199 protein-coding genes and 20 pseudogenes (2 of these 219 running past the window's edge) are annotated in these 228986 nt (G+C 69.1%); 120 read left to right on the forward strand and 99 right to left on the reverse strand.

Features of this window, described 5'->3' with window-relative positions; all coding sequences use genetic code 11:
* The 3 genes from ACY0PA_RS01165 to ACY0PA_RS01175 form a co-directional block, all read right to left on the reverse strand.
* A protein-coding gene (locus ACY0PA_RS01165) for a hypothetical protein (RefSeq protein WP_473082902.1) crosses the window boundary here: on the reverse strand, positions 1-1717 show its 5' portion. The gene continues 1163 nt to the left of window position 1, outside the view; the window shows 1717 of its 2880 coding nt (coding positions 1-1717); the start codon lies at positions 1715-1717; its stop codon lies beyond the left edge, outside the window.
* 73 nt (positions 1718-1790) lie between these two features.
* Positions 1791-2587 (reverse strand): IS5 family transposase gene (locus ACY0PA_RS01170; RefSeq protein WP_376692667.1). Its coding sequence is split into 2 segments (ribosomal slippage): positions 1791-2252 and positions 2255-2587, totalling 795 coding nucleotides; the frame shifts between segments, so codons are not numbered across the junction.
* Entirely contained in the window at positions 2580-8756 is a 6177-nt protein-coding gene (locus ACY0PA_RS01175; protein WP_473082903.1) for a hypothetical protein, read from the reverse strand. The genes ACY0PA_RS01170 and ACY0PA_RS01175 overlap by 8 nt, the downstream gene beginning before the upstream one ends.
* Positions 8757-8937: 181 nt before the next feature.
* On the opposite strand from ACY0PA_RS01175, the gene ACY0PA_RS01180 reads away from it, so the two are divergent.
* Positions 8938-9852, forward strand: a complete 915-nt coding sequence (locus ACY0PA_RS01180) for a hypothetical protein (RefSeq protein WP_473082904.1) — start codon at positions 8938-8940, stop codon at positions 9850-9852.
* A gap of 46 nt (positions 9853-9898) precedes the next feature.
* Positions 9899-10207 (forward strand): WXG100 family type VII secretion target, encoded by a 309-nt coding sequence (locus ACY0PA_RS01185; protein WP_473082905.1) that lies wholly within the window; start codon positions 9899-9901, stop codon positions 10205-10207.
* 74 nt (positions 10208-10281) lie between these two features.
* Here ACY0PA_RS01185 and ACY0PA_RS01190 read toward each other — a convergent pair whose 3' ends face one another.
* Both ACY0PA_RS01190 and ACY0PA_RS01195 read right to left on the reverse strand, forming a co-directional pair.
* Positions 10282-14919 carry an FtsK/SpoIIIE domain-containing protein gene (locus ACY0PA_RS01190; protein ID WP_473082906.1) on the reverse strand — a complete coding sequence of 1546 codons (4638 nt, stop codon included), beginning with the start codon at positions 14917-14919 and terminating at the stop codon, positions 10282-10284.
* Positions 14916-16334 carry a hypothetical protein gene (locus tag ACY0PA_RS01195; RefSeq protein WP_473082907.1) on the reverse strand — a complete coding sequence of 473 codons (1419 nt, stop codon included), beginning with the start codon at positions 16332-16334 and terminating at the stop codon, positions 14916-14918. The genes ACY0PA_RS01190 and ACY0PA_RS01195 overlap by 4 nt, the downstream gene beginning before the upstream one ends.
* A 417-nt stretch (positions 16335-16751) precedes the next feature.
* On the opposite strand from ACY0PA_RS01195, the gene ACY0PA_RS01200 reads away from it, so the two are divergent.
* Together ACY0PA_RS01200 and ACY0PA_RS01205 are read left to right on the forward strand one after the other, a co-directional pair.
* On the forward strand, positions 16752-16931 hold the full coding sequence (locus tag ACY0PA_RS01200; RefSeq protein ID WP_473082908.1) for a hypothetical protein: 180 nt from the start codon (positions 16752-16754) through the stop codon (positions 16929-16931).
* Between the two features lie 275 nt (positions 16932-17206).
* Positions 17207-17493, forward strand: a pseudogene (locus ACY0PA_RS01205) (GNAT family N-acetyltransferase); the annotation flags it as partial.
* Between the two features lie 108 nt (positions 17494-17601).
* Here ACY0PA_RS01205 and ACY0PA_RS01210 read toward each other — a convergent pair.
* The gene (locus tag ACY0PA_RS01210; protein ID WP_473082909.1) at positions 17602-18648 is read right to left on the reverse strand and encodes an alpha/beta fold hydrolase; all 1047 of its coding nucleotides are present in this window, start codon (positions 18646-18648) and stop codon (positions 17602-17604) included.
* Positions 18649-18844: 196 nt separating this feature from the next.
* Here ACY0PA_RS01210 and ACY0PA_RS01215 point away from each other — a divergent pair, with 196 nt between their 5' ends.
* A complete protein-coding gene (locus ACY0PA_RS01215; protein WP_473082910.1) occupies positions 18845-19381 on the forward strand; it encodes a GPP34 family phosphoprotein in 537 nt (178 codons plus the stop codon).
* A gap of 28 nt (positions 19382-19409) precedes the next feature.
* Here the strand turns inward: ACY0PA_RS01215 and ACY0PA_RS01220 are convergent, their stop codons facing one another.
* Positions 19410-19814, reverse strand: a complete 405-nt coding sequence (locus ACY0PA_RS01220) for an SsgA family sporulation/cell division regulator (RefSeq protein ID WP_473082911.1) — start codon at positions 19812-19814, stop codon at positions 19410-19412.
* Between the two features lie 258 nt (positions 19815-20072).
* A complete protein-coding gene (locus ACY0PA_RS01225; RefSeq protein ID WP_473082912.1) occupies positions 20073-20459 on the reverse strand; it encodes a hypothetical protein in 387 nt (128 codons plus the stop codon).
* 251 nt (positions 20460-20710) lie between these two features.
* On the opposite strand from ACY0PA_RS01225, the gene ACY0PA_RS01230 reads away from it, so the two are divergent.
* Positions 20711-22153, forward strand: a complete 1443-nt coding sequence (locus ACY0PA_RS01230; RefSeq protein ID WP_473082913.1) for a CHASE3 domain-containing protein — start codon at positions 20711-20713, stop codon at positions 22151-22153.
* Here the strand turns inward: ACY0PA_RS01230 and ACY0PA_RS01235 are convergent.
* The 4 genes from ACY0PA_RS01235 to ACY0PA_RS01250 form a co-directional block, all read right to left on the reverse strand.
* Positions 22131-23108: a sensor histidine kinase gene (locus ACY0PA_RS01235; protein WP_473082914.1), complete on the reverse strand. Its 978-nt coding sequence runs from the start codon at positions 23106-23108 to the stop codon at positions 22131-22133. The two genes, ACY0PA_RS01230 and ACY0PA_RS01235, sit on opposite strands and share 23 nt — an antisense overlap.
* 203 nt (positions 23109-23311) lie before the next feature.
* Positions 23312-23602, reverse strand: coding sequence for a WhiB family transcriptional regulator (locus ACY0PA_RS01240; protein WP_473082915.1), 291 nt, complete (start codon positions 23600-23602; stop codon positions 23312-23314).
* A gap of 37 nt (positions 23603-23639) precedes the next feature.
* Positions 23640-24044 carry an SsgA family sporulation/cell division regulator gene (locus ACY0PA_RS01245; RefSeq protein WP_473082916.1) on the reverse strand — a complete coding sequence of 135 codons (405 nt, stop codon included), beginning with the start codon at positions 24042-24044 and terminating at the stop codon, positions 23640-23642.
* 57 nt (positions 24045-24101) lie between these two features.
* A complete protein-coding gene (locus tag ACY0PA_RS01250; RefSeq protein ID WP_473082917.1) occupies positions 24102-24716 on the reverse strand; it encodes a DUF308 domain-containing protein in 615 nt (204 codons plus the stop codon).
* A gap of 295 nt (positions 24717-25011) precedes the next feature.
* Between ACY0PA_RS01250 and ACY0PA_RS01255 the strand changes: the two genes are divergently transcribed.
* Positions 25012-25671 (forward strand): response regulator transcription factor, encoded by a 660-nt coding sequence (locus ACY0PA_RS01255; RefSeq protein ID WP_473082918.1) that lies wholly within the window; start codon positions 25012-25014, stop codon positions 25669-25671.
* Positions 25672-25719: 48 nt separating this feature from the next.
* On the opposite strand, the gene ACY0PA_RS01260 is transcribed toward ACY0PA_RS01255, so the two are convergent.
* The 7 genes from ACY0PA_RS01260 to ACY0PA_RS01290 all read right to left on the reverse strand — a co-directional run bounded on the left by ACY0PA_RS01260 (position 25720) and on the right by ACY0PA_RS01290 (position 32170).
* A complete protein-coding gene (locus tag ACY0PA_RS01260) occupies positions 25720-26085 on the reverse strand; it encodes a response regulator (RefSeq protein ID WP_473082919.1) in 366 nt (121 codons plus the stop codon).
* Positions 26086-26265: 180 nt separating this feature from the next.
* Entirely contained in the window at positions 26266-28074 is a 1809-nt protein-coding gene (locus ACY0PA_RS01265; protein ID WP_473082920.1) for an MFS transporter, read from the reverse strand.
* 302 nt (positions 28075-28376) lie between these two features.
* The gene (poxB, locus tag ACY0PA_RS01270; RefSeq protein ID WP_473082921.1) at positions 28377-30110 is read right to left on the reverse strand and encodes a ubiquinone-dependent pyruvate dehydrogenase; all 1734 of its coding nucleotides are present in this window, start codon (positions 30108-30110) and stop codon (positions 28377-28379) included.
* A gap of 234 nt (positions 30111-30344) precedes the next feature.
* Entirely contained in the window at positions 30345-30524 is a 180-nt protein-coding gene (locus ACY0PA_RS01275; RefSeq protein ID WP_473082922.1) for a hypothetical protein, read from the reverse strand.
* A 239-nt stretch (positions 30525-30763) separates the two neighbouring features.
* The gene (locus ACY0PA_RS01280) at positions 30764-30952 is read right to left on the reverse strand and encodes a hypothetical protein (protein WP_473082923.1); all 189 of its coding nucleotides are present in this window, start codon (positions 30950-30952) and stop codon (positions 30764-30766) included.
* A gap of 169 nt (positions 30953-31121) precedes the next feature.
* Positions 31122-31550 (reverse strand): SRPBCC family protein, encoded by a 429-nt coding sequence (locus tag ACY0PA_RS01285; protein WP_473082924.1) that lies wholly within the window; start codon positions 31548-31550, stop codon positions 31122-31124.
* Positions 31551-31687: 137 nt separating this feature from the next.
* A complete protein-coding gene (locus ACY0PA_RS01290; protein ID WP_473082925.1) occupies positions 31688-32170 on the reverse strand; it encodes a Dps family protein in 483 nt (160 codons plus the stop codon).
* 336 nt (positions 32171-32506) lie between these two features.
* Between ACY0PA_RS01290 and ACY0PA_RS01295 the strand changes: the two genes are divergently transcribed.
* Positions 32507-32815 carry a hypothetical protein gene (locus ACY0PA_RS01295; protein ID WP_473082926.1) on the forward strand — a complete coding sequence of 103 codons (309 nt, stop codon included), beginning with the start codon at positions 32507-32509 and terminating at the stop codon, positions 32813-32815.
* A gap of 58 nt (positions 32816-32873) precedes the next feature.
* Here ACY0PA_RS01295 and ACY0PA_RS01300 read toward each other — a convergent pair whose 3' ends face one another.
* Together ACY0PA_RS01300 and ACY0PA_RS01305 are read right to left on the reverse strand one after the other, a co-directional pair.
* On the reverse strand, positions 32874-35132 hold the full coding sequence (locus tag ACY0PA_RS01300) for a tetratricopeptide repeat protein (RefSeq protein ID WP_473082927.1): 2259 nt from the start codon (positions 35130-35132) through the stop codon (positions 32874-32876).
* A gap of 100 nt (positions 35133-35232) precedes the next feature.
* Positions 35233-35988 (reverse strand): dienelactone hydrolase family protein, encoded by a 756-nt coding sequence (locus ACY0PA_RS01305; protein WP_473082928.1) that lies wholly within the window; start codon positions 35986-35988, stop codon positions 35233-35235.
* A 711-nt stretch (positions 35989-36699) separates the two neighbouring features.
* On the opposite strand from ACY0PA_RS01305, the gene ACY0PA_RS01310 reads away from it, so the two are divergent.
* The 4 genes from ACY0PA_RS01310 to ACY0PA_RS01325 all read left to right on the forward strand — a co-directional run bounded on the left by ACY0PA_RS01310 (position 36700) and on the right by ACY0PA_RS01325 (position 38878).
* Positions 36700-37167 (forward strand): SsgA family sporulation/cell division regulator, encoded by a 468-nt coding sequence (locus ACY0PA_RS01310; protein ID WP_473082929.1) that lies wholly within the window; start codon positions 36700-36702, stop codon positions 37165-37167.
* A gap of 192 nt (positions 37168-37359) precedes the next feature.
* Positions 37360-38220, forward strand: coding sequence for a Bax inhibitor-1/YccA family protein (locus ACY0PA_RS01315; RefSeq protein ID WP_473082930.1), 861 nt, complete (start codon positions 37360-37362; stop codon positions 38218-38220).
* A gap of 111 nt (positions 38221-38331) precedes the next feature.
* The gene (locus tag ACY0PA_RS01320) at positions 38332-38550 is read left to right on the forward strand and encodes a hypothetical protein (protein WP_473082931.1); all 219 of its coding nucleotides are present in this window, start codon (positions 38332-38334) and stop codon (positions 38548-38550) included.
* A 79-nt stretch (positions 38551-38629) separates the two neighbouring features.
* Positions 38630-38878, forward strand: coding sequence for a hypothetical protein (locus ACY0PA_RS01325; RefSeq protein ID WP_473082932.1), 249 nt, complete (start codon positions 38630-38632; stop codon positions 38876-38878).
* 112 nt (positions 38879-38990) lie between these two features.
* Here ACY0PA_RS01325 and ACY0PA_RS01330 read toward each other — a convergent pair whose 3' ends face one another.
* The 4 genes from ACY0PA_RS01330 to ACY0PA_RS01345 form a co-directional block, all read right to left on the reverse strand.
* Entirely contained in the window at positions 38991-39581 is a 591-nt protein-coding gene (locus ACY0PA_RS01330) for a DUF308 domain-containing protein (RefSeq protein WP_473082933.1), read from the reverse strand.
* Between the two features lie 43 nt (positions 39582-39624).
* Positions 39625-41238 carry a tannase/feruloyl esterase family alpha/beta hydrolase gene (locus ACY0PA_RS01335; RefSeq protein ID WP_473082934.1) on the reverse strand — a complete coding sequence of 538 codons (1614 nt, stop codon included), beginning with the start codon at positions 41236-41238 and terminating at the stop codon, positions 39625-39627.
* A gap of 229 nt (positions 41239-41467) precedes the next feature.
* The gene (locus tag ACY0PA_RS01340; protein ID WP_473082935.1) at positions 41468-42166 is read right to left on the reverse strand and encodes a cytochrome b/b6 domain-containing protein; all 699 of its coding nucleotides are present in this window, start codon (positions 42164-42166) and stop codon (positions 41468-41470) included.
* The gene (locus ACY0PA_RS01345; RefSeq protein WP_473082936.1) at positions 42114-42839 is read right to left on the reverse strand and encodes a molybdopterin-dependent oxidoreductase; all 726 of its coding nucleotides are present in this window, start codon (positions 42837-42839) and stop codon (positions 42114-42116) included. The genes ACY0PA_RS01340 and ACY0PA_RS01345 overlap by 53 nt, the downstream gene beginning before the upstream one ends.
* A gap of 441 nt (positions 42840-43280) precedes the next feature.
* Here ACY0PA_RS01345 and abc-f point away from each other — a divergent pair, with 441 nt between their 5' ends.
* Together abc-f and ACY0PA_RS01355 are read left to right on the forward strand one after the other, a co-directional pair.
* Positions 43281-44915 (forward strand): ribosomal protection-like ABC-F family protein, encoded by a 1635-nt coding sequence (gene abc-f, locus ACY0PA_RS01350; protein WP_473082937.1) that lies wholly within the window; start codon positions 43281-43283, stop codon positions 44913-44915.
* 71 nt (positions 44916-44986) lie between these two features.
* A complete protein-coding gene (locus tag ACY0PA_RS01355; RefSeq protein WP_473082938.1) occupies positions 44987-45619 on the forward strand; it encodes a CGNR zinc finger domain-containing protein in 633 nt (210 codons plus the stop codon).
* Here ACY0PA_RS01355 and ACY0PA_RS01360 read toward each other — a convergent pair.
* The gene (locus ACY0PA_RS01360; protein WP_473082939.1) at positions 45592-45816 is read right to left on the reverse strand and encodes a hypothetical protein; all 225 of its coding nucleotides are present in this window, start codon (positions 45814-45816) and stop codon (positions 45592-45594) included. The two genes, ACY0PA_RS01355 and ACY0PA_RS01360, sit on opposite strands and share 28 nt — an antisense overlap.
* Positions 45817-46486: 670 nt before the next feature.
* Here ACY0PA_RS01360 and ACY0PA_RS01365 point away from each other — a divergent pair.
* Positions 46487-47035 (forward strand): hypothetical protein, encoded by a 549-nt coding sequence (locus tag ACY0PA_RS01365; RefSeq protein ID WP_473082940.1) that lies wholly within the window; start codon positions 46487-46489, stop codon positions 47033-47035.
* A gap of 75 nt (positions 47036-47110) precedes the next feature.
* Here ACY0PA_RS01365 and ACY0PA_RS01370 read toward each other — a convergent pair.
* Positions 47111-47809 (reverse strand): annotated as a pseudogene (locus ACY0PA_RS01370) (FAD-dependent oxidoreductase); the annotation flags it as partial.
* Here ACY0PA_RS01370 and ACY0PA_RS01375 point away from each other — a divergent pair.
* Positions 47807-48113 (forward strand): annotated as a pseudogene (locus ACY0PA_RS01375) (GDSL-type esterase/lipase family protein); the annotation flags it as partial. The pseudogenes ACY0PA_RS01370 and ACY0PA_RS01375 overlap by 3 nt on opposite strands.
* Positions 48114-48310: 197 nt before the next feature.
* Here ACY0PA_RS01375 and ACY0PA_RS01380 read toward each other — a convergent pair.
* The gene (locus tag ACY0PA_RS01380) at positions 48311-48880 is read right to left on the reverse strand and encodes a TetR/AcrR family transcriptional regulator (RefSeq protein WP_473086203.1); all 570 of its coding nucleotides are present in this window, start codon (positions 48878-48880) and stop codon (positions 48311-48313) included.
* Between the two features lie 195 nt (positions 48881-49075).
* Between ACY0PA_RS01380 and ACY0PA_RS01385 the strand changes: the two genes are divergently transcribed.
* Positions 49076-50518 carry an aldehyde dehydrogenase gene (locus tag ACY0PA_RS01385; RefSeq protein WP_473082941.1) on the forward strand — a complete coding sequence of 481 codons (1443 nt, stop codon included), beginning with the start codon at positions 49076-49078 and terminating at the stop codon, positions 50516-50518.
* Positions 50519-50631: 113 nt separating this feature from the next.
* Here the strand turns inward: ACY0PA_RS01385 and ACY0PA_RS01390 are convergent, their stop codons facing one another.
* Positions 50632-51489, reverse strand: a complete 858-nt coding sequence (locus ACY0PA_RS01390) for an oxidoreductase (RefSeq protein ID WP_473082942.1) — start codon at positions 51487-51489, stop codon at positions 50632-50634.
* Positions 51490-51573: 84 nt separating this feature from the next.
* A complete protein-coding gene (locus ACY0PA_RS01395; RefSeq protein ID WP_473082943.1) occupies positions 51574-52413 on the reverse strand; it encodes an oxidoreductase in 840 nt (279 codons plus the stop codon).
* 339 nt (positions 52414-52752) lie between these two features.
* Between ACY0PA_RS01395 and ACY0PA_RS01400 the strand changes: the two genes are divergently transcribed.
* From ACY0PA_RS01400 to ACY0PA_RS01435, 8 genes are all read left to right on the forward strand, one after another.
* Positions 52753-54216: a catalase gene (locus ACY0PA_RS01400; RefSeq protein ID WP_473082944.1), complete on the forward strand. Its 1464-nt coding sequence runs from the start codon at positions 52753-52755 to the stop codon at positions 54214-54216.
* A 77-nt stretch (positions 54217-54293) separates the two neighbouring features.
* Complete coding sequence (locus tag ACY0PA_RS01405; RefSeq protein WP_473082945.1) at positions 54294-54728, forward strand: ankyrin repeat domain-containing protein; 435 nt, start codon at positions 54294-54296, stop codon at positions 54726-54728.
* 117 nt (positions 54729-54845) lie between these two features.
* Positions 54846-55271, forward strand: a complete 426-nt coding sequence (locus ACY0PA_RS01410) for an organic hydroperoxide resistance protein (protein ID WP_473082946.1) — start codon at positions 54846-54848, stop codon at positions 55269-55271.
* Positions 55272-55327: 56 nt separating this feature from the next.
* Positions 55328-55525, forward strand: coding sequence for a hypothetical protein (locus ACY0PA_RS01415; RefSeq protein ID WP_473082947.1), 198 nt, complete (start codon positions 55328-55330; stop codon positions 55523-55525).
* Between the two features lie 591 nt (positions 55526-56116).
* Positions 56117-57193: an alpha/beta fold hydrolase gene (locus ACY0PA_RS01420; RefSeq protein ID WP_473082948.1), complete on the forward strand. Its 1077-nt coding sequence runs from the start codon at positions 56117-56119 to the stop codon at positions 57191-57193.
* 65 nt (positions 57194-57258) lie between these two features.
* Positions 57259-58017 carry a creatininase family protein gene (locus tag ACY0PA_RS01425; RefSeq protein WP_473082949.1) on the forward strand — a complete coding sequence of 253 codons (759 nt, stop codon included), beginning with the start codon at positions 57259-57261 and terminating at the stop codon, positions 58015-58017.
* Between the two features lie 137 nt (positions 58018-58154).
* Complete coding sequence (locus ACY0PA_RS01430) at positions 58155-59015, forward strand: alpha/beta fold hydrolase (RefSeq protein ID WP_473082950.1); 861 nt, start codon at positions 58155-58157, stop codon at positions 59013-59015.
* Positions 59016-59121: 106 nt separating this feature from the next.
* Positions 59122-60003, forward strand: coding sequence for a helix-turn-helix domain-containing protein (locus ACY0PA_RS01435; RefSeq protein WP_473082951.1), 882 nt, complete (start codon positions 59122-59124; stop codon positions 60001-60003).
* 338 nt (positions 60004-60341) lie between these two features.
* Here the strand turns inward: ACY0PA_RS01435 and ACY0PA_RS01440 are convergent, their stop codons facing one another.
* The 3 genes and pseudogenes from ACY0PA_RS01440 to ACY0PA_RS01450 form a co-directional block, all read right to left on the reverse strand.
* Complete coding sequence (locus ACY0PA_RS01440) at positions 60342-60749, reverse strand: hypothetical protein (RefSeq protein WP_473082952.1); 408 nt, start codon at positions 60747-60749, stop codon at positions 60342-60344.
* Between the two features lie 471 nt (positions 60750-61220).
* Positions 61221-62108, reverse strand: coding sequence for a Bax inhibitor-1/YccA family membrane protein (locus ACY0PA_RS01445; protein WP_473082953.1), 888 nt, complete (start codon positions 62106-62108; stop codon positions 61221-61223).
* A 70-nt stretch (positions 62109-62178) separates the two neighbouring features.
* Positions 62179-62717 (reverse strand): annotated as a pseudogene (locus ACY0PA_RS01450) (peptide deformylase).
* 36 nt (positions 62718-62753) lie between these two features.
* Here ACY0PA_RS01450 and ACY0PA_RS01455 point away from each other — a divergent pair.
* On the forward strand, positions 62754-62924 hold the full coding sequence (locus tag ACY0PA_RS01455; protein ID WP_473082954.1) for a hypothetical protein: 171 nt from the start codon (positions 62754-62756) through the stop codon (positions 62922-62924).
* An 85-nt stretch (positions 62925-63009) separates the two neighbouring features.
* Here ACY0PA_RS01455 and ACY0PA_RS01460 read toward each other — a convergent pair whose 3' ends face one another.
* Positions 63010-64551 carry an MDR family MFS transporter gene (locus ACY0PA_RS01460; RefSeq protein ID WP_473082955.1) on the reverse strand — a complete coding sequence of 514 codons (1542 nt, stop codon included), beginning with the start codon at positions 64549-64551 and terminating at the stop codon, positions 63010-63012.
* A gap of 240 nt (positions 64552-64791) precedes the next feature.
* Here ACY0PA_RS01460 and ACY0PA_RS01465 point away from each other — a divergent pair, with 240 nt between their 5' ends.
* Positions 64792-65280, forward strand: a complete 489-nt coding sequence (locus tag ACY0PA_RS01465; protein WP_473086204.1) for a TetR/AcrR family transcriptional regulator — start codon at positions 64792-64794, stop codon at positions 65278-65280.
* Between the two features lie 77 nt (positions 65281-65357).
* Here the strand turns inward: ACY0PA_RS01465 and ACY0PA_RS01470 are convergent, their stop codons facing one another.
* Entirely contained in the window at positions 65358-66275 is a 918-nt protein-coding gene (locus ACY0PA_RS01470; RefSeq protein ID WP_473082956.1) for a TIGR03619 family F420-dependent LLM class oxidoreductase, read from the reverse strand.
* A gap of 10 nt (positions 66276-66285) precedes the next feature.
* A complete protein-coding gene (locus ACY0PA_RS01475; protein ID WP_473082957.1) occupies positions 66286-66549 on the reverse strand; it encodes a hypothetical protein in 264 nt (87 codons plus the stop codon).
* Between the two features lie 389 nt (positions 66550-66938).
* On the opposite strand from ACY0PA_RS01475, the gene ACY0PA_RS01480 reads away from it, so the two are divergent.
* Positions 66939-69671, forward strand: a complete 2733-nt coding sequence (locus ACY0PA_RS01480) for an ATP-binding protein (protein WP_473086205.1) — start codon at positions 66939-66941, stop codon at positions 69669-69671.
* Between the two features lie 11 nt (positions 69672-69682).
* Here the strand turns inward: ACY0PA_RS01480 and ACY0PA_RS01485 are convergent, their stop codons facing one another.
* On the reverse strand, positions 69683-70486 hold the full coding sequence (locus ACY0PA_RS01485; protein ID WP_473082958.1) for an alpha/beta hydrolase: 804 nt from the start codon (positions 70484-70486) through the stop codon (positions 69683-69685).
* Positions 70487-70810: 324 nt separating this feature from the next.
* Here ACY0PA_RS01485 and ACY0PA_RS01490 point away from each other — a divergent pair, with 324 nt between their 5' ends.
* Positions 70811-71284, forward strand: coding sequence for an SsgA family sporulation/cell division regulator (locus tag ACY0PA_RS01490; RefSeq protein ID WP_473082959.1), 474 nt, complete (start codon positions 70811-70813; stop codon positions 71282-71284).
* 562 nt (positions 71285-71846) lie between these two features.
* On the opposite strand, the gene ACY0PA_RS01495 is transcribed toward ACY0PA_RS01490, so the two are convergent.
* Positions 71847-72395, reverse strand: coding sequence for a CGNR zinc finger domain-containing protein (locus tag ACY0PA_RS01495; RefSeq protein WP_473082960.1), 549 nt, complete (start codon positions 72393-72395; stop codon positions 71847-71849).
* Positions 72396-72786: 391 nt separating this feature from the next.
* On the opposite strand from ACY0PA_RS01495, the gene ACY0PA_RS01500 reads away from it, so the two are divergent.
* Positions 72787-73077, forward strand: a complete 291-nt coding sequence (locus ACY0PA_RS01500) for a hypothetical protein (protein WP_473082961.1) — start codon at positions 72787-72789, stop codon at positions 73075-73077.
* A 503-nt stretch (positions 73078-73580) separates the two neighbouring features.
* Entirely contained in the window at positions 73581-74174 is a 594-nt protein-coding gene (locus ACY0PA_RS01505) for an alpha/beta fold hydrolase (RefSeq protein ID WP_473082962.1), read from the forward strand.
* Between the two features lie 21 nt (positions 74175-74195).
* Here ACY0PA_RS01505 and ACY0PA_RS01510 read toward each other — a convergent pair whose 3' ends face one another.
* Positions 74196-74390: a hypothetical protein gene (locus tag ACY0PA_RS01510; protein ID WP_473082963.1), complete on the reverse strand. Its 195-nt coding sequence runs from the start codon at positions 74388-74390 to the stop codon at positions 74196-74198.
* 303 nt (positions 74391-74693) lie between these two features.
* Here ACY0PA_RS01510 and ACY0PA_RS01515 point away from each other — a divergent pair.
* The 4 genes and pseudogenes from ACY0PA_RS01515 to ACY0PA_RS01530 form a co-directional block, all read left to right on the forward strand.
* Positions 74694-74981: pseudogene (locus ACY0PA_RS01515) on the forward strand (aggregation-promoting factor C-terminal-like domain-containing protein); the annotation flags it as partial.
* 92 nt (positions 74982-75073) lie between these two features.
* Positions 75074-76039 (forward strand): RNA polymerase sigma factor, encoded by a 966-nt coding sequence (locus ACY0PA_RS01520; protein ID WP_473082964.1) that lies wholly within the window; start codon positions 75074-75076, stop codon positions 76037-76039.
* 104 nt (positions 76040-76143) lie between these two features.
* A complete protein-coding gene (locus ACY0PA_RS01525) occupies positions 76144-77046 on the forward strand; it encodes an alpha/beta fold hydrolase (protein WP_473082965.1) in 903 nt (300 codons plus the stop codon).
* A 121-nt stretch (positions 77047-77167) separates the two neighbouring features.
* Positions 77168-77425 carry a hypothetical protein gene (locus ACY0PA_RS01530; protein WP_473082966.1) on the forward strand — a complete coding sequence of 86 codons (258 nt, stop codon included), beginning with the start codon at positions 77168-77170 and terminating at the stop codon, positions 77423-77425.
* Positions 77426-77691: 266 nt separating this feature from the next.
* On the opposite strand, the gene ACY0PA_RS01535 is transcribed toward ACY0PA_RS01530, so the two are convergent.
* The gene (locus tag ACY0PA_RS01535; RefSeq protein ID WP_473082967.1) at positions 77692-77982 is read right to left on the reverse strand and encodes a hypothetical protein; all 291 of its coding nucleotides are present in this window, start codon (positions 77980-77982) and stop codon (positions 77692-77694) included.
* A gap of 199 nt (positions 77983-78181) precedes the next feature.
* Between ACY0PA_RS01535 and ACY0PA_RS01540 the strand changes: the two genes are divergently transcribed.
* The 9 genes and pseudogenes from ACY0PA_RS01540 (at position 78182) to ACY0PA_RS01580 (ending at position 86196) form a co-directional block, all read left to right on the forward strand.
* Positions 78182-78820 carry an RNA polymerase sigma factor gene (locus ACY0PA_RS01540; protein WP_473082968.1) on the forward strand — a complete coding sequence of 213 codons (639 nt, stop codon included), beginning with the start codon at positions 78182-78184 and terminating at the stop codon, positions 78818-78820.
* The gene (locus ACY0PA_RS01545; RefSeq protein WP_473082969.1) at positions 78817-79881 is read left to right on the forward strand and encodes a CU044_5270 family protein; all 1065 of its coding nucleotides are present in this window, start codon (positions 78817-78819) and stop codon (positions 79879-79881) included. Before ACY0PA_RS01540 ends, ACY0PA_RS01545 begins: the two co-directional genes overlap by 4 nt.
* A 263-nt stretch (positions 79882-80144) precedes the next feature.
* Positions 80145-80483 (forward strand): annotated as a pseudogene (locus tag ACY0PA_RS01550) (methylmalonyl-CoA mutase family protein); the annotation flags it as partial.
* A 94-nt stretch (positions 80484-80577) separates the two neighbouring features.
* Complete coding sequence (locus ACY0PA_RS01555; RefSeq protein WP_473082970.1) at positions 80578-80766, forward strand: histidine kinase dimerization/phosphoacceptor domain-containing protein; 189 nt, start codon at positions 80578-80580, stop codon at positions 80764-80766.
* 272 nt (positions 80767-81038) lie between these two features.
* The gene (locus ACY0PA_RS01560) at positions 81039-81263 is read left to right on the forward strand and encodes an ATP-binding protein (protein WP_473082971.1); all 225 of its coding nucleotides are present in this window, start codon (positions 81039-81041) and stop codon (positions 81261-81263) included.
* A pseudogene (locus ACY0PA_RS01565) lies at positions 81260-82095 on the forward strand (response regulator). Before ACY0PA_RS01560 ends, ACY0PA_RS01565 begins: the two are co-directional and overlap by 4 nt.
* 170 nt (positions 82096-82265) lie before the next feature.
* On the forward strand, positions 82266-83696 hold the full coding sequence (locus tag ACY0PA_RS01570) for an MFS transporter (RefSeq protein ID WP_473082972.1): 1431 nt from the start codon (positions 82266-82268) through the stop codon (positions 83694-83696).
* 706 nt (positions 83697-84402) lie between these two features.
* On the forward strand, positions 84403-85203 hold the full coding sequence (locus tag ACY0PA_RS01575; protein ID WP_473082973.1) for an SDR family NAD(P)-dependent oxidoreductase: 801 nt from the start codon (positions 84403-84405) through the stop codon (positions 85201-85203).
* A gap of 192 nt (positions 85204-85395) precedes the next feature.
* On the forward strand, positions 85396-86196 hold the full coding sequence (locus tag ACY0PA_RS01580; RefSeq protein WP_473082974.1) for an SDR family NAD(P)-dependent oxidoreductase: 801 nt from the start codon (positions 85396-85398) through the stop codon (positions 86194-86196).
* A 742-nt stretch (positions 86197-86938) separates the two neighbouring features.
* On the opposite strand, the gene ACY0PA_RS01585 is transcribed toward ACY0PA_RS01580, so the two are convergent.
* Positions 86939-87802, reverse strand: coding sequence for an isocitrate lyase/PEP mutase family protein (locus ACY0PA_RS01585; protein WP_473082975.1), 864 nt, complete (start codon positions 87800-87802; stop codon positions 86939-86941).
* A 339-nt stretch (positions 87803-88141) separates the two neighbouring features.
* Here ACY0PA_RS01585 and ACY0PA_RS01590 point away from each other — a divergent pair, with 339 nt between their 5' ends.
* The 5 genes from ACY0PA_RS01590 (at position 88142) to ACY0PA_RS01610 (ending at position 95946) form a co-directional block, all read left to right on the forward strand.
* Positions 88142-88801 carry a TetR/AcrR family transcriptional regulator gene (locus tag ACY0PA_RS01590; RefSeq protein WP_473082976.1) on the forward strand — a complete coding sequence of 220 codons (660 nt, stop codon included), beginning with the start codon at positions 88142-88144 and terminating at the stop codon, positions 88799-88801.
* A 285-nt stretch (positions 88802-89086) separates the two neighbouring features.
* A complete protein-coding gene (locus tag ACY0PA_RS01595; RefSeq protein WP_473082977.1) occupies positions 89087-90013 on the forward strand; it encodes an SDR family NAD(P)-dependent oxidoreductase in 927 nt (308 codons plus the stop codon).
* 399 nt (positions 90014-90412) lie between these two features.
* A complete protein-coding gene (locus ACY0PA_RS01600) occupies positions 90413-91600 on the forward strand; it encodes a thiolase family protein (protein ID WP_473082978.1) in 1188 nt (395 codons plus the stop codon).
* Positions 91601-91814: 214 nt separating this feature from the next.
* Complete coding sequence (gene icmF, locus ACY0PA_RS01605; RefSeq protein WP_473082979.1) at positions 91815-95057, forward strand: fused isobutyryl-CoA mutase/GTPase IcmF; 3243 nt, start codon at positions 91815-91817, stop codon at positions 95055-95057.
* 25 nt (positions 95058-95082) lie between these two features.
* The gene (locus tag ACY0PA_RS01610; RefSeq protein ID WP_473082980.1) at positions 95083-95946 is read left to right on the forward strand and encodes a 3-hydroxybutyryl-CoA dehydrogenase; all 864 of its coding nucleotides are present in this window, start codon (positions 95083-95085) and stop codon (positions 95944-95946) included.
* A 42-nt stretch (positions 95947-95988) separates the two neighbouring features.
* On the opposite strand, the gene ACY0PA_RS01615 is transcribed toward ACY0PA_RS01610, so the two are convergent.
* On the reverse strand, positions 95989-96600 hold the full coding sequence (locus ACY0PA_RS01615; RefSeq protein ID WP_473082981.1) for a TetR/AcrR family transcriptional regulator: 612 nt from the start codon (positions 96598-96600) through the stop codon (positions 95989-95991).
* 455 nt (positions 96601-97055) lie between these two features.
* Between ACY0PA_RS01615 and ACY0PA_RS01620 the strand changes: the two genes are divergently transcribed.
* From ACY0PA_RS01620 to ACY0PA_RS01680, 13 genes are all read left to right on the forward strand, one after another.
* Complete coding sequence (locus tag ACY0PA_RS01620) at positions 97056-97766, forward strand: isocitrate lyase/PEP mutase family protein (RefSeq protein WP_473082982.1); 711 nt, start codon at positions 97056-97058, stop codon at positions 97764-97766.
* 297 nt (positions 97767-98063) lie between these two features.
* Positions 98064-99338, forward strand: a complete 1275-nt coding sequence (locus ACY0PA_RS01625) for a Rieske 2Fe-2S domain-containing protein (protein ID WP_473082983.1) — start codon at positions 98064-98066, stop codon at positions 99336-99338.
* A gap of 308 nt (positions 99339-99646) precedes the next feature.
* On the forward strand, positions 99647-100639 hold the full coding sequence (locus tag ACY0PA_RS01630) for a TIGR03619 family F420-dependent LLM class oxidoreductase (RefSeq protein ID WP_473082984.1): 993 nt from the start codon (positions 99647-99649) through the stop codon (positions 100637-100639).
* Positions 100640-100674: 35 nt separating this feature from the next.
* Positions 100675-101751, forward strand: a complete 1077-nt coding sequence (locus tag ACY0PA_RS01635; protein ID WP_473082985.1) for an amidohydrolase family protein — start codon at positions 100675-100677, stop codon at positions 101749-101751.
* A complete protein-coding gene (locus ACY0PA_RS01640; RefSeq protein WP_473082986.1) occupies positions 101748-102929 on the forward strand; it encodes an acyl-CoA dehydrogenase family protein in 1182 nt (393 codons plus the stop codon). Before ACY0PA_RS01635 ends, ACY0PA_RS01640 begins: the two co-directional genes overlap by 4 nt.
* Positions 102926-105109, forward strand: coding sequence for an acetate--CoA ligase family protein (locus tag ACY0PA_RS01645; RefSeq protein WP_473082987.1), 2184 nt, complete (start codon positions 102926-102928; stop codon positions 105107-105109). Before ACY0PA_RS01640 ends, ACY0PA_RS01645 begins: the two co-directional genes overlap by 4 nt.
* Before the next feature lie 48 nt (positions 105110-105157).
* Positions 105158-105922, forward strand: a complete 765-nt coding sequence (gene phtC / locus ACY0PA_RS01650) for a 3,4-dihydroxyphthalate decarboxylase (protein WP_473082988.1) — start codon at positions 105158-105160, stop codon at positions 105920-105922.
* Between the two features lies 1 nt (position 105923).
* Entirely contained in the window at positions 105924-106898 is a 975-nt protein-coding gene (locus ACY0PA_RS01655; RefSeq protein WP_473082989.1) for a DODA-type extradiol aromatic ring-opening family dioxygenase, read from the forward strand.
* Complete coding sequence (locus tag ACY0PA_RS01660) at positions 106895-107557, forward strand: RraA family protein (RefSeq protein ID WP_473082990.1); 663 nt, start codon at positions 106895-106897, stop codon at positions 107555-107557. Before ACY0PA_RS01655 ends, ACY0PA_RS01660 begins: the two co-directional genes overlap by 4 nt.
* Positions 107547-108209 carry an RraA family protein gene (locus tag ACY0PA_RS01665; RefSeq protein WP_473082991.1) on the forward strand — a complete coding sequence of 221 codons (663 nt, stop codon included), beginning with the start codon at positions 107547-107549 and terminating at the stop codon, positions 108207-108209. The genes ACY0PA_RS01660 and ACY0PA_RS01665 overlap by 11 nt, the downstream gene beginning before the upstream one ends.
* On the forward strand, positions 108206-108808 hold the full coding sequence (locus tag ACY0PA_RS01670; RefSeq protein ID WP_473082992.1) for an RraA family protein: 603 nt from the start codon (positions 108206-108208) through the stop codon (positions 108806-108808). The genes ACY0PA_RS01665 and ACY0PA_RS01670 overlap by 4 nt, the downstream gene beginning before the upstream one ends.
* On the forward strand, positions 108805-109944 hold the full coding sequence (locus tag ACY0PA_RS01675; RefSeq protein ID WP_473082993.1) for a Gfo/Idh/MocA family protein: 1140 nt from the start codon (positions 108805-108807) through the stop codon (positions 109942-109944). The genes ACY0PA_RS01670 and ACY0PA_RS01675 overlap by 4 nt, the downstream gene beginning before the upstream one ends.
* Positions 109941-110960, forward strand: coding sequence for an amidohydrolase family protein (locus ACY0PA_RS01680; protein WP_473082994.1), 1020 nt, complete (start codon positions 109941-109943; stop codon positions 110958-110960). Before ACY0PA_RS01675 ends, ACY0PA_RS01680 begins: the two co-directional genes overlap by 4 nt.
* Positions 110961-111033: 73 nt before the next feature.
* On the opposite strand, the gene ACY0PA_RS01685 is transcribed toward ACY0PA_RS01680, so the two are convergent.
* From ACY0PA_RS01685 to ACY0PA_RS01695, 3 genes are all read right to left on the reverse strand, one after another.
* Positions 111034-111519, reverse strand: a complete 486-nt coding sequence (locus ACY0PA_RS01685) for a MarR family winged helix-turn-helix transcriptional regulator (protein ID WP_473082995.1) — start codon at positions 111517-111519, stop codon at positions 111034-111036.
* Positions 111520-111593: 74 nt separating this feature from the next.
* The gene (locus ACY0PA_RS01690) at positions 111594-112364 is read right to left on the reverse strand and encodes an enoyl-CoA hydratase/isomerase family protein (protein ID WP_473082996.1); all 771 of its coding nucleotides are present in this window, start codon (positions 112362-112364) and stop codon (positions 111594-111596) included.
* A 98-nt stretch (positions 112365-112462) separates the two neighbouring features.
* Positions 112463-113461, reverse strand: a complete 999-nt coding sequence (locus ACY0PA_RS01695) for a PDR/VanB family oxidoreductase (RefSeq protein ID WP_473082997.1) — start codon at positions 113459-113461, stop codon at positions 112463-112465.
* A 438-nt stretch (positions 113462-113899) separates the two neighbouring features.
* On the opposite strand from ACY0PA_RS01695, the gene ACY0PA_RS01700 reads away from it, so the two are divergent.
* Positions 113900-114700: a FadR/GntR family transcriptional regulator gene (locus ACY0PA_RS01700; RefSeq protein ID WP_473082998.1), complete on the forward strand. Its 801-nt coding sequence runs from the start codon at positions 113900-113902 to the stop codon at positions 114698-114700.
* Positions 114701-114767: 67 nt separating this feature from the next.
* Here ACY0PA_RS01700 and ACY0PA_RS01705 read toward each other — a convergent pair whose 3' ends face one another.
* From ACY0PA_RS01705 to ACY0PA_RS01720, 4 genes are all read right to left on the reverse strand, one after another.
* Entirely contained in the window at positions 114768-115592 is an 825-nt protein-coding gene (locus tag ACY0PA_RS01705) for an ABC transporter ATP-binding protein (protein ID WP_473082999.1), read from the reverse strand.
* A gap of 1 nt (position 115593) precedes the next feature.
* Positions 115594-116427 (reverse strand): ABC transporter permease, encoded by an 834-nt coding sequence (locus ACY0PA_RS01710; protein WP_473083000.1) that lies wholly within the window; start codon positions 116425-116427, stop codon positions 115594-115596.
* Positions 116424-117506 carry an ABC transporter substrate-binding protein gene (locus ACY0PA_RS01715; RefSeq protein WP_473083001.1) on the reverse strand — a complete coding sequence of 361 codons (1083 nt, stop codon included), beginning with the start codon at positions 117504-117506 and terminating at the stop codon, positions 116424-116426. The genes ACY0PA_RS01710 and ACY0PA_RS01715 overlap by 4 nt, the downstream gene beginning before the upstream one ends.
* 138 nt (positions 117507-117644) lie before the next feature.
* Positions 117645-120053 (reverse strand): SpoIIE family protein phosphatase, encoded by a 2409-nt coding sequence (locus ACY0PA_RS01720; protein WP_473083002.1) that lies wholly within the window; start codon positions 120051-120053, stop codon positions 117645-117647.
* A 425-nt stretch (positions 120054-120478) separates the two neighbouring features.
* On the opposite strand from ACY0PA_RS01720, the gene ACY0PA_RS01725 reads away from it, so the two are divergent.
* On the forward strand, positions 120479-121195 hold the full coding sequence (locus ACY0PA_RS01725) for an SDR family oxidoreductase (protein ID WP_473083003.1): 717 nt from the start codon (positions 120479-120481) through the stop codon (positions 121193-121195).
* A 65-nt stretch (positions 121196-121260) separates the two neighbouring features.
* Here the strand turns inward: ACY0PA_RS01725 and ACY0PA_RS01730 are convergent, their stop codons facing one another.
* From ACY0PA_RS01730 to ACY0PA_RS01740, 3 genes are all read right to left on the reverse strand, one after another.
* Positions 121261-121923: a TetR/AcrR family transcriptional regulator gene (locus ACY0PA_RS01730; RefSeq protein WP_473083004.1), complete on the reverse strand. Its 663-nt coding sequence runs from the start codon at positions 121921-121923 to the stop codon at positions 121261-121263.
* Positions 121924-122045: 122 nt separating this feature from the next.
* The gene (locus ACY0PA_RS01735; protein WP_473083005.1) at positions 122046-122864 is read right to left on the reverse strand and encodes an oxidoreductase; all 819 of its coding nucleotides are present in this window, start codon (positions 122862-122864) and stop codon (positions 122046-122048) included.
* A 67-nt stretch (positions 122865-122931) separates the two neighbouring features.
* On the reverse strand, positions 122932-123984 hold the full coding sequence (locus tag ACY0PA_RS01740; RefSeq protein ID WP_473083006.1) for an aldo/keto reductase: 1053 nt from the start codon (positions 123982-123984) through the stop codon (positions 122932-122934).
* Positions 123985-124238: 254 nt separating this feature from the next.
* Between ACY0PA_RS01740 and ACY0PA_RS01745 the strand changes: the two genes are divergently transcribed.
* Entirely contained in the window at positions 124239-124592 is a 354-nt protein-coding gene (locus tag ACY0PA_RS01745) for a hypothetical protein (protein ID WP_473083007.1), read from the forward strand.
* Positions 124593-124611: 19 nt separating this feature from the next.
* Here ACY0PA_RS01745 and ACY0PA_RS01750 read toward each other — a convergent pair whose 3' ends face one another.
* Positions 124612-126975 (reverse strand): M4 family metallopeptidase, encoded by a 2364-nt coding sequence (locus ACY0PA_RS01750; RefSeq protein WP_473083008.1) that lies wholly within the window; start codon positions 126973-126975, stop codon positions 124612-124614.
* 559 nt (positions 126976-127534) lie between these two features.
* Positions 127535-127681 carry a hypothetical protein gene (locus ACY0PA_RS01755; RefSeq protein ID WP_473083009.1) on the reverse strand — a complete coding sequence of 49 codons (147 nt, stop codon included), beginning with the start codon at positions 127679-127681 and terminating at the stop codon, positions 127535-127537.
* Between the two features lie 420 nt (positions 127682-128101).
* Between ACY0PA_RS01755 and ACY0PA_RS01760 the strand changes: the two genes are divergently transcribed.
* Both ACY0PA_RS01760 and ACY0PA_RS01765 read left to right on the forward strand, forming a co-directional pair.
* Positions 128102-128545, forward strand: coding sequence for a hypothetical protein (locus ACY0PA_RS01760; RefSeq protein ID WP_473083010.1), 444 nt, complete (start codon positions 128102-128104; stop codon positions 128543-128545).
* A gap of 91 nt (positions 128546-128636) precedes the next feature.
* On the forward strand, positions 128637-131543 hold the full coding sequence (locus tag ACY0PA_RS01765; protein ID WP_473083011.1) for an AAA family ATPase: 2907 nt from the start codon (positions 128637-128639) through the stop codon (positions 131541-131543).
* Between the two features lie 28 nt (positions 131544-131571).
* Here ACY0PA_RS01765 and ACY0PA_RS01770 read toward each other — a convergent pair whose 3' ends face one another.
* Positions 131572-134547, reverse strand: coding sequence for a helix-turn-helix transcriptional regulator (locus ACY0PA_RS01770; RefSeq protein ID WP_473083012.1), 2976 nt, complete (start codon positions 134545-134547; stop codon positions 131572-131574).
* A 138-nt stretch (positions 134548-134685) separates the two neighbouring features.
* Here ACY0PA_RS01770 and ACY0PA_RS01775 point away from each other — a divergent pair.
* The 4 genes and pseudogenes from ACY0PA_RS01775 to ACY0PA_RS01790 all read left to right on the forward strand — a co-directional run bounded on the left by ACY0PA_RS01775 (position 134686) and on the right by ACY0PA_RS01790 (position 138209).
* Positions 134686-135331: pseudogene (locus tag ACY0PA_RS01775) on the forward strand (HAD family hydrolase).
* 403 nt (positions 135332-135734) lie between these two features.
* Positions 135735-136574, forward strand: coding sequence for an oxidoreductase (locus ACY0PA_RS01780; RefSeq protein WP_473083013.1), 840 nt, complete (start codon positions 135735-135737; stop codon positions 136572-136574).
* 85 nt (positions 136575-136659) lie between these two features.
* Positions 136660-137517 (forward strand): SDR family NAD(P)-dependent oxidoreductase, encoded by an 858-nt coding sequence (locus ACY0PA_RS01785; RefSeq protein WP_473083014.1) that lies wholly within the window; start codon positions 136660-136662, stop codon positions 137515-137517.
* Positions 137518-137615: 98 nt separating this feature from the next.
* Positions 137616-138209, forward strand: coding sequence for a TetR/AcrR family transcriptional regulator (locus tag ACY0PA_RS01790; RefSeq protein ID WP_473083015.1), 594 nt, complete (start codon positions 137616-137618; stop codon positions 138207-138209).
* A gap of 82 nt (positions 138210-138291) precedes the next feature.
* Here ACY0PA_RS01790 and ACY0PA_RS01795 read toward each other — a convergent pair whose 3' ends face one another.
* Both ACY0PA_RS01795 and ACY0PA_RS01800 read right to left on the reverse strand, forming a co-directional pair.
* Positions 138292-139092, reverse strand: coding sequence for an SDR family NAD(P)-dependent oxidoreductase (locus ACY0PA_RS01795; RefSeq protein ID WP_473083016.1), 801 nt, complete (start codon positions 139090-139092; stop codon positions 138292-138294).
* A gap of 157 nt (positions 139093-139249) precedes the next feature.
* Positions 139250-140422, reverse strand: coding sequence for an aldehyde dehydrogenase (locus ACY0PA_RS01800; protein ID WP_473083017.1), 1173 nt, complete (start codon positions 140420-140422; stop codon positions 139250-139252).
* 137 nt (positions 140423-140559) lie between these two features.
* On the opposite strand from ACY0PA_RS01800, the pseudogene ACY0PA_RS01805 reads away from it, so the two are divergent.
* Positions 140560-140868: pseudogene (locus tag ACY0PA_RS01805) on the forward strand (transposase); the annotation flags it as partial.
* 2 nt (positions 140869-140870) lie between these two features.
* A pseudogene (locus tag ACY0PA_RS01810) lies at positions 140871-141048 on the forward strand (histidinol-phosphate aminotransferase family protein); the annotation flags it as partial.
* A gap of 219 nt (positions 141049-141267) precedes the next feature.
* Here the strand turns inward: ACY0PA_RS01810 and ACY0PA_RS01815 are convergent.
* From ACY0PA_RS01815 to ACY0PA_RS01825, 3 genes and pseudogenes are all read right to left on the reverse strand, one after another.
* Complete coding sequence (locus ACY0PA_RS01815) at positions 141268-142116, reverse strand: MBL fold metallo-hydrolase (protein WP_473083018.1); 849 nt, start codon at positions 142114-142116, stop codon at positions 141268-141270.
* Complete coding sequence (locus ACY0PA_RS01820) at positions 142113-142691, reverse strand: TetR/AcrR family transcriptional regulator (protein ID WP_473083019.1); 579 nt, start codon at positions 142689-142691, stop codon at positions 142113-142115. Before ACY0PA_RS01820 ends, ACY0PA_RS01815 begins: the two co-directional genes overlap by 4 nt.
* A gap of 245 nt (positions 142692-142936) precedes the next feature.
* A pseudogene (locus tag ACY0PA_RS01825) lies at positions 142937-143402 on the reverse strand (transposase); the annotation flags it as partial.
* 74 nt (positions 143403-143476) lie between these two features.
* Between ACY0PA_RS01825 and ku the strand changes: the two are divergent.
* Both ku and ACY0PA_RS01835 read left to right on the forward strand, forming a co-directional pair.
* Positions 143477-144235, forward strand: coding sequence for a non-homologous end joining protein Ku (gene ku, locus ACY0PA_RS01830; RefSeq protein WP_473083020.1), 759 nt, complete (start codon positions 143477-143479; stop codon positions 144233-144235).
* 153 nt (positions 144236-144388) lie between these two features.
* Positions 144389-145639, forward strand: a complete 1251-nt coding sequence (locus ACY0PA_RS01835) for a PP2C family protein-serine/threonine phosphatase (protein WP_473083021.1) — start codon at positions 144389-144391, stop codon at positions 145637-145639.
* A 36-nt stretch (positions 145640-145675) separates the two neighbouring features.
* Here ACY0PA_RS01835 and ACY0PA_RS01840 read toward each other — a convergent pair whose 3' ends face one another.
* A complete protein-coding gene (locus ACY0PA_RS01840; RefSeq protein ID WP_473083022.1) occupies positions 145676-146515 on the reverse strand; it encodes an IS5 family transposase in 840 nt (279 codons plus the stop codon).
* A 448-nt stretch (positions 146516-146963) separates the two neighbouring features.
* Here ACY0PA_RS01840 and ACY0PA_RS01845 point away from each other — a divergent pair.
* Positions 146964-147803: pseudogene (locus tag ACY0PA_RS01845) on the forward strand (IS5 family transposase).
* A gap of 243 nt (positions 147804-148046) precedes the next feature.
* On the opposite strand, the gene ACY0PA_RS01850 reads toward ACY0PA_RS01845, so the two are convergent.
* The 3 genes from ACY0PA_RS01850 to ACY0PA_RS01860 form a co-directional block, all read right to left on the reverse strand.
* On the reverse strand, positions 148047-148955 hold the full coding sequence (locus ACY0PA_RS01850) for an NADP-dependent oxidoreductase (protein WP_473083023.1): 909 nt from the start codon (positions 148953-148955) through the stop codon (positions 148047-148049).
* 245 nt (positions 148956-149200) lie between these two features.
* Positions 149201-149569 (reverse strand): MarR family winged helix-turn-helix transcriptional regulator, encoded by a 369-nt coding sequence (locus tag ACY0PA_RS01855; RefSeq protein WP_473083024.1) that lies wholly within the window; start codon positions 149567-149569, stop codon positions 149201-149203.
* Positions 149570-149675: 106 nt separating this feature from the next.
* The gene (locus ACY0PA_RS01860) at positions 149676-150740 is read right to left on the reverse strand and encodes an alkene reductase (RefSeq protein ID WP_473083025.1); all 1065 of its coding nucleotides are present in this window, start codon (positions 150738-150740) and stop codon (positions 149676-149678) included.
* 347 nt (positions 150741-151087) lie between these two features.
* On the opposite strand from ACY0PA_RS01860, the gene ACY0PA_RS01865 reads away from it, so the two are divergent.
* The 4 genes from ACY0PA_RS01865 to ACY0PA_RS01880 all read left to right on the forward strand — a co-directional run bounded on the left by ACY0PA_RS01865 (position 151088) and on the right by ACY0PA_RS01880 (position 154973).
* Positions 151088-152059, forward strand: a complete 972-nt coding sequence (locus tag ACY0PA_RS01865) for an alpha/beta hydrolase (RefSeq protein ID WP_473083026.1) — start codon at positions 151088-151090, stop codon at positions 152057-152059.
* A 75-nt stretch (positions 152060-152134) separates the two neighbouring features.
* The gene (locus tag ACY0PA_RS01870) at positions 152135-152602 is read left to right on the forward strand and encodes a cupin domain-containing protein (protein WP_473083027.1); all 468 of its coding nucleotides are present in this window, start codon (positions 152135-152137) and stop codon (positions 152600-152602) included.
* Between the two features lie 241 nt (positions 152603-152843).
* The gene (locus ACY0PA_RS01875; protein ID WP_473086206.1) at positions 152844-153617 is read left to right on the forward strand and encodes an LLM class flavin-dependent oxidoreductase; all 774 of its coding nucleotides are present in this window, start codon (positions 152844-152846) and stop codon (positions 153615-153617) included.
* Positions 153618-154493: 876 nt separating this feature from the next.
* Complete coding sequence (locus ACY0PA_RS01880) at positions 154494-154973, forward strand: MarR family winged helix-turn-helix transcriptional regulator (RefSeq protein ID WP_473083028.1); 480 nt, start codon at positions 154494-154496, stop codon at positions 154971-154973.
* Between the two features lie 176 nt (positions 154974-155149).
* Here the strand turns inward: ACY0PA_RS01880 and ltrA are convergent, their stop codons facing one another.
* From ltrA to ACY0PA_RS01900, 4 genes and pseudogenes are all read right to left on the reverse strand, one after another.
* On the reverse strand, positions 155150-156514 hold the full coding sequence (gene ltrA / locus ACY0PA_RS01885; RefSeq protein ID WP_473083029.1) for a group II intron reverse transcriptase/maturase: 1365 nt from the start codon (positions 156512-156514) through the stop codon (positions 155150-155152).
* Between the two features lie 592 nt (positions 156515-157106).
* Positions 157107-158549, reverse strand: coding sequence for an NF041680 family putative transposase (locus ACY0PA_RS01890; RefSeq protein WP_473083030.1), 1443 nt, complete (start codon positions 158547-158549; stop codon positions 157107-157109).
* Positions 158550-158693: 144 nt separating this feature from the next.
* Positions 158694-160107: pseudogene (locus tag ACY0PA_RS01895) on the reverse strand (IS701 family transposase).
* A 79-nt stretch (positions 160108-160186) separates the two neighbouring features.
* The gene (locus ACY0PA_RS01900; RefSeq protein ID WP_473083031.1) at positions 160187-161200 is read right to left on the reverse strand and encodes a LacI family DNA-binding transcriptional regulator; all 1014 of its coding nucleotides are present in this window, start codon (positions 161198-161200) and stop codon (positions 160187-160189) included.
* Positions 161201-161501: 301 nt separating this feature from the next.
* Here ACY0PA_RS01900 and ACY0PA_RS01905 point away from each other — a divergent pair, with 301 nt between their 5' ends.
* From ACY0PA_RS01905 to ACY0PA_RS01920, 4 genes are all read left to right on the forward strand, one after another.
* Positions 161502-162809, forward strand: a complete 1308-nt coding sequence (locus ACY0PA_RS01905) for an ABC transporter substrate-binding protein (protein WP_473083032.1) — start codon at positions 161502-161504, stop codon at positions 162807-162809.
* A gap of 89 nt (positions 162810-162898) precedes the next feature.
* Positions 162899-163894 (forward strand): carbohydrate ABC transporter permease, encoded by a 996-nt coding sequence (locus tag ACY0PA_RS01910; protein ID WP_473083033.1) that lies wholly within the window; start codon positions 162899-162901, stop codon positions 163892-163894.
* A 12-nt stretch (positions 163895-163906) separates the two neighbouring features.
* A complete protein-coding gene (locus ACY0PA_RS01915; RefSeq protein ID WP_473083034.1) occupies positions 163907-164830 on the forward strand; it encodes a carbohydrate ABC transporter permease in 924 nt (307 codons plus the stop codon).
* A gap of 127 nt (positions 164831-164957) precedes the next feature.
* Complete coding sequence (locus ACY0PA_RS01920; RefSeq protein ID WP_473083035.1) at positions 164958-166397, forward strand: GH1 family beta-glucosidase; 1440 nt, start codon at positions 164958-164960, stop codon at positions 166395-166397.
* Between the two features lie 255 nt (positions 166398-166652).
* Here the strand turns inward: ACY0PA_RS01920 and ACY0PA_RS01925 are convergent, their stop codons facing one another.
* Entirely contained in the window at positions 166653-167594 is a 942-nt protein-coding gene (locus ACY0PA_RS01925; protein WP_473083036.1) for a lactate/malate family dehydrogenase, read from the reverse strand.
* Between the two features lie 61 nt (positions 167595-167655).
* A complete protein-coding gene (locus ACY0PA_RS01930; protein ID WP_473086640.1) occupies positions 167656-168357 on the reverse strand; it encodes a hypothetical protein in 702 nt (233 codons plus the stop codon).
* Here ACY0PA_RS01930 and ACY0PA_RS01935 point away from each other — a divergent pair.
* Together ACY0PA_RS01935 and ACY0PA_RS01940 are read left to right on the forward strand one after the other, a co-directional pair.
* Complete coding sequence (locus ACY0PA_RS01935) at positions 168335-168742, forward strand: HNH endonuclease (protein ID WP_473086207.1); 408 nt, start codon at positions 168335-168337, stop codon at positions 168740-168742. The genes ACY0PA_RS01930 and ACY0PA_RS01935 overlap by 23 nt on opposite strands.
* Positions 168743-168849: 107 nt before the next feature.
* Positions 168850-168972: pseudogene (locus tag ACY0PA_RS01940) on the forward strand (IS5/IS1182 family transposase); the annotation flags it as partial.
* Positions 168973-169008: 36 nt separating this feature from the next.
* Here ACY0PA_RS01940 and ACY0PA_RS01945 read toward each other — a convergent pair.
* The 4 genes and pseudogenes from ACY0PA_RS01945 to ACY0PA_RS01960 all read right to left on the reverse strand — a co-directional run bounded on the left by ACY0PA_RS01945 (position 169009) and on the right by ACY0PA_RS01960 (position 171016).
* Positions 169009-169275 (reverse strand): DUF6417 family protein, encoded by a 267-nt coding sequence (locus ACY0PA_RS01945; RefSeq protein ID WP_473083037.1) that lies wholly within the window; start codon positions 169273-169275, stop codon positions 169009-169011.
* A gap of 38 nt (positions 169276-169313) precedes the next feature.
* The gene (locus tag ACY0PA_RS01950) at positions 169314-169829 is read right to left on the reverse strand and encodes a P-loop NTPase family protein (RefSeq protein WP_473083038.1); all 516 of its coding nucleotides are present in this window, start codon (positions 169827-169829) and stop codon (positions 169314-169316) included.
* A 537-nt stretch (positions 169830-170366) separates the two neighbouring features.
* A pseudogene (locus tag ACY0PA_RS01955) lies at positions 170367-170610 on the reverse strand (transcriptional regulator); the annotation flags it as partial.
* A 22-nt stretch (positions 170611-170632) separates the two neighbouring features.
* Entirely contained in the window at positions 170633-171016 is a 384-nt protein-coding gene (locus ACY0PA_RS01960) for a hypothetical protein (RefSeq protein ID WP_473083039.1), read from the reverse strand.
* A 261-nt stretch (positions 171017-171277) separates the two neighbouring features.
* Here ACY0PA_RS01960 and ACY0PA_RS01965 point away from each other — a divergent pair, with 261 nt between their 5' ends.
* The gene (locus tag ACY0PA_RS01965) at positions 171278-171973 is read left to right on the forward strand and encodes a TetR/AcrR family transcriptional regulator (protein ID WP_473083040.1); all 696 of its coding nucleotides are present in this window, start codon (positions 171278-171280) and stop codon (positions 171971-171973) included.
* Between the two features lie 213 nt (positions 171974-172186).
* On the opposite strand, the gene ACY0PA_RS01970 is transcribed toward ACY0PA_RS01965, so the two are convergent.
* The 11 genes from ACY0PA_RS01970 to ACY0PA_RS02020 form a co-directional block, all read right to left on the reverse strand.
* Positions 172187-172312 (reverse strand): hypothetical protein, encoded by a 126-nt coding sequence (locus ACY0PA_RS01970; RefSeq protein WP_473083041.1) that lies wholly within the window; start codon positions 172310-172312, stop codon positions 172187-172189.
* Positions 172309-172941, reverse strand: coding sequence for a bifunctional 4-hydroxy-2-oxoglutarate aldolase/2-dehydro-3-deoxy-phosphogluconate aldolase (locus ACY0PA_RS01975; RefSeq protein WP_473083042.1), 633 nt, complete (start codon positions 172939-172941; stop codon positions 172309-172311). Before ACY0PA_RS01975 ends, ACY0PA_RS01970 begins: the two co-directional genes overlap by 4 nt.
* 91 nt (positions 172942-173032) lie before the next feature.
* Complete coding sequence (locus ACY0PA_RS01980) at positions 173033-173848, reverse strand: hypothetical protein (protein ID WP_473083043.1); 816 nt, start codon at positions 173846-173848, stop codon at positions 173033-173035.
* 2 nt (positions 173849-173850) lie between these two features.
* Complete coding sequence (dgoD, locus tag ACY0PA_RS01985; protein ID WP_473083044.1) at positions 173851-174996, reverse strand: galactonate dehydratase; 1146 nt, start codon at positions 174994-174996, stop codon at positions 173851-173853.
* Positions 174993-175730, reverse strand: a complete 738-nt coding sequence (locus ACY0PA_RS01990; RefSeq protein WP_473083045.1) for a FadR/GntR family transcriptional regulator — start codon at positions 175728-175730, stop codon at positions 174993-174995. The genes dgoD and ACY0PA_RS01990 overlap by 4 nt, the downstream gene beginning before the upstream one ends.
* 49 nt (positions 175731-175779) lie before the next feature.
* Positions 175780-176553 carry an SDR family NAD(P)-dependent oxidoreductase gene (locus tag ACY0PA_RS01995; RefSeq protein WP_473083046.1) on the reverse strand — a complete coding sequence of 258 codons (774 nt, stop codon included), beginning with the start codon at positions 176551-176553 and terminating at the stop codon, positions 175780-175782.
* 63 nt (positions 176554-176616) lie between these two features.
* Positions 176617-178716 (reverse strand): alpha-galactosidase, encoded by a 2100-nt coding sequence (locus ACY0PA_RS02000; RefSeq protein ID WP_473083047.1) that lies wholly within the window; start codon positions 178714-178716, stop codon positions 176617-176619.
* The gene (locus ACY0PA_RS02005; protein WP_473083048.1) at positions 178713-179561 is read right to left on the reverse strand and encodes a carbohydrate ABC transporter permease; all 849 of its coding nucleotides are present in this window, start codon (positions 179559-179561) and stop codon (positions 178713-178715) included. The genes ACY0PA_RS02000 and ACY0PA_RS02005 overlap by 4 nt, the downstream gene beginning before the upstream one ends.
* A complete protein-coding gene (locus ACY0PA_RS02010) occupies positions 179561-180493 on the reverse strand; it encodes a carbohydrate ABC transporter permease (RefSeq protein ID WP_473086208.1) in 933 nt (310 codons plus the stop codon). Before ACY0PA_RS02010 ends, ACY0PA_RS02005 begins: the two co-directional genes overlap by 1 nt.
* A 1-nt stretch (position 180494) precedes the next feature.
* Complete coding sequence (locus tag ACY0PA_RS02015) at positions 180495-181784, reverse strand: ABC transporter substrate-binding protein (RefSeq protein WP_473083049.1); 1290 nt, start codon at positions 181782-181784, stop codon at positions 180495-180497.
* Between the two features lie 116 nt (positions 181785-181900).
* Entirely contained in the window at positions 181901-183967 is a 2067-nt protein-coding gene (locus ACY0PA_RS02020; protein WP_473086209.1) for a DUF8189 domain-containing protein, read from the reverse strand.
* Between the two features lie 354 nt (positions 183968-184321).
* Here ACY0PA_RS02020 and ACY0PA_RS02025 point away from each other — a divergent pair, with 354 nt between their 5' ends.
* The 3 genes and pseudogenes from ACY0PA_RS02025 (at position 184322) to ACY0PA_RS02035 (ending at position 190249) form a co-directional block, all read left to right on the forward strand.
* A complete protein-coding gene (locus ACY0PA_RS02025) occupies positions 184322-188398 on the forward strand; it encodes a discoidin domain-containing protein (protein ID WP_473083050.1) in 4077 nt (1358 codons plus the stop codon).
* A 387-nt stretch (positions 188399-188785) separates the two neighbouring features.
* Positions 188786-189172: a transposase gene (locus tag ACY0PA_RS02030; protein ID WP_473083051.1), complete on the forward strand. Its 387-nt coding sequence runs from the start codon at positions 188786-188788 to the stop codon at positions 189170-189172.
* 281 nt (positions 189173-189453) lie between these two features.
* Positions 189454-190249 (forward strand): annotated as a pseudogene (locus tag ACY0PA_RS02035) (IS5 family transposase).
* 14 nt (positions 190250-190263) lie between these two features.
* On the opposite strand, the pseudogene ACY0PA_RS02040 reads toward ACY0PA_RS02035, so the two are convergent.
* Both ACY0PA_RS02040 and ACY0PA_RS02045 read right to left on the reverse strand, forming a co-directional pair.
* Positions 190264-190491, reverse strand: a pseudogene (locus ACY0PA_RS02040) (mycothiol transferase); the annotation flags it as partial.
* Between the two features lie 41 nt (positions 190492-190532).
* A complete protein-coding gene (locus ACY0PA_RS02045; protein WP_473083052.1) occupies positions 190533-191270 on the reverse strand; it encodes an SDR family NAD(P)-dependent oxidoreductase in 738 nt (245 codons plus the stop codon).
* 84 nt (positions 191271-191354) lie between these two features.
* On the opposite strand from ACY0PA_RS02045, the gene ACY0PA_RS02050 reads away from it, so the two are divergent.
* Positions 191355-191996, forward strand: coding sequence for a TetR/AcrR family transcriptional regulator (locus ACY0PA_RS02050; RefSeq protein ID WP_473083053.1), 642 nt, complete (start codon positions 191355-191357; stop codon positions 191994-191996).
* 235 nt (positions 191997-192231) lie between these two features.
* On the opposite strand, the gene ACY0PA_RS02055 is transcribed toward ACY0PA_RS02050, so the two are convergent.
* Positions 192232-193137 (reverse strand): LysR family transcriptional regulator, encoded by a 906-nt coding sequence (locus ACY0PA_RS02055; RefSeq protein ID WP_473083054.1) that lies wholly within the window; start codon positions 193135-193137, stop codon positions 192232-192234.
* A 138-nt stretch (positions 193138-193275) separates the two neighbouring features.
* Between ACY0PA_RS02055 and ACY0PA_RS02060 the strand changes: the two genes are divergently transcribed.
* Both ACY0PA_RS02060 and ACY0PA_RS02065 read left to right on the forward strand, forming a co-directional pair.
* Positions 193276-194094, forward strand: coding sequence for a 3'(2'),5'-bisphosphate nucleotidase CysQ (locus ACY0PA_RS02060; protein ID WP_473083055.1), 819 nt, complete (start codon positions 193276-193278; stop codon positions 194092-194094).
* Positions 194095-194135: 41 nt separating this feature from the next.
* On the forward strand, positions 194136-194732 hold the full coding sequence (locus tag ACY0PA_RS02065; protein ID WP_473083056.1) for an NADPH-dependent F420 reductase: 597 nt from the start codon (positions 194136-194138) through the stop codon (positions 194730-194732).
* A gap of 713 nt (positions 194733-195445) precedes the next feature.
* On the opposite strand, the gene ACY0PA_RS02070 is transcribed toward ACY0PA_RS02065, so the two are convergent.
* The gene (locus tag ACY0PA_RS02070; RefSeq protein WP_473083057.1) at positions 195446-195868 is read right to left on the reverse strand and encodes a winged helix-turn-helix transcriptional regulator; all 423 of its coding nucleotides are present in this window, start codon (positions 195866-195868) and stop codon (positions 195446-195448) included.
* An 87-nt stretch (positions 195869-195955) separates the two neighbouring features.
* Between ACY0PA_RS02070 and ACY0PA_RS02075 the strand changes: the two genes are divergently transcribed.
* The 3 genes and pseudogenes from ACY0PA_RS02075 to ACY0PA_RS02085 all read left to right on the forward strand — a co-directional run.
* Positions 195956-196810 carry an NAD(P)H-binding protein gene (locus ACY0PA_RS02075; protein ID WP_473083058.1) on the forward strand — a complete coding sequence of 285 codons (855 nt, stop codon included), beginning with the start codon at positions 195956-195958 and terminating at the stop codon, positions 196808-196810.
* Between the two features lie 8 nt (positions 196811-196818).
* Positions 196819-198252, forward strand: coding sequence for an MFS transporter (locus ACY0PA_RS02080; RefSeq protein WP_473083059.1), 1434 nt, complete (start codon positions 196819-196821; stop codon positions 198250-198252).
* A gap of 19 nt (positions 198253-198271) precedes the next feature.
* A pseudogene (locus ACY0PA_RS02085) lies at positions 198272-199087 on the forward strand (IS481 family transposase); the annotation flags it as partial.
* Positions 199088-199652: 565 nt separating this feature from the next.
* Here the strand turns inward: ACY0PA_RS02085 and ACY0PA_RS02090 are convergent.
* Positions 199653-200021 carry a VOC family protein gene (locus ACY0PA_RS02090; RefSeq protein ID WP_155347478.1) on the reverse strand — a complete coding sequence of 123 codons (369 nt, stop codon included), beginning with the start codon at positions 200019-200021 and terminating at the stop codon, positions 199653-199655.
* Between the two features lie 63 nt (positions 200022-200084).
* On the opposite strand from ACY0PA_RS02090, the gene ACY0PA_RS02095 reads away from it, so the two are divergent.
* The 6 genes and pseudogenes from ACY0PA_RS02095 to ACY0PA_RS02120 all read left to right on the forward strand — a co-directional run bounded on the left by ACY0PA_RS02095 (position 200085) and on the right by ACY0PA_RS02120 (position 205884).
* Entirely contained in the window at positions 200085-200543 is a 459-nt protein-coding gene (locus ACY0PA_RS02095; RefSeq protein WP_473083060.1) for a MarR family winged helix-turn-helix transcriptional regulator, read from the forward strand.
* A 396-nt stretch (positions 200544-200939) separates the two neighbouring features.
* A pseudogene (locus ACY0PA_RS02100) lies at positions 200940-201737 on the forward strand (IS5 family transposase).
* A 592-nt stretch (positions 201738-202329) separates the two neighbouring features.
* A complete protein-coding gene (locus ACY0PA_RS02105) occupies positions 202330-203622 on the forward strand; it encodes a nucleobase:cation symporter-2 family protein (protein ID WP_473086210.1) in 1293 nt (430 codons plus the stop codon).
* 248 nt (positions 203623-203870) lie between these two features.
* Positions 203871-204185, forward strand: coding sequence for a hypothetical protein (locus ACY0PA_RS02110; RefSeq protein ID WP_473083061.1), 315 nt, complete (start codon positions 203871-203873; stop codon positions 204183-204185).
* Positions 204186-204281: 96 nt separating this feature from the next.
* Positions 204282-205007: a helix-turn-helix domain-containing protein gene (locus ACY0PA_RS02115; protein WP_266570812.1), complete on the forward strand. Its 726-nt coding sequence runs from the start codon at positions 204282-204284 to the stop codon at positions 205005-205007.
* 190 nt (positions 205008-205197) lie between these two features.
* On the forward strand, positions 205198-205884 hold the full coding sequence (locus ACY0PA_RS02120; RefSeq protein WP_473083062.1) for a hypothetical protein: 687 nt from the start codon (positions 205198-205200) through the stop codon (positions 205882-205884).
* A gap of 584 nt (positions 205885-206468) precedes the next feature.
* Here ACY0PA_RS02120 and ACY0PA_RS02125 read toward each other — a convergent pair.
* Positions 206469-206978, reverse strand: a complete 510-nt coding sequence (locus tag ACY0PA_RS02125; protein WP_473083063.1) for a hypothetical protein — start codon at positions 206976-206978, stop codon at positions 206469-206471.
* Positions 206979-207128: 150 nt separating this feature from the next.
* Positions 207129-208217: an alcohol dehydrogenase catalytic domain-containing protein gene (locus ACY0PA_RS02130; RefSeq protein WP_473083064.1), complete on the reverse strand. Its 1089-nt coding sequence runs from the start codon at positions 208215-208217 to the stop codon at positions 207129-207131.
* Between the two features lie 102 nt (positions 208218-208319).
* On the opposite strand from ACY0PA_RS02130, the gene ACY0PA_RS02135 reads away from it, so the two are divergent.
* Positions 208320-209213 (forward strand): LysR family transcriptional regulator, encoded by an 894-nt coding sequence (locus tag ACY0PA_RS02135; RefSeq protein WP_473083065.1) that lies wholly within the window; start codon positions 208320-208322, stop codon positions 209211-209213.
* A 352-nt stretch (positions 209214-209565) separates the two neighbouring features.
* Positions 209566-210840 (forward strand): IS701 family transposase, encoded by a 1275-nt coding sequence (locus ACY0PA_RS02140; protein ID WP_473083066.1) that lies wholly within the window; start codon positions 209566-209568, stop codon positions 210838-210840.
* Between the two features lie 116 nt (positions 210841-210956).
* Here ACY0PA_RS02140 and ACY0PA_RS02145 read toward each other — a convergent pair whose 3' ends face one another.
* Both ACY0PA_RS02145 and ACY0PA_RS02150 read right to left on the reverse strand, forming a co-directional pair.
* On the reverse strand, positions 210957-211739 hold the full coding sequence (locus tag ACY0PA_RS02145; RefSeq protein WP_473082046.1) for an IS630 family transposase: 783 nt from the start codon (positions 211737-211739) through the stop codon (positions 210957-210959).
* Positions 211628-212098, reverse strand: coding sequence for a helix-turn-helix domain-containing protein (locus ACY0PA_RS02150; protein ID WP_331719947.1), 471 nt, complete (start codon positions 212096-212098; stop codon positions 211628-211630). The genes ACY0PA_RS02145 and ACY0PA_RS02150 overlap by 112 nt, the downstream gene beginning before the upstream one ends.
* 160 nt (positions 212099-212258) lie before the next feature.
* Between ACY0PA_RS02150 and ACY0PA_RS02155 the strand changes: the two genes are divergently transcribed.
* From ACY0PA_RS02155 to ACY0PA_RS02170, 4 genes are all read left to right on the forward strand, one after another.
* Positions 212259-213056: an ISL3 family transposase gene (locus tag ACY0PA_RS02155; protein WP_473086211.1), complete on the forward strand. Its 798-nt coding sequence runs from the start codon at positions 212259-212261 to the stop codon at positions 213054-213056.
* Between the two features lie 36 nt (positions 213057-213092).
* Entirely contained in the window at positions 213093-213503 is a 411-nt protein-coding gene (locus ACY0PA_RS02160; RefSeq protein WP_473083067.1) for a hypothetical protein, read from the forward strand.
* The gene (locus ACY0PA_RS02165) at positions 213491-213679 is read left to right on the forward strand and encodes a hypothetical protein (protein ID WP_473083068.1); all 189 of its coding nucleotides are present in this window, start codon (positions 213491-213493) and stop codon (positions 213677-213679) included. The genes ACY0PA_RS02160 and ACY0PA_RS02165 overlap by 13 nt, the downstream gene beginning before the upstream one ends.
* Positions 213680-213887: 208 nt before the next feature.
* Complete coding sequence (locus tag ACY0PA_RS02170; protein WP_473083069.1) at positions 213888-214364, forward strand: hypothetical protein; 477 nt, start codon at positions 213888-213890, stop codon at positions 214362-214364.
* 217 nt (positions 214365-214581) lie between these two features.
* On the opposite strand, the gene ACY0PA_RS02175 is transcribed toward ACY0PA_RS02170, so the two are convergent.
* The 4 genes from ACY0PA_RS02175 to ACY0PA_RS02190 form a co-directional block, all read right to left on the reverse strand.
* Positions 214582-215433 (reverse strand): class I SAM-dependent methyltransferase, encoded by an 852-nt coding sequence (locus tag ACY0PA_RS02175; protein WP_473083070.1) that lies wholly within the window; start codon positions 215431-215433, stop codon positions 214582-214584.
* A gap of 309 nt (positions 215434-215742) precedes the next feature.
* Entirely contained in the window at positions 215743-216051 is a 309-nt protein-coding gene (locus ACY0PA_RS02180) for a hypothetical protein (protein WP_473083071.1), read from the reverse strand.
* The gene (locus tag ACY0PA_RS02185; RefSeq protein WP_473083072.1) at positions 216048-216245 is read right to left on the reverse strand and encodes a YlcI/YnfO family protein; all 198 of its coding nucleotides are present in this window, start codon (positions 216243-216245) and stop codon (positions 216048-216050) included. Before ACY0PA_RS02185 ends, ACY0PA_RS02180 begins: the two co-directional genes overlap by 4 nt.
* A 254-nt stretch (positions 216246-216499) precedes the next feature.
* Complete coding sequence (locus tag ACY0PA_RS02190) at positions 216500-217720, reverse strand: hypothetical protein (RefSeq protein WP_473083073.1); 1221 nt, start codon at positions 217718-217720, stop codon at positions 216500-216502.
* A 620-nt stretch (positions 217721-218340) separates the two neighbouring features.
* Between ACY0PA_RS02190 and ACY0PA_RS02195 the strand changes: the two genes are divergently transcribed.
* From ACY0PA_RS02195 to ACY0PA_RS02220, 6 genes are all read left to right on the forward strand, one after another.
* Complete coding sequence (locus ACY0PA_RS02195; protein WP_331719947.1) at positions 218341-218811, forward strand: helix-turn-helix domain-containing protein; 471 nt, start codon at positions 218341-218343, stop codon at positions 218809-218811.
* Positions 218700-219482, forward strand: coding sequence for an IS630 family transposase (locus tag ACY0PA_RS02200; RefSeq protein ID WP_473082046.1), 783 nt, complete (start codon positions 218700-218702; stop codon positions 219480-219482). The genes ACY0PA_RS02195 and ACY0PA_RS02200 overlap by 112 nt, the downstream gene beginning before the upstream one ends.
* 108 nt (positions 219483-219590) lie before the next feature.
* Positions 219591-220061, forward strand: coding sequence for a helix-turn-helix domain-containing protein (locus ACY0PA_RS02205; protein ID WP_331719947.1), 471 nt, complete (start codon positions 219591-219593; stop codon positions 220059-220061).
* The gene (locus ACY0PA_RS02210; protein ID WP_473082046.1) at positions 219950-220732 is read left to right on the forward strand and encodes an IS630 family transposase; all 783 of its coding nucleotides are present in this window, start codon (positions 219950-219952) and stop codon (positions 220730-220732) included. Before ACY0PA_RS02205 ends, ACY0PA_RS02210 begins: the two co-directional genes overlap by 112 nt.
* 108 nt (positions 220733-220840) lie before the next feature.
* Positions 220841-221311 (forward strand): helix-turn-helix domain-containing protein, encoded by a 471-nt coding sequence (locus tag ACY0PA_RS02215; protein ID WP_331719947.1) that lies wholly within the window; start codon positions 220841-220843, stop codon positions 221309-221311.
* Positions 221200-221982, forward strand: coding sequence for an IS630 family transposase (locus tag ACY0PA_RS02220; protein ID WP_473082046.1), 783 nt, complete (start codon positions 221200-221202; stop codon positions 221980-221982). Before ACY0PA_RS02215 ends, ACY0PA_RS02220 begins: the two co-directional genes overlap by 112 nt.
* Before the next feature lie 11 nt (positions 221983-221993).
* On the opposite strand, the pseudogene ACY0PA_RS02225 reads toward ACY0PA_RS02220, so the two are convergent.
* A pseudogene (locus ACY0PA_RS02225) lies at positions 221994-222385 on the reverse strand (PfkB family carbohydrate kinase); the annotation flags it as partial.
* Positions 222386-222662: 277 nt separating this feature from the next.
* Here ACY0PA_RS02225 and ACY0PA_RS02230 point away from each other — a divergent pair.
* From ACY0PA_RS02230 to ACY0PA_RS02255, 6 genes are all read left to right on the forward strand, one after another.
* Complete coding sequence (locus tag ACY0PA_RS02230; RefSeq protein ID WP_473086212.1) at positions 222663-223655, forward strand: LacI family DNA-binding transcriptional regulator; 993 nt, start codon at positions 222663-222665, stop codon at positions 223653-223655.
* A gap of 74 nt (positions 223656-223729) precedes the next feature.
* Positions 223730-225415, forward strand: a complete 1686-nt coding sequence (locus tag ACY0PA_RS02235; RefSeq protein WP_473083074.1) for an ABC transporter substrate-binding protein — start codon at positions 223730-223732, stop codon at positions 225413-225415.
* A 92-nt stretch (positions 225416-225507) separates the two neighbouring features.
* Entirely contained in the window at positions 225508-226485 is a 978-nt protein-coding gene (locus tag ACY0PA_RS02240; RefSeq protein ID WP_473083075.1) for an ABC transporter permease, read from the forward strand.
* Positions 226486-226498: 13 nt separating this feature from the next.
* The gene (locus ACY0PA_RS02245; protein ID WP_473083076.1) at positions 226499-227419 is read left to right on the forward strand and encodes an ABC transporter permease; all 921 of its coding nucleotides are present in this window, start codon (positions 226499-226501) and stop codon (positions 227417-227419) included.
* 3 nt (positions 227420-227422) lie between these two features.
* Complete coding sequence (locus ACY0PA_RS02250; protein WP_473083077.1) at positions 227423-228376, forward strand: ABC transporter ATP-binding protein; 954 nt, start codon at positions 227423-227425, stop codon at positions 228374-228376.
* Positions 228373-228986 carry the 5' portion of an ATP-binding cassette domain-containing protein gene (locus tag ACY0PA_RS02255; protein ID WP_473083078.1) on the forward strand. 430 nt of this gene lie beyond the right edge of the window, so 614 of the gene's 1044 nt are visible here — the first part of the coding sequence; its start codon is at positions 228373-228375; its stop codon lies off the right edge, out of view. The genes ACY0PA_RS02250 and ACY0PA_RS02255 overlap by 4 nt, the downstream gene beginning before the upstream one ends.

Below are 228986 nucleotides of genomic sequence, written 5' to 3' on the forward strand. Positions count from 1 at the left end.
TCTCGAGCCGCACCACCGCGTCCGGCCCAGCCTTCTTGATGGCGTCGTCCGCCAGCTTGACGAGGTGGCCGGCCGCGAGGACCAGGGGTCCGTGTGCGTTGCGAAGGGCGTAGACACCGCCCAGCGGCGCCGCGTCCGCGATGAACCCCCCGAGCATCCCGTCCAGCTTGCCTACGGACGAACGCAATTGGTCCGCGTGGCTGTGGACCGCTGTCGGGGTCGCCTTGCTGTTGCCCGCCAGTTCCTCTTCCAGCTTCTCGGCCTGGATACGTATCTGCTGTGCCTGGTCCTCGACATCGTGGCCGGTCCAGATGACCTGATCCGGGCGGGGGTCGGGACCGTGGAGCCCGTCACGTGCCCTGGAACTGAGACTGCGGGCGTGCTCCTGCAGACGAAGGGCGTGCTTGAGGTCACTTGCGCCGGCGAAGGTGTCGATCAGGCGACTCAGCTCCTGTTGGGAGTGGGCGCCGACGGTCACCAGGTCGTCCACGGCGCTGTCCAGCGCACGCCAGGCCTGCGTCACTTTCCCGGTGGCCGCGTCCAGCTCTGCCAGCCTCGCGTCGAGCTTGCCCTGCACGGCCCGCAGGTTCTTCTCCTCCGCGGCGAAGTCTGTCCTGGCCTTCTGGTATCGCCTTATCTCTGCCTTGTCCGGCGCGGAGAGCTGACTGTGCGCGGTCTCGGCGGCGTCGAACTTTCCCTTGGCAGCCTGGAACTTGGTGTTCGCGTTGTCACGCGCGACGGTGGCATCCTCCACGCGCATCTTCGCGGACGGCACCGCGCCCTCCGCCTTGGTGTGCGCGGACAACAGATCGTCCAGTGCCTTCGGCTCGCCCGTGGGGTGCGGGGCCGGCTGGTGCGCGCCGGCGACCGCGCGCGGGCGCTCCTTCAGGCTCTGGCTGTAGAAGGCCGACAGATCCCGGTCCACACGGCCGTGATCAAGGCCGAGCCTCGCCAGGTCCTGCTTCGCCGCGACGAGGTTCGCGTTCGCCGTGGTCAGATCCTGCTGAAGTTTCACCTCGTGCGCGCTCGGCCCGCTCGATCCGCCGACCCGTGTCCGGTTCTTGAGCCGGTCCACGTCATAACGCGCCTGCGTGAGTCTGCCCCACGCCTCCACCCGCATCTCGTACGACGGATGCTGCGGACCACCGAACACGTCGTCGACCCGCTTCGTGTCCTGCGCCCAAAGACGCGCGGTCTCCCCCGGCGTCAGGCGCCCGGCATCCCCTGCGCGACCCGGCCCCGGCACGGCCGTCTCCGCCCTGGACGGCTGCACCCCGCGAACCGCACCCGACAGAGCTTTCAGCTCGAACTCGACCTGGACCGCCAGCAGTTCCACACCGGCGACCCTCTGCGGATCCGGCGCGCTCCTCAGATACTGCTGGGCCTTCACCGTCAGTTCCTGGAGGACATCCACGCGCTGCGCGATGTTCGGCTCCGGAACCGCCTGGTACTCGTGCAGAAGCTGGTCCAGGAAGCGGATGTCCGACCACGACCGGATCCCCGTGGGTGTCGACGTCTGCTGCTTGAAGACGGCGGGGTCCAACATGTCGGGCCGACGCTCGCCCTTGACTCCCATCGGCCGCTCGCCCCGACCGGGACCGCCTTCGGAGGCTGCGGTTTTAGGGCCCGTCTCCCGCACGTCGACGACGTCCGCCGCGGCGCACTCCGGCACCTGCCCACCAGAGACATCGGCCTTCGACACTGCGGGCGCGGTCACCTTGGGTCCGGCAATCTCAGACGACGAACCCGCAGCCTCGGACGTCTTGGACTCGGACGTCTTAGAGATCATCTCAATTGGTGAGTCTGCGGTAGCAGATGAGGGTGCAGGCGATGCTGGTGAAGGCCAGGAAGTGGATGGCCTGCCGCTCGTAGCGACGGTGGAGACGTCGGCAGCCGGCGAGCCAGGCCATGGTGCGTTCGATGGTCCACCGGTGGCGCCCCAGCTTCTGTGACGTCTCAACTCCCTTGCGGGCGATGCGCGGTGTTATGTGGCGTAGGCGGAGCCATTGCCGCAGGTGACGGTTGTCGTAGGCTTTGTCGGCGTGAAGCTTGGCGGGGCGCCGACGGCGTGGACCGCGCCGGGATCTGATCGGTGGGATGCCGCGCACGAGCGGTTCGAGGGCCTGGCTGTCATGAAGGTTGGCGCCGGAGATGCCGACGGAAAGCGGCAGTCCGGTCCGCTCGGTGATCAAGTGGATCTTCGAGCCGTACTTGCCCCGATCTACAGGATTCGGACCCGTCAGGTCCCCTTTTTCAGGGCCCGCATGTTCACCGAGTCGATTGCGCATCGTGACCAGTCCAGCTCGCCTCGAGCCCCCAGCTCATCCAGGACCAGACGATGCAGTTTCGCCCAGACCCGTTGTCGGCTCCACTCCATGAACCGGCGGTGAGCCGTGGCCCCCGATGGCCCGAACACGGGCGGGACCTGCGACCACGTGCACCCGGTCGTGGCCACGAAGACAATCGCCGCCAACACCTCACGGTCCCCATGACGGCGCCGGCCACCACCCTGCGGCCGAGTCGGCGCCTCCGGCACCACCCGCTGGAACAACTCCCACAGCCCATCTGGGACCAGACGCTCAGTCAGCAACACAGCACCAGACTACCGGCATCACCAATTGAGATGATCTCTTAGGCTCGGAGGCCCCGGCCTCGGACACCTTGGACTCGGACACCTTGAGCCCAGAGGCCCCAGCCTCGGACACCTTGGACTGGGAGGCCCCGGGCGTCGAGACCTCGGCCCCGGAACTCTTCGGCTCCGATACCTCAGGATGCGGAGCATCCGCCCCCGAAGGCCTGGGCTCGGGCCGTGGCGCCTGGCCGGCCGGACGGAGCTCACCGGCACCGGGAGGCGCCGTCACCTGTGCGCCGGCCGACACCTTGGGCTTGCCGGAGACCTTCGTACCTGAAGCCTGCGGCGGCTTGGGCGTGTTCGCGCCCTTCGGCTTGCCGCCCTTGGTCTGCTGCCCGCCCTTCTTGGTGGGCTGCCCCTCCTTGGATCCGGCAGCCTCGTCCTTCCCCGGTGTATCACCGTGGAGTTCCCTGACCTTCGACTTCCAGTTCTGCTGCAGGTGCTCGATCTTCGCCAGGAGTCCCTCCCGCTCCTTGAGAAGGCTCTCGACCAGCTCGTGGCGATCCGGAGACTTGAGCTTCCACTCATTCGTCAGGTCGATGGACTTCTGAACAGAGGTCTTCGCATTCTTCAGGTGGTCATCGATTTTCACGGTGTTGTTTTCCTGCACACCGTGCTCGGCCGACCGGAACGCATCGTCCGCCGCCTCGAAATGCTTGCCGGACCACCGGCCGATCGGATCCATCGTGCCGTCACTGAAGTACCGGCCATCACCATGCGGATTATGAACATGCAACGGCTCCGGGCCGACGCCCAGGATGTGTTGCTCGCCCTGTGAAAGCTCCTCCACTGCCTTGGGCGTGATCGGAAGACCCGAACCGAACTTGGCCTCCGGACGGAACAGCTTCGACACCAGGCGGCCAAGGTCGTCGGCCGACATCTTCAGCACGAGATCCGCATACTCGGAACCCATGTGAATCACCTCACGCACCACCGAAAGCGCGAGGGCATCCGTCACATCCTCACCATGGAACACCTCCTTCTCAAAGGTGACCGTCCGCGTGAAATCAGGATTCTGGTTGTGCGGATACTTGTACGTCCACTGCGCGTGCTCGCCGACCTTCTGAAAACCCGCGTCGTACTCCGCGCTGCGGACGACCTTCTTCGTCGGAGCGCCCCCCGGCCCAGCCGCCTCCGCCACTTCGAGCTTCTGCATCGCGGGACGGTCCAGCGGATGCAACTGATCGTGCAGGGAGACCCAGCCCCCGTGCTCCTTCAGGACCTTCGCGTCGAACACCAGCGTTGTCGGACCGTAACGGGTCGCCATCGCCCCGTCGCCGACATCCATCCGGAAGAACACAAAATCGTCGTTCCCGAGGTTCGACGTGTTCTTCGCCGAACTCTTCCCGGACGCCAGGAACTTCACGTCCCGACGCGCCAGGTCGCCCTGCGAGGACATCAGACCACTGTTCGCGATCGCGTGATACGCGGGCGTCGCGTGCTTGATCCGGTACTTCAGCCCCTTCAGGTCCTCCAGCAGTCCACGGAAATCCTGTTCCCGCCCAGGATTCTGCGTCAGCAGGTCCTCGACGTCGGACTCCAGCTTCTCCAGGTTCCTCCGTGAAAGATCGCGCACGAAGTTCGTCTGCTGCTCGGGCGTCAGTTTGTCCAGGCTGCCGAACAGCTTCTGCCAGTCCTCCTCCTTGCCCGGCAGCACAGCTTTCCACTGCGTTCCGTTCGGGACATCCGCGTACGCCTTGTCCGTACGGAACTTCCGTACCACCTGGGCGAGATCATGGAAGTCGGCAACGGCCTTCTCCGTGTTGAAGACATCCTTGACACGCACCACATCGCCCGGCGACACGTCCCTGACTGCGTCATTGACCCGCTGCGCAAGCTTGCCCGCCGTGAACGACAACGCACCGTGCTCCGCACGCAGCCCGTACACGCCACCCACCTTGGCGGCGTCCTTGATGAAGCCCTTCTCCAGCATCGACCCGAGTCGCTCCGCCGACCCTTCCAGAGTCAGCGCGGCGATCTTGAGTTCCTGTGTGACCTTCACCTCGGCGGAGGTCGTGTGACCCGACTTCGTCACGTCGCCGACCAGCAGGCCCTCCAGATGCTTTGCGTCCGACAGGACGTCCATCGCCTGCTGCTTCACCTTTTCGCCGGACAGTGACATCTGATCCCAACGGACCGGGCGCCCCGCATCCAGCTCGGCCCGCATCGCACGGTCCAGATCGCCCGAATGAGCCTTCAGCACGTCCGCGAGGTCCACATGACCTTCCGCCGCGAACTTCTCCATATACCGGTGCAATTCCCGCTGCGCGAAATCACGAGCAGCCACGCGCACACCCACACCGGCCGTCAGATCATGAGTGGCCTTCTGCAGGGTGTCCTCAGCCTTCTTGAGCGCGGCCAGAGCGCCGTCAAGGGTCGACTTGGCCTTGTCCAGGCCGATCTGAGCCTTTTCGGCCTCCTTCTGCGCCTTCATGATGGCGCCGTTGTTGTTGCCCTCCTTCAACTGGGCGAGGTTGTCCCGCAGGGGCCCGATCTTGCTCGCGTTCGCGTCGTACGACTTCTGGGCCTGGTCCACCTTCGACTTGGCACTCGGCATGGCCTTCTCAGCCTTCTGATGAGCCGCCATCAGGTCGTCGAGCTTCGCCGGCTCCTCCGCCCCGTGCGACACCGGTTGCTGCACTCCGGCGCCGTCCAGACGCGGACGCTCCTTCAGGCCCTGGCTGTGCAGACCCCAGAGCTGCCGGTCCATGTCCGTATGGTCGATGCCCACCCCGTCGAGCTGGTGTTGGAGGTCTTCGAGGTTCGCCTTGGCCGCGGACAGGTCCTGCTGAAGCTTCACCTCGTGCGCGCTCGGCCCGCTCGATCCCCCGGCATGCGGCTGATCTCCCCGCAGGTGCCCCTCGAGCCGGCCCACGTCGTAGCGAGCCTTCGTGAACTCGCGCCAAAGCTCCCGGCGGTCACCGCTCAGCGGATCGTGCGGGCCGCCGAACAGCGCGTCGACGCGCTCCCCGTCCAGTCCCCAGAACCGTTCAATCTCACCCGGCGAGAACGGCAGGGACTTCCCCACCGCGGCCGGAGCAGCGGCGCCGTCGGCCTTCGGGCCGAACGCCGCCCCGTCGTCGACGAGTTCGCGTCCCGGCGCTGCATGCTTGCCGGGGGCGTCGGACATCCGGCTCGGTCGCGGTCCGGGGATGCCCAGCGTGTCGAGGTGGCCCTCGATGGTTGCTGCGTCCATTCCGAGCCGGGACATCTTGCCCTTGGCGATGTCCAGGGACATCTCGGCCTGCTGTACGTCGAGCTTCGCGGCGGCTTGGTCGACCGTCTCGGAGGGCCGGCCGAGCATGCCGCCCGCGAGGTCGAGTTCGCGCTCGGCACCGGCGAGTTTGGCGCTCGACAGCTCGTAGTCGCCCCAGGCGGCCAGTCGCTCCTTGCCGGTCTTGCCGGTGACACCGCCGGTGACCGCCTCGAACTTGCTCAGCGGTCCCAGCCCGGCACCTGCGCCCGGGCCCGGTTTCGGGGGTGCGGCCGGGGTGGGGGCCGGCGTCGGGCGCAGGGCGACGTGCTCGCCGACCATGACCGCGCCTGAATCGTCGTCCAGGGTCCGTTCGACACCGGTCAGCTGCGCGTCGGGGGCGGATTTCACGTAGCTGGTGGCGGCCTCTCCGGCGGTGTCACCGGTGCCCTCCCGCTGACCGAGGAGGTCGAGGTCCTCGCGGGCCGACACCCCGAGGTGGTCGCCGTGCGCGGTGACCGAGGAGGTCGAAGGTTCTTCAGCCAGCCGCTCCGGGGAGTTCAGTCCCCTGGTACCGCCGGAAAGATCGTCGAGGTCGTGTGCGGCCTTCTTGATGCCGCCGCCGACGGACTGCCCGGCCGCGCTGCCGGTCTTGACACCACCGGTGGACGCCGCCCCCGCCGAGCCGCCGGTCTTGACGTCGGCGGTAACCGAAGACGTGGCCACGGAACCGGCCTTGACGTCGGCAGTTGCCGAAGATGTGGGGACGGAACCCGGCTTGAACTCGACGTCGGGCGACGAGACCGCCGCATCCGCCTTGACGTGGGCCGCCGCGCCCACCTGCACATCGACCGCCGCCGTCTTGACGTCCGTGGTCACGGGCGTGGAGCCCACGGAGCCCGCTTTGACGTCCGCGGTCGGGGACGCCGCACCCGCCGAACCGACCTTGACGTCCGTCGTCACATGGCCGGCCGCCGCGGGGGGAGGCGTCTGGAGGCCGTGAACGGTTCCGCTCACGGCCGCGATGTCGGACGTGCCGAGCGCCTCGTGCACCTCGGGGGCGACGACGACCTGCTTGCCCTCGCCGGTGGTGAGGCCCGAGCCGCGGTAGTCCATGTGCAGCGTGGTCGGCGTGCCCTCTTGGGCGCCGATCTGCAGGCTGATGCCCTCCTGCGTCATCCGGATGTTGGAAATGTCGCCGTCCACGATGCTGCGCAGCTCGGGGATGCCGAGTGCGTGGAAGTCCTCGACGTGGCCGGTGGCGACACGCACTGAGGACATAGCGTCACTGAGCGACGCGGACAGACCGGAGCCGGACGGCGTGAGGTCGCCCCGCAGGGCGTGCAGGCCGGATCCGAGGTCCGAGAAGCTGTGCGTACCGGCGAGGTTGATGCCGCCCAGGTCGGTGGGGAGCGGCTCCAGCAGTCCCGCGGCGGTGCGCTGGAAGCCGGTGGAGTGGTCGAAGGCGGCCAGGTGATCAACGGCGTCCAGGCCGCCGGCGTTCGCCATCAGGTTGCTGACGGAGCCTGTGTCGGTGCCCCCGTTCAGCGAATGCAGGGACGTGAGGCTGCTGTTCACGCCGCCGATGTCGGTGCCGAGGTTGATGGCGTGCAGGCCTCCCGGCTGGAAATTGGTCCGGGTGTTGAGGCCGTGCAGCCCACCGGCGTCGAAGCCCTGCGGGCCGCCGTGGCCGAGGCCGTCGAAGGAGGCTCCGGTCGGCAGCCCGTTGAGACCACCGTGTCCGGCGCTCAGCGCGCCGACGTGCAGACCTCCGCCGAGGGCCGACTGCGACAGGTGGGCGGTCGGGGTCAACAGGCGGGTGCCCAGGCCCATCTTGAAGGCGCCCGTAAAGCTGACGCCGAGTTCGAAGAAGTCCACCGGCAGCACGGCGCCCAGCAGGAAGCGCCCGCCGAAGCTGACGGGGTAGAGGGCAATCTTGCCGACGGTGGTGCTGATGCCGGCGGTGGCGACCTGGAAGTCGGTACGGAAGGTGTTGGCGAGCAGCTTCAGACCGGCGGCGGTGATCTTGACGCCCTTCATGGCCAGGTTGGCCATCCCGCTCAGTCCGCGCAGGACGAGACCGGGCAGGGCCGTCACCCCGTTGTAGATGCTCTTGATGGTGATGCCGCTGGTGAGGAGGTGACCCAGCGTGCCGCCCAGCTTGCTCACACCTGCGGAGAGCGACTTGGGCAGGTTCTTCAGCGCGTTGAACACGCCCTTGGCCAGCGCGCCGACGTTGAGGCCCTTGGTGGAGGGGAAGAGGATGCCGACGAAGGCAAGCACGATGTCCAGGATGCTCGCCTTGCCCTCGGCGAACTCGACGAGTGTGCCGATGAAGACGACCAGGCCGAGACCGAAGGCGAGCAGGCCGATCCAGCCGCCGAAGATCGCGCCCACGATGGCCAGGATGATCTCCAGGATGCCGATGGCCTGGAGGAACAGCTGCCAGCCGCTGATCGGCTGGCGGATCATGTGCTCGGCTTCGCTGAGCCTGTTCCTGTACGTCCTGACGGCGTCGTTGTAGTCGTCCTGGGCAGCGTGTGCCTGACTCTTGAGGCTGGCCAACTGCAGGTCGTCCTTCGACAGTCCCTGAGCGTCGTGCAGCGCCTTGTCCGCCCTCGCCTGAGCGTCCTGGACCGCGTTGCTGTAGGCAGAGGTAGCGTCCGCCGCGTGACCAAAGGACTGGCCGATGGCGTCGATGAACTGCTTGAGGTGCCCGTCGATCTTCTCGCGCAGCGCCTCCGCGGCCTTGCCGACGAACCCGCTGCCCGAGCCCGACTTGTCGAGAACGCGGTTCAGCCCACTGGTGATCTCGTTGCCCAACTCCTCGGTGTCGTGCAGAGCCGACTGGAAGCTGCTCAGGATGCTCGGATCTCCAGGTGTGGGGTCGCCGTGCATCCCCAGCGCGCTCCAGTCCTCCGGCCGTGACATGCGCACTCTCCGTACAGTCGAACCACCCGTGACGCAAGATGTGCGGGGGTGATTGGTTCACACGTATCGCTCCATCGTAATGTGGGAACAGCCGCCCTTCGCAGGGGGCGGGACACATATGCCGTCAACACATGTTTTAGCTGGCGGCCAGGTGTCGATCAGGCGACCGGAGGGAGAGGGCATGCCGGACTTCGATGTAGCGATCGACTACGAGTTGCTGAGACAGCTGGCCGCTGACACGGAAAGGCTCAAGGACCAACTCGCGGATTCCCGGCTGATGGGCCATGAGTCCTTCTACAACAGGGCCGAACTGGGCGGGGCGTTCGGCCAGGTCAACCACTTTCTCTGGCAGTGGCTGGGTCCCTGGGAGAACGCCAGGAAGCTGCTGGAGAGCCTCAGCGGCACCTACAAGGGCGCGTCCGAGAAGTGGTTCGAGCTGGACGCGAGCTACGCCGCCCAGGCAAGCATCCAGGCCGCGGCTTGGTACCACAGCGCGTGGGACATGAAGAAGAAGGCCTACGACGACTGGAAGAAGCTGACGGGGGAGACCATCCTCGTTCACGCCTGGGACGAGCACGGCAACGAATTCCTGAAGCAGCAGAGGCTGGCCGACCCCAACGACCCGAACGCCCCGAAGCCTCCGGGTTACGAACCCGACGGCTACGAGTACATCCACGACGGCGACGGCACCGACAAGGTCCACAACTCCACGCAGACGACCTACGACTCCGACGGAAAGGTGAAGACCACCGACACCACGATCGACGACTTGAGCGGTGGCCTGTCGTACCACGAGCACACCGACCACTGGGACGAGCACAACTACACGACGACGGTCACCCACAACGACGGGTCGAAGACGGTCATCGAGGTGCACGGCGACAGCAACGGCAACGGCAGCAAGATCGTGACCAACACCGACAAGGACGGAAAGACCGTCGACATGTCGAGCTACACCGGTACCGGCCTCAATGACGACCCGAAGTGGACGAACAACAACCCGGAGGCCACCGATGCCGATGGGGACGGCAAGAACGACAAGAACGACGCCGACGGCACCCAGAACTCGAACACCGGTGTCGGCAGCACCTTTTGACAGGCCCACAGCCGCGCTCGTCGGCGACAAGATTTGAGGAACCCACATGCCCAGCAACAACGTTCAGCTCCAGTACGGCCAGATCGAAGCCGTGGCCTCGCAGCTGCAGAACGCCGTGACGAACATCAACCCGCAGCTGCTCCAGTTGCAGGGGACGGTGCAGAACCTCCTGGAGGACGGTCTGTGGCTCCAACAGACCAGTCCGGCCATGAAGGGCGCCTACGAGCAGTTCACCAGCCAGCTGACGCAGATCGTCACCAAGATCGAGGACTTCGCCAAGCAGTTCACGTCGATCAAGACCCAGATCGACGACATGGACCGGACGATGGCCGCGCAGATCGGGGGTAACAAGTAGCCCCGCCCAGTGGGCAAAAGGAAGGGGCGCCGCGTCGAGCGGCGCCCCTTCCTTTTGCGCGTTCTCGCCGGACCTCAGCGCGCGTCGGCGCCCTCGGTCTCCGGCACCAGAACGGTCATCAGGGCCCCGGCGTCGTCGACGGTGAAAGCCCGCCCCGGAACCCGGTTCACACGTACCACGTTGTGCGGCAGCCGCAGGCCCAGAACGTCCCCCTCGCTGATGGTCTGCGGCGACAGCAGCAGGCCCTTGCGCGAGCGCCGCACCTGGCCGATCCAGGTGCTGAGCGGCGACACCAGCGCCTCGCCCGGGCCTGCGACGGCCAGGCCGACGGACCGGTCGCGGCCGGAGGAGGCGATGTCCCGCAGCACGTTGTCCACCGGTGACATGGACAGCAGGTCGGCGTCGTCCACCATGACGACAGCGACGCCGCCGACCTTCTCCAGTGCCGCCTGCAGGTCCTGCTCGCTCGGGCCGGCCGAGGACAGCACGACCGCCTTGGGGTGGCCCTCCAGTCCGCGCAGGGGCGACTCACGTGGAGTGAGGGCCACGACGCCGGCCCCGGAGCGCAGCAGGGACGCCGCCAGGGCCAGCAGAGCAGTGCTGCGGCCGGATCCGGGCGGGCCCACGATCGTGTAGGTCGAGGCGACACCGGCAAAGTCCACCCACACCGGGGCCACGTCGTCGCCGCCGAGGCCCAGCATTGCGGTCAGCGGGCCACGCGGCGCCGTGCCGACGCGCTCGTACGCCTCCTTGAAGCTGATCGTCATCGGCAGGGTCTCGACGCGGAACGGCCGCGCCGCGGCGGGCACGCCCAGGTCCCGGGCGGCCGCCTCGGTACCGATCGTCCGCAGTGCCTCGGCCTGTTCCGGTCCGCTGAGACCGCCCGGCAGTACGGCGATCTGCAGCTCGCTGCCGGTATCGGTGCGAAATGCGCGGCCGGCCGGGATCACGGAGGGGATCTGTTCGCGCGGGATGCCGTTCATGGTGTAGTCGCTGGTTTCGTTCATGCGCAGCAGCAGCTTGTTGTCGTTCAGCGACGCGATCCGCCCGGCCATCAGGGCGCGCTCGGACGTGGCGACGACGTGGATGCCGACCGCGGCACCCTCCCTCAGCAGCATCCCGACCTGGCTGACCATGCGGCCTTCCTCGATCTCGCCGATCAGCGCGTTCAGCGTGTCCCAGCCGTCGATGAACAGCACGAGGTGCGCCGGGCGCAGGTTCGGGGGCAGCGCCGCTCGCATCTCGGTGACGTTGCCGGCCGAGTGCGCGGTCATCAGCTCCTGGCGGCGCACGAGTTCGGCGGTCAGCCGGTTGAGGAGCCGGCCCATGCGTTCCAGGTCGGACCGCGGCACCACGGCACCGGTGTGCGGCAGCGCGGAGAGCGCCGACAGCGCGCCGCCGCCCGCGTCAATCGCGTAGAACTGGAGATCCGCGCAGGAGTTGGCGCGGGCCAGCGCGCTGGCCATGGTGCGCAGCGCCTGCGACCGGCCCGAGCGCGGCATGCCCAGGACGAACAGGTGCGAGAAGGTGTTCAGGTCGAGGAACACCGGTGGCTGCGCCTGGAGTTGGGGCAGGTCCTCGCGGGCCCAGGCGGCCGGGACGAGCCGTCCGTCACCGGTGGGAGCCGCCGGCTCGGGCAGGTCGGACAGAGTGAGACTGTCGGTCAGCGGCGGCAACCAGGGGCTGGGCTGCGGCTGATGGCCGGATGCCCGCGCCGCCTCCAGGACCGCGTCGACGAGCGCCATCAGATCGGTCGGCCCCTCCTCTTCCTCGAGGAAGGCGAACTCGTCCTCGGCCTCCTCGGGTGCCTGCACATGGCGGCCGAGGCCCTGCCAGGACAGCGGGGACATCCACAGTCCCGTGTCCTCGCCGGAGAATTCGGGCTTCGACTCTCTCGGCTCGTCCTCCCCCCCGTCATCCGGTGTGCTCGCGGCGGGGGTCTCGTTCTGCGGGCGCGGGGCGCCCACGTAGGCGGTCTGGAAGCTCATCGCCGAGCGGTGCCCGAGGCGCACCAGGGCGCGCCCCGGGGTGGCCGCGGAGATGCTCGCCGCGTCCGGTACGTCCAGTACGTCGCTGCTCTCGTTGGCGTCGGTGACGCGCAGCGAGATCCGCAGGTTGGTGTTGGCCCGGATGTCGCTGGTGACCACTCCGGCGGGCCGCTGGGTGGCCAGCACCATGTGCAGGCCGAGGGAGCGGCCGCGCTGGGCGATGCCGACCAGGCCGGGGATGAAGTCGGGGATCTCCCGGGCGAGGGTGGCGAACTCGTCGATGACCAGCAGCAGTCGCGGCATCGGCGGCAGGCCCGGGTCGCGGCGGCGCAGGGCCCGGTACTCGGGGTGGTCCTTGGCTCCCGCCGCGGCCAGCATGTGCTCGCGTCGCATCAGTTCCGCAGTCAGGGAGGTCAGCGCGCGCTGGACGAGGTGGCTGTCGAGGTCGGTGACCATGCCGAGGGTGTGCGGCAGCCGTACGCAGTCCTTGAAGGCGCTTCCACCCTTGTAGTCGACCAGCACGAAGGTCAGCTCGTCGGGGCGGTTGACCGCGGCCAGCGAGGCGACGAAGGTCTGCAGCAGCTCGGACTTGCCGGAGCCGGTGGTGCCGGCGATCAGCGCGTGCGGGCCGTCCTTGACCAGGTCGAAGGCGACCGGACGGTCGAAGCCCTGGCCGACGAGCGCTGAGGTGGAGGCTGGACGGCGGTTCCAGCGCCGGCCCAGCTCATCGGCGGTGGGGGGCTCCAGGTTCAGGAGGTCGAGGAGCGAGACGCTGTCGGGCAGCCCGCCGCCGGCGTCCGGGGTGACGTCCTGCCCCGGGGCGATGCCGCGGGCCAGGCGTTCGGCCCACTCGGAGGTGACGTAGTCCGGGCGGATGCCGGTGACGTCGGGCAGTCCGGTGCGGCGCAGCGTCAGGGTGTCCTTGGCGATGGACACGACCGCGCTGGCCTCCTCGGGGAGCATCCGCTCCTCGCGGTCCAGGCACAGCAGGTGGATGCCGCGCAGCGGGCCCTCCTTGAGGACCTGGACCATGCCGGGGACGTCGCGCAGTTCGCGCGCTCCGTCCAGGACGACCAGGACGGCGGGCTCGCTGAGCAGCGCTCCGCGCAGGGTGGCCTGCTGCGCCTGGTTGCGGGTGCGGATGACGTTGATCAGTTCGGTGACGCGGTTGGCCACGGTCTCGGGGTCGTTGCCGAGCAGGATGACCGGGGCGTTGTCCTGGGAGGCGGAAAGCCCGGACCGGGCGTGCGGCAGCCAGCGGGCCCATTCCCAGGCGTCGGCGGTCAAGCTGTCGGTGAGGACGCAGATCTTCAGGTCGCGGGGGCTGTGCAGCACGGCGGCCTGGGCCACGGCCCAGCGGGCGAGCGCGCGGGCCGGTTCCTCGGGCCCGGCAACGCCCACGACCCGGCTGCCGGCGAGGTCCACGCCGATGGGCATGTCGGGGATCTGCCAGCTGACGTTGCGGTAGTTGTCCTCGCGGGCGCCGTCGTCGATCTGGAGCAGCGACTGCTGCTGGGCGGTGCCGATCCGCAGGACGAGGTTGTCGGGGTCGGACGGGCGGCGTTCCCACAGCCGGGCGCCGGGGCCGACGGCCATCAGTCCGACGACCGCCGGGTCCGGTGCGGAGGCGATGCGCACGCGCCGCTCGTGGTCGACCTTGTCCCGGACGTCGGCCTCGAGGGAGGCGCGGCGCAGCCGGTAGTTGGCAACGCTCTCCAGGTACTCCTTGCGGCCGCCGCGCCGTCCGCTGATCCAGTTGCCGACGCCCATGACCGGGCTGAGCACCATGAACGCCAGGTAGAGGAAGGAGTGGAAGAGCCACACCATGGCCACGCCCATGAACATCGGCGCGATGATCACCAGGAAGGGCAGGGGGCGGCGCTTGGGTGGTCCGGGCGGGCCGGGCAGCCGGAAGGTCTCCGGTTGGAGCGGGGGTAGCAGCCGGGGCGGCCGGTTGAAGTCCAGGCCAGCCTTCGGCGACGCCACGACCGCGGCGTCGGCCGGGGTGGGACGTACGGCACGCAACAGGTGCTCACCGACGACGAGTTCGCCGTCCAGCTCCCACGGCGTCCAGCCACGGGGTGGTTCGTCGGGTTCCTGCTCCTCAGAGCCGGGGTCGGGGTCGGGTTCCGGCGGCAGTGCGGCCACGTCGGCACGCGGCCGGGGCGGCGGCGCCTCGGGGAGGGACAGCCGGACCTGTCCGTCGTCCTCGGGCAGCACCGCGAGGACCGTGCTGTCCGGGCGCACGGTCAGGCGCAGACCGTCCTCCGGAACGCCCTTGCCCACGAGCCGTACGGAGCTGCCCTCCCGGGGCCCGATCAGGTGGGTGCCGATGGGGAGGCGGTGCACCTGGCCGGCCTCGGGGCCGCCGATCACCTGGATCTCGACCACGGGGTCGGAGCCGGGTGACTTCGGTGTGGGCATTTCCTCGCGGGCGAGTCCGTAGACCGACGCGGTGCCGGTGACGGGCCCGCCGAGGCCGAGGGTACTGCCGTCCCGGATGCCGGAGGAGGACAGGACAGTGTCGGGGTCGAGCATCCGGTCGCCGAGGTAGACGGGGATGACCTCGGTCTCGTGGGCCGGGTCCGGCTCCGTGGGGGCGGTGCCCCGGTGGGCGGCCAGCAGTTGCGGGGCCAGCCTGCGCACGGGGGTGGCGGCGGCTGCGTTGACGAGGACGTCGCGCTGCTCCCGCTGCACGTCGACGGTGGTGACGAGGAGCTTCACGGCTCGTTCCGCCTTTCGGCTCGGAGGGTCTCTCGGGGATTCTCGAAGGACTCGGCGTCAGGCGTTCCGGCTGCCGAGACGCCGGTGATCTCCGGTTCGGCGAACAGGTCGAGGACGGCCGGAGCCAGGGGTTCCGGGATCGGTTCGGGTATCGCCACGGCCGCGCCGCGAGCGGGCGCCCCGGTTCCCGGGGCGGGACGGGCGGCGGGTGCAAGGGGCTTGGGGGCAGCGGCCGGTGCGGGACGGGGCCGGGTGTCGGGTGCGGCGAGGACCGGCACGGCGCGGCGCGGGTTCGGGCCGGCGGGCGGTGGCGGTCCGGCCGAGCGCACGGGCTCCGTCCTGTGGCGGTCACGGCGTACACGGCGGCTGCGGGCCGTGCGGGCGGCGGCGGGGCCCAGTGGTGCGGCGTCGGTCTCGATGCCCAGACCGGGAGTCTCGGCCCGGCCGCGCGAGTTGACCCGGATCTCCCAGCGGTGCGCGGACACCGGGCCAGCGACAACGGCACACAGCGCTCCTGCCCGGGCCAGGTCGGACAGCCGTGCCGACTGTCCGTCGTCGGGGTTCGCGCACACCACGACCACCGGCCGGGTGCGCTCCGCAGCCGCGCCCTCCAGGGCGTCCAGCACGGTGTCCAGGTCCGGGCCGTCGAAGCGCGGGTGCACACCATGGGTGACCAGCACCTCGGCGGTCCCCCCCGGCAGGTCGAGATAGGCCGCCACCGCCTGGACGAAGTCGCGCGTGGCCCGGCGTTCGCCGTAGGTGCTCAGGATGCGGGGGCCGCTCAGCAGGTCGAGGAAGGCAACGCCGTCGTTGCTCAGGCCCAGCGGTACCAGCACCCTGGGGGTGAGGGGCGGTTGCTCGGCGCCGTCCTCGTCCGGTGCCGCGACGTGCTCGGCGTCCACAGCGGAGGTATGCCAGACGAGGGGGTCGCCGTCGGTCCCCCACGGCTTACCGGGCCGCGGCACGTCCCGGCCCGCGAGACGGACGGCGACCCGGCCGTCGTCACGCCGGGTGGCGGGTCGGACCGTCACGGCGAAGCCGAAGGCCCGGTCCGCGGCCGGGCGGACGGCACGGTCGGCGCCGTCAAGCGTGCGGTGGGCGAGGGCCGCGACGCCCTCCGAGGCCAGCATGCGGGTCAGTTGGCGGATGGCCGCGCGGAAGCCCAGGAACTCCCGCACCGGCTGGGAGAACGCCTGCCGGGTCAGGCGTACCTGGCGGGCCAGCCCGCGCCAGGCCCGTCGCCTGCCGCCCTGCCTGCGCACCAGCCAGCGGAGCAACAGCCAGACCAGCAGCAGGAGTTCGACCAGCGCCAGGACCAGGGCGCTCACGCCCGAGTTCCAGGAGAGGGCGAGCGTCCTGTCCGCCTGCGCCACCGGTATCCAGCCAGCCACCGGCTCCACCTGATGGATCTGCACGAGTACCCCTCGATACTTCGATAGTAGCCGCTCGTAGAGCGGTCAGGTTTCTCGCCGCTGACTCACATCCGGCAGGTCGACGAGGCTTTGGTGAACACGGTTCGGCACATGTGCGAGATGAGCCTCCACCTCGGTCCTGTGACCGACACGGCCGCTCAGGTGTGACTGCGGACGTCTCTCGCCGCCGTCCCGGTCGATTGTAATCGGAAACATGTCTCGCGCACGCACCGGCCGGGTCGCGGGTCGACGAGACACATATGTTCCTTGTCGACCCGCCGACGGGATCGTCGAGAGTGCCGTCTCGTCAGGGGATGGTGCGAGCAGCGTCGCCCTTCTGGGTGGGTCCTGGGCCTGGCCGACCGCGTCCATGCCCGCCTGGGGGACACCGCCGACGGCCGGGTCGGCGCACCCGCTCAGATGACGATTGTCGCGACGCATCTCCTGACCGCGCTGATCGACCACAAGGACCAGCACGACCAGTGGATCGGCGAGGTCCGCGCCGGCCACCTCGGCCGCGCCGCCCCGTCCGACCCCCAGTCGGACCTGGTGAACCGTATCGACGGCTACCTCGTCGTCGATCCCACCGGCCACGCGTGAGCGTTCTCTTCCCGGTACGCGGACGCGGACCTGCCCCCGTTATCTTCTTCGCGGTCCTGCAAGGGGACCGCTGGCCTCCGGGCCCGGCATGGCTGTTCCCCCCTGTCGAAGGGATGACCTGGGGGGTGGTGCCACCGGGTCCGAGAGGCGCCGTTAGAGACGTTGATGAGTGCCTCTGTGTGTCAAGCGGCCGTAGCGAGAGCCTTGTGGCGATCGCGTTTGAGGGTGCGGTAGACCACGTTCGAGAGGCGCCGTTTGAGGGCCCTCATTGCCTCCGCGACCAGGTGCACGCCTACCTGGGGATGCGGGACGGTGTGCCGGTGACCTGCGCCGGCACGGTCGAGGCCGAGGGGCGCTGTTCGTCGTGCTCGTCGCCACGGACCCGGCTTGGGAACACCGCGGTTACGGCGAGGCGATCACCCGCAAGGCGCTGTATGAGGGGGCGCGTGCCACCGGACTGACCCGGGCGACCCTGCACGCGGCCGCGGCCGGGGCGCCGGTGTACCCGCGGATCGGCTTCGAACCGAATTCTCCGATGCGCTTCTACGCGCTGAAGGACTGACGCCGAAGAACCGAACCGGCCGCTGCCCGTGACGGCACGGCCGAGGGCCGGCGCGGCGACGTACCCCACGACGGCCCGGTGCGGCGCCGGTCCTCGACCGGTCGCGGATCAGCTCATGCCGTGGGCCTCCACGACCGCGGAAATGAACGCCTGCGGGCGCTCTTGGGGAAGGTTGTGGCCCGCGCCGGGGACGACGTGGTGCACCCAGGGCCCGGGGTAGTGCGGCGCGTAGGAGCTGCCGTCGGTCCACGGCGTCACGCCGTCGGCGTCTCCGTCCAGCGTGACGGTGGGCACGATGATCGTCGGCTGGTCGAGGAGCCGCCGCTCCAGCCCCGCGTAGCGGGGCGCGCCGGGGACGGCGCCCATCCGGTGGCGATAGCTGTGCAGCACGACCTGAACGTAGTCGGGGTTGGTCCACAGCTGCGCGGCCTGCGCGAACTCCGCCTCAGTGAATTTCCATTCGGGCGAGTTGCGGTGCCAGACGACGCGGGCCAGGTCGTCCCTGTTGCGGTCCAGGCCCTTCGCCCCGCGCTCGGTGAGGAAGTAGAAGAAGTACCAGAGTCCCGACTCCACGGAGGGGGCCAGCGGCTCGTCGGCGCGCGCGATGTTCTGGATGAGGTAGCCGTTCACCGAGACCAGGCCCGTGCAGCGGTGGGGCCACAGCGCAGCGGCGACGTTGGCGGCGCGCCCGCCCCAGTCGTACCCGGCGTACAGGGCCCGCCTGATGCCGAGCGCGTTCATGAAGTCGATCAAGTCCGCTCCCAGTGCGGCTTGTTGACCGGAGCGGAAGGTGCCGCTGCGGCGGAAGAAGGTCTCGCCGTGGCCGCGCAAGTAGGGGATGTAGCAGCGGAATCCGCGGGCGGCGAGCTCGGGTGCCACCTCGGCGTAGCTGCCGGCCGGGCTGAAGGGCCAGCCGTGCAGCAGGATCACCGGCACGCCCCGGGCCGGCCCGACGGCATGGTAGGCGATGTCCAGGACGTCGGTACGCACATGACGCACCGGCCCGAGCCCTTCGTACGTCCCCTGGGCCTCCCCCTCCGCCGAGGCCCCGGAGGTCGCGCCCCGGGCGAGCGCCGATGCCTGGCCCGCCCCTGCGACACCAGCCGCGCCCGCCGCCATCGCCACCGTCTGTGCCATCCTGCGTCTGCTGATCACGTCGTCCCTCTCGTCCGCTCGGCGGCGAAGGCGTGACGCACACCTCGCCCTCCATCACCGTACTAGCCGGTGATGACACTGCTCTTTTCGCGCACACATGTCAAGAACGAGGTGCGCGATGTGGCGTGCGTTCCGTACTCTTCGACCGGAAAACCCCCACCCGATACACACAAGGCCGACCGGCAGGGAGCCACATATGAACACCGCACGAGACCTCGCGATCATCGCCCTGTCCGCGCCGGACCGCCTGGTCGGACAGGGCGACCTGTCCCTCGCGCTCGCCGGCGCCGAGCTGCTCGACCTCGTCGCGGCACAGGCCCTCACGGTGGACGACGACCGGATCGTGCCGGGTGAGCGGCCCGCGACCGACGACCGCCTGCTGGACGAGGCCGCCGCCCTGCTCCTGCGGCAGGAGCCGTTCGAGCCGGTCGAGGAGTGGTTGTGGCGACGGGGCCTGGGACTCTTCGCGGCCTACGCCGACGACCTGCAGCAGACCGAGCGCGCCGGCCGTGCGCGGGATCGACGGCAGACGTCGGACGCGCACGTGGCGACGGCGCTTGCCGCGGTCGCCGGGATCCGGAGCGGGCCGGACAGCACCATCGAGGACCCCGCCGACGACGTGACCGCAGTGGTCCTGTCCGCTGTCGGGAACGCGGTAACGGAACTGGAGGCCGTACGACAGCAACGGTCGGTCGAAAACGCCGCGTTCGACAACATCTGGCGCGCTCCGTGACACCGGCCGCTCCGCGAGGGGCTACGCGTCACTCCACCGGCTGCAGCAGCTCGTCCCAGTTCACGCCGTCCAACTCCGTCCCCGGCGCAACCAGGGCGTAGGTCTCCTCCAGCCATGCTCCGATCGGCCCGGCCGGGATCTCGAACAACGCGGTGTCGGTGTTCGAGATCCGCAGGCAGACAGAAGCGGGCCCACTGTCCAGGTCGTACAACGGCCAGAGCACCACGTCGCCCTCCCCGGTACGGGTGGCCAGTCCTTCGGCGAGCAGGTCCCGCGCGATGGCCCAGCACACCGACCACGCGTCGTCGACCTTGAACGCCACAGTGACGACGAGCGGGTCGCCCGGGTCGTACGTGAACTCACAGGGCACCATGAGACCGTAGTCCGACCGCACCCAACGCGTGACCGGCAGGGTGAGCTGGCACTTCTTCATGATCGTCTCCTCAGGGATCGGCCGGTTCGGCCTCGACACGGTGGGTTGCTCTGCTCGTGTACTCGCTCTGCGCGCGGTACGGGTCCGTCGGCCGTTTCCAGGGCGGGGAAGGACGCGAGGACGAGAAGGAGAAACCCAGTGTCGAATCCGGCGGCCCCGAGGTCTGTCGTGTCCTCCCTCGCTCTTCGTGGGGTGTCCCTCGTGAACACGTAGGGTCCGCCCTACACCGGGGCGGAGACCGGGAACGGCCGTGCGTGGCTACGGAGTTGTGCCGAGCACCCGGTAGCTGCGGAACCCGGACGGGATCTCGGTGCCGCCCTGGCTCAGGCCGCCAAAGCGCAGGACGGCGTCGGTGTAGGGGGAGTCGGGCACGCCCGCGGTGCAGTCCGCCTTGTAGTAGACGTCTATGTAGTTGGTGAGCGAGAAGTTCTGCACCGAGTACATGGCCTGCGGCAGCGTGTGGCACTCGTGGTCCGCGGAGTCGACACGCACCTCCGTGCCGGTGAAGTCATGGTTCGCGTAGAAGGCGATCTCTCCGATCTCGACGGCCGAAGCAGGCTGGGCCGGACCGACGCCCGCGAACACGGCCGCGCCCGCCGTCACGGCGGCCAGCCCCGCAAGACAGCGCTTCCACGGTCTGCTCATGTCGCACTCCCTGTCCATGTGTCTTGTCGTGTGTGCACCCACACACTTGCGCACAGCCAACGAGGGCGCGGAAGTGACGATCGAGACATTCGCGGGGTGTGTCCATCGCAGAAATGTGCCCGCCCATCAACCTGCCGGAGGGGTAGGCTCGTTGGCACCCGACCACACTTTCTTTCCGGTGCCTCTTCTGCTCGCCGTAAACACATTGCACACTCTTATCTGTCTCATTCCTTTCCATCGGCAGGCGGAGCATGCGGGCACGACAGGAGTACAGAGGTCGGCGGCTGGGGCTGACGAGCCTCACGATCGCGGCGAGCGGCCTGCTCGCCCTGCTCATAGGTGTCGCCTTCGCCGTCCTGCTGTGGGCGATCTCCGACGCGAACAGTTCCATATCGGCCAGGCGGGCATCCCGGACGGCTCTGGTCGAAGCGGGCAGCATGCAGCAGCTGCTCCTCGACCTGGAGACCGGTCAGCGTGGCTACGTCATCACCGAGCGGGAGGAGTTCCTCGAACCGTGGCAGGAGGCGCGGGGGGCTCTCGCCGCGGAGTCGCGGCGGTTCACCGACAGCGCCACCTCCGTGGAACAGCGACGTGCCGCCGAAACGATCGCACGGGGCGTCGAGTCGTTCCTCACCGACTACTCGGTCCCTCTGGTCGCGATGGTCCGGCGCGGCGATCCCGCCGCGTCCGGCCTGGCGGCGGCCACCGAGGGCAAGGATCGTGTCGACGCCCTGCGGGCCGAGTTCCACGCGTACATGGTGGATGAGCGCGCACAGCTCGCGGAGCGTACGGACGCCGCCGGGACCAACAGCCATCAGGCGGTGCTCGCAGCGGCGTTGGGGCTCGCGGCGTCGACCGCGCTCGTGGCCGTCTTCACGGTGCTCCAGCACCGCGCGGTGGTACGGCCGGTGCGCGGTGCGGCGGCCGCGGCGCAGGAACTCGCGGGCGGTGACCTGAGTGTGCGGGTCGCACCGAGCAGGGTCGCGGAGATCGGGGCGCTCGGCACCTCCTTCAACACCATGGCCGCGTCACTGCAGGACACGCGTCGGCGCATCATGGAGAGCACCGAGGCGGTGCACCGGCGTACGGCGCGGGACCTGCACGACGGGGCGCAGCAGCGGCTGGTGAGCCTGATGATCGGGCTCCGTCTCGCGCGGGAGCTGATACCCGACACCGAGACCGCCGCGATCGATCTGCTGGACCAGTCCGCGGACAACGCGCAGACGGCGATCAACGAGCTGCGGGAGCTGGCATCGGGGATCTATCCGCTCGTGCTGACAGTGAAGGGCCTGGTGGCGGCGGTGAAGGACCTTGCGGCCCGCTGTCCCGTGCCCGTGGTCGTCGAGAGCAGGGACGAGCGGCGGATCTCCTCCACTGTCGAGTCGAACGCGTACTTCGTCGTGGCCGAGGCCGTGACGAACGCGGTCAAGCACGCCCGGGCGTCCCGCATCGACGTCTCCCTCGAATTCGGGGACATGCTGCGGATCAAGGTCGCCGACGACGGTGTCGGGGGCGTGGGCAACGCCACGGCGGGCAGCGGGATAACCGGACTCGCGGACCGGGTGGCGGCCTTCGACGGCAAATTGGCCATCGACTCACCGCCCGGCGACGGCACCGCCATCCTGATCGAGATCCCGGCCGAACCGGCGGAGTTGGCCGGTGACGGCCAGGTCAGAGCGGTACGGCGAGCCTGACCGTGGTGCCGGCGCCGGGCGTGTGTCGCACGTGGAGCATGCCGTCGACGGCGGTGGCACGCTCGGTGAGGGCGGCGAGCGCGGCCAGGTCCCGCGGCCCGGCAGGCGGCGCTCCGTCGTCCTCGACCGTGACCACGAGGTGCGTACCGAGGTCCGCGGTCACCTGGACGCGGCCGGCGCGGCCGGCGCGGCCGTGTTCCACGGCTCGCTCGACGGCCTCGGCGACCAGAAGATACGTATGTGTCTCGGTCAGTTCGGGCAGCCGCTCGGCCGGCGTTCTCGAGACGGTCATCGGCACCGGGCAGCGCCGGGCGAGGACGGTGAAGGCAGCGGACAGCCGACCGGCGCGCAGGGCACCGGGGTTCAGGGCGTCGGTCACCTCCAGGACTCCGGCCAGAGCCTCCTCTGTGTCGCGGGCCGCTTCGTGGAGCAGGTCGACCGCCTGCGAGGGGATGGTGCTCAGCTCCTGGCGCGCCATGCTCAGCCCGAGCAGGGCGCGCACCATGCGTTCCTGGACGTTGTGCTGGAGGGGCCTGGCGTATTGGCGCTGTCGTTCCGCCTGGCGATCGGCGAGGAGACGGAACGGCGGTCCGCCGTTCCCGCTCCGCCGGTTCGCGGGGGCCCGTGCGGTGAGGGGCCGGAAGACATACAGGGCCGTGTCGTCGCCCGGGCGGGGCAGCGGCACCACGGTCCACTCGACGGGCACGAGTGTGCCGTCGACACGTGTGAGCGTTCCCTCGCCCCGCGTTGAGGCGGACGGCCCGGCCGGTTCTGTCTTTCCTGACGTGGAGCCCGGACGGCCGTCGCGGCCCAGCAGGTCGCAGACGCGGCCACATCGCACCGTCTCGGCCGCCGCCGGGTTCGCGTAGCGCACCGTGTACTCGGCGCCCACGCTCCAGACGGGCTGTCGTACGACGTCAAAGACGCTTCTCCACTCATCGGCCATCGACGTCATCGTGCCCTTTTCCTTCCCCCCAGGCTTGGCAGCCTGCCCGGTGCGGCGTCGGAGACCCGGCGCCGACCCCACTGACACGACTCTCACAGCCGGTCTGTGGCGCGCATCCGTCATTTGACTTGAAACGGCCCTTCGCGCGGGGAACGGCGGGCGGGGCGATGACGTCTGCCTCCCAGAGAGCGTCGCGCGGCGGACGTTCGCCGTCACGCCCTGCTCTCCGTCGACCCGGGCCGTGGCCGTGCCCCGGTGCGGCGTTCGTCGGTCGACAGCCCGCCCCACACACCGTGAGTCTCCCCGTGGGCCAGGGCCATGTCCGCGCAGACATCGGCGACTTGGCAGCTTCCGCAGATGCGCCGGGCGCCCTCCTCCCGCTCGCGGCGAGCCCGGCCGCGCTCCCCGGGCGGGGAAAAGAAGGTGGCGCTGTTCATTCCGCGGCAGGCGGCGCGCTGCTGCCATTGCCAGTCGCTCAGCAGGGGGCGCAGGTCTTTTCGCATGGTGTTCCTTCCTCTTACGGTCTTCGGTCTTCGGTCTTCACTCGACCGGCTGGACCAGTGCGTCCCAGTCCACGCCGTTCAGTTCGGTCCCGCGCGGAACCGTCTCGTAGGTTCTGGCCAGCCAGTTCGCGACCGGCTCAGCGTCGAACTCGATCAGCGCGGTGTGGACGCTCCCCAGCTGGACGCAGAACGAGGTGAGGCCGCCCTCGCGGTCGTGGACCGGCCAGAGCCGCACGTCGCCCTCGCCCACGCTGTCAGTCAGTCCCTCGGCCAGCAGGTCGCGGGAGAGGACCCAGCGCACCGGCCGCTCACCACCGGTGTCGAAGACCATCGTGACGGCGAGCGGATCGGAGCTGTCGTACGACACCTCGCAGGTCCGCGTCAGAGCGAGGTCCGCGAACACCCAGTGCGTTATCTGCAGGGAGAGTTGGCACTTCTTCATGATGGCCTCCTAGGGGGTCCGGCCGGCCGGCCGGTCTCGGAACGGGGTCGGTCCGGGTCAGTCGATGGCCCGGAGCGTGCCGGGGTGGCGGCGTGCGGCGGCGAACGCCTCCACCACCGCGGTGGCCGCGAGTACGGAGCCGCCGACATCGGCCAGCTGCTCCAGGGACGTGAACGGAAAGGCCGTCATGAACAGACCGGCCGAGACGATCACCGCGTTCAACAGGTCGTCGTAGACGAAGACATGACTCACCGAGGACGACGTGACGGAGACGGCCATGGTGAGGCCCCGCAGCAGCCAGCCGCAGCCGGTCCACACGCCGAGCATGAACATCGAGTCCGTCCAGCCGTGGAACAGGGCAACGCCCAGCAGCAGCGCTGCAAGGCCTCCGGCGGACAGCAGGCGGCGGACCGTCGCCGACGCCCTCGAGTCCTGCACCGCCAGCAGCTGGAGCACCCCCTGCACGGCCATGTGCACCCCGAAGAGCATTCCGGCCACGGCCACCGTCTGCACGGGCATGACGATCAGCACGCATCCGACAAAGGCCGACACCAGTGAGCCGGCCAGCATCGTCATGCGGGTGAAGGCACCGCCCGGGCCGGCGACACTGCGGACGCCGGAGTGGCGCGCGGGGTAGAAGATCTCGTCCTGCGGGATGTCCAGCTGAGCCATGCTCTGTTCCCGTTCGTCAGCACATGTGTGAGGTCGCGGTGGGCGGGGAGGAATTCCCCGGATCCAGGCGCCCAGTCTGTGAGCCGAGCGCATCCAGGTCTGTCGTGTGCTCCCTCGCCCTTCCTGGGGACTCCCCCGGGCGGCTGTAGGGTCCACCCCACTCCGTGGTTGGCAAGAGCCGTGCGACGTGCGACGATCGCCCCGCCGGACGCCGGCGCCGGGCACATGCCGGGATCGCGCCGGATCACACGTCCTGTCATATGTATGTAAGGCGCCCTCACGTTAGGATGCCGCCATGAGCCAACCACTGCGGGCGGTGCTCGGCGAGGACCAGCCGATCGTGCGCGAAGGAATCGCGACCATCCTGCGCAAGGCCGGCATCGACGTGGTCGCGGCGGTCGCCGACGCGGTGGACCTGGTCCACGCCGCCGAGGAACACCGGCCCGACGTGGTGATCACCGATATCCGGATGCCCCCCGACCTGGCGGACGACGGGCTGCGCGCCGGGCAGAAGATCCGTGCGGCGCGACCGGAGACGGCCGTCATCGTCCTCTCCCAGTACCTCGACGCGTCCTACGCGCTCGACCTGGTCGGGGACGATCCGAGCGGTGTCGGCTATCTCCTGAAGGAAAAGGTGGCCAGCCCGCAGGTCCTCATCGACGCCGTCGAGCGGGTCGTGGCCCGTGACTCGGCTCTCGACCCGGACGTGATAGCGGCCCTGCTGGGCCGCAAGCGTCCGGAGGACCCGCTGGCGGCGCTGACGCCCAAGGAGCGGGAGGTCCTGGCGCTGATGGCCGAGGGCCACTCCAACAAGGGCATCTCCGAGAAGCTGTTCGTGAGCGTCGCCGCCGTGGAGCGGCATGTGACCGGCATCTTCCTGAAGTTGGGGCTCAGCCAGACGACCACGGGACAGCACCGGCGGGTGCTGGCTGTGCTGCGCTACCTCGGGCAGTAGCCCGCCGCCGCGTGCGGACGGGGACGGCCCGCAGCCGGCGGGCCGTCGTCAGGACGTGGCGGGACTGAACAGACCCCGCAGGTCCGCGTCGAACAGTTTGTCCTTGGCGACGAAGGACTCGATCCCCGCTCTCGCCAGTTCCTCGTGCGACCAGAACGACTTGTCGGTGGAAGTCAGCACGATCCGCGGCGGGTTGTCCTCCTCGGTGACCTGACGGGCCACGGCCAGTCCGTCCGTGTCCGGCAGGTGGAGATCGAGCAACAGCCCGTCGGGGCGGTGTGCCCGCACCGCGGCCAGGGCCGAGGCGCCGTCCCGGGATTCCGCCACGACGCACAGGCCCCGTGCCGTCAACAGCATCGTGGCGATGCGGCGGAACCCGGGGTCGTCGTCGACGACGACGATGTTGATGCACATGCTCTCAGCATGCCCAACGGCCCGGCGGGTGGACCATAGGGGGAGCCCTACGGTTTGTGTATCACTCACGCAGAGGCAGCTCCACACGCGCCCACGGACCCGGACGTGGCGGGCACCCCTGTGGGAGGGGTGCCCGGTGACGCCTTTCCGGACGTCGTTTTCCCGCGCCCGGAGGGGCGGTCAGCCCGTCGGCGCGGTCAGCAGTATGTCGTGCACGACCGGCTCCTCGGCCACCAAGATCGTGGACGTCTGCGGCTGGTAGCCGTCGGCGGAGGCGACCAGGACGTACTGTCCGATGCCGGGGACGTCCAGCGTGTACGCGCCCTCGGACCGGGTGGCCGACCGGCCCAGCTCGCGGCCGTCCACGGTGCTCAGCGTGACCGCGGCCTGCGGAACCGTATCGCTCGCGGCGACCCGGATGCGGCCGTGGATCACGATGCCGACGGGGGCATCGGCGCCCTGTACTTCCTCCGCGGCCTGGGCCAGACCGCTGGACGCGCGCAGCGGGACTTCCTTGATGAACAGGGTGACGAGGAGGGCAAGCAGGGCGATCGGGGCGACGAACATGAAGATGTCGCCGATGCCGTGGCCGTAGGCGCTCTCCAGCCAGGTGCGGACGGGGGCCGGCAGCACGGCCAGGTCCGGCAGTTGGCCGCCGCCCGAGGCCTGCGCGGCCGTCGCCCGGTCCTGCGGGGTGAGTTGGGTGATGGTCTCGCGGGCGTAGTGGCCGATCCGGGTGGTGAGGAGCGAACCGAGCACCGAGACGCCCACCGCGCCGCCGAGGGAGCGGAAGAAGGTGACCGTGGAGGACGCGGCACCGAGGTCGCTCGGGGGTACCTGGTTCTGCGTGCACAGCACGAGGTTCTGCAGCGTCATGCCGACGCCGAGGCCCATCAGCGCCATGCAGAAGGCGATGTACAGGTACGAGGTGTCGTAGCGGAGCATGCCGAGCAGGGCCAGGCCCGCCGTCAGCAGGACGCCGCCCACGAGCAGCCAGCCCTTCCATTTTCCGGTACGGGTGATGATCCGTCCGGAGACGGTCGAGGAGATGAACAGGCCCGCGATGAACGGGATCGTCATGACGCCCGACATGGTCGGCGACTCACCGCGCGCCAACTGGAAGTACTGACTGAAGAAGACCGTGCCCGCGAAGAGCGCGATGCCGACGAACAGGGAGGCGACGGAGGCGAGGGCGATGGTGGGGTTGCGGAACAGCCGCAGCGGGATGATCGGCTCGCTGGCCTTCGTCTCGACGAACAGGAAGATCAGCGTCAGCAGAATCGAGGCGCCGACCAGCACGTACGTCTGCCAGGACAGCCATGCGTACTTGTCATCGGCGAAGGTGACCCAGACCAGCAGGACGGAGACCGCCGCGCTGACGAAGAATGCACCGGTCCAGTCGACCTTGACCTGGCGCTTGAGCACCGGCAGGTTCAGCGTCCGCTGCAGCACGACCAGGGCGACGATCGCGAAGGGGATGCCGACGAACAGGCACCAGCGCCAGCCAAGCCAGGAGGTGTCGGTGATCACGCCGCCGAGCAGCGGGCCGCCGACGGTGGCGACGGCGAAGGTGGCGCCCAGGTATCCGGAGTAACGGCCGCGCTCGCGCGGGGAGATCATCGCGGCCAGCACGACCTGTGCGAGGGCGGACAGACCGCCGCCGCCCAGGCCCTGGATGACGCGGGCGCCGATCAGCGTGGCGGGGTTCTGCGCGAGGCCGGCCACCAGGGATCCGACGACGTAGATGACCAGGGACGACTGGACCAGGATCTTCTTGCTGAACTGGTCGGCGAGTTTGCCCCACAACGGGGTCGAGGCGGTCACCGCCAGCAAGGAGGCGGTGACGACCCAGGTGTAGGCGCTCTGTCCGCCGCCGAGGTCGCTGATGATCCGGGGCAGCGCGTTGGTGACGACGGTCGAGGAGAGGATCGCGCAGAACAGGCCGAGCAGCAGTCCCGACAGGGCGCGCATGATCTGCGCGTGTGTCATCGGCGCATTGTCGGCACCTCCTCCGTCGGGGGCGTGCGCGGGCACACCTGCTCTTGGGGTGGTTGTCATGGGTGTTGGTTCCTTACGTGGTAACAGGGGTGAACGGGGGGAAGGGGAGCTCTCGGACGGCTCCGCGTTGGCATGCTGTGCGGTCCGCGGACCCGGGCCGCGGGGCCCCCTTGGCGTTGTCATTGCCTGAGGCAACTACGCCGTCGCTCGGTCGCTCGGCAAGTGTTCGAGATGCGGCCCGGCGTGCATACGTCGCAGGACAAACGTATGTCACGGCTGCCCGTGTGTGACGGTCAGTGCAGGATGCGGCGGGAGACGTTGGTGGAAACCAGGTCCAGCAGTTCCTCGCCCCGGCCGGACAGGATGGTGCGGATCGCGTAGAGGGTGAAGCCCTTGGCCTGCTCCACGGTGACCGCGGGCGGCACGGACAGTTCCTGGCGTGCCGTCATGACCTCTACGAGGGCGGGCCCGTCATGGGCGAAGGCGCCCTTCAGTGCATCTTCCAGGTCGCCGGGCCGCTCGACCCGGCGCGACCACAGGCCGATCGCGGCGGCGACCTCGGCGAGTTGCGGATTGTCCAGCTCGGTCGCGTAGTTGACGATGCCGGCCGCCTTCATCTCCAGCTCCACGAAGTTCAGGGAGCCGTTGTTGAAGACCACGATCTTGGCGGGCAGGCGGTTCTGCCGCAGCGTGAACAGTTCGCCGAGCAGCATGGTGAGACCGCCGTCGCCGGACAGCGACACCACCTGACGTCCCGGGTACGCCGCCTGCGCGCCAACGGCGTGCGGCAGGGCATTGGCCATCGTGCCGTGGTTGAACGAACCGATCAGCCGCCGCTGCCCGTTGAACGTCAGATAGCGGGCCGCCCACACGGCCGGGGAACCGACGTCGACGGTGAAGACGGCGTCCTCGTCGGCGAGGCGGTCGATGGTGCTCGCCACGAACTGCGGGTGGATCGGGGTGCGTTCGCGATCGTTCACCGCGAGCGAGTCCAGCGACCTGCGGGTACGGGTGTAGTGGGCGAGGGCGTGGTCGAGGTGCCCCCGTTCGCTCTTGACGGTCAGCAGGGGCAGCAAGGCGGGCAAGGTGTCGCGGACGCTGCCGACCAGGGGCAGGTCGACGTGGGTACGGCGGCCGATCTGCTCGCCGCGCAGATCGAGCTGGACGACCTTCGCGCCCTGCGGATAGAACTGCCGGTAGGGGAAGTCGGTGCCCAGCATCAGCAGGGTGTCGGCCTCCTCGATCGCCTTGTATCCGGAGGCGAAGCCGAGCAGGCCGGTCATGCCGACGTCGTAGGGGTTGTCGTACTCGACGTACTCCTTGCCGCGCAGGGCGTGCACGACGGGCGCCTTGAGGGTCTCGGCGAGCCGGACCAGGTCGTCGTGGGCCCCGGCCGCACCGGCGCCCGCCAGGATCGTCACCCGCCGCGCGTCGTTCAGCAGTGCGGCGGCCTCGCCCAGGGCGTCGTCGTCGGGGCGGATGACCGTGCGGGCCGGGCGCACCACTGCGGGGGCCAGGTCGCGGGTGATCTTGCCGAGGAATATCTCGCCGGGTACGACGACGACGGCCACTCCCCTGCGCTCGACGGCCGCGCGCATCGCCGTCTGGAGGATGCGCGGCCCGTGCTCGGGGCTGGTGATGACCTCGGCGTAGACGCTGCAGTCGGCGAACAGCTCCTGCGGGCGGGTCTCCTGGAAGTAGCCGCTGCCGATCTCGCTGCCCGGGATCTGGGCGGCGATGGCGAGGACCGGCACGCGGCTGCGCTGGGCGTCGAAGAGCCCGTTGATGAGGTGCAGATTGCCCGGGCCGCAGCTGCCGACGCAGACGTTGAGCTCTCCGGTCAGCCCCGCCTCGGCCGCCGCCGCGAGGGCGGCGCTCTCCTCATGCCGTACGTGGACCCAGTCGACACCGTCGTCCCGGCGTATGGCGTCCGTCAGGCCGTTGAGCGAATCACCGGGCAGGCCGTACAGACGACGCACGCCTGAGGCCTTGAGCGAGGCGATGACGTGTTCGGCAAAGGTGGGCATACGGATGGCCCTTCGTCGGTCGTGAGCGCGGCTGGTGCGGAGGAGGAACCGCACGGACGGAGGCCGCCGGCACCAGGGCTCGCCTCGATCGACGAGCGCCTGACCAGTCTTGTCGCGCCGACATCGCGCACACATCCGTCGAATGACTGCGTGCCTGGCACCGGAGCTCCTTCGGCGTCTCGGTCGGACGACTGTCCGTGTCCGGCACCTCCTTCGAGCCGCCGGACGCGGAGGTCAGAGCACGGCGCTGAGGAACGTGACAGCCGCCAACTGACGGATCCTGCGGGCGTACTCCCCCGCCTCCCGGTCCGGCTCCCGCCGGTCGTTGCAATTCACCCGGCTGAGCAGTTCCTCCATGGCTTTCTGCTCCTTGCTCGGACAGCCGGGGTGGAAGGGGTGCTGGTCCATGTACATGGTCTGCTCCTGTCGACGGTGCCGCGCTCGTACGTCGCGGTCCCGAGTTCAGCCTGCACTTCACCGGAGTAACCCGTCAAGACGGTGACGCATGAATACGTGCCAAGCCCGGGCGGTACCGCACCGGCAGCGACAGCACCCTCGCACCATCCCGGACGGGAACCAGTTCAGGGAATCGACGGGCACCGCCGAACAACGGCGCTTGCGGCGAGGAGGCGACCAAGCCGGATCACGGCACCTCAGGCCCGCCGAGGTGCGTTCCGTTCCACGGTCGCAGGGAAGGCGATGACGACCACGAATCCCCGGTCGCTCGCGGACACGAGCCGAAAGCCGTCGTGACCGCCCGCCGTCCACGATCTGCGGTCCGCCAGCACCTTGTACACCTCGCGCGCGGCCGTGTCGGCCGACAGCCCGATCCCATCCTCCACCCGGACCTTGAAGCGCCGGATCGTGCCCGCGCCGGCCGGCCCTGCGGATGTCTTTGCCGTGATAAACCCGTCCGTGTCCTGTGCCGGGGGCGGCGCCTGGGGCGCCGATGTGGCACGGGCGGCGGCATCAGCACCACGGATCTCGCACGAAACGGGTGGACGGCTTTGTTCACTTGGCCTGCAAGGGCCCCGCGAACGACTTGCGCAGGGACTTGGGGGCGACCAGCGGCAGCAGCGAGGCGAGCACCTTGCCCTTGACCGTGCCCGGCTGACGCGTCAACTCGACATCGACGCGGGTGCCCTCGCCCTCCGGGGTCATCTTGAACACCCAGCCGCCGCCCGCGCCGAAGAGCTTGGAGTCCAGCGTGGTGATGGTGACGGTGTCACCGGCCGGCGCCCACTCGTAGCGCGCCCGTTCCCAGGCGGCGGCGGTGCCCTCGGTGACCTCGGCCCAGGTGTCGCCGAGGTCGTGGACTTCGAAGTGGTCGGTGTCGATGGTGGGCCAGGACGCCGCACGGGAGGGACCGAAATCGGTCAGCACCTCCAGTACACCCTTGGGGTCGAGCTGGGAAAGGAGCTGGAAGCGAACAACTGCCATGACGTTCCCTCACTTTGGAAAGCAACCGTTCTGGACGGTGACGAAAGATTCTCATGTGGTCAAGTCACCCGTCAAGACGGTTGCTGCATGCGATACAGACCCGCGACAGCTGGGCAAGGCGGCCGTGCTCACCTGCCTCAGCCCCTGTGTACGGCATTCTCGGCCTGGAACATCCAGCTGTGCCTCTCCAGATCGGCGGTCAGGCCGATCAGGAGATCCTGCGTCACGGCGTCCGCCGCACCGGTCTTCTCGATGTGCCCCCGCACCCGTTCGATGACGGCGGAGAACGTCCCCACCAGCGCCTCGACCACATCGACATCCTTCGTCCAGCCCGCGGGGAAGTGAGGAACACCGCTGGTGGCGGCGATGGTGCCGGCCCGCCCGTCCGGGCTGACGCCAAGCGCCGCGGCGCGCTCGGCCACGGTGTCGGCGTAGTCGCGCGCGGCGATCACCACCTCGTCGAGCTGAAGGTGGATGGAACGGAAACCCGGACCGTAGAGGTTCCAGTGCGCCTGCTTGGCCACCAGGGACAGATCGAGCAGGTCGACGAGAGTCGCCTGCAGGGCGCTTCCCACAATCGTGCGTTCTCTGTCCGGCAGGGGCCCGTAGATGACTGTCATGTGTGTGCGATTCCTTTCCGGATGGTCGCTGGCGTAGCCATTCTCGAATCCTCCGGCCCTCCGCGGATCAGTCGTTTGACTGCCGGGTCGACGGCGACCGCATACCTTCACACATGTACTCCCTATTGATACGAAGATAGGTGTGCTCGGCAGGGTGTTGTGCGGTTAGCCTCGACAACATTGACGGCAACAGCCCGAGGACCAACATGCAGGTGCACCGGAATCCCCCACTGGAGCCCGATGACGCTCCCCGGCACGCTGCTGCCATCGTCGTGGCCGCGGCCGACATCAGCGGTGCGGAACTGGACTACAGCCAGCCCGCAGAGCCTCGCTCTGGTGGAGGAGATCGTCGACGGCTTCCGGGCCGAAGGTGTCACCGGCGAGGACATGACCGAGTCCCTCGTCGCCTTCGGCTGCTATGTGGGCGAGGTCCTCACCCGGCACGCCGGCGGAGCGTGGCGGCGTGACCCGTCCGCCCGGCACACGCCCGCCCCAATCGTCGTGGAACTGCCCGATGCCCGGGAGTGCCACCCCATCGACTGGGTCTTCCGCCGTCTCAGGTCCGGCCCCGGCATCGGCATCCGCGAGCTGTACGACGCCGCAGGCGCGGCGCCCGGCCCCTCGGACGGACACACATGCGGATGAGCATGGTGCCCACGAAGGCCTGCGCGCTCGAGGGCCTGAGCTGGGGTCAGGCGCCGGCTCAGGGGATTTCCCCGGGAGCGTCCAGAGCCTGCGCGCTGGCCCGCATCCGGGCCGCGTGCGGACTGTGGATCGCGCTCAGCAGGTCGGCCGCCCGTAGCCAGCTGGCCCGCGCCGCCGCATGATCGCCCCGGTCCCGCTGCGCCGTCGCGAGGTGGTCGAGCACCTCGGCCTGGTTGTAGCCGTCGAAGGCCTCTCCGTAGATCTCCAGAGATTCCTGGTAGTCCGCGATAGCGCCGTCGAGGTCGCCGAGGCGCTGGCGGGCGTAGCCCATGGTGTCCCGGGCGGCCGCCTCGATGCGGAGGTTGCCGTCCCGCCGCAGCAGGGGGACCGCCTCCTGGCACAGGGCGATCGTCTCCTCGTACCGGCCGAGGAGTGCCAGATACCAGCCCACCGCGTTCATCTCGCGGGCCATGGAGCGGTCGTCGCCCAGCCTGCGGAAGATCTCCAGCGCCCTGCGAGCATGGTGCAGGGCCTCTTCGTGGCGCTTCTGGCGGCCGCGTACCCAGCCGACGGACCGCTCGGTGAACGCCCGCTCGACCGGGCCGAGCCTGTGCAGTTGTCCAAGCATCAGCTCGACGTACCGGTCGGCGTCGTCGCTCTGCCCCGTCTCCGCCAGCGCGCGGGCGAGCGCCGCGGCGTTCCGCATGACGGCGGCCGGCTCGTCCAGCCGCAGAGCGGCGTCCAGGCCGATGCGCTTGGTCTCGATCTCCTCGCTCCAGCGGCCCATGACCGAGTAGTAACTCACCCAGTCCAGCGTGAGAGTCATACCGATACGCAACAGGCGCGGATCATCCATGGACCGCAGGGCCGACGAGACGGTCGTCTCCTCTTGGCGGAACCAGTCCAGCGCCTCCTCCCGGGTGCCGAGCGCGACACTCACCACTCCCTCGGCCGGAGGAACAGCAGCCTCCATCGAGGTGTGTCCCAGGAAGCGGTTGGCCACGTCGGCGTTGTGGCGCAGATAGTCCAGCAGTCGTGCCCGGGCGCCGAGGCTGTCGTCCTCCTCCTGCTCGACGAGCTCGACTCCGTAGGCCCGCACGAGGTCGTGCAGCACGTGCCGGCCCTCCGCGTCCCGTGACAGCAGGTTCGCCGCGGTCAGCTGCCGCAGCATCCGCCGGGCCTCCCGCATGCCGATGCCCGCCAGTGCGGCGGCCGCCTCCGCCGACACCGACGGCCCCGGACAGAGGGACAGGTGCCGGAAGAAGGCGGCTGTGTCCGGTTGCAGAGCTCGGTACGACCACGAGAACACGGCCCGGACATCGCTCCGCCGGGCACCGGCCGACAGAGCGTCCAGCAACGGCCCACTTCCGCGCAGCTCCCGCACGACCATCCGCAGCGGGAGCTTCGGCGTCGCACTCACCTGTGCCGCGACGATCGCGACCGCCAGCGCCAGGTGTCCGCACAGTTCCACCAGTTCGCCGACCGCCACCGGTTCCGCGCGACAGCGCTCTTCGCCGATCCTCGCGGCGAGCGCGGACAGCGCCTCTTCGCGCGTCCACACGTCGAGACCCAGCGGCGTCGCTCCCTCCACGGCGATCAGGCCAGAGAGCTGACTGCGCGACGTGATGACGGTCAGACATCCCGTCGAGGCCGGGAGCAGCGGCCTGACCTGCTCTTCGTCGCGCGCGTTGTCGAGCACGACGATCAGCCGCCGGGACGCCGTCCGCTCCCGGAAGAGCGCACTACGTTCCTCGGAGCCGCGCGGTATGTCGAGGTCGGACACCCCGAGCGCGGCGAGGAACCCGCCCAGGGCCTCGGCCGGGTCCAAGGGGTGTCCCGAGTCTTCGAAGCCACGCAGATTCACATACAGTTGCCCGTCCGGGAACCGGTCCGCGACCTGCTGCGCCCAGTGCACGGCCAGGGTCGTCTTGCCCACCCCCGCCATCCCGCCGATCACGCAGACGACGGCATGTCCGCCTGGTTCGAAGACCTGCGCGGTGAGCCCGTACGCCGTCGCCAGCGCTTCCGCACGGCCGCGGAACATCGCCGAGCCGGGAGGCAGTTGCCGCGGAATGTGCTCGCCGGCCCGTGCCGCACGGCGGGTGGACGCCTCAACGAACCGGCGCCGCTCGTCCTCGTCCAGTTCCAGGGCGTCCATCAGCTCGCTCAGTGTCGCCCGACGGGGCAGGCTCTGCCCCCGCTCCATGTCGCTGATCGCCCGGACGCTCACCCCCGACGCCTCCGCGAGACTCTCCAGGGTCAGCAGGGAGCGCCGCCGCGCCTCCCGCAGCAGTCGACCGAACTCTGCCCTGCTCACACCCGCCCCCGGCGCATCCGTTCTGGAACGGCCATTAAAGCAAGGTGTGATCACAGGGTGGCGCCGCACCCTCTCCCGGTGGCGGACAGGCGGTGAGTACTCAGAGGGCGCGGTCGAAGAAGGCCAGCAGCTCCGTCCAGTGCCGCTCGGCCGCCGCGGGGTCGTAGGCCGCGGTGTCGGACTGGGTGTAGCCGTGGTGGGCGCCCTCGTAGACCTCGCAGCGGTGCTTGACGCCCGCGTCGGTCAGCGCCTGCTCCAGGCGGCGGATCTGCTCCTCGGGCATCGAGTCGTCCTCGTCTGCGTGCGCGAAGTAGAGCTCGGCGGTGATCCGTCCGGCGAGCAGGTGCGGGCTGTCGGGCGCCTCGCTCGCCAGCCCGCCGCCGTGGAAGCCGGCCGCTGCGGCGACCCGCTCCGGGTGGGTGCCTGCCGTGTACAGAGCGAGTCTGGCCCCCATGCAATAGCCCGTGATGCCCACCGGCTCGTCCGTGGCCAGCGGCGATCGGGCGAACCACCCGAGGTAGGCATCGGCGTCACGCGCCGTCAGCTCGGGAGTGAGCGCCTCCATCAGCGGAACGACCTTCTCCACGATGTCCGGGCGGGTCTCCATGTCGATGAACTCGGGCAGTTCCACGACCGGGGTGCGCCCATGCCGGTAGAAGACGTTGGGCACAAGCACCGTGTACCCGGCCGCCGCCAGCCGGTCGGCCATCACCTTCAGATGCGGGCGCACCCCGAAGGCGTCCTGGTACAGGAGCACACCCGGATGCGCCTGTCCGTCGTCCGGGTGGACGAGATAAGCGTCAGCGGTGCCGTCCCTGGTGGGGATGTCGACGAGGTTCGCGGTCACGGCGTTCATGGCGTGGGTGTGCCTCTCTGCAGGAAGACGGGGACACGGGGGCAGGTCGGACGAGCCCACCGCTCACATGTGGGAACGTATCGGTCTGCCCCGTGATTCCCCACACCGGCGCCTTCGTCCGTCGGCGATCTGACGGGCCCCTGCGGTGAACAGGGGACACCTGCTCCAGACACATATCTTACTTGACCGGCTGACGGAAATACACGACCCGGAGCCGGTTGACCCGCTCTCACCTCACACTCCGAGGACGAGACTGACGTGAGCGACTTCCACCCCGGCCGCAGACGCCTGCCGAAGATGTTCGGACGGGGCGCGACCGCGAGGACGGCGGCCATCCTCCAGGCCGATCCGGCGCTCGCGGCGCCCCTCGGGTACGACGCGGCGGCAACCAGCAGCCGCTGTACGAGCCGCCGGCCGACTTCCTGGAGGCGGCCGGGCAGAGCCGGCCGCCGAAGGGTGCGACCTGGCCGGTGCCTCAGTCGGTGGCGACGGAGCAACTGGGACTAGGGCACCCAACTTGGCGCCCGTGGCCTGAACCGCTGCCATCTGCGGAGAACTGACTTACGGCGCCTACCTACGACCTGCGGATGACGCCCCGTCATCCTCCCCTCCCTGGACGTTCCTTCGACCGTCAACTGACCGATGTGCGGCTCTCGCCCCCGGCGAAGAGTGGTGGGAGCAAACTTCGTCCGACGGAGGGGAACTCCTGTCATGCACCGTGATCAGTCACCCCTGTGGGCGCGCCCGGCACCCGAACCCGTGCCTCCACTGTTTCTGGAACTCGACCAGATGCTGGACGAGTTCACCCGGGCGCCGGTCCGGGCGAAGTTCCGTTTCGACCCGGACATGCCCGCCGTGATCACGTTCGAGCTCCTGGCGGAGCGCGGGCCGAGCCTGATCTGGCATCTCGGCCGCGGGCTTCTCCATGTGGGCCTGTCGGCGATGAGCGGTTCCGGCGACGTACGGATGTGGCCGACGCTGCCCGGGCAGCGGCCCTCGTCGTGGCTCATGCTCGAATCGCAGGAGGTGGAGGCCCTGTTCGAGGTACCCACGGCGTCGCTGGCGGAGTGGCTCGACGCGACTTACCGGGTCACTCCGCCGGAGGGGGAGATGGCTGTCCTCAACTGGGACGGCTTCCTGATGGAACTGCTCGACGGCCCGGGCGCGCCCTCCGCGTGACGGTCCCCCAGTACACCGGTTCATCCACAGACGGCTTACCCGTTCGCACGTCACCTGTTAAAGTAGTGACGCACGCACGGGATTGCTGCCGTCGGTCCGGCGCGTGGCCACTGCCACACGTATGCCGCTCCGGGCACCCGATGTCAACGCTTTGCCGCAGGCCGCGAGTCAGCGGCGGACGAGGAGAATGACGTGAAGTCCAGCAACCCGATCTTTTCCCGCTGGGGCGCCGCCGGTGACACGGGCGGGGCCGGCAACTACCCGAAGCAGCCGGTGCGCGCCTCGGTCGGCGGCGCGCCGGCGGACGACTACCTGGGCAACCCCTACGCGCCGGGCTCCGCCCCCTCCGCCGGGACCACCACTGCCACGAGCGCTGTCACCATGGACGACGTCATCGTGCGCACCGGCACGACGCTCGGCACCGTGACCTTGGCGGCCGTGCTGTCCTGGCTGCTGCTCCCGGTCGACGAGGCGAACCTCGGTATGTCCTACGGCCTCGCCGTGGGCGCGGCCTTCGTCGCCTTCGGCCTGTCGATGGCCCAGGCGTTCAAGCGGACGCCGTCCCCGGCTCTGATCCTCGGCTACGCGGCGTTCGAGGGCGTGTTCCTCGGCGTCCTGTCCAGCACGGTCTCGACGTATCTCTCCCCGGGTGTGGTCGTACAGGCGGTGCTCGGCACCTTCGCCGTCTCCGCAGGTGTGCTCATCGCGTACCGGAGGCGCTGGATCCGGGTCGACCGCCGTTTCGCCGGGTTCGTCACGGCCGCCGCGGCCGGATTCCTGATCCTGCTGGTCGCCGACTCTCTCTTCGCCCTCTTCGGCGCGGGTGACGGCCTCGGCTTCCAGAGCGGTGGCCTCGGTATCGCCTTCGGCGTGGTCGGCATCCTGCTCGGCGCGGCCTTCCTGGCCATGGACTTCCGGCAGGTCGAGGACGCCGTCGCCTACGGCGCCCCGCGCGAGGAGGCATGGCTCGCCGCCTTCGGTATCACCATGACGCTGGTGTGGATCTACCTGGAGGTGCTGCGCGTGCTGACCATCTTCAACAGCGACAACTGACGACAACCGAGTTCCCCGGAATCTCCGGCACCGCAGGGGGCACGCGCATTGCGCGTGCCCCCTGCGGCATGCCCGCACGCGGATCCGTCCTCTGAAACCGCGGCGGACCCGGTGCGTTACGGCCTGGCCCGGGAGGCGCTGGCCCGTCCCGCCCCGCTCAAGGAGGCCACGTCCGCCGCCGAGGCCCTGTCCCCCTCGGTCGGGCTCGGCGCGCAGATGATGGAGGCCGACCCGCCCGAGCACGCCCGGCTGCGCCGCCTGGCCGCCGCCTTCACCCCCGCCGCACGGCCGAACAGGCCGCGCTCATCGAGCAGATCGCCCACGGCCTGATCGACGCGCTGCCGTCCGCGGGCTGCACGGCCTGCTGACCTCCCTGGTCGCGGAGAAGCGGCGTACCCCGCAGGACGACGTGCTGTCGGCGCTGGTCGCCGTACGCGACGAGGAGGACGGCCGGCTCTCCGAGGAGGAACTGGTGGGCACGTCCATGGCGCTGGTCGTCGTCGGCCACGAGAGTCATAGTCTTCGTCGCGCTCGGTGGGGCGGCCGCGACGCCCCGCAGACCGTCGGCGACGACCCGATCGTGCTCGAGGTGGCCCGGCGGGGCGCCCGTCATCTGGTCTTCGGGCAGGGGGCGGGCGCTGGCATCATCCGCGGGTGAGCCCCTGCCCGTGCGCCACCAGGTCGGCTGACGCCTCCGCGACCAACGCGAACGCCCCGGCCCGCGCCTCAAAAGGGCGCGGGCCGGGGCGTTCCCGAGGGGGGTGCGGCCGTCAGGCGGTGCGGGTGCTCAGCTGGCGGGACTTCCAGCCCAGCAGCAGCGCCTGGAGGATGAACCACACCCCTCCGCCGGTGGCGTACACCGACAGCACGTCGAGCGAGGGGTGGTCGCCCGCGGCCTGGATGTTGTAGGTGATGCCGACGAGGAAGGACAGTCCGCCCGAGATCAGGGTCGGCCACTGCTTGCCGAACTCGGGTCCGCGGCGCCGCAGTCCGACGATCACCTGGGCGGCGCCGGAGATGACGGCCCAGGCGCCGAACGCATGGAGCACCGGTGCCTCACCGCCGGCGCCGGCGACGCCGATCGCGATGGCGGCCAGCGCGCTGAGCACCCCGTTGAACGCGATGACCCGGCGCTCGGCACCGTCGGGGGTGGCGCGGTGGTCGAGCAGCGAGGACACCGCGTCGATCAGCGGGTAGACGACCAGCAGCGTGATCGTCACCGCGTCGACGTCCTCGTGGGCTCCGGCGAACGCCAGGGCCCACGCCACGGCGAGGATGCCGCGGCTCAGGTACAGCTTCAGCAGGGAGGCGCGCTCGCCCGTGGCCGCCTGGCCGGTCGGGGAGGCTGTCTGGGTGCTCATGTCGGTTCGGCCCTTCTCAGGTCAGGGGTTGTCGCGGGTCCGGTCAGTGCCGGGAGGGGGCGACGCAGCGGAAGCTGGAGGCGAGGGACAGGTCGCCGAGGCCCTTGTAGCGGGACACCTCGGGGTAGGCGCACAGGTCACGGTTGACCGTCTCGCCGTTGGTGTTGACCAGCGTGGCGGGCAGGGTCTCGGGCGCCTTGCCGTGCTCGACCCAGGCGGTCAGCGCGGCGAGGCCGTCGGCCGAGCCGTCCGTGCCGTTGAGGCCGCAGTGTCGGGTGTTCGGGGCGAGGAAGACACGGTAGAAGTCGTCGACCTGCTTGGCGCCGCCCAGCTCACGCTCGACCTGCTGGTGGTACCGCACGGTGCCCTGAGCGGGGATGTACTCGTCGGTGTCGCCCTGCCAGGTGATCAGCTTGCCGCCGGACTTGCGGAAGTCCGACAGGTCCGGGTCGTCGGTGCCGATGACCTTGTCGTACTCGGCCTGGGACTGCTGGAACAGTTTGGTGAACTCGCTGTAGGTGATCTTCGTGAGGTCGAAGGACGGGTCCTTCTTCAGGAAGAGCTGGACCCAGGCGGCGGGGACCGGGAAGGGCTTGCCCGTGACGGTTCCGTCGGTGTCCTCGGAGTGCGCCAGGCCCTTCAGGTCGGCGCCGACCGGGACGCCGGACCACAGCTTCTGGCCCGAGGTGGTGCGGGGGCCGTCCCAGATCTTGCGGACCACGGCCGCGTCGGCCGCCGTGATGGTCAGCTCCTTGCCCTGGCAGTCGACCTTGGTGCCGATCAGGCGACGCGGGTCGTAGTCACAGCGGGAGGAGTCGTTGACCAGGCCGTCCGTGACCCCGTCGAGCTTGTCGCAGGCCTTGACGGCGGCATTGGTGAACGCGTCCAGCTCACAGTCGGTCGGGTAGGTCTTCTCGTTGTTGAGGACCACCTGCGGCCACAGGGTGGCGACCTCGAACTCGTCCCAGTTGATCGCGGGCGCGTCCGCGAGGATGCCGTCGTAGTCGTCGGGGTAGGCCTGGGCCTCCATGTAGCCCTGGCGTCCGCCGGTGGAGCAGCCGGTGAAGTAGGAGTAGGCGGCACGCTTGCCGTAGACGCCGTCCACGACCGTCTTGCCGACGGCCGCGGCCTCGTGCTGGGAGCGGGAGGAGAAGTTCTTCAGGGGTGTGCTGTTGACCTGGCCCTTGCTGTCGAGGACCCAGCTGGTGTCCAGGACGTCACCGACGCCGGCGTCCGTGGTGGTCACCGCGTAGCCGTTCTTGACCGCGGCGCCCAGGCCGACACCGTTGTCCCCGGCGCTGTAGGCGCTGCCGCCGATCGCCTGGAAACGGCCGTTCCACCCCTCCAGGGGCAGCCAGGTCTGCACCTTGGCGTGGTCGCCCTCTCCCGGGTGGGTGAGCGTGACCGTCACCTGGCAGAACGCCGGGACGCCCGAGACGTCGCCGCCGAGGAGTCCGGTGCCGTGGATGGTGCCGCCGGCCTGGCGGACAGCGGTCACGGACTCGACCTCGGTGCCGGCCGGGGCCTTCACGGACGGCGCCGCGCAGGCGGCGGTGGTGGCGGTGTTCCCGGCCTCATCCGCCGAGGCGGTCGGCAGATACACCGCGGCCGCGACCAGCGGCACACCTACCGCGAGTACCGTCAGAGCCTTCTTCATTGATTTCCCATCCAAGAGGTAGGTGTGCGCTGCCTATGGCAGCACATGTGCGCGTCACATGGCGCGCCGAATCGATCCAGGCAATATCACCGGTTAAAGCGGTGACAATAGAGCTTGGGGCAGAAGATCAGACGTTCGGGGGCCTGATCCCCGTCGCCGGTATCACTCTGCCCCGGGAGTCCACAGCAGAGCTACAGTCAATTGACGGCCCACGCACGGGGCTTGACGTCTAGGTCATTCGACGGTCGTCAGTGCTCGCCGACGACGCCGTGCGCTCCTCGCGCAGCCACCTCGCGTGGTACCGCTGCGCCCAGGTCCTGCTGACATACCCGGTACGCATCCCGAGCAGGGCCTCCGGATCCTGGCGGGCCTTGCGCATGTGCCCGAGGACGACGAGGGTGATCGCCCAGGCCAGGAGGTCGTGGACGAAGATCGCGCTGGTGCGGGAGATGAAGGGCAGCAGTCCCATGAACCACATCAGCAGGCCCGTGAACATCATGACCAGTACAGCGCCGGCGATCCAGCCCGCGTAGAGCTTCTGTCCCGCGTTGAACTTGCCGGCCGGGCGCGCCTCGGGCGCGGTGCGGCGCCTGCGGACGGCGCGCAGCCACTGCCGGTCGTACACCGCGAAGCGGTTGATCCTGCGCAGGTCCGCGCGGAAGGCGTGGGAGAAGAGCCCGAGCAGGAAGGGCAGGGGCAGACAGATGCCGGACCACTCGTGCAGGGTGACCATCAGGTGCCGCCGTCCGACGAGTTGGGCCAGCGGCCCGAGGTACAGACAGGCGGCCGTGACCAGGCACACCAGCATCAGATAGCCGGTGCTCCGATGGATCCAGCGCTCGGCGGTGCTGAACCGGCGGACCCTGCCGGACGGTTCAGGCGGCATCGCTGTGCCGGTCGGCGCCGTCGAGCCAGCCGTCGACCGCATAGCCACGCTCCTCCCAGTAGCCGGGAACGACCTTGTCGGTGACCGAGATGCCGGACAGCCACTTGGCCGACTTGTAGAAGTACATGGGGGCCACGTAGAGGCGGACGGGGCCGCCGTGCTCGTGGCTGATGGGCTTGTCCTGCATGTTCAGCGCGACCAGGACGTCGGAGCGGCGGGCCTGCTCCAGGGTGAGGCTCTCGCTGTAGGCGCCGTCGAAGCAGGTGAACCGGATCGCCGCGCCCGTTGAGCGCACCCCGGCGTCGTCGAGGATGTCCGCCAGTCTCACCCCGTCGAAAGGTGTCTTCTCCACACGCCATCCGTCGGTGCACACGACGTCGTGCACGACCCGGGTCTGCGGCAGCGCTCGCAACTGGTCGAGGGTGTAGCTCTTGGGCCGGTCCACAAGCCCGGCGACCCGCAGCTGGTAGTTCGTCTCGTCCTTGTGCGGTACTGAGCCGACGATGCTGTAGTACCGGAAGCCGCCGGGATTGGGCAGCAGTCCGGTCGCACCGGTGGGATCGAGCTGGGATGCCGCGCCGAGGAAGCCCTCCCAGCCGCGCTGGAGATAGGGCGCGGCGGCGAGCCCCGCGGCCCCGGCGGCGAACACGCCCAGCATCGCGCGCCGCCCCACCGGCGCGCCCTCGGCGGCCTCCCGTTTCGGCCTTTCTGCCATGGTCAGTACTCCTTCGAGGGGGCGACGGTCCTGTGTGTACGATCAACCGCACATCGACGCATCACCGGTTAAAGGGGTGATGATGATGACACGGTCTTCCGGCGACTGTCAACGACATGCTCGCGGGAGCCGCGCGGCGTACATATGTTCAACATAGGCCGGACGGCGCACATGTGTGAGGTTGGAACGACTCTGGTCCCGAGAAACAGATCCGGCCGGGTCTCCTGCAGCTGTTAGGCTGGCGGAATACATCGACCGGCTATCGAGGAGTCGCAGACGTGGCGGGTGAAGACGACATCTCCGGGTGAGATCCGGTTCCGACGGCCATCGGCCGGCGCTCAGCAGCGCCGCTGACGTGGCCCGTCCCGTCGTACCCGTTTTTTCACGTCTTCCCAGGGCAGAGCTCTGCTCCCTGCCCGCGCACCGCTCGAGGTCATCTCCATGTCCAACGCCTCCGTCGTCTGCTCGAACGTCTCCTTCGCCTGGCCCGACGACACCCCCGTCTTCCACGATCTGTCATTCAACGTGGCCCCCGGCCGCACCGGTCTCGTCGCGCCCAACGGCTCCGGTAAGAGCACCCTGCTCAAGCTGATCGCCGGCGAACTCAAGCCCGCCACAGGGTCGGTGTCCGTCAGCGGCACCCTCGGCTGCCTCCCGCAGAGCCTTCCCCTGACCGGAAACCTCACGGTCGCCGAGGTGCTCGGCGTCGACGCGGTGATCCGCGCCATCGACGCCGTGGAGTCCGGCGACGTCGCCGAGGAACACTTCACCACCATCGGCGACGACTGGGACATCGAGGAGCGCACCCGCGCCCAGCTCGACCGCCTGGGCCTGGCCGACCTCACCCTGGACCGCAGCCTCGGCACGCTCAGCGGAGGCCAGGTCGTCTCCCTCGGCCTCGCCGCTCAGCTGCTCAGGCGCCCCGATGTCCTGCTGCTCGACGAGCCCACGAACAACCTCGACCTCGAAGCCCGCCGCCGGCTCCACGACGTGCTCTCCGACTACTCCGGCTGTCTGCTGCTGGTCAGCCACGACCGCGCACTGCTCGACCGGATGGAGCGCATCGCCGAGCTCGGCAATGACGAACTGCGCCTGTACGGCGGCAACTTCACCGAGTACGAGGAGGCCGTGCGCGCCGAGCAGGAGGTCGCCGAGAAGAACGTCCGTAACGCCGAGCAGGAACTCAAGCGCGAGAAGCGGGAGTTGCAACAGGCCCGCGAGCGCGCCGAGCGCCGCGCGAGCAACGCCGCCAAGAACCTCAAGAACGCCGGTCTGCCCAAGATCTTCGCCGGCAACATGAAGCGCGGCGCTCAGGAGGCCGCCGGCAAGTCCGGCACGATGCACGCCTCCCGGGTCAGCGAGCCCAAGGCCCGCCTCGACGAGGCCGGATGCGCCCTGCGCGACGAGCTGCGGCTCACCCTGGAGCTGCCCGACACCAAGGTGCCCGCCGGGCGCAACCTCTTCCTCGGCGAGGGCATGCAGATCCGCCTCGGGGACAAGGACGTGTTCGCCGCGGGCGGCGTCGACCTGTCCGTCCGCGGCCCCGAACGTATCGCGCTGGTCGGGCCGAACGGCGCCGGGAAGACCACCCTCATGCGCCTGATCACCGGTGAACTCGAGCCAGGCAGAGGGGAGATCAAGCGGGGCGACGGCCGGATCGCCTATCTCTCCCAGCGCCTGGATCTCCTGGACCTGAACCGCACCGTCGCGGAGAACTTCGCCGCGTTCGCCCCCGAACGGCCCGAGTCCGAGCGGATGAACCTACTCGCCCGCTTCCTCTTCCGGGGCGCACGGGCGCATCTGCCGGTCGGAGTGCTCTCCGGCGGCGAGCGGCTGCGCGCCACCCTGGCTTGCGTACTGTGCGCCGAACCAGCCCCGCACCTGCTGCTGCTCGACGAGCCCACCAACAACCTCGACCTGGTCAGCGCGGCCCAGCTGGAGAGCGCGCTCAACTCCTACCAGGGCGCCTTCATGGTGATCAGCCACGACGAGCGGTTCCTCGCCGAGATCGGAGTGAACCGCTGGCTGCGGCTGGCCGACGGGAAGCTCAAGGAGACGGGAGCCCCGGCCGTGTGAGCGGACGCCGTGTGACACAGCACATCGCGCGAGCCTTGTACCACATCGTCATCACCTGCCAAAATGGTGACGTGAAACTTGACCATGCGTTCGTGTGTGGGCATCCGGCCCTCGACTTCGCGGCCACGCTCCGGACCCGGCGCGCGGAGCGGTTCGAGATGTTCGTGACGCCGGAGCGGCTCCATGCCTGGTACCTGGAATCCGGTCCGGTGGACACGATCATGCCCTGCGACGAGGACGACATCGGGCGAGCCGTCGCCGTGCGCGAGGCCCTCTACCGGCTCCTCACCGACCATCGTCTCGGTGAGGAGTTCGAACCGGGGTCCCTCGCCACCCTCAACGCCGCGGCCCTCGGGCCGTCCGCCACGCCGCAGCTCACCAGGACCGGTCGGTTCGCCGAGGCGACCCCCGAGCAGGGGCTCGCGACCGTCGCCCGGCAGGCCGTCGAGCTGCTCGGCGGCCCGGACGTCCGTCTGCTGAAGGAGTGCGGCAACCCCGCGTGTACGCGCGTCTACATCGACCGCTCCCGGGGCATGCGGCGCCAGTGGTGCGGCATGGAGTCCTGCGGCAACAAGATCAAGGCAGCCGCCTACCGCGCCCGCAGGAAGGCCGTACCCACGACGGCCCGGCCGACGGCGAGGCGCCCGGCTGCGGGCGCCCGGCGCTCACGGACCGGTCAGCGGCCCGCGACCGGGAGCGCGTAGTCCCACAGACGGCCACCGGCGGCGACGCCCGCCGCCACGTCCGGTCCGCCGTCGACGACGGCGGACTCCTGTTGCCCTCGAAGTAGCGTCCCGTCACGCCGTCGAGGTGCGGTGAGGCGGCGAGCAGAACCGTGGCGGCGGCGCCTGCTGGGGTTCTTGCAGTGGTCGGGGGTGACGAGCTCTCCGTCTTCGTCCATGGCACCGAGCGCCCGCATGGTGGCGTCGTCCGAGTGACGGGTCAGGCGCAGGCGACGAACGGGTCGTAGGGCTGCCGTTCGAACTGCGGATCATCGAAGTCGAAGCCTGCCCGCAACTGTGCGCCGGAGGCAAGCCGTCTGGAGCGGGTCCTTGCCGACTTCGCCGAGCAGTACGGAGCTCTCGCCAGGGCACGGGGACAGCCGAGGCCGAGGCGCGGGCGACAGCCGTGCGTTGGCCGCCGACCTCCGGCCGCCGCTCCTGCCGGCGGAGCTGTGCGAGGCAGACATGATGCTCAGGGCCTCCGTATGTGACGCCGTGAGCAACTTCTGTGTCCCCTGACGACTCGCCGCTCCCACATGTGTATCTGCCCCACACCATTCTGTCGATCAGCCGTCCCGTGGCGTACTGGAGAGCCGGAGCGCGGACGGTTCGAAGACACACTTACCGGACAGTATGTGCGGAAGGCACCTCGTGCGGGTGATGTCAGATGTCGCCGGACGCCGAGAGGTTGAAGAAGAGCCGTCAACTTTCTACGTGTACAGGCACATCAGCGCTTATCGTGAAGAACGAACATGCCGGACGAGGCGTCCGGCGTCGACACTTATCTGCGCGGGGCCCTTGACCTGGGTACCATGCGCAACGTCATCCATATCGAGGGAGTGAACGGTTGTGACCAGCCAGTCAGCCGCCGCGCTCCGATCGCGGTACGTGGAACAAGCCGCATCGGACCTGGAGGAGAACCGCCGCCTGCAGCAGGAGCTGAAGGAGAGGATGTCGGTGTTGAAACAGGAGGAAGCCCTCCTGGGAGACATCATCAGCCTCGCCGAGCGGTACGAGGGCTTCTCCGACGCGTCCCGCCTGCCCGAGCAGTTGCAGGACGAGAACGTCGGCACAAAGTCGAAGCAGGCTGCGGCCGGGGCTACTTCACGGCGTACGGCGCCGGCGAAGCCCTCGTCGGCGGGCACCCCGGCGAAGGCCGGCGCGGAGGGGAAGCCGCGTCAGCCCCTGCTCGGTGACCTGCTCATGAAGCTGCTCGGCAAGTACGACGAGCCGCGCCTGGCGAAGGAGCTGCGGGACGAGCTCCTGAAGAAGCACCCTGACCGCAATCCCACACCGCAGGTGGTGCGGAACACCCTTGAGTCGCTCGTCGCCAAGGGGCGTATCCAGCGGCACAAGCAGCAGCGCTCGGTCATGTACACCTTGGTGAAGCAGGGCTGATCAGCCGGCTCCGCCTCCGCCGGGACGGTGTCGAGCGGGCCCGACATATTCGCATCGGCCACACGTGCGCCATGGTCACCCGTCCCGCCTCGCCTCCAGCAGGCGCAGCCACACCTCGCTGATGGTAGGGAAGGCGGGGACCGCGTGCCACAGGCGATCGACGGGCACCTCGCCTGCGATCGCGACGGTGGCAGAGTACAGCAGCTCGGCGACGCCCGGCCCGACAAAGGTGGCGCCGACGACGACCTGGCGGTCCCGGTCGATGAGGATCCGGGCCCTGCCCTCGTAGTCGGGGCGGTACTGAAGTGCGCCCGCCAGGTGGCCGATCTCGTGGTCGATCACCTCGACGGCGCGGCCGGTGCGCTCGGCGTCCTCGACGGTCAGCCCCACGGTGGCGACCTCGGGGTCGGTGAACACGACGCCCGGGACGGCCTCGATGTCGGCCGTGCCACTGTGCGGGGCCCAGCGACCGGTGTCCAGGGACTGTCCCTCGGCGCGGGCCGCGATCACGGCACCGGCGATGCGGGCCTGGTACTTGCCCTGGTGCGTGAAGAGGGCCCGACGGTTGACGTCGCCGACGGCGTACAGCCAGTCCCCCGGTACCGCGGTGACAGTGAGGCTGTCGTCGGTGGTGATCCAGTCCCCCGGCTCCAGTCCGACCGTGCCGAGCCCGATGTCCTGGGAACGCGGGGCGCGACCGGTGGCGAAGAGGATCTCGTCGGCCGCGATCCGCCCGCCGTCCGTCAGCGTGACCCGGACCTCGTCGCCCACGCGCGGGGCGACTCGTACGCGTCGGCGCCGCTCGTGCCCAGCCAGGTCGACGCGACCTGCGCGCGCTCGAACCAGAACTACCCCTCGCTGTTGGCGCGGTCGCGGTCCGCTTCGCTGACGGACGTAACCTGCTCGGGTGCTACCACCGAGGACGTCGGCACCTCAGACCGAGGGCCGCGTCGCGCCGCAGCTCGACGCCCTCGGCCGCGGCACCGATCTGGTCACTCTCACCATCGGTGGCAATGACATCGGTTTCTCGACGGTGCTGGGCACCTGTGCCCAGCTCACCTCCGGCGACCCTGCGGGCGCCCGTGCCGGGCGCACTTCTTCCAGCTTTGCGCGATGCCTTAGCCAAGTGCGGCGCGGGAGGTGGTGCCGAGTTTAGGGAAGACGCGGTACAGGTGTGCTGACGGTGCGGGGCGAGAGGGTGCATCCGCTGGCCGATGCGGGGTCGGGCCCAGGTGTGCCTGTCGAGCTTGGGAGACGCCGACAACAAGGCGAAGGTCATAGGCATCCTGGAGCAGTGGCCTGTGACGGCATCCCGAGGTGGCCTTCCGGAACATCCGGGGGGCCGCCTCCCACGTCCGAAGGGGCGCCAATGCCGTGCAGAAACGTGTCCACCGCCAGGTCGGCCACTTTCCCCGAGCTCAGGTGTGCCTGCCGGTTGGAAGCGAGGGCCAATAGCTCGGGCAGCAGCGCTCCCGCCCAGCCCTCCGGCTGGTCCCGGCGCAGCAGCCCCTCCGTGGCGGCCCGGCGCAGAAAGGTGTCGACCTCGGCGATACAGGCATCGCGGCGTGCCCGGACGTTGTCGTCGGTGAGCATGTGGGTGAGGTCGACGGGCCAGGTGCGGTTGACCGTGATGATGTTCTCGACGTAGCGGTGCAGGGCGACGGCGACGGGTGCTTCGCGTAGTCGTGCGTCTTCGATGGCGTGCTCGATGGCGTCCAGGCGTGATGCGTAGATGGCGGCGAGGAGTTCTTCGCGGGAGGCGAAGCGCCGGTAGACGGTGCGCCGGTCCACGCCCGCTTCGGCGGCGATGGCGGCGATGCTCGCGCCGGGATCGGCGGCGAGCATGCGGGCCCCGGTGGTCAGGACGGTTTCCAGATTGCGTGCTGCGTCGGCTCTCATCCCTCAAGTGTAACTTCCATGGTGCGGATCAATAATCTATAGCCACCTCTGTGCGCAGATTAAGAAAAGAAATGCTACATTGAAGTGACAGTTAGAGATGGTGCCCCAACGGACCGACCAGCACTGGAAGAGAGAAAGCGCATGATCACCTACGACCGGCTTTTCATCGGTGGTTCCTGGGTCGAGCCGAGCAACCCGGAGCTCCTCGACATTGCCTCGCCGCACGACCAGTCGCTGATCGGCCGGGTGGCCCAGGCGCAGTCGGCGGACGTCGACCGGGCGGTGTCCGCGGCCCGCGCGTCGTTCGACAAGGGAGAGTGGCGGCTGACCCCGCCGGCGGAACGGATCGCGCTGCTGCGCCGGTTCAACGCGCTGCGAGAGGAGAACGCGGAGAAGGTCGCCCACCTGATCTCGGTGGAGAACGGCTCGGCCGGCTGGTTCACCCGGGCCGGGCAGCCCGGCCTGACCCGGCAGGCGAACGCCTACCTGAAGGCGGCGGAGGAGTTCGGCTGGGAGGAGACCCTCGTCCCCTCGGACCCGTCCTCCCCGGTGCGCAGCGTGGTGCGCCGTGAAGCGGTGGGCGTCGTGGCCGCGGTGATCCCGTGGAACTCGCCGTTCTCCTCGGCCACTTCGAAGATCATCCCAGCTCTGCTCGCGGGCAACTCCGTAGTCCTCAAGGTGTCTCCGGAGAACTCGCTGAGCATGGGATTTCTGGCGGAACTGGTGGAGCGGGCCGGCCTGCCCGAGGGCGTGCTCAGCATCCTGCCCGCGGACCGGAAGACCAGCGAGTACCTGGTGTCGCACCCGGACGTCGACAAGATCGCCTTTACCGGCTCGACGCGCGCCGGGCGCCGGATCGCCTCCATCGCCGGCGAGCAGCTCAAGCGGGTCAGTCTGGAGTTGGGTGGCAAGTCCGCGGCTGTCATCCTTCCCGACGCCGACATCGACAAGGCCGTCGCGGGCCTGAAGTTCGCCTCCCTGCTCAACAACGGCGAGTCGTGCATCGCGCAGACCCGCATCCTGGCCCCGCGCGAGAAGTACGAGGAGGTCGTGGCCGCGCTGAAGGAGCTGGTCGGCTCGCTGAAGGTGGGCGATCCCAGCGACCCTGACACGTTCATCGGCCCGATGATCCGCCCCGACCAGCAGCAGCGGGTGCGTGACTACATCCAGCTCGGCATCGAGGAGGGCGCCCGCCTGGTCACCGGCGGCCCGCAGATCCCCGAAGGCCTGGAGAAGGGCAACTACGTGACGCCCACCGTGTTCGCCGACGTCGACAACTCCATGCGGATCGCGCAGGAGGAGATCTTCGGCCCGGTCCTGGTCGTCATCGCATACGAGGACGAGGACGACGCCGTCCGGATCGCCAACGACTCCGAGTACGGCCTGTCCGGCGGTGTCTGGTCCGGCGACGAGGCCCACGCCCTCGCGGTCGCCCGCCGCATCCGCACCGGCACCGTCACGGTCAACGGCGCCTCGGTCGCCTTCGACGGCCCGTTCGGCGGCTTCAAGGCCAGTGGCATCGGCCGCGAGTACGGCGCGGTCGGCCTCGGCACGTACACCGAGTACAAGACCATCACCATCTGACCCGGGGTGCGTGGCGGAACCGGTGTGACAGACAGGCGGCCTCCGGGGACCGGGACCGGTGGGAAGGAGCCCCGTCGGCCGCCGGCCCGGAGGCCGCCTGTCTGTCGTACGGCTCAGAGCACCGCGTTCTCGGCGGCCCCGGGGAAGTCGGTGCTGAACGCCAGTTCCCGGCCGGCTTCGAACTCGGCCCGCAGCTGGTCGAGCTTGACGCCGATACGCCGCTGGGCGTCGCTGCCCAAAACGACCCAGTGGGCGGGCTCCGGCGCGGTCACGGCCTGCAGGATCGCCTCGGCGGCCCGCTCCGGGTCGCCTGGGAACATCTGCGGCGTGAGGCTGCCCATCATCGTGCGGAACGTGCCGGCCGTGGCGCTGTAGTCCTCGATGGCCTCGCCGGAAACCTTCGTCCGGTTCTCGATACCGGTGCGGAAGGAACCCGGCTGGATGATCATCGCGTGCAGGCCGACCGGCTCGATCTCCTGCCACAGGGCCTCGGTGAAGCCCTCCAGCGCGAACTTGCTGGCGGAGTAGTAGCCGTTCGCGGGCAGACTCGCCAGTCCGTCCATGGAGGAGACATTGACGACGGTGCCGCTGCGCCGCTTGCGCATACCGGGCAGCACCGCGCGGGTGAGGGCGACCGCGCCGAAGAAGTTGACCTCGAACAGCCTGCGGTAGTCGCTCTCCTCCTGCTCCTCAAGGGCGCCGACGAAGTCGATGGCCGCGTTGTTGACGAGGATGTCGATGCCGCCGAAACGCTCTTCGGCGGCGCGCACACCCGCCGCCCGGTCCCCGGCGTCGGTGACGTCGAGCTTCACCGCGAGCGCGGTCTGCGGGTAGCGGGCGGCCAGTTCGGTGGTGGCCTGCGTCGAGCTGGCCGTTGCCACCACCTGGTCGCCCTGGGCCAGGACGTGTTCGGCCAGGGCCTTGCCCAGTCCGCTGGAAGCGCCGGTGATGAGCCAGGTCTTACGAGACATGGAGTGATCCCCTTCGGAAGAGTGAGAGGTGTGACGGTGAGAGGTGTGTCGTAGGGGAAGTCGGGGCCGTGGCCGGTGCGGCGGCTACTCGCCGGCCGGGAAGTCCGCGGCGCCGCTGGCCGCGGCCCACTTCCGCGTCTCCAGGGCCCGCGCCTCGCCGGCCTCCAGCGCCATGGCCACGGCCTGGGCGCCGAGCAGCAGACGGCGCGGCGGGTCGTCGTCGCGCACGACGTCGACGAGGACCCCGGCCGCGCGGACCGGGTCGCCGGGCTGCGTGCCGTTGTTCTCCGCCCGGTACTTGTTCATGGCGCCGACGGTCTCCTCGTAGTCGGCACCCACGGTGTGCAGCTCCATCGACGAGCCCTGCCAGTCGGTCCGGAAGGCACCGGGCTCCACGATGACGACCTTCAGCCCGAATGGGGCGACCTCATTGGCCAGCACCTCGGAGAAGCCCTCGACCGCGAACTTGGCGCTCTGGTAGGCGCCCATGCCCGGTGTGCCGCCGACCCGTCCGCCGAGCGAGGAGAACTGCACGAACGTCCCCGAGCGCTGCGTGCGCAGCACGGGAAGGGCGGCCCGGGTGACGTTGACGACCCCGAAGAAGTTCGCCTCGAACTGGGCGCGGAAGTCGGCCTCCGCCATTTCTTCGATGGGGCCGCTGTTGGCGTAACCGGCGTTGTTCACCACCACGTCCAGGCTGCCGAAGGCGTCGACGCCCGCCCGCACCGCGTCGTGTGCGGCGGCCGGGTCGGTGACGTCGAGAGCGACCGCCCGTACCCGGTCGCCGTGGCGGTCGACCAGATCCGCCAGCTGCTCCGGTCGCCGGGCCGTCGCCACGAGCTGGTCGCCGGCCGCCAGAACCGCCTCCGCCAAGGCGCGCCCGAAACCCCGGGAGGCGCCGGTGATCAACCATGTCGTAGCCATGAGAATGCCCTTCTTGTTCTCTTGCCGTACTGGAGGGAAGCCGATGAGGCCTCTCCCACTCTGGCCGCCGGACCGGCATCGGTCCTGCGTCGATTGGCTGCCGGTCGCCATGCGCCGGCCAGGTGCGAGGCGGCGACATGTAAGTCATTGGACTGTTCTGGGGCGCCGCCCGACTGCATACGTGTGAAAGGGCTCGCCCTTGGGTCACACCTTGGCGTAGATATGTTCCGCCATGAGATGCGTGCCGGCACGAGGCGCAGGGCTGCTGCACGGACACTCAGCCGGCCAGTAACGCGATGCCTTGAACCGAGGCGAGGAACACTCCCCGAGGAGCCAGTCATGCCCGAGGACCACCAGAAACCGTTGACGACGGCGGCCGGCGCACCGGTTTCCGACAACCAGAACTCCCTCACGGCCGGCTCGCGCGGTCCGATGCTGCTGCAGGACGTGTGGTTCCTGGAGAAGCTCGCGCACTTCGACCGTGAGGTGATCCCGGAACGCCGGATGCACGCCAAGGGCTCGGGCGCCTTCGGCACGCTCACGGTGACGCACGACATCACGCGGTACACCGGCGCGAAGATCTTCTCCGAGGTCGGCAAACAGACCGCGATGTTCGCCCGGTTCTGCACCGTCGCGGGTGAACGGGGAGCGGCCGACGCCGAGCGCGACATCCGCGGCTTCGCTCTCAAGTTCTATACGGACGAGGGCAATTGGGATCTGGTGGGGAACAACACCCCGGTGTTCTTCTTCCGCGACCCGCTGAAGTTCCCCGACCTGAACCACGCGGTGAAGCGCGACCCGCGCACCAACCTCCGCGACGCGGAGAACAACTGGGACTTCTGGACCAACCTGCCCGAGGCCCTGCACCAGGTCACCATCGTGATGTCCGAGCGCGGCATCCCGGCCTCGTACCGGCACATGCACGGCTTCGGTTCGCACACCTACAGCCTGGTCAACGACGCGGGCGAGCGGTTCTGGGTCAAGTTCCACCACCGCACCCAGCAAGGCATCAAGAACCTCACCGACGCCGAGGCCGCAGCTCTGATCGGCACAGACCGCGAGTCGCACCAGCGGGACCTCTTCGACGCGATCGAGAACGGCGACTTCCCGAAGTGGAAGCTGTACGTCCAGGTCATGCCGGAGGCCGACGCAGCGTCCTACCGCTTCCACCCCTTCGACCTCACCAAAGTCTGGTCCAAGAAGGACTACCCGCTGATCGAGGTCGGCGAGTGGCAGCTCGACCGCAACCCCGACAACTACTTCGCCGACGTCGAGCAGGCCGCCTTCACCCCGGCGAACGTGGTGCCGGGCATCGGCTTCTCTCCCGACAGGATGCTGCAGGGCCGCCTCTTCTCCTACGGCGACGCCCAGCGCTACCGCCTCGGCGTGAACCACCACCAGATTCCCGTCAACGCCCCCAAGAGCCCGGTGAACTCCTACCACCGCGACGGCGCCCTGCGCGTCGACGGCAACCAGGGCGCCACCCCGGGCATCGAGCCCAACTCCTACGGCCGCTGGCAGGAACAGCCCGCCTACCGCGAGCCGGGCCAGGCCGTCGGTGCCGTCGCCGACCGCTTCGACTTCCGCGCGGACGACGACAACTACTTCGAGCAGCCCGGCGACCTCTTCCGGCTGATGAGTCCCGAACAGCGGCAGGTCCTCTTCGAGAACACGGCGCGTGCCATCGACGGCGCGTCCCGGCGGACCGTCGAACGGCACATCGCCAACTGCACCCAGGCCGACCCGGCCTACGGCGAAGGCGTCCGCAAGTCCCTCGAGGCCCTGGCCGCCGGCAACCTCTGACCCCGGACGCCGACCTGGTGCGGGCACCGCCCGCGCCCGCGCCGAGCAGGCACCTACCCGATCAGGAGAAGGCACGTATGACCAGCGGCGGCGGACTGACCTCCGAGCAGACTGAGTGCGTCCGGGCCATCGCCATGGACCTGGCCCGGGCGGGCAGCACGGGCGAACTGGTGGAGTTCGTGGCACACGGCCTGCCGGTGGACGCCGCCGATCCGGCCGGCAACACCCCCTTGATGCTTGCCGCCTACCACGGTCACGCCGACACCGTACGAGCCCTGATCCGGCTCGGTGCCGACCCGGACCTGCGCAATTCCCGGGACCAGACTCCCATGGCTGGTGCCCTGTTCAAGGGCGCCGACGACGTGGTGGCGGTGCTGCGGCAGGCCGGCGCGGACCTGGACTGCGGCACTCCGACCGCGCGGGCGGCCGCGGCCGTGTTCGGCCGCACTCACCTGCTCACCGAAACTGATTCGTCGGCACAGCGGCCACCTCCTCCCACTCATCACACGTAACCGTCTTGACAGGTGACGAGAGGCGTGGTCATGATTACATCACCACCTCAACCAGTGACACGAAAGTGTCCGGCGAGGTGAAAAATGACATTTCTACCCAGATGTGGAGCACCAGCCATGGCAGTCAGCTACACCGCCGTTGTCGACGTCGACGGAGAAGGCCGGAACGGCGGTCACGCCCACTCCTCCGACGGCCTGCTGGAGACCAGCCTCGCCCTCCCCAAGGAGCTCGGCGGCGCGGGCACCGCGACCAACCCCGAGCAGCTTCTGGCCGCCGGCTGGGCCGCCTGCTTCCTCGGCGCCCTCCGCCGCGCCGCCGGCTCCCGCAAGATCCGGCTGACCAGCACGACCATCACCGCCGAGGTCACGCTCACCCACGGCGACGACGGCGAGTTCTCCCTCTCCGCGGTCCTCAACCCCGTCCTCGGCGGTGTCGACCGGGCCACGGCCGAGGAGCTGGCCCAGGCCGCCCACCAGATCTGCCCGTACTCCAAGGCCCTGCGCGGCAACATCCCCGTCACCATCAACGCCGACGCCGTCTGACCCGCCCCCTTTTTCCAGCACCACCCACTCCGCAGACCGAAGAGCGAGGGCAGGACATGGCCTCTCAGACGCACTCACCTGCATGGACCGCCATGCGCCGGCACCCTGCTCCGGAAGGTGCCTCCGCCGAGTCGCTGCCCCTGGACGAGACGAGGCCGGACGAACGGGCCTGGCCGACGGACGTACAGGTATGGAACTGGGCGGAGAGCGCGGTGCTGTTCGGGTACGGCCCGACGGCCTCGAACTTCGTCTGAGTCTCCTCGAAGACCGGTCCGCCACAGGATCGTGCCGGACCCGTCGATCAGCCGGAGACGTAGGGTCAGCGGTGCGGGCCGCGACGCGGGAGAACACCCTCACGGCGGTGGCCATCGCGGCGAACGTCTCGATCCACCGTAGGTCACACGGGCACGGCGGGCCTCACAGGCCAGCATCGCCTGGAGCCCCCTCTCCTTGTCGCGGAGCCAGGCGAAGTCACCCGCGGCCAGCGGCACGCTCCTGCTGGTGCAACCGACGACTACGACCCGGGCGTGCGGGGCCCGCCGGTGAACACCGCGCAACACATGTGCGACCTTCGGCCCAGTCAGGACGATCGCGTCCGTGATCCGGTCCGTTCCGGTGCCGGTTACGAGCGGGCGCCTGACTCCGGGCCGCCGAGGGACATGTTGTTCGCTCAGTCGAATGACTGCTCGGTGTCGCTGTCCGTGTCCCACCGTCATCTGACTGATGTATCCGGTTTCGTTACGGGCCAGAGTGTGTGCCGTCGGCCCGTTTCGGCGGCCCCGCACCTGCCGCCCGCCTCACGGAGGCGGCGTAACACTCACCGCAAACACTCGAGAGGGTTTGACATGATCAACAGGCGTACCTTCGGCAAGGCCGTCGGCCTGGGCACCGGCGCGGCCGCGGTCACACTGGCCGGACTGCAGGGCAACGCGTCCGCCGCGACCGCCTCGCGCGGGCCGGGCGCCTCCCCCGCTCCCGCCGCCCCCGTCGTCCCCACCATCACCCCCGGCACCCACACCGAGTTCGAGACGCTCAAGCACGTCAAGGCAGGCGTCCTGGACGTCAGTTACGCGGAACTCGGACCGGCCCACGGCCCGGTCGTCCTGCTGCTGCACGGCTGGCCCTACGACATCCACAGCTTCGTCGATGTCGCCCCGCTCCTCGCCGACCAGGGCTACCGGGTCCTCGTCCCCTACCTGCGCGGTCACGGCAGCACCCGCTTCCTGTCCCGCCGCACCCCCCGCACCGCGGAACAGTCCGCCATCGCGCTCGACATCATCGCGTTCATGGACGCCTTGAAGATCCCGAGGGCGACGCTCGCCGGCTTCGACTGGGGCTCGCGCACCGCGGACATCATCGCCGCGCTGTGGCCCGAGCGGGTCAAGTCCATGGTCTCCACCAGCGGTTACCTGATCACCAACGTCAAGGCGCAGCTGGAGCCCGCCCTTCCGGCCGTCGAACACAACTGGTGGTACCAGTGGTACTTCGCCAGCGAGCGCGGCAAGAAGGCCATGGAGAACGAGGACGAGCGCATCGCGCTGTGCCGTTACGTGTGGACGCTGGTCTCCCCGAACTGGAACTTCTCGGACGCCGTCTTCAACCGCACGGCCGAGGCGTTCAAGAACCCCGACTACGCCGCCATCGTCCTCTTCAACTACCGCTGGCGCATCGGCCTCATCGAGGGTGAACCCCGCTACGACCGCTACGAGAAGCAGCTCGCGGCCCAGCCCTCCATCCACGTGCCGACGGTCACCCTCGACGCGGCTCTCGACCCCTTCACCGCGCCCGGCGACGGCTCCGCCTACCGCACCCACTTCACCGGCCCGTACCTGCACCGCACGATCGCGAACATCGGGCACAACCTGCCGCAGGAAGCGCCCACCGTCTTCGCCCAGGCCGTCGTCGACGCCGACCACCTCTGACATCCCGCACCCGCCACCGGCCCGGTGCCCCGCACCGCGTCGGTCCCGTCCAGGAGGAGCCCTAGATGAGCGAAGTCCAGTGGAACCGTCTGACCGCCGCCGAACTGTGCGCCCTCGCGGCGCGGGACGCGGTGGTGGTGATACCCATCGGGGCCACCGAGCAGCACGGGCCTCATCTGCCCACCGGCGTCGACGACTTCCTCGCCACGGAAGTGTGCCATCGGGCGGCGGCGCTGGCCGTCGAGCACACCGGTGTGGTGGTCACACCCTCGATTCCCACGGGTCTGTCGGAGCACCACATGGCCTTCGGCGGCACCCTCACGCTCAGCCTGCCGACGCTGCACGCGCTGCTGCGCGACATTTGCCGGTCCGTGACCCGGGTGGGCTTCTCCCGCATCCTGATCGTCAACGGGCATGGCGGGAACATGACCGCCCTCAACGCTCTCACGACCGAGCTGACCGCGGAGCTGTCGACGCCGATCGCGTTCGCCAGCTACTTCGGCGCCGGACGGGAGATAGTGCGGGACACCCTGGAGACCCAGGACGGCCTCATGCACGCGTGCGAGGGCGAGACGTCCATGATGATGGCGGCCCGCCCCGACCTGATCCGCGGCGAGCACCTGGCGCAGGCGCACGGACCGCGGATCACGCTGCCCGCGGAGTCCACCGACCCGCTGTACATGGCCGTGTCCTTCGACCGGATCACGGAGTCCGGGGTCGCGGGCGACGCGCGAGTGGCGAACGCGGAGAAGGGCGAGCGGATGCTCGCCGGCTGCGCGGCGGCGCTGGCGGACATCATCGTGCGGGACCCCTGGGCGAAGTAGGGCTAGGCAGCACCCCATTAGAGTCACCGTCTTGACGGGTGACGAGTTGCGTGACAGTTTAAATAACCAGTTGGAGCAGTGACGGATCACGAGACCGGCACACCTCCATGTACCGAAATGTCTGAGAGGGATTTGTCATGGTGAGCATCAAGGGTGGTCGCAAGCGGCTGGCCACGGGCGCGATCGCGGCGGCCACGGCGGGGCTCGCGCTCGGCGCGCTCGCCCTCAGCGGCACCGCCAACGGCGCGACCGGGAACGACGGGGCCACCGACGCCAGCCGGCGCGCCAAGCCGACCGTCGTCCTGGAACACGGCGCCTTCGCCGACGGCTCCAGCTGGAACGGTGTCATCGCCGACCTGCGCGCCGACGGCTACCCGGTCGTCGCCGCCGCGAACCCGCTGCGCGGCCCGGCCTCCGACGCGGCCGCCCTGCGCACGGTCCTCGACCACGTAAAGGGCCCGAAGATTCTCGTCGGCCACTCCTACGGCGGCAACGTCATCAGCCAGGCCGCCACCAACGACCCCGACGTCAAGGCCCTGGTCTACGTCGCGGCCTTCCTGCCCGCCCCCGGCGAGAGCGCCCTGGAGCTCACCAACAAGTACCCGGGCTCCACGCTCCCCGACGCCCTCGACCCGGTCACCTACCAGCAGGCCGACGGCTCCACCGCCACCGACCTCTACATCCAGCAGGACAAGTTCCGCCACCAGTTCGCGGCCGACGTGCCCGCGCGACAGGCCGCCCTGATGGCCGCCGAGCAGCGGCCCGTCGCCCAGTCCGCCCTGGAGGAGAAGGCCACCACGGCGGCCTGGAAGACCAAGCCCAGCTGGGACATCATCACCACCAAGGACCTGAACATCCCGCCCGCCGTGCAGCGCTTCATGGCCGAGCGCGCCCGCGCCCACACCACCGAGGTCGCCGCCTCGCACTCGGTCGCCGTCTCCCACCCCCGCCTGGTGGCCGACGTGATCGAGCGGGCCGCCCACGCCACCGTCCGCTGACGCCCGCGAAGGGCGGCGGGGCATACGGTCCCGCCGCCCTCGGGCGCCGCCGAGGACATCGCCCCGCACACCTCACGGGTGGGCGGATCACGGGAGAACGAACGCCATGAACGCACACTCCGACGCCCGGACGCTCGGCGAGTTCCTCAAGGCCCGCCGGGCCGAGCTGGACCCGCGCGAGTGCGGCCTGCCGGAGACGGACTCCGCCCGCCGGGTCACCGGGCTGCGCCGCGAGGAGGTCGCCCTGCTCGCGGCGATCAGCGTGGACTACTACACCCGGCTCGAACAGGGCCGCGTCCGCGCCTCCGCGGCCGTCCTCGACACCCTTTCCCGCGCTCTGCGCCTCGACGAGGACCAGCAGAGCTACCTCTACGAGGTGGCCGGGCGGGCCAACGACCGGCCGCGCCGTACACGCCGCCCCGTCCAGCAGGTGCGGCCCGCCATGCGCCGACTGCTGGCCCAGCTCACCGAGTCGCCCGCGCTCGTCCTCGGCAGGCACCTGGACGTCCTGGCATGGAACCGCTCCGCGGTCGCGCTGTACACCGACTTCGCCGCGATCCCTGCTGCTGGCCGCAACTACCTGCGCCTGATGTTCACCGACCCCGCTATCCGGGACCTGCACCGGGAGTGGGAACACGACGCGCGCGACGCGGTCGCCGCACTGCGCATGGAGGCCGGGGCCGACCCCGACGACCCCGATCTCGCACGCCTTGTCGGCGATCTGACCCTGCGGGACGCCGACTTCAGCACCTGGTGGGCCGAACACCGCGTCAACAGCGCTACGTACGGCACCAAGCACTACCGCCACCACCTGGTCGGCGACCTCACCCTGGACTGCGACACCTGGTCCGGCTCCGACGACTCCGGCCAGCGCCTGATGGTGCTGACGGCCGAGGCCGGCAGCCCTTCCCACGACGCCCTGCGCATCCTCACCGCCTGGACCGCGGACCAGGAGGGCGCGGCACCGGCGGAGGCCCGAACCTCATAACGTCCTGGCGGATGAACCTGGACGCCCACCGGACATGGGTACGGCGGCCGCCCACGTGTTGGCCACGGCGCAGCAGGCCGGCTGCGGGACTTCGCTCGGCGCGGCCATCGCCGTCAAGGCCGGCGCCCGCCGTCCGGTCCGGTCCGCGGTCTGTGCGCCCTCTCCGGCTTCGCCCGGCCGCACGTCCGGCGTCTCCCCGTCCACGGCTCCTGCCGACCATCGCGGCTCCCCGCAACCCCCACGAACGTTAAGCGTGCGCGGGAAGCGCTCCCGCGCACGCGAACGGACCGGCCCCTTCCGCAGGGGCCGGTCCGTTCGCGTGCCGGTGGGCCGTCCGCTCAGTCGGCCAGCCGGTCCAGGACCGCGGTGGCCAGGCGGAGCGCGGCGTGCAGCTCCGTCACCTCCGCGACGGTGGGTCGCACGACGCCGGACCACTCGCCGTGCAGGCCGGGCCAGACCGCAAGCAGCGTCTGGGTGCCCGCGAGGCCCAGCCGGGCCGTGACGTCCGTGCGGCCCCCGCCCGCGGGCGTCCAGGACAGCAGGACGCGGCCCTGCGGTATGCGGGACGGGCCGCTCAGCGGCATCCAGGCCGCCATGAGCCTGCCGTGCACGGGCGTCACGATCGCACCGCGGACGTCGGCCGGCATCGGATCCCGCGTCAGGGCGGACAGCGCGACGGGCGCCCGGTCGGCCGCCGAGCCCGGTACCAGGGTGAGAACGGGGCGGTCCGTGTCGCCGCCCCGCAACCGCCTCCCGGATGATGCCGGGACGGCCGGCAAGCGGTCACGGCACGGTCGGTGGGGCGTGTCGTACCTCGTCATGTGATCTCCCCTCCGTGCCGGTGTCCGCGCTGCGTAACGTCGAGTCTTCCGGAGGCGGATGCCCGGCACATCCGTCATCTGACTGCCGGGCGGCATGACATGTTCACCGACCGCGGCGGTAGCCGAGGGCGCCGAAGCCGCCGCGGTCGGTCAACAGAGATATGCGTGTGACACCCGAGCTCCCTGGTGTCGCCACCGCAGAAACCGGAGCACCGATGAGAGCGGACGCACGATCCGACCGGTTACGCATCCTTGAGGCGGCTGCAGAAGCGCTCGCGGCCCCGGCAACACCTCCTTGAAGTCCATAGCGCGCAAGGCCCGTGTGCGTACGCATGCGGGGGCTGCGCCCGTCGGACGGCACTCGGGGGCTTTCGCCGGCCCGGACGCCGGGGGCTATCAGCAGAGTTCGTCTCCCGGGTAGAGGGTGAACAGCCGAATGGTCTCCACGTAGAGCCAGGACAGGGTCAGGGTGAGCCCGAACACGGCCGTCCAGGTCAGATCGCGGGACGCGCCGCACGTGATGCCGTCCTCCACCTTCCTGAAATGCAGGGACAGGAAGGGCACCGCGAGGACGACGCCCACGATGCCCATGAAGACTCCGAGGCCCGCAGGGCGCAAGCCCAGGCCGTCGGCGCCCAGGAGGGGAAACAGGACCAGGTCGGCGAGGGCGAGGAATCCGAGGCCGAGCAGTCCGGCGCCGGCGAGCGGGGCGAAGCCTCGGCCGGCCCGCATCCAGTGCAGTGCGCGGGCGAAGAGGACTCCGCCGCAGGCGGTCATCGTCCCCATCACCATCTGTACGAAGACACCTGGTGAGAGGTGGCTGGAGACGGTGGCCGAGAGCACCGCAAGGAACACACCCTGGAGCGCGGCGAACGTCAGGGCCAGGGCCGGCGACGGCAGGTCCCTGCGGCGCTGGATCAACACCAGCGCCGTGGCGGCCAGTCCGGCGCCGGCGGCGATGCCATAGCCGGCGACCGTGCCGGTGGGCGCGTACACCAGCAACGTCCAGGAGAGCACGGCCGCGAGGGTGCTCACCGTGAGCCCCGCCGCGGCACGGGAGACGACGCCGTCCATCGTCATCAGGTCGGCGACGGAAAAGGGCAGCGGCACGGGATCGTCCTCGCGGAACGGGTCCTGGCCGGCCGTGGCCCGGCCTTGTGCGACGGCGATCCCCGTCCGTGGGTCCCTGGCCGCCGTCTTCGGTCCGCCGTGCCGCCTGAACTGCGGCCGGGAGAGTACGGGGTTGCTGCTGGTCAGCGAACGCTGCTGTTCGACCGGTGTCACGCGAGATCCTCTTCTCCGTGTCGAAGGTGTCGGCGGCCTTCAGCCTGACCGGCCGGACAAACCGCGCGCATCAGTCACTTGACGGTCGGAGCCGGGCTTGCGTCCGGCCGGGGATCGGCGGCCCGGCAGCGTAGAGCGTGCCGTCGAGGTGGTCGGTCTCGTGCTGCACGATGCGCGCCGGCCAGTCGCTGAACACCTCGTCGATCGCCCGGCCGCGCTCGTCCTGTGCCCGCAGCCGGTCCTGGGCGTATCGGTCCACGACCAGTTGGAGTTGACGAGCATTCGGAAGGGCAGCGGGACGCGGCCCCGCGGGCCTTGTCCTCCACCACGGCGATCCGCAGGGGTACGCCGGCCTGCGGCGCGGCCGGCTCCACGCCCGGGGCGGCAAGCATCGTCTCGCGCGGCGCGGTGACGAACCGGCCGAGCAGCATGTCGTCGAGTTGTCCTTCGTACGGCTCGGTGACGACACCGCAGGACGAGGTCGCCGACGGCGACGACGGGCAGCGGGCCCTCGGTCTCCAGCGCCGGTTCGAGCTCCACCTGGGGGAGCACGTACCGCACGGCCGGCTCGGCTGGTCGGCCATCGGCGCCGGTGTGCGGCTGCACCAGTCCTGGCGGCTCACCCCGGTCGAGGACGGCACACATGTGGTCGTCGGGAACGTGGTCCGCTGTCCCGCGGCGCACTCCCTCGACGCGTTGTCCCCGGTGTGGGCGCAGCGCCTGAACTTCCTTTGGCTCGCGCAGTTCGAGCGGGTCGGGCGGCTCGGGCGGCTCGGGCGGCTCTCCGGGAACGTCCCGGCGATCGGCGCAGCGTAGGCGGTCGCCGTATCCGCCGGGAGACACGCCGCCGGCCGGCGCCCGGTGCGGGCGTCGGCCGGTCGAGGTCGCGTGGTCCGGCGCGTCAGGCGGCCGGGACCGCTTCCTTGGCGTCGGCCGAGGTGGCCTCGGACGTGCCCGTCCTGTCGTTGGTCTTCCGGGCCGGCTTGAGGAAGAGGGCGAGGACAATTCCGACGGCGAGGGTCGGGGCGATCCAGAGGTAGCCCGTGGCCGTGGCGTGGGCGAAGGCGTCCAGGGCGGTGTCGACCAGGGCTGCGGGCAGCTGGCCGATAGTGTCGGGGCGGGCGGCGTCGAAGCCTCCGGCGGTCGGCAGGTCTTGGGAGCGGTCGACAAAGCCGGTGTTGAGCAGGGTGCCGAAGACGGCGACCCCGAAGGCCGCGCCGATGGAGCGGGCGAAGGTGACCACGGCGCTCGCGGCGCCCAGATCGCTGGCGGGCACGCTGTTCTGGACGGTGGTCAGGACGACCATGGGGACCATGCCGATGCCGACACCGGTGATCAGGAAGTAGACGCTCAGCACCAGGGTGTTGGTGGCGGCGCCGATGGTGCCCAGCAGGAGCAGCCCTGCGAGGTTGGCGGCAAGGCCGCCGAGCAGGATCGTCCGCAGCCGCTCAATATGTGCGGCCCAGCGTCCGGCCAGGGACTGGCTGATGACCAGACCGGCGACGAGCGGCAACATGTAGATGCCGGACAGCGTGGCCGAGACTCCGTGGACGAGCTGGAGGTAGGTCGGCAGGTAGACCAGGACGGCGAACATCGCGGCGTTGGCGAAGAAGCCGATCAGCGAGGAGAAGACCACGGTACGGGAGGCGAGCATGGCCGGCGGCAGGACGGGGGCGGTGGCGCGGCGCTCGACCGGGACCAGCAGTGCGCCGAGGGCGACGGTGGCGACGATCAGGGCGACGATGGCCGGCGAACCCCAACCCCACCGCTCGCCGAAGGACGTGATCAGGACCAGTCCGGTGGCGATGGCGGCCAGCACGGTGGCGCCGAGGTAGTCGATGCGGGCCTTGGCGCCCCGGGTGGCGGCGGGCAGCGCACGGACGGCGATGGCCAGGGCGACGATGCCGACGGGCAGGTTGATCAGGAAGGCCCACCGCCAGGACAGCTGGTCGGTGAAGACGCCCCCCAACAGGGGGCCGACGATGCTGGCGACACCGTAGACCGATCCGAACATGCCTTGGTAGCGGCCGCGTTCGCTCGGAGCGACGATGTCGCCGACGAGGGCGAAGGTCAGCACGATCATGCCGCCGCCACCCATGCCCTGGAGCACGCGGGCGCCGATCAGCTCGGGCAGGTTCTGTGCCAGGCCACAGGCCACCGAGGCAATCAGGAAGATCGAGGTCGACGCGAGGTAGAGCCGCTTGCGGCCGAACATGTCGCCGAGCTTGCCCCACAGCGGCGTCACCGCCGTGGAGGCGAGCAGGTATGCAGCGCTGACCCACGCGATGTCGTCGAACCCGTTGAGGTCCTCCGCTATCCGGGGCAGCGCGGTGGAGACGATCGTCTGGTCCAGGGCGGCCAGGAGCACTGCGAGGATCAGCGCGCTCATGGCCGCGGCCACACCACCTGTCGCGGGTGCTGCGGACTGCTGTGCCTTCGACATCAGGACATGCCTTTCAGGAAGTGACGCACATGGGCGGCGTGCCGACCGCACCCCCACGATGAGACCCATCGGGCTGGCACTAACTTGCTCATCTGTCACGCTAATGTAGCACTTAATTCAGCTGGGTCCACTTACGAGAGGCGCTAGAGACCATAGGCTTCACATTCGGCCACTAAACTCGATGCGGTGAGAGCCGACGCAGCACGCAATCTGGAAACCGTCCTGACCACCGGGGCCCGCATGCTCGCCGCCGATCCCGGCGCGAGCATCGCCGCCATCGCCGCCGAAGCGGGCGTGGACCGGCGCACCGTCTACCGGCGCTTCGCCTCCCGCGAAGAACTCCTCGCCGCCATCTATGCATCACGCCTGGACGCCATCGAGCACGCCATCGAAGACGCACGACTACGCGAAGCACCCGTCGCCGTCGCCCTGCACCGCTACGTCGAGAACATCATCACGGTCAACCGCACCTGGCCCGTCGACCTCACCCACATGCTCACCGACGACAACGTCCGGGCACGCCGCGATGCGTCCGTGCACGAGACGGACGCCTTTCTGCAGCGCGCCACCGACGAGGGCCTACTGCGGACCGCCCTGCCAGAGGGCTGGGCGAGCGCGCTGCTGCCCCAGCTGATGCACCTCGTGTCCCGGGAACGGCCCGAGCTCAGCCCCGCGCAGGCTGCGGACGTCGTTGTCGACACCCTGCTGCGCGGTCTCGGAGCGCCCTGACATACCGAAGCCCTCGGAACACCTGTGTCCAGGTGTTCCGAGGGCTTCGGTGCGTACGGCTGCGGGCGACCGCCCCGTCAGCCGTGCCGGACCCCCTCGATGAAGCGGCCGGCCAGGTCTATCCGTTCGGCGAGGGTGGCGGGGGTCTGGCCGAAGTCCACGAACAGCTCGTGCACCCCCGCCTCTGCGGCGGCCCGGGCGTAGTCGATGTACTGGCCGATGGTGCCCGCCCGCGGCATCCGGTCGGCGTCGGTCTTCGCTTCGGTCAGCTCGGGGTTGACGCGCAACGCCATCCGCAGGGCGGCGGGATCGCGCTCCGCCTCCACCGCCGCCCTGCGGATGGTGTCCCACATTCCCATCAGATGGAGCAGCGGCATCGCCACGGGCAGCCAGCCGTCCAGCCTGCGGCCGATTCGGCGCAGGCCGCCAGGGGTGAACGCGGCGAGCAGCACGGGCGGCCCGGGCCGCTGGCTCGGCTGGAGTCCCACCACGGTCTCCGGGACGGTGAACAGCGGTCCCTCGTGCGAGAAGAGGTCGCTGCTCCAATACCCCTCCAGCACGTCCAGCGTCTCGTCGAGACGTGCGCCGCGGCCCTTCCAGGGCACGGAGACCGCGGTGTACTCCTCGGGCATCCAGCCCAGGCCGAGGCCCACGGTCAGACGCCCCCGGCTGAGCATGTCGAGGGTGGTCAGCGACCGGGCCAGCATGAGCGGCGGCAGCCACAGGCCGTTCAGGGTGCTTGTGCCCAGCCGGACCTGTGCCGTGTGGGACGCGGCGAAGGTCAGGGCGACCAGCGGGTCCATGTGGTTCTCGTAGGCTCGCGGCATCTCGCCGTCAGCACTTGGGTACGGCGCGGTCGGGGCGCGCGGGGCCAGGACGCGGTCCCCCGTCCACAGCGAGTCGTATCCCATGTCCTCGGCGCTACGGGAGACGCGAAGGATGCCTTCCGGGTGGGCGTCGGGGCCGAAGGTCGGCAGGGCCAGGCCAAGTTGCACAGGTGTCTCCTCAGAGGGTGACCCGGTATGGGTCCTCGTGTGTCAGCGGTATGCCCGGCAGGGCTTCGAGCGCGGCGACCGTCCTGGCGGGTTCCACCGCGTGAACGGTGGCGAATCCCAGGCCCGCGGCAGGCGGCAGATGCTGCTCGGTGTCATCCACGAACACGCATGCGTCGGCGCTCAGACCGCCCAGGACGAACCGGAAGATCTCCGGCTCGGGATCGCGCGTGCGGTGGTGTTCCGACAGCACCAGGACGTCGTAGCGTTCCGCCACCCCGTAGCATGCGGTCGTAGCCGGAGCTGAGTACCTGGAGCACCTCCAGGTTGGTTATCCCGTCCCTCATCGTGCATCCGCTTCTTCCCGCTCTTGTCCCGCGGGCCCCGGCGCTGACACACCGGGGCCGGCTGGAAACATGTGGCCAAACGTTGTCTCACATACTGCAACGTGTGACTCTAACCACACGTGTTGGTCAGCTGTTCCGGTCCGCTCACCCGACGGACTATCCACCCGACAAGAACCTTTTCGGCCATACGAGGTGACGAAATTTCTGGAGGCATCTAGTCTGCTGCATGCGGCGGGGTGTGCGTACGGACGCGAGAACGGCCGGGTCAGTGGTTCAGCGGTGAAGGGAGTGGGGGACCGTGGAGTCGATCGTGGGGGCAATGGTCGGCCGCGAGAGAGAGCAGGAGGTGCTGTCGGCCTTCCTGGCCGACACCGGGGGCCGGTCCCTCGTGCTGCGCGGCGACACAGGTGTGGGCAAGAGCGCGCTCCTTGAACATGTGGCCGAGCTCGCTGCGACACACAAGTACCGGGTCATCCGGGCCGCCGGGGTCGAGGCGGAGTCGGAGCTGCCGTTCGCCGGCCTGCACCAGTTCCTGTATCCCCTGCTGTCCTACATCGACCGGCTGGACGACGTGCACCGCAGGGTCTTCGACGTCGTCTTCGGCCGGAGCGAGGGAACCCCTCCCTCGGTCATGACCCTCGGCATCGCCGTGCTCGACCTGCTCTCCCTCGCGGCGTCACAGACCCCCCTGTTGCTCGTGCTCGACGACGGCCAGTGGATGGACGTCTCCAGTACCGAGGTGTGCGGTTTCGTGGGGCGCCGGCTGACCGGCAGCTCGCTGAAGCTCGTCGTCGTGCTCCGTGCCGACCTGCCCTCCGGCTTCGACACTGCCGCACTGCCGGAACTGCCGGTGACCACGCTGTCGGAGAAGGCCTCTGAGCAACTCCTCGACCTACGTCACCCGGGGCTGGCCCCCCGGATCCGCCGTCTGGTTCTGGACGAGGCCCAGGGCAACCCGCTGGCTCTTCTCGAACTGCCACCCTACGTCCGGCGAGCGGGACGCACCTCGGGAGAACTGCTCGGGTACACCGGCATCCCACTCCCCGTACGCCTGCAGCAGGTGTACGGCGCCCGGATCGAGGCCCTCGGCGACGGCGTGCGCGCGGAACTGCTGCGCGGCGCGCTGGACGGTGCCGGTGCGACGGCCGGCAGCCCGCGAGGCACGCGTTACCGCATCACCGATGCCGACGAGGCCGCGGCCTGCGGCCTGCTGGACGTCGACCCGCTGACCGGCGACTTCGTCTTCCGGCATCCCCTGGTGCGTTCGACCGTCGTCCAGACGGCGACACCCAACGAGCGCCGCGCGGCACACGCCACGCTCGCGCAGGTGCACCGTGACGACCTGGAGCGGCGGGCCACACACCTGGCGGCCTCAACAGTCGACCCCGACGAGGAGGTGGCGGCCGTGCTGGAGGCGGCCGCGGACTCCGCGACCGTGCAGGGCGGCGCGCTGGCGGCCGTGGCCTGGCTGACCCGGGCCGCGGAACTGAGCGAGAGCCACGAGGAGCGGTCCCGGCGGCTGGGCAGTGCGGCGTACATCGCCGGACACTCCGGCCAGTTGGACCAGGCCCGGCAGCTGATCCGCTCGGGCACCGGGTCCGGCACCGGCGATTCGCCGAGCTCGGTGGTCACTTCGGGCTATGTCGCTCTCTTCGAGGACGGGGACGTACGGTCCTCGCAGCGCCAGGTCTTCGCGGCGATCGAGAGCATGCGCGACGCGGGGATCCGGGAGCCGGACGAGATTCTCACGCGCCTCGTCGACCTGCTGCTGGCAATCAGTCAGTATGCGAGCGAAGAGGCCACGTGGGAGTGCACCCACGAACTGCTGGACGGACTGGGCGACTTGGTGTCCTCGCATTCGCGGGTCTACCAGGACGCCTGGGGCGACGTGGTACGCCGCGGAGCGGGCGTGCACAAACGGGTGGAGCGCGCTTTCGTCGGTCTCTCCGACCTGGAACCGTGGGATGTCACCCGGCTGGGAGTTGCCGCCTACCACGTGGACAGCCTCAGCCAGTACCGGCCGCATCTGCAGCGCACCGTGGACCGCGAGGTCGAGACGGGGGCCCTGGCCACCGCGATGACCATGCTGCACCTGATCATGCTCGACCAGATCGCGGTCGGTGAGTGGGCCGAGGCCGAGCGCACCGGACGGCAGTGTCTGGAACTGACGACAGCCCACCGGCACGATCTGTTCACCTATCACACGCGCGCCTACCTGGGGCTGCTGGCCGCGCTGCGTGGTGAAGCGGAGCAGGCCCGTGAACTACAGGCCATGGTCGACACCTGGGCCCGGCCCCGCGGCATCGGTTTCCTCACGCAGATCACCGACACCATCGGCACCACCGCCGCCCTCACCGAAGGCGACTACGAAGCCGCCTACCTCCACGCCATCGGCATCACACCCCCCGGCACCTTCCAACCCTACGCACACCAAGCCCCACGCACCCTCCTCGACCTCGTCGAAGCAGCCCTCCACACCGGCCGCACCCAACAAGCCCGCACCCACGCCCTCGCCGCCCAACAAGCCAACCTCCCCAGCATCTCCCCCCGCCTCGCCCTCATCACCTACGGCGCCCTCGCCATGACCGCCACCGACCCCGCCGAAGCCGAACACCTCTACCACCAAGCCGAAACCCACCCCCACAGCGCCAACCACCCCTACGAACTCGCCCGCATCCACCTCGCCCACGGCACCCACCTCCGCCACACCCAAGGACGCAAAGCCGCCCGGCTCCCCCTCACCCTCGCCGCAGAAACCTTCGAACGACTCGGCACCCCCACCTGGACCGAACGAGCCCGCGCCGAACTACGGGCCACCGGTGCGTCCGCCCTTGCCCCCTCCGCTCATCTCGCGGCCCTGACCTGGCAGGAGCGCCGGATCGCCGATCTCGCGGCGAGCGGCCTGACCAACAAGGAGATCGGCCAGCGGATGCACCTCTCGCCCCGCACCGTCAGCTCACACCTGTACCGCGTCTTCCCCAAACTCGGCATCACCTCCCGCGCCGCACTGCGCGACGCTCTGGTCAAGGTCCCCGGTGACCAGAACGTGTGACCGCGCCTCGTTCAGCGCTCTCCCGGATGTGCGCGGATGCCCTGGTCGTCGAGCCAGCCGAGCACGTAGTCGGCGACGTAGCGCCATCCGTTGTCGACGACGAGGGAGTGGGCACGGTCCGCGAACTGCTTGAGGTCCGTCGCGGCCGTGGAGTCGCCGTAGGCCTTGTACGCGGCCCGGGTGACGAAGTCCGGAACGAGCAGGTCCTCCTGCCCGGAGATCAGCAGCAGCGGCCCCCTGCCGGTGTTGCCGGTGTCCGCCACGGCATACGGGCTGCGTGCCGCGCCCGCGCAGCCCAGGTCGGCGAGGAGCCGGCGGGGGGCGGGCACCGCGTACCGCTCGAAGAGCCACTCACCCTCGTCCGCGTCGAGGGTGTTCGCGAAGACCTTCCGGAACTGCTCCAGGGACAGCGACACCAGTGGTTCGATGCCGTCCTGCTCCGGGGTCCACAGTGCGGGCCGGGCACCGGGCATGGGGATGTCGTTGATGGGGGCCGGCGCGATGGCCACCGCGGCCCGACCGATGTTGACGCCGATGAGGTGCTGGGCGATGAGCCCGCCGACCGAGTGCCCGACGATGACCGGCGCCTTGTCGAAGGAGCGCACGATGGCCGCGTAGTGATCCGTCAGCGCGTCCAGGCCGATGTCACCGAACGCCTCGGGCGACCGGCGCATCTCCTGGGCGACGGCCGCCTCGCCCGGCCACCCGGGCGTCAGGGCGAGGAAGCCCCGGCTGGCAAAGCGCTCGGCCCATGACTCCCAGGAGAGCGCGTGCAGCCACTCACCATGGATGAAGACGACGGGCGTACGGTTCACAGTTGGCTCCTCCGGGCATGACGACCTTCATTCGGCACCGGCGCGCGGGCGACCGTTTCAGGATCGTTCAGGCACAGGTCAGGGGCGACAGTCGAATGACTTAATGTCGGCAGCCCACAGACGAGGACGAGGCGTTGCGTCTCGGTGAGCTCGGCAGCGCCCGGGATGCATAAAGACGGACAGGGGTCCGTTTATCGGTCATCGGGCACCGCGCTCACCGTCGAAGTCGGTGAAGCCCGACGGTCAACTTACTTATGTACGACGATCCCACGGGGACAAGAGTGGGTGAGGTCAGCTTCCGCCCCAGAGAAGGGTCCTCTCGTCATGAGCGGCAACCATCCCGGTGTACAGGCTCCCAGGACGGCGCCCTACGACAGCCCCGATCTGGTCCTGGACATCGAGCGCCTCCTGGACGTCTCCGCCCGGCAGGCCGTCAGGGCGGAGTTCCGGTTCGATCCCGGGTCGCCTCTGATCGTCTGTGTGGAGTTCCTCATCGAGGGCGGTCCCCGCGCCCTGTGGCGAATCGGCCGCGATCTGCTGCAACAGGGGCTGTACTCGGTGAGCGGTCTCGGTGACGTCCGGATCTGGCCGACGTACCCGGAGGGGGACCGGGCCACCGCCCGGCTGCAGTTGGCCTCCGGGGACATGGCGGCCCTGTTCGATCTGCCCGTGGCGCCCCTTGCGGAGTGGCTGGAGTACACCTATGACCTCGTCCCCGCCGGTCAGGAACTCGCCGAGATCGACTGGGACTTCGCGAAGGGGGAGCTGCTCCAGGACCCCACGGCGCAGTCGGACTGATCACCCGGTGCCCGCCACCGGAAGCGCGAACCTGCCACGGTTCCTGTCCCGTTGCCCCAGAGAAGACTCCTGCGGCGGGAGTGTCAACTGGCTGGTCCCGCCGCAGGACGGGGCGGTGGTCCTCATGCTCTCCCCCGGCATGAGGGCAACCGCTCCACCCAGCGGATGACGGGATGCGGTCAGGCGGCACGGTGGCGGCCGCTGCCCGCCTCAGTTGTCCGCGGCCCTTCCAGGGGTTGTCCGTGATCGGTAACAGACGCTTCCCTCAGCCCATGTGTCTCGTCATGCCTGGCGATCGCAGGGGGCCAGGGGCCGGCGAGGACAGCACGGAAAAGGGGCGGACAAGGCACGGCACAGCGGTGGGCAGGGCTGGGAGGGCAAGGCCGTCGGAGCCGCGCTCGGGGTGACGTTGCTGGCCACTGGGGCCTCACGGCGCACCACAAAACCGCCACCTCGCCAAGATCGAGAGCGACCAGAAGGCGCGGGCCTCAACCCCAGCCGCCTCTACGTCGCACGGCCCCGGGACGTCCGGCCGGGTGGCGGTTCGGCGTTCGCCTGTCCGTCAGACCCCGGCAGTGCTCTTGCGGGCCCGGTAGGCCGCGGCCTTGACCCGGTTTCCGCAGGTTCGCATGGCGCACCACTCCCGCCGGTGGCCACGCGAGCGGTCGAGGTAGACCTGGGTGCACTCGGGGCGGGCGCACTCGCGCAGCAGGGCGCCCTCGTCACCGCCGAGGATCTCGACCGTCGCGCGGGCGAGGGTCGCGAGCCCCTGGGAGACGGACGCCGTGTGGCGCACTCCCTCGGGACCGAGCTGCACCTTCACGGGCAAGCCCGCTGCGTGCCGGTTCACCTCGGCGACATCGGCGGGCGACAGGGTCTCGCCCGCGAGCCGTGCCGCCACCAGTGAGTAGATCGATTCACGCAGGTCGATCGCGGTCTCCAGATCGATCTCGTCCGCGTCGGTCGGCGTGTCGCACATCCCGGACTCGACGAACCAGTCGTCGAGCAGCCCGGGCGTGGCGAGCTTCTCGGTCGGCGACTCATTGCGCCGCGCGCGCAGCGTTCCGACGAAGTCGAGTGGGAGTGTCCCACAGGGAAAGGCATGATTCACGTAACCATATTGACTGGTGACTGCCGAATAAGCAATGTCCCGGCCGCCCCCGTCGCCCCAGTAGGAACAAAAAGGTCTCATAGTCACAAGTAGTGACAATGGGGCGCGTGGACGAAGGAAGCCGCGGGCCAAGACGGAACGGCACTCTTGCGCACACCGGCGCCGCGAACCGGGCGGAGCGCCGTGCAGAGGTTCCTGCATGACGACCCCGTGATCCGCCGCAAACGGGGTCACGACCATGCCTGGGGTGCCGCGTGGCTGGGGCACAGCGGGCACGTGTGGCTGGAACGGCGCACGGCGGGGCGACCGATGACGACTGGGCGTGACCGTGGGGGCCGGTTGTCGATGGGCAGCGGTCGGGCGGTGCACGACGGTCCGGGCTACTCGGCGCGTGCTTGACGTAGGCCCGGCTGGATCGAGCCCGGGTGTCCGGCTGCGCGCACGGCGCCGTGCCGAGACGAGACCGGCCGAGCTGCCGGATTCCCTGGTCTTGGGCCTGGCCATTGGCATCTATGCCGCCAATGGGTTCTTGATCGGCTGGGCCGCGGCGTACGACGTACTGACGGGTGTTGCGTCGCCCGCCGCGGTACGACCTCAGTGGGGCGCCTGGTCCCTGTCCGTGATCGACTGGGCCTGCTCCCCCTCGGCCACGGCCGGGCGGGTGGTCGCCTCGCGCTGGTGAATGCGGGACGGCGGGGGTACGGCGCCCGGCCCAGTGGGCGTGGTGTCGTCGGCGACGGCTGCCCGGCCCGGCTCCCCTCCCCTTCCCGCAGCCTGGATCTACGAGCACAAGGACGATGCCGGCGACCCAGTGCGCGGCTGGCCATGTAATCCCTGGCGAGCAGCCACCCGTCGCCGAGCGACGAAATCGCGGTGGCGGCTGGGCGGCTTAGTCGCTTGAGTCGCTGTTGCGGCCGTCGGGCTTCCTGCCGGTGAGTGACCTTGGCGCGGCGGTGGTGACAGCGTGAGCCGGTGCGGGGCACCGCTGGCCTGATGGAAGGTGCCCTCACCACCGGGCTCACGGCTCGCTCGGAGGTACAGGGCTCACAGTTTCCCCGCACTGTCCGCGTCCGCCTGCGGTCGGTTGAAAAAGGCTACAACTCAACAATAGTTAACTGGACTTGTGAACCAAACGGGACACAGCAGCCGGAGTTGGCGACCAACTTGGCGACCAGCTTGGGGAACATGACCCCGGGAGTGGCTCCTGTGGAGAAGTTCGCCGCCGCCCATGCCGGTCACCCCGGCCTCCCGGACGTGCTCGCCGCCTTCGGCGCCATGTCCCGCATCTCCGATGACGAGGAGACCGTGGCGGTGGCGCGCGGGGTCCTGCCCTCGTACTTCGCCGACTACTGGGGCGACGAGGAGCGCTGGGCACCCTTCCGCGAGGCGGTGCGGGCAGTCTTCATCTCCGGTCTGGACGAGGACCTCCGGCCCGACGTCATCGACGACCGCGTGGCGCTCAAGGAACTGGACGTACCCGCGCTGATCGTCGTGGGCCGGCACGACGTGATCTGCAGTGTGCGCTGGAGCGAAGAGCTGCACGACCTGATCCCGGACTCCCAGCTCGTGATCCTGGAGCATAGTGGTCACTTCGGGCACATTGAGGAACCCGAGCTGTTCGACCGGGCCGTCTTCCGCTTCGTCTCCGGAACGGAGAACGCGGCGTGGGACCGCGTGAGACCGGTGCGCGCCAGAAACCGGTGCGGAGACCATCGTGGTCGTCGACAGCAGTCACTCCGGGCCGGGGCGCCTGTTGTGCGCCCCGGCCCGTCGGATTGACCTGTCCCCTGCCGCCTGTCGTTACAGGCCCAGATCGAGGGCCAGGCAGGAGAAGTACTGCCACTGCCCCTCGGGGTTGTACGCGCCGTTGACCTTGGCGTCCAGGCCGGTGTCCACGCCCTGGGTCGTGTCCTCGACGCGGATACGCTCGGGGAGCTTTCCGAAGCGCGCGTGCCGCGCCGCCGCGGCGGTGTCGAAGGTGGCTTCCTTGTTCATGTCCGTCCTCCACTCGTGGACCGCGTCCGCTTGTCGCTCGGACTGTCATCAGTCTCTCCCCTGATTCGTAACCAGTCAAGGGGGTGATGCGCGAGAGCTACCTATCTCTCAGAAAGATTCGCGGATTCCATACGTGTGATATATCGGAGATGCCGGTTCCGCGGCCCAGGGGGCGGAGAGGCGCAGGGCGTCGCGCAACGAGCCGCACGGTTCGGCGGCGAGGACCATCAGCTGTTGCCCCGGTCCGTGGGGGCAAACCCGGGCACCCGCGACGCTTGGCCCCCTTAGGCCAAGACGGCGGCCTCCAGCTCCCCGGTGCAGAGCTCCTACACCGTCGCCCAGATTCAGGCGATGGCGGCCCAGATGGTGCCGAGCGGTCAATGGACTTGCTTCAGCAACATAGTGGACCACGAGTCCAGCTGGAACTACCAGGCGGTCAACGCCTCCTCCGGCGCTTACGGCCTCTTCCAGGTACTGCCCGGCTCCAAGATGTCCTCGGTCGGTTCCGCCTGGCAGACGTACCCGGCCACCCAGATCAAATGGGGGCTAAACTACATGACCGGCGTGTACGGCAGCCTGTGCCAGGCGTAGACGTTCTGGCAGGCCAACCACCGGTACTGAGCTCCGCCGCCCCGCGCAGCGGTTAAGGTCGAAGACATGTGTCGTGGCCGGGAGGACAACGTATGAACGGGAAACCCGGAAACGTCGGCCCGGTGGAGGACGCAGCGCTGACCCGGGCGGCGCAGTCGGGCGACGTGTCGGCGCTGGCCCTGCTGCTGGAGCGGCACCGGCCCGGCATGCGGGCGGTGGCGCTCAGTCTGGTGGGGCCGGGTCCGGACGTGGACGACGTCATGCAGGAAGCAGCGCTGGTGGCACTGCGCCGGATCGTGGACATCCGCGACCCGCAAGCCGTTGGGCCATGGCTGCGCATGGTCGTACGCAACGGCTGCCGCACGCTGCTGCGGACCGCCCAGCGAGTCGAACCCATGGAAGCGGTCCCCCTAGCTGCCTCCGGCGCCACACCCGAACAGATCCTGCAGACCCATGCGCTTCGGGACTGGGTCTGGGAGGCCGTCGAGGCACTAACGCCGACGCTGCGGCTTCCCCTCATCCTTCGGTACTTCTCCACCGGAATCACCTCCTACCAGCAGATCGCCGAGGCCTGCGCGGTACCGGTGAGCACGGTGCGCAGCCGGCTGAATCAGGCACGTGGCGCCCTCGCCCAGGCCCTCACCGCCACCGCAGCCTCGGCACACGACGACATGTCCCGTCGTACCGAAGCCAGTTGGCAGGAGGCGCGCGAGACGCTCGCGGCCGCCGAACGCGGCGAGTTCGGCAAGGTGGTCAAAGACCGCTACTCCCCCGAGGTCTCGCTGCTGACCGGAGGCCAACGACTCGGCGGCTCCGACCTCTTGCTGGCGGGGATGGACGGAGACCTCTCGGCGGGGGTACGTCAGCGCCCCCTGCACGTCGTGGCCGGACGGTCGCTGGTCGTCTGGGAGATGGAGCTGGTCAGCCCACCCGACGACCCGGACCACTGTCCGCCCGGTGTCGCCTGGATCATGTCGCTCGACGGCGGCCGCTTCGACCGGGTCTCGCTCTACCACGCTGCCCGCCCGGAGCCGGCGGCCGCGCCTGCCGCGGCCTGAGCCAGAAAGTCCCGTGACCCACATCACAACACGGCGATAGAACTGTTCGGGTTCCGGAGCGTCTTGTCGGTGTCATTGCCCCCTGCGGAGCTACGGAGACCCCGATGAGTACATCCACCGCACACACCCACCCGCTCTCCCCCGGCACGCACTCCTACCAGACGGGCGGAATCGTCCAGCGCTATCACGTCCACGGCCGCGGCCCGGTGTGTGTGGCGCACTCTGGCGGGCCCGGCATCTTCTACGAGTACCTGCGCATGCCCGCCCTCGAAGAGCACCTGACGATGGTCTACGTCGAACCTGTGGGCACTGCCCACGACAGCCAACTGCCCTCGCACCCTCACGGCTACACCCGCGAGTGCTACAGCCGCTTCCTCCAGGTGCTGATCAACCGCCTCGGCGTGTCCAAGGTGCACCTGCTGGGGCATTCCCACGGCGCCTTCGTTGCCGCCTATCACGCCCTGCACCGCCCCGAGCAGGTATCGGGCGTCGTGCTGTACGAAGGCGCCCCCATCACCGGTCCCGAGCACGGCGCGGAGGCGGGCCGCATGGTGGAAGCGTTCGTCGCCAAGCACGCGGGCCACCCCGGCCTGCCCGAGGTGCTGGCCGCGTTTGGTGCCATGGCCAACATCTCCAGCGACGAGCAGACCCTGGCGGTCGCGAGGGGCGTGCTGCCCTCCTACTTCGCCGACTATTGGGGCAACGAGGAGCGGCTGGCGCCCTTCCGTGACGCGATCCGGGCCAGCTACATCTCCGGCCTGGACGAGGACCTCGTCCCCGAGGCCATCGACGACCGCGCCGCCCTCAAGGGGCTGGAGCCGCCGGCGTTGGTGGTCGTGGGCCGTCACGACGTGATCTGCGGGCCGCGCTGGGGGTTCGAACTGGACGAGCTGATCCCCGACTCGCAGCTGCTGGTGCTGGAGAACAGCGGGCACATGGGGCACGTTGAGGAGCCCGAAGTGTTCGCGGAAGCGGTCCGTGCCTTCGTCCTGCGGACCAGGGCGTAAGCGGAAAGCAGGTCACGTGCGTCGGCCTGTGTCGGGGCGGCGCACGTGAACCCACGCTGAGCGAGAGCTGATCCGCAGGCCGAATCCCTTGGCGGCCTGGTCCCGTCGAGGGTTCTTGACCGTGGTGGTGAAGGTGTTCTTCCCCCTTGCCTTCGTAGCCACGGGGTGCCAGCCCGTCGAAGGTGGTTTCCGCCTTCAGGGAGGTCACCTTGGGAGCAGCGGAGAGGCGTTCCTGGTAGTAACCGACGACGGTGACCTCGTGGTTCTGTCCGGCCTCGGCGGTGTTGTCCAGGGCCAGGTCAAAGGCGTAGCGCAGGAAGATCAGGGGCACGGAGCGGCAGGCCGCCTCGTTGCTGCCGACCAGCTCGCCGATGCATAGGCTCAGCGTCGAGGTGTCGTCCTTGGTCGCCGTGGCGGAGCTGTACTGCCACACCGTCTTGACGCCGTTGGTCTCTGTCTCGAACGTGTACCGGGAGGACTTCGCCGGAAGGCCGTACGAGACGAGGTCACCGCCCTTGCATCCGGTGAGCTTGAGCAGGGCCGCGGCCGCGGCCGCGAGCATCGTGAGCGCCCTTCTGCGGCGTCGCGTTGGTGGCCCTGAAACGTTGTTCATCGTGTCGGTCTCCTTGTCGGTGTCGAGTGCCATCACAGGCCGAGATCCTGGTCGGGCAGGTGCACCGTTTGCCGCTTGAGCTCGGTGCCGGACGCGTCCAGCAGCTTGAAATCGCAGAAGGAGTCGAGACTCGGGACGGTGGGGGAAGGAGTCGTGCCGCAGGAGGGGAGGGCGGTGAACTCGTGCGAAAGCGTCTCGACCTGCAGGTGAGGCCTCCATGCCCGACGCTGATATGCCCATGCACGACTACGGCGCCTGAGCCCGCGACCGCGACCGCGAAGGCCGAGCCAGACCTCAACAGGTCGGCTCGCCATGAAAGTCATGAGCAGACACCTGCCACGCCCAGGCCACACCTTGATGGGATTGACGAACGAGATATCGACTCGACTCACAGCATCTTGAGGCCCCACGGGCACGGACACATGTGGCCGTGATACGCAAGACACCTGTACGCCCCCCACACCTATCACCTGTGTGATACACATCACGGGAACCCCTCCCGCCGCTCGGACAAGGCTTGACGTGGACTACTCATTGCACACCCGGATACGGGCAGGCGACCCCGAGGCGTTCCGCGAGATCTTCCGTGACCACGCCCGACTGGTCCACTGGCACGCGGTGCGTGCGACCGGGGACTGGACCGTCGCCGAGGACATCGTCTCGCTGACCTTCTTGGAGGCGTGGCGGCTGCGCGCCAAGCTGCGGGACGAGGGCGACAGCCCGCGCCCCTGGCTGATGGGCATCGCCGTGAACGTGCTGCGCAACACCACCCGCGCCGCGCGCCGCCATCGGCAGGCCCTGGAACGCATACTCGTCAAGGAAACGGTCCCGGACTTCGCCGAGGAACTCGTCGGCCGGCTGGCCGACGCCGACCAACTGGCTGCCGCCCAGCGAGGGCTGAAGAGGCTGAACCGGAACGAGCGCGAAGTCTTCATGCTCTGCGTGTGGTCCGGGCTCGGCTACGCGGAGGCGGCGGCCGCGCTCGACATCCCGGTCGGCACGGTGCGTTCCCGCCTGTCCCGCGCCCGCAAACGGCTGACAAAGCTGGCCGAGGAAGAACTGAGAAGAGGCAGGGAACCGCTGCCGGGCAACGGACAAGTACAGGGCGGCCGCACTTCTGCGGTCCGGTCACACGAGTTGGACGAGGAGAGGTCCGAATGATCCGCAAGAACTCGCGGCGCGAGGAGTCGCTGGACCTCGCGGAGCTGGCCCGTTTGCTGCCGGCGCCCGGAGACCCGCACCTGTCACTCGACCGTCACCTGCTTCTCGAGGAGCACCTGATGAACGAGATCTACTCCACCGCATCAGCAGCCCCCGCGCCGTCCCGCCGCCCGGCACGCCGCGTCCTGATGATCGGTATTCCGGTCACCGCTGCCCTTGCCAGCGCATTTGCCTTCGCCGCGCTGCCCAATTCCGAGTCCAGCGGCACAACCGCAGCCACCCCGGCACCGGTCGAGGCGTCGGTCGTCCGCATCGAGCCCGGCAGCACCGTCCAACTCGCCTCCACTGTCGAGCACATCGCCGCCGCCGCCTCAGCCAGCGAGGCTCCCGAACCCGCCGCAGGCCAGTACATCTACATCAAAAGCAAGGTCTCCTACCTCAGCGTCTCGCACACCGACGCAGCGGAGTCGAAGGCCTTGGTCCAGCCCCTGCATGTCCGTGAGGTCTGGACTTCGCCCGACGGCAAGCAGGGCTGGCTGGACGAGCCCGGTTACCAGCCCAAGGGCGGCACCACCGTGAACACCGAAGTCAAGAACAGCCTGAACAAGCCCTCCTACGACTACCTCAAGACGCTGCCCACCGATCCGGACGCCCTGCTTAAGAAGATTTACAAGGAGACCAAAGGCCAGGGCAATTCTGCGGACCAGGAGGCATTCACCACGGTCGGCGACCTGCTCGGCGAGCAACTTGCACCAGCGAAGCTGAACGCGGCGCTTTACCGGGCTGCCGCCAAGATCCCCGGGGTGGTCGTACTGGACCAAGCCACGGACGCCGCAGGACGCGAGGGCATCGCCTTGGCCCATGTCGACCAGAAGAGCGGCGACCGCACCGAGTGGATCTTCGACCGTAAGACGTTCGCCTATCTCGGCAGTCGGGGTGTCCAGGTCAAGCAGGCCAACGGCATAAAGCCCGGCACCGTCCTCGAGAGCACCGCCGTGCTCGAGCGGACCGTCGTCGACGCCCAGAAGCACCGTCCTGGCGCCGCAGGTACCGATGCGTGAAAGCACGGCTCCGCTGGGATCTCGTTGAGACCTGGCTGGCCAGTTCCTAAGGTGCCACCTCCTCAGGAGCAGCACGTCGAACAGCACTCCCATCGTCGCTGGTGTCCGGCTCGCGACCACAGTGCATCGGCACCGGCGCAGTGTTCACGGCGCACACAGAGCTAACAACGTGCAGTACAGCGCTACAAAGGGAGCAGGCCTCTCGCGGTGGAGCGAGCGGCCTGCTCCTGCTCCGAACCTCTCAGCGAGAGTTCCAGCCTCGTTACTTCTGTGACTCCGAAGAACGGCCCTATGTGTACGGCAAGGTCGGCACGTCTAGGGTCTCGGTAGCCACGCTGGACGACATGAAAGCACTGTACGAGGGCTTTGACCTGGTCGCCCCGAGCACCTCGGTCTACATGACCGTTAACGGTCCCGCGCCGACGATCCTCGCCTTCTTTCTCAACACTGAGATCGAGCAGCAACTCGACCGGCTCCGAGCTGAGAAGAGCCGCGATCCCTCATCTCAGGAGACGGCAGAACTGCGCGCGCACGGTCTGTCAAATGTGCGCGGCACAGTCCAGACGGACATTCTCAAAGAAGACCAGGGGCAGAACACCTGTCGGCGGCGCTGGGCCTGTACGGCTCCTCGACCGATACCGCACCCAACAGCACGTCGCGGCGCTGCAGACCCAACGCCTGGACTGCGCACGGGAGTTGCACGACTTCGTCGGCCACCACGTGACCGCGATCATCGCCCAGACCAAGGCCGTGCGCTACGCGACCGTGGCCGGCATGCCGCCGTCGGCCGAGGAACTCGACGGCATGCTGGCGGCTGTCGAAGAGGCTGGCGCGCAGGCCATGCAGTCGATGCGGGCATGGTCACGGTGCTGCGCACTCCCCTGATCGGTCCGGATGCCGCAGTCGGCGCGCCGGGTGAAGGTATCGCCGAACTGCGCGCCCTCACCGACCAGTTCGCGGCCACCGGCCCGGCGACCACTCTCACGATGACCCCCGCCTGGCCACCGGCACGCTGCCACCCGGCGTCGCCACGACCGTGCATCACGTCGTCCGCGAGTCGCTGACGAACATCCGCAAACACGCCCGCCGCGCGAAGACGGTCACCGTCGACGCCCGCCCTGGACGGCGAGACCGTCCACCCGGCCGTCCTGGTATCGGTGACGGACGACAGTCCGGACACCTGCCCGGTGGACGCCGCGGCGCCACCGCCGCGCACCGGCTACGGCCTGGTCGGACTGGCGGAACGCGCCGCGCTGGTCGGCGGGACCTTCCACGCGGGAGCCGTGGAGGGCGTCGGCTGGATGGTCGAGGCACGCATCCCGCTGCCCGGCCCGCTCTCCCCGCTCGGGGACCCTACGGAAACTGCCACCCTGGACGCATGACGATCGGCATCCTCATCGCCGACGATCAGCAGATGAGCCGATCGACCTACGGCATGATCCTCGGCGCGCAGCCCGACATGTAGATCGTCGCCTCGGTGGCCGACGGCGCCACGGCCGTGAGGGAAGCCCGGCGGCTGCGCCCCGATGTGTGCCTGCTCGACATCCGGATGCGGGTCTCGACGGCCTGGATGCGACGCGCGTGCGGGCGGGGCCCCGAGGCCCGCACCCCCTGAAGGTGATCATCGCCACCACCTTCGACCTGGACGAATACGTGTACCGGGCAGTGCGCAACGGTACCTGCGGTTTCCTCCTCAAAGACGGTTCCCCCGCCCTGCTCGTCGAGGCCGTGCGTGCCGTGGCCGCAGACAACGCCATGATCTCCCCGGCGCTCACAGTCCGCCTGCTGCAGCACATGACGACCGCCGCCACGAAGCTCACCGACGGACAGGAGCCCCCGGCCGGACCGCGCACGACGACAGCAGCGCCCGAACTTCCTATTACGCCACGCGAGCTGGATGTCGTGCGGCTCCTCGCACGGGGCCGGACCAACGAGGAACTGGCCGCCGAACTCCACGTCCCCCTCTCCACCGTCAAGACCCACCTCGGCAACGTCCAGCGCAAACTCGCCGCCCGCAACCGGGTTGAGATCGCCGCCTGGGCCTGGGAGAACGGCATCTGTAGCACCCGGGACACAGCGTGCTTTCCGGGGTCGGCGCCGACATTCTCGCCCGCTTCCCCACCGCCGTGCTCGGTGCCCGGGACGCTTCCGGTGCTCCCTTGCTCTCCGTGCGGCTCGCCGCCCTGCCCAGCGCCGCAGACGCCGGCTGGGTGATGGCCGGTCTGCCCGGTGTCCGACCGGTCGGCCATGTCACCGATCCGCTCGCTCGTGATCAGGAGGCGTCGGTTATCACACACTTCAAGATCTTGCGCGAAGCCGGGTAGGTCGGGAGTCACACATACACGTGAAGGCAAACTGTTCAGGTTACCTGTAGTATTGGGGACATGAACATACACAAGGCAACAGCGGGCCGCCACGCGGCCGGAAAGACGGGAGGTCGGCCGCAGGAAGGCGGTGAGGCCGCAACCCCGGGCTGGCGCTTCACTCTTCCCCTCATGCTCGGGTCGTCCCTCAACCCGATCAACAGCTCGATCATCGCCACAACCCTGATCGCCATCGGCCATACCTTCCACGTCGGAGCGGCCTCCACCATCTGGCTCGTCTCTGCCCTCTACCTGGCCAGCGCGATCGGCCAGCCCACCATGGGGCGACTCGCCGAGCGCCTCGGCCCGCGCCGCGTTTTCATCACCGGCCTGACCCTGGTCGGCATCGGCGGCGTGTTGGGCACCGTCGCGACCAATCTGCCCACCCTGGTGGCAGCGCGCGTCATCCTCGGTGTGGGCACCTCGGCCGGCTACCCGACGGCGATGGTCATCGTGCGTCGCTGGGCCACCACCCACGCGCCGGCCCGGACGGGCGGCACACTCGGCGCCCTCGCCATCGCGGCACAGGTCACCTCGGCGTTCGGCCTGCCCCTGGGCGGCTTGCTGGCAGCAGCCGCCGGATGGCGCATCACCTTCTTCATCAACGTGCCGCTGGTCCTGATCGGCGTGGTGATGACGCTGACCTGGGTGCCGCGCGACCTCCCCCGAGCCGAGCGAACCGGCGAGAACGCGCCCACATCGGGTCTGGACATCCCCGGCATGGTCCTCTTCTCCGGCACCATCGCCTCCCTGCTGTTCTTCCTCAACGACCTGCACCACCCACGGTGGTCACTCGGCGTACTCACGGTGATCCTGCTCGTCGCCCTCGTGCTGTGGGAGCGCCGAACAGACGATCCGTTCGTGGACGTGCGGATGCTGGCCAGGAACAAGCCGCTGAGCGCCACCTATCTGCGGGTGTGCCTCACCTTCCTGCTCAACTACTGCATCCTCTACGGCCTCACGCAGTGGCTGCAGGAGACCCGCGGTCTGTCCGCGATCGGCGTGGGCCTGCTGATCCTGCCAATGTCTGTATTCGCGGCCCTCATCTCCATTCCCTTCGCGCGGCGCAACCTGGTGCGCTCCGCGCTGTACTGCACAGCCGCCGCATCGGTGGTCGGACCGGCCGGTCTCCTGCTGTTCACCTCGACCACCCCGATCTGGGTCCTCGTGCTGATCACCATGGTCTTCGGCGTCGTCTCGGGCCTGGGCGTGATCGGAAACCAGGCCGCCCTGTACCAGCAGGCACCTGCCGAAGCCGTGGGCGTCGCCGCCGGCCTCATGCGCACCTTCACCTACCTCGGCGCTGTGCTGTCGTCCAGCCTGATCAGCCTCTCGTTCGGCGACCGGGCCACCGACAGCGGCCTGCACACGATCATCTTCGCGCTGCTCGGCCTGGGTGCCGTCCTTCTCGCCATCACCCCGTCGGGGGCCCGCAAGCTGACGGCCTCCTGAGAGCGTTCGCAGCGGCGTCCAGTGCCCTGAACTACACTGCCGACGCGCATGCACTGCGCGGACGTCCTGGTGCCGCGCAGAACGCCGGATGCCACGCAGATCCCCACTCCTCGCCTCATCCCGGCTTGCATCGCCCCACCTAGCATGCCGGGCCTTGTAGTCCTCACGGTCGAAGAGCGAGGACGCCCTCGCTGCTTCCGCGGCGCTTGCGATAGGCAGCCTGGTCAGCCGATTCCGGGATGGTGCACCGGATGCCGCGCCTGCGGAAGTAGGCGCGGTTGGCGCGCGAGGAGTAGGCCTTGTCTGCTCGCACTCGCAGTGGCCGTCTGCGCGGACGGCCCCGCCCCGCCCGAGGCACGCGGATGCCCTCCAGCAGGTCACGAACTGCGGGCTGTCTCCTTGCTGGCCCGCTGTGACCAGCAGCCACAAAGGCCGCTGATCCTGGTCGCAGGCCAGTCGGCCGGCCCTACGGCTCGCCCCTCACTCCGGGTCGCGATCACCGAAAGAAGCGCCTGCACTGGACGGCCCCCTCAGCCGGCGAGCGCACCTTCGCTGCCATGACCTGGCGGGAGCGCGCCTTCCCCTTGCGGGCGCCGAGGCACTTGGCCACACATGTGCATAATGGCTGACACACGCCAGAAATGGTCTAACCGCCTCGCCCGGCACACATCTTCAAGCACATGTCTGAATGAAGAAGGAAATACCTATGGATATGCAACTGGCCGGGAAACGAGCCGTGGTGACGGGATCGAGCGCCGGACTCGGACTAGCGATCGCCGAAGCTCTTGCGCGCGAGGGGGTCACCGTCGTCGTGCACGGCCGCGACGAGGCACGCGCCAACAGCACCGCGGCCCGCATCCGGCCCGAGGGCGGCCAGGCCGAGGTGGCGGTCGGAGACCTGAGCACACCCGAGGGCGCCGCGGCCGTCGCCGCGAAAGCGCTGAGCGGGGGCACGATCGACATCCTGGTGAACAACGCCGGCGCATACGACCAGGTCGGTTGGATGGACCCCACCCCTGAGATCTGGGCGGAGACGTATCAGACCAACGTGCTGTCCGGCGTGCGGATGATCCAGAGCTTCGTTCCGGACATGCGGGAGAGCGGCTGGGGCCGGGTCATCCAGATCGGTGGCGGCCTGGCAGCCCAGCCCATGGCGGCGCAACCCCACTACAACGCCTCGCTCGCCGCCCGCCACAACCTCACCGTGTCCCTGGCGCGCGAGCTGAAGGGCACTGGTGTCACCTCCAACACGGTGGCGCCCGGTGCGATCCTCACGGAGACAGTGCGCACCCTGCTGTGGCAGATCGCCCCCGCCCATGGCTGGGGCGACACGTGGGAGGAGATCGAGCGCGCGGCCGCGGACAGCTGGGTACCCAACGACACCAACCGGTTCGGGCGGCCCGAGGAGATCGCCGCCGCGGTGGTCTTCCTGGCGAGCCCCCTCGCCGGATACATCAGCGGCGCCACGCTACGCGTGGACGGCGGAACCATCCGGTACGTGAACTGACACGGCGAAACGCACCCTGCCACTCGACGCCCCCGGCACCCCTTCATCGGCGCCTCGCCGGGTTCGGAGGCCGGTGAAAATCGCGGAGCGCCGCTAAAGTCTTCCACTGTAGACTTTACAAGTCTACCGATGTATACTTGAAAACAGAGACCCGGTCGTACCGACACGGGAAGTTCCAGAGAGAGACAGAACATGGACCTGAATCTGAACGGACGGCGTGCGCTCGTCACCGGTTCGAGTGCCGGGCTCGGTGAGGCCACCGCGAAGCTGCTGGCGGCCGAGGGCGCGGCGGTCGTGATCCACGGCCGCGACAAGGACCGCACCGAGAAGGTCGCGCAGGACATCCGCGCGGCCGGCGGAACCGCCACCACGGTCCTCGGCGACCTCGCCGACGACGCAACCGCCGCGAAGGTCGCCCGCATGGCCACCGCCGACGGCCCGATCGACATCCTCGTCAACAACGCCGGCTTCTACCGGCACCTGTCCTGGGCCGAGGCCGCGCCCGACGAGTGGCGCGACACCTACAACGTCAACGTCGTCTCCGGCGTCCGCATGATCCAGCACCTCGTGCCCGCCATGCGCGAGCGCGGCTGGGGCCGCGTGGTCACGATCGGCGGCGGTCTGGCCTCCCAGCCGATGAACACCCACCCGCAGTACAACGCCACCCTGGCGGCCCGGCACAACCTCGCCGTCTCCCTCGCCCGCGACCTCAAGGGCACCGGCGTCACCTCCAACGTCGTCTCCCCCGGAGCCATCCTGGTCGAGGCCACCAAGGACCTCGTCACCGAAATCGGCCCGGCCCGCGGCTGGGGCCAGACCTGGGAAGAGATCCAGCCCAACGCCGTCAACGCCCTGATCCCCAACGACCAGGAACGCTTCGGCGAGCCCGACGAGATCGCCGGCGCCGTCGCCTACCTCTGCAGCGAATACGCCCAGTACATCAGCGGAGCCACCATCCGCGTCGACGGCGGCCTCATCCGCACCGCCTTCTGAAACCCCACAGCCGCCCTCCCCACACGGCACACACCGGTGCGAACGCCCACGCGACAACGCGACGGCACCCGCACCGGTGCTCTGTGCTGTCCGGCCCGTGCAGCACGCGAACATCCGCATCGTCCACAGCGCGTTCCGCGGCGGAACCGCAGGACGAGACATGGTCGAGCGGAACGGATCGCGGCTCACACCGGGCATTTGATGCTGTCGCTGAGACGCACGGGCCATCGCCGCATCCATGTGACGTGTGACGCGCGGCCTCCGAGGGAGCGCTGACGAGACGTCATCCGTGCGTGAGGGCGAAGCCGTGTTCCCGCAGTGACGGCTGCCGCACGCCACGCCGGAATCGTCGGGCCATCTCCGGCCACGTGATCACCGACTTGCCGACGTCAGCTGTGGCTCGAACCCAACCGCTCACCACCGCGGGTCATTTGGGGCCACTCGATAAGGCGGAGAAGAAACACTCCGCCCAACGACCCGTCCGCTGGACGCCGTCCAGGCTTGGTGCGCCCACCCCCGACCGAGGAGCCACGGGCCAGGTCGGACGCATGAAGGTGGTGGAGCAATCGGCCTCTTGCATCGTTCAAGTCCGCACCCCGCGCCGCCCTGGCCGTCATCCGGATACAGGCCCCCGCCCTCGCCTCCAGACAGCCGCCGGGACCCCGGCGGCCATGCCGCTGGGGTCCCGCAGTCGTCGCACCGTGCTAGGCACACACCCCGGACCGGTCACCCGGCGGGAACCTCAGGTGCCAGGCTCGGTGGTGGCCCGCTCGATGTCGTACAAGTCCTCGAATCCGGCGAGATCCTGCATCTGCTCGAAGACGGCGAAGGACTCGGCCGCGGGACGTGCGCTCGGGCGCCCTGACCGCTGCTCGCGATAGGCGTCGCGCAGCGCGCCAAAGGCGGCCGTCTGTCCTGTGACGGGGTCGATGACCAGTGAGTACCCGAACTCTTTCCACTGCTGCGGCGTGTGCAGGTCGAACGACGTCAGCAGGGCCACGGGACCGGACAGGCGCCGCGGTGCGGCGGCTCGCTGCTCGCTGTTCTCCGGCAGGAGCATGACGGCGTCGGCTCCGGCGGCGAAGTACGCCTCGCAGCGCTCGATGGCCGCGTCGAAGTCCTCGTTCTGGACCGCGCCGGTGCGGGCGATGAGCAGCAGATCGGGATCACGTCGGGCGGCCACCGCGGCCCGGATCTTCCCCAACATCACCTCGACCGGCACCAGGTGCTCCACATGGCGGTGATGACTGGCCCGCTTGGGCGCCACCTGGTCCTCCAGCTCGATGGCGTGAACGCCGGCGGACTCCAGGTCCCACACCATGCGGGTCACGTGGACGGCGTCGCCGAAGCCGACGCCGCCGTCCACCACGAGCGGCAGCGTCGAACGCCGGCGGATGGCAGCCGCCGACTGGGCGAGTTCCGTCGTCGTCAGCAGCGCCTCGGAGACGGCGAGCGACAAACCCAGGCCGCCGCCTCCGAGGTATCCACCGTCGAAGCCCAGTTCCTCACACAGACGGGCTGTCAGCGCGTCCGCGCAGTGCGGGATCATCAGGGGGCCTTCGTTCTCCACGCGCCGCCGGAACGCCGCGCGTGCCAGGCTGTCCATTTCCACTCACATCCTTCTCGTACGAGCATCCGATGCATCCGGTATATCCAGCGCATCCGCTGCATTCAGTGCATCCGGCACGCCGATGGCCACGCGCCCAGACCGCAGCGACCTGATGGGTTGCGTTGGCAGGAGTCGGCGGGCCGGAGGAGCCGGAGGACCGGCCGAATGCGTGCACGCGGCACATCGCGGCGCTCACCGGCTCCAGGTTTCGCTTATGACACACCCAAGTCCCCCGACAACGCGACACATGTGTCCGCACCGGCCGCCTGCCAGGGCTCCGGATCCGCCATGTCTTCAACTGTAGACTTATTGCGTCGGCTTGACTACGCTGACGGTGTGAAAAGTGACCTGACTCATCGAGGTCCCCCTTCCGCGCAAGTCGGCCGGTCGCGCAACGCGGCTGCGACCCGCAAGGCGATCCTCCGCTCCGCGGTCGAGGCCTTCACCCGCTCCGGCTACGACGGCGCCGGCGTGCGCGAGATCGCCGAAGGAGCCGGCGTCAGCGCGATGATGGTCCAGCGCTACTTCGGCTCCAAGGAGAACCTGTTCGCCGAAGCGGTGGACACCTCCTTCAGCCCGCGGACCGTCGTACCGACCGACTTGACAAGCCTGAGCCGCAACCTGGCCAGAGCACTGGTGGACCGCACCAGACCAGGGGCGGACGAGCTGAGCCCCTTCCTGCTGACCCTGCGGTCCGTGTCCAATTCACGCTCGGCCGAACTGGCCCGCCAGGGCATCGAGCGCCATGTGGAACGACACCTGGCCGAGTTACTCGGCGGTGAGCAGGCGCCGGAACGCTCCGCACTCGCCCTCTCACTGGTCTTCGGTGTCTGGCTGATGCGGAGCATCATCGGCAACACCGCTCTGGTGGAGGCTGACTCCGACGGACTCGTGTCTCACCTGGAGTGCCTGCTGGCCGACCTGCTGGAGGACACCCGGCCGAGCACCGGGCCCGCGCCCGGCACGACCCCGTCGCGAGCAGACTCGAATAAATAAGTACGTGGGAGTGTGTGCCCATGGTTTCCGTCGCTGAGCCCACGACAGCGGTCGGTGCCCACGGCACGCTTCTGTGCCGCATCGGTCGCTGACGCCACAGCCCGGTGAGGTCGGCGGCCGGCAGGCTGCTCCCGCTCACGACCGGCGTATCGCGTTCGACCATATCGGCCGGCAGGACCGACTGGCACTGCTCAGCAGCGCGTTCAGCGACGTGCTGAGCCCAGGCGCTGCGCGCTGAAGCCTTCGAAGAGCGCGCGAACCATCATTTCGTGCAAGGAGGAAGTCATGGCAGAACGAGGACCGTTGGACGGCCGTGTGGCCATCGTGACCGGTGCCGGACGTGGCATCGGCCGGGGTGAGGCGGTCGCGCTGGCGGCTGCCGGAGCGAAGGTCGTCGTCAACGACGTCGGTGTGCGGGCTGACGGCCACGGCGCCGCCCAGGGCCCGGCCGACGAGGTGGTCGAGTTCATCCGCGCCCAGGGTGGCGAAGCAGTGGCCAGTTACGAGTCCGTGGCGGACTGGGAAGGCGCTGGCCGCGTCGTCGCCACCGCGGTCGAGCAGTTCGGCCGGCTCGACATCCTGGTCAACAACGCGGGAATCGTGCGGCAGCACAAGATCGAAGAGGTGACGGAGGAGGACTACGACCTGACCGTCGACGTCAACCTCAAGGGCACTTTCGCCATGTGCCGCAGCGCGATCCCGGCGCTCCGCCAGTTCGGGGGCGGACGCATCGTCAACACCTGCTCGAACCAGTGGGCGGCGCCGATCGGTAACCCCGAGTATGCCGCGTCCAAGGGGGGCGTCGTAAGCCTCACCTACGAACTGGCGTGGGAACTCAATAACGACGGCATCACGGTCAACGCCGTCGCGCCGTTCGCCCTGACCAGGATGACTGAGGACGCCAAGCAGCGGGACGCAGCCCTGGTGACCTCCGGTGCCATGAGTGCGCGCCGGGCGAAGGCCAAGGAGGCGCGGGCCGACGCCGGTCTGGTAGCGCCGATCATCGTCTACCTGGCGTCGGACGCGGCGGCCGACGTGACGGGCTGTGTCTTCCGGGCTGGCGGTGGCAAGATCGGCATCTACAGTCACCCCGTCGAGACGCGCACGATCTTCCGGGACGAGCAGGACGGCCCGTGGTCGTACGACGAACTCGCCGACCTGCTGCCGCGCACCGTGCTCGCCAGCGGCAGCAAGGCCCCGCACATCCTGTGAGGTGAACGCTCGCCACGGCCGGCCATGCGCGGGCCCTGTCCCTGCGGTCCGGCCGGCCAGCTCTGTGTGGGGCCCCGGGCTCTGGAACCGCCTCGGTCGGTCAGCTGCCCCACACCGCAGTCGGCCCGGCTCAAGAGCATCAACAGGGCCTCGACAGGACCCTGGACAAGGTGAGGCGCTACCGACCCTGGACAGCCATTCCCATTCAGGGTAATCATAGGAGCGAAGGGCGGGCTGGTCGGTCGAGCGGCCGACACAGCAGCCCCCGGGAATAGGTCGAGCCCCGGCCAACAGGCCGGACGCCGAGCCGGCCTGCACGACCCCCAGTCTGTCGTCACCCCGTAGCAGCCGCCGTGTGCTCCGCTGGAATGCGCGGCCGCGTTCCAGGAGGTCTTGAACGTGACTGTCGAACCGATCGTCGTCCTCGACGGTGCGCGGACGCCGGTGGGCAGTTTCGGTGGCTCGCTAAAGGAGGTCCCGGCGCATCAGCTCGGTGCACTGGCGGTGAGCGAGGCGCTGCGCCGAGCCGGCGTAGAAGGGCCGGATGTCGACGAGGTCGTCATGGGCTGCATCGGCCAGGTGGGGCCGGACGCCTACAACGCTCGCCGGGTGGCGCTCGCGGCCGGACTCCCCGTCAGCACGCCCGCCTTCACGGTCAACCGGCTGTGCGGCAGCGGGCTTCAGGCCGTCTGGTCGGCGGCCCTTCAGATACGCGGGGGAAGCGCGGACGTCGCCGTGGCCGGTGGCGACGAGAGCATGTCCCGGATGCCCTTTCTCGACTTCGGCGCGCGCGCCGGCTACCGGTTGGGTGATCGCACCCTGGTCGACGGGACGGTGGGCATCCTCACCGATCCGTTCCACGGGGTGCACATGGGCCGCACCGCCGAGACGGTGGCCCGCAAGTACGGCGTGAGCCGCGCGGAGCAGGACGCGTTCGCACTGGAGAGCCAGCGGCGGGCCGCGGCCGAGGCTTCCCTGGCCGTGTTCCGGGAAGAGCTCGTGCCGGTGGAGGTGCCCGGCCGCCGTGGCCCCGACGCGGTAGACACCGATGAGCACCCGCGGCCCCAGACCACACTGGAGGCCCTCGCTCGACTGCGTCCGGCCTTCGAGGCCGAGGGAACGGTGACGGCCGGGAACTCCTCGGGGATCAACGACGGCGCGGCCGCCGTCGTGCTGGCCCCCGCGTCGGTGGTATGGGACAAGGGCCTGTCGGGTCTGGCCACCCTGGAAGCGGTGGCGACCGCCGCGATGGAGCCGGAGTTGATGGGATACGCCCCGGTTCTGGCGCTGAGCAAGCTGTTCCGGCAGACCGGACTCACCGCGCGTGACGTCGGGATCGTCGAGCTCAACGAGGCGTTCGCGGCGCAGGCGGTCGCCGTGATCCGCGACGCGGCCCTTGATCCGGAGCGCACCAACCCGTACGGCGGGGCCATCGCCCTGGGACATCCAGTGGGCGCCACGGGCGCCATCCTGACGCTGCGGGTCGTGAAGGACCTCGTGCGCCGTGACCTCGAATTCGGTGTCGTCACCATGTGCATCGGCGGCGGGCAGGCGCTGGCGGCCCTCTTCCGCCGGTGGGAGGGCTGAGCCAAAAGCAGTTGCCGGCACACGACCCGGTCTCTGTCACCGGGACCGGCCGGTTCTTGAGTGCTGATCAAGGTCGAGACCCGTGCCACCTGGTGCGGGACGTACGACCGCGTCGTCGTGAATCCCCGCCCCGGGCGCCTGAAGCCGCCCGGCCCGGCGGCGGATCCGAGATCCACCGCCCGCTCCTTCAGTGGGCGACGCCTGGGAGGCCACCGTGTCCACGGACACTTCGACCGCACCGCTGTACCGCGCCCACCACCCGGTCCGCTTCGTCACCGCGTCCAGCCTCTTCGACGGCCACGACGCGTCGATCAACATCATGCGGCGCCTCCTGCAGGCCCAGGGGGCGGAGGTCATCCACCTCGGGCACAACCGCTCGGTGCGGGAGGTCGTCGACGCGGCTGTCGAGGAGGACGTCCAGGGCATCGCGGTCAGCTCCTACCAGGGCGGACACGTCGAATACTTCGAGTACCTGGTGACGCTGCTGCGCGAGCGGGGCGCCGGACACGTGAAGGTGTACGGCGGGGGCGGCGGCGTCATTGTGCCGGCCGAGGCCGAGCGCCTGGCGGCGTCCGGGGTGCGCATCTTCACACCCGAGGACGGCCAGCGCCTCGGGCTGGCCGGGATGGTCAACACGCTGATCGCCGAGTGCGACACCGACCTGTGGCGCTCCTCCCCCGCGGCGGTGGCCGACGTCCTGGCCAACAGCCGTACCACGTTGGCCCGTGTGATCAGCGGTCTGGAGAGCGGCTCGGTCCCGACGGAGACCGTGCGCGCCCTGGAGGCGGCCGACCCCGGAGATGTCCCGGTACTGGGCATCACCGGGACTGGCGGCTCGGGCAAATCCTCGCTCACCGACGAGCTGTTGCGCAGGCTGCGGACCGATCAGCGTGACGCGCTGCGGGTGGCGGTGCTGGCCGTCGACCCGACCCGCCGACGCGGTGGTGGAGCTCTGCTCGGTGACCGGATCCGGATGAATTCCCTGGACGGCGACCGGATCTTCTTCCGTTCCCTGGCCACCCGCGGCAGCGGTGAACTGCCTGACGGCCTGAGCGCGGCGATCGGCGCCTGCAAGGCCGCCGGCTACGACCTGGTGATCGTGGAGACCCCCGGCATCGGACAGGGCGACGCCGCGATCGTGCCGTACGCGGATGTTTCGCTGTACGTGATGACCCCGGAATTCGGGGCGGCCTCCCAGCTGGAGAAGATCGACATGCTCGACTTCGCCGACGTGGTGGAAGTCAACAAGTTCGAACGGCGCGGTGCCCAGGACGCGTTGCGAGACGTGGCGCGGCAACTGGTGCGCAACCGTGAGGCCTTCGCCTCCGCTCCCGAGGACATGCCCGTCTTCGGCACTAGCGCGGCGACCTTCAACGACGACGGGGTCACGGCCCTCTACCAGCATCTGCGGGATGCGCTGGCCGAGCGGGGACTTCCGGTGAAGCCCGGCGCGCTGGCCGAGGTCGCGGTGCGCCACTCCAGCGGCGCGGCGCAGATCGTGCCGTCCTCACGGGTGCGCTATCTCGCCGAGATCGCCGAGACCGTACGCGACTACCACGCCCGCACCCAGACGCAGGCTGCAGCCGTCGCGGCGGTGCAGCGTGCGGCCGCCGTACGTGAGGACCTGGTCGCGGCGGGAGCGCGGACCGCGGAGGTCGACGCGCTGCTGGCGGCGGCCCGGCAGGCGGCCGAACCGGAGGCACTGCGTCTGCTGGAGGAGTGGCCCGCGACGGTGGCGGCGTACAACGCCGACGAGCTCGTAGTCCCCGTGCGTGGCGGACAACTGCGCACCGCGCTCACCCGCGTCTCCCTCGCCGGCAGCCGGGTCCCCAAGGTCGCACTGCCCCGCTACCGCGACCACGCAGACCTGCTGCGCTTCCTGCGCTCGGAGAACCTGCCCGGCCGTTTCCCCTTCACCGCCGGAGTGTTCCCCTTCAAGCGCGAAGGGGAGGACCCGGCCCGGATGTTCGCCGGCGAGGGCGACCCGCAGCGCACCAACCGCAGGTTCCACTACCTGGCGCAGGACACCGAGGCGACGCGGCTGTCGACCGCGTTCGACTCGGTCACCCTGTACGGCCGCGACCCCGATGTCCGGCCCGACATCTACGGCAAGATCGGCACCTCCGGGGTGTCGGTCGCCACGCTGGAGGATCTGAAGGCGCTGTATGACGGTTTCGACCTGGTCGCGCCGACGACGTCGGTGTCGATGACGATCAACGGTCCGGCGCCGACGATCCTGGCGTTCTACCTCAACACGGCGTTGGACCAGCAGTGGGACGCGTTCCGGGCCGAGCACGGCCGGGAGCCGGACGCCGAGGAGGCCGCAGCGGTCCGGGCCCGCGCCCTCGCCTCGGTCCGCGGAACCGTGCAGGCCGACATCCTCAAAGAGGACCAGGGGCAGAACACCTGCCTGTTCTCCACGGAGTTCTCGCTGCGGATGATGGCGGATATCCAGGAGTGGTTCATCGAGCACGGGGTGCGCAACTTCTACTCGGTGTCGATCTCCGGCTATCACATCGCCGAGGCGGGCGCGAACCCCATCACCCAGCTCGCCTTCACCCTCGCCAACGGCTTCACCTACGTCGAGGCGTATCTGGCGCGCGGGATGGCCATCGACGACTTCGCCCCCAACCTGTCGTTCTTCTTCTCCAACGGTATGGACCCCGAGTACGCGGTGCTGGGCCGGGTGGCCCGCCGCATCTGGGCGGTAGCGATGCGCGACCGCTACGGGGCGGACGAGCGCAGCCAGAAGCTGAAGTACCACGTGCAGACGTCGGGGCGGTCACTGCACGCGCAGGAGATGGACTTCAACGACATCCGCACCACGCTCCAGGCACTGATCGCCCTCTACGACAACTGCAACAGCCTGCACACCAACGCCTACGACGAGGCGGTCACCACGCCGAGCGAGGACTCCGTCCGCCGTGCGCTGGCGATCCAGCTGATCATCAACCGCGAGTGGGGCCTGACCATGAACGAGAACCCCCTCCAGGGGGCGTTCGTGATCGACCACCTCACGGACCTGGTGGAGGAGGCGGTTCTCGCCGAGTTCGACCGGATCAGCGAACGCGGGGGCGTGCTGGGAGCTATGGAGACCGGCTACCAGCGCGGGCGTATCCAGGACGAGTCGATGCTGTACGAGCAGCGCAAGCACGACGGCACCCTGCCGGTCATCGGGGTCAATACCTTCCGCAAGCCGCAGGAGGACGCCGTACCCGCCGTGGTGGAACTCGCCCGGGCCACCGAGGCGGAGAAACAGGCGCAGCTGAGCCGGGTCCGTGACTTCCACCAGCGCAACCGGGAGGCCGCGGACGCCGCTCTGACCCGGCTCCGGGCCGCGGCCACCGGCGGCGGCAACGTCTTCGCCGCGCTGATGGACGCCGCCCGGGTGTGCTCGCTGCAGCAGGTCACCGAAGCCTTCTTCGAAGTCGGCGGTGAATACCGCCGCAATGTCTGAACATCCCCACGACACAAGGATTGCCATGGAAAGCGTGTTCCGCCTCGGCGTCGTCGGCTGCGGCCTGATGGGCTCCGGCATCGCGGAAGTGGCCGCACTGCGCGGACTCGACGTCCTCGTCGCCGAGGCGACGCCCCAGGGCGTGGCAGAAGGCCGCCGACGCGTCACCGGTTCGCTCCGGCGCGGCGCGGACAGCGGCAAGCTCACCGAGGAGCAGCTGACGGCGGCGCTCGGCCGTATCTCGTTCACCCATGATCTCGAGGGCCTGCACGACCACCAGTTCGTCATCGAGGCCGTGGCCGAGAAGCGCAAGACCAAAGCCGAGGTGCTGGCCGTGCTCGACAAGGTCGTGGCGGCCGAGGACGCGGTCATCGCCACCAATACCTCCTCCCTGCCCATCATCGACCTGGCCATGGCCACGCAGCGCCCCGAGCGGGTCGTCGGCCTGCACTTCTTCAATCCAGTGCCGGTCCAACGTCTGGTGGAGGTCATCCCGTCCCTCGTCACCGCCGAGAAGACCTTCGCGCGTGCCGTGGACTTCGCCACGGGCCAGCTGGGCAAGGAGACGGTGGCCGCGACGGACCGGTCCGGGTTCGTGGTCAACGCGCTCCTGGTGCCCTACCTGCTGTCGGCGGTGCGCATGCTGGAGACGGGCCAGGCGACCGTCGACGACATCGACCGCGGTATGGAGCTGGGCTGCGCCCATCCGATGGGCCCGCTGCGGCTGCTCGATCTCATCGGCCTCGACACCGCGCAATCGGTGGCGGAGTCGATGTACGACGAGCTCAAGGAACCTCTGCACGCGCCGCCCGCCCTGCTGCGGCGCATGGTCGCGGCCGGGCAGCTGGGCCGCAAGAGCGGGCGGGGCTTCTACGTGTACGACGTCTGACCCGCGCGACGCCGGTGAGCTGGGGCGAAGCGCTTGAAACCGTCAGCTCGGCTCAGGGTCTTCAAGCAGCACCCGCAGCACCTCTTCAAGGCGGTGGCGGAGGTCGTCGGCGTCTGCCTCGACCAGGGCGTTGTTGCCGAGGACCTTCCGCATCAGCCACACTCCGGCGATCACCGAGAGGGCCAGTGCGGTGCGTTCCTGCGTGAACCGGCCGCTGAGCATGCCGGCCAGTTCTCGTTCCACGTGACGCTCAATGCCGGCGCGGACGATCTCGGCAGTGCGCGGATTGGGAGCCGAGCGCAGCATCAGCAGGAACGGGCTCAGGTGGTCGGCCTCCGGAGCAGTGCGGTCCACGAGTGAGGTGGCGATGTCACGGCTCAGCGTCGCGGGATCGCCGGTGATGACGGTGCGTGGGGTGAAAGCGGCGTCCACCGCCTCGGCGAAGAGCTGTTCCTTTGATCCGAAGTAGCGGTTGACCAGCATCGCGGTCACGCCCGCGTCCTTGGCTATCTCGCGCACGCCCGCCCCGTCGAAGCCAGCCCGGGTGAAGGCTTCCACGGCGGATCTGAGGATCGCCTCGCGGGTCGCCGCCGCGTTGCGCGGCCGTCTGGCCGCGGGCGGAGCGGCGGGCAGCTGAGGCGATTCAGTTTCCATGGCTTTGCAGTGTAGCCAAACCCAAAAATGGAGTCTACGGTCGTAGACGTGCCGGATTCGGTTACCTGTCCGTTTCTCGAAGCGCGGGAGGAGGAGCCCCGGGCCATCCTGTGACGCCTCGCGGCGTGGCTGACGACCTCACGCCCCGCGCCGGCGCCGCAGAGCAGCCGTACCCCCAGGCACTGCCGGCGGCCCTGACCCATCCGGTGCCACGCGGCGGACCCTGCCCCCGGCACCGGGCACCCGACACCACCCCTAGGCCCGCGCCCCGTGGACGTGCGGCGCAGGGCCACCTTGCGGGCGGGCGACGGGGCTCGCGGGATCGCGGGCCGGGCGCTCGTCGGGGACGGCGGCACGCTCTTCATATGAGACCAGGGCACACGTATGCCGCTACGCCGCACCTCTGGAAGGCTGCGGCACCGGCTGCGCGGACCCCTCACTAAGGCTGGACGACCATGGACGAACTGAGACGCGCCGTCTTCCGGCGCCGCGTGGAGAACGAGGGACCCCTGATGGTCCCCTACTGTCCCGACGCTCTGACGGCACGCCTGTGCGAACAACTCGGCTTCGACGGCGGCTACCTGGGCGGAGGCGGCCTCGGCTACACGCTCGCCGTCTCGGAAGCCCTGCTGACGACCACCGAACTCGCACAGGCCGCCGCCGCGGTACGCCGGCGTTCCGCGCTGCCCCTGGTGGTGGACGGCGGAGTCGGCTTCGGCGACGCGGTCCTTGTGGCGCGCACGGTATGGGAGCTGGAGAACGCCGGAGCTCACGCCATCGAGCTCGAGGACCAGGTGGCTCCCAAGCGGGTCAGTCATCACCGGCACGTCGAGCACCTCGTACCGACCAGGGTGATGACGGGCAAGATCGAGGCAGCGGTGGGAGCGCGGCGCGATCCGGACCTGCTCCTGATCGCGCGCACCGGCGCGGTGCAGAACGAGAGCTTCGACGCCGCAATCGAGCGCTGCGAGACCTATTTCGCCGCGGGCGCGGACGCGGTGATGTTGCTGCCGGGCACCCCCGAGCAGCTCGCCGAGGCACCGCGCCGACTGTCGGGCCCGGTGGCCACCCTGACCTCGTTCGACCTACACAGTCCCGAGGAATGGGGCCGGCTGGGCTACGCGCTGGTCATCGACCCGGTGACCGGCCACACCGCGGCCTTTTAGCGCCCTACGCGAGGCCTACGAGCGCCAGCGCGCCGGACAGACCAGCGGTCGCCCGGCGGCCGAGGCGTTCGCAATCTACGAGTCGTTCCAGCACCTCGCCGGGTTCGAGGAGCTCTACAACATCGAACGCGCCACCACCGAACCCGGCATCTGAGCCACACGGCACAGCCCTTCCTAGCATGAGGGTTGACACTTTTTTCTTTGCTCCTATGATTAACCTAATAGCGATCCGCGTAGTGAGTGAGCCGCTGCCCCGGGCGATGAAGCCGCAGGGGCGTCAAGAGATACGAGGACGCAATGTTGCGCTCTGACGTAAACGAACGTTTCAGCCGCGTCGGCGCCGGAACCCCCGCGGGCGAGCTCTATCGCCGCCACTGGCTTCCCGTCGCGACCGAATCAGAACTGTCCGACAACCCCGTCAAGCGGGTGCGGATTCTCGGCTTGGACCTCGTGCTGTACCGCTCGGACGCCGGGGAGTTCGGTCTGGTGAGCGAGAGGTGCCCGCACCGCGGCGCCTCCCTCGGCTACGGCTTCCCCGACGGCGGCGGACTGCGCTGCCCCTACCACGGCTGGCTGTTCTCCACCCAGGGAGAGTGCCTGGAACAGCCCAACCAGACCCCCGACTCCCCTCAGCTCAAGTCCCGGGCGAAAATCACCAGTTACCCCGTCCAGCCCCTGGGCGGCCTGATCTTCGCCTACCTCGGCCAGGGCCCGGCACCGGCCCTCCCCCGCCTGGACCTGTTCACCAAGGAGGAAGGCCCGACCCGCTTCCGGGACATCGGTTACGCGGTCATCCCGTGCAACTGGCTCCAGATCATGGAGAACTCCTTCGACCCGACCCACGTCGAGTGGCTGCACGGCCGCCTGTTCAACTACCACCTGGAACGCGAGGGCAAGGAACCCACCGTCCTGGCCGGCCACCACATCAAGATCGGTTTCGATCTCGTCGACTACGGCATCATCAAGCGGCGCCTGCGCGAGGGACAGACCGAGGACGACGAGGACTGGAAGATCGGCCACCCCGTGGTCTTCCCCAATGTCCTCAAGGTCGGCGGCTACGGCCTGAGTTCCTTCCAGATCCGGGTGCCCATGGACGACACCCACACGCTGCACTTCTGGTACTGCTGGTACGACGTGCCCGATCAGTACGCCGACCTCGTCCAGGACATCCAGCAACTGCCGGACACCTACGAAGTAGCCCTGCAGGCATCCGACGGCTCCTTCCTGATGGACACCATCGACTCGCAGGACGCCATGGTGTGGGTGACACAGGGCCCCCTGACCACACGGGACGACGAACACCTCAGCTCCTCCGACCAGGGCATCGCGCTCTACCGCAACCTGCTGCGCAGCCAGCTGGAGGCAGTGGAGTCCGGCGGACCGCTGATGAACGTGTTCCCCGCCGAGGAGGCCAAGGACGTCATCGAGCTTCCCCAGGAGCAGAAGGAACTCGGCATCGGCGGCGGAGGAGGCAACCCAATGGCCTCCTTCCTCAGGACCCAGGCGCTCTACAGCCAGCGTCTGACCACCCTGTCCGATCGCATCGAGTCCACGCTGCACAAGGCCGGTTGAGCCGATCACGGAACGGCACATCGACCTGAGCTCGCTCCCGGAGGAAGCCCTCTCCTGCGGCAGCGGCCGACACCTGGACGTCGGCGGCATCTGCCGGGTCTGCGGGGAGTGGCTGCCCGACGCCACCTGCCGGGCGCCGGGCTGCGGCTGGACCGCCGCGCTCGGCGAACGGACCCACCAAGAAGCCGTCCGGCACCTGTGCGCCACCGGCCACACCATCAGGGTCCTCGTCAACTGAAGCAGCGGTGACCGCGCCCCACACAGCGCGGTCCACCGACGCCTTTCGTTCCTGGAATGAGAACCGCAGCATGCCGCAGCCAGACACACCCACCCCGGCCGCCGGTGTCTCCTTCGGCCTGTTCACCCCCATTGTCCAGCCCATCAACATCCAGGCCTGGGAAGACACCGCGGGACCCGACGAACTGACCGGCGTGGTCCTGTCCGCCGAAGAACTCGGCTTCGACTTCGTCACCGTCGGCGACCACGCGGCCCTGTCCGAGGAGGAGAGCGCCTACTACGGCAGCGCCCGCTTCTTCGACCCGGTCGCCACCATCGGCTTCCTGGCCGCCCGCACCCGGCGGATCAGGTTCGCCACCCACGTCTACCAACTCCCCCTGCGCAGTCCGCTGATCACCGCGAAGGCCTTTGCCACCCTCGATGTGCTCTCCGGCGGGCGGATCATCGTCGGCCTCGGCGTTGGCCGGCGCCCCTACGAGGCCCACGCCGCCCGTGTCCCGTTCGCCGAGCGGGGAGCGGTCGCCGACGAATACCTCCAGGCGGTGCTCAAGCTGTGGAGCGGACAACCCGCAAGCCAGCAGAGCCGCTTCGTCGAGATGGACGGGCTCGTCTGCCGGCCCCGGCCGGTCCAGCAGCCCCGCCCGCCCGTATGGGTCGGCGGTGACCGCTTCGTCGGCCTACGGCGGGCCCTGGACCTGGGCGACGCCTGGACACCCTGGGCGCTCACCCCGGACCAGGTCACCGAACTCCTGCAGCGGGCGGCCGACGAGCGCGACGGCCTGCCGCCCGCCTTCCGGGTCGTCGTACCCATCGCCCCACTGGGCGGCCGGGCCCCGCGCGGCGAACCCGTTCCGCCGCGCGACACCCCCGGAGCGCGCGCCGCACAGGCCTGCCTCGACCTGACGGAACGCTGGCACCGCGCCGGTGCCACCGACTTCATCGTGGACCTCCCCAGCCCGAGCCAGGCCGCCCTGACCGAGGCGATGGCGTGGTTCAGCTCCGACGTCCTGCCGCACGCGGGACACGCCGTGCCGCCGGACCTCGCCGGCACACCTCACACCTGACCGACCCCCTACACCGCCCGCAAGGAGCGCTTGCCATGCCGAGCAAGATCGTCGACGTACACGGCCACATCGTGGCCCCATCCGAGCTCTACAGCTACCGGGAGTTCCTCATCGGCACCCGCGGCCACTACGGCCGCCGGCTGAAGGGCTTCTCTGAGGAACGCGAGGGCATGAGCCACGGCCGCACCGGCGTCATCCCGCCCGAGGAGCTCAAGCACTTCGCCGAGGAGCACATCGCCTGGCTCGACCGGGTCGGCACCGACGTCCAGCTCGTCTCGGCCAGGCCCTACAGCCTGATGCACTCAGAGAAGCCGGCCCGCATCGTCCACTGGTGGGCCGAGACCGTCAACGACGCCATCGCCACCCAGGTGCAGTTCCACCCGAACCGCCTGCAGGGCATGGCCAACCTGCCGGTGGTGTGGAACGAGCCCATCGACGTCGTCTTCGACGAACTGGACCGCTGCGTCAACGAACTCGGCTTCGTCGGCGTCCTGCTCAACCCCGACCCCAGCGAGGGCCGGGCCCCCATGGACGTGCCCGGCCTGGGCGACGAGTACTGGTACCCGCTCTACGAGAAGCTCGTGGCCTACGAGCTGCCGCTGCTGGTGCACTCCGCCGGCTGCGTTTCGATTCGCGAGAACCAGAGCCTGCACTTCATCAACGAGGAATCCATCGCGGTGATGTCGCTGGTGCAGTCGGACGTCTTCGAGACCTTCCCCGACCTCAAGGTCATCGTCCCGCACGGCGGCGGCTCCATCCCCTACCAGGTCGGGCGCTTCCGCGGCACCTACTGGGAAGGTACCGGCCGCGGCGGCACCTTCGACGAGGCCATTCGCAAGCTGTACTACGACACCTGCCTGTACACCGAGGAAGCCCTGGACTTGCTGGTCAAGGCCGTGGGCAGCGACCGCGTGGTACTGGGCACCGAACGCCCCGGCGACGGCTCCCACAAGAAGACGCCCGCCGAGGGCTGGGCCGACGACATCGCGGCCGTCCTGCGCGCCAACACCGCCAACAAGCCCGCGGACCTCGACCTGATGCTGGGCGACACCGCGCTTGACCTCTTCCCCCGTCTGCGCAAGAACCTCGAGGTCGCGGAGACCGCGCGATGACCGACGACCTGCTCGACACGGCTCCCGCCCCGGCGGAACGGGAGGAATTCCTCCGCCTGGTCCGCACCTTCGCCCAGGAACGCGTCGCCCCGCGCGTGCAGGAGTACGACGCCGCGGAGAGGATCCCGGACGACCTGCTGGCGGAGATGGGTCAACTGGGCTTCTTCGGCGGGGTGGTGCCGCTGGAGTGGGGCGGACTGGGCCTGGACCACCTCACCTTCGCGCGGATGATCGAGGAGATATCCCGGGTCGACCACTGCCTGGGCGTGCTGATGAGCATGCCCTCGGCCCTGGTAGGCAGCGGCCTGCTGACCTTCGGCACCGACGAGCAGAAGAAGCGCTGGCTGATCCCGCTCGCCGAAGGGCGGATCTTCGGCGGCGCGGGTGTCACCGAGCCCCGCTCCGGCAGCGATGTCGCCGGCACCCAGACCCGCTACGAACGCACCGACACCGGGTTCGTGCTGCGCGGCGCGAAGGCCTGGATCACCAACCTCGACCGGGCCTCCTTCTTCGTCACCTTCGCGACGAAGGACCCCACACTGGGCCGGGCCGGCCTGTCGGCGTTCATCGTCCCGGCCGACACCCCGGGCGTGTTGAAGAACCCGGTCCACAACAAGCTGGGTTTCCGCCCCCTGTGTTCGGGCGACCTCACCTTCGACGACGTCGAACTGGAGGCGGACGCCCTGCTCGGCGAGGAGGGCCAGGGCTACTCCGTCGCCATGAACGCCGTGGAGCGCGGCCGGCTGTCGGTCGCCGCACGCGCGGTGGGGCTGGCCCAGTCCTGCCTGGAGGCCTCCGTGCGCTACGCCGAGGAACGCGTCGTCTTCGGCCAGCCCATCAGCGACTTCCAGATGGTCCGGCAGAAGATCGCCGACATGGCGGTGTCCGTCCAGGCGGCACGGCTGCTGACCGAGCAGTGCGCGGTGGCCATGCAGCGCGGCGGACGCGCCCGCATCGAGGCGAGCATGGCCAAGCTGTACGCCAGCGACACAGCGCAGAATGCCGCCACCGAGGCCGTGCAGATCCACGGCGCGTACGGCGTCTCGGAGGAGTACGGCGTGGCCCGTGCCTACCGCGACGCGAAGGTGTTCCAGATCGTCGAGGGTGTCAACGACATCCACCGGCTGCTGATCGCCCGCAACGCCTTCGCCACCGGAGGGCGGGAGAGCCGGCCATGACCGACACCTCCACGACCGGACCGGGCACCGCGGTGGTCGACGCCGCGGGCGCCGTCCCGGCCACCGGCGCCGAGGCGATCGCCGAGGTACGGCGTGCGCTCACGGCGTACCAGCCGGGCACGGCGCTGGGCGAGGCGACAAGCCGGGCGCTGCTCGCGCCACTCGGTCTGCCCTTCGTGCCCTCGCACGTCGTCGGATCGGCCGACCAGGCCTCGGCCGTCGCCGCTGCCCTCGGCGGCCTGGTCGTGCTCAAGGCGCTGTCGGACGAGGTCATCCACAAGAGCGACGCCGGGCTGGTGGAGCTGTCACTCGGCACCCCCGAACAGGTGCGGGACGCCTACGGGCGTCTCACGGAGCAGACCAGGGCGCTGGGGCTGACCCGGCCCGACATCGTCGTGCAGCCCATGGCGAGCGAGGGCACCGACATGTTCCTGGGCTGGGTCCACGACGAGACGTTCGGCCCGGTCGTCCTGCTCGGCATGGGCGGCGTGACCGTCGAGCTGTTCCGCGACGTGGCCCACGCCGTGCCGCCGCTCACGGCCAACGACGCCGCCCGTCTGCTGGGGACGCTGGACAGCGCCCCCCTGCTCGCGGGCTACCGGGGTCGGCAGGCCGTGGACACCACCCAGTTCTGCCGGCTCGTGGCAGCCGTCGGCGACCTGGCGCTGTCCCTGCCCGAGATCGCCGACCTCGACCTCAACCCGGTGCGGATCCTGCCGGACGGCACGTGCCTCGCCCTCGACGCCGCCGCCGTCCTGGCCCCCGGTGCGCCCGCCGGAGCCGCCCGGCACCCCCGGCCCCCGCTCGACCTGCGGCCGCTGGCCCGACCGCGCAGTGTGGCCGTCGTCGGCGCCTCACGGGACACGAGCAAACCCGGCGGGCGCGTGCTGCGTTCCCTGCGGCAGCACGGATTCACCGGCGACATCCACCCGGTCAATCCGGCCGGAGGCGAGGTGGGCGGGCTGCCCGCCGTCACCTCGCTGAGCGAGCTGCCCGCCGTACCCGACCTCGCCTGCGTCGCACTCCCCGCCGTCGCCAGTGTCGAGGCGGTGCGCGAGTGCGCACGGCTGGGGGTACCCGCCGTCATCGTCTACGCCTCCGGCTTCGGCGAGAGCGGCCCCGAGGGCAAGGTGCTGGACCGCGCGCTGCGTGACGCCGTAGCCGATTCCGGCACGCTGCTGTGCGGGCCCAACACGATCGGGGTAGTCAGCGCCCATCACCGCATGGCCGCCACGTTCAGCCAGGCCGTCGACTCCTTCGGGCTCCACCCCTCGGGCACATGTGTCATCGCCCAGAGCGGCGCCGTTGCCGGCAGCCTGGTCTCGCACGAACTGGCCGACGGCTACGGCATCGGCGACTGGGTGACCGTCGGCAACCAGTCACTGCTCGACGTCGCCGACTACGTGTCGTACTACGCCGGTCTGCCCACCACCACCTGCATCGCGCTGTTCCTGGAAGGGGTGGCCGACGGTCCCCGCTTCCAGCGCGCCCTGGAGACGGCCCAGGCCGCGCAGGTGCCGGTGGTCGTGTACAAGACCGGCGTGACCGCCGCAGGGCGGCGCGCGGTCGCGTCCCACTCCGGGGCGCTGGCCGGCAGCGAATCCGCTTACCGCGCCGTGCTGAAGCGGGCGGGCGCCGTCCAGGTGTCCGAGATGACAGCGCTGCTGGAAATCGCCTGGATCCTCGGCCACATGCCGCGCCCCGCGGGCCGGCGGGTCGCCGTGGTGACCACGTCCGGCGGCGCGGGCAGCGCTACCGCCGACGAGATCAGCGCGCGGGACCTGGCGATCGCGGAGTTCGGTGAGGCAACGCGGACCGCTCTGCAGGCCGTACTCCCCTCGTTCGCGAACGTGGACAACCCGCTCGACGTGACGGCCGAAGGCGCCTTCACCCCGGGCACGCTGCGCAAGGTGCTCGACGCGGTCGCCGACGACCCGACTGTGGACATCGTCTGCGTGGTCCTCACCAGCATCGTCGGCGACGACGCGGTCCGCGTGGCCCAGGAGATCGCCGACGCGGGCGGCCCCGGCCGACCGCCGCTGCTCGTCTCCTGGCTGGTCTCCCGGCCCCTCGCGGAGGACGGCATGCAGCTGCTCGCCCGCCACGGCATCCGGGTCTTCACCGAGCCGGCCCGCATGGCCGCCGCGGCGGCCCACCTCGCGAAGGAGGCCTCCGCATGACCGAGCGAAACGCCTCCCCCGCCCCACCCCGTTGGAAGGAACCACCCCTTGAGCACCACCACAGACGTGGACGAGCTGCGCACCCTCGTCGCACTGTCCTGCCGGATCCTGGCGTCGACGGGCTGCGTCCGTGAGATCACCGGCCACGTCAGTGTCCGGGTCCCGGGCACCGAGCAGTTCCTCGTCCGCTGCCGCCCACCGCAGGACCCCGGGGTCGAGTTCACTGTTGTCGACGACATCAAGCTCGTCGACCTCGAGACGACCAACGCCGACCTGGACGGCGGCTACGCCTTGCCCGGCGAGTGGGCCATCCACACCGAGCTGTACCGAGCCCGCCCGGACATCGGCGCCGTGGTGCACGGCCACCCGCGCGCCTCACTGCTGTGCGGCGTCCTGGACCTACCGCTGCAACCGGTGATCGGCGCCTACGACCCGGGGGCGATGGAACTCGCCGTGCGCGGCGTGCCGGTGTATCCGCGGGCCGTGCTGATCAGTGACTGCGAACTGGGCGGCGCCTTGGCCGCCGCGATGGGCGAGGCGGACGCCTGCCTGCTGCGCGGGCACGGTGTCGTCGCCGTGGGCGAGGACGTCCAGCAGGCCACCGTCCGGGCGATCAAGCTGGAGACCCTGGCCGATCTCACCCTCGGTCTGCACAGCGTCGCGGGCGCCAAGCCGATCCTGCTGAGCCCCGAGGACAGCGCCGAGGTGGGCGAATTCGTCAGCAGCCGCAACGCGGCACGCACCTACGCGCAGTGGACCTGGGACTTCTACCTGCGCTCACTCGGCGCGGCCGACGTCACGAGGAGGGACTGACATGGCAGTTCTGGTAGGCGGTGCGGGCGTCTCCCACAGCCCGCAGCTGTCGATCGAGCCGGGCGGCTGGCGCGCCCACGGTGACCTGGAGCAGGGCCGGCTCGCGGAGTTGGGCCTGCCGCCCACCAACCGGACGTCCGGGGAGCTCGCGGGCGAACTGGACGAGCGGGTGATCCAGGCTCGCCACGAGGCCTGTCAGCAGGCCCTGGAGAAGACACGGAAGGAACTGCTGGCGATGCGGCCGGACATCCTCGTGGTGATCGGCGACGACCAGCGCGAGCTGTTCCTCGACGACATCATGCCCGCGCTGTCGGTCTTCTGGGGCACCTCGCTCGAAGACCTGCCGCCGGGCATGGCGGCCTATCCGGCCACGATGGAGTCGGCCTACCGCTACTACCACGCGGACGAGGTGGACACCTATCAGACCGAGCCCGGCCTCGGACTCCACCTGGTTGAGCAGCTCGTGCAAGCGGGCATCGACGCCGCGCAGTTCACCGAGCAGCCGGCCGGCCGCACGCTGGGCCACGCCTTCACCTTCATCTACCGGCGGTTGTTCGAGGGCCTGCCCCGGCTGCCCCTCGTACCGATCATGCTCAACACCTACTACCCGCCCAACCAGCCCACTCCGCGGCGCTGTGTGGAAATCGGCCGGGCGCTGCGGGCGGCGATCGACAGCTGGCCGTCCGACCAGCGGGTCGCCCTGATCGCCTCCGGTGGACTGACCCATCCCATCATCGACGAGAAGCTCGACCGCGGGCTGCTGGAAGCGCTCGAACAGCACGACGACGAGGCGCTGGCTCAGCTTCCAGTGGAAGGGCTGACGGAGGGCAGCTCGGAGATCCGCAACTGGATCGCCGTCGGCGCCGCCCTGCACGACGTGCCGGGCAGGACCGTCGACTACATCCCCGCCTACCGCTCCACCGCCGGTTCGGGCTGCGGCATGGGGTTCTTCACCTGGAACGGGGAGACCTCATGAGCGACCACGCAAAGCGGCTGGCCGCGCTCGACGTGTGCGTGGTCTCCGACGCGCTGGACGCACTGGGTCTGCCGGGCGCGGTCGCCGGCGTCCTGCCGGTGTGGGAGGGCAGCCGCATGGTTGGCCGGGTCGTCACGATGCGGACGGTGCCGGCGCGAGGCCGCACCAGTGCGCGGCACCTGGGCACCGCGGCCATCGAACGGGCCCGTCCCGGCGCCGTCATCGTGGTGGAACAGGCCGAGGCCGGGATCGTTCCGGTCTCTGCCACCTGGGGCGGCCTGCTCGCCCAGGCGGCCCGGCTGCGCGACATCGGCGGCATCGTCATCGATGGCGCGTGCCGTGACGTCGACGAGATCCGCGAGTTGGGACTGCCGGTGTCGGCCCGCGCGGCCGTCCCCTTCACTGCGCGCGGCCGTTACGTCGAGGACAGCGTCGGGGAGCCGGTCCGGATCGGCGGTGTGACGGTGGTGGACGGCGACTGGGTCATCGCGGACGCCAGCGGGGCGGCCTTCGTCTCCGCCGGGCGGATCGACGACGTCCTGCGCCATGCGGAGCTGCTGGTGGCCAAGGAACAACTGATGGCCGAGGGCCTGCGGCGCGGTGATACGCCGTCGACGGTGCTGGGCCGTGACTACGAGGAGATGCTCCATGGGGACTGACGACATCGTCGAGCGGCTGCGGGAGATCGGCACGTCCACGCTGTCCGACGCCCTGGACCGGATCGGTCTGCCAGGTGCGGTGCCGGGCATCGTGCCCTTCGACGCCCGACTGCAGTTGTGCGGGCGGGCGTTTACCGGGCAGTACGAGCCCGTCGACGACAGCGGGGGGACGGTCGGCGACTACATCGACGACGTCGCCCCGGGCGAGATCGTCGTACTGAACAACGAGGGCCGCCTGGACTGCACGGTGTGGGGCGACATCCTCACCTACGTCTCCACCTCCCGCGGCATCGGCGGCACTGTCATCGACGGTGTATGCCGTGACGTGCGGCCCAGTCTGCAGCTGGACTATCCGGTCTTCGCTCGCGGCCGGTCCATGCAGACCGGCAAGGACCGGGTCCGCCTCGCCCACACCGGCCGTCCGGTGCTGCTGGGCGGGGTGACGGTCGCGCCGGGCGACATCGTCGTGGGCGACGCGGACGGTGTCGTCGGCCTCGCCGCCGACGAGGCCGAGCGGGTGTACGGCGTGGCCGCCGAGATCGACGAGGCCGAGGCCCGCATCCGGCAGTCCGTCGCCTCCGGTTCCCGCCTGGACGCGGCCCGCGCCGCCATGGGCTACCACCGGCTCCAGACCCCCGGCGGCCGGCCATGACCAGGGCGGCGGTCGATCTGCACGCCTTTGGTACGGCCACCCTGCACGAGGCGGGGGCGGCACCGCTGCCCCCGCAAATCCGCCCGCTCGACCGTAGTTGGTGGGTGTGCGGCCGGGTCTTCACCGTGGACCTGGCGCCCGGCCACAACATATGGCTGCACCGCGCCATCTACGCGGCACAACCAGGCGACATCCTCGTGGCCCGCACCAACGGCGGCTTCGAGTACGGCTACTGGGGCGACATCATGACCCACGCGGCACTCGAGCGCAGACTGGGCGGCCTCGTCATCGACGGGTGCGTCAGGGACTCGGCCGATCTGCTGCGGCTGCGCCTGCCGGTCTTCACCCGCGGCCTGTGTGTGCGCGGGACCGGCAAGGACGCCTCGCGGGGCGGTCTGCAGGACATGCTGACCATCGGCACCGCGACGGTGCGGCCCGGGGACACCGTCGTCGGGGACGCCGACGGAGTCGTGGTCGTCTCCCCCGCTGACCTGGGCGAGGTCGCCGCGCGCGCCGTGCAGCGGGAGCAGAAGGAGGAGTCCGTCAGGGCCCGCCTCCTGGCCGGGGAATCGACGCTCGACATCTACGGACTGGCATGAGTACCGCGCTGGGTCTGGGCATCGTGGGCTGGGGCGCGGCCGGCCGGCTGATGGCCGCCGCGGTCGAGCGCACCAACCGCTTCCGGCTGGCGGGCATCGCCGACATCAGCGAGGACGCGAGGGACGCCGCGGCCCGGGAGACGGGCCGCCCGGTCCGGGCGAGCGTCGAGGAACTGGCCGCGGCACGCGACGTCGACGTCATCTACGTCGCCTCCCCCACGGCCCATCACCGTGCCGCCGTCGAGGCCGCCGCGGTGCACGGCAAGCACATCATCAGCGAAAAGCCCCTGGCGGTGACGCTGGAGGAGGCGCAGCAGGTGGTCGAGGCCGCGCGGCGGGCCGGTGTCGTGCTACTGGTCGGGGCCACCCACAGCAGCGACGCGCCGGTGCGGGCCCTGCGCCGCCTGGTGGTGGAGGGCCGGCTCGGCACGTTGCTGTCCGTGGCGTCCGCATGCCACACCGACTGGCACCGCAGACCGCGCTCGGCCAGCGACCTGGACGCGGCGCAGGGCAATGGGGTGGTGCTGCGGCAAGGGGCCCACCAGTTCGACATCCTGCGCTATGTGTGCGGCGGCCTCGCGGACCGGGTCTTCGCCGCGACCTTCGGCGGCTCGGCGGGACGGGAGCGGGGCTTCTCCGCCTGGGTCGGTTTCGCCGAGGGTGTGCAGGCGAGCGCTTATTACAGCGGTACGGGCGGCTTCGACAGCCGGCTGCTGACCTGGGGTGTGGGAGAACTCGCCAGCGTCGACATCGATCCCGCCCCGCCGCTGGACCGCTACTTCGCGCTGCCGGGACGGGACGGCCTCCCTGATTTGTCCCCCGTGTTCGGCACGCTGGTCGCCACCTTCAGCGACGGCACGGCCTGGCAGACACCGGCGGGTCTGGTGATCCATGAGGCGACCGGTGTGCGGGAGCAGTCCGTTGCCGGGCAGCTCTCGGGCTGGGACGCGGTGCTCGACGAGATGGACTCGGCGCTCGAAGGGCGTCAGCCGGTCCATGACGGAGCGTGGGCTGTGGCCACGTTGGAGACGTGTCTCGCGGTGCACGCGTCAGCGCGTTCCGGCGCACCGGTCCCTCTGAAGCACCAGGTGTCCCTGCCTACTGCCTCGTATTGCACTGCATCGAAGGAGAAATGATGATCATCGACGCCCATGCCCATCTGAACGCCCCGGCCGAGCTGTACGCCTACCAAGCCTCCTTGCTGTCCTCGCGAGGGGCCCACGGCAAGTTCGGCGCCGGGGTCAGTGATGAGCAGCTCAGGGAGTACGGGGAGCACACGCTGTCGGTGATGGACAGTGTCGGCACCGACCTTCAGCTGATTTCTCCGCGTCCCTTCTCCTGCGCGCACTCCGCGCAGCCGGCCCGCATCGTGCACTGGTGGACGGATGCGGTCAACTACGCGATCGCTCGGCAGGTCTCCCAGTTCCCCGGTCGGCTGGCGGGGGTGGCGGGTCTGCCGCAGGCGTACGGCGAGTCGCCCGAGCAGTGGGCGTCGGCGCTGGAGCGGGCCGTCACCCAGTTCGGCATGGTGGGGTGCGTCCTCAACCCCGACCCGTCCGAGGGCACCGGGTACGTCGCGCCGCTGGGCGACGAGTGGTGGTACCCGCTCTACGACAAACTGGTCGAACTGGACGTGCCCGCGCTCATCCACTCCGGTGGCTGCCAGAGTGGCAGGGAGACCTACAGCGAGCACTTCATCACCGAGGAGAGCATCGCGATCCTGTCGCTGCTGAACTCGGAGGTCTTCCTGCGCTACCCCACGCTGAAGATCATCGTCGCCCATGGCGGCGGGTCCGTCCCCTACCAGATCGGCAGGTGGCGGGCAGCGCGGGCACACAAGCGGCTGCGGCAGGGGCAGGTGCTGCAGGAGTCCTTCGACGACAGCCTGCGCCGTCTGTGGTTCGACACCGTCCTGCACCACCCGTTGGCCCTGGAACTGCTGCTGCGGACGGTGGGACACGACCGTGTGCTGTTCGGGACGGAGAAGCCGGGCAGCGGCAGCGCTCCCGATCCGCAGACCGGCCGGGACTTCGACGACATCCGTCCGGTGATCGAGGGCTTCGACTTCCTGGACGATAAGCAGAAGCAGGCCGTTCTGTCGGAGAACGCCCTCTCTGTCTTCCGGCTGCTCGGCGTGGGCCAGGACAGCTGACCCACAACGACGAGGTGCCGGCCCCGGAGCGTGTTCCGGGGCCGGCACCTCGTCGTTGTTCATGGGCTCTGGCTCACCAGACGGAACCCCGTGCGCGGTGCGCCACCGAGGGGGCGTCCGAGTCGGCCAGGCGCTCCAGGATCGTCACCAACTCGGTCAGGCCCTCGCGCTCCTCAGCGGTCAGCGTCTGGTCGATCGCCGCGGTGAGCCAGGCCTCCCGCGCCTCGAGCCAGCGCTCGGACTCCTCCCGACCGCGTGGGGTCGCCGTGATCAGCACGCGACGGCCGTCGTCGGGGTCGGGACTGCGCGCGACCAAGCCGTGCTTCTCCAGCACGGCGAGGGTCTGGGACATGGACTGCGGGCGCATGTACTCGGCAGCGGCGAGGTCGCTCGTCGTAGCGGGCGGTCCGTAGACCACACGCTGCAAAGCGGCCAATTGGCTACGGCTCCAGGGGCCGGCGCCCATGCCAGTCTCCGAGCGGATGCGCCCGCGCAGATGGTCCATGGAGCGGACGAGCTCCAGGGCCAGGTTTGCCGACGGGTTGTCATTAAGCGCCACCCATAAATCATACAGGTTACCTGCACATTACCGAAGGGGTGACTTGCGGACCCTGAGGGCGGGTGGCGGGGTGCTCAGCGCCGCAGAAAGCCTTTGATGGCGTTCTGGGCGTGGCCTGAGGATGCCAGGGAGGATATGAGGTCGCTCTCGCGGACGAGCTGCTCGTGCAGACTCGCTCCCGCGCCCTCGGGCTGCTGGAAGAGGCGCTTGGTGGCCGCGAGGGCCTCCGCCGGCGCCTCGGCCAGTACGTGGGCGATGTCGCGGGCGCGGGCGATCAGATCGACATCCTCGACGACCTCGCCGGCCAGCCCCCAGGCGACGGCTTCCTCAGCGTCCAGAACCCTGTTGGTCAGGGCCAGTTCCACGGCGCGGCGGGGGCCCAGCAGCCGTGGCAGGATCCAGCTGCTTCCCATGTCCGGACTGAGCCCCACCGCGGTGTACGCGAGCCGGACCCTGGTGGAGCGCGCCACCACGACGATGTCGGCGCAGAAGGCCAGTCCGACGCCAGCGCCGGCCACGGCGCCCTGGACGGCGCTGACCACGGGGACGGTCAGCGCGCTGAGATGCTCCAGTGCCTCGTGAGCGGTGTCCGCCACGGACTCAACGTAGTCGCCAAGCTGCTCCTCATGGGCGGCGAACGAGCGCAGGTCGCCGCCGACGCAGAAGTTCTTGCCCTCGGCGCGCAGCAGGACCGTGCGCAGTCCCTGTAGACGGCCGATCTCGGCGGTCGCGTCCCGGAGCTGCCGTGCCGTGTCGAGATCCAGGGCATTGGAACGTTCCGGCGCGCTGAGCACCAGCTCCGCCACACCGGCGTCGTGATGGAGCCGCACCAGGGGGCTGGTCACAGGTTCGCCTTCCTCCGCGATGGTCGCTGTCCGGGGGTGCCTGGGCGACGCCGCGCCGCCCAGGGGCCCGGGCAGCGGGCGCGCCGGGCCGCGGCGGCTCACAGGTCGAGGACCAGTTCGCGGGAGGCGCAGCTTCCGACACAGATCATCATGGAGCCGCCGGAGGCACGGTCGGCCTCGGTGAGCACGGTGTCCCGGTGGACGGGGCTGCCGTCGAGGACCTTGGTGTCACAGGTGCCGCAGAAGCCCTCCTCGCACGAGAAGGGGACTTCCGGGCGCAGCGGACGCACCGCCTCCAGGATGGTGGTGCCGTCGCTGACGCTGACCTTCTCGCCGGTCCGTGCCAGGACCACGGTGAACTCCCGCTCGTGCCGGTCGGGCGCGTCCTCCGGGGCGTCGCCGGTGGCGGGGGCGGGTGCAGTGAACAGCTCGGTGTGCAACGCAAGGTCAGGCCGGTGGTGCGCGACCGCGTCCCCCAGTGCCGCCAGCATCGGGGAGGGGCCGCAGGCGTAGACCGCCGCGCCGTCGCCGACTGCCGTGACGATGTCGTTCAGGGGCAGCAGTCCGTGGTGCTCCTCGGGCAGAACGGCCACCGAGGCGCCGGCTTCACGGGCAAGAGCGCTGATCTGGTCGGTGAAGGCCATGGAGCGGGCGGTGCGGCCGCCGTAGTGCAGCGTCCAGGGCACTCGGCGCACGGACGCCTCGCGCGCCATGGCGAGGATCGGGGTGATGCCGATGCCGCCAGCGATGAAGAGGTAGGACGGGGCGGGCTGGAGGGGGAAGTGGTTGCGCGGGCCGCGGACGCACAGTTCCCGCCCGACGAGGGCGGTGTCATGGATCTCCGCCGAACCGCCCCGGCCGGGCCGTGCCCGCAGGACGGCGATGGTGTAACTGCGCCGGTCGCGCGGGTCGCCGCACAGGGAGTACTGCCGCAGCAGCCCGGAAGGCAGCCGCACCTCCAGATGGGCGCCGGGCTGCCAGAGGGGCAGTTCCGCATCGTCCTCGCGGCTGAGCCGGAGCGAGACGACGTCGTCGGCTTCCCAGCGGATCTGCCGGACGTGGAGGCGCAGTTCCTGGTGGTCCGGAGAGGTGGTCATGACGCCCCCTGGTGTGCGGTGCTGTGCATGGGTCGCTGCCTTCCTGCATGCAGTCCGTGGTGATGAGGCACGGCGTCCCAAGGAGGCCGGCCCCGCTCTGGCTGGTGCCCGCCGGCCTCGGGGGTGCGGTGTACCTGAGGCCGGCGGGCGTGTTCGGCCGAGTGCCCGAGCCCGCATCGCGAGCGCCCTACTGACGGGCCTGTCTCGCGGTATCAGTGAGTCGGTGCACCACCCTCAGCGGCCTACGTAACTAGGATAATCAATCGCCTAATCCCTGGCTACACTTGAAGGTGAACCGCTGCCCCGAACAAACAGCCCGTCCGCGCGGCCCGTTCGCGATGCCTTGCGGGCCCGAGCGGACGCCAAGGGGCATCGCCCCTGACGTACGATGAATCGCATTTTTGGAGCAGCAGCACGGGAGGCGAAAGGGTGGGCATCATGGCCGAGGATGTGTCCGGCACCAACGGAGCCGCGGAAGGGGCACGCACCCCTCGCCGCCGGCCCCAGAGCCGCAAGGCACAGAAGGCGGCCCTGCTGATCGCCCAGCAGATCGTCGACGACATCACCGAGGACGGGCTCGCCCCGGGGACGAAGATGGCCAGCGAACGCGACATGCTCGCGCGCTTCGAGGCAGGACGCGGCACCCTGCGCGAGTCACTGCGTTTTCTGGAGATGAACGGCGTGATCACGGTGAAAGCCGGCCCCCAGGGCGGCCCCATCGTCTCCGAGCCCGACGCCCAGGACCTCGCCGGCGTACTGGGCCTCTTCCTCCAGCTGCGCGGCCTGCCGTTCCGGGAACTGGTGGCGGCGCGCGAGATTCTCGAGCCGGAGCTGGCCGCCCTGGCCGCCGGCGCCTCCGGGGGTGACGTCGCCGACGAGATCACGGACTCGATCGAGGGAATGCGGGCATTCCTCGACGACGAGCAGAACTTCCTGGCGGAGAACGACCGGTTCCACGCGGCCGTGGCGACCGCCGCCGGAAACGGCCTCTTCGCCCTGCTCATCTCCTCGCTGCATTCCATCACCGACGGCATGCCGCTCGGCGTGAGCTACCCGCGGCAGCGGCGCGAGGCCGTACTGCGAGCCCACGAAGCCGTCGGCGAGGCCATCGTGGCGGGCGATCCGGAAGGAGCCCGCTGGGCGATGCGCCGCCACATGCGTGAGTTCCGCCGCTACGTGGAAGAGAAGTTCCCCACGGTCTACGAGCGGACGGTGCGCTGGCGCGACATCGCTCCCTGACCGCCCCTGACAACGCCTGTGCCCGCCGCGGTCGTTCGCGGCGGGCACCAGGGCGGCACGGCAGGCGCTACGTCGAATGGACCAGCTCCCAGGCCTTGTTGCGCAGGGCCACGAACTCGTCCGACACCTGGTAGGCCAGCGGACGCGGGCGCGGTGTGGGGCAGGAGAGCACCTCACGGACCCGGCCCGGCCGCCCGGTGAGGATCACCACCCGGTCCGCGAGGTAGATGGCCTCACCGATGTCGTGGGTGACGAAGACCGTGGTGGTGTTCGTTTGCACCGCGATGCGCTGCAGCTCGATCTGCAGCTCTTCCCTGGTCTGCGCGTCCAGGGCGCTGAACGGCTCGTCCATGAGGAGGAGTTCGGGGGCGATGGCCAGGGCGCGGGCGAGGTTGGCGCGCTGCTGCATGCCTCCGGAGATCTGGTGCGGGTAGTAATCCTCGAACCCCTCCAGGCCGACGAGCCGGATCAGGTCCTGCGCGTGGCTCCGCACCGCGCGCCGGGAACGTTGGCGACGCACCGGTGTACGGGCGCGCAGTTCCATCCCGAAGGCCACGTTGCGCAGCACGGTCCGCCAGGGGTACAGGCTGGCCTGCTGGAATACGAAACCGGTACGGGCGCTGGCCGCCGCGCTGTCGCCGACCGAGATGGAGCCGGCGGTGGGCGCCATCATCCCGGCGATCAGCCGGAGCAGCGTGGTCTTCCCGCACCCCGACGGGCCGACGATCGCGATGAACTCGCCGGGCTGCACCTCCAGGTCGATGCCTTCGAGCGCGGTCAGCCTCTGCCCCGAGGTGGGCTGGGAGAATTCCATGCCGACGTCGGACAAGAGCAGGCGCGCTCCGCCCTGACCGGCGGCGGGGGTCTCGGTGAGCGCGGCCTCAGCGGTCATGTCAGCTCGCATCTGTCCTCCAGGGGCAGGCCTTGCGTTCCACGGTGCGCAGGAAGGTGGTCAGGATGACGCCGAGAGCCGCGAGCAAGATGGTGCCGACGAAGACGTCGGCGGTACGGAACTGCTGCGCACCCTGCAGGATCAGAAAGCCCAGGCCCTTCTGCGCGCCGAAGAAGTCCGCGACCACGATGCCGACCAGTCCGCGGCCGACGGCCAGTCGGAGACCGGTGAAGATGTAAGGCAGGGCGCCGGGCAGGGCAACCTTGACGAAGCGTTCGAAGGCATTGGCCTTGTACGACGCGGCAACGTCCTTCCACTCGCGGGCCAGACTCTCCACCCCGGAAAGGGTGTTGATGGCGACCGGGAAGAAGGCCATTAGAACGACGATGAAGGCCTTGGCCGCGAAGCCGAATCCGAGCCAGATGATGAACAGCGGTGCCAGGCCGATGCTCGGCGTGGCGTACAGCGCCAGCACCCAGGGTTCGGTGGCGTAGCGGACATAGCGGAACTGTCCCATCAGCAGGCCGGCCAGGACGCCGAGGGCGCCGGCGATGACGAAGCCGGCCGCGAACTGGCGCAGACTGGTGGTCACATGCCCGGTCAGTTCGCCTGCGGAGCTCATCTCGGCGAAAGCGTGGGCGATCTGGGTGGGCGAGGCGAGCACCAGCGGGTTCACCTCGAACACCCGCGTGGCGGCTTCCCACAGCAGAAGTCCGCCGAGGATGGAGGCGCAGCCGACCCAGAAGCTGGCACGGCGGCCGGACAGGCGCAACGGGCGGAACCTGCGGGCGACCGCGCGGACCGGTGCGGGGGTGGCGGGGCGGCTGATGGTCATAGCGACTCCGTGGCTCGGTCCAGGTAGGTGTCGACGACGAACCCGTCGACGCTGGTGGCCTTCTCCATCGCCCCTTGGTCGACGAAGGCCTTGATCGCGCCGCGCAGGGCGGGAAGATCGATCCTGCCGTCCGCCGGGAAGAGCCCGTCGGCGCGCTTTCCGGTGAGCCAGTAGCCGTAGGCCTGCTGGATCACGGGCTGCGGCGTTTTGAGGATCTTGGAAACGCGCCGCACGAGTTCCTGCTTGTTGGCTGGATCGTGCATCCAGCGCAGCGTGCGCAGCCACCCCCGGGAAAAGGCGACCAGTCCCGCGTCATGCTGGGCGGCGAACGGTTTCGTGGTGACGACGAAGCCGGAGACGAAGTTGGGCATGGCGTCGTAGAGGGAGCCGAGGTTGCGCAGGCCCTGTTCGGTGGCCTGGAACTCCAGCGGCGAGGTGACCACGGTGGCGTCGGCATGGCCGTTGCGCACCGCGGTGAAACGTTCTGCCGTACCCCCCGCCGTTATCTGCTTATAGGAATCCGGGGACAGGCCCTGCTGCTTCAACGTCGCGACCAGGGCGACGGTCGAGACCGTGCTCGGCCCGGACGTGGCGATGGTCCGGCCGCGCAACTGGCCCAGATCGGTGATCCCGTGCTTGGCCACCACACTCCAGATCGGGCTGTTGCACATCCCGTCGATCGCGATGAGGGGCGCGCCCTGCTGACGCGCCACCACGAGTTCCGAACCGCCGATCTGCAGGTCGAAGGACCCACCCATCAGGCCTGCCGTCATGGCGCTGGTACTGCGCCCGATGGTGACCGCGACCTCGATCCCCTCTTGCCGCATGAAGCCGAGATCCTGGCTCAGCGTGAGGGGGATGGTCGCAAAGTTCTGTTCTTGTACGGCGAGGCGGATCGTCTTCCTGCCAGAGCCTCCGCCGACCGATCCGCTTTCGCCGGCCGCGGAACCGCAGCCTGTCGCGATCGCCGAGGCGAGGAGGAATTGCAGGGTCTGCCTTCTCGAACACGCGCCGAGCATCGTTGCTCCTGTCTGTGCCAGAACGCTCATCACCCGGGGGACGCGCGCGGCGGCCCTCACAGATTGCTCCTATGATTAACCTGTAATTGAGATCAGGTCTAGCCGCGTGCACGAAGTCGTCCACCGGCGGGCAGGGACGCACGACCCGCGCATGACGCGGCCCCAGCCGTCCGTCGCCGACCCAGCAGCCCGCACCGCCTATCCGGCGTCGAACTCGCTCTGTTCGGCCCAGATGGTCTTTCCCCTGGTGCTCTGCCGCGTGCCCCAACGCTGTGTGAGCTGGGCGATCAGCAGCAGCCCCCGGCCGCCCTCGTCGAACGTGCGGGCCCGGCGCAGATGGGGAGCAGTGTTGCTGGCGTCCGAGACCTCGCAGGTCAGCGAGTCGGAGTTGATGATGCGCAACTGAATGGGGCCATGGGCATGGCGGATCGCGTTGGTGACCAGCTCACTGATCACGAGTTCGGTGACGAACAGGGCGTCCTCCCGCCCCCAGGCGGTGAGCTGTTCGACCGCCTTCTGCCGCGCCACCGCCACCGCCGACGGATCCACCGGCACATCCCAGGTGAAGACCTGCGAGTCGTCGAAGGCACGGGTGCGGGCCACCAAAAGGGCGACGTCGTCGTCGGGACGGTCGGGGAGCACCGCGCCGAGGATGGCATCACACATGTGCTCCAGCGACGGTCCCGGCCGCGCCAGTACCTCCCGAAGGCGCCGGGTGCCGACCTCGACATCCTGGGAGCGGGAACCGATCAATCCGTCGGTGTAGAGGACGAGAAGTGATCCTTCGTCGACATCGGTCTCCACGGACTCGAACGGCAGGCCGCCCACCCCCAGCGGGGGGCCCGCCGGAAGGTCGAGGAACTCCACCCCACCGTCCGGGCGCACCAGTGCGGGCTCGGGATGTCCGGCCCGGGCCAGGGTGCAGCGGCGAGTGGTGGGATCGTAAACCGCGTACAGGCAGGTGGCCCAGATGCCCGTGTCCGCTTCCGCCCCCTCGGGGGGCTCCTCCTGGTCCTGCTGCAACCTCAACACCACGTCGTCCAGACGGGTGAGCAACTCGTCCGGGGCCAGGTCGAGGTCCGCGAGGGTACGGACGGCGGTGCGCAGGCGGCCCATGGTGGCCGACGCGTACAGACCGTGGCCGACCACGTCACCCACGACCAGCGCCACCCGTCCCCCGGACAGCGGGATGACATCGAACCAGTCACCGCCGACGCCCACGGTCGCGCCGGCAGGCAGATAGCGGGTGGCGACATCCACCGCGGCTTCCTGGGGGCGGTGCGCGGGCAGGAGGCTGCGCTGGAGGACGAGCGCGGTTTTGTGCTCGCGAGTGTAGCGGTGCGCGTTGTCGAGACAGACTGCGGCCCTGTTGGTGATCTCCTGAGCGAGCCGTACATCGTCCTCGTCGTACGCGTCCGGGTTCCGATGCCGATGGAAGCAGGCGACACCGAGGGTGGTGCCGCGAGCACGCAACGGGACCGCCAGGACGGAGTGCACCTGGCCCGCGCCGACCCGCTCGGCGCGCGCGGACTCGTCCGCCGCGCCGGGAACCTGGCCCATGAGGCCGGTCGGCTCACCCGTCGCCAGAGCGCGGGCCAGCGGCGAGTCGCTGGGGACCTTGCTCGTTTCCCCGGGTTCGCCCGGCCCGGGCGCCTCTCCGGGGGCCAGAACAGATGCCCGGCCGGCGCGGCGCAGCACCACGAGGCCGTCCTCGCGAGGCGAGGGTGACGCACCCGCCTCGAAGACCGAGTCCAACAGGTCGACGGTGACGAAGTCCGCGAAACCGTCCGCCGCCACGTCCGCCAGTTCCTGTGAGGTGCGGACGATGTCGAGGCTGGTCCCGATGCGCCGGCCTGCCTCATCGAGAAAGACAAGCCGCTGCCGAGCCCGGTACTGCGCGGTGACGTCAAGGCCGATCGAGGACACACCGCGCACCGTGCCGACGGCGTCCCGCAGAGGTGTCACATGGACGGACCATGCGCGAGCGCGGGTCTCGCCCGGCGCTCGGACGAAGATGTCCCGATGCACCGGAGCGCCGCTGCGCAACGCCTCCAGGTATGACCGAGCCAGGTCCTGGTAGGGCTCGGCGGGCAGGATGTCGGCCAGGCGACTGCCCCGGGCCTGCTCCTCGGTGACTCCCAGCAGGCGCAGCCACTCTCGGTTGGCGCCGACGAGACGGGCCTCGTGGTCGTAATAGGCCGCCGGGAAGGGAAGTTGGGAAAGCGCCCACTGCCGGTACTGCGCGGACTCCACAGTTGCGTCGTGCGGGTCGGCCTCGCTGGCCACGATCCATTCGTGCTCTCCCCCGGCCCTCCGCAGACAGTGAGCCCACAGCCGGGCCACGACGGCGCGCCCGTCCTGGTGGCGCATGACCACCTCTGCAGGCCTGCAGGAGGGACCGTCGGGAAGCGTCGCCGTCAGGTCGGACAGGGAGCAGCCCAAGAGCTCCTGGACAGAACGGCCCACGGCTTCGGTGTCGGTGTAGCCCAGCAGTTCCCGCGCACGCCGGCTCCAAGCGGTGATGGTGCCCACGCTGTCCACCGCCACGAAGGCGGTGGCGGCCAGGGGTCTGACCGGCTCGCTCTCCCAGGCATCCAATCCGAGCATGAAGCAACCATCGGAGGTGAGAAACGGTAAAATCACGCCAAGCCTATACCAGACCACGCAAACATGACCGTCCCGTGCGGCAAGCACGGCGGGGCACGCCCGTACGCTGCCCGACTCGGTGGCAGGGAAACGGCTCAGGCGGCAGCTTCCCGCATTACGACCTCAGCTCGACGTGTTGCTGCCCGGTCATCACACGTGTGAAACGTCGCACACCCTCTCCGATGAGGGAAGAACCGGAAACCGTACAGTGAGCACATCACGCTTTCCATGTGCCTCGGCGCGAGCCGCCGAACCCTACGCCGGAGGCCCCGTGAGCACACATCAGCGCGGACGCCACGCCGCCGCAGGAGCCGCCCCGGTACCCGGGGTCCCCGAGGAGGCCCCGGCGGACCCTTCCTGCACCCGATGGTTCAGCACCGTCCTCAGTGCGTCCGAGCGGGTCGCGCGGCATAGGCCGTGCGGTGGTCGAACGCCTCGTCGCCGACGGGGCGCGCGTCGCCTTCTCCTTCCTCTCCAGCAGCGAGCCTGCCGCTGAGCTGGAGCGCACGGTGGCCGCGAACGGCAGCGCGGCGAAGGGGTTCAGGGCCGATCCGGCGGAGCCCTGCTCGGTACAGCAGTTCCTGGCGGTGGCCCGCAAGTGGCTGGGCGGGTTCGACATCCTGGTAAACAACGCCGGTTGTGCGGTTCCCGCCTCGCTCGCGGAGACCACCGATGAGGACTTCGACCGGGTCATGGCCGTCAACGCCAAAGCGGTCTTCGTCGCTCTCCGGGAGGCGGCCCGGTTCATGCGCGACGGCGGCCGGATCATCACCGTGTCCACGATCAACACCCGGCTGGCGGTTCCCGGGGCTGCCGTTTATACGGGCAGTAAGGGCGCCATCGAGCAGTTCACGACCGTGGCGGCGCTGGAGCTGGGGTCACGCGGCATCACCTCCAACACCATCTCGCCCGGCTTCACCGACACCGACCTTCTGCGTTCCGTGAACTCCGAGGAGGCGCTGCGGCAGGCCGCCTGTTTGTCGCCCTTCGGCAGACTGGGCGAGCCGGCCGACATCGCCGACGTCATCGCTTTCCTGGCCGGACGCTGGGTCAGCGGGCAGAACCTTCACGTCTACGGCGGAGTGAGTGGGTTCTTCCGCTGAGCGGCCGCCTGGCTCGGCCGCCCGCGGCCGGTCCGGAAGCGGGTGGGGCAGGTCCGACGGCAGGGTCACCGGGAATGGAGCAGTCCGGTGACGACGAGATGCAGCGTATGGGCGAGCATGGCGGCGAAGTCGACCTTCGTGGAGATGAGTTCGGGGTGCTGCTGAGCTTCGGCGACGGCGTCCGAGGGGTGGGCGAACGGCCAGAGCCCGGCCGTGCAGACGACGGTCAGGGAGACCAGTTCACGGGCCTCGTCGGGGGACAGCCCGGTGATGTGCTCTCTCAGCAGGTCGGCCAGCGTACGCAGGAGCTGGACGTGGGCGAGCTTGAACTCGCGTGCCGACTCTGCCGAGATGTTGCGTTCGAGCTCTGATCCCAGGGCGCTGAACAGGTCGCACAGCAGGGGGCGGCGGGCCAGCGAGCGGGCCAGGGTGTCGGTGACGACTGTAGAGGGCCCTTCGGCCATGGCCAGTTCGGCGGTCAGCTCCTCGATCCACTCGGCCAGGGACCGGTTGAGGAGTTCGAAGAAGACCGCTTCCCTGGTCTCGAAGTAGCGCACGACGTTGGTTTTCGACAGCCCGACCCGGCGGCTCAGCTCGCGCAGGCTAATCGCGCTGACCGGCATCTCGCTCAGCAGCTGTGTCGCGGCATCGAGGATGGCCTGTTTGCGGATCTCGCGCTGCTCGGCGCTGCGCGCGCGCTGGAATCCGGCCGTGCGGTCGTCTGTCATCGTCGCTTCCCCATGGAACTTGCTCGCGGCCCGTCGAACCTGGCGCCGCCTGCGGTAACCCTAATCCCCGCCGGCGCCGTCCCGGGGGACGGCGCCGGCGGGGTGCGGACCTGGGTGCCGGGTCACACGGACTCGCTCACGTGTCGCCACTTGGCGTCCCCGGCGGCGAGGGCCTCGGCCACGGCCTGACCGACCTGGACGGCGTCCTTGCCGACCAGCAGGTGCAGCGGCGGCTCCTCGGCCTCCACGATGTCCAGGAGCAGCTGCGCGATACGGGCCGGGTCGCCGGGCTGCTTGCCGTCCTGGCCGCGGATGGCGGCGACGGCGGCGCCGACCACCTTCTCGTACGGCGCGCTGACCGGCGGGGTGGACATGGAGGAGCCGGCCCAGTCGGTGCGCATGCCGCCCGGCTGGGCGACGGTGACCTTGATGCCGAGGGGGGCCACTTCCTGGGCGAGGACGTCGGAGAAGCCGCCGACCGCCCACTTGGCCGCCTGGTAGGCACCCAGGCCCGGAACGCCGACGCGGCCGCCCACGGAGGAGATCTGGATGATGTGCCCCGAGCCCTGCTCCCGCATGACGGGAAGGGCGGCCTTGGAGACGTTGACGACGCCGAAGAGGTTGGCCTCGATCTGGTCCCGGAAGGCCTTCGCCGACATGTCCTCGATGGCGGCCATGTCGGCGTAACCGGCGTTGTTGACAAGCACGTCCAGACGGCCGAAGGCGTCCACGGCGACCTGCATGGCCCGCCGCGCCGCCTCGGCGTCGGTCACATCGAGGGTGACCAGCCGAACCCGGTCGCCGTACTTCTCGGCGAGGTCGTTGAGGGGCTCGGTGCGCCGGGCGGTGGCGACCAGGTTGTTGCCCGCCGCCAGGACGGCCTCGGCAATGGCGCGGCCCAGACCGCGGGAGCTTCCGGTGATCAGCCAGGTCCTGCTCATGATGACGCCTCTGATTCTGTGAAGGGTGGTGCGGAAAAGGGAAGGTCAGGGGGACAGATGTCGGGAGTCAGCTGTCCGGGGTCGGATTCCGGGGCACGACATGGAGCTCTCCGTACCGGCCGCCCCTGACCCGCGTGGGGTCGAACAGGGCGCCGAGGTGGGCGACGTCGTCGGCGCTGAGCCGGACCGAGGTGGCCGCAAGGTTCGCGCGGACGTTCGCCGGGCGCTTGGAGCCTGGGATCGGGACGATGTCGTGGTGCTGGGCCAGCAGCCAGGCCAGGGCGATCTGACCGGCGGTGGCGCCGGTGCCCGCGGCGAACTCCTCCAACTCGTCGACCAGTTGGCGGTTGTGTGCGAAGTTCTCGCCCTGGAACTTGGGCAGCGTGGACCGGAAGTCGTCGCGGCCGAACGCGGCGCCCCGGTCGAAGGCCCCGGTGAGCATGCCGCGGCCGAGCGGGCTGTAGGGGACGAGCGTGATGCCCAGGCGGCGGCACTCCGGCAGCACCTCGGCCTCGACGCCGCGCTCCCACAGCGAGTACTCGCTCTGCAGGGCAGCGACCGGGTGGACCGTGTGGGCCCGCCGCAAAACCTCCGCGCTGACCTCGCTCAGGCCGATGGCCCGGACCTTGCCCTCGGCGACCAGTTCGGCCATGGCGCCCACGGTGTCCTCGACGGGGACGGCCGGGTCGAGCCGGTGGTAGTAGTACAGGTCGATCCGGTCCGTGCCGAGCCGCTTGAGGCTGGCCTCGCAGGCGGCCTTCACGTATGCGGGGCGGCCGTCGAAGAGGCTGCGGCCCTCGGGAGTGGGGCGGGCGGAGAACTTGGTCGCCACCACCGCCCGGTCCCGGCGGCCCCGGAGGGCGCGCCCCAGCAGTTCCTCGTTGTGCCCGAAGCCGGCCACCGGCTGTCCCGGAGTCGCGCTGCTCGCTCCGTAGTAGTCGGAGGTGTCGAACAGCTGCACGCCCGCCTCGATCGCGTCCCGGACCGTGGCGACGGAGGCGTCCGCGTCCACCGCTCCGTAGAACTGCGACATCCCCATGAGGCCCAGGCCGACGGGCCGCACCGAGAGGCCGGAGGCGCCCAGCGGTGTTCGGGCGGCTCGCGCGCTGTCTTCGTTCATGGTCGGGGCCACCTTCTCTCGAGGAGTACGGCCAGCATCCCCTTAAGAGGCCACTGGAACCTTACGGGTTCCACCATAAAGGACCACTGGCCTCTTGCACACTCCGGGAGCGCCGAATGGGGAGTGTCACATCGCTGTGGCAGTTCGTCGCCTTCGCTTCAATCTGCCGTGGCGCGGGGTTCTTCGTGACGTGTGTGTCCTTTCACCAGGGGCGACAACACAGTTCCAACCCGGCCAGAGAGGGCACCGCGGACATGGGCCGCCGGTCCCTGCTGATGGCCGCCCGGGTGATCGGCGCCGCCAGCGCGCTGACCCTCGCACCCGTCGGCTTCGCCGAGACCGACGAGGACACCTCGGCGGGCGCGCCCGCCGAGGGCAGCGAGGTGACGCGCACCGTCACCGGCCACCTGGAGACCGGCGCAGCCCATTTCGTCTACCTGCCCGTCGAAGTCCCGCGCGGCGTCAACCAGATCGCTTTCTCCTACACCTACGACAAGCCGTCCGTGCCCAGCGGCACGCCCGGCAACTCGTGCGACATCTGCATCTTCGACGAGCGCAGCCTCAACGCGGTGACCCAGACGGTGATGCGGGCGTTCGGGCTCAAGTAACTGAAGCGGCCCTGGCAGGTCAGAAGGTCAGGCTCCAGCGGTCGAGGTAGCCGCCCTCGCTCGGGGCGATGCCGGGCGCGGCCGGGGTGTAGTCGGTGATGCGCAGCTTCCAGATGCCGTTGGCGGGCAGGGCGGAGGCGTCGACGGTGAAGGTGTCGTGCAGTTCGGCTCCGGTGTCCCACTCGAAGTCCTTGACCAGCAGCACCGTGCCGTCCGGGCCGACCAGTTGGACGACCTGGGCGCCGATGAAGGTGTGGACGATGTCCACGGACACCTTGAGGTCGGCGGGCGCGTTGCCGGTGCGGCCGGTGACCGTCAGGGGGGTCTCCACGCTCTTCCAGGCGGCGTAGTCGTGGCGGTCGGGGTCGACGAAGAAGTCGCCGCCGGAAGCGATCACCGTCCAGTCGAAGGTGTACCGGCGTTTCTCGGCGGCCGAGTTGGTGAACGTGAGCGTGGTCCGGAAGGTATCCGCCGTGGTGGGGGTGCCGGAGATCAGGCCGGAGACGGCGTCGAGGGACAGCCCCGTGGGCAGGTCGGTGGCCGCGTAGGTGACGGCGCCGGGCCGGGTGGAGACGGCGGAGACGGTGCGGGCGACCGGCTGACTGACGGCCGCGTCACGGGTGTTCAGGGACGTGATGGCGATGTGCTTGACGTAGCGGGGGCCGACGTTGACCGCGGCCCAGGCGTTCGCGACGGACTCGTAGGCGTCGCTGGTGGTGCCGAACAGGTCGGTGGCGGCCTGGAGGGTGGCGGTGCGGGCGCCGGCGTAGTCGGTGGAGCTGGTCATGTAGTGGGTCAGGGCGCGGTACCAGACGTTGGTGGCGTTCCGCAGGCCGATGCCGGAGACCGGAAGACCGTCGTAGGTGGGGCTGTCGTAGTGGACGCCGTTGATGGTCTTGTGGCCGCTGCCCTGGGAGATCAGGTAGAAGAAGTGGTTGGCGACTCCGGCGCCGAAGTGCGGGTCGAGCAGGTGGGTGCCGGGGGTCCAGTAGTCCTGTGAAGTGCCCTTCTCCGAGGCGTCCTTGGAGGGCTGGTCCATGTAGCGTAGGGGCTTGCCGGTGCCGCGGACGTCGGCGAGCTCGCCGATGGTGTAGTCGGGAACGTCCTTGGGGTTGTTCGCGAAGAACTCGACGGCGGTGCCCAGGATGTCGCTGGTGGCCTCGTTGAGGGCGCCGGACTCACCGGTCTCCAGCAGGCCCGCGGTGGCGGCGGTGACCCCGTGGGTCATCTCGTGGGCGGCGATGTCGAGTTCGGTGAGCGGGTGCCGGTTGTCCAGGCCGTCGCCGTAGGTCATGCAGAAGCAACTGTCCAGCCAGTAGGCGTTGGCCAGGCCCGCGACGTGCACGTTGGAGACGGCTCCCACGCCGTCGTCGGCTATGCCGTTGCGGCCGAACACATCGTGGTAGAAGTTCCAGGTCGTACGGGACCCGTAGGCGGCGTCGACGGCGGCGGTCGCCCGGTCGTCGGGGGTGCCGTCGCCCCAGACGTCGTCGGCGTCGGTGTACAGGACGCCGAGGCCGCCGTTGGTGATGTCGCGGACGCTGTTGCCGCCGCGCTGGGTGTCCACCAACTGGTAGGTGTCCCCCACCCGTTGGGTGTCGAGCTGGACGGTGCCGCTGTACTGGCTGTTGCCGACGCCCGCGGTCACCTCGTCGTAGGCGGCGAGCCGACTGCCGGTGGCGGCGTCGAGGACGACGTGCAGACGGCTAGGCGTGCCGTCCGCCCGCTCCCCGCCGATAACGTTGTCGAGGGCTAGTCGCGGGGTGCCGGAACCGGCCCAGACGACGCGGCGCGCCGGTCCATCGACGGCGGCGTGCGCGATGTGCTGCTTCCTGGCCTCGGCCAACGCCCCGCTCCTTGCCTGTTCCGCCGTCACACCGTCCTTGACGGCGGGCACGGACAGCGGGGTGCGCAGGGAGTCGTCGATACGGCGGCCGTGCGGGCCCTCGTGCACGATCAGGTCGCCGCCGCCCTCGACGGGCAACCCCTGGTAGTTCCGCGCGTAGCGGGTGTGGAACGTGCCGTCGGCGTCCTTCAGCACGTCCTTGGCCACCAGGTTCTCGCGGCTGCCGGCGTGCAGGGCCTTGCTGACGTCGGCGCGGTCGCCGTCGGCCCGGTCGAGCAGCGACTTGCGCTCGGCTGAGCCGAGGGGCACGGCCGTGGCGCCCGCCCTGGCGTGTGCGGCGACGAGCGGGGGCGCCGGGGTGTGCGCGGCATCGCGGGCGGTGCCTGTGGGGGCCGGGGCGGCGGTGGCGGGCGGGATGGCCAGGGCGAGGGCGCCCAGGGTCACGGCGAGGGAGGCCGCGAGGGGGCCCACGGGTCTGAGGCGTGACGTCTGCCGGTCCGCGCGCGGCACACGTGCGTCAAGCTTGAAGCGGGGCATGGCTCTCCTGGCTCGGAGGGAGGTGACGCAGGCGCCGCGACGATGGGACGCCTGTGGAGCTGAGGCGGCTGCGACACCTGTGCGCAGCAGCGGAAGCGACGGGATCGTTGCAGGTACGGAGCCTGCTGTCAGCATTCCGGTGATCACTGTTCGAAATTCGGCCACTCGCCTGCCCTGACACGCCGGGGTCGATCGGGCCTCCGACGGGCGCCTTTACGCTGCGGCAACATTCGGCCACTTCTGAACTTTGGCTGTTTCCCGATGGTGCGTGTGTGCGTGCACGCGGCGGCGCCTGTGTGCCGCACGGTCGGCCGCGACACACACCCAGAGCCCGACGGGTTTCTCCGTGGGATCGACGCTTCCGCCGATGCGCCTGCAATAAGTCTCGCGATATACGGCAGGCGCCTTCCTGCTCACCAGTGCAGGAAGGCGCCTTTTGATATGACCTGAATCAGTTCCTGTGCCACAGATTGGCCGTGCCGTCGCTGGCAGAGGCCCAGTAGTAGTACGGGCCCGTAACTCCCTGCTGCTCCCCGGCCCAGGAGTTCTCGACGCTGACTCAGAACTGGCAGTCGGACCAGGAAATGTGCGTGCCGTGGTCCGTAATCAGGGTGTTGCCCTGGGTGGCGGCCTGCGCGCCTGTCGTGAGCGCGGCGACTGCGGCTCCGGCGACAAGGACCACCGTGGCGATCCGCTTCTTGAGCATGCATACTCCCGTGAGTTTTTGTGGGCAGAATTGCCGAATTCAATTTCCGCACCTTTTCCCTGCACAGTCAATGATGGAGGTGAACGTGCGCCCCGATGAAGCGCACATGGATATCTGCGACAGGGTGCCGGAAATTAAATTGGCGTTAACCTGGAAAAAGGGAAAGGCTAACCGTTCATAAACGTGCGGCACCGGGTCGCAGGTTCACTTGAATTCCAAGCGGCGCCGACCGCGTCGGCTGCGGGGACATGTCCGCTCCGCCCCCCGGAGGGGCGAGGTTCGATGCACACGTGCCGTCTGGAGGTGTCTCGTTGACACCTCCGGACGGTCGCATTCCGCCCTGAACCAGGCAGGGACATGTCTAGACGGGTGTTCTGCGGCTAGTTTGACCTCATTGACGGCAACAGCCCGAGGACCAACATGCAGGTGCACCTGAACCCCCCGCTCGAACCCGGTAGTGCGCCCCAGCTCGCCGCCGCCATCGTTGCGGCGGCAGCAGACATCAGTGATGCGGAGCTGGACTACAGTCCGGAGAGCATCGATGTCGTGGAGGACATTGTCGACGGCTTCCGGGCGGAGGGTGTGAGCCGTGAGGAGATGGCCGAGTCCCTCGTCGGCTTCGGCTGCTACCTCGGCGAGATCGTGACGCGCCACATCGGCGGTGCCTGGCGGCACACCCCGGCCGCCCCCTTCCCTGCCGCCGCGTACGTCGTGGTGCTGCCGGACGCGCGGGAGTGCCGTCCCATCGACTGGGTCTTCAGCCGTCTGGAGTCCGGGGCCGCTGTCAGCATCCGTGACCTGTACGCGGCGGCAGCGGTCGGCGGCGCGGACAGCGGGATCGCGGAAGAGGGGGCACTCGGGTGAGCGCGTGCCGCAGACTTACGGGCCTGGAACGATAGAGGTGACCGGGTACGGGGGGCAGGCCTGCGAAGGGGCGGGGAGAGCGGGAGGGCACGTGATCAGCGCGCACGTCGGCGCAGAGGCAGCCGACCTGACGGCAGAAGCCGGCTTGACCGACACCGGCCCGGACGACCCCCGCCCCGACGACACCGACCCTGACGGCAGGGGCCTGGTCGGTCGGGCGCGGGAGCGGGAGCTGGTGAGCGCGCTGCTGACGGACCTGCTCCGGGGCGGCGCCCGGGTGCTCCACCTGAGCGGCGCGCCCGGTACGGGAAAGTCCGCCCTGTTGCGCTTCGCCGCGGCGGAGGCCGGGCGACAGGGCGTACGCGTGCTGTCGACAGCCTGGGCGCCCGGCGAAGAAGCGCTGACCCATGCCACGCTGCATGGCCTGCTGCGTCCCGCCCTGGCATGGGTCGGCGACCTGCCGGACCGGGACCGTGCCGTGCTGCGCGCCGCGTTCACCGGCGGCGACGCCGTGCCAACGCCGACCGAGGTGGCCGCAGCGGCGCTTCGGCTGCTGGCCGCACTATCGGAGCCGGTGCTGCTGTGCGTGGACGACCTCGACCGCCTCGACTCCGCCAGCCGCGCCACCTTGCGTGCCTTGGCCGCGATCATGCCCACCGGTTCCACGCCGAAGGGACCGATGGAACCGGTGGGCATGATCATGGCCGAGCGCGCCGTCGGCGCCAGCGCCTGGTCGCCTCCGCACGGGGCCACGGTGGCGCTCGGCCCGCTGCACGACACGCACGCCCGCGCACTCGTCGCCCGCGCCGGACGGGTCACCGGGTACGGCGAGGAGCAGCTCGTCCTCGCCGTGGCGCGAGGCAATCCGCTCGCCCTCACCGAGCTCGCCCTGGGCGGTGACCGGCTCGGGGACGCGGCCGGCTTCGGCATGCTGCCCGCGACACAGCGCCTGGCCGAGGCGTACGCGTACGACTGGGTGACGCTGTCCACGTCGGCCCGCGACGTGCTCCTCACCGCGGCGCTGAGCACCTCACCGTGCGCGCGGGACATCCTGCGCGCGAGCACCTCCCTGCTCGGCGACGCCGACGCGGCGCGGGCGGGCCTCGCGGAACTCGTCGCTCTCGGACTGGTCGTGGAGTCGGTCGACGTGGTCGAGGCGCTGGAGGCCGGCGAAGGCGTCGAGGAAGGTGTCGAGGGCGGCGATTCTCGGGTGCGCTTCTGTGCGCCGCTGATGCGTCCGGCCGTGGTGCGGCTGGCGTCGGCGGCGCGGCGTGTGGCCGCGCACGCCGCGCTCGGGCGGAGCCTGACCAGCCCCGCCCAGGCCGCCTGGCACGCGGCCCAGTGCGTGGCGGGTCCCGACGAGGAACTTGCGCGGCGGCTGGAGTCACGGGCAACCGGTTCGGGTTCGGTCACCGGGGTGCTGGTGGCGCTCGCCGCGCTGGAGGCCGCCGCGCGGCTGTCCGCGGACCCCGAACGCCGGGCGGTACGGCTGCTACGGGCCGCCGAACTGGCCTGCGACCACGGTCTGGTGGACCAGGCCCTCCGGCATGTGAGCCAGATCGACCCGACCGAGTTGGGGACGTTCGGGCACGCCCTGCTGCTGCGGGTGCACGATCTGCTGCCGGGCAGCAGCGCGGCCGGGCGGGAGCGGATCGTCGAACTGTGCGAGGCGGCGCACGCGGTCGCCGCGCAGGATCCCGTGCTCACCCAGAAGCTGCTGCTCGGCGCGGCTCGCAGATGCCGGTGGCAGCAGGTCGGCCCGGAGCGTGACCTGGTCCTGCGAACGGCGAAGGAGCTGCGGGCCGGGCCCCGGGACGGGTGGTATCTCGTCGTGCTGTCGCTGACCGAACCCCTGAGCGTGCCACGGCCCCCGGTCCCGCAGCCCGTGCCCCGACCCTCCCAGGTCGAAGGCCGGAGCCTGTTCAGCCAGGTAACCACTCTCACCATCGACTTCGAACAGGCCGAGCCGCTCCTGGAAGAGGTGGAGGCTGCCTTCCGCGCCGGCGGCCGGTACGGGCAACTGCCGCTGATGCTCGTACCGAGGACGATGTGCCAGATCTGGCTCGGCGCCGAATGGCACACCGCCCTGGCGCTGGCCGAGGAGAGCCGGATGATCGCCGAACGGACGGCGCAGCCCGACTGGGGCGCGCGGGCCACGGGGATGCTGGCCGTCGTCGCGGCGCTGCGCGGGGATTACGACCGGGCGCTGGAGTGTGCCGCGGAGGTTGAGGAGTCCTCCCTGCGCCTCGGCCAGGACAGGCAGTTGAGCCTGGCCGTGCTGGCCCGCGCGCTCACCGCGTCCGGCACGGGCCGTTACGCCGAGGCCTACGTCCGGCTGCGTTCCCTGTTCGCCGACCCGACGACGCCGTACGCCTTCGAGCAGTTCTGGGGGCTCGCCTTCCTGGCGGAGGCGGCGCTGCCCGCCGGGGAGCAGGCCGATGCCAGGACCGTTCTCGACCACGTCACGGCCCTGACGCAGGCGGGGTGTTCCCCCTTGCTGGAACGGATCGTGGCCTACGCCGACGCGGTGCTCGCCCCGGACGACGAGGCGGAGGCGGAGGAGCGCTACCGGCGCGTGCTGCGACCCGGCATCGAGGTGTGGCCGCTGCTGCAAGGCATGACCCAGTTCGGGTACGGAGCCTGGCTCAGACGTCGGCGCCGCGTCACCAAGTCCCGCACGCCCTTGTCCACGGCCGAGTCGGTCTTCCGGGCGCTGGGGGCCGCGTCACGTGCCGAGCAGGCCGCCTCGGAGCTGCGGGCGACGGGCTGGGTGGCAGACGAGCGGCCCGCCGAGGACGACCTGGCCGACATCGCCCGCGTGCTGTCACCGCAGCAGCTCACCATCGCCCGGCTGGCCGCCCGCGGCCTGTCCAACCGGGCCATCGGGGAACAGCTGCGGCTGTCACCTCGTACGGTCGCCTCGCACCTGTATCAGATCTTCCCGAAGCTGGGCGTTTCCTCGCGCGCGCAGCTCGCTGCGAGGTTCGGGGCCGAGTGACACGCCGCCGTGTGACGCGGGGCGGCGTTCAGGGGGTGTGCGGGTCCCTCAGGACCTCGGCGAGCTGCGCGCGGGAGGTCACTCCCAGCTGGGGGAAGATGCGGTAGAGGTACGCGCCGATGGTCCGGGGCGCGAGACCGAGCTGTTCGCCTATCTCCCGGTTGGACAGTCCGCGAGCGGCCAGCTCGGCGATCCGCAGTTCCCGGGCGGTGAGCAGCTCGCGCGCCGCGGTGGGCCGGGGTGAGCCCGGCGCGGCGCCGTCCGCCCGGTCTCCGGAGGCCCGCAGTTCCGCGGCGATCCTCGGGGCGCGTGCCTCGGCGCCCAGCATGGTAAAACCGGCCGCCGCCTGACGCAGGGTGGCCTGGGCGTCGGCGAACTGCCGCCGCAGTCGCAGCCACCTGCCCTCCGCCAGCCGCAGCGGCGCCTCCAGGTGGGGCCAGCGGGACAGGTCCTCTCCCAAAGCCCGTTCATACATCGTCTGCGCGTCCTGGTCGTCCGCGAGGACGGCCCGCGCCACCGTGAAGCGGAGGGCGACCACGCGGGGGCGCCGCGGACCCAGTTCCGTCTCGAGCCGGTCGAGCGTGGCGAGCGCCTCCTGGGAGGCGTGCTCGGCCTTGGCGGCCTCGGCGAAGGTCACCACGGCGAACAGGGCGGCCGCGCGCGTGCGCGGATCTGTCAGGAGTGACGACAACGCGGGCAGGGCCGACGCGGTCTGACCGGACTCCACCAGGGCACAGGCCGTGCCGACCGCGAGCACCGCGTCGATCGAACGCACCGAGCGTCGGGCCGCCGCCAGGTCATGGGCGTCGGCCGGGTCCACCGGGGCGCCGGTGCGCAGGGCCCGTACGACATGTTCCAGAAGGCGGGTGGCCGCCGTGTGGTGCTCCTGGCCGTACGCTCCGTCGGCCAGCTCCGCGCACCGCCGGAACGCGTGCTCGCCCTGGACCCAGTTACCCATGGCCAGGTGCGCCAGTCCCTGCCGCAGCAGCACCCAGGGCAACTGGTCGGGCAGAGCGTGAAAGCGGCGGCGGCGCTCCGCGTGCCGGAACAGGTCCAGGGCCTGCAGCGGGTCACCGGCCAGCAGCGCGGCTTCTCCGAGGCGTTCGATGTCGCGTACCGACAGGTCGCTCAGGTGCCGGTCGGCGGAGGCGCCGGCGAGAACGGTGGCGGCCCGGTCCAGGGGGCGGACCGTGGCCATCGCGTGCAGGAGCCGCGGGTCGTGCGCACGGTTCGGGATCGCGTCGAGGAAGGCCAGCAGCGCCTCGGACCTCTTGTCGTCGCCCACGACCGCGGGTGCCGTGATCCGGACCAGTTCCAGGGCGTTCTCCTGCTCGGCGGGACCGATGGGGGTGGGCCAGGAGGACGGGTCGGTGGGGTCGGGGTCGGGGGCGGGGTTGGGGTTGGGATCGGCGGTGGGGCCGGGATCAAGATTCGGGCTGGGCCCGGACCCAGGGTCGGCTGGGATGGTTCGGTCCGTTCGGGCCAGGGCCTTGGCGCACAGGGTGCCCAGGGGGCCCAGCGGGTGGCGCAGCGCGCGGTGGGCCATCGCGCGGGTCATCCGTTCCAGGCCGAAGAGCTGGGCGAGCTGGGCGGCCCGTAGGGCGCAGCGGCCCTGGTCGGCGGCGCTCGGGTGGAGGTCAGCGGCGCGTCGCAGCAGGCGTACGGCCGTCGTCGGGTCGCACTGCTCCAGCGCGTCGCCGTGCAGCGCCTCCAGGCGGGTGGCCAGTTCCGGGTCGTGGCTCTCCACCGCCTGGGACCGGTGCCACAGCATCCGGACCGAGCCGGGGGCCAGGACGGCCGCCAGGGCGGCGTGCGCGGCCCGGCACCGGCGCGGGTCGGTGCCGTGGACGATCGCTCCCGCCATCGCGGGGTGGCTGAAGTACGGGCGCATGCCGTCGAACGTCACGAGGCCCGCGCCTTCCGCGGGGTCCAGAGCCGCGAAGTCCACCGCGGTCCCGCCGATCCTGGAGGCGGCCGACAGCAGCAGCGGCAGATCTCCCTCCGGGTGCAGCGCCGCGACCAGCAGCAGGTCGCGGGTCGCGGCGGGCAGGCGTGCGGCACCCGGCGCCATGGCGGAAGCGAGCCGGTCGGAGGAGGCGGGCATGCTGGGCAGCGATTCCTCGGACGGGACGGGCAGTTCCAGCAGGGCCAGGGGGTTGCCGGCCGCGGTCGCCAGGAGTTCGCGGACGGTCTGCGCGTCCAGGCCAGGGCGTCGCGAGGCCAGGAGCAGGGTGGATTCGACCGGGGGCAGCGGGCCGAGCGACAGCGTGGGCAGACCGGTCAGGGGGTTCGGCGGGGTGCGGTGCGGTCGGGAGGTCATCAGCAGGGCCAGCGGGTGGCCCCAGGTCCGGCGGGCGACGAAGGCCAGCACGTGCCTGCTGGGCTCGTCCAGCGCGTCCCAGTCGTCGACGGCGACCAGGAGGGACTGTCCGGCGTGGCTGACGGCCGTCAGCACCTCCAGGGCGGCGAAGGACAGCCAGGACTGCCCGCCGCCCGGTGCGGGGGCGCCCTCGACCAGCACCCTGGTCAGCGCGTCGAGGTCCACCGCGGCGAGGGAGTCAGCGGTGGTCGGTGGCCGCTGTGGGTCTGCCAGCACCGGCCAGAGGATCTGGAGCAGGCCGGACAGGTCGGGCGGGTTGCTGCCGCGGATGCCAGCACAGCGTAGGACGCGCATGCCGGTGGCCGTCGCGGCCTGGACGGTGGCTTCCAGTAGCACCGACTTGCCCGCGCCGGCCTGCCCGTACATCACCCGGACCGCGCCCTGGGCGGTCACGCCCTGAGCCGCCGTGTCCTGGGCCGCTGTGTCCTGAGCCGTCGTGCGCTGAGCCAGCGCGCTCTGGGCCGGCGCCTCGAGCAGGAAGTCCCGTAGCGCCCGTAGCTCGGCGACGCGGCCGACGAAGCCCGGATCGACAGGCCGTGCCTGGTGCAGGAAGGAAGAGGGCGACGGAGTGGGTTCCCCGCCCTCGGCCGCGGGGTTGGGGGGGAACCTGCCTTGCGCGTTCATCGGTTCCCCCTGCTTTGGTGCGCACGGTCCCATCCGTCGCCAGGAGCGCTCTCGTGCATGCTGCCATTCCACTGGAGAGGAAGGCGAATGACCAGGGCCGTCCGTTTCCGGCGGTCCCGCCAGGCTAGGGTCGCGGGCTTGCGTCTTGCCCTGTTCGACCTGGACGGCACCTTGGTCGACCGTCGTGCCGCGTTCGCGGATGCCATAGCAGAGCTGGCCCACGACCATGCCTACGGGCTGGAGATCGAGGGCTGGTTGCGCACCGAGCTGGCCGAGAGCGCGGACCGCGGCGACTTCGAGCGGCTGCGGGCCACGTTCCAGGTCAAGGAGTCGGCCGAGCATCTGTGGACGGTGTACGTCGATCGCATGGCGGCCGCCGTGCACTGCCGGCCCGCCGTACTCGACAGCCTGACGGGGCTGAAGGACGCCGGCTGGAGCATCGGGGTCGCGACCAACGGTGCCAGTGACATCCAGCGCGCCAAATTCCGGGCCACCTCTCGCCGATCTGATCGACGGGATCGCCACGTCCGGTGACATCGATGTGCACAAGCCCGACGCCCGGCTCTTCGAGCTCGCCGCCGCCCGGTGCGGCACCCAGTTGACCCCAGGCGACTGGATGACCGGGGACTACCCCGAGTCCGACATCGCCGGCGGCGCGGCGCCGGGTCTGCGCACAATCTGGGTGCGCTGGCGTGCCTGGCCCGAGGGTCTCGGGGTTCCGCACCACACGGCTGACGACGCCGTCGAAGCCATCGACTACCTCCTGGAGCACTCCACGCTGTAGTGCGCCCGGCGCGCTGAGACATGTGTGCAAGCGACCCGTGGGCGGCGGAATGTCAGGAACCTGTTGGGTTCCTGTCGCCGTCCGATGCCCTCCGGCCGGGTTCCACGACGGAAGTGAAGTAGGATCCGTCGCCGTTCCTACGATGACCACATGTGTGCGTACGTGGTGCTCGCCGACGACGATCCCAAGCAGGCCGATCTCATCGCCGCGCGGCCGTCGAAAGGAAGAAACATGTGACTGGGTGTCTCCATGTCGGCCGTTACGTGTGGCGATCAGCAGTGCAATGACTTACATGTCACGTCTCGTCGCCCGTCAGAGCCGGGAAGACTGTCAGCCAATCGACTCAAGCCCCGTGTCGACCCAGACGAGAGAGTGGGTGGAAAGCGAAAAGAAGGGCAATCCCATGGCTTCTACGTGGTTGATCACCGGTGCGTCCCGAGGGTTCGGGCGTGCCTTGGCGGAAGCGGTGTTGGAGAGCGGCGACCAGCTCGTGGCGACCGCGCGTCGGCCGGAGCAGCTGGCCGACCTCGTCGACCGGTACGGCGACCGGGTGCGGACCGTGGCGCTGGACGTCACCGACACCGTCGCCGCCCGGCACGCCGTCCAAGTCGCCGTCGATGCCTTCGGGCGGCTGGACGTGGTCGTAAACAACGCCGGGTACGCCAACAGCGCTCCGATCGAGGAGATGGCGGAGGACGACTTCCGGGGCCAGTTCGAGGCGAACTTCTTCGGGGTCGTTAATGTCACCCGGGCCGCCCTGCCGGTGCTGCGCGCGCAGCGCTCGGGGACGTTCGTGCAGTTCTCCTCGTTGGGCGGCCGGGTGGGCGGCACGCCCGGGATGGGTGCCTATCAGAGCGCGAAGTTCGCGGTGGAGGGTTTCTCCGAGGTGCTGGCCAACGAGGTGGCACCCTTCGGTCTGACCGTCGTCATCGTCGAGCCGGGTGCCTTCCGGACCGACTGGCAGGGCTCCTCGATGGAGCTCCATGCCGTGGGTGCCGACTACGAGGAGACCGTCGGCGCCATGAACACGTATCGGGCGGAGAACAACGGCACCCAGCCCGGTGACCCGGTCCGCGCGGCCAGGGTCCTCATCGACGTCGTACGGCATGACGACCCGCCGCGCCGGCTGCTGCTCGGTGCCCAGGCCGTGACGATGGCCCTGGAGGCGGGCGAGGCGCGCGCCGCGGAGACCCGGAAGTGGGCCGAGGCGAGCGGCGCGGCGGACTTCCCTGCCGGGGAGTAGGCACCCCGCCGCCCTTCCGTCCCTTCCCCCGTTCACCCCCCTGACGACACACCTGTACCTGTCATCCCTTCGAAGGAGATACCTCATGTCTCGTAAGACCTGGCTCATCACCGGCGCTTCCAGCGGACTGGGCAAGGCCCTGGCCGAACACGTCCTGGCCCGTGGGGAGCAGGTGGTGGCGACGGCGAGTTCGACGCGCGCCACCACCGAACTGGCCGCGCGCTATCCGGAGACCGCGCTGGCGTTCAAGCTCGACGTCACCGACGCCGGCGACCGGGTCGCGGCGGTACGTGCCGCGGAGGAGCACTTCGGTGGCATCGACATCCTCGTCAACAACGCGGCCATCGATTTCGTCGGCGCCCTTGAGGAGCAGCAGGAGAGCGACTACCGCAGGCTGTTCGAGGTCAACTTCTTCGGCGCGGTGGAGCTCACGCGCACGGTGCTGCCCGGCATGCGGGCGCGGCGCAGCGGCACCGTCGTCAACGTCTCCTCGATGGACGGACTGGCGAGTCTGCCGGCCAACGGCTACTACTCCGCCAGCAAGTTCGCGCTGGAGGGCTTCACCGAGGCCCTGTGGCAGGAGATCGAGCCGATCGGCCTGCACGCGATGATCATCCAGCCGGGTTCCTTCCGTACGGGCATCGAGAACCGCACGAAGGTGTCCGGTGAGGGCATCGAGGACTACGCCGCCACGGCCGGGGCGTTCCGGGCCATGATGAGCAGCCTGTCGCCGGAGATGTTCCCCGGTGACCCGGAGCGGGCGGCCGAGGCGATCTACCAGGCCGTCGGCGCACCGGAGTTGGCGCACTGGGTGGTGCTGGGCAGCGACGCCCAGCGGCGCATCGGCGTCAAGCTCGAGCAGTTGCGGGCCGAGTTCGAGGCGGGCAGGGAGCTTGCGCTCAGCACGGACTTCCCGGGGGCCGCCGACAACGCAGTGCTCTGACGGGTAGCACTCCTCTGCCGCCCCCGCCTCACGGCGTGGGACTGCACGGCGCACGGGGGGCGCCGGTTCGGCCGGACGCCCCCCGTATGCTCGTCCCCATGAATACCGCACATCCCGTTCGCCGACGCGACGGCGCCGCGACCCGCGAGGCGATCCTCGCCGCCGCGGTCGTCGAGTTCACCGAGCACGGGTACGCCCGGGCCGGGGTGCGGCAGATCGCCGAGCGGGCGGGTGTCACGGCGATGATGATCAACCGTTATTTCGGTTCGAAAGAGCTTCTGTTCGCCCAGGCCGTCGACCGTGCCTTCGGCCCGCCGACCATCGTCGGCGAGGCACCCGCCGGGCTCGCGCACTCCATCGCCCAGATGCTCGCCGAGCGCACGGCGCCGGACGCCGAAGGGCTCGACCCGTTCCTGCTGATGCTGCGCTCGGCATCGGATCCGGAGGCGACGGACGCCGTCCGGCGGGGTGTCGAAGCCCATGTGGGGGCACGGCTCGCCGGGCTGCTCGACGGTCCCGACGCGGACGTACGTGCACAGCTCGGACTCGCGCTGATCGCTGGTACGTGGCTGCTGCGCAGCGTCCTCGGCACCACCGCTCTCGCCGCGGCCGACAACGACCTTTTGACGGGCCTGCTCGCCGACATGCTCCGCCCCGTCACCCGCGAGGACGGGGACAGCGCCACCGAGTAGCCCGCCCCGCCGAATCCGGGACCGGTGAAGCCGGTACGTGCCGCCCCGCGCCCGGCCGGGCCGCCTACCGTCCGCGTCTCGCTCAGAAGGCGGTGCGGATGAGGCCGCCGTCGACGCGGATGGTGGCTCCGCTGATGTACTGGGCGTATTCGCTGCAGAGGTAGGCGACGGCGCCGGCGATCTCGTCGGGCTCGCCGAAGCGTTCCTGGTCGTTGGGGATCAGGGCGTTGACGGCGTTGGGCTGGATCTCTTCCCAGGTCTGGCCCCAGCCGCGGGCCGGGCCGATTTCGGTGACGAGGTCCTTGGTGGCCTCGACCAGGATGGCTCCGGGGGAGACGACGTTCGAGGTGACGCCGGTGCCCTTGAGGTCGCGGGCGAGGGAGACGGCGAGGTTGTGCCGGGCCGCCAGGGTGGCGTTGTACTGCGGGTGGGTGTTCATCGGCTGGGAGGCCAGACCGCCGCCGATGGTGATGACACGGCCCCAGCCGCGCTCGCGCATGGCGGGCACCAGGTGCTGGATCATGCGGACGCCGGAGACGACGTTGACGTTGTAGGTGTCGCGCCACTCGTCGGGGCTCGCCTCGGCCCAGGACAGGTGCCGGTAGAAGCCGGCGTTGTTGACGAGGATGTCGATCGGGCCGTCGGCGGTGGCCGCTCGGGCGACCTCGGCGGCGGTTGCGTCGTCGGCGAGGTCGCCGAGGACCGTGGTGGCGGTTCCGCCGGCCGCGCGGATGTCCTGCGCAACCTTCTCGGTACGGTCCTTGTCGCGGCCGTGGATCACGACCGCCGCACCCTCGGCCGCCAGCAGCTTCGCGGTGGCCTCACCGAGCCCGGCACTCGAACCGGTGACGAGCGCACGCTTTCCAGTGAGATTGAGGTTCATGTCTGGTTCCTTCTGCGTGGTCCCGGGCCCTTTCTGACGGCCGGGAGGGTGTGTCCTCTTAAGTATACAGCTGTAGACGTTTTCTGTCAGGGGATAGGAGAGGCGATCAGGACGGGCCATCCGCCGGGGCACCCGGCCCGGGAGTCCCGGGTGGAGGTCAGACGGTGATGGTCTTGTACTCGGTGTACGTGCCGAGGCCGACCGCCCCGTACTCCCGACCGACGCCGCTCGCCTTGAAGCCGCCGAACGGGCCGTCAAAGGCAACGGAGGCACCGTTGACGGTGATGGTGCCGGTGCGGACCCGGCGGGCGACCGCCAGCGCGTGCTCTTCGTCGGCGGACCAGACGCCGCCGGACAGGCCGTACTCGGAGTCGTTGGCGATACGAACGGCGTCGTCCTCGTCGTCGTAGGCGATGACCACCAGGACCGGGCCGAAGATCTCCTCCTGGGCGATGCGCATGGAGTTGTCGACGTCGGCGAAGAGGGTGGGCTTGACGTAGTTGCCCTTCTCCAGGCCCTCGGGGATCTGCGGGCCGCCGGTGACCAGGCGGGCGCCCTCCTCGATGCCGAGCTGGATGTAGTTGCGCACCCGCTCCTGCTGGTCGGGGCGGATCATCGGGCCGATGAAGGTGTCGGGGTCGTCGGGGTCGCCGACCTTCAGCGACTCCACCAGCGTCTTGAGCCCGCTCACGACCTCCTCGTAGCGGCTGCGCGGGGCGAGGATGCAGGTCTGGGCGATGCAGGACTCGCCGTTGTTGAGCAGGGAGCCGAACTTCAGGCCCGCGACAGCCTTCTCGATGTCGGCGTCGGGGAGGATGATCGCGGCGTACTTGCCGCCGAGCTCCAGGCTGACCCGCTTGAGTTGCTCGCCGGCGATCGCGGCGATACGGCGGCCGGCCCGCGTCGAGCCGGTGAAGGCGATCTTGTCGACGTCCCGGTGCGACACCAGGTACTCGCTGGTCTCCCGGTCCGCGGGTAGGACGCTGATCACACCCTCGGGCAGGCCCACCTGCTCCAGCAGCTCGGCCAGGAAGCCCATGCTCAGCGAGTTCTCCGGGGAGACCTTCAGGACCACCGAGTTGCCCGCGAGCAGGGAGGGGATGATCTTCGAAGTGGCGGAGGAGAAGGGCGAGTTCCACGGGATGACGGCGGCGACGACGCCGATCGCCTCACGGCGCACCACGCTGCGCACCGGGGCCGCCGGGTCGGAGGGGACGAGCGTCTCCTCCCAGGCGAACTCCTCGGCCGCCTTCAGGTAGGCGTTGGCCTGACGGGTCAGACCGGGCTGTCCGGCGCGAGTGAACCAGATGATGTCGATTGGTACAACCACGCCTGGCTCCACGGTGAGATAGGGCACATCCCGCCCGTCGAATACGAAGCCAACCACTACACGGAATCCACGAAACCCCAGGTCACAACCACAATCTGAGATCTCTGCCGAACCCGGGGCGGTTCACATCCTGAGTCGCGCTGCTGGACGCCGTGCGCCTGGGGCCCGCCGACGACGCGACGCTCGTGACCGCCGCCCAACTGCGCGACGTTGTCGAGCGGTTGACGCAAGCCGGGCACTGGCAGCCGGGCGACCCCGAGATCCTGATTGTGATGGATGCCGGCTACGACGTCGCCTGCCTCACGTATGCCCTGGACGATCTGCCGGTCGTCCTGGTCGGGCGCCTGCGCTCGGACCGGGTCATGCTCCGCGACCCGGGCCCGGCCCGCTGCGGCCCCAAGGGCGGGCGGCCCCGCCGGCACGGTGGCGTCCTCACCTTCGCCAAGCGATCCACGAACTGCGGCACCGGGTCTATGCGCAGGAGTTGGGCCAGCATGCGCCCAATGCCGAGGGGCGGTTGGTCGACGGGCTCGACGGCGACAATGTCTACCTGGTCGCGGCTCGCGGCCCGGACCGTGTCGGTCAGCGTGACGCGGCCGTGGGTGGCCCGGTACGGGCTCGACAAGCGAAAGTCGACTTTCCGGACCCGGCGGGGCCGACGGCCGCCAGCAGCGTGCCTGGCTCCAGGGCGCGCAGCACGTCCGTGTCCGCCGCCGTGCCGGCGTTGCCGTCGTCTTGTGGGCCGTGCGCTGCGGTCCACCGGTCGGGGCCGTCGGCGCGGGTGTGCCGCCAGTCTTGCCGGGATCCGACCGCACGCATGGCTTCGGCAAGGCCCTCGGGGAACCTCAGACCGCTATGGTCGGCGTCGTCTTCTGGTGCCGGCGCAGTTCCACGGCATCGTGCGCGGAGAAGATCGTGATCTCGTCGCCTGCGGTACGCGCCAGCTCCAGCAGCCGGTGCTGGTTGTGCAGACGGAGGGAGCGCTCGGTGTCCATGAGGGACTGGAACACGCGCAGACCGGCGGGTGCCGAGCGGGGGTTGACCGGATCGACCTGGCCGTGGAAGAAGTAGGCGTCGCCCGCGTGCAGCAGCCAGCCGTCGCCGCTGTCCACGGCCACGCCGGTGTGGCCCCTGGTGTGGCCGGCGAGCGGCACCAGCAGGATCTCCGGCGGCAGGCCGGTGAGTTCACGGACGGCGTCGAACCCGAACCAGGGCTCGCCGGCGGCCTCGTACGTCTGCCAGTTGGGCCCGTGTGCCCGTTGCGCCACGGGGTACCGGCTCCGTTCCGCACTCGTCCCTGCCGACAGTGCGGCATCGAGCTCGCTCTCGAGTACGTGCACGGTGGCGCGGGGGAAATCGCGCAACCCGCCGGCGTGGTCGAGATCGAGGTGGGTGAGCACGATGTGCCGGACATCCTCAATGTCGTAGCCGAGCGCGGCCACTTGGCGGACCGCGGTTTCGTTCGGGTCGAGCACTGGCCTGGCCACGGTCCGGAACTGGCGGCCGAGAGATTGCTCCGGCCGCTCGACGTCGTCGAGCCCGATGCCCGAGTCGACGAGCACCAGGCCCTGCTCGGTCTCGATCAGGAGGCAGTGGCAGACCATCTCGCCGCAACTGAACGGACTGCCCGTCCCGTTGACCAGCCGACGGCCGAACGGCCGCAGGGTGCCGCAGTTCAGGTGGTGGATCTTCATCGCATGGCCTCCGCAAGGGTCAGTCGTAGATGGGCGCCGACCACACGCAGCGGCGCGACGTCCCGTTGAGTCCTGGCCAGCAGGAGCGCGCCCTCGATCGACGCGACCAGGACGACGGCCAGTGCCGGCGCCCGGTCGGCGTCGACCCCGTGCCCGGTGAGGAAGTCGGCGATCGTGCCGGTCCACGACTGGTAGACGTGGTCGCACGCGGACCTGATCATGTCGCTCGCGCCTGCGGAGTCGAGCGCGACCGTCGCGACCGGGCATCCGGCGGTGAAGTCCGACGACACCAGGGTGTCGGCCAGGTAGTCCAGTACGGTCTCGACGGCGGCCTCGGGTTCCTCGGCCGCATCGAGGGCTGCCTTGATCAGCAGGCACATCTCGCCGCCTGCCTGTGTGAGCGCTTCGGACGCGAGCTGTTCCTTCCCGCCGGGGAAATGGAAGTAGAGCGACCCCTTCGGCGCCCCACCCTCGGCGAGCACTTGGTTGAGGCCGGTGGCGTGGTAACCCTGCGTCTGGAACAGCGTGGCTGCGGTCCGCAGCATCCGTTCTCTGGTGTCTGTTCGGCGTGCCATGCAGTTAATATATAGACTGGTCTAGTAAGCGCAAGAGGCCGGATCGAGCCGGATCGGGTTCAGCGCCGTGGGCTGAGTTTTTTAGGGGACAACCCTCACTCGATTTCGGGCTTTCCCGGGGGCGTTCGGACGCCCCTCCCTCGGCAGTCCGACGCGACTTCTTCGCCGAGCAGTCCTGATCAGGCTGCTTGCGGCATCACGTAGCCGTCAATGGTGTCGCGGCGTTCAGCCGGGCGGGCCTTGCGGCGGGTGAGCCGCCGGGTCATGAGAGCTCGCCGCCCAGGTGATGAGGAATTCGCTCACTTCGGGGGAGCCGTTCGTGGTCGCGGCAGTGCCGGCGGGCCCTCAAAGTCCACGACCAGGCTCGCTCAACCGCCCCAGCGGCGTGATAGCACGATGACGCCCTTGGTCTGGGGTGGCCTGCGCACCGTCTTGATGGTGATGTCGAGGTACTTCTTCGCCCAGGGCACCAGGCCGTTCTTGGCATAGGCGGAGTCGGCCCAGAGATGGCGATCTCCGGGTGCATCAGGACGAGGCGGACTCCCGGGCCACGAGCGAGTCCTGGGCGTCGGCGGGGGTGACCATGACCAGCAGGACGAGACTGCGGTGGTCGCAGATGAGGTGCCGCTTCCTGCCATTGATCATCTTCCCGCCGTCCCATCCTCGCGTTGCTTTGCTGACGGTCTCGGAGGCCTTGATGGGCTGGCCGTCGGCTGGGCCGGCTCAGTGAGCCGGTCCCACGTGGCCGAGGTGCACCCTGAGCGGTGGCGATGGACGCTTAAGGCATGAGGGCCCTGTGGTCCGGCGTGATCCAGTTCGGGCTGGTCGTGCTGCCCGTGAAGGCGACCGAGGAGCACCACGTCCGGCTTCGGGAGACCCATGCCGCGGACAGCGGCAGGGTGCAGCACCGGCGGTTCTGTGAGGCCGAGGACCGTGAGATCCCGTACGAGGAGGTCGGGCGCGGCTGGGAGCTGCCGGACGGGCAGCTGGTGCCGCTGAGCGATGAGGACCTGGAGCGTCTGCCGCTGGCGACCAGGCACGTCGTGGAGGTACTCGGCTTCGTGCCCGGGCAGGACATCGACCCGATCTCGTACAGCAGGCCGTACTACGTCGGCCCCGGCGGCCCGCCGGCCGACCGGCCGTACGCGCTGCTCGTCGAATCGCTCGCCCGCACGGGACAGGTCGGCGTGTGCAAGGTCGCCGTCCGCTCCCGGGAACGGATCGCACTGCTGCGGCCACGCCACGCCATGCTCATCCTCCATACGCTGCTCTGGCAGGACGAACTGCGCGACCCAGGGGACCTCGCCCCGTCCGCACCGGTCACCGACCGGGAGCTGGAGCTCGCCGAGATACTCATGCGCGAATTCACGGGTGTCGAGGTCGACCAGCTCCAAGACGAATACCAGCACGCACTTGAGCAGTTGGTCGAGGCGAAGGTGTCCGGCGGCAAGCTGGCCGCGCCGCCCGAGCCCGGGCCGGCGGTGGACTTGACGGCCGCGCTGGAGGAGTCGGTGCGAGCCGCACGCGCCCACCAGGACGGCTGAATGGCTGGTGATCTGTTGCCGGTGGCGGTGGCGCGAAGCGCGAGCGAGCCGTCGCGGCGCCTTCGCACGACACAGACGAACACGGCGAGCGTGGCCGAAGGGCAGCTCCTAGATTGAGGAGGAGGCCATGGGGGCGGGAAGGGAGGTTCACCGGTGGCATCGCGGGTTGATCACGCGGCGTTGTTCGCCGCCACGCCGAGCCCTTACCTGGTGCTCGGGCCGGACCTGGTGATCGTCGATGTGAACCGGGCCTACCTGGAAGCCACCCAACGCACCCGGGAGGACCTGCTCGGTAAGCACATCTTCACCGCCTTCCCGGACAACCCCGCCGACCCTGAAGCCGAAGGGGTCCGCAACCTCGGTGCTTCCCTGCACCGGGCCCTGGCCACCCGCAAGCCGGACACGATGGCCCTGCAGAAGTACGACATCCCCGTCGTGGACCGTCCAGGCGCCTTCGAAGAACGCTGGTGGTCCCCGGTGAACACCCCCGTTTTGGGCGAAGACGGGCAGGTGGCCTACATCATCCACCGGGTCGAGGACGTCACCGCGTTCGTCAAAGCCCACCCGGCCGCCCGCCCCACCGGCGTCCCGGTGGGCGAGCGCCTGGAGGAGACTCAGGCTTTGGAGGCCGAACTGTACGCGCGGGCGCGGGAGCTGCAGCGGCTGAACGAGGAACTGCGCCAGGCCCACGCCCGCGAACGCGAGGTCGCCGTCACCCTGCAAGAAGCCATGCTCGACGTCCCCGACTTGGCCCACCACCGCGATATCGCGGTGCGCTACCTGCCCGCCACCGGCTCCCTCAACGTCTGCGGCGACTGGTACGACGTCGTCGACATCCCGCCCGACCGGCTCGCCGTCGCGGTCGGCGACGTCATCGGCCACGGCCTTAAAGCCGCGGCCGTCATGGGCATGCTCCGCAGCGCCCTGTCCGCCGCCATCCGTGCCCTGGAACGCCCCGCCCAGGCCCTGGAGGTCCTTGGCCTGTACGCCCGCTCCGTCGACGGCGCTCTCGGCACCACCGCCTTCAAAGCGGTCGCCGACAGCCGCAGTCGACTGATCACCTACAGCAACGCCGGCCACCCACCCCCGGTCCTCGTTCACCCCGACGGCCGCTATGAACTGCTCGACCAAGCCACCGACCCGCCGCTCGGCGCCCGCCCCCAGCACGTCCTCCGCCCACAGGCCAGCCTGCCCTACAAGCCCGGGGACACCCTCGTGCTCTACACCGACGGACTCATCGAACGCCGCGGCGAGGACATCGACGCCGGACTGGGCCGACTGACCGATGTACTCAGCGAGTGCAGCCGCCTCGGCACCGAACAACTCGCCGACACCGTCCTGGCACGCCTCGGCGTCCCCAGCGGCGGCCGAGACGACATCGCCCTGATCATCGTCCGTCTCTGAGAAGGCGTTTGATCTAGGCGGAGTGCGGCTTATGCCCTAGTAAGTTCCTCGCCAGGTTGGTGTGGACTCGTCGGTTATGCGCTTGGCGGTGTTGTCGATCGAGGTGATCTGGATCATGGCCTCGGAGCTGGCGTCCAGGCTCTCGTAGTCGCGGGCGAGCCGCCGGTGGAGCATGATCCAACCGATACTCCGCTCAACCACCCAACGTCTTTTTACGACGTGAAATCCGCGGACGTCGGATTTCCTGTTGACGACTTCGACGACGATACCGAGCGTGGCTCCGTGCTCGATGACGGTCTTCTTGAAGCCGGTGTCGACCCAACTCTTTGTAATAGTCGGGTAGGTGGCCCTCGCCTGGTCGAGGAGGCGGACGCCGAAGGTGTTGTCGGAAAGGCCGGCGGAGGCGACGGTGACGGCGAGGAGGAGGCCGATAGTGTCGGTCAGGATGCCTCGCTTCCGCCCGACGATCTTCTTGCCGGCATCGGTTCCCTGGCTGGCCACGGGCACGTTGGTGGAAGTCTTGACGCTCTGGGTGTCGATGACGGAAGCGGTCGGCTCGGCCTTCTTGCCCTCCTTTACCCGGGCCAGTCCAACGAGGTCGTAGTTGAGCTGCGCGAATATTCCTTCGTCGCGCCAGGCTGCGTAGTAGAAGTAGACCGTGCCGTGGCTGGGGAAGTCGTGCGGGAGGTACTTCCACGGGATTCCGGTCCGGTTCAGATAGAGGATCGCGTTGAACGCGTCCCGCAAGTCGACTTGAGCCGGTTTTCCCGTGGGGCGTCGGTCGAGCCGGGCTTGTCGCCAGGCCGTGAGGGTCGGCTCGATCAGGGCCCAGCGGGCGTCGGACAGGTCGCTGGGGTACGGCTTGCGCGCGGTCACCGGGCAACGCGATCAAGGTCGGGCCGGAAGATCTGATTCCGCCAGAGCTTGGCGTTTCTGTCATATCTCTACGTCAGACGGTCTGCGAGGATGAAGTACGCGTGAAGCGGACTGGCGCGGGTTGCAGCGCGCGAGGGGCAACAAGACAACTAAGCAGAATCAGCGCAAAGTTACCCAGCGGCAGAAGTCGCAAAATAGACCATACCTAGGTAAACACCCTCTCAGAGGGCGTTCACATAGGGTTCTTCCGGTATGCGGGTTTTGACTGTGCCCCGCTTTGAGCGCCTTCGCCCGGGTGGCAGTCTTATGTTCCCCTGCGGTCCGCGCACTCGACTGTCCGCCTCATGCACTTCTGTAACCAGAAACCCGTCTGATTTGAAAATGCCCCGGAACCGCCCGATCTCCGGCGGAACCGATCCCTCCAGCATGCCCATGATCACGCTGTGCCGTGAGCGAGCGCAAGCCGTACCCCAGCGACCTGTCCGACGCCCGATGGGCCCTGATCGAGCCGACGCTGACGACCTGGCGGAATGCCCGACTCGCACGCCGTCCCACCGGAAAGCCGGCCCAAGTCGATTTGCGTGACGTGTTCAACGCACTCCTCTACATCAACCGCACCGGAATCCCTTGGAAATACCTCCCGCACGACTTCCCGGGCCACGGCACCGTCTACTTCTACTACGCCGCCTGGCGCGACGAAGGAATCTTCGCCCAGGTCAACTACGACCTCACCGCCCTCGCCCGCGTGAAAGACGGCCGCAAACCCGAGCCAACCGCCTCGGTCATCGACACCCAGAGCGTCAAGACCTCCAATAACGTGCCCCTGACCAGCCAAGGAACCGATGCCGCGAAGAAGATCGTCGGCAGGAAGCGAGGCATCCTCACCGACACGATCGGCCTCATCCTCGCTGTCACCGTCACTGCTGCCAGCCTCTCGGAAAACGCCCTGGGAATACGCCTCCTGGACCAGGCGAAGGCGAAGTACCCGACCATCTCCAAGAGTTGGGTCGACACAGGCTTCAAGAACGCCGTCATCGAACACGGCGCCCGCCTTGGAATCGACGTCGAAGTCGTCAACCGAAACCCGGAGAAACGCGGATTTCACGTTGTGAAAAGGCGCTGAGTGGTAGAGCGAAGCATTGGTTGGATCATGATGCACCGCCGCCTCGCCCGCGACTACGAGACCCTCACCGCCAGCTCCGAAGCCATGGTCCACATTGCCTCGATCGACAACCTCAGCAGGCGCATAACGGACGAGAGCACGCCAACCTGGCGAGGTACCTACTAGGGCATACACGGCAATACGCCTAGATCAAATGCCCTCTCACAGGGCGGGACAGCCCAGCAGCACTCCGTCGGTGCCCACGCCAGAGCTTCCCTCCGTCGGGGAACACCTCGAGCCCCGTCGCCGGCCACCGCAGCGGCCGGGGGCGAACTCCCACCGCACGAGCGTGCCCGCACCTGCCTGATGTCCGGCGTCGCCGGGACACCGGGCACAGGACTCTTCCAGCGTGGTGCTGCCTCAGGCGCGTCAGCCTACGGTCACGACAAGTTTTCCCTGGGCATGCCCGCTGTCGCTGTCACGCTGTGCCTGCGCTGCAGAAGCCAGTGCGTAGGTGCGGCCGACGGTGGTTTTGAGAGTCCCGTCGGCCGCTTGCCGGGCCGCTTCGGCCAGACGCTCAACGGAACGCTCCTCGGGAGGGGCGGCGAAGATGACGCCGAACTGTTGTGCGCGGAAGTCGGCGGTGGTGACGATGCGTTCGGTACCACCGCGCAGTTCGATGGAGTCGGGCAGAGCGTCTCGGCCTGCGAGGTCAAGGACTGCGTCGACGCCGTCCGGGGCCAGAGCACTCACCCGCTTGACGAGGCTGTCCCCGTAGGCCGTCGGGGTCGCCCCGAGGGACGTCAGGTAGGCATGGTTGCCCGCACTGGCCGTACCGATGACGCGGGCGCCGCGGCTGACGGCGAACTGAACGGCGATCGTGCCCACCGCACCGGCCGCGCCGTGGATCAGAAGGGTCTCATTCTTCTTCAGGTCGAGCAGCCGCAGCACACGGTCCGCGGCCTCGACAGCGACAGGGAGTGTGGCGGCCTCTTTGAAGGAGAGGCCGACCGGCTTGATCGCGAACTGACTGGCGAGGGCGAACTCGGCGTAGGAACCGGTGTCGGACCATCCGAGTACCTCGTCCCCTGCAGCGATGGACGTGACCCCCTCACCCACCGCGTCAACGACTCCGGCCAGTTCCCGGCCGGGAATCGCCGGAAGCGGGGTGGGGAAGACCTGCTCAAGCGCGCCGGAGCGAATCTTGCCGTCCAGGCCGTTGACGCCTGCCGCCGCGATGCGCACGCGTATCTGGCCCGGCCCCGGAAGGGGAAGGTCGATTGAAGTCTCATGCAAGACTTCCGGGCCGCCGAACTGATCGAAGACGATGGCTCTCATGGTGAGATTTCCTCTCGGATGGAGATGTGGAACAGGCCGTCCGAGTCCGCTAACGGTTCACGGGTCTTCGTCGAGCAGGCAAGGACGGTTGCTGTCTGCGGCCCGTGTTTCGTGCGGCTGCAGCGCCTGGTTGATGCGGTGCCGACGCCCCCAAGGCGCCTCGGGGATCAGGTTGATCCGGGCGGCTGGCACTCTCATGCTGCCGTGCGAGGCACTATACGTCCCGGTATACCGCGTTTTTCCAATTATCGGTGCAAGCTGTCACGCTGGGTGATGGCCACTTCGATGGCCAGGGCGCTGGAGATGAAGGATGTGACCGCGTCGTCGTCCAGTGCACGAACGGACAGGCGTTCCAGGTGGGACCACATTGCCTGTAAGGGCTGCCTCAGGGCACGCCCCCGAGCGGTGAGATGGACAAGCTGCACCCGCCTGTCATTGGCGGCGGGTTCGCGGACGAGTAGCCCCGCCGTCTGCATCCGGCGCAGGGACCGGGAGACGGTGGAGTGGTCCAGGCCGACGGCTTCCTGCAAATCTGACTGGCTCTGGCCGTCCTCATCCAGAAGCCGCATGATCAGCAGCTCCTGCCCCGGATGCAGACCGAGGTCGCGCAGCATGCCTGACGCGACGGTCCGATGCGCCCGGGCCAGGAGGAAGACTGTGCGGCTCAGCCGGCCCGCAGACGCGGAGGGCCCGGCGGTGTCAGAGGAGGCGTCGTTCCTCTCAGGAGCTGGCGAGCGTCGGATAGTCGGTGTATCCACGCTCGTCTCCTCCATAGAACGAGGCGGGGTCCGGCTCGTTGAGGGCCGCGCCGATGCGCAGGCGCTGGACCAGGTCGGGGTTGGCCAGTGCCATCGATCCGACCGTGATGAGGTCGGCGACGCCGTCCTCGATGTCCTTGGCACGTGCTTCGATGTCGGCGCCCGCGCGGTTGACGATCAGGCTGGTGGGCCACTGGCTGCGGATGGTGCGCAGCAGGGCTTCATCGCCGATGTGCGTGACGTGCAGATACGCCAGGTTCAACGGGGCCAGCGCTGCGACGAGCGCTCCGTACAGTTCGGCGGTGTTCTCTTCCTCGATGTCGTTGAAGGGGTTCGCGGGAGAAATGCGGAAGCCGGTGCGGTCGGCGCCGATCTCGTCAGCGACTGCCGTGGCCACCTCGACCGCGAAGCGGATGTGGTTGTCGACCGTCCCACCGTAGGAATCGGTGCGCTGGTTCGCGTTGCTCGACAGGAACTGGTGAACCAGGTAGCCGTTGGCACCGTGGATCTCGACACCGTCGGCCCCGGCGGCGATGGCCGCGGCGGCCGCCTGCCGGTACTCCTGCACCACGTCGGCGACCTCTGCGGTCGACAGGGCCCGAGGTACGGGCATCTCCTGAGGGCCGGTCATGGTGAACATGATCCCTGCCGGCTGGACTGCGGAAGGCGCCACGGGCTGGCGGCCGTGCGGGGTGTTGGAGGGGTGCGAAATGCGCCCGACGTGCATGAGCTGGATGACGACGCGTCCGCCTGCGTTGTGCACGGCGTCGGTCACCTTGCGCCAGCCGGCAACGTGCTCGTCGCTGTAGATGCCGGGGGTGAGGAGGTAGCCCTGTCCGTCGGCGGAGGGCTGGGTGCCCTCGGTGACGATGAGGGCCATGGAGGCGCGCTGGGCGTAGTACTCGGCGTTGAGCTCGGTCGGAACGCCTTCGGGGGTGGAGCGGTCCCGGGTCATCGGGGCCATGGCAAGGCGGTGCGGAAGGTTGAGCGTGCCGACGGTCGTCGGAGTCCATAGCGAGATGGTCATGGCAGGTCTCCCAGAGTTATGTGGCTGGCCACGTTTGCGCTTGGTCCGATTATGTGGTCGGCCACCTATGTTGTCAAGCGGCCTCCAGTCCGAGCGCGACACCGGCAAGGGCGGCCACCCGGGAGCCGCCCGATCGGAGCCTCCCTGCGGCAAGGGTTCGGGCGCCGCCTGATGACACCCGGACCGACAAGCGGCTTGCGCGACCCCCGGAGGAGACAGGCCGACCCTTCCTTGCGTCACGCGATCTAGGGCCGCATCGAATTTATGTTGCCGACCACACTTTTCCGAGTTACAGTTACGTGGTCGGCCACATAAGTGGTCGGCGTGGCCCCACCGCGGAGACTGACATGACTGCTTCGACCGACACCCGGACCCAGGCCCGTCCGCCGTACGACCCCGAACTGGGGGCCCTACTGGACGCGAGCCCGCTGCCGACGACAATCACTGCCGACATGATCGATGCCCTGCGGGCCGTGCCGTTCACCGCGCCGATCGAGGAGATCCTGGCCACCCGCGCCCTGGATCACGAAGTCCACATGGTCCCGGTGAACGACGGAGAAGCGGCTGCGTCGGTGTTCACCCCGCGCGGCGGCACCGCCGCCAAGGCCGGGATCTACTTCCTGCACGGCGGCGGGATGATCATCGGTGACCGGTTCACCGGCATCGTGAACATACTGGACTGGGCCCTGGAGCACGACGCCGTCGTGGTGTCCCTGGACTACCGCCTGGCTCCTGAGCACCCCGACCCGACCCCGGTGGAGGACGCGTACGCCGGCTTCGTGTGGACCACCGACCGCGCTGCCGAACTCGGTATCGACCCCCAGCGGATCCTCCTGGCCGGAACCTCCGCCGGAGGCGGGCTCGCGGCCGGCGTTTCCCTGCTTGCCCGCGACCGCCAAGGCCCCAAGGCCATGGCACAGCTGCTGATGAGCCCGATGCTCGACGACCGCAACCAGAGCGTGTCCACCAACCAGTACTCCGGTACCGGTTCCTGGAGCCGCGAAAGCAACATCACCGGCTGGACCGCCCTACTGGGCGAGCGCCGCACCACCGATGCAGTCAGCGCCTACGCGGCCCCTGCTCGCGCCACAGATCTGTCGGGCCTCCCGCCGGCCTTCATCGACGTCGGCTCCGCCGAGGTCTTCCGCGACGAGGACGTCGCCTACGCCTCCCGCCTGTGGGCCGCAGGCGTCCAGGCCGAACTCCACGTGTGGGCCGGCGGCTTCCACATCTTCGACGGCGCCGCCCCCACGGCCGCCCTGTCCACCGCCGCCCTCACCGCACGCGCCGCCTGGGTCCGCCGCACCCTCGGCGCCTGACCGCCTTCCGAGGCCCCTCACACGTACGGAAACCGCCGGTCTGAAGGCAGCACTCGGCAGGAAGGAAGAGGCCAAATGTCCATGGCGTATCTCGCTCAGCCCGAACAGCAACAGAAACTCGAGTGGATCGACGGGGGCACCTTCTCCGTCCTCCTCGACCAGGAAGCCACCGAGGGACAACTGACCGTAGGCCGGTTCACCGTAGCCAAAGGGGAAGCGCCTCCCTTCCACCTCCACACCCGCGAGGACGAAGTCTTCATGCTCATCAAAGGCACTGCCCTCGTATGGGCGGGAGAGGAAGAGCATGAGCTGCGCGAAGGTGGAATCGTCTACCTGCCACGCAACATCCCTCACTCCTACCGCATCACGTCCGACCACGCAGACCTGCTGATGATCACCACCCCCGGCGGTATCGAGGGCATGTTCCGCCACGCCGGACGCGACCTCTCCGCACCGCGGCCCGAAGGATTCGAAATCTCCAAGTCCAAGCTCGCAGAAGCCTCGGAACTCTACGGCGGAGTCATCCTCGGCCCGCCTCGCTGACCTCTCCTCCTCCCGGGCCGCACCGGCCACGCGACCCGGCCGTGCGCAGCCCCCGAAGAGGCTTCGCTCTCTGTCCTGGATCCACCCTCTGACCGCACCCGACCCACTCAGGCTCCTGACCATCGAGAGGCTGTCATGACCGTTCCAGTCCTGTTCGGCGCAAACGTCGATCCGCTCGCATCCCCCCCTGGGGCGATCGAGTGAGCACGCACTGCTCATCGACAGTCTCGGCCTCGACCTGCTGACCATCCAGGACCACCCCTACCAAGAATCGTTCGACGACACCTGGACACTGCTCAGCTTCCTGGCAGCCCGGACCGAGAACGTCACGCTGGTTCCGACGGTCGCCTCCCTCCCCCTACGTCCGCCAGCCGTACTGGCCAAAGCCGCCGCAACGCTGGACAGGCTGTCAGGGGCCCGGGTACAGCTCGGCCTCGGTGCCGGAGCCTTCTGGGAAGCCATCGAAGCCATGGGCGGGACGCACAGGGAACCAAAGACCGCGGTCGATGCCCTCGACGAAGCAATCACCGTCGTCCGCGCGATGTGGAGCGGACAACGCAGCGTCCGGGTCCGCGGCGAGCACTACTCTCTGTCCGGCGTGCGTCCGGGCCCAGCCCCCAGTCCCGAACTGGGGCTCTGGTTGGGTTCTTACGGCCCGCGCATGCTCGCGCTCACCGGAGCCCGCGCCGATGGCTGGCTGCCGTCCCACGCCTACCTCGGCCTCGACGCCCTGCCCGCAGCCGTCGGACGCATCAACAAGGCCGCGGCAGCCGCAGGCCGTGACCCCTCGACGCTCCGCAAGGTCTACAACATCGCCGGAACCATCCAATCTGCAACGGACAGCCCCTTCCGTGGACCAGCCGCCCAGTGGGCCGAAACCATTACCGAACTCGCAACGACCGTCGGAATGAACGGGTTCGTGATCTGGCCCGAGCGTGATCATGCGGAACAGATCCGCGCCTTCGCCACCGAAGTCGTTCCCATGGTGCGCGAAGCCCTGAGACGGCGCGTCTGAGAATGGGCGTCCGAGCACGGTCGTATCGAAAGCTCCTACGCCAACTGCCAGGTCGGCCGCTCCTCGCCTAGCCCGCACAGAGCGGGCGGATGTGGCTCGACCGCCGCCTGCCTTGTGCCCACGTCCTGGACGGACGACCGCGACCGGCGGGCAAACAGCACCGATGAGACCGCCTTCGAAACCAAGGTAACCATGGCCATCGAGACAGCCCGGAAGGCGACCGTCGATACGTTCCCCTTCGGAAGGGTGATCGCGGATGCGCCTACGCCTGCAGCAGGGGCTGGCCTTCGAGCAGGTACAACCCGATGTCTTCCACGTCATGGCCAGCACCGGCACGACACCGTCGTCACCCGCCGGTGTCCATCGCCCCCGTCCCGACCCGTTCCCGGCGCCTCTCACTGCAGATGGAAACCGCGAGGACCGCTGGCACTGGGTTCCCGGTGCCGCGGTGTGAGCAGGCCCGGGGAGATCTCCTCATACATCGCCCACTGCCCCTCCGAGACCACTCTGGACGAGCTGATCCGCATCGCAGGCAGCCCGCTGGGCTGTAGAGGAATGCTTCCAGAGCGAAGCAGGAACGCCGCCTGGCCTACTACCAGCTGCGCCGCTCCCCCGCCCGGCACCGCATCACCCTGGCCACGGCCGCCCCCGTTAGCCGCACCATCCGGCTCGCCCGCACAGGATCCATGGGGAGGACCAACCGGCAACTTCACAATCGGCGGCGCGGCGCCTCGCGCTAGGACCGACCCCTGGAGGATGTACACGCTGACCCGCCCGTGAAGCTCCGGCTCGGCGGCCTCTTACGGTGGCGACGAGACGGGCTGCAATGATCACCCCAGGCTTCCCCAACCGTCACGTCACCCGAGGAGAACAAGGATGGCCGAGTCCGCCAGCCGCTATCCCACGACGGTCCAAAAGGGCCGCTTGAGCTACGCCGTCTTCCAGCTGGCCCGTGCCCATCGCGGCTACGCGGCCGCGATGTTGCGCGACATGAATCTGCATCCAGGGCAGGAACTGCTGCTGATGCAGCTGTACGAACGGGATGGGCAAACCCAGTCCGAGCTCCTCGCAAGCGTCGGTCTCGACCACTCGACCGTCTCCAAGTCACTGCGCCGCATGCAGGATGCCGGGCTGCTGACGCGTGAGCCGGCCGAACACGACCGGCGAGCGATGATCGTCAAGCTCACGGACAAGGGCCGCGACATGAAGAGACCCATCGCAGCTATGTGGACAGCATTGGAGGAAACTTCCGTACGAGACCTCGATACAGAGGAAATCGAGTCCTTCATCGCCATTGCCGAAACCATCGCAAGGACGATCACCGACCGTGGCCCCACGGCTCGCACCGGCGACTAGACATCGCCTACAGCGTTCACCTCAAGAGAATCTGGTCTAGGTCGTTGGCGTTCTGGGAGGCTGAGAGCGGGCCTGAGTAGGGTCGGGGACTGGCGCGGTGGCTGATGCTCCGTTTCCAGTCCCCGCCGCTTCAAACCGTGCATGCAGTTCTCCCGCACACGGCTTTCCGACATCGTTCACCGGCTGGCATGCACCGTTGCCCTGTGCACGTTTCCGGTAAGGCGGTAGACACCGAGCCGGGTGATCCACCCATAAGTAAATCGGGTGGTCCAGTTCCTGCCCGCAAGTCTGTGTTTCGCGCTGGCGAAGATCGCCAGACGTTCGTGGACATAGCCGTCGACCACGTTGAACTTCCGTCCGGAGTTCCCGTTACGGAAGTACGCCGCCCAGCCCCGCAGGACCGGGTTGAGATCGGCGACCACGGCGGATACCGGCCGCTCAGTCTTCGAACGAGCGGTCGCCGCACGGACTTTGTCCCGCAGTACCCGCATCGCCCTGGCCGAGGGCCAGCGTTGCAAGTAGTACCTGCCCCGCCATTTCCACGATTCCATCTTCCGGTGGTGGAAGCCGAGAAAGTCGAAGCCCTGCCCACCTCGGGTGAGGCGGACGATGCCGGTCTTCTCGGGATGCAATCGCATCCCGAGCTGCTCCAGCACTCGTGCCGCCAATTCACGGGCCTGTTCGGCCCGTTGCTCCGTCGGCGACAGGACTACGAAATCATCGCAGTATCTCACCAGCACCCCCAGTCGGCATCCTTCGTTCTGCCACGCCTCGTCGAGAACGTGCAGCGCGATATTTGCCAGCAATGGGGAAATCGGTGAGCCCTGAGGGGTTCCTGCCCCGGTAGGCGAGGTCACCCCGCCCTCCAGGACTCCCATCCGCAGCCAGGCCCGGATCAGCTTCAGCATCGGCCGGTCCACCACACGCCGTGCCACTTGGGCCATCAGCGCCTCATGGTCGATCGTGCCGAAGCAGTCGCGGATATCGGCCTCGAGCACCCACTCCCGCCGCTGGTTCGCGGCGACGCGCACGGCTTCGCATGCGTCGATCGCGGACCGCTTCGGCCGGAATCCGTAGCTCGCCTCGGTGAACTGGGCCTCGAATACTGGTTCAAGGACCAATTTCGCAGCCGCCATCACCACACGGTCCGCCACGGTGGGGATCGATAGCGGCCGGAACTCCCCCGGCCGCCCGGGTTTGGGAATCTGGACTCGTCGCAGTACTGCCGGACGATACGTATGCGCCCGCAGTCTCTGCGAAAGGTCCTGGAGGAATGCATCCACTCCCGAGGTCTCCACCGCGTCGACGGTCATGCCGTCCACGCCGGGGGCACCCCGGTTTGCGCACACACCGACCCACGCCCGCCGAAGGACGTCCATGCGGTGGACATGGCCATACAGGGCGTGAAACCGGCGTTCGGGTTCTAGCTTGGCACAGCGGTAAAGCGTCCGTTGCAGAGCTCGGACCTTGTCCAGAGGACGGCGGCCCGGTCCTGCGACGCTTTCCTCCCGGCGGATGGAACTAGCCGAAACGGCACTCATCCGGGTCCCTCCCTGTTTTCGAATCGCATCGATGAAGCAGGGGCCCTTCGCTCCCAGCGGGTTGTGTTGTCCCGCCGATCGTCACTACTACGACCCCCTCCGACTGCCTCTCGGCAACCCGCCATTTCCCGGTTCTTCCGGTTATAGGAAGGCCACGCTTCCCGGGCCGCAATACCCGGGGCCGAGGAGGCTCTCTCCAGTTCCCAGGGCAACCTTCCGACCATTCCACGCCCCTTACGCCGGGAGGTTCTTCGACGACCGCTCCAGGTCCGAGATCGTCTTCCGTGGCCTTCGCCAATCAAGCACAGGCTCGGCTCCTCCTTGGCCCGCCCGCGGGCGGGGGTTAAATGACGACGCTGCAGGCTTCACTTCATGTTGCGGACTGGTCGGTTGCACGCCCCCGAGGGGCGCTTGTCACTCCACTTCGACGCCACCATTTCGAGCGACGCCGGGAGTCAGCTACCGGGGACCCTGGCGTTTCCCCAGACCGGACTTGCACCGGCTGGCTACCCTGAACTTGACGTCCGGTTACATCGTTCACACCCCTTCTGAACTGGGAAGACGCCCGGACTGCTGGACGTACGCTTGATCTTTAACCTGTGCGGCCGTAGTGCTCGTCGAGTGTCTCGGCGCGCTTGACAGTCTTTCCCGGTGTGTGACGGGGTGCTCTCGCGCGGTTGCTCGATCCGCAGGGGCGCCCCGGGCCGGGGCGAGAGGGTTTTGGTGCGGCCGCGGGACGAGCGGTCTTCGCGCGGATGTTGCGGAATCCTCGCCGCACCCGGGCAGGCGTCAACTTGTTTGCCGCAAGCGGCCGTTCCCAGGGACGGCGCAGATCTCGCGCGGCGGGTCGGGCGAGCCACAACTGGGTGTGTGCGGCGATGATCAGCGTCGTCCACAGGTCGGCACTGGCAGGGTCTCGGAGCTTGGGCACGGTCCAGCCAAGTGTCTGCTTCAACAGGCGGAAGGTGTGTTCCAGGTCGAATCTGCGCAGGTAGGCCCGCCACAGCTGGTCGACATGGGCGGGGTCGGCCCCGGGGTTTGAGGACCACAGCCACACCGGGTCGGGATCCCGGCCGCCGGGCAGGCGCTCGACACTCAGGCGGATCACCAGGCCGTGCAGGATGGGAAGTTCGGCGTTCTGGTCGGTGATCCAGGCCGAGCGGCGGGTGAGCCGAGGGTGGAGCCGGTCCCATGCCCGGGCGGTCGCGGTGCCGTAACGCGTGGTGTTGGTCCGGGTCTCGGTCTGCGGGTCGCCCCAGGTGGTGGGCCTGGCCAGGGCGAACGGGGCACCGTGCATGCGCGGGCGACCCGGCCGTGGCCGAGCATTGTGCGGTGCCGGATCGCGGGCCATCACACGGTCCGAGCGCAGTCTGCCGCATACCTCCACGGGCAGGTCGGCGAGGAGATGGGCCAGGCGGGCAAGGTCGTAGCCGGCGTCGGCGACGATCAGCAGATCAGGGGCGCCGTCACTCCAGTGGCCTGCGGCGATCAACTGCGCCACGATGTCGCGGAGTTGCGCGGCGGTAACGGCTGCGGCGTCGTCGGCAGGGCCGAGCCGCATGGCGTCCAGCAGGCGGCACCAGGAAGTGCGGCCGGACTCCAGCACGGCGACGAAGGAGTAGGGCCAGCCGGGGATGAACTGGTCCTTGTTGCGGCCGCGCCCGTAGACGTGGCAGAAGAGCCGGTCAGAACTGGTCTCGGCGTCCGGCCGCAACCAAGTCGAGACGTCCACGGCCAGCACGATCCGCCCATCGACCGCACGCGGAACGGGTAGCGAGGCCAACAGGCCCCGCATCCGGGCCGGCTCGGCCCAACCGGCGTTCAACGCCTGGTAGAGGGCACCGTGCCCACGCCGGTGCTCGGCCTCCAGACTGAGGTCGACCAAGGTCTGCACAGGTCCGTCCTTGCACAGGATCGCGTCGGTGAGCTCGAAGAGGGCATCGGCGCGGGCGTACAGACAGTCGTAAAACTCGACCCGAAAGCGGGACAAGACTTCCAACCCATCACCAGCAGGACCAGAGACAGAGACACTCATACACAGCGGCCGTTCTCTCGCACTTCGTTACTCAACATCTCGAAGCCTGGAGAACGGCCGCCTCGGCTGTCCCGGGAAGAGCCGCAGATCAGCAGGTCGGGTGACACTCGAGGTTAAAGATCAAGCTAATCCGGGGAGTAGAGGTCAAGCGGGTGGCCTGCGCCGACGGCGTTGATCAGGGCTTGGAGTTCGGGTGGTGGAGGTGCGTTGGTCCAGGCTCGCCAGCAGCGTTGAAGAGTGGTCCAGGGGTCGAGCCAGGCCCGGACGGCGCGGATCGCCTTGGGCCAGGTGGCCGGGTGGTGCTGGTGAGGTCTGCTTGGTCCCCCTCTCAGCCGGTTCCGTAGGCGGGGCCGCGGGAGCGCGGGTGGACTCTCGGTCCGAGGGTGGGGCGAACCAGGTGTCCCAGCAGAACGAGAACGCGCAGGTGACCAGGGTCTGGTGGCGGCGGATGGCGGTGTCGGAGCGGACCTGGAAGTCGGCCCACCCCAGTTCGTCCTTGACCTGCTTGTAGCTCTGCTCGATCCAGTGTCGGATGCCGTCGATCCGCACGACTTCCTGCAGGTCGGCGGCCGGTTCGGGGCTGTCGGCCGCGCGGGGGCCGCCGGGGCGGGGCGGGTCGGTGGCCAGATACCAGGTGGCCTGCGCGGGCAGCGTGGCTGGGTCTGTGGTCGCCACGACCAGGCGAACGTTTCCGTCGGGGCCCCACCAGCCCAGGGTCGCGTCGGCAGCCCACCACGTCTGGGTGTGCCCGTCGCGGAAAGTTCGCTCGACGGCCGTCCAGTCACCGGGGTGTTCGGGATCTGTCCAGCTCAGGGCCCGAGCAGCGTCGACCGGTGTGTACGCGTCCTTGCCGTAAGTCCACGTGCCATGACTCGGCTTGAGAGCCATGACGAACGGCAGTCCTGCCGTATGGAGCTGTCTGCGGAAGCTGTCCTGGTCGCCGTAGGCGCAGTCCGCGGCCACCGCCCGGAAGGTGATCCCGGTGGTCTTCGCGAGGCGGGCGAGTTCGGCGACGATCTGCAGTTTCGTGCGGAAGTCGGGGTCGCTCCTGCCCTTGGGAAAGTGGTGGGCTGGAGTGTAGGGCACGGCATGCAGCGGGTAGTAGAGGTTCTCGTCGGCCCAGCAGGTGGTCACGGTGACGATGCCGTTGTCGGCCTTGCCCAGCCTGCCCAGCCGCTGCCGACCGATGTGCGCGGTCGCTTTGCCGTCCTTGCGGTCTCCGGAGTCGTCGATCGCCAGCACGCCGCCCGGGTGCGGGGCTGTCGCGGGATCGGCCAACAGCAGTTCCACTCGCCGGGCGTGACCTGATCGTGGTCCCACGTCGATTCGGACAGGAAGAACCGCAGCCGCTGCACCGCCGCATGCTGGGCCCCGACCACCGGCTCGCTGCCGGCCAGGGCGGTCAGGGTCTTGTTGCGGTCCCGCGGCAGCAGCAGGCCCGCGAGGTACTCGCGGAACCCGCGGCGCTGTGCCAGGGCGGAGAAGAGGTCATCGAAGCGTGCGGTGCGTAGGCTTCCAGCGGGCCCGGAGCGGGCGGACACGGCAAACGACGGGTCATCACACACTCCTGGGCGGCGAGGCGACGTTCCTCAGCCACCGGCCTACTACGACCCTGACCCGCCGTCAACAAACCACCGCTAGGAGGACTCTCGCACCACCAGTTCCGTCGGCAGCGTCATTTGTTGCCGGGGCGCGCCGTGTTGCGTGATGTCGGTGAGTATGCGGGCCATGGTGCGGCCGAGCTCCTCCACCGGTTGTCGCACCGTCGTTAGAGGCGGGTTGGTGTGGCGGGCGAGGATGGAATCCTCGAATCCGACCACGGCGACGTCACCGGGCACTTGTCGCTTCTGCCTGCGCAATTCGGCCAGGGCGCCGAGCGCCATGAGGTCGGAGGCGGCAAAGACGGCATCCAGATCCGGGGCGCGTTCAAGGAGTGAACACATCGCATGGCTGCCGCCTTTCTCGGTGAAGTCGCCTGCCTCGACCAGGAGTTCCCGTGCGGGCACCCCTGCCTCCTGGTGGGCAGTACGCCAGCCGGCGAGCCGGTTGCGGCCGACGTCCATGTCCAGTGGACCGGTGATCGTTGCGATCCGGGTGCGCCCCTTGCTCAGCAGATGACGGACCGCCGCGGCCGCCCCTCCGGCGTTGTCGGAGTTCACGTAGCTCAGTCGCTCGCCCGCGTCGCGGCGGCCGGCCAGCACGATGGGCAAACCCATCTCCTCCAGCATGCTCGGCAGTCGGTCCTCGGAGTGCACGGAGACCAGCAGGACGCCGTCCACGCGGCGGGTGGCCACCGACTCGGTCAGTTGATCCCGCTCGGCCTGGTCGCGGACGAGCATCAGCTGCAGCTGGGTCCCGCTCTCGGCGAGGGCGCCGCTGACGCCGCGGATCAGCGCGGCGAAGAACGGTTCCGAGCCAAGCCGGCTCTCCGATTCCGGGATCACCAGGGCTACGGCGTTGGTCCGGTTGGTCACCAGGCCCCGGGCCACTGAGTTGGGAACGTAGTTGAGTTCCTTGATCGCTGCGAGAACCCTGGCGCGTGCGTCGGCACTGACCAGATCCGAGCCGTTGACGACACGGGAGACCGTGGTGCGGCCCACGCCGGCGCGGGCAGCGACCGTTTTGATCGTGGGACGGCGGTTTCCAGCCATGCACTCTCCCCTCCTCGGCGGCCGTGGCGATATCAGCCGCAGCGGCGACCAGCGACAACTCTTGCAGACACTACTGCGGGTAGATCATCCCAAGATTTCTGGAAACCGAACCTCGCATACCCGAACCACCAAGAGCTGCGTTCAAGTTATTGACAGATCAGTCCTCTGCCGCGAGTCTTCCATCACCAGTGGGCACGTACCCACCCTACATTGGGCACGTACCCACCCCACATCAGAGCCGCTGTAGTCATCGCAGAACTCGTCACTCCGATGTGTCAGCGTCGCCGCTAGGAGGAGATCCATGGGCAGTCTCGGTTCGTTGCGCACGAGAACGATGGCGGTGGTCGCGGCCGTCGGCGCGCTGACGCTCGTCGTCGGCTGCAGCGGCAGCGGCGACTCGGCCACAGGCGGTGGCAAGAAGGACGGCAAGGTCACCATCACCATGGGCATGTACGGGGTGATGGGCATCAAGGAGACGGGCCTTCTCGAGCAGTACGAGAAAGAGAACCCCAATGTCGACATCAAGGCCGAGATCGCCGGTGACGAGCAGACTTACTACACCGCGTTGCAGACCAGGCTCGCCGCTGGCAAGGGCCTGAAGGACATCCAGGGCATCGAGATCGGGCGCGCCAAGGAGATAACCGAGACCCAGTCGGACAAGTTCGCAGACTTCTCCGACGTTTCGGGCACCGACCACTTCCTGCCGTGGAAGGAGTCCCAGATCAGCACCAAGGACGGCAAGGTGCTGGGCCTGGGCACCGACATCGGCCCGATGGCCGTCTGTTATCGCAAGGACTACTTCGAGAAGGCGGGCCTGCCGACCGACCGCGAGGAGGTCTCCAAGTTGTGGGAGGGCGACTGGAACAAATACGTCGAGGTCGGCCGCACCTTCAAAAGGGACTTCAAGGGCGGCAAGGTGGCCTACATGGACGCGGCCAGCGGCCTGTTCAATGCCATGGTCTACGGCTACCCCGAGCAGTACTACAGCGACAAGGGCGAGCTGATCTACGACAAGAACCCGGCCGTGAAGGCGGCCTGGGGCCTTGCCGCCGACGCGGCGGAAGACGGCCTGACCGCCAAGCTCCGCCAGTTCCAGCCGGGTTGGGACCCGGGTCTGGCCAACGGCACGTTCGCCACGGCCGTGTGCCCGGCATGGATGCTCAGCCACATCAGTGAGAAGGCCGGTGAGGCGAACAAGGGCAAGTGGGACGTCGCCAGGGCTCCCAAGGGTGCCAACTGGGGTGGTTCCTTCCTCGGCGTGGTCGAACAGAGCCCGGTGAAGGAGGAGGCCAAGAAGCTCGTCGCCTGGCTGACCGCGCCGGAACAGCAGGCCCATATCTTCAAGAAGATCGGCAACATCCCCTCTTCGCGCAAGGCGCTGGAGAACGACGATGTGAAGAACGCCAAGTCGGAGTACTTCAGCGACGCGCCGATCGGCCAGATCTTCGGTGCTGCCGCGCAGGAGATCCCGGACAAGCAGGTCCTCGGCCGCAAGGACGGCACGATCAAGGACACCTTCTCCCAGGGGCTGGCCCTGATCGAGGAGGGCACGCCGCGTGACAAGGCGTGGGAGACAACCACGGGACGCATCGAGAAGGCGGTCGGCTGACCCGTCGAGTCTCCGGTCGCCCGGGCAGACCGCACCCTGTCGGCGGACCCGGGCGGCCGCACCCCATCTGCGCTCAGGAAGGAAGTCCGGTGGCCACCTCCACCACCAAGGCACTGGCCGGCGAGGAGCCGCCAAGCCCGCCGCGGAAGACGGGCAGCGAGGGCGCCGCCCGGCGGCGCGGCGCGCTGCTGCACCGGCTCGACATCAAGGGCGCCCCCTACACCTTCGTCGCGCCGTTCTTCATAGTCTTCGCCGCGTTCAGTTTCTACCCCCTTATCTACACTTCGTGGATCTCCCTGCACCACGTGGAACTGGCCACCCTCGACGACATGGAGTGGGTGGGGTTCGACAACTACGTTGACCTCTGGGGCGATTCACGGTTCTGGAACGCGCTGCGCAACACCATCACCATCGGTGTCATCTCCACGGTGCCGCAGCTGCTGATGGCGCTGGGCATGGCACACCTGCTCAACTACCGGATGCGGGCCTCGCTGTTCTTCCGTGTCGCGTCGCTGGTGCCCTACGCCACCTCGGTCGCCGCCGCCGCGCTCGTGTTCACCATGATCTTCGAACGCGACTTCGGCATGATCAACTGGGCGCTCGGAGCGGTGGGGATCGACCCGGTGAACTGGGAGGCCGACAAGTGGCCCGCCCAGGTCGCGATCTCCACCATGGTCATCTGGCGCTGGACCGGCTACAACGCGCTGCTCTACCTGGCCGCCATGCAGGCCATCCCCGCCGACCGGTACGAAGCAGCCTCCCTCGACGGCGCCTCCCGGTGGCAGCAGTTCACCCATGTCACCATCCCCGGGATCCGCTCCACCATCGTCTTCACCATCGTGCTCTCCACGATCGGCGCCACCCAGCTGTTCGGTGAGCCGCTGATCTTCGGCCAGGGCCCCAACGGCGTCACCGGCGGCGCGGACAACCAGTACCAGACGCTGGGTCTGCTGCTCTATGAGGAGGGCTGGAAGAACTACCAGATGGGCCGCTCGGCGACCGTCGCCTGGGCGATGTTCCTGCTGCTCGTTCTCGTCTTCGTCGTGCAGCGCGTCATCAAGCGCCTGCGCTCCCGTACGTCCTGACCTGGAGTCGTCATGACCACTCACAGCCTCCCGGCCCGGACGGACACCCCGGCCCGGACCCCCGCCGAGAAACAGGCCGGCCGCGGCGGCCGCCGGCTCCTGCACCAGCGCGCCGGCCGTCAGCACCACGCGGGCCCCCTCTCCTACGTGCTGCTCGTCATCATGGCGATCCTTTCGATCTTTCCGCTCTACTGGACGATGGTGGCCGCGTCCACCGACAACACCAGGGTCAGCCAGACACCGCCGCCGTTCCTGCCCGGGCCGAACCTGTTCAGCAACCTCGCCCGGGCCTGGAATGAGGCGGCGATGGGCAAGGCCATGATCAACAGTTTGATCGTGGCCGGGGTGATCGCTCTGTCCACAGTGCTGTTCGCGACGCTGGCGGGGTTCGCCTTCGCCAAGCTGCGGTTCAAGGGGCGCAACGCCCTGCTGATGCTGGTGATCGGCACCATGATGGTGCCACCGCAGCTCGGTGTAGTACCGCTGTTCATGATGATGTCCAAGCTGGGCTGGTCGCAGCAACTGCCCGCCGTCATCTTCCCCACGCTGGTCAGCGCGGTCGGCGTGTTCTTCATGCGGCAGTACCTAACGGAGGCGCTGCCGGAGGAACTCGTCGAGGCCGGACGCGTGGACGGGGCGCACTCGCTGCGCATTTTCTGGAGCATCGTGCTGCCCATCGCCCGCCCCGCGATGGCGGTCCTGTTCATGATCACTTTCGTGCACGCGTGGAACGACTTCTTCTGGCCGTTCGTGGTGCTCGACATGACCAACCCGACGGTCCCTGTCGCACTCACCCAACTCAGCGCCGGCTATGTCCGCGACCAGTCGCTGATCATGGCGGGCGCGCTGCTCGGCACGCTGCCGCTGCTGGCTATGTTCATCGTCTTCGGCCGCCAGATCGTCAGCGGCATCATGGCAGGCGCCGTCAAGGGCTGACCCGCCACCCAGCCTACCCGGCCCCGCTCCTCCGGGCCCGCACAACCTACCTCTCCGGCATTCACGCGCCTCCGAATCACCCCGCCGGCCTTCGCACGCCCGCTACCCCCACCTCGAAAGGACATACGTGGTCCACGCAGCACATCAGACCGCGTCCGCCCCGGACGCCGCCTGTAGCTTTCCCAAGGGCTTCCTCTGGGGCTCCGCGACCGCCTCATACCAGATCGAGGGGGCCGCCACCGAGGACGGACGCACGCCGTCCATCTGGGACACCTACGCCCGCACCCCGGGCAGGGTCCGCAACGGCGACACCGGTGACATTGCCACCGACCACTACCACCGCTGGCGCGAGGACGTCGCCCTCATGGCCGAACTCCGCCTGGGCGCCTACCGGTTCTCCCTCGCCTGGCCCCGCATCCAGCCCACCGGCCGCGGCCCCGTCGTGCAGAAGGGCCTGGACTTCTACCGGCGCCTCGTCGACGACCTGCTCGACAAGGGCATCCAGCCCGTCGCCACCCTCTACCACTGGGACCTGCCGCAGGAGCTGGAGGACGCCGGCGGCTGGCCCGAGCGTGCGACGGCCGAGCGGTTCGCCGAGTATGCGGCCCTCGCCGCGGACGCCCTCGGTGACCGGGTGAAGACCTGGACCACTCTCAACGAGCCCTGGTGCAGCGCCTTCCTCGGCTACGGCTCCGGTGTACACGCACCTGGCCGCACCGACCCGGTCGCCGCCCTGCGCGCCGCCCACCACCTCAACCTGGGCCACGGCCTTGCCGTGCAAGCTCTGCGCGACCGCGTCCGAGCCGACGCCCAGTGCTCGGTCACGCTGAACATCCACCACGTGCGCCCACTCACCGACACCGACGCCGACATCGACGCGGCCCGCCGCATCGATGCGCTCGCCAACCGGACCTTCACCGGCCCGATGCTGAACGGCGCCTACCCCGAAGACCTCCTCAAAGACACCGCCGGGCTGACCGACTGGTCCTTCGTCCAGGACGGCGACCTGGAGCAGATCCACCAGCCACTGGACTTCCTCGGCGTCAACTACTACACGCCCACCCTCGTCTCCGAGACCGACGGCAGTGCCATCCACACCTCCGACGGACATGGCAATAGCTCACACAGCCCATGGCCGGGAGCCGACAAGGTCGCCTTCCACCAGCCGCCCGGTGACACCACCGCCATGGGCTGGGCCGTCGACCCGACCGGCCTGTACGACCTGCTGCACCGACTGTCCTCCGACTTCCCCAGTCTGCCGCTGGTCATCACCGAGAACGGCGCGGCGTTCGACGACTACGCTGACCCCACCGGGAATGTCAACGACCCCGCTCGGATCAGCTACGTGCGGGGCCACCTGGCCGCCGTCCACCGGGCGATCGTGGACGGCGCGGACGTACGCGGCTACTTCCTGTGGTCCTTGCTGGACAACTTCGAGTGGGCCCACGGCTACAGCAAGCGCTTCGGCGCCGTATACGTCGACTACCCGACCGGCAGCCGCACCCCCAAGGCCAGCGCCCGCTGGTACTCCGAGATAGTCCGCACCAACATTCTGCCCGGCGCCTGACGAGACCGGTGCGGCACTCCACCGCCACCCCGCTTGGTGCCGCACCATAACCCGCCCCCCGTCCTCTGTAACAGCGGAGGCCGGGGGGCGGACTCGTACCAAATGCCGTGCCACGTCCTGCCAGTCAAGGGCCCGGGACTCAAAGTCCCGGGTCGTTGACAAGCTGGCTGTGAATCGCCATCGAACCCTTTTCACGCCCGAGGGTAAGGGTGCGGTTCGCGGCGTGCAGCCGGATCGCAGTCTGGGTGTCGGCGTTCACGGGGTCCTTCCCGATTCGGTGAGGCTCGGCACAGTGGTGCCGAGTTGAGTGGCGAGGTCCTGGTAGGCGGTGTGGAGTTTGTGATGGGCGGCGGTGAACTGTTGTTGCTCGGCGTTGCTGAGGGCGGGGAGGCAGGCGGTCGGCTGCCCATGGGTGAAGCGCAGTGGGAGTCCGAGGTAGCCGCCGTCGTAGGGGGCGGAGAGTTCTTCCAGGCCGTCGTCGAGCGCGAGGGCTTTACGCAGGGCGGAGAGCACGGCGCCCGCCGGGCCGCAGCGGGTACGGCCAATGCCGGCGCTGATGCGGGAGGCTCGGGCCCGGAGCTCGTCGCGGGCCTGCTGCACGGGCAGCGGCTCACGCTGACCGTTCACAGTGGTGGTGGAGGCGCAAATGACGGCGCCATCGCCATGTTCGCCGATCACGTGGCCGCGAATCGCAGCGGGCGGGACGTTGAGATGGCGGGCGAGGGTGCGGCGGTAGCGGGCGCTGTCGAGGTTGGAGCCGATGCCGTACACCCGCGGGCAGCCAGAGGTCTCGGCGAACAGGCGGGTCATGAGGTCGACCGGATTGGTGACCACGAGGACGGTGCCGGTGTAGCCACGCAGCTGGTGGGCGAGACGGATGATGACGGGGGCGTTCGCACCGGCTCCGGCCATGCGGATGTCAGCGCGGGCCGGATTCGTGAACGAGGCCCGGGCCGCGATGACGACGGCCCGGCAGGCGTGCATACCGATGATCGTGCTGACCTGCGGCCGCGTCGGCGCACTGGTGGCTTCGCTCAGGTCGTCAATGTCGGCGACGAGGGCGAGGGCCTGGTCGTCGGTGCGCGAGGTAATCAGGAGCCGCTCGCTCAGGCCCGATGTGCACAGTGCAGTGGCGACGGTCTGTCCGACTGCTCCAGCACCGACCAGTCCGATCGCGTCGAGGGGTGCGCTCGTCATGCGACCGCCTCGCGAGCCGTGTCTAGCGCCGTGTGCCACGCGGTTGTGAGGTCGCGCTGCTTCAGGAAGGCTGCGCTGGCGCAGTCGAGGAGTCGGCAGGCGGCGAGCGGCCGGTCGGCCAGGGCCGGGTGCGCTCGTTCAGGGGCAGACCGGGTGGCGCGGACAGGACGGTGGAGAGCAAGTTGGTCGTGTCCATCATCCAGAAGATCAGGACGTCGCGTTGCCAGGAGCGTGCAGCCTTCGCCGAGCGCTGGGCGACACGGTGCTGCGCGAACGCGTCGATCCCGTCGAGGACTTGGGCGGCTGCGTGGGGCGTCGGGCTGGCGATGAGCAGGCGCAGCACGATACGGCTGATCAGTTTGGCGGCGTCGCTGGTGGCGCGGCCGCGGCCCAGGCCCGGGTCGATGAACAGCGGCCGCTCGCCGCTGCCGTCCGGGAAGACGACGTGCTCGGGTTTGAGCTCGCCGTAGGTGAGGACTTCGTGGGCTGGCTGCAGCGCGGCAAGGCGGGCGTGCCGCAGCCGGGCCACCACGGCCCGCAGCCGACTGGCCGCCTCGCCGCGGACATCGGGTCGGCAGCGGTCGGCGCCGATCCGCTCCAGGTAGGTCCGGCCGCTGATGCCGTTGAACTTGCGGGCGAAGGTGGCGGCAATGCTGCGCTCGCCGATCGCCCCACTGGGACCAAGCCATCCGGCGATGCTCAAGACCCTGGCAGGAAAGCACCGTTCAACGGTTTCGAAGATGGCAGCGAAGTACAAAACCACCTTCGAAACACCAAACGGGCCTCGCACTGCTTTCGAAGCCCGCATTGAACGGAAGGACAGGAAACCACTGGTTGCACGGTTCGGCGGTATTCCACTCCAACGGCAACGGACGACAGAAGTCGTCGACCGCGAGCCAGTCCGGGTGGACTATCCGCAGAAGGAACTCGTCGCGAGGCTCCTTGCGGATACCTGCGAGATCTGCGGGAGTAGGGGCAACGTTCAGATTCACCATGTCCGTGCACTCGCCGACCTCGCACATGCCGGATGGCAGCCTTCTGACTGGGCGCGCGTCATGCTTCACCGGCGCCGCAAAACGGTTGTGGCTTGCGACACTTGCCACAACCGAATCCATTCAGAACGGCCTGCTAAACCACTCACGCAGTAGCCACTGGAGAGCCGGATGACAGGAAACCGTCACGTCCGGTTCGGCGGGAGGCCGTGCGGAAAAGGACTCGCCTCCGGCGGGCACCTCGCCGCGCGGCCCACCCATCCTCCTGGCTACACGGCTTCCGCCGCCTGCGCATCCGCTGGGAGAGACGCGACGACATCCACGAAGCCTTCCTCGGCATCGCCACCTGCCTCATCACCCACCGCCACGTTCAACGTCTTTGTTAGGACCTCTCAGCCACCGAGCGGTGTCAGTTCCGCGCTTCAGTTCTCCGAGGGGATGCGCGCGGCGATCTCCCGGGCGAACCACTCCGCTTCCTCACTCAGCTCGTCCAGGCCCTCCGCAGCGACCAGCTGAAGAAGACGTAGCAGGTCGTGGGCTTCGTCGAGGGTGAGCATTTCCAGACGACGCGCTGTGGTGTCCTGCGCCGGGATCAGGCTGATGGCATCCGAGTTCATGCCCTGGAGAACGACCACCACAACCAAGAGGATCTGGAAGAGCTGCCCGAGCACCCGCACGGCCCTACCCATATCCGTGCACCTGCCGGGCTGGGCCCTGCCGGCGAGGGTCAGCGGTCGATCGGCTGAACCCGGTCCAACCCGGTCTCGCGCACGATGCGCGCCACGGTCCCCTCCAGCGTGCTGCTCGCGTCAATCACCGTCTCGATTCCGCTGGGCAGCAGATCTCGCTCCCGGTACCAGCCCTGAAGGTGTTGCTCGGTGACCTGGGTCAGATAGTCGAGGTCGGGCTTGGTCGCATGCCGCGCGAACGTCTCCGCCAAGGGCACGTCCAGGTAGTAGCAGCGGGAGACACCCAGATGCTCGCCGACCAGATCCTCGAGCATCGGCCCGTACCGGTCCGCATACATGATGCCCTCGACCACGACGTGGTAGCCGGCGTCGAGCGAATAGCGGGCCACCGTATCGATCAGCCCGATGTTCTTGCCGCCGGGCACATCCCGCTCACGCAGCACAATCCTGCGCAGGTTGTCCTGACCGACCAGGGCCAGGCCCCGACCAAAGCGGTCCCGGATCCCGGCCGCCACCGACGACTTGCCCGACGCCGAGTTCCCGCGCACGACCACAAGCCGGGTCTCCTCACTTCCCACAAACACCCGAGAACCCTAGCCACCACCACCGACAACAGCCCACCTGCCGGTCAACACGGCCACGGGTCCGAAAAGGACCCCGCAAGGAAGGCCACCCCTCTTACAGTGCCGACCAGCCGGAGCAGAACCAGCGACCTCGGCCGCTGGATCGGCGGGCAGCACCTGCGCGACTTCCTCATGGAGACAGACCTCGCCCCCGATCTACAACGGCGCAGGGAAGGGCAACTCAAATCGGACTACCGCGACTGGGCTGCCCACAAGAGCTTCGTCGACCACCTCCCCGAACTCCCGGGCAGCGAGCAGCAGTTGTTCCCCGCGGTGGGGCGGCACCCATCGGGCGCCGCCACACCGTGCGGCGCCTGTGGCGTGACGGGTGCGCATGGGCAGCGGAGGCGGTGCGCGCCGGGGCATGACCGCTGCGCAGCGCCGCCACCTCGGCGCGGCGCTGTCCAGCGTGGCCGAGACCGTGCGGCGGGAGGCTGCCGGCGGTCCCACCGGGTGAGTCCGCAGCCGTCAGGCGGCGAAGCCGATGTTCATGACGTACTCCGTAGGCGCCGTAGTCGGAGCCGAGGTCGACGGTGATGCCGTCGAACCATGCCTCGTCCATGGCCTCGTCGTCATCGGCTGCCCACGCCTGCACCATCCGGTCCCAGTGCCGCACATTGAGGGTGCGGAAGGAAACGTCACGCTGGAGCGGTCGGGGGACCTGGGACTGGTTGAGGGGATGGAACTCGACGCGGGTGCCCCGGCCCTGCCGGAGTGGGGCGGCTCGGGCCGCGTCAGCTGTGGTTCAGGGACCACACGACCTGGTCCTCGTACCAGCGGGCAGCGCTGACACCGTGCCACGAGGCCGCTTCGTCGACCTGGTCCTCGTACCAGCGGGCAGCACTGACACCGCGCCACGAGGCCGCTTCGCCCTCGTGGTCCGCAGCCCGTACGTAGCGCACAGTGTCCTGCCCACGGTGGTCGTCGCGGCGGTCGTCGTCCGTGTGGCGGCCGACTTGCTCGCTGCTGGTCGCGGAGGTGGCGGACACGTACGGCGTGTGCTGCACGGGCACCGAAGTCGTGGCTGCCGACGCCGAGCCGCCGGCTCCGAGAAGGACTCCGCCGGCCAGTGCCGTGGAGGCGAGTGCGATCGAGACGCGCTTGGTCATGCTGTTCATGGTCATTTCCCTTGCGAGACTGCCGCGGTTTCGCCGAACTGGCGGCCGCCGCTCTATGTGAACCGAGATCCGGAAATCCCGGGTCAGTCGGCTTGCCGCAAGGTCATCCGGAGGGGTGCCTCACATTCGGCTCTGCCACCGTACCCGAGGGGTACCTCATGTTTGCGGTGAGGCTCATCACAGCACGTCAGAGAGGCGAGATTGCGATCGGAAACATGACAACAACCGAATTCGAGGGGGGCCTCATGTTAGGCTCGAGCCATGAGCCACCACCACGCCCCGTCCGCGAGGGAGACACCGACGAAACCCCTGCGCCGTGACGCACAGCGCAACAGGGACGCGATCGTGGCCGCCGCCCGCACGGCCTTCTCCGAGCAGGGCCTCGGGGCGTCCCTGGAGGGCGTCGCCCGCGAGGCCGGCATCGCGATCGGCACGCTCTACCGCCACTTCCCCACCCGGCTCGACCTGGTCGAAACACTCTTCAACGCGAAGTACACGGAACTGCTCACCGCCGCGGAAGAAGCCGCGGCCATGGACGATGCCTGGGAGGGGTTCTGCCGCTACGTGGAGAAGCTCTGCAAGCTGCAGGCCTGCGACCGCGCCTTCAACGACCTGGTCTCGGCACGGCTGCCCCTTCACGTGGCCGGCCGCGAGATGTACGAACGCACCAAGGAACTCTGCGTCCAGATCATGCGCAACGCCCAGGAACAGGGCGTCCTGCGCGGCGACGTCACCGCGCAGGACATCGCCTTCGTGATCTGGTCCCAGGCCGGGATCATCCAGGCCACACGCACCATCGCCCCTCAAGCCTGGCGCCGCCACCTCCACCTGATGCTCGACGCCTTCCGCACCGAGGGCTCCCACGAACTGCCCGAACCTCCTCTGACCAGCCAGCAGGTCGACCAGACCCTCGTCACTCTCGAGTGCACCGAAGAGGGCTGCCGCGAGCAGTCCTGACCACACGAGAGACGAGGCCGCGGACAACAGCTGCGCATCACACCGGACCGGCGCCACACCGGACCGGCACCTCGGCCGACCGGCCGGGAAGACCGAGGACAACACTCCGGGCAGCAGGACTACGGGCCGTCCGACCGCCGTCTTCGGGACTGTAAGAAGAACGGCCCTGTTTCACTTTCGGTGGTGACGGAGGGTTGGCAGGGTCGTTGACAATCACGTGCGAGAAAGCAGGCGTCCCTTGAGGATGTCCACCAGGACGGTGCCGTCGCCCGTCCAGCGGATGCCCTCACCGAGTTCGAGGCGGTCGGGGCGGGTTGGCAGGGGTTGCTGCTCGGTCATGCGGGGGACTCCTCGGCAGCGGCGCGGAAGGCGCGGGCGCGCTCGCGCAGGGCGGTGAGGCTGCCGCCGTCAGCTGCATCGGCGACGAGCGGGGAGCCGACGCCGACGGCAGTGGCGCCGGCGGCGAGGTAGGCGCGGGCGGCTTCGAGGTCCACCCCGCCGACTGGCACGAACGCAGCGTCGGGAAAGCGGGCGCGCAGGGCCTTCAGGTAGGACGGTCCCCCGGCGTCGACTGCCGGGAACAGCTTAAGTGCGTCGGCGCGCTGGGCGCGGGCGGCGATGATCTCGGTTGGGGTCATAACGCCTGCGAGGACCGGTAGGCCGAGGTCGCGTGCAGCATCGGCGCCCGCGCTGAGACCGGGGGTGACGGCGAAGGCGGCGTCGGCATCCCGCGCGGCGCGCGCGTCGTCGGCTGTCAGAACGGTACCCGCGCCGATCGGCCGGTCCGGCCCGAGTTCCGCGACGGTCCGTGCGATGACGCCGAGCGCGTCGGCACCGCTGAGGGACACCTCGATCAGATCGATGCCCTCCTCGACCAGCGCCAGTACGGTGCGCAGCGCGGCGTCCGAGTCGCCTCCGCGCACGATGGCGAGGAGACGGCGGTCGGCCAGGGCGGCTCGTAGGTCCACGGACAGGGGCTCCTTTGTGTCGGTTCACTACTTGTGGCGTGCTACCGAGCGAGCACGCCCAGTGCTGCTCAGCAGAGAAGTAGTCCGAGGGTCAGGGGCAGCGGCAGCCAGCGGTCATGGTGAGCCGCCAGTGGACCTCGCCCGAGGCGGGCACCTGGGCGGCGTCGCCCGGGCCCGCCTCGGCGAGGTCGAAGACGCGGCCGAGCATGGGCTCGACCCCGGTGCTGCGGTAAGGGTCCGTCTTCGGGAAGCCGCCAAGGTTGCGCCACAGGGCGACTGACACCGGCTGCCCCTCGGCTTCGACGGCGAGGGCGAGCCGGTCGACTCCGTCGTGGACGCAGGTCTGGCTGTCCGCCAGGACGGCGCCGACGGCCGTGCCGTCTTCGGGGCCGAACCGGTCCAGGCGCAGTCCGCGCGGTGCGGGCCAGTCGCCCTCCACCCAGGCATCACCGTCCGGCCAGGGATCGTCGAGCAGGGGTGAAGCCTCCCGGAAGACGCGGGTGGGTGTGCCAGCGCGGGCCCGGAGTTCGGCCTCGGCGGAGAGGTCGAGCAGGGCATGAGCGGCCCACACGAAGCGGTAGCCGGGGTCGGCCGCGAGCGTGTAGTCCGCCTGGACACCGTCGGTGGTGGTCCCGACGGTGCGAGCGAGGGTGAATGCGTTGCACTCGACTCGCTCGGTTTCGCCGTCGCGGGTCCACGGCCGTGCCCAGGCGTCACCGTGGTCGGGCGTGCCCCGTACGGTCGGCACGCACTCCTCCAGGCCGCCCGCGTCCACGAACGCGTCACCCGGCACGACGTCCTCGCGGCCGATCCCCTCCCGCCGCCACAGCCACTCGCGCCCGCCGGCGTTCAGCGAGGTCCAACGCCCGCCGTGCACCGCGTCGGTGACGATCTCAACCGACCCCACCGTCACCACTCCGCGAACGAGCCGTCCGCGTGCCGCCACACCGGGTTGCGCCAGGTGTGTCCGGTGCGGTCGGCGGCGCGTACGGCGGACTCGTCGACGGTGATGCCGAGGCCGGGGGCGTCGCCGCGCGGCGCGTATCCGTCCACGAACCGGAACGGCTCGGTGTCGACGACGTAGGAGAGCAGATCCGCGCCCTTGTTGTAGTGGATGCCGCGGCTCTGCTCCTGGATGAGGAAGTTCGGTGTGGCGAAGGCGACTTGGAGGCTGGCCGCCAGTGCGATCGGGCCGAGCGGGCAGTGCGGGGCGAGCTGGGCGCCGTAGGTCTCGGCGAGTGAGGCGATGCGGTGCACCTCGGAGATGCCGCCCGCGTGCGAGAGGTCGGGCTGGGCCACGGCGACTCCCGCGGCCAGCACGGGCAGGAACTCCGAGCGGGAGTAGAGGCGTTCGCCGGTGGCGAGCGGCACGGAGGTGGAGGTGACCAGGCCCGGCAGCAGATGGCTCTGCTCGGGCAGGACGGGCTCCTCCACGAACAGCGGGTGCAGCGGGGCGAGTTCGGCGAGGACTCGGCGGGAGGCCGCAGCGCTGAAACGGCCGTGGAAGTCGACGGCGACGTCACGGTCCGGGCCGAGGGCCTCACGGGCGGCGGCCACGCGGGCGACGACGGCCGCGGTCTCGGCGACGGTGGAGACCGGCGAGGTGGCTCCGGCGCCGTTCATCTTCACCGCGGTGAAGCCGGCCTCCACCTGTTCGGCGATCTGCTCACCGAGCTCGGCAGGTTCGTCGCCGCCGACCCAGGCGTAGACCCGGACGCGGTCGCGCACGGGGCCGCCCAGCAGGGCGTGCACCGGGGCGCCGTAGGTCTTGCCGGCGATGTCCCACAGGGCCTGGTCGAGCCCGGCGACGGCGCTGGAGAGGATCGGGCCGCCCCGGTAGAAGCCGCCCTTGGTGAGGACCTGCCAGTGGTCCTGGATGCGCAGCGGGTCCTGGCCGACGAGGTACTCGGCGAGCACGTCCACGGCGGCCCGGACCACCTCGGCACGGCCCTCGACGACGGGCTCGCCCCAGCCGACCACGCCGTCATCGGTCTCGACTCGGCAGAACAGCCAGCGCGGCGGGACCAGGAACGTTTCAATGCGAGCAATCTTCACTTGCCGCCGCTGCCTTTCCTATCGTCAGGGGTGTCAACCCGGTCCAGGTCGCGGCCGGCCTGGTCGAGCAGGGCCCGCATGGCGGCCTCGGCGGCCGCCGGATCCTGATCGCGTACGGCGTCCAGGACGGCGCGGTGGGCCGGTATGGGGTCCTCGCTGTGCGGGGAGCTGTGCACGATGCGGTCGCGGTGGGCGAGACCGGACTCGATCACGATCTCCATGCGTTCGAGGAGTTCGTTGTGGGTGGCGGTGAGCAGGGCGCGGTGGAAGGCGAGGTCGGCCTCGACGGCTTGCGCGGGGTCGGATTCGGTGCGATCCATCGCCGCAATGGCGTCGTCGAGGGCGGCCAGGTCGGCGTCGGTGCGGCGCTCGGCGGCGAGGCGGACGGCTGCGGGCTCGATGATGGCGCGGACCTCGGCCAGGTTGCGCAGCAGCGCCCTGTCGGCCTCGCCCGCCCGGCCGCCCTCGAACTGCCAGCGCAGCACGTCGGCGTCGAGCAGGTTCCAGTCGGTCCGGGAGCGGACGAAGGTGCCGCGCTTCTGGCGGGCGTCGACCATCCCCTTGGCCGCGAGCACCTTCAAGGACTCGCGCAGGGCGGTCAGGCTCACGTCCAGCTCGCTCTGCAGCGCCACCAGGTCGAGCGTGGCCCCCTCGGGGATCTCGCCGCCCAGGATGCGGCGGGCGAGGGCTTCCACGGTCTGGCCGTGCACGCCGCGGCGGGCATAGGGCGTCATGTCGTACAGCCTTTCTGCTGCGTCCTGTACTTCGGGGTTCCCATGCTGGTCATGCGGACGCCTTCACGACGCTCCAGCCGCCGTCCACGACCAGACTCGTGCCGGTGATGTAGGACGCCTCGTCGGCGGCGAGGAAGGCGATGGCCGCGGCCACCTCCTCGGGCGTGCCGAACCGCCGGGCGGCGGTCTCGGCGACGCTGCGCTCACGCTCGTCCTCGGGCACCCTGTCCCAGGCCCCGGTCAGGATCGGGCCCGGTACGACGGCGTTGACGCGCACCTCGGGCCCGTACTCGACGGCGAGCTGGCCGCACAGGGAGAGCAGGGCGCCCTTGGAGGCGGCGTAGGCGGGGTGGCCGGGGATGCCGCGGTGCGCGTGGACGGACGAGGTCAGCACCACCGCGCCGCGCCGGGTCCGCAGATCGGGCAGCACGGCGCGCAGACCGAGGAAGCTGCCGGTCAGGTTCACGTCGAGCTGCCGCTGCCAGGACGGCAGGGTCATCTCGTGGGCGGGTGTGACGTCGACCGTGAAAGCGTTGCTGACCAGGACGTCCACCGGCCCGAAGGCGCGCGCGGCGGCGGCGACCCGCGCCCAGTCCTCCTCGGCGGCGACGTCCGCGGTCACGAACCGGGCCCGCCCGCCGTCCTTGCCGATCCGCTCCGCCACCGCCTCGCCCCGCTCCTCGGCGACGTCGGCGAGCACGACGGCGGCTCCCTCCTCGGCGAGGCGTACGGCGGTCGCGGCTCCGATGCCGGAGGCCGCTCCGGTGACCACGGCCGTGCGGCCGGTGAAACGGGCGCCGTGCCGTCGTGCGGGCTGGTCCATCGTGGAATCCGACTCCTTCGCGGGTGGTGGGGGTGTGCCGGGTCGACGTGGGAAGCCGCACCGCTACGGGCGGGCCAGTACAACGAGCTGGGCGTCATGGTCGGTGCTCCAGGCGAACGGCAGGCCGTAGTGCAGTAGGTGGGCGCCGCTGTAGTACGTACCGGTCTCTTCGTCCTGGTAGCGCGCCGCCGGGTCCAGTCCACGTAGCCGGAGCCGAGCTGGGCGGCCGGGCACCAGCGGCGCGCCGTCGAGGCGGCCGGTGCTGAAGGCGGCGACGACGGTGCGTGGACCGCCGGTGTCGATGTACTGGACGCCACAGGTCGGGTCTTCGGGGGTGCCGAGCAGATGGGCCTCGCCGTGATGGACGACATCCCGGATCTCCTTGTAGCGGGCGATCCAGCGGGCGGCCTCGGCGCGCTGCTTTGAGTTCCAAGAGCGCAGGTCGGCTCCGACGCCGAGGGCGCCGCACATCGCCAGCACGAAACGGAAGGCGAGCGAACGGGGGCGCGGGTCGAAGACGCCGGGGGCGTCGGTGACCCAGGAGCTCATGACGTGCGGGGCGTGCGCGTGCAGGAAGCCGTACTGGATGGAGAGCCGGTCCAGCGGGGCGGTGTTGTCGCTGGGCCACACGACGTCGGTACGGGCAATCGTCGCGTGCTCGATGCGTCCTCCGCCGCCCGCGCAGCCCTCGACGGTGACGCCGGGATGGGCGGTGCGCAGGTGATCCAGGACACGGAGGTATCCGGCGACGTGCTCGGCGTCGAGGTCGAGGCGGTCGGCGGGCCCTGCGCCGGGGCGGCCGCGCTCGGTCGGCGGCCGGTTCATGTCCCACTTGAGGTACTCGATGGGGTATTCGCCGAGCAGCCGATCGAGCGTGCCGACGACGAAGTCCTGGACGTCGCCGCGGCCGAGGTCGAGCAGGAGCTGGTTGCGGACCAGACGGGCGGGGCGGCCCTCGATCCGGTAGACCCACTCGGGGTGCTCGGCGTACAGGCGGCTGTCCGGGCTGACCGCCTCGGGCTCGACCCACAGGCCGAAGTCCAGGCCCAGCGCGCGTACGTCCGCCACGAACCGGTCGAAGCCGTCCGGGAACGCCGCCGGGTCGGGGTACCAGTCGCCCAGTCCCCCGGTGTCGTCGCCGCGTCCGGTGAACCAGCCGTCGTCCACGACGAACAACTCGGCGCCGATGTCGGCGGCCACCTTGGCCAGCTCCAGCTGCCCGGCCCCTTCGACGTCGAAGCCGGTCGCCTCCCAGGAGTTGTAGAGCACCTTGCGCGGGCGGTGCAGCCGCTCGCCGGCGAGATGACGCTCGTAGCGGTGCCAGACGCGGGAGAGCCCGTCAAGTCCTTCCGGGCTGAACGCACAGGCGAGGCGGGGCGTCACCAGCGTCTCGCCGGCCGGCAGCACGACCGCGCCCTCGTGCGGGACCCGCCCGGCGCGCACCCGGACCGCGCCGCCGGGCTCAGCCTCGGCGGTGATGTGCCAGTTGCCCGGCCACTCGAGGGCGATGCCGTACGTGGGTGCGGTGCCGTCGTCGGGCAGGGCCGCGTCCTGGACGGCGATCCAGGGTGTGTAGGCGTGTCCGGGCACGCCCTGGACGCTGCCCATGGTGAACGTGCCGCGCTTCAGGTCGAGTTGGGTGTGCGTGAACTCCTGCGACCACTGTCCGGTGAGGTAGGTGAGCCGGGCTCCGGAAGCGACGGGTACGTTGACGGCGCCGGAGTCGAACCGTTCCAGGCGCAGTTCGCCGTCGCCGCTGCAGGTCAGCTCGGTCCAACGCAGGATGACGTCGGTGCCGGGCACGGTGGCGTAGCACAGAGTGGTACGCAGTCCGGCGACGTGGTCGGTGAACGTCAGTCGCAGCCCGTCCTCGTCCTGTTCGGCACCGGCGAATTCCCACCACACGCCGCGCTCGTGCCCTGAGTGCCCGACGATGAGGTCGGCACCGGTGAACGCGCGCTGGCCTTGCGGCAGATACTCGGCGGGGGCCGCGTCGGCGGGCGTGATGAAGTGTGTGCGGTGCGACCAGTCCAGGGCGGAGGGGCCGTCCTCGACGCCGAGCGGGCCCCAGGCGTCGAGCTCGGCCCACGGGCCGTCCGGGGACAGGCGCACGGTGTAGCTGGTGTGCTCCGTGCGGAGGGTCCAGCGTTCGTAGGACGTCATTTCACCGCTCCGAGGTTGAGGCCGGCGACGAAGTGCCGCTGGAAGCGCAGGAAGACGGCGACCGTGGGTGCGGCGGCGATGACCGAGCCGGCGGCGATCACGTTCCACATCGACACGTACTGCCCCTGAAGTCCGATGAGGGCGGCGGTGATCGGCATCTTGGTGTCGCTGCGCAGGACGGTGATCGCCCAGAGCAGGTCGTTGAAGATCCAGGTGAAGGACAGGGCGCTCAGCGCGGCCAGGGCCGGGCGGGTCAGCGGGAGGATGATCCGCCAGAAGATCTGCCAGGGCCCTGCCCCGTCGACGACCGCGGCCTGCTGGATCTCCGGCGGGATCGACCGCATGAAGCCGTGCAGGACGAAGACGTAGAAGCCGACGCCGAAACCGATCTGCACGCCGATCAGCGCGGGCAGGGTGTCGTACACGCCCATCATCTCGCTGAGCTTGGACACCGGGATGAGCAGGATCTGCGGGGGGAGCAGGTTGCCGCCGAGCATGAGCAGCAACAGGGTACGGCGCAGTGGCATCTCGTAGCGGCTGAGTGCGAACGCGGCCATAGCAGCGAGCGCCAGGGTGATGAGCACGCACGGAATGGTGACGAGCAGGCTGTTGATGAGGGCTCGTTGTTGACCGCCGTCGACCCAGGCCTGGCGGAAGTTGACGAGGGTGAAGGAGTGGGGGATGCTGCCGAGCCCGTTGCCGGCGATGTCCTCGAAGGAGCGCAGGCTGGTCACCAGGACCAGGAGGATAGGCAGCAGCCAGATCACGGACAACAGTCCGGCGCTGAGGTGGAATCCGGCGGTGACGGCTCGCCTACGCTTCAGCGCGGTCGAATTGGCGGACATCAGTCGGCCTCCCGGAACGCGCGGACGAGGTAGGAGGCGATGACGCCGAAGGCCAGCACGAAGATGACCACGGCGAGGGCGGAGCCGTAGCCAAGGCGCAGGGACTGGAAGGCCGTCGAGTACATGTAGGTGCTCAGCAGCTCGGACGAGTGGTAGGGGCCGCCGCGGGTCAGGGACCACACGACGTCGAAGGAGCGCAGCGAATCGATGATGATGACGGACACAACGACCGCGTTGACGCTGCGCAGTTGGGGCAGCGTGACGTGGCGGAAGCGCTGCCAGGCGCTCGCGCCGTCGACCTTGGCGGCCTCGTAGAGCGCCGGGTCGATGCCCTTGAGGCCGGCCAGATACAGGACCATGACGTAGCCGATCTGCCGCCACAGGGCAGGCACGATCACCGCGTACAGGGCGGTGTCCTGGTCGGCGAGCCAGGCGTGCCGGAGGCTGCCGAGACCGAGTCCCTGAAGGACCTGATTGAGCACTCCGTCGGGCTGGTAGATCGCCTGCCAGACCAGGGCGGTGGCGACCAGCGAGAAGACGACGGGCAGGAACAGCGCGGCCCGGTAGAAGCCGACGCCGCGGCGCTCCTGCTGGAGCAGCAGGGCGGCGGCAAGGCCGAGGATCGCCGAGAGTCCGCCGAAGAGCACCAGCCACAGGACGGTGTCGATGGCGGCGGTCCGGAAGACCTCGTCGTGCACCATCTCCCGGAAGTTGCCGAGGCCGATGAACTGGGGCGCCGAGACACCGTCCCACTTGGTGAGGGCCAGGTAGAACCCCTGCAGGGCGGGCCAGAAGACCCACACGCACTCGGCGAGCAGCGGTATGAGGACGAACGCGAGGACGAGCGGCGGGGTGCGGCGGGCAGGCCCCCGGCCGCGCCCGCCGCTGGGCGTGACGACCGGGGTCTTGCGCGTGGTGGTGAGCACTGCCACCTCAGGCACTCCAGATCTTCTGGGCGTCGCGCTGCCAGTCGGTGAGAATGGAACCGATCGACTTGGGCTTGGCTATGAACTTGGTGAGCGCTGTGTCGGCGGTGGGCTGGAGGGCGTCGCTGGAGTCGCGGTTGAAGAACTGAGTGATCTCCGCGGCCGAGTCGACGTGCTCGCGGCCCTTCTTCACCAGCGCGGTGCCAGCGTCCTTGGCGTCGGGGTTGCAGGGCAGGACGGTTCCGGAGGAGCCCTTGATGTAGATCTCCTGGGCCTCCGCGGTGGCCAGGTAGGCCATCAGGTCGCCGACCGGCTTGGTGCGGCCGGTGCGGGCGCTGGCGAAGTAGCCGTCGACGGGGGCCTCTTCGGCGAGCGGGACCTTCGCGTCGATGATCGGGAAGCGGAAGAAGTCGATGTCGTCCAGGGCGCTCTTGGGTGCCGCGTCGGCGAAGAAGGTGCCGATGAGCATCATGCCGGTGTGGCCGTTGAGCAGGGCCGTCGTGGCGTCCTGGAAGGCGATAGCGGTGCCGTTGGGGTCGAAGTAGGGCAGCACCTCCTGCCAGCGGTCAAAGACCTTGCGCACCTCGGGGTCGTCGAACCGGTGCTTCCCGGCGAGGAGTTCACGGTGGTACTGCGCGCCGTTGATCCGGATGTCGAGGTAGTCGAACCAGGCCGACGCCACCCAGGGGGTGTTGCCGCCTGCACCGAGCCCGATCGGCGCGATGCCCTTGCTCTTAAGCTTGTCGCACAGGCCGAGGAAGTCGTCCCAGCTCTTGGGCTCGCTCACGCCCCACTTGGCGAAGTGGGACTTCCGGTAGAACATGCCCCACCAGTAGTAAGTGGAGGGCACGAACACCTTCTTGCCGGAGCTGGCGGTACACAGCGAGTTGAGCGCCTTGGAGTAGCGCTTGAGGTCGGGCGAGGAGGCCCAGACGTCGTCGAGGTCGAGCAACAGGTTCTTCTTGGCATACGCGTCAGCGACCGAGCCGGGGTACCAGGTGTACACGTCCGGCGGGTTGGCCGAAGTGAGGTACATCGGCAGCTGGGTGCGGAAGGTCTCGGCCGCAACCGTGTTGAGGCTGACGTGCTCGGACCCCTTCTTGGCGTAGGCGGCGGCCAGATCCTCCATGGCGGCCTTGGCCTGCGGCGCCGAGAGGTTCGACTGGAGCGTCACCGCGCCCTTCGAGGAAGACTTGGTGTTGGAGGTGGAGGTGACACAGCCGCTGAGCAGAGCCGCCGTACCGGTGGCACCGAGTCCGGCGAGGAAACGCCGGCGGCTCGTCTGAAGGTTCGTCATGAAGGGCTCCCTGTGGATTCACGCAACGGGGCGGTACGGCCGGGGGCCTTGGTGCCCCCGTCGCGGCGAATCAAGATTCGCGTGGTGCTCGCACCACGTCAAGATTAATTCATAATTTATTTGAACTGGATGCGATGGACGATGCCGTCGAGGCCGCGGTAGACCGCGTCCACCGTTCCATCCGGGCCCGCGGCGACACCGAGCGCGCCGTCGAAGGCAGCGCTCGGGAACTCCTCGTGCTTGCCCCAGCCCTGCCAGGAACCGGAGCTGTACCGCTGCTGCCAGAGCGTGTAGTCGCCGGCGCGGACGTAGAGCAGCACGCTGTCGCCGGAGGTGACGAGGGTCGGGCTGCCACTGACCGTGCCGCCGACGGAGGCCCAGTCGGACCACTCGCCGTTCGCGGCGCGGCTGCGGGTCCAGATGTCGTCGGCGGCGGAGCGCACGGCGACGTGGACGCGACCCTCTGAATCGACGGCCGCGGAGGGCCTGCCGTACGCCGGGTGGCTGCCAGGCGCACCAAGCGAGGTCCAGCCGGTGGTGGCGCCGCGCTGAACGATCCGGCCGTCCGCGTCCGTGGCGAACAGCGTCCAGTGCGCGGGGTCGTTGAAGGCGACGCTCGGGGCGTCGGCCACCTTGCCGCCCAGGCTCTGCCAGCCGCCCCAGCGACCGCCGGTGAAGGCGCGCCGGTAGACGCGGGAGTCGGCACCGCGGACGAAGACGTCGATCCGGCCACCGGCCGAGGCGTAGGCAGCGGGCTGGCCGAGGATACCGCCGCTGACCGGGCCGCCCAGATTGCGGCCGCGGCTCCCCGTACCGTCGGAGATCTGCTGGAACAGGGTGCCACCCGGGCCACGCACGAAGGCGCTCAGGGCCGAGCCGGTGCGGACGGCCGCCGGGCTTGCGGTGGCGGGCAGGCCGAGCTTCGTACCGGGCAGCGCGTCTTCGCCGGTGAGCTGAAGGAAGGCCGTGCCGTGCGCGGGGACTGTGACGGTGTACGACCCCGTGTGCGTGCCCTGGTCGGCGCGGGCGCGCAGATCGCGGACCTTGACCCGGCCGCCGAGGGCGGCGTCGGAGAATTTGACGGTGCGCTCGGCGGCCTGGTCGGAGCGGTTCAGCAGGACGACCGCGCGACGGCCGTGCCCGGAAAGAACCTTGCTGTAGACGTCGCCGGTCGAGTCCGTTGCCACGCGAACGCCCTGGACGCCGAGGCGGTCCTGGTCCACACCGATGATCTCCGGGTTGCGCAGGGTGGCCAGCATCGACGGCGACAGCGTGCGCGGGTCGGAGCCGAGGATCAGCGGGGAGCCCATCTCCGCCCACATGACAAGCTGGCTGGTCGACTCCTCCTCGGTCAGCTCCAGGTTCCCGTCCGACATGCGACGGGTCGGAATCAGGTAGTCGGGGTCGTTGTAGTGGCCGGGGCCCTGCGCCTCGGGGTGCCAGGCGTTGGCGTCCATGTTGCGCAGGATGTTGGGCCACTGGCCGGGGCTCGGGGTGCCCCAGGCGATGTCGGTGCCGGTGCGCCAGGAGTCGACGATCGTCGGGCCGTAGACATAGGTGTTGTGCGCGTCCTGCTCGGGGGTGTGCGGCAGGCCCCAGTCGTCGGTCAGCGGGTTGCACAGGTTCAGCAGCATCCTGCGCCCGGACTTGGTGACCGCGTCACTGAACTCCTTGAACGCGGGCCCCGGATCGAGCTTTGCGCCGATCCCGCACAGGAAGTCGACCTTGATCGCGTCGACCTTCCACCCGGCGAACTGCTTGGCGTCCTGCTCGTAGTAGCCCCGGCTGCCGAGTCCGCAGCTCTTGCCGCCGTCGTAGGTGCCGGCGTCGGTGTAGATACCGGCCCGTAGGCCCCGCTTGTGCAGGTAATTCACCAAGGACGGGATGCCGGAAGGGAACCGCTCAGGGTTCGCCACCAGACGGCCTTGGTCGTCGCGCGGATTGTCGGCCTGCCAGCCGCCGTCCAGCCAGACGATGTCGTAGCCGGCATCGCGCAGACCGCTGCCGACCAGCTTGTCGGCGACGGCGCGCACCTCCTTCTCGGTGGGCGCACCGAGCCCGTAATAGGTGTTCCAGCCCATGTAGGGCCTGGGTGCGAGACCGCTGTCGTAGTAGTCGGGCGCACCCTGGTCTACCGCCGCGGCGGCATGTGCGGACGGGGTCACAGTGGCGGCCAAAGCCACCGCGATCGCCGCGGCGAGCGTAGCCCGGGCGAACCGGACGTGTCGGTAATCGTGTACGGGCGGGCGTGAAGTCACGTGCCTCTCCCAGAGGGTGGGAAGCGGGATGCGTGACGCGGGCCGCGCTTGAAGCAGGGGGCTGCGGCGTCACGGCGACGACTGTGACGCCCGGCCGAAACCCTGTCAATATTTATTCCTAATTTAAGAGAAACACTGCCGAAGCACGCCCGACATCTTGACAGTCCGGTCGGGCGGCGGCAGTGTTCCGCAACGTTGCCAGCGCAGTGGCAACGTTGTCATCCATCCCGGTCGACCGGCCTCGCCGTTCCATGGTCTTCCCTGATCGGAGCCTTGCCCATGTCGGATCAGTCCTCCGCACCCTCCCGGCGTACCGTGCTGTCGGCGGGGTCCACCCTGCTGGCCGGGTTCGGTCTCGGCACGGGCCCCTTCGCCTCCGCAGCCACGGCCGGAACCGGACACCCCGACCGGAGCACTTCTCCGGCCGAACTCGCCGCGTACCGACCGATTTCGGTCTCCTCAACCGACTACGCCCCGACACCCGCCGAGTTCGCCGTGGACGACCTCGCGGTGCGCGGGGTCCGAGGCAGCGGCTGGCGAGCTGCGGACGGCGACCCCCAGTGGATCAAGGTGGACCTCCAGGCACTGTGCGAAGTCTCCACCGTGCGGCTGGTGTTCGAGGCCACCGCGGACGATCCGCCGTTCAAGGAATCCCCCACCGGCAGTCCTCGCGACAACACCACCGGGCAGGAGATCCTGTCCAGTTGCGCCGTGGACTTCGTCATCGAGACCTCCCGTGACAACAAGTCCTGGACGGCGGTGTACCGCACCGATTCCGGCACGGGCGGCGAGATGGAAATCCCGCTGCCCAAGCCGGTCACCGTGCGCTGGGTGCGCATGACGGTCACCAAGCGCTCCAACACCAACCCGCTCGGCCTCAACGGCCTCCAGGTCTACGGCACCTGCCGCACCCGCCGCCCGGAGGTCACCGGCTGGACCGACTGGGGCGTAGGCGAGCGACACTCCGAGCCACTGACTACGGCTGCCGACGGCACCGTCCCGCTGGAGTCCGGCTGGGACCTGACCATGGACGACTGGGCCGGCGCCGACGGTGCCGACCTGTCCCGCACTAACCACGACACGAGCCGCTGGCTTCCGGCCACCGTCCCCGGCACCGTGCTGACCTCACTGGTGGACCAGGGCCATCTGCCCGACCCGGTGGCCGGGTTCAACAACCTGCATGCGCCCGAAGCCCTGTCCCGGCACTCCTGGTGGTACCGGCGCGAGTTCGCCCTGCCCAAGGGCCTGCAGACCGGCTCGGGACGGCACATCTGGTTGGAGTTCGACGGCGTCAACCACACGGCCGAGGTCTGGTTCAACAGCACCAAGATCGGCGCCTTCACCAACCCGTTCTCCCGCGCCTCCTACGACGTCACGAAACTGCTGTCCTCCGACGGCCAGGCGCTTGCGGTAAAGATCACCCCGATTCCGTTCCCCGGCAGCCCCACCGACAAGGGTCCAGCCGGCCTCGCGTTCGTAGACGCGGGCGCCAACATGATGAACCGCAACTCCCCCACCTACCTTGCCTCCTCGGGCTGGGACTGGATGCCAGCGGTGCGCGACCGCGCGGCCGGCATCTGGAACCATGTCCGGCTGCGCTCCACCGGCGCCGCCGTCATCGGCGACCCGCGCGTCGACACGCTGCTGCCCAACCTGCCCGACACCGGTACGGCGGAGCTGACCGTCGTGGTGCCGGTCCGCAACGCCGGCAGTGCCGACAAGCGCGTCACCGTCACCGCCGCGTTCGACCGCGTCAATGTCACCCAGGCCGTGACGGTGCCCGGCGGCAAGAGCATGGACGTCACCTTCGCCCCCACTGACTTCCCGCAACTGCACCTGCGCGACCCCGAGCTGTGGTGGCCCAACGGCTACGGCGAGCCGAACCTGCACAACCTCACGCTGACCGCTTCCGTGGACGGCCGGGAGAGCGACCGCCGCACCACCCGCTTCGGCATACGCCAGTTCGGCTACGAGTACGGCGCGGTACCGATGACGTTCCGGTGGAGCAGCGACATCTTCACCCAGACCGTGGACTTCGCCCGCCAGAAGGCACGGTACGTCCGCATCCTGTGCCACACCCGCGCCACCCAGTGGGGCTCATCGATGTGGAGTTTGGCGGTCCTCAACAGCTCAACTCCGGCCGACGACCTGGCCCTCGGCAAGAGGGCGACAGCGTCATCCTCCGACGGTCCCTCGCACCCGGCAAGCAACGTCACCGACGGCAACGGCGACACCCGCTGGTCGTCATCCTTCGACGATGAGCAGTGGGTCCAGGTCGACCTCGGCTCCCCCGTCTCCTTCGACCGGATCGCCATCAACTGGGAGCAGGCGTACGCCAAGACGTACACCATTCAGGTCTCCAACGACGGCTCCGCCTGGACCGACGTGCTTGACATGGACAACGCCGCCGCGCCGCTGCCGTTCAACACCTCAGGCTCGGCGAGTATGCAGAACGTCGAGTTCGACGCGGTCACCGCGCGCTACATGCGCGTGTTCTGCCGGACCCGCGCCACCGGCTGGGGCTTTTCGATGTGGGACCTGGCCGTCGTGGACAGCACGAGGCCGGGCACCAACCTGGCCCTTCGTAAGCCCGCCGCCGCCTCCACCGAGGGCGAGGGGACGGTTGCCGGTAACGCGGTGGACGGAAACGTCAACACACGTTGGACCTCGGTCTACGAGGACGACAGCTGGATCCAGTTCGACCTCGGCGCACCCGAGCGGTTCGACCGCGTGGCGATCACCTGGGAGCAGGCCTACGCCCGGACATACACCATCCAGGTCTCTGACAACGGCACCGAATGGAAGGACGTCAAATCGGTCGACAACTCCATCGCACCGCTGAAGATCAGCGTCAATGGTGTGCGGGTCTTCTGCCGCGGCGGCAACTGGGGCTGGGACGAGTTGCTGCGCCGCATGCCTGCCCCGCGCATGGACACCGCGGTGCGGATGCACCGGGACATGAACTTCACCATGATCCGCAACTGGGTGGGCAGCTCCAACCGCGAGGAGTTCTACGCCAGTTGCGACGAGCACGGGCTGCTGGTGTGGAACGACTTCCCCAACGCCTGGGCGATGGACCCGCCGGACCACGACGCCTTCAACAGCACCGCACGGGACGTCGTGCTCCGCTACCGCATCCACCCGAGCGTCGTCGTCTGGTGCGGCGCCAACGAGGGCAACCCGCCCGCCGCGATCGACGACGGCATGCGCGATGCGGTCCATTCCGCGGCGCCCGGCGTGCTGTACCAGAACAACTCGGCGGACGGCATCGTCACCGGTGGCGGCCCTTACGGCTGGGTGGAGTCGGAGAAGTACTTCTCCGCCACGACGTATGGCAGCAAGAACTACGGCTTCCACACCGAGATCGGCATGCCGGTGGTCTCCACAGCCGAGACCATGCGGCGCCTGGTCGGCGGCGAGCCCGAGTGGCCGGTCGGCGGCGTCTGGTACTACCACGACTGGAGCACCAAGGGGAACCAGGCCCCGCAGAACTACCGCGCGGCCATCGAGAGCCGGCTCGGCACGGCCAAGGACCTCGACGACTTCTGCCGCAAGGCCCAGTTCCTCAACTACGAGAACCACCGCGCCATGTTCGAGGCCTGGAACGCCCACCTGTGGGACGACGCGAGCGGCCTGCTGCTGTGGATGTCCCACCCGGCCTGGTACAGCACAGTGTGGCAAACGTACGACTACGACTTCGATGTCAACGGCGCCTACTACGGCGCCCGCAAGGCCGGTGAGCCTGTGCATGTGCAGGCGAGCCCGGTCGACGGGCAGGTCATCGCCGTCAACCACACCCGGCACGCGATCCACGGGGCTACCGTGACGGCCCGCTGGTACGACCTTGACGGCCGCCAGGTTGCAGGCGAGCAGAAGGCGACCGTGGACCTCGCGGCCTCCGCGACGGCGAAGGCGTTCACCGCCGACCCTGATGCCACCCTGCCCGGCCTGTATCTGCTGCGGCTGCGGCTCACGGACTATCACGGCAAGACTCTGGCGGAGAATACGTACTGGCGGTACAAGACTCCGGAGGCAATGCAGGCGCTGAATAGGGCGCGGCAGAGCAGAGTCTCGGTGGACGTGACTGGCTCGCAGGGCGGGTCAGCTGGGCGGCACGAACTGACGGCCAAGGTGACCAACCGAGGTTCGTCGGTGGCGGCCATGGTACGTCTGTCCCTGGTAGACACGAGTTCCGGGCACCGGGTCCTGCCCGCCGAGTACGGCGACAACTACCTGTGGCTGCTGCCCGGCGAGTCCCGCACGGTCACCGTGACCTGGCCTGACCACGCTCACGCGGCGCGACCCGGGCTGAAGGTCGGGGGCTATAACGTGCCCGAGGTGACAGGCTTGCCATAGCCGGACCCTCCTTCAGCACACGTCCTCGGCGGCCACGTCCGCGACGGTTGCCGTGCGCGCTTACCGAAGACTTCGACCGCAGGTGAAGGCCAACACCGTCGCCCCGTGGAACCGTCCCCAGAAAGATCTCCAAGATCACCGTCGCCGACCGCGCCCCAGATGTCATGTCCGTTCATCTGGGCCACCTCCCACTGCTGCACTGGTAACGCAGGGTCGGTCCCCCGCAGCGCCCCGATGACCGTGATCTGCACCATGCCGGATGCGGCGTGCTTCAGCACCAGTTCATCGACGGATGAACCATCAGCTCGAGGAAGGACTGAGGCGCCACATCGACCGGAAAACCAGGAGGTCTAGGCCCAATGCCGTTGCCTTTGCTGTAGGCGTACTGTGCTTGGCAGTTCGTCCTGGGGGCTCGAAGGCCGGACCGCTGAGGGTGAGACCGGCGGCTATCGCCTGGTCACGACCCTGCTGGATGCCCGACGGTATCCGGCGCGGCAACTGGCCGCGCTCTACCGTGAGCGTTGGGAGATCGAGTCCGTCTTCGCCGAGATCAAGACCCACCAGCGCGGCGCACGCGTCGTGCTCAGCAGTAAAACACCCGACGGTGTTCACCAGCAGATCTGGGCACATCTTCTGGTCCACCACGCTCTGCGTGAACTCATGCTGAGAACGGCAGCCACTCGCGGTCTGGACCCTGACCGGATTTCCTTCACCGAGACTCTGCGCTCTGCCCGGCGCAGCGTGACCGTCACACCGGGCAGCTTTTCCCCCTGACCTCCTGGTCAGAGCGCTGGTGATGCTCGAACAGGACCTCATGGAACGGCTCCTGCCCATCAGACGCCTCCGCAGCCAGCCCCGCGTGGTGAAACGCAAGATGTCCAACTACCACCTCAAACGACCTGAACACCGTTCCTGGCCGCAGCCAACCCGCACCGGACCTCAAGCCGTCCTCATCACAAGACCCCAACCCGCAAGCCCGTAACGCAACGGCATTGGGTCTAGGCCGTGTCCGGCGGATCTTGTGACTGCCGCAGCCTTCGTTCGTTGGCATGCTCATGGGGCGCGGAGATCTCACAAATGAAGAATGGGCCAGGCTGAACCCGCACCTACCGAAGTCCGGTCAGCGCGGGGGCCGTTGGGAGAGCCATCGCAGGGTGATCAACGGGATTCTGTTCCGGCAGCGCACCGGGGTACCGTGGCGGGATCTGCCTGCGCGTTTCGGTCGGTGGAAGACCGTGTACGAGCGGCATAGGCGCTGGTCAGCAGATGGCACATGGGACAAGCTCTTCGCGGCTGTCCTCGCCGATGCTGACGCGGAAGGCGACTTCCGGGAAAAGACACACGCCCCTGCAGCACCGCCCCGATGAGGGCCTGGGACGCTCACGGGGCGGCCTGACCTGCAAGATCCACCTTGCCGGTGAGGGCGGACGCCGCCCACTCGCCTTGCTGATCACCCCGGGGCAGTGGGGCGACGCTCCGCAGCTCATCCCGGTCATGGAGCGTGTCCGTGTCGCCCGCCGGGATGGCGGGCGACCGCGGACTCGGCCTGGCCACCTCGGCGGAGACAAGGCTTACTCATCCCGCCGCAACCGCCGCTACCTGCGGCGACGCCAGATCAAGCACACAATCCCCGAACCGAAGAACCAGCGGGCCAACCGACAGCACAAAGGCAGCAAGGGCGGTCGGCCCGCTGGCTTCGACAGGGCGATCTACAAACGTAGGAACGAGGTGGAGCGGACGATCAATGCCCTCAAGAGCTTCCTGGCTGTGGCGACGAGGTTCGACAAACGCGCCTACGTCTTCTACGGCACCGTCACCGTTGCCTCGATCCGACTTTGGCTCCGGTCGTGACCCACCGGAGAGACCTAGTAGTACCCCTTCGCCCCGTCAAGCAGCTCCCTCACGATGTCCGCGTGCCCCGCGTGCCGTCCGGTCTCCTCGACGAGGTGGATGAGCACCCAGCGGAGGCCGGCGTTGCCGGACCGGCAGTCGGGGTGGCGGCCGACGTCATCCAAAGAGGCCGCGGCCACGATCTCGTTGCTTCGCGCGCACTGGGCCTCGTACGACGCACACGCGCGGCCGGGAGTGCGCCCCATCGCTTCGAGGGAACCGGATGCGCACCACCGGCCGTCGTTCAGGCCCGGGTGTAGCCGCCGTCGGCGAAGAGTTCGGCGCCGGTGACGAACGACGAGGCGTCCGAAGCCAGGAAGAGGGCGGCCTCGGCGATTTCCTCGGCGTCAGCCAGCCGCCCCAGTGGCACGACGGCCTCGGCGAACCGGTTGACGTCCGGCCCCGCGGCGCGCAGCAGGGCAGGGGTCCGCGTGGGTCCCGGGCTGAGCACGTTGACCCGGAATCGACGCTCTCGCGATTGCCGGGCCCAGTTGTGCACGAGGTTGCTCAACGCTGCCTTCGAGGCGCTGTAGACCTCGAGGTGCTCATTGGGGCGCACGCTGTTGCTTGAGCCGATGACCAGGATGGAGGCGTTCTCCGCCAGCAGCGGAAGCGCCTTCTGGACGGTGAATAGTGGGCCCTTGACGTTGACGGCGAGTGTCAGGTCGACGTTCGCCTCGGTGTGGGCGCCGAGCGCGGCGTCCGCGACGATTCCCGCGTTGGCCACCAGCACGTCGATGCGTCCGGCCTCCTCGCGGACTCGCGCGTAGAGCGCGTCCAGGTCGGCCAGGACCGAGACGTCGGATCGTACGCCGGTGGCCGCAGGGCCAATCTCCTTGACTGCCGCTTCGAGGCGGTCGATGTCCCGGCCGGTCACGAAGACCCGTGCGCCCTCCCGGACGAAGCGGTGGGCGATGGCCAGCCCGATCCCGCTGGTGCCTCCGGTGATCACGGCCACCTTCTCCTGCAGCACGCCTGGCATGTCGAACCCCTTCAGTTGTGGAATGGATCGTCCACAACGTAGACAGTAATGGACGGTCGAGTCAAGAATGGATAGGCTGAGACCATGCCGAGACCACGCGCATTCGACGAACGCCAAGTCCTGGAGCGGGCCCGGGAACAGTTCTGGGCGACCGGCTATGCAGGAACCCGGATGGACGACATCGCCCAGGCGACCGGCCTGGGCAAGGGCAGCCTGTACGGCGCATTCGGCGACAAGGGCAAGCTGTTCCACCGCGTGTTTGGCGACTGGTGCACCGCAGTCGTTGAGGTGGCCGAAGGGCGGCTGGCAGGTGGCCCGGACGCAGAGGCCTTGGCCCGGCTGTCGGGATACGTGCGCCTAATGGCGGAGAACACCGCCTCCGACACCGAGCGCCGCGGGTGCCTGTTGGCCAAGGGCGCGGCGGAACTGGCCCAGCACGATCCGACGGTCGCCGGACGGTCGGCCGAGACCATGACGGCGCTGCTGACCCTGCTGCGGACGGAGATCAGCGCCGCTCAGCGCCACGGCGACATCGATAGCGCTGCGGATCCGGAGCGGTTGGCGGCACTTCTGTTGACGGTGGTCCGCGGTATCGAGGCGGTAGGCAAGGCCGGCCTGGACCCGGAGACGCTACGGAACATTGCAGACACCGCACTGGCAGTCCTCCCCATGCCCGAGGGGCAGAAACGCCTCGCAACCGGGCGCAGTCCGGCCCGCAACAACTAACTTGGTGCCATCACGGCCACATGATCCGCCGGACAGTGCCTAGCACCAGGGCCAGGCTCGCCCAGATCTCCGAGGGCCACGCCGACGCCCTCCCGCAGATCCGCGATCCTGAGCCGCAGGCGTCGGTCTGGCCGCCCCCACGGCCGGCACCCGCACGGCAAGCCGCTGCTGACGTTCAAGCAGGTCGCCGTGGTGGTCACGTGGACGTATGGGTGAAGCGGCCGGACGGCGCCGACTACGACGCTCCGCACATGTCCAGCACGGTTCGCGCCAGCCCGCGCAGCCAGGCGTGGGCGTGGTCGGTGTCGTAGCGCTGATGCCACGACAGGTATATCGGTGCCGACGGCAGTTCGAGCGGGAGGGGGAGCGCGACCAGGCCGAGGTCGGCGACCGCGGACCGCGTGGTGGCTTCGGGGACGCTGATCAGGAGATCGGAGCCGCGCGCGAACTCCAACGCGGCCGCTTCCGTGGGCGCGGTCGCCACCACGCGGCGGGTGAGGCCGAGCCGCGCGAGGGCGTCGTCGAGGGCATTGCTGAGGTTTCCACGTCGCGAGACGGTCACGTGCTCAGCGGCGGCGTACCGCTTTGCGGTGACGGTCCTGACGCGGGTGAGGGGGTGCCCCTGCCTCACGACGATGACGAGGCGAGTCTCGCCCACGTTCTCGGCACGGATGTCCGGTGCGCTCGGGCGGTTGGCGTTCGCCTCCAGGTCGACCTCGCCGCGCCGCAACTCGGGGGTGTCGATGCTCGATTCCGCGACGAAGCGCAAGCGCACGCCCGGGGCCTGTTCGCGGACAGCCGCGAGCAGTGCGGGGCCGCTCAAGGCGACCAGGGAATCGTGCCAGCGGAGTGTGAACGTGCGCTCCAGCGTTGCCAGATCGAGTTCACGGCTCGGTGCCAGCACCCCGTGGACCTGGTGCAGCAGCTCGTGCACCTGTTCCCGGACGGCGATCGCATACGGCGTCGGGGTCATCGTGCGGCCGGTGCGCACCAGGATCTGATCTCCGGTGGTGCGCCGGATTCGGCCCAGACTCCGGCTCATCGCGGGGGCGGTGACGTGCAGGCGCGCGGCGGCCCCGGCCACACTCCCCTCCTCAAGGAGCGCGTCGAGCGCGGTGAGCAGGTTCAAATCCAATTGCATGTGAGTAATCCTAGCCGTGCTTAACATGCATTTGAAGTTAATGACGGGGCTCTATACCTTCGAGAGCAGAGCGCAAGACGGAACGCACAGCTCGATCCGACCGGCCTCAACACCCCTTCCTCACACGGGAGTACCGACATGTCCGAAACGCTTCAGACCACTGACGTCGCCGCCTCCGACGCCGACCTGCTCGGCCAGACCGCGATCGCCGTACGAGCGGCTGGTTCGGCGCTGCGCGAGCGCTTCGGCGAGGTGGTCCGCTACCAGACCCGCGAGGAGCTGATGCGCGCGCTCGCCGCCAACGACGACACGGCCCTCGACATCCTGCGCCCCCGCCTCACGCGTCTGCGCCCGGACGCGGGCTGGGTGGAGGACGAGCTGGACGGCGGGGCGCTGCCGTCCGGCGAGTGGTGGGTCGTGGATCCGGCCGAAGGCAACGTCAACCACCTGCACGCCCTGCCGGATTGGGCGGTGACCGCCACTCTCGTGCGGGACAACCAGCCGGTGCTCACCGTGGTCCACCTGCCGTTGACCGGCGAGACCTACACCGCGCTCACCGGCGCGGGCGCCCACCACGACGGCCGGCCGCTGCACGTCTCCCAGACCGCGGACCTCGGCCTGGGCATCGTGGCCACCAGCCAGGCCCGGCCGGACGAGGACGAGAAGGTCGTGCGGCGCGTCGGCTCCTCGATCAGCGCGATGCTCTTCGACGCGCTCGTCGTCCGCACCTCCGTGCCCGCGACCCTGCACCTGACGAACGTGGCCGCCGGCCGGATCGACGCCTTCTGGCAGTTCGCCGGCGCCCGCGCGGACCTGCTGCCCGGGGCGCTGCTCGTCACCGAGGCCGGCGGACAGATCTCCGACGCCGAGGGCCGCCCCTGGACCCCGCAGAGCGAGAGCTTCCTGGCCGCCGCGCCCGGCGTCCACGCCGAGGCCGTCGCCACGCTCTCACGCTGACCGCGCACCACAACCTGCACGCACGGAAGGACCAGATCATCATGACCACGATCGCAGTACTCGGAAACGGCCGCGTCGGCGGCAACCTGGCCACAGCCCTCATCCGGGCGGGGCATGAGGTGACCGTGGCGGACCGCGCGCCGGGCGCCGCCGCCGGCGCTGCCCGGACGGCCCGGATCGTCATCAACGCCACCCCGGGCGCCGGCTCGCTGGAGCGGCTCGTTGCCCTGCGCGAGGAACTGCGCGACAAGATTCTCGTCGACGTCTCCAACGCCACCGTCGACGGACCGGACGGACTGCCCGCCGACCTGATCTACCCCGGCTCGAGCCTCGCCGAGCAACTCCAGGAAGCGCTCCCCGAAACGCGCGTCGTCAAGACACTCAACACCATGCTCTTCCCGGTGATGACCGCGCCGGCCACGCTCGCCGAGGCGCCCGATGTCTTCCTCTCCGGCGAGGATCCGCAGGCCAAGCAGACCGTCCGTGAACTGCTCATCGACCTCGGCTGGCGCAAGGAGTGGATCACTGATCTCGGCGGGATCCAGACCGCCCGCGCCACGGAGGCCGCGATCCTGTTCGTACCGCACGTGATTCGGTCCAGCGGATTCGCACCCTTCGCGATCTCGATCGCCCGCTGATCCGCACACAGTGCACCGCCCCCGGCAGGCCCACATCCAGAACGGATACGACAGCGCAGCCAGGGCCGGCGATTCAGCGCCGGACGGCGACCCGTGGCCACCCTTCCCGGGGCCGTCGGCCTCGCACCGAGGAATCAGCCCATCTCACGGCGGACGCGCTTGCGGAGCTGGTCGCGAATCTGCCCGCCGATACCCGCGACGGCCGCCGGCACCGGCCTCACACTCGCCGATCCAAGTGCGTGTGCATGGTGCCGGCGCCGGACGGCATCACGCTGCCGCTGAAGTAGTGACCTGGCATCGATGGTGGGTCTGTAAAGCGAGCGGTAGGTCGGACCGTCGCAAGACTGCTCAAGATCCTCGGCGTGGCAGACATCTCCGACGATTTGATGAAGAAGTGGAGGGCGGCTGGAGCGAGGAACAGCACGCCGAGTACGACGCGGCGTGGAAGGCGTGGCGGCACTCCGCCGGCGAGGTCCACACCGCGATCGGCCGGGACGAGAGCGGAGAACGGAAGGGATCCCCTCCCACGCCGTCAGTGCACGTGGCGGCACACGTTCACCGGTGATGATGCGCGCCCGGCGGGGGCGTCACCACAGGGGCGTGCGACCACACATGCGAAAGGCCGCCACCACGCCACCTAGCTGTTGCGGGCCATGACGTTGTTTACAGGCGTCGCTGGCAACGCCCTCGGTGTGAGGCAACGGCCGTCGCCGTTACCGGATGTCGTGGTCGGGGTGGGTCTGGTCGTACTGGTGCCGTGCCTCAGCAATGACGGCCCGATGGGTGAGAGACCAGTCGGCGAGTGCTTTGACCAGGTGAGTCAGGCCGGCCCCGGTCTCAGTCAGGCGGTAGTCGACCTGGGCCGGGACGGTCGGGTACACGGTGCGGAGGACGAGTCCGTCGCGTTCCAGCCTGCGCACGGTGAGGGTGAGCATGCGCTGGGAGATGCCGTCGATTGCGCGTTGCAGTTCCCGGAAGCGGCGCGGTCCGCTGGCGAGTTCGACGATCACGAGTACCGACCACTTGTCGCCGATGCGGTCCAGGACATCGCGGATCCCGCAGTCCGGGTGATCTTCGTGTCCGCAGGGATCGAGGTCGGCGGGCTCGGCGGTTACCTCTGTGTGCGCGGGTGACATAGAACTGCCTCCTTGTGGCCGGTACGTGGGCGGATCAGGATCAAGCCTAGTTACCGAAGAGAACCACAACGGAAGACTGTGACTGACATGATCTTGGTGACCGGAGCGAACGGGAACCTCGGCTCGGCCACTCTGGCGGCGCTGCATGCCCGCGGTGCGATCGCGACAGGAGGCAGCCGCACCCCGAGTGACGGGATGCGACGGCTCGATTTCGACGACCACTCCGGCATTGACCTCGCCCGTGTATCGACCCTGGTGCTGATCTCCGCCGGCTATGCCGAGGACGACCAGGTCATCAGGCGGCATGCGGCCGTCTTGGACGCTGCCTCCCGAGACGGCGTCCGGCATGTCATCTACACGAGCCTGACCGGTGCCGGCGACCACCTCGGCTTCGCACTGGCGCACCGTGCGACCGAACGGCTCGTGCGCGCTTGCGGCCTGCCGTGGACGATCCTCCGCAACGGTCTGTATGCCGAACTCTTCGGCGGTCTGCTGATGTGGGCCGACGACGGGGTGGAGTCCGCATTCGGCGACGGCGCCCTGGCCGCGGTCGCCCGTGCGGACCTCGCCGAAGCCGCGGCAGTCATCGCAGCGGATCCGGCCCAACACAGCGGGCACACCTACGATCTGACCGGCGCGCCGCTCAGGGCAGCGGACGTAGCCGACCGGCTCGGAGTCCCGCACCTGGCCATCGGCCTGGGCGAGTACCGGCGCAGGCTCCTCAACGACATGCCGGATTTGCTGCCGTTCCAGCCGCCTATGCTCTCCTCGATTGCGACCGGCATCCGGCACGGCTTCCTGGACGGCACCAGCCCCGATCTCACTGACATCCTCGGCCGCCCAGTTTGCGACCCACTGGCTACGGCTGTCGCAGCCGCCTCTGCCACGAGACCGGGGCGCAGCCAGGTAACGGCGGCCAGCACGCGGCCTGCAACGGCATGAGTGCTTCCATGACTATCGAACACCGTCCGGGTGTCGTGGTGCTCGCGCTGATCGCGGCCTTCATGGTCTTCGTCGACGGCACGATCGTGAACCTCACCCTCGCCCAACTCGCCTCGCACCTGCACGCCTCCCGCTCCGAGCTCGAATGGGCGGTCAATGCCTACACCCTCTCCTTCGCTGCGGTGATGCTCGGTGCCGGCGCGATCACGGACACCCTCGGCGCCAAGCGGGCTCTCGTGGCAGGCCTGCTGGTCTTTACCGCGTCCTCTGCTGTCTGCGCGGCCGCCACCTCGATGCTGGTGCTCAACTTCGCCCGGTTGGTCCAGGGCACGGGCTCCGTTCTGTTGCTGCCGAGTGCGCTCGTCCTTGCCACCGCATCCGCGACCGATGAGCAGGCGCGGCACCGACTCGTCGGCTGGTGGGCCGCCGCCGGGGGCGTCGGAATGGCCGCCGGACCGCTGCTGGGCGGGGCGCTCGTGGCGCTCGCGAACTGGCGTGCCGTATTCGCCGTCAACGTGGTCATCGGGATCCCCGCCACCCTCTGGAGCATCCGCTCGATGCCCACCACCGCGCGCGGCGGTCGGCGCCTCGACATCGCCGGCATGGGCTGTGCAACCGCACTGATCGGCGGGCTGGTCTTCACGCTCATCCAAGCCCCCGCCCAGGGCTGGCTGAGCCCCGCAGTTATCACCGCCGCCGCGCTGGCTGTCACCGGGCTCGTCGGCTTCGTCTGGGCCGAACGGTCCACCCGGGCACCTCTGCTGCCGCCAGGCGTCTACTCTGACCGCAGGTTCGTCGCCGCAGCCGCACAAGGCGCATTGTTCAACTTCGCCTTCTACGGGCTGCTGTTCGCGATGAGCCTGATGCTCCAGCAAGGCCGCGAGCTCAGCGCGCTCGTCAGCGGTTTGTTGTTCCTGCCTCTGACCGGTCTCATCTCGATCGGCAGCATCTGCGCCGCCCCACTCGCGCGACGGATCGGACGTCCCGCTGTCCTGGGCATCGGCCAGGCCGTCCTGGCCACCACGTTCCTCGCGGTGGCGTGGGCCAGCACGTCATCCGCGCTCTGGCTGCTGGCGCTTGCCCTTGTTCCCGCCGGGTTCAGCTCCGGACTGCTCGTGCCCACGATGACCTCGCAGTCCATCGCCGCCGTCGAACCCGCCCTGCACGGGGCCGCGTCCGCAGTCTTCAATACCTCCCGCCAGATCGGTGCAGCCATCGGCGTCGCCGCCTTCGGCCCACTCCTCGGGGCCACGCACAACCTCAGGGAGGGGTTCATCGTCTGCGTGGTCGTCGGCGCCGCCGCCACCGCAGTCGCCCTGCTACTGACCGCGCTTACACGGCGGGCCACCGTCGCCGCCGCGCCCAGAGGCAGCCTGAATGCCCAAGCGCCATGTGCAACCTCGGCCCATGACACTCCCGACAACCTGCCCGAACGCGCTTGACCACCGTCCAAGGGGAACCATGCTGCACAAGAACGCGCCGCTGTCGCCGGAGGGAAGAAGGCGCCTCGTGGAACGCTGCCGTACTCGTCCGATCGCGCATGTCGCATCCGAGATGGGCATCTCCCGCGCATGCGCATCGAAGTGGGTCAACCGATACCGCCGACACGGCGAGCTCGGGCTCGTCGACCGATCCTCGGTACCCTGGCGCCAGCCCACCGCCACCAAAGCCGAGGTGGTGACACGAATCGAGGAGCTACGCCGAACTTACAAGTGGTCGGCCGCCAGGATCACATTCGAACTCCAGGCGGAGGGCATAGCCATCAGCCGCCGCACGGTCTCGCGGCACCTCGTCGTGCTTGGACTGAACCGGCGCCGGTTCATCGACCCTAACGGTGAATCCAACCGTAAGCCGCAAACAATCACCGCCCGACGGCCCGGCCACATGGTCCACATCGACGTGAAGAAGGTAGGCCGGATCCCAGACGGCGGTGGCTGGCGAGTCCACGGAAAGAACAGCGATCACGCCCGTGAAGTCGCGCGACGCAAGAAGAAGAGCGAACGCGGCGGCTATGTTCACCTCCACTCCGCTGTCGATGGCTATTCGCGCCTCGCTTACACCGAGGCACTGCCCGACGAGAAGGCCACCACTGCGGTCGCGTTCCTGCACAGGGCTCGCGCGTGGTTCGCTGCCCATGGCATCACTCACATCGAACGCGTCGTCACCGACAACGGAGCGTGCTACAGGGCCGAAGCGTTCGCAAGGGCGCTACACCTCGCTCGCCACCAGCGGATCACGCCCTACACACCCCGCCATAACGGCAAGGTGGAGAGATACAAGTGCGCCACGAGGCGCTCTGTCGTATCCCCGGCATAGCCGGGAGGAAATCGAGGGGAGGTTCCTGGGCCTAATGGCTTACCTGGAGCCGAAAGGTGATGGGGACAAGAGCATGCCAGGAAACCAGCAGCCGGGTTCAGGTGTCAGGGACGGTGTTCTGGGAAGGCCCGCGTGATATGGCGAAGGCTTGACTGCCTGAATCCCAATCTCCAGGAGATGGAAGTTCACATCCGCCGGAAAGACATCTGAAACCGGCGCCAGCCCTGCGGAGGCCGCGTTGAACGGACTCCGCAACTCTCGGGGCCAGGAGCGATGCCCAATGAGGGCATTCAAGGACTTCACCGTCGGCGTCCGGCACGCCGCACACGGCACCGCCACATCCCGCGTGCGGGCCGTAACCATCACCGCGTCACCACCGTCCACCACGTCCTCGACGACCAGCACCGACAGCCCCGAAAACACCGTCCCGATAAGGGAGTTGACATTCATCACAAGATCATGATCACGGATGGCTACTCGGCGTCACCACCGACTACGGGCCAGACCCGGACGTTTTACAGTCCCGTCAGGCGCGGTCGTGGAGAGTGATCTGGTAGCCGTCGGGGTCGGCGAAGGTGAATGTCCGGCCGAAGGGGCCGTCGATCGGTGCGGAGACGATGGTGTGACCGTCGGCGACGAGAGCATCGTGGATGGCCTGGACGTCGGTGGCGTGGAGCCAGATCGCGGCACCAATGCCGGGCTGAGCAACGGATGCGAGATCGGTGCCGGGAACGACATCGCGGAGTGCGAACGCGATCGGCTTCGTCTCGAAGACGACGGCGTGCGGAGGTCCGGCCTGCGAGCGGACGAGGCCGAGGTACTGCTCGTAGAACGCCTGCGAAGCGTCGAGGTCGCGCGCCTGGAGCGAGATGAAGTCGGGGCCGGTGGCGGGCATGATGATACTCCTTCCCTTCGTGTCAGATTCCTGACACAGGCCAATGTATGTCAGAATCCTGACATGAGTCAAAACGGTGCCGGCGTCGACCTGGACAAATCACTGGGCTACCTGCTGAAAGAGGCTTCGAGCGCCCTGCGCGCAGCCATGGAGGAGGTGCTGCGGCCACTCGGGATGAGCGTGACGCACTACTCCTGCCTCGAGCTGCTGGCGCAACGACCGGGCTTGTCGAACTCCGAGCTCGCGCGGGGCGCGTTCGTGACACGGCAGACGATGAACGCGCTGCTCCAGACCCTGGAACGAGACGGCTACGTGACCAGGCCTGCGAAGGCGCCCGTCGGGAAGGTTCTTCCCGCGCGGCTCACGCCGCGCGGCCGACAGAGCCTGGAGAAGGCGACCGTAGCGGTCCGGTCCGTCGAGGTCAGAATGCTGGCCGGCATGACCGAGACCGAGCAGTCAGGCGCGTTCCGGATCCTGCAGAGCATGATCCATTCCCTGCGCGATGGCAACGACGGTTCATAGCCCGTTCCCCGGCACACGTCTCGCCGCGCCCGGACAGGAGTGCAGCCGAGCGTGAAAATCCGTGCAGGCGACCTCGAAAACCGATAGCCCCCGACTACACCCTCTGGACCTTCCCCTTGATCGTGGACACCTGGAGACTGGGACGTGAGTTCCAGAGGAAGTAGTGCCAGGTGAGAAGCAAGAGCAACCGCAGCAGGAGGTATACGGAGGAGTTCAAACGGGACCCGAAAGTCCCCCTCATCCATCATTTGGCCAGGGTAAACGGGCCCTCTTGGCGACGTGCGCAGGCCTACCTGCCGGGATATCGCACGGATCTGTGGGTCGCCTAAAGCGCTCGGCTGGGACCAACTAAGAGATCATCTCAATTGGTGATGCCGGTAGTCTGGTGCTGTGTTGCTGACTGAGCGTCTGGTCCCAGATGGGCTGTGGGAGTTGTTCCAGCGGGTGGTGCCGGAGGCGCCGACTCGGGCCGCAGGGTGGTGGCCGGCGCCGTCATGGGGACCGTGAGGTGTTGGCGGCGATTGTCTTCGTGGCCACGACCGGGTGCACGTGGTCGCAGGTCCCGCCCGTGTTCGGGCCATCGGGGGCCACGGCTCACCGCCGGTTCATGGAGTGGAGCCGACAACGGGTCTGGGCGAAACTGCATCGTCTGGTCCTGGATGAGCTGGGGGCTCGAGGCGAGCTGGACTGGTCACGATGCGCAATCGACTCGGTGAACATGCGGGCCCTGAAAAAGGGGACCTGACGGGTCCGAATCCTGTAGATCGGGGCAAGTACGGCTCGAAGATCCACTTGATCACCGAGCGGACCGGACTGCCGCTTTCCGTCGGCATCTCCGGCGCCAACCTTCATGACAGCCAGGCCCTCGAACCGCTCGTGCGCGGCATCCCACCGATCAGATCCCGGCGCGGTCCACGCCGTCGGCGCCCCGCCAAGCTTCACGCCGACAAAGCCTACGACAACCGTCACCTGCGGCAATGGCTCCGCCTACGCCACATAACACCGCGCATCGCCCGCAAGGGAGTTGAGACGTCACAGAAGCTGGGGCGCCACCGGTGGACCATCGAACGCACCATGGCCTGGCTCGCCGGCTGCCGACGTCTCCACCGTCGCTACGAGCGGCAGGCCATCCACTTCCTGGCCTTCACCAGCATCGCCTGCACCCTCATCTGCTACCGCAGACTCACCAATTGAGATGATCTCTAAAAGAGGCTGTTGTCTTTCCGAGCCTGAGGAGTGGCCTTCGAACATGAGTTTGAGTCATGCGATCACGACGGGACCTGCTACGACCCCAGCCCGCCGCTCGGAGATGTCGAGCCGGCTACCGCTCGCCGCGATCGGCTGGGGGGGATCCGCATGCGGTAGGTCGAAGCGGCTGGGCGGCGTGCCTGCCCGTGGGAGGTGTCGGAGGTCCGGTCTGCGGGGGCGCCGTACCGAGCAGGCCATTGGAGGAAGCTCCAGATTCCTACCTGGTGGTGCGTTCATCGAGTGGGAGGCATTGACGAACAGGGTGGCGCTTTCTACATTCCGTTGAACACGGAATTGATATTCCGCATCGCGGATCTCCTTATGGGCCGGATCTGTTCTCCCAGCGCCGGTGGGTGGGCGACGACACAGTCGTCCGCCAGGGTCGTCCCAGCGTCGCCGCGCTCGTCCTGCAGCTCGGTCGTCGTTCCCGGACCCGAAGCCACCGCCAAATGTGGAGGGACAGCAGGTGGAAGTTCAGACAGTGCATGGAGTTGGGGAGTCACGGCATCCTGTCGACGAGGTGCTGCCAGCCGGCCGGATGGCGGCCGTCGCGCTTCAGCACGTCGCCAGCATGTACGCCGGGGTGGCCGCCCCGCCGCTGATCATCGGCGCCGCGGTCGGCCTGACCGCGGCGCAGCTCACCACTCTGCTCGCCGCCAGCCTGGTCATCGCCGGCGTCGCCACTGTGCTGCAGACCCTGGGGGTCTGGCGAATCGGCTCGCGGCTGCCCTTCGTCAATGGGGTCTCCTTCGCCGTCGTCTCACCGATCCTCGCGGTGGTCGGGGCGCAGAAGGGTGCCGCGCTGCCGCTGATCTTCGGCTCCACCCTGGTCGCCGGCCTCTTCTGCTTCCTGCTGGCCCCGGTCTTCTGCCGGCTCGTCAGGTTCTTTCCGCCGGTGGTCAGCGGCACGGTGATCACGCTGATCGGGATCTCACTGCTCCCGGTGGCCGGAAACTGGGCGCAGGGCGGCAACTCCGGTGCGGCGGACTACGGTTCGCTGGCCAACCTGGGCCTCGCGGGGCTCACGCTGGTCGCCGTGCTGCTCTTCAACCGCTTCCTGCACGGCTTCCTGCAACGGATCTCGATCCTGCTCGGCCTGCTCGTCGGCACCCTCGCCGCGATCCCGCTCGGCAAGGTCGACATGCATGCGCTCAGCAGCCTGCCGGTCTTCGAGATGCCGCACCCCTTCGCCTTCGGCACGCCGCGCTTCGAGGCAGCCTCGATCATCTCCATGCTGGTGGTGATGGTGGTCTCGATGACCGAGTCCACCGCCGACATGATCGCGCTCGGTGAGGTCGTAGAGCGGCCTGCGGACGACCGCACCATCGCGGGCGGCCTGCGTGCGGACGGTCTGGCGACTGCGTTCGGTGGGGTGTTCAACGGCTTTATCTGTTCAGCCTTCGCACAGAACATCGGGCTGGTGGCGCTGACCAAGATCCGCAGCAGATTCGTGGTCGCGCTGGCCGGGGTCTTTCTGATTGTGATGGGCCTGCTGCCACCGGTCGGCGCGCTGGTCTCGCTGGTGCCGCAGCCGGTGCTCGGTGGGGCGGGCGTGGTGCTCTTCGGCTCTGTGGCGGTGGCGGGCATCCGCACGCTCGGCAAGGCGGATCTGAGTGCCGGATCGAACGCGATCATCGTGGCGGTCAGCCTGGCCTTCGGGATCTTCCCCATCGCCTTCCCGGGCTTCTACCACGCCTTCCCCGAGCAGGTCGCGACCGTGCTGAGCTCGGGCATCTCGGCTGGCTGCCTGCTGGCGATCACGCTGAACCTGTTCTTCAATCACCTGGGCAAAGGTCGTGAGGTCCCACTCGCATACGTACCGGAGGAGTAGATCGCGGCCCTGGCGCAGGTGAGGGAAGTGAGCTGACCCCAGTCAGCCGCAGCCCCCTACAGGCTTATCTCGACACCCAGGGCGCGGGCCTGGGCGAGCATCCGCATCAGCTCGCCCAGGCTGGCCTTCGCCCGCGCCAGTCGCCACCGACCAGGTTCTCAAGGGCCGAGGCCAATCGCGCCCACGCGGCCACCGCCGAGTTCCCCCGGCGGCTGGGCCCGCTACTTGCCGGCCGTCGCCTGACCGGGATGCGGCGAGACGTGCCACCGACGAAATCCCTCGGCGGCGTGGCCGCGGCGATGTTCGACATCCAGATCCTGCGTGGGGTCGATCTGCGCAAAGAGCCCAATGCGCTGATCCTGACGGTCAGTCTCGGCGCCGCGATGCTGCCGACCGCGGGCACCCTAGTGTTCGACCACACGTCCATGGAGGCCCGAGCCGCGCTGGGCGGCGGCATCACTCTCGGCGGCACGACCACGATCCTGCTGAACCCTTTCTTCCAGACGCTCACGATCGCAAGGCGCTGGAAGACATCGATGGGACCGCCTCGCGGCCGAGGATGACCGCGGAGAGCCCCGACGTGCGCCAACCGGAGTTGACCAGACCGAAGCTCCGCGGAGTCCCCATGGCTCTGCGGGCCCCACCGAGGTGACCTGCACGTGTCGACACCCCCTTTCTCTCCCCTCGAGGCCCGCGCGGCGCGCCTGCGGACGGGGATGACCCCCGAACAAGTTGCGACCGAAATGGCCAAGTTGGGCGTGCACCTTGGCCCCGAGCTGGTGGAGGCATGGGAGCTGGGCACGAAAGTGCCGTCGGAGATCCAGCTTTTCGTGCTCGCGGATGTGCTGTGGTGTCCGACCCCTGTGCTGATGGCCATACGCCCCAGGACACTGCGCGACCACCGTATGGCCAGGCAGCTGACCTGTGAACGGCTGGCCCACCGCATCGGGATGGAGCTGCACACGTACGCCAAGGCGGAGGCCGAACGCCGCTGGAACGGCGATGAGCACCAGACCCGAGCCCTGGCAGAGGCACTGGGGATGCCTCCCGAAAGCCTGCGGGTGATCATCAGCCAGATCGCGGAACTGACCCAACTGTTGGCGCAGGCCGTCGAGGGCCACTGGAAGAGCCACATCGTGCCACTCGCCGACCTCGCCGACGTCGACGAACAGCAGGTGAAGTACGCGCTACAAGTGCTGCGCCAGGAGTACACACACATCACCCAGCGCTACATGGGCCATTCGGTAGCAGGCAGCGCAGAGGCCGTGCTGCGCAAGATCGCCAGCGAACGCACCCAGTGGCTGCGCCGCCTGCCAGAGCACTTCTGGGAGCTGGTAGACCACACCGACAGACGCCAAACTCCCCGTTCCGCTTCGCCTACCTGAGCTGGGCTGAGCGGCGAAGCCCTGGTCACGCACCCGAGGGGCGCGGCCAGGGCTGTTTCTCACGCGGCCCGGGAAGGGGAAACCGGGGCCGTCTGTCGCGCACCATCGCAACGCCGCCTGGCCTGTCTACGGGGACACGCGCCGCGTCACCGCGCAGCGTGTTTGTCTGTCTCCTGGGAGGATGCTTCGCATGGAGCCGCTGCCGACGCCCTGTCCCGCCAACCGGATCCCGGACGCGACCGGTCTGGACGCGTTCGAGGCCGCGTGCAAGGAGGCCAAGGAGCAGCGCGTCGTGTTCATCGCGGTGGAGCGCCAGGGCCCGTTGTGGGCGGTCAAGGCCGACGCGCTCACCGCGCCCGAGCACACCATCAACAGCGCCGTCCATGACGCTGTGCGCGAGGCCGTCGCCTTCCTCATCCGCTCCCGGGAGATCCGCCCCGACTCCTCGGCCGGCCCCGTCGACTTCGTCCTGCACGATGTGGACTGCGAAGGACGGGCCCGCGAACTGGCCGCGGCCCTGCACGCTGCCCTCTACGGCGACCTCGATCCCCTGGAACGCATCAAGGCGGAGACCGTGGCGTATTTCCGAGCGCTTGATGAGAGGGCCACCCTGCGATACCGCTTTCGCGGCGCTGACGAGGAGAGCGGCTTGTGGTACTTCGAGGCCGTACCTGACCGCGGCGAGTTGGTCGCCATCAAGCAAGCCGAGCTGACTTCGGCCGGCCAACTCCACCGATACAGCTGGGAGCACCTGGAGGACGAGCACGGCTTCCTGACAGACCAAGCGATGGACCCTGAAGAGGATCCGCTGGAGGCCATCGGGCCGAAGACTTCCAGCGGGTGTGGAGCCGGTGACGGCGCTGGACAACCTCTTTAGGAGCGAGGTTGGGCGATCACGTGCGTGACCAGTGGATTCGCTACCGTGGGGAGTGCGGGTCGAACTCACCGCTGCGGACCCCGGGCCCCCGTGAGTCCCCGTCCGTTCTGGCACAAGAGCGGCACGGTCCGAAGACCGCGCCTTGAGCCGCTCGATACGAACTACGGGCGGTCCCTGATGTCTGTCCTACTGGTCAGTCGGTCGACGGGGACTGCTGCCGGTCAGCTGGGGTCTCCATGGTTGCTGCGTTTCGCTGATTTACCGCAGCGGCAACGCAGTTACTGAGGACGCGGCGGCACTCTGGAACGAGTGACGGGTCCGACAGCCCACGCTTGGGTAGAGCGACAGAGGGTTTGCCTGAGGCCGCCCGCTCGTGGCCGCAGTGCCGACAACTTCCCTTGCCTTTCCGAACATCGGCCAAGCGCGGCGCACTCTCGCGGCAGCAGCGCAAGCAACGGCATCGCCACGCTCTGCCAGCCCCCGGGTACGGCTCCAAAGGCTCGGCTCCAGCAGCCCGCATCACTTCTGCGGCGGTCTCATGCGTCCAGCGGATCCGCCGCTTGTCCAAGTCCGCATTGAGAGCGTCACGTCCCCAGCTCCGCATCACAGGCGACCAGCCAAGCCAGAAATTCTTGCCGGGTATACGCCCTGGTCCCACCAGCGATATCCCACTCCGGCGAGCCCGCGCCGATCGGCCCCTCGGTGTACACGGAGCCGTGGTCCAGGTCGAACTTCAGGAACTCGAACGCGGCCCTGACGGCCTTGGTGCTCGCCTCGTTGACGTCGTCGTCCCTGTATCGGCCCAGGTACCAGCCGACCTCCCGCTCGCGCGCCGCACGGTCCAGCCACGCTGCCTTCCGCAGGAGCACCAGCCGGTGCTCGCTGCTCTCGACTGCGGGCCCGCGACCGCTGATTGCCTGCAGAGCGCGGAACTTGACGCGTTCGGTGAGCAGCACCAGGGCGAGTTCCTCGTCCGCCGGGTCGGGCGCGCCATTGTAGGCCGTGGCGTAGTTGGGCGCGTCGAATGCCGGGGTCTCCCATACCTCCCAGTCGAAGGAGCATCGGCTGCAGGTGAATCCGGTGGCTTCCTTCACTTCACATGGCAGCGTTTGGTCGTCCGTTCGGGCAGCAGTTCGTGATCTTGAGGTTCATGGTTGTTCACGAGAAATAGCAGCAGCAGTATGGAGGCTGCGCTCGTGAGGCGGTGGGCCGTGGCGCTGACATGTGGAGATCAGTCGGTCTTGTCAGCGAGCCGGTGGGGTGAGGGCGGTGCGGTCGAACGGGCCACCATGTGAGGCGGCGTACGTGACGGCGTCGTTGACGGCATTGAGGCCGAACGACAGGACCCGTTCGGGGGCGAGGTCCAGGGTGCCCGAGGCGAGGAGCCGGATGATGCCGACGTTCGCTGTACGCGGGTACATCCACTGGCCGCGCACGGTGATCGAGTTGCGCATGATCCATGGGTACGGGAGTGCGAGGTCGTCGCCACCGAGCATGCCGACGCCACCCATGAGAACGACGCGGCCGAACTCGCGCACGGTCATGGCTGCCGTGCGCGCCGCCGAGCTGGGTGCGCTCGGCGGTAGCAGGTCGATCACCATGTCGATCGGGCCATCGCCCGCCGCGGACATCGCCGCGCGGTCGCCAGCCTCGTCCCCGGTGAGCGGGACCGGGCGCACACGCGGACCGAACCGGTCGGCGAGGAGGTCGAGTGCGGCCCTGTTGCGGCCCGGGGCGACCACGCGGCCCGCCCCCATTGCGAGCGCGAGCGCGACCGCACTGCTGCCGAGGTTGCCGGTGGCCCCGCTGACGAGCAGCGTCTCACCGGCTGCAAGTCCGCCAGCGAGCAGCCCGCCGTAGGGGATGACGTGCACGCCGAGCGCGGCCCAGCGGGCCGGGTCGTCCCCCGCCGCTGCGGGCAGCGGGAAGACGTTCTCCGTCGGGACCCGCATGAGCTCGGCGAACGAACCGTCGTGCAGGTACCGGGCGAGCCGCGCGCCGCCCTCGCCGCGCGAGCTCCAGCCCTGGAGCGTGATGTCGGGCGTCAGGGCGTCGTCCCGCGAGCGCACCGTCGAGTCGCACCACACCATGTCGCCGACGCGCAGCCGGGTGGCGTCCGGGCCCATGTGGACGACCCGTCCCACGCCACCGATCCCGGGCACGACGGGAGGGACCAGGGGGTAGTTCCGCTCGCCGCTGAAGACCTCGGCCGCGTACGGGGCCACGCAGGTGGCGAGCACCTCGACCACCACCTCGCCGCCGCCGGCCTCGGGGTCGGGCACCTCCCGCACCATGAGCGGGGCACCGAACTGCGTCAGAACTGCTGCTCGCACGTGATGACCTCCATGCTCGTCCGTGTTCGCCGCGATCGACACTAGGAGCCCGACAGGCATGCGGGAAGCGACGATCACGCATCTCTGGTATGCGTATGCCGCATGGACATCTCCAGCACAGGCCTGCGGATCCTGCGGCAGATCGCCGAGTCCGGCAGCTTCACCGCAGCAGCCACCCGGCTCGGCTACACCCAGTCGGCGGTCTCACGCCAGGCCGCCTCCCTCGAACGAAGCGCGGGCACCGCCCTGTTCGAACGCCGCCCCGACGGAGTGCGGCTCACCCCCGCGGGTCTGACCCTGCTGCGCCACGCTCGCACGATCCTGGACTGCCTGACGGCGGCCGAGCGCGACCTCACCGGCACTGTCCCGCGGACCGAACGGGTGCGGCTCGGAATGTTCCTGAGCGCGGGCGCGGCCATCCTGCCTCCCTCACTCGCCCGCCTCGCGGCAACCGACCCGCAGATCACGGTCACGACTACCGAGGGCACCACACCCACCCTGATCCGGGCACTGCGCGCAGGCTCGATCGACCTCGCCGTACTGACGTCCCGCCCGCCCCACCGGCCCTTGGACGGCGAGTCGCCGCGCCTGCACGTCGAGACCGTTGCGGACACCGAACTGGTCGTGGCGGTGCCTTCGACCGGAGAGTTCGCCGGCCGCACCGCGGCGCACGTCGACGAACTGGTCGACGCCCCGTGGATCGCCACCCTGTCATCGAACTCCGAGCCACTGCTCGGCGTCTGGCCCGGCCTGCCCGGACGGCCGCACATCGTTCACTGCGCGCGCGACTGGCTGACGAAGCTTCAGCTGGTCGCCGGCGGCCTCGGGGTGACAACGGTGCCCTCCCGGCTCTCGCCGGTGCTGCCGCCCGGGGTGAGCCTGCTGCACGTCGAAGGCGCACCTCCCGAGATCCGCCGGGTTCTCGTGGCGCGCCACCCCGGCCGCCCAACCCCGGCGATCACGGCCGTCACCCGAGCAATTACCTCGACCGCCTGATACGTGCCGCCGGGGCCGTCGGATTCGGTGCCGTAGCCCGCCGAGGGCGCACACCATCACTTGTACCTCAGCATTCGCCAGGGCCCTTTCAGCAGGAGCACACCGCTGCTGCCCGAGCAAGCACCCCCGTGACGTCGAAACTCGTGAACATCACCAATCCGTGGATCTGGACGCCTCCCAAACCCGTGAACAACTGACTTCAATACTCGGATCAGGCACAAATTCCGTGAGGGCGATCAAAGGGGTTCAGCCTCGATGACGCAACGTCACCTGGGACCGTGGTGCGGTGTGACGACCTAGTAGGACTCCGTTACGTCTTCCTCTCGGTCGTGTTCGGGAGCATGTTGGAGGGGTGGACGCACATGAAGTGAACCGTGCTCGGGCCAAGTTGGCGTTATTCGTGGCTGACGTGTTCGCGTCGGTGCCGCGCAAGGATCAGCGGGCGAAGGGTGACTGCTATCTGCGGGGACTGATGCTGGACGGGCGCCGCAAGTCCGTTCAGGCCATGGCGGAGCGGCTGCCGGACGGCAATGAGCAGAACCTGCAGCAGTTCGTGAACCAGTCGACCTGGGATCCGGGGCTGGTGCGGCGGCGGATTGCGGAGCGGATGGTGCCGCAGATCGGCCCGGACGCGTGGGCGGTCGATGACGTGTCGTTTCCCAAGGACGGGAAGATGTCGGTCGCCGTCGCGCCTCAGTACTGCGGAGCTTTGGGCAAGCAGGCCAACTGCCAGGTCGCGGTGAGTGTGCATGCTGTCTCCGACACCGCGTCCTGTCCGTTGCAGTGGCGGTTGTTCGTGCCCCAGGAGTGGGCGGACGATGCCGTCCGTCGGCGCAAGACGGGGGTCCCTGAGGAGATCGGGCACCGGGAGAAGTGGCGCCTGGCGTTGGACACCCTTGATGAGCTGGCCGGATGGGGCCTCGTTCCGCCGGTGCTGGTGGCCGACGCCGGGTACGGGCAGAACGCCGACTTCCGCGACGGGCTGGAGCGTCGGAGCATCGGCTACGTGGTGGCGGTCCGCTCGGATGTGACCGTCCACCCGCATGATGCGGTGCCCACTGCCCCGCCCTGGTCGGGCAACGGCCGCAAGCCCCAACCCCGCTACCGCGACACCCCGTCCTCGGTGGCCGCGCTCGCGGCCGGCCACGGTCGGCAGGCCTTCACCGAGGTGACCTGGCGGGCAGGCTCCCGCGGACCGATGCACTCGCACTTCCTGACACTGCGAGTGCGGCCAGCCGGGACCAAATCTCGCCGCCTCGCCCAGGCCGCCGCCCCAGACCCAGACAGCTGGGACGGTGTCCTGCCCGACGTCATGCTGCTGGTCGAATGGCCCGCCGGCGCCGAAGCACCCACCGACTACTGGCTGTCCAACCTGCCCGCCGATACCCCGCTGGCCGAACTGGTCCGCCTCGCCAAGATCCGCTGGCGCATCGAGCACGACTACCGGGAACTCAAACACGGCCTCGGCCTGGACCACTTCGAGGGACGCTCCTGGATGGGCTGGCACCACCACGTCACCCTGGTCACCGCCGCCCACGCGTTCCTCACCGAACAGCGCCTTGCCCCAAAAGCCGGTACAGCGGACTCACCCTCTACCAGATCCTCGACACCATCCAAGACCTGCTGAACTGCTGGACCGGGACCTGCACCACCTGCCACCGCCCCCTGCCCAGAACATCCCCCATCAGCCAGAACCCAAGAACCAGAGCGACCTAACGGAGTCCTACTAGTAGACCGTCGTAGCTAATTTTTGGGATAAAGGTGACGTAGTTTGGTGCGTGCGTCGTGGGTGGTGAACTGCCAGTTCACCTGGCGTTGGTCGGTGTTGGTGGCGTTCTGCCAGGCTGTGAGTTCGGTGTTGAGGATGTCGAGGTCGTTGATGCGGCGGTCGAGGCATTGGCGGGTCAGCGCGGAGAGTTCGATTTCGGCGATGTTGAGCCATGACCCGTGCTTGGGCGTGTGGTGGATCTCGAGGCGCTGGGCCAGGGCGAAGGCTTTGTCGGGGGTGAATGCCTCGTAGAGCGAGGCGATGGTGTGGGTGTTGAGGTTGTCCATCACCAGTACCACCGTGTCGGCGTCGGGGTAGTTGACGGTCAGGAGCTGCTCGACCTGGCCGGCCCAGTCGGTCCGGGTGCGCCGGGGCAGGGCCTGGACGCGGCGCCACCCGGCCAGGGGCTCGACCCAGCAGAAGATCGAGCAGGTGCCGCAGCGGATGTACTCGCTGTCCTGGCGGGCGTCGTGGCCAGGGAGGGCCGGGAGCGGGGCGCGGGCATGACCCAGGAGCTGGTAGGGCTTCTCGTCCATGCACACGACCGGACGTGCCGGGTCATGGGGGCGGGCATAGACGGCCAGTACGTCTTCCATCCGGGCCGCGAACTGCGCGTTCGCCTTCGGCGGGATGGTCCAGCACTTCTTCAGATGAGGACGCAGTTCCGTTTTTTTAAGACCCGCCCGATGGTGGAGTGATCCAGGTTCGGGATGTCCTCGACCAGCGCGACATGCTTCTCCAGCAAGCGCAGCGACCACCGGGTATAGCCCTGGGGTGGCTGTGAGCACGCCATCGCGATCAGCCGGGCTTCGACCTCACCGGTCACCGGCGAGGGCACCGGCGGCAGCTCGCGCTTCTTCCGCGTGACCGTGGCGTGAACATCGCCACCGGTCTCGGCGAACCGCTTGGCCACCAGCCGCAGTGTCTCGCCCGAGACTCCGGCCCGGGCCGCGACCGCGTCCTGCGAGCCGATCGCGCCTGCAGAGGTGTCGAGCGCGAGCAGCACCCGCGCCCTCCTGATCACCGAGGCTGGATGGATACCCGTCGTGGTTACCCGAACCAGCTCTTCACGATCAGCCGCGGTCAGCACCACCGGCCTCTTCTTCTGCGAACCCATCACCCCAACTCCCGTCCGGCAGAAGGGAAGCAACATCTGCCGGACCCCACCATCCCAACCAAACAACCCAGAACTAAGCAACGACACGCTACTAGTTGGTGACCTGTTTCCACACCTCAGCGAGTTGCTGGTGGAGCGAGTGTTCTCCGAGTGCGGTGTGATGCGGCTGGTGGCGAGAACTCGGGAGACCGAGGTGGCCTGTCCTGGTTGTGCGGCGCTCTCCAGCCGGGTGCACAGCACATACGGGAGATGCCTTGCCGACACGCCGGTCGGAGATCGGCCGGTAATGATCAAGCTGACAGTGCGGCGGCTCTACTGCGAGAACACTCGTTGCTCGCGGCGGACATTCGCCGAGCAGGTCGAGGGCCTGACCGTTCGCTACGGCCGCCGCACGCCTGCCGCCCGGCGGGTTCTGGAGGCTGTCGCCGTCGCGCTCGCAGGCCGGGCCGGAAGCCGTCTTGCCGCCGCTCTACGCATGCGGGTCAGCCGAACGACAATGCTGCGGGCAGTCATGGCTTTGCCCGATCCCTCCTGGACCGTTCCGAAGGTGTTGGGCGTCGATGACTTCGCCACCCGCCGCGGACAGCATTACGGCACCGTCCTCGTCGACTGCGAAAGTGGCCAGCCTCTCGACCTGCTACCCGGCCGCAACGCAGCGACCCTGGCCGGCTGGCTCCGGGAGCATCCTGGTTCCGAGATCATCTGCCGTGACCGCGCTGGTTCCTATGCCGACGGGGCCCGTACTGGCGCCCCGCACGCGGTCCAGGTCGCCGACCGCTTCCACCTCTGGCAGAACCTGGGAACCGCCGTCGAGCGGAATGTGAGCCGCCACAACAACTACCTGAAAACAGTGGTCGTCAGGACTGATGGCCTACCGAGCGATGCCGTTGCCAACCGCGCTGTCCGCGTACAAGCTCATGCACGCGCGGACGCCAAGAGGGTGATGCCTCCGATCTAGGCCCGAATACGCGAACGTCATGCCACCGTCCATGCGTTGCTCGCCCAGGGACACGGCATCCGTGAGATCGCCCGGGAACTGCACATGGGCGGCGACACCGTCCGCCGCACCGCCCGCGCAGCGAGCCCCGAAGAATTACTGAGCGGACGACATCAACCCCGGCCCAGTCAGCTCGACCCCTACAAGCCCCACCTGGACAAACGTTGGGCCGAGGGATTAACCAACGCGATTGAGCTGCAGGCCGAGCTCCAAGTCCTCGGCTACCGCGGCAGCTACCAGACGATCAGCGACTACCTGCGACCGAGGCGTCGCCGACGCATCCGCATCGTCGCCCCCGCGCCTCCGGGCGTCCGACAGGTCACCGGCTGGATGATGCGCCACCCCGACCGCCTGGGCGACGAAGAACGCCGCCAGTTCGCCGCCGTCCTCGCCCAGTGCCGGAACTGACCGCCCTCCATGGTCACGTCCGCGCCTTCGCCGAAATCCTCACCACCCGCTCCGGCCAGCACCTCAAGGACTGGGTCACTGCCACCCGCGCCGACGATCTGCCCGGACTCCACACGTTCGCCACCGGCCTGGAAAAGGACTGGGACGCGGTCGTTCAGGGCCTGACCACCTGCTAGAACTCCGGTCCGGTGGAAGGCCGGGTCAACCACATCAAGATGATCAAGCGTCAGATGTTCGGCCGGGCCAAACTCCCACTCCTCCGCAAGCGCGTCCTCCTCACCGCCGGCCGCCCGGCGGCACAGCCAGTAACCACAACCGGACAGGCCCGGTGATTGTTGAGCGAGACATAGAGTGAGTCTCTCGACGACCCGGCGGGAGTACGCCATGGAGATCACCGTCCAGTGGATACGGACATCCTGGACGAAGGAGTCCCGGGGAGGAGATGCGGCCTCGCGCAGGAACGCAACCCCGATCGGCTTCGCCCTCCCGCCTGCCGAGACCACCACCTCCGCACACGTGATTCGCATGCAAGAGCGTGACGGCTTCACGCCCTATGCCACCCAAGAAGACCCCGGCAAAGTCGATGTCCAGCTCCGGGAAGCCGACGGACGGCTGCGAGTCTTCCCGCGAGTCCAGCCCTTGTTTGCCCTGCCGCCCCGGCCGCGACGGCCCCCGGCAGTGCGACTCGCCCCCGGCCAGTGGGTGCGCTGGCAGCTCAACTATCGCTTCAGCAGTGCACTGGGGATCCGGGGTTGGTCGTACTGGCTAGACACGTTCAACATCGCCTACGGCCCGGTCAGCACCGATGTGTTCCTCTCCACGCCCACCGTGTCCATCGACGAACAAGGACCACTCCGATAACCCTGTCCTGAACGTCGGCGACGGTCCCAGGTGACGTTGCGTCATCGAGGCTGAACCCCTTTGATCGCCCTCACGGAATTTGTGCCTGATCCGACGTGCGACACCGTTTATCACCGAGTCCGGACAGCACTTGATGATCACAGGGCCGGAAAATGTCGATGAGAACTGACACCGGTCAGCTGCTTACGTCCTCGGTGGGGAACCGGGAGGAGGCGCTCTACCGGCGGACCGCCGAGATCAGGCCGCCGGGCCGCTCCTCGCCCTGCGGCGGGGTGCTCATCCGGCGGCCGTAGGCGGCAGCGCGCTCACGCAGGGTGTGGCTGTCGGCCTCCCAGCCGTGCCCGGCCAGCCAGCCCACCGGGTCGTCGGGCATCTCCGAGACCCACATGGACGCCGCCGATCCCGTCACGGCGCCCGCGCCGAAGCGCTCGATCACGCCGCGCGAGCCCAACGTCAGCCCCATCCAACTGCCTGCCGCCGACTGCGCGCTGATCCGGGCCAGCAGCAGCTCCACCGCGTCCTCGGGCAGATAGATCAGCAGTCCTTCGGCGATCCACACGGTCGGCACCGCCGGGTCGTGCCCTGCGACGGCCAGCGCGCCTGGCCAGTCCTCACGCAGATCCACCGCGACGGTGATCCGCTCGCAGCGCGCGACGGCCCGCTGCTGGCGCAGCACCGAAGCCTTGAAGTCCAGTGGGGCGGCGGTGTCGACCTCGAACAGCCGGGTGCCCTCGGGCCAGTCCATCCGGAAGGCCCGACTGTCCATGCCGGCGCCAAGCAGCACGACCTGCCGGACCCCGGACGCGGAGGCCTGCTGCAACAAGTCGTCGAGGAACTTCGTCCTGATGACGATGGAGAACGACACGGCCAGCCGGCGGCGTCGCGCGGCCTCATCACCGGGCAGCGGCGGCGAGGAGGGCCACAGGCCGCCGGCGGCGGCGAAGGCCTGTGCCAGCGGGTCGCGGAACAGCGCGTTCTCCCGCTCGCTCTCCAGCGCCCGCACCCTGGCCACCCCCACCGCCGTGGCCCACACTCCCGACGGCTGCACCCGCTCCTGCTCATCAGTCACCGCGCCAGCCTAGAAGATCGATTCCAAGGGGCCTGATGAGGGGGCCAGCTTCATGCGCGGCCAGCCGGTCACGCGCACACACTCGCCGCACTGGTCATGACGGGCAAGAACAGGCGCCTTCCCCTTGACGGCCTCCTGAGCCGACAAATGCGGCTCCCGCCAACAACGGGCGGTGTCGCCGCCGATCGACAACCGGTGTCAGGACTCAGGACTCACCGATAAAGCCAGGCCTGTCCCAATCCGGGAACTTCACCGGATCACGGCCGTCGACCGAGGCCGGGGCGTCTCTGATCGGCCCACGGCTGTCGGTCAGAGGTCCAGGACGGCGCGTAGGGCCTGGTCGACACGGGCCATGGTGGCGGCATCGACGGTGCCGCGGCGGGCCGCCTCGGCGAAGCGGACAGCGCGCAGTTGCTGGAGGTTCACGGCGACCGCGGTGCAGGGGATCGGGGTGTCGATGACGACGGACATCGCGGTGTCGGGGTAGCGGCCGGCGGGGTGCAGCACGAGTCCGAGGACGGCACCGTACGCCTCATCGAGGCCGGACAGGGAGACCACAAGGACGTCGCGCCCGTCGGGCAGAGACCAGACGTCCCCGCGCTTGATCTCTGACGTCACAGAGTGTCGCCCTCGCCCGCCAGGTCCTGGCCGAGGCCGAGGGCTGCGAGCTGCTGACCCGCGTCAAGGGTCGCGGCGCGGCGGGCGGCACGGACGATGTAGGCGTTGGTGGACAGCCCGGCCGCCTTCGCCGCCTGCCTGATCGCAGGGGCCAGTTCGTCAGGGACGCGCAGCGTCATCGGGGTAATCGACATGACACCAGACTAGCCACCACAAAGTGGTGTCGCCAGGTAGTGGCAGCGATTGCCCGGCCCGGGTACCTTCGCCCATGGCAGCCGGGCGGCCTGCGCTGTTTCGTCCCACAGAAGGGGCCAACTGCGGCGCTCAGTCACAGCCACTATCGTGCTCGGGCCGGTGGCACGCCCAGGCCCGACACTCCGCCACGGGTGAACTCTGCTTCCCCCTCGGACGGGGGTTGAGGCTCCCAGTGCACCGGACGCTGGGGAGGTCACAAGTCGCGGAAGTCCTTGGCGGCGGGGTAGGTGACGTGGGTGCAGCCGCGTCGGGTCGTGATGTCGTCGACGTAGGCGCGGAACAGGGAGCTGAGCGTCTTGTGGCCGAGGATGTCGTCGTAGATGTGGTCGGTGCTGATGGTGTGCAGGGCGGGCTTGCCGTCGCAGATCGAGGACGCCCACCAGGTGCCGTCCTTGCCTCCCGCCGTTCCCGGCTTGAGCATCACGGTGTCGCCGATGTCGTCGTAGCCCACGGACTCTGCCTCGGCACCGAAGTAGGACACCGTGCGCAGCCACCAGGGCGAGTGCGTGAGCGCGCCGTCGGCGTAGTCGCGCTGATCGTCGTCCAGGCCGTCGGCGATGGCTCGGACCCGGCCAGGGCTGACCGCCAGCAGGCAACCTTCGGCGGGGTTCGCCTCACGGGCGGGGATCGTCAGAGCGCGGTCGGGCAGCCGGCCCTGCCTCTGTTCTTTGACCAGCTGGTCGGCCCAGCGGCAGGAGCCGGTGGCCGAGGCGGCCGGGCGCAGCTTCGAGGGGACCGCGGTCATCCGCTCGGGCAGGGCCGGTAGTTGGGTCCGGCAGCCGATCCGTCGGGTGAGCTGCTGCGTGGCCGAGCGAGCTATGTGGGCCAGGCGCCGGAGGTCCTCGGCGGGGACCTCCGGGTACCGGGCCACGGCCGTGACGTTCAGCAGCCTCGGCGCCGCTTTGCCGCTGCCGGGGCCGCACTCGGCACGGATGGTGGTGCGGAAGTTCATGTATGAGCCCAGCGTGCCGTCGCCCAGCGGCCACGCCTCAGGCTCGCGGTCGGCGACCGCGGTGACATCGTCCTTCGGCTGGTGGCCGTCCGTCGTGGTGAGGAACGGGGAGCCCCTGTCGCCGATCACGTTCACCGGCTCGGAGTCGTCGCTGCTCGCGACGATGAGCCGGAACAGGTCGGTGGTCCTGTGCGAGCCGCTCACCTTGTAGATGGTGCAGGCGCTCCGATGCCGTGCATCGAGCCGGTACTCGTCGTAGTCGCTGGACTTCGCTCGAACCATGCCGCCCTGCAGGTCCATCACCTGCGCCCCCGACACCAGGTGGTCGCAGGCCGCGGCGATGTCACGCTCGCTGGAAGCCCGGTCACGGATGTCGTCGACGGTCAGCATGCCCGCGTACAGGCTCAGTCCGATCCCGCCCACGGCCAACGTCTGCCACAGCCTGCGCCGGCCCGCACCCATCACGTTCTCCCCCGTTGCTCCCGTTCACGGCGGCCGCCGCGTCGAACACCGAGCGTAGAAGGCGCACGCCCGAGGACCACAGCCGGCCCGACCGGGCGCCAACCACGTCTTCAACAGAGCGCGCGACTTGCAGGCTTCTGACAGCACTTATCGATCTATAGCGTGTGGGATGTCGATGAGTTTCGGCAGCACCCCGGTGCCGTGCTCGACGGGCAGCAATCTTGTTCGCGACTCTCCTCATCGTTGCGTCGTTGTCATGACCAACCCGAGGACATACGTTGCCCAAAGACTGGCCATGGAGGGGGCTGGACTGTGCGCAGCGAACCGACGAGGACGACATCCGCCGGGCTTTGGAGCGCGCGGAAAGAACCCCGCGTCCGGAGCCGGCGTACTCGGACGACCTCATCGAGGCCGACGTCAGGCCGTTGAAGGACTTCCTGCGGGCCCGGCTCGGCGAGCTTAAGGCGCGACTGCCCGAGGACAAACCCCAGCCAGCCGCGTCACCAACGTGCCCGAACGACACAACTAGTAGCGTGTCGTTGCTTAGTTCTGGGTTGTTTGGTTGGGATGGTGGGGTCCGGCAGATGTTGCTTCCCTTCTGCCGGACGGGAGTTGGGGTGATGGGTTCGCAGAAGAAGAGGCCGGTGGTGCTGACCGCGGCTGATCGTGAAGAGCTGGTTCGGGTAACCACGACGGGTATCCATCCAGCCTCGGTGATCAGGAGGGCGCGGGTGCTGCTCGCGCTCGACACCTCTGCAGGCGCGATCGGCTCGCAGGACGCGGTCGCGGCCCGGGCCGGAGTCTCGGGCGAGACACTGCGGCTGGTGGCCAAGCGGTTCGCCGAGACCGGTGGCGATGTTCACGCCACGGTCACGCGGAAGAAGCGCGAGCTGCCGCCGGTGCCCTCGCCGGTGACCGGTGAGGTCGAAGCCCGGCTGATCGCGATGGCGTGCTCACAGCCACCCCAGGGCTATACCCGGTGGTCGCTGCGCTTGCTGGAGAAGCATGTCGCGCTGGTCGAGGACATCCCGAACCTGGATCACTCCACCATCGGGCGGGTCTTAAAAAAACGGAACTGCGTCCTCATCTGAAGAAGTGCTGGACCATCCCGCCGAAGGCGAACGCGCAGTTCGCGGCCCGGATGGAAGACGTACTGGCCGTCTATGCCCGCCCCCATGACCCGGCACGTCCGGTCGTGTGCATGGACGAGAAGCCCTACCAGCTCCTGGGTCATGCCCGCGCCCCGCTCCCGGCCCTCCCTGGCCACGACGCCCGCCAGGACAGCGAGTACATCCGCTGCGGCACCTGCTCGATCTTCTGCTGGGTCGAGCCCCTGGCCGGGTGGCGCCGCGTCCAGGCCCTGCCCCGGCGCACCCGGACCGACTGGGCCGGCCAGGTCGAGCAGCTCCTGACCGTCAACTACCCCGACGCCGACACGGTGGTACTGGTGATGGACAACCTCAACACCCACACCATCGCCTCGCTCTACGAGGCATTCACCCCCGACAAAGCCTTCGCCCTGGCCCAGCGCCTCGAGATCCACCACACGCCCAAGCACGGGTCATGGCTCAACATCGCCGAAATCGAACTCTCCGCGCTGACCCGCCAATGCCTCGACCGCCGCATCAACGACCTCGACATCCTCAACACCGAACTCACAGCCTGGCAGAACGCCACCAACACCGACCAACGCCAGGTGAACTGGCAGTTCACCACCCACGACGCACGCACCAAACTACGTCACCTTTATCCCAAAAATTAGCTACGACGGTCTACTAGTAGCGTGTCGTTGCTTAGTTCTGGGTTGTTTGGTTGGGATGGTGGGGTCCGGCAGATGTTGCTTCCCTTCTGCCGGACGGGAGTTGGGGTGATGGGTTCGCAGAAGAAGAGGCCGGTGGTGCTGACCGCGGCTGATCGTGAAGAGCTGGTTCGGGTAACCACGACGGGTATCCATCCAGCCTCGGTGATCAGGAGGGCGCGGGTGCTGCTCGCGCTCGACACCTCTGCAGGCGCGATCGGCTCGCAGGACGCGGTCGCGGCCCGGGCCGGAGTCTCGGGCGAGACACTGCGGCTGGTGGCCAAGCGGTTCGCCGAGACCGGTGGCGATGTTCACGCCACGGTCACGCGGAAGAAGCGCGAGCTGCCGCCGGTGCCCTCGCCGGTGACCGGTGAGGTCGAAGCCCGGCTGATCGCGATGGCGTGCTCACAGCCACCCCAGGGCTATACCCGGTGGTCGCTGCGCTTGCTGGAGAAGCATGTCGCGCTGGTCGAGGACATCCCGAACCTGGATCACTCCACCATCGGGCGGGTCTTAAAAAAACGGAACTGCGTCCTCATCTGAAGAAGTGCTGGACCATCCCGCCGAAGGCGAACGCGCAGTTCGCGGCCCGGATGGAAGACGTACTGGCCGTCTATGCCCGCCCCCATGACCCGGCACGTCCGGTCGTGTGCATGGACGAGAAGCCCTACCAGCTCCTGGGTCATGCCCGCGCCCCGCTCCCGGCCCTCCCTGGCCACGACGCCCGCCAGGACAGCGAGTACATCCGCTGCGGCACCTGCTCGATCTTCTGCTGGGTCGAGCCCCTGGCCGGGTGGCGCCGCGTCCAGGCCCTGCCCCGGCGCACCCGGACCGACTGGGCCGGCCAGGTCGAGCAGCTCCTGACCGTCAACTACCCCGACGCCGACACGGTGGTACTGGTGATGGACAACCTCAACACCCACACCATCGCCTCGCTCTACGAGGCATTCACCCCCGACAAAGCCTTCGCCCTGGCCCAGCGCCTCGAGATCCACCACACGCCCAAGCACGGGTCATGGCTCAACATCGCCGAAATCGAACTCTCCGCGCTGACCCGCCAATGCCTCGACCGCCGCATCAACGACCTCGACATCCTCAACACCGAACTCACAGCCTGGCAGAACGCCACCAACACCGACCAACGCCAGGTGAACTGGCAGTTCACCACCCACGACGCACGCACCAAACTACGTCACCTTTATCCCAAAAATTAGCTACGACGGTCTACTAGTAGCGTGTCGTTGCTTAGTTCTGGGTTGTTTGGTTGGGATGGTGGGGTCCGGCAGATGTTGCTTCCCTTCTGCCGGACGGGAGTTGGGGTGATGGGTTCGCAGAAGAAGAGGCCGGTGGTGCTGACCGCGGCTGATCGTGAAGAGCTGGTTCGGGTAACCACGACGGGTATCCATCCAGCCTCGGTGATCAGGAGGGCGCGGGTGCTGCTCGCGCTCGACACCTCTGCAGGCGCGATCGGCTCGCAGGACGCGGTCGCGGCCCGGGCCGGAGTCTCGGGCGAGACACTGCGGCTGGTGGCCAAGCGGTTCGCCGAGACCGGTGGCGATGTTCACGCCACGGTCACGCGGAAGAAGCGCGAGCTGCCGCCGGTGCCCTCGCCGGTGACCGGTGAGGTCGAAGCCCGGCTGATCGCGATGGCGTGCTCACAGCCACCCCAGGGCTATACCCGGTGGTCGCTGCGCTTGCTGGAGAAGCATGTCGCGCTGGTCGAGGACATCCCGAACCTGGATCACTCCACCATCGGGCGGGTCTTAAAAAAACGGAACTGCGTCCTCATCTGAAGAAGTGCTGGACCATCCCGCCGAAGGCGAACGCGCAGTTCGCGGCCCGGATGGAAGACGTACTGGCCGTCTATGCCCGCCCCCATGACCCGGCACGTCCGGTCGTGTGCATGGACGAGAAGCCCTACCAGCTCCTGGGTCATGCCCGCGCCCCGCTCCCGGCCCTCCCTGGCCACGACGCCCGCCAGGACAGCGAGTACATCCGCTGCGGCACCTGCTCGATCTTCTGCTGGGTCGAGCCCCTGGCCGGGTGGCGCCGCGTCCAGGCCCTGCCCCGGCGCACCCGGACCGACTGGGCCGGCCAGGTCGAGCAGCTCCTGACCGTCAACTACCCCGACGCCGACACGGTGGTACTGGTGATGGACAACCTCAACACCCACACCATCGCCTCGCTCTACGAGGCATTCACCCCCGACAAAGCCTTCGCCCTGGCCCAGCGCCTCGAGATCCACCACACGCCCAAGCACGGGTCATGGCTCAACATCGCCGAAATCGAACTCTCCGCGCTGACCCGCCAATGCCTCGACCGCCGCATCAACGACCTCGACATCCTCAACACCGAACTCACAGCCTGGCAGAACGCCACCAACACCGACCAACGCCAGGTGAACTGGCAGTTCACCACCCACGACGCACGCACCAAACTACGTCACCTTTATCCCAAAAATTAGCTACGACGGTCTACTAGTGCCAGGGATCCGGTGTGCAGGCAGGCCGCGCCGTCCGGCCCCGTGGCGGCGAGTTCCTCGTCGGTCCACTGCCAGTCGGCCGCGCTGTCGGCGTAGAAGGTGTAGGTGGCCTGGCCGGTCTCGTCGAGGTCGGCGAGGGTGCTCGGCTGGGAGGCGGCGGTCACGCTGCCGGTCAGGTCGACGCCGGAGTCGCTGAGGCGGGCGCGGAAGAGGGTGCCGAAGACGTCGTGGGAGAAGCGTCCGAAGAAGCGGGTGGGGTGCCGAGCAGGGCGAGCGCGACGGCGGTGTTGGCGGAGCCGCCGCCGGGCAGGGCGCGCAGCGTGAGTCCGCTGGGGCCGGACTGGCCGGGGGCGGTAACACTACTGGAGAACTCGGGTCGGGCCATGGTCGCTGTCTGCCTCTCTCAAGAAGGGTGTGGGCTGCCGCCTTCACGTGGCTCCGGCCGGGGCGGGTCGTCCCGCGTCCGTACCGGGGAACGGCACCGGGCTGGTGGCCTGATGCAGCCCTTGCACAGGTATTGACATGCCGCTCTAGGCGGACGTAACTTCCCTGCCACAAGGAAGTAACGCGCGTTATTAAAGCGCGAAACCGTAGGCGTTGTCTCGCCTCCGGCTGGCCGAAAGGGACTGGAAGTGGCCACGAACAGGACGCATCGCGTGACCATGAGTGATGTGGCCCGCCACGCGGGTGTCTCGCGGACCACGGTCTCCTTCGTCCTCAACGACAAGCCCGGTGCCGCCATCCCCGAGGAAACCCGTCGGCGGATCCTGGAGGCGATCGACGAGCTCGGCTACCGGCCGAACGCCGGGGCGCGGGCGCTGGCCGCGAACCGCAGCGGGTGGTTCGGGCTGATCACCGAGATCGTGACCGGCCCGTTCGCGGGCGAGGTGATCACGGGCGCACAGAGCCGCGCCTGGGGTGACCGGAGGTTCCTGCTGATCGCCGCGAGCGAGGGCGACCCCGCCCAGGAGGCTGCCGCGCTCGACCAGATGCTGGAGCACCGGGTGGAAGGGCTGCTGTACGCCACGACCTGGCACCGGGCCGTCACGCTCCCCAAAGCCGCCCGGGAGGTCCCGACGGTGCTCGTCAACTGCTACGACGCGGAAGGGGAGCTGCCATGCATCCTGCCCGACGAGGTGTCGGGCGGATACAAGGCGACCCGCCGGCTCCTGGACGCCGGTCACACCCGCATCGGGTTCATCAACCTCGACCCGGCGATCCCGGCCGCCATCGGCAGGCGCGAAGGATACGAACGTGCCCTGCGCGAGGCCGGGATCACCCCCGACCTCTCCCTCGTCGTCCCCGGCTGGGCGACCGCCGACAGCGCCTATACCGCCGCCTGCGAACTGCTTGACCGCCCGGCCGGCGACCGGCCGACCGCGCTGTTCTGCGGAAACGACCGGATGGCGATGGGCGCGTACGACGCGATCAAGGAACGTGGGCTGCGCATCCCGCACGACGTGGCCGTGGTGGGGTTCGACAATCAGGAACTCATCGCCGCCTATCTGCGGCCGAAACTGACGACGCTCGCCCTGCCCTTCGAGGCCATGGGCACCAAGGGCATCGACATGCTCGCCGCTCTCGCAGCGGGGCAGCCGCTCGACACCCATCAGGTGACGATCGACTGCCCGCTGCTCGAACGCTCGTCGGTCTGACCGCTAATCAGTCCGCCGAGGAATCCCATCCCGTCTTCGCCCTGTGTGTTGAAGAGAGGAAAAGAGTCTCCATTATGGCACCCTCCCGCATACCTTCACGGCGGCCCCGAGCCGTCCTGAGAGCGGTCACCGCGACCGCCGCCGCGGCCCTGGTCCTGTCCGCCTGTACGGGTGGCTCGGGCGCCGCCGGCGCCGGTGACACCTCCGGCAACCAGCTGCTCACCATCCCGCGCGAGGACTTCGCGACGTTCACGAACAACTTCAACCCGTTCCTGAACGAGCAGGCCACGCCCATGACCATTCAGGCGATCTACGAGCCGCTGGTCGTGCACAGCATGTCGGACACCAAGGACACGCCGTGGCTCGCCACCAAGTGGGAGCGGGCCAAGGACGCGAAGTCCTTCACCTTCACGCTGCGCGAAGGCGTCAAGTGGTCGGATGGCAAGCCGTTCACCGCCGACGACGTCGTCTACACCTTCCAGCTGCAGAAGAAGGTGCTGGGCGGCTTCGACTACCTGGACAAGGTCACCGCGGTCGACGCCCACACGGTGAAGTTCTCCTTCAACAAGCCCTTCTCGCCCGCCTTCTTCGAGATCAGCAACCACTGGATCCTGCCGAAGCACATCTGGTCCAAGGTGAAGGACCCGGCGAAGTTCACCAACGCGAACCCGGTCGGCACCGGCCCCTACACCAAGGTCGAGAAGTTCCAGAGCCAGTCGTTCGAGCTGCATAAGAACCCCGACTACTGGCAGCCCGCCAAGCAGCAGATCGCCGGCATCCGGATGCTCGCCTTCTCCGGCAACGACAGCGCCAACCTTGCCTTCACCAACGGCGAGGTGGACTGGACGCAGTCGTTCATCCCGGACATCGAAAAGTCCTTCGTCGCCAAGGACAAGAAGCACAACCACTACTGGTTCCCGGCCACCGGCGCCGTGATCAACTGGCAGCTGAACACCACCAAGGCCCCCTTCAACGACCCGGCGGTGCGCAAGGCGCTCAGCATGGCCGTCGACCGCGACCAGGTCACCAAGGTCGCGATGAACGGCTACGCCGAACCCGCCGACTGCACGGGCCTGGCCCGCACGTACGACAAGTGGCGCGACACGTCGCTGGCCGCCGCCTGCACCTGGACGAAGAACGACACCGACGCGGCCGCGAAGGCCCTCGACGCGGCCGGTTACAAGGAGAGCGGCGGCAAGCGGCTGCTGAAGAACGGCAAGCGGTTCACACTCGACATCTCCGTCGGCTCCGCCTCCTCCGACTGGATCTCGGTCGCCAACATCATCAAGCAGAACCTGGCGAAGGTCGGCATCACCGCCACCGTGAAGACGCCCGACTGGTCGGCCGTCCAGTCGGGCTACAACGACGGCACGTTCGACACCGGCATCGTGTGGTCCAACAACGGCGCCACCCCGTACGAGTACTACCGGGGCGTGATGTCGACCAAGATGCTCGAGCCGGTCGGCAAGGAGGCCGTCGAGAATTACCACCGCTTCGGCGACAAGAAGGCCGACAAGCTCATCAACGCCTTCGCCGCCGCCACGGACGAGAAGACGCAGCGTGAGCCGATGGACGGTCTGCAGAAGCTGTACAACGAGGACGCGCCTGTCGTCCCGCTGTTCACCGGCCCCGAGTGGGGCGCGTACACGGACGCTCGCTTCACCGGCTGGCCCTCCGAGAAGAATCCGTACGCCACCCTGGGCAACCGCAACAACAGCACGATCCTCGTGCTCACCTCGCTGAAGCCCGTCAAGGGCTGACGCCCGCGCGGACCGGCGGCCGTCCTCCTCCCGGACGGCCGCCCCGCTCACCGCATCACCGTTCATCCCCCCACTGACAGGGAGCACGACCCGTGCGTCTGATCCTGCGCAACCTGGGGTTCTATCTGCTCGCCTTCTGGGCCTCCATCACCCTGAACTTCGTTCTCCCGCGCTTCATGCCGGGCGACCCGGTTTCCCGGATGTTCGCGCAGGCCCAGGGCACGATGCACCCCGAACAGATAGCCCAGCTGCGGAAACTCTTCGGCCTCGACCACCACCCCCTCTGGGAGCAGTACCTCGACTACATCAAGAACGTCTTCACCGGCAACCTCGGCATCTCCATCACCCGCTTCCCGACGCCGGTCTCCGACCTGATCGGCTCGCAGATCGGCTGGACCCTGCTGCTCGGAGGCGTCGCGCTCGTCATCGCGGCCGTGGTCGGCAACCTGCTCGGCATCGTCGCCGCCTGGCGGCGCGGCGGCGTCCTCGACTCCGCCTTCCCACCCCTGCTGATCTTCGTCGGCTCCTTCCCGTACTTCTGGCTGGCAATGGGTGCCCTGTACCTGTTCGGGGTGAGCCTCGGTTGGTTCCCCCTGCGGCACGCCTACGACGTCGGCCTGACCCCCGGTTTCAACGGCGAGTTCGTCTCGAACGTCGCCACTCACCTGGTGCTGCCGGCGCTGACCATCGTGGCCGTCACCATCGGCAGCTGGATGCTCGGCATGCGCAACACCATGATCGCTACGACGGCCGAGGACTACATCACCATGGCCGAGGCGAAGGGGCTGAGCCCTGCGCGGATCATGTTCCGCTACGCCGCCCGCAATGCGATGCTCCCCTCCGTCACCAACTTCGGCATGGGCCTCGGCTTCGTCGTCGGTGGCGCCCTGCTCACCGAAGTCGTCTTCGCCTACCCGGGCATCGGCTACCAGCTGCTGATGGCCGTCCAGGGCCTGGACTACCCGCTGATGCAGGGCATCTTCCTGACGATCACGGCGGCGGTGCTGCTCGCGAACTTCCTCGTCGACCTCGTCTACGTCCGCCTCGACCCGCGCGTCCGCGTCCGCTGAGGGGGTTGCCGACATGACCACCATCGAGATCGCCACGGCCACCACGCCGAAAGCCCCGGAGCGCACAGCTCGCCGACGCGGACTGCTGCGCCAACTCCTCGGCAGCAAGAAGGCGTCGACCGGGCTGATCCTGCTCGCCCTCTTCGCTCTGCTCGCCCTCCTCGCGCCCGTACTCGCCCCGGGTGACCCGTCCCTCATCAACTCCACGGGCAGCCAGGCTCCTTCGGCCGCGCACTGGCTCGGCACGACCGCCAAGGGACAGGACGTGCTCGCCCTCACCCTCTGGGGCGGGCGCAGCTCCCTCCTGGTCGGCTTCACCGTGGGACTTGTGGCGACCGGGGTAGCCATCGTCGTCGGGCTCGCGTCCGCGTACTTCGGCCGCGTCGTGGACGACGCGCTGACGCTGTTCACCAACCTCTTCCTGCTGCTGCCCGGGCTGCCGCTGCTCATCATCCTGGCCGCGTTCCTGCCGCCCGGGACCTCCACCGTGATCCTGGTGCTCGTCGTCACCGGCTGGGCGGGCTCCGCCCGGGTACTGCGGGCGCAGGCCAAGTCGATCCGGGGCAAGGACTTCGTGGCCGCCGCTGTCGTCACCGGCGAGCGGCCGCTGCGAATCATGTTCCGCGAGATCCTGCCCAACATGGCGTCCGTGGTGATGACCACCCTGCTGGGCTGTGTGGTCTTCGGCATCACGTCCCAGGCGGCGCTGGAGTTCCTCGGCCTCGGCGACAGCAGTGTCGTCAGCTGGGGCACCAACCTGTACTGGGCCAGCAACGACGGCGCCTTGATGACCGGCGCATGGTGGGCCTTCGTCCCCTCCGGACTGTGCATCGCGCTCGTCGCCTTCGCGCTCGCGCTGGTCAACTACGCGGTCGACGAGATCACCAACCCCAGGCTGCGCAGCCGCCGTGCCCGGCGTGAAAGGAGGGGCTGAGCCATGGAACCCGTACTTGAGGTGAACGGCCTGCGCGTCGAATACCGCGGCGACGGACGCACCGTCGTGGGCGCCGACGACGTCTCCTTCTCCATCGGCGCCGGAGAGATCTTCGGCCTCGCCGGAGAATCCGGCTGCGGCAAGTCGACCATCGCCAACGCGGTGATGCGACTGCTGAAGCCCCCTGCGGAAATCACCGCGGGCAGCATCCGCTTCCAGGGCCGCAACGTCCTCGCCCTGGACGCACGCGAGCTGCGCGCCTTCCGATGGCGGCAGATCGCCATGGTCTTCCAGTCGGCGATGAACTCGCTCAACCCCGTCCTGACCATCGGCGAGCAGATCGTCGACATCTTCACCACCCACGAGAAGCTGAAGAAGCGGGCCGCGCGGGAGCGGGCCGGCGAGCTGCTTCAGATGGTGGGCATCGACCCGGGGCGGCTGAAGGCGTACCCGCACCAGCTCTCCGGCGGCATGCGCCAGCGCGTCGTCATCGCCATGGCAGTCGCACTGCGCCCCCGGCTGCTGATCATGGACGAGCCGACCACCGCGCTCGACGTGGTCGTGCAGCAGGAGATCATGGCGCAGATCCGCGACCTCCAGCGGGAGCTGGGCTTCTCCATCCTCTTCATCACCCACGACATGTCCCTGATGGTCGAGCTGTCGGACCGCATGGGCGTGATGTACGGCGGACGGATCGTCGAACTCGCCGGCGCCAAGGACCTGTTCGCCCATCCGCTCCACCCCTACACCGAGGCGCTGATGAACGCCTTCCCACCCCTGACCGGCCCGCGCCAAGAGCTCACCGGCCTCTTCGACGCCCCGCGCACCGCCGACAGCTGCGGCTTCCACGTCCGCTGTCCCGAGGACCGCTCGGACTGCTCCACGAACATCCCCGACCTGCGTGAGGTCGCGCCCGGCCGCTGGGTGGCCCGCAGCCCGGAAGGAGCCCCCCGATGACCGAACCCCTGCTGTCCGTACGCGGTCTGGCCAAGGAATTCCAGGTCGGTACCGTCTTCTCCCGGCGCAGTGTCCGTGCCGTCAACGACGTGTCCTTCGACCTGCCGGCTGGTCGGATCACCGCCCTGGTCGGCGAGTCCGGCAGCGGCAAGTCCACCATCGCCCGCTGTCTCGCCCGCCTCGAACAGCCCTCCGCCGGACAGGTGCTGCTCGACGGCGAGGACATCCTGCGCACCGAGCGGCGCCGGGCGTCACGGGCGTACCGCCGCAAGGTCCAGATGGTGTTCCAGGACCCCTTCGGCTCACTCAACCCTGTCCACCGCATCGAGCACTTCCTCACCCGGGCCCTCGTCCTGCACGGCCATCAGGCCACCCCCGAGGCGCTGCGCGAGCTGATGACGACGGTCGGCCTGACCGAGGACATGCTCCAGTCCTACCCGCACGAACTCTCCGGCGGCCAGCGTCAGCGCGTGTCCATCGCCCGCGCGCTGGCAGTGGAGCCGCGCCTCATCCTGGCCGACGAACCGACATCGATGCTGGACGTCTCCGTACGCGTCGGCGTGCTCAACCTGATGCGGCGCCTGCGTGACGAGCGGAACATCGCCATGCT

It is taken from the genome of Streptomyces sp. DS1-CR2, from assembly GCF_055760475.1.

Bases quoted from the DNA above. Each gene is read 5' to 3' on its own strand.
- ACY0PA_RS01175 (WP_473082903.1), bottom strand. From the start codon at position 8,756: ATGTCACGGCCGGAGGACTGGAGCGCGCTGGGGATGCACGGCGACCCC.
- ACY0PA_RS01180 (WP_473082904.1), top strand. From the start codon at position 8,938: ATGCCGGACTTCGATGTAGCGATCGACTACGAGTTGCTGAGACAGCTG.
- ACY0PA_RS01185 (WP_473082905.1), top strand. From the start codon at position 9,899: ATGCCCAGCAACAACGTTCAGCTCCAGTACGGCCAGATCGAAGCCGTG.
- ACY0PA_RS01200 (WP_473082908.1), top strand. From the start codon at position 16,752: ATGACGATTGTCGCGACGCATCTCCTGACCGCGCTGATCGACCACAAG.
- ACY0PA_RS01215 (WP_473082910.1), top strand. From the start codon at position 18,845: ATGAACACCGCACGAGACCTCGCGATCATCGCCCTGTCCGCGCCGGAC.
- ACY0PA_RS01220 (WP_473082911.1), bottom strand. From the start codon at position 19,814: ATGAAGAAGTGCCAGCTCACCCTGCCGGTCACGCGTTGGGTGCGGTCG.
- ACY0PA_RS01225 (WP_473082912.1), bottom strand. From the start codon at position 20,459: ATGAGCAGACCGTGGAAGCGCTGTCTTGCGGGGCTGGCCGCCGTGACG.
- ACY0PA_RS01230 (WP_473082913.1), top strand. From the start codon at position 20,711: ATGCGGGCACGACAGGAGTACAGAGGTCGGCGGCTGGGGCTGACGAGC.
- ACY0PA_RS01235 (WP_473082914.1), bottom strand. From the start codon at position 23,108: ATGACGTCGATGGCCGATGAGTGGAGAAGCGTCTTTGACGTCGTACGA.
- ACY0PA_RS01240 (WP_473082915.1), bottom strand. From the start codon at position 23,602: ATGCGAAAAGACCTGCGCCCCCTGCTGAGCGACTGGCAATGGCAGCAG.
- ACY0PA_RS01245 (WP_473082916.1), bottom strand. From the start codon at position 24,044: ATGAAGAAGTGCCAACTCTCCCTGCAGATAACGCACTGGGTGTTCGCG.
- ACY0PA_RS01250 (WP_473082917.1), bottom strand. From the start codon at position 24,716: ATGGCTCAGCTGGACATCCCGCAGGACGAGATCTTCTACCCCGCGCGC.
- ACY0PA_RS01255 (WP_473082918.1), top strand. From the start codon at position 25,012: ATGAGCCAACCACTGCGGGCGGTGCTCGGCGAGGACCAGCCGATCGTG.
- ACY0PA_RS01260 (WP_473082919.1), bottom strand. From the start codon at position 26,085: ATGTGCATCAACATCGTCGTCGTCGACGACGACCCCGGGTTCCGCCGC.
- ACY0PA_RS01265 (WP_473082920.1), bottom strand. From the start codon at position 28,074: ATGACACACGCGCAGATCATGCGCGCCCTGTCGGGACTGCTGCTCGGC.
- poxB (WP_473082921.1), bottom strand. From the start codon at position 30,110: ATGCCCACCTTTGCCGAACACGTCATCGCCTCGCTCAAGGCCTCAGGC.
- ACY0PA_RS01275 (WP_473082922.1), bottom strand. From the start codon at position 30,524: ATGTACATGGACCAGCACCCCTTCCACCCCGGCTGTCCGAGCAAGGAG.
- ACY0PA_RS01285 (WP_473082924.1), bottom strand. From the start codon at position 31,550: ATGGCAGTTGTTCGCTTCCAGCTCCTTTCCCAGCTCGACCCCAAGGGT.
- ACY0PA_RS01290 (WP_473082925.1), bottom strand. From the start codon at position 32,170: ATGACAGTCATCTACGGGCCCCTGCCGGACAGAGAACGCACGATTGTG.
- ACY0PA_RS01305 (WP_473082928.1), bottom strand. From the start codon at position 35,988: ATGAACGCCGTGACCGCGAACCTCGTCGACATCCCCACCAGGGACGGC.
- ACY0PA_RS01310 (WP_473082929.1), top strand. From the start codon at position 36,700: ATGCACCGTGATCAGTCACCCCTGTGGGCGCGCCCGGCACCCGAACCC.
- ACY0PA_RS01330 (WP_473082933.1), bottom strand. From the start codon at position 39,581: ATGAGCACCCAGACAGCCTCCCCGACCGGCCAGGCGGCCACGGGCGAG.
- ACY0PA_RS01335 (WP_473082934.1), bottom strand. From the start codon at position 41,238: ATGAAGAAGGCTCTGACGGTACTCGCGGTAGGTGTGCCGCTGGTCGCG.
- ACY0PA_RS01340 (WP_473082935.1), bottom strand. From the start codon at position 42,166: ATGCGGTCGACGGCTGGCTCGACGGCGCCGACCGGCACAGCGATGCCG.
- ACY0PA_RS01345 (WP_473082936.1), bottom strand. From the start codon at position 42,839: ATGGCAGAAAGGCCGAAACGGGAGGCCGCCGAGGGCGCGCCGGTGGGG.
- abc-f (WP_473082937.1), top strand. From the start codon at position 43,281: ATGTCCAACGCCTCCGTCGTCTGCTCGAACGTCTCCTTCGCCTGGCCC.
- ACY0PA_RS01360 (WP_473082939.1), bottom strand. From the start codon at position 45,816: ATGGACGAAGACGGAGAGCTCGTCACCCCCGACCACTGCAAGAACCCC.
- ACY0PA_RS01380 (WP_473086203.1), bottom strand. From the start codon at position 48,880: ATGCTCGCCGCCGATCCCGGCGCGAGCATCGCCGCCATCGCCGCCGAA.
- ACY0PA_RS01385 (WP_473082941.1), top strand. From the start codon at position 49,076: ATGATCACCTACGACCGGCTTTTCATCGGTGGTTCCTGGGTCGAGCCG.
- ACY0PA_RS01390 (WP_473082942.1), bottom strand. From the start codon at position 51,489: ATGTCTCGTAAGACCTGGCTCATCACCGGCGCTTCCAGCGGACTGGGC.
- ACY0PA_RS01395 (WP_473082943.1), bottom strand. From the start codon at position 52,413: ATGGCTACGACATGGTTGATCACCGGCGCCTCCCGGGGTTTCGGGCGC.
- ACY0PA_RS01400 (WP_473082944.1), top strand. From the start codon at position 52,753: ATGCCCGAGGACCACCAGAAACCGTTGACGACGGCGGCCGGCGCACCG.
- ACY0PA_RS01405 (WP_473082945.1), top strand. From the start codon at position 54,294: ATGACCAGCGGCGGCGGACTGACCTCCGAGCAGACTGAGTGCGTCCGG.
- ACY0PA_RS01410 (WP_473082946.1), top strand. From the start codon at position 54,846: ATGGCAGTCAGCTACACCGCCGTTGTCGACGTCGACGGAGAAGGCCGG.
- ACY0PA_RS01415 (WP_473082947.1), top strand. From the start codon at position 55,328: ATGGCCTCTCAGACGCACTCACCTGCATGGACCGCCATGCGCCGGCAC.
- ACY0PA_RS01420 (WP_473082948.1), top strand. From the start codon at position 56,117: ATGATCAACAGGCGTACCTTCGGCAAGGCCGTCGGCCTGGGCACCGGC.
- ACY0PA_RS01425 (WP_473082949.1), top strand. From the start codon at position 57,259: ATGAGCGAAGTCCAGTGGAACCGTCTGACCGCCGCCGAACTGTGCGCC.
- ACY0PA_RS01430 (WP_473082950.1), top strand. From the start codon at position 58,155: ATGGTGAGCATCAAGGGTGGTCGCAAGCGGCTGGCCACGGGCGCGATC.
- ACY0PA_RS01435 (WP_473082951.1), top strand. From the start codon at position 59,122: ATGAACGCACACTCCGACGCCCGGACGCTCGGCGAGTTCCTCAAGGCC.
- ACY0PA_RS01460 (WP_473082955.1), bottom strand. From the start codon at position 64,551: ATGTCGAAGGCACAGCAGTCCGCAGCACCCGCGACAGGTGGTGTGGCC.
- ACY0PA_RS01465 (WP_473086204.1), top strand. From the start codon at position 64,792: ATGCTCGCCGCCGATCCCGGCGCGAGCATCGCCGCCATCGCCGCCGAA.
- ACY0PA_RS01480 (WP_473086205.1), top strand. From the start codon at position 66,939: ATGGTCGGCCGCGAGAGAGAGCAGGAGGTGCTGTCGGCCTTCCTGGCC.
- ACY0PA_RS01490 (WP_473082959.1), top strand. From the start codon at position 70,811: ATGAGCGGCAACCATCCCGGTGTACAGGCTCCCAGGACGGCGCCCTAC.
- ACY0PA_RS01505 (WP_473082962.1), top strand. From the start codon at position 73,581: ATGACCCCGGGAGTGGCTCCTGTGGAGAAGTTCGCCGCCGCCCATGCC.
- ACY0PA_RS01510 (WP_473082963.1), bottom strand. From the start codon at position 74,390: ATGAACAAGGAAGCCACCTTCGACACCGCCGCGGCGGCGCGGCACGCG.
- ACY0PA_RS01520 (WP_473082964.1), top strand. From the start codon at position 75,074: ATGAACGGGAAACCCGGAAACGTCGGCCCGGTGGAGGACGCAGCGCTG.
- ACY0PA_RS01525 (WP_473082965.1), top strand. From the start codon at position 76,144: ATGAGTACATCCACCGCACACACCCACCCGCTCTCCCCCGGCACGCAC.
- ACY0PA_RS01535 (WP_473082967.1), bottom strand. From the start codon at position 77,982: ATGACTTTCATGGCGAGCCGACCTGTTGAGGTCTGGCTCGGCCTTCGC.
- ACY0PA_RS01545 (WP_473082969.1), top strand. From the start codon at position 78,817: ATGATCCGCAAGAACTCGCGGCGCGAGGAGTCGCTGGACCTCGCGGAG.
- ACY0PA_RS01570 (WP_473082972.1), top strand. From the start codon at position 82,266: ATGAACATACACAAGGCAACAGCGGGCCGCCACGCGGCCGGAAAGACG.
- ACY0PA_RS01575 (WP_473082973.1), top strand. From the start codon at position 84,403: ATGGATATGCAACTGGCCGGGAAACGAGCCGTGGTGACGGGATCGAGC.
- ACY0PA_RS01580 (WP_473082974.1), top strand. From the start codon at position 85,396: ATGGACCTGAATCTGAACGGACGGCGTGCGCTCGTCACCGGTTCGAGT.
- ACY0PA_RS01585 (WP_473082975.1), bottom strand. From the start codon at position 87,802: ATGGACAGCCTGGCACGCGCGGCGTTCCGGCGGCGCGTGGAGAACGAA.
- ACY0PA_RS01595 (WP_473082977.1), top strand. From the start codon at position 89,087: ATGGCAGAACGAGGACCGTTGGACGGCCGTGTGGCCATCGTGACCGGT.
- ACY0PA_RS01610 (WP_473082980.1), top strand. From the start codon at position 95,083: ATGGAAAGCGTGTTCCGCCTCGGCGTCGTCGGCTGCGGCCTGATGGGC.
- ACY0PA_RS01615 (WP_473082981.1), bottom strand. From the start codon at position 96,600: ATGGAAACTGAATCGCCTCAGCTGCCCGCCGCTCCGCCCGCGGCCAGA.
- ACY0PA_RS01620 (WP_473082982.1), top strand. From the start codon at position 97,056: ATGGACGAACTGAGACGCGCCGTCTTCCGGCGCCGCGTGGAGAACGAG.
- ACY0PA_RS01625 (WP_473082983.1), top strand. From the start codon at position 98,064: ATGTTGCGCTCTGACGTAAACGAACGTTTCAGCCGCGTCGGCGCCGGA.
- ACY0PA_RS01630 (WP_473082984.1), top strand. From the start codon at position 99,647: ATGCCGCAGCCAGACACACCCACCCCGGCCGCCGGTGTCTCCTTCGGC.
- ACY0PA_RS01635 (WP_473082985.1), top strand. From the start codon at position 100,675: ATGCCGAGCAAGATCGTCGACGTACACGGCCACATCGTGGCCCCATCC.
- ACY0PA_RS01640 (WP_473082986.1), top strand. From the start codon at position 101,748: ATGACCGACGACCTGCTCGACACGGCTCCCGCCCCGGCGGAACGGGAG.
- ACY0PA_RS01645 (WP_473082987.1), top strand. From the start codon at position 102,926: ATGACCGACACCTCCACGACCGGACCGGGCACCGCGGTGGTCGACGCC.
- ACY0PA_RS01655 (WP_473082989.1), top strand. From the start codon at position 105,924: ATGGCAGTTCTGGTAGGCGGTGCGGGCGTCTCCCACAGCCCGCAGCTG.
- ACY0PA_RS01660 (WP_473082990.1), top strand. From the start codon at position 106,895: ATGAGCGACCACGCAAAGCGGCTGGCCGCGCTCGACGTGTGCGTGGTC.
- ACY0PA_RS01665 (WP_473082991.1), top strand. From the start codon at position 107,547: ATGGGGACTGACGACATCGTCGAGCGGCTGCGGGAGATCGGCACGTCC.
- ACY0PA_RS01670 (WP_473082992.1), top strand. From the start codon at position 108,206: ATGACCAGGGCGGCGGTCGATCTGCACGCCTTTGGTACGGCCACCCTG.
- ACY0PA_RS01675 (WP_473082993.1), top strand. From the start codon at position 108,805: ATGAGTACCGCGCTGGGTCTGGGCATCGTGGGCTGGGGCGCGGCCGGC.
- ACY0PA_RS01680 (WP_473082994.1), top strand. From the start codon at position 109,941: ATGATGATCATCGACGCCCATGCCCATCTGAACGCCCCGGCCGAGCTG.
- ACY0PA_RS01695 (WP_473082997.1), bottom strand. From the start codon at position 113,461: ATGACCACCTCTCCGGACCACCAGGAACTGCGCCTCCACGTCCGGCAG.
- ACY0PA_RS01700 (WP_473082998.1), top strand. From the start codon at position 113,900: ATGGCCGAGGATGTGTCCGGCACCAACGGAGCCGCGGAAGGGGCACGC.
- ACY0PA_RS01705 (WP_473082999.1), bottom strand. From the start codon at position 115,592: ATGACCGCTGAGGCCGCGCTCACCGAGACCCCCGCCGCCGGTCAGGGC.
- ACY0PA_RS01710 (WP_473083000.1), bottom strand. From the start codon at position 116,427: ATGACCATCAGCCGCCCCGCCACCCCCGCACCGGTCCGCGCGGTCGCC.
- ACY0PA_RS01720 (WP_473083002.1), bottom strand. From the start codon at position 120,053: ATGCTCGGATTGGATGCCTGGGAGAGCGAGCCGGTCAGACCCCTGGCC.
- ACY0PA_RS01730 (WP_473083004.1), bottom strand. From the start codon at position 121,923: ATGACAGACGACCGCACGGCCGGATTCCAGCGCGCGCGCAGCGCCGAG.
- ACY0PA_RS01735 (WP_473083005.1), bottom strand. From the start codon at position 122,864: ATGAGCAGGACCTGGCTGATCACCGGAAGCTCCCGCGGTCTGGGCCGC.
- ACY0PA_RS01740 (WP_473083006.1), bottom strand. From the start codon at position 123,984: ATGAACGAAGACAGCGCGCGAGCCGCCCGAACACCGCTGGGCGCCTCC.
- ACY0PA_RS01745 (WP_473083007.1), top strand. From the start codon at position 124,239: ATGGGCCGCCGGTCCCTGCTGATGGCCGCCCGGGTGATCGGCGCCGCC.
- ACY0PA_RS01750 (WP_473083008.1), bottom strand. From the start codon at position 126,975: ATGCCCCGCTTCAAGCTTGACGCACGTGTGCCGCGCGCGGACCGGCAG.
- ACY0PA_RS01755 (WP_473083009.1), bottom strand. From the start codon at position 127,681: ATGCTCAAGAAGCGGATCGCCACGGTGGTCCTTGTCGCCGGAGCCGCA.
- ACY0PA_RS01760 (WP_473083010.1), top strand. From the start codon at position 128,102: ATGCAGGTGCACCTGAACCCCCCGCTCGAACCCGGTAGTGCGCCCCAG.
- ACY0PA_RS01770 (WP_473083012.1), bottom strand. From the start codon at position 134,547: ATGAACGCGCAAGGCAGGTTCCCCCCCAACCCCGCGGCCGAGGGCGGG.
- ACY0PA_RS01780 (WP_473083013.1), top strand. From the start codon at position 135,735: ATGGCTTCTACGTGGTTGATCACCGGTGCGTCCCGAGGGTTCGGGCGT.
- ACY0PA_RS01785 (WP_473083014.1), top strand. From the start codon at position 136,660: ATGTCTCGTAAGACCTGGCTCATCACCGGCGCTTCCAGCGGACTGGGC.
- ACY0PA_RS01790 (WP_473083015.1), top strand. From the start codon at position 137,616: ATGAATACCGCACATCCCGTTCGCCGACGCGACGGCGCCGCGACCCGC.
- ACY0PA_RS01795 (WP_473083016.1), bottom strand. From the start codon at position 139,092: ATGAACCTCAATCTCACTGGAAAGCGTGCGCTCGTCACCGGTTCGAGT.
- ACY0PA_RS01815 (WP_473083018.1), bottom strand. From the start codon at position 142,116: ATGAAGATCCACCACCTGAACTGCGGCACCCTGCGGCCGTTCGGCCGT.
- ACY0PA_RS01820 (WP_473083019.1), bottom strand. From the start codon at position 142,691: ATGGCACGCCGAACAGACACCAGAGAACGGATGCTGCGGACCGCAGCC.
- ku (WP_473083020.1), top strand. From the start codon at position 143,477: ATGAGGGCCCTGTGGTCCGGCGTGATCCAGTTCGGGCTGGTCGTGCTG.
- ACY0PA_RS01850 (WP_473083023.1), bottom strand. From the start codon at position 148,955: ATGAGAGCCATCGTCTTCGATCAGTTCGGCGGCCCGGAAGTCTTGCAT.
- ACY0PA_RS01855 (WP_473083024.1), bottom strand. From the start codon at position 149,569: ATGCTGCGCGACCTCGGTCTGCATCCGGGGCAGGAGCTGCTGATCATG.
- ACY0PA_RS01860 (WP_473083025.1), bottom strand. From the start codon at position 150,740: ATGACCATCTCGCTATGGACTCCGACGACCGTCGGCACGCTCAACCTT.
- ACY0PA_RS01865 (WP_473083026.1), top strand. From the start codon at position 151,088: ATGACTGCTTCGACCGACACCCGGACCCAGGCCCGTCCGCCGTACGAC.
- ACY0PA_RS01870 (WP_473083027.1), top strand. From the start codon at position 152,135: ATGTCCATGGCGTATCTCGCTCAGCCCGAACAGCAACAGAAACTCGAG.
- ACY0PA_RS01880 (WP_473083028.1), top strand. From the start codon at position 154,494: ATGGCCGAGTCCGCCAGCCGCTATCCCACGACGGTCCAAAAGGGCCGC.
- ltrA (WP_473083029.1), bottom strand. From the start codon at position 156,514: ATGAGTGCCGTTTCGGCTAGTTCCATCCGCCGGGAGGAAAGCGTCGCA.
- ACY0PA_RS01890 (WP_473083030.1), bottom strand. From the start codon at position 158,549: ATGAGTGTCTCTGTCTCTGGTCCTGCTGGTGATGGGTTGGAAGTCTTG.
- ACY0PA_RS01900 (WP_473083031.1), bottom strand. From the start codon at position 161,200: ATGGCTGGAAACCGCCGTCCCACGATCAAAACGGTCGCTGCCCGCGCC.
- ACY0PA_RS01905 (WP_473083032.1), top strand. From the start codon at position 161,502: ATGGGCAGTCTCGGTTCGTTGCGCACGAGAACGATGGCGGTGGTCGCG.
- ACY0PA_RS01915 (WP_473083034.1), top strand. From the start codon at position 163,907: ATGACCACTCACAGCCTCCCGGCCCGGACGGACACCCCGGCCCGGACC.
- ACY0PA_RS01925 (WP_473083036.1), bottom strand. From the start codon at position 167,594: ATGACGAGCGCACCCCTCGACGCGATCGGACTGGTCGGTGCTGGAGCA.
- ACY0PA_RS01935 (WP_473086207.1), top strand. From the start codon at position 168,335: ATGGCAGCGAAGTACAAAACCACCTTCGAAACACCAAACGGGCCTCGC.
- ACY0PA_RS01945 (WP_473083037.1), bottom strand. From the start codon at position 169,275: ATGGGTAGGGCCGTGCGGGTGCTCGGGCAGCTCTTCCAGATCCTCTTG.
- ACY0PA_RS01960 (WP_473083039.1), bottom strand. From the start codon at position 171,016: ATGAACAGCATGACCAAGCGCGTCTCGATCGCACTCGCCTCCACGGCA.
- ACY0PA_RS01965 (WP_473083040.1), top strand. From the start codon at position 171,278: ATGAGCCACCACCACGCCCCGTCCGCGAGGGAGACACCGACGAAACCC.
- ACY0PA_RS01970 (WP_473083041.1), bottom strand. From the start codon at position 172,312: ATGACCGAGCAGCAACCCCTGCCAACCCGCCCCGACCGCCTCGAACTC.
- ACY0PA_RS01990 (WP_473083045.1), bottom strand. From the start codon at position 175,730: ATGACGCCCTATGCCCGCCGCGGCGTGCACGGCCAGACCGTGGAAGCC.
- ACY0PA_RS01995 (WP_473083046.1), bottom strand. From the start codon at position 176,553: ATGGACCAGCCCGCACGACGGCACGGCGCCCGTTTCACCGGCCGCACG.
- ACY0PA_RS02000 (WP_473083047.1), bottom strand. From the start codon at position 178,716: ATGACGTCCTACGAACGCTGGACCCTCCGCACGGAGCACACCAGCTAC.
- ACY0PA_RS02005 (WP_473083048.1), bottom strand. From the start codon at position 179,561: ATGTCCGCCAATTCGACCGCGCTGAAGCGTAGGCGAGCCGTCACCGCC.
- ACY0PA_RS02015 (WP_473083049.1), bottom strand. From the start codon at position 181,784: ATGACGAACCTTCAGACGAGCCGCCGGCGTTTCCTCGCCGGACTCGGT.
- ACY0PA_RS02025 (WP_473083050.1), top strand. From the start codon at position 184,322: ATGTCGGATCAGTCCTCCGCACCCTCCCGGCGTACCGTGCTGTCGGCG.
- ACY0PA_RS02045 (WP_473083052.1), bottom strand. From the start codon at position 191,270: ATGCCAGGCGTGCTGCAGGAGAAGGTGGCCGTGATCACCGGAGGCACC.
- ACY0PA_RS02050 (WP_473083053.1), top strand. From the start codon at position 191,355: ATGCCGAGACCACGCGCATTCGACGAACGCCAAGTCCTGGAGCGGGCC.
- ACY0PA_RS02055 (WP_473083054.1), bottom strand. From the start codon at position 193,137: ATGCAATTGGATTTGAACCTGCTCACCGCGCTCGACGCGCTCCTTGAG.
- ACY0PA_RS02060 (WP_473083055.1), top strand. From the start codon at position 193,276: ATGTCCGAAACGCTTCAGACCACTGACGTCGCCGCCTCCGACGCCGAC.
- ACY0PA_RS02065 (WP_473083056.1), top strand. From the start codon at position 194,136: ATGACCACGATCGCAGTACTCGGAAACGGCCGCGTCGGCGGCAACCTG.
- ACY0PA_RS02070 (WP_473083057.1), bottom strand. From the start codon at position 195,868: ATGTCACCCGCGCACACAGAGGTAACCGCCGAGCCCGCCGACCTCGAT.
- ACY0PA_RS02075 (WP_473083058.1), top strand. From the start codon at position 195,956: ATGATCTTGGTGACCGGAGCGAACGGGAACCTCGGCTCGGCCACTCTG.
- ACY0PA_RS02080 (WP_473083059.1), top strand. From the start codon at position 196,819: ATGACTATCGAACACCGTCCGGGTGTCGTGGTGCTCGCGCTGATCGCG.
- ACY0PA_RS02090 (WP_155347478.1), bottom strand. From the start codon at position 200,021: ATGCCCGCCACCGGCCCCGACTTCATCTCGCTCCAGGCGCGCGACCTC.
- ACY0PA_RS02095 (WP_473083060.1), top strand. From the start codon at position 200,085: ATGAGTCAAAACGGTGCCGGCGTCGACCTGGACAAATCACTGGGCTAC.
- ACY0PA_RS02105 (WP_473086210.1), top strand. From the start codon at position 202,330: ATGGCGGCCGTCGCGCTTCAGCACGTCGCCAGCATGTACGCCGGGGTG.
- ACY0PA_RS02110 (WP_473083061.1), top strand. From the start codon at position 203,871: ATGCGGCGAGACGTGCCACCGACGAAATCCCTCGGCGGCGTGGCCGCG.
- ACY0PA_RS02120 (WP_473083062.1), top strand. From the start codon at position 205,198: ATGGAGCCGCTGCCGACGCCCTGTCCCGCCAACCGGATCCCGGACGCG.
- ACY0PA_RS02135 (WP_473083065.1), top strand. From the start codon at position 208,320: ATGGACATCTCCAGCACAGGCCTGCGGATCCTGCGGCAGATCGCCGAG.
- ACY0PA_RS02150 (WP_331719947.1), bottom strand. From the start codon at position 212,098: ATGGGTTCGCAGAAGAAGAGGCCGGTGGTGCTGACCGCGGCTGATCGT.
- ACY0PA_RS02155 (WP_473086211.1), top strand. From the start codon at position 212,259: ATGCGGCTGGTGGCGAGAACTCGGGAGACCGAGGTGGCCTGTCCTGGT.
- ACY0PA_RS02170 (WP_473083069.1), top strand. From the start codon at position 213,888: ATGGAGATCACCGTCCAGTGGATACGGACATCCTGGACGAAGGAGTCC.
- ACY0PA_RS02185 (WP_473083072.1), bottom strand. From the start codon at position 216,245: ATGTCGATTACCCCGATGACGCTGCGCGTCCCTGACGAACTGGCCCCT.
- ACY0PA_RS02190 (WP_473083073.1), bottom strand. From the start codon at position 217,720: ATGGGTGCGGGCCGGCGCAGGCTGTGGCAGACGTTGGCCGTGGGCGGG.
- ACY0PA_RS02195 (WP_331719947.1), top strand. From the start codon at position 218,341: ATGGGTTCGCAGAAGAAGAGGCCGGTGGTGCTGACCGCGGCTGATCGT.
- ACY0PA_RS02205 (WP_331719947.1), top strand. From the start codon at position 219,591: ATGGGTTCGCAGAAGAAGAGGCCGGTGGTGCTGACCGCGGCTGATCGT.
- ACY0PA_RS02215 (WP_331719947.1), top strand. From the start codon at position 220,841: ATGGGTTCGCAGAAGAAGAGGCCGGTGGTGCTGACCGCGGCTGATCGT.
- ACY0PA_RS02230 (WP_473086212.1), top strand. From the start codon at position 222,663: ATGAGTGATGTGGCCCGCCACGCGGGTGTCTCGCGGACCACGGTCTCC.
- ACY0PA_RS02235 (WP_473083074.1), top strand. From the start codon at position 223,730: ATGGCACCCTCCCGCATACCTTCACGGCGGCCCCGAGCCGTCCTGAGA.
- ACY0PA_RS02245 (WP_473083076.1), top strand. From the start codon at position 226,499: ATGACCACCATCGAGATCGCCACGGCCACCACGCCGAAAGCCCCGGAG.
- ACY0PA_RS02250 (WP_473083077.1), top strand. From the start codon at position 227,423: ATGGAACCCGTACTTGAGGTGAACGGCCTGCGCGTCGAATACCGCGGC.